This is a genomic window from Caballeronia glathei (assembly GCF_000698595.1).
GTDB lineage: Bacteria > Pseudomonadota > Gammaproteobacteria > Burkholderiales > Burkholderiaceae > Caballeronia > Caballeronia glathei.
The window spans coordinates 1-178,976 of the sequence record NZ_JFHC01000006.1; the positions used below are offsets into that span (position 1 = coordinate 1).

Annotated in this window: 177 protein-coding genes and 1 riboswitch; of the genes, 103 read left to right on the top strand and 74 right to left on the bottom strand. The window is 66.7% G+C overall.

Annotated features, from left to right (window positions below; genetic code table 11):
- The first annotated feature begins 329 nt into the window (after positions 1 to 329).
- From BG61_RS06175 to BG61_RS06190, 4 genes are all read left to right on the top strand, one after another.
- Positions 330 to 1,298, top strand: coding sequence for a 2-hydroxyacid dehydrogenase (locus tag BG61_RS06175; protein WP_035930311.1), 969 nt, complete (start codon positions 330 to 332; stop codon positions 1,296 to 1,298).
- A 112-nt stretch (positions 1,299 to 1,410) separates the two neighbouring features.
- Positions 1,411 to 2,508, top strand: a complete 1,098-nt coding sequence (locus BG61_RS06180; protein WP_232256094.1) for a LacI family DNA-binding transcriptional regulator — start codon at positions 1,411 to 1,413, stop codon at positions 2,506 to 2,508.
- Positions 2,509 to 3,315: a YhfC family intramembrane metalloprotease gene (locus tag BG61_RS06185; RefSeq protein WP_051672314.1), complete on the top strand. Its 807-nt coding sequence runs from the start codon at positions 2,509 to 2,511 to the stop codon at positions 3,313 to 3,315.
- A gap of 15 nt (positions 3,316 to 3,330) precedes the next feature.
- Positions 3,331 to 3,696, top strand: coding sequence for a DUF3022 domain-containing protein (locus BG61_RS06190; RefSeq protein WP_035930309.1), 366 nt, complete (start codon positions 3,331 to 3,333; stop codon positions 3,694 to 3,696).
- A gap of 12 nt (positions 3,697 to 3,708) precedes the next feature.
- Here the strand turns inward: BG61_RS06190 and BG61_RS06195 are convergent, their stop codons facing one another.
- Together BG61_RS06195 and BG61_RS06200 are read right to left on the bottom strand one after the other, a co-directional pair.
- Positions 3,709 to 4,140: a PGDYG domain-containing protein gene (locus tag BG61_RS06195; protein ID WP_035930306.1), complete on the bottom strand. Its 432-nt coding sequence runs from the start codon at positions 4,138 to 4,140 to the stop codon at positions 3,709 to 3,711.
- Positions 4,141 to 4,323: 183 nt separating this feature from the next.
- On the bottom strand, positions 4,324 to 4,830 hold the full coding sequence (locus BG61_RS06200) for a Spy/CpxP family protein refolding chaperone (protein ID WP_035930303.1): 507 nt from the start codon (positions 4,828 to 4,830) through the stop codon (positions 4,324 to 4,326).
- A gap of 165 nt (positions 4,831 to 4,995) precedes the next feature.
- Between BG61_RS06200 and BG61_RS06205 the strand changes: the two genes are divergently transcribed.
- The 3 genes from BG61_RS06205 to BG61_RS06215 all read left to right on the top strand — a co-directional run bounded on the left by BG61_RS06205 (position 4,996) and on the right by BG61_RS06215 (position 7,690).
- A complete protein-coding gene (locus BG61_RS06205) occupies positions 4,996 to 5,895 on the top strand; it encodes a LysR family transcriptional regulator (RefSeq protein WP_035930300.1) in 900 nt (299 codons plus the stop codon).
- A gap of 82 nt (positions 5,896 to 5,977) precedes the next feature.
- Positions 5,978 to 6,433 carry an Lrp/AsnC family transcriptional regulator gene (locus BG61_RS06210; RefSeq protein WP_035930297.1) on the top strand — a complete coding sequence of 152 codons (456 nt, stop codon included), beginning with the start codon at positions 5,978 to 5,980 and terminating at the stop codon, positions 6,431 to 6,433.
- A gap of 147 nt (positions 6,434 to 6,580) precedes the next feature.
- Positions 6,581 to 7,690, top strand: a complete 1,110-nt coding sequence (locus BG61_RS06215; RefSeq protein WP_035930654.1) for a saccharopine dehydrogenase family protein — start codon at positions 6,581 to 6,583, stop codon at positions 7,688 to 7,690.
- A gap of 82 nt (positions 7,691 to 7,772) precedes the next feature.
- Here the strand turns inward: BG61_RS06215 and BG61_RS06220 are convergent, their stop codons facing one another.
- The 4 genes from BG61_RS06220 to BG61_RS06235 all read right to left on the bottom strand — a co-directional run bounded on the left by BG61_RS06220 (position 7,773) and on the right by BG61_RS06235 (position 10,909).
- Positions 7,773 to 8,348 (bottom strand): P-loop nucleotide/nucleoside kinase family protein, encoded by a 576-nt coding sequence (locus tag BG61_RS06220; RefSeq protein WP_035930295.1) that lies wholly within the window; start codon positions 8,346 to 8,348, stop codon positions 7,773 to 7,775.
- A gap of 166 nt (positions 8,349 to 8,514) precedes the next feature.
- The gene (locus BG61_RS06225) at positions 8,515 to 9,819 is read right to left on the bottom strand and encodes a cation:proton antiporter (protein ID WP_035930290.1); all 1,305 of its coding nucleotides are present in this window, start codon (positions 9,817 to 9,819) and stop codon (positions 8,515 to 8,517) included.
- A gap of 188 nt (positions 9,820 to 10,007) precedes the next feature.
- Positions 10,008 to 10,223, bottom strand: coding sequence for a hypothetical protein (locus tag BG61_RS06230; protein ID WP_035930288.1), 216 nt, complete (start codon positions 10,221 to 10,223; stop codon positions 10,008 to 10,010).
- Positions 10,224 to 10,372: 149 nt separating this feature from the next.
- Positions 10,373 to 10,909: a cytochrome b gene (locus BG61_RS06235; RefSeq protein WP_035930285.1), complete on the bottom strand. Its 537-nt coding sequence runs from the start codon at positions 10,907 to 10,909 to the stop codon at positions 10,373 to 10,375.
- A 276-nt stretch (positions 10,910 to 11,185) separates the two neighbouring features.
- Here BG61_RS06235 and BG61_RS06240 point away from each other — a divergent pair, with 276 nt between their 5' ends.
- Positions 11,186 to 12,580 (top strand): FAD-containing oxidoreductase, encoded by a 1,395-nt coding sequence (locus tag BG61_RS06240; RefSeq protein ID WP_035930284.1) that lies wholly within the window; start codon positions 11,186 to 11,188, stop codon positions 12,578 to 12,580.
- 16 nt (positions 12,581 to 12,596) lie between these two features.
- On the opposite strand, the gene BG61_RS06245 is transcribed toward BG61_RS06240, so the two are convergent.
- The 3 genes from BG61_RS06245 to BG61_RS06255 all read right to left on the bottom strand — a co-directional run bounded on the left by BG61_RS06245 (position 12,597) and on the right by BG61_RS06255 (position 15,802).
- Positions 12,597 to 13,871, bottom strand: a complete 1,275-nt coding sequence (locus BG61_RS06245; RefSeq protein ID WP_035930280.1) for an MFS transporter — start codon at positions 13,869 to 13,871, stop codon at positions 12,597 to 12,599.
- A gap of 24 nt (positions 13,872 to 13,895) precedes the next feature.
- On the bottom strand, positions 13,896 to 15,029 hold the full coding sequence (locus BG61_RS06250) for a PRC-barrel domain-containing protein (protein ID WP_129572118.1): 1,134 nt from the start codon (positions 15,027 to 15,029) through the stop codon (positions 13,896 to 13,898).
- A 221-nt stretch (positions 15,030 to 15,250) separates the two neighbouring features.
- Entirely contained in the window at positions 15,251 to 15,802 is a 552-nt protein-coding gene (locus BG61_RS06255; RefSeq protein WP_035930651.1) for an ankyrin repeat domain-containing protein, read from the bottom strand.
- Positions 15,803 to 16,313: 511 nt separating this feature from the next.
- Between BG61_RS06255 and BG61_RS06260 the strand changes: the two genes are divergently transcribed.
- A complete protein-coding gene (locus tag BG61_RS06260; protein ID WP_051672315.1) occupies positions 16,314 to 16,970 on the top strand; it encodes a DUF938 domain-containing protein in 657 nt (218 codons plus the stop codon).
- 70 nt (positions 16,971 to 17,040) lie between these two features.
- Here the strand turns inward: BG61_RS06260 and BG61_RS06265 are convergent, their stop codons facing one another.
- Positions 17,041 to 17,976, bottom strand: a complete 936-nt coding sequence (locus BG61_RS06265; protein ID WP_035930275.1) for a DMT family transporter — start codon at positions 17,974 to 17,976, stop codon at positions 17,041 to 17,043.
- A gap of 108 nt (positions 17,977 to 18,084) precedes the next feature.
- Between BG61_RS06265 and BG61_RS06270 the strand changes: the two genes are divergently transcribed.
- The 5 genes from BG61_RS06270 to BG61_RS06290 all read left to right on the top strand — a co-directional run bounded on the left by BG61_RS06270 (position 18,085) and on the right by BG61_RS06290 (position 23,512).
- A complete protein-coding gene (locus BG61_RS06270) occupies positions 18,085 to 19,005 on the top strand; it encodes a LysR family transcriptional regulator (RefSeq protein WP_035930273.1) in 921 nt (306 codons plus the stop codon).
- A 197-nt stretch (positions 19,006 to 19,202) separates the two neighbouring features.
- Positions 19,203 to 20,372, top strand: a complete 1,170-nt coding sequence (locus BG61_RS06275; protein ID WP_035930271.1) for an aromatic ring-hydroxylating oxygenase subunit alpha — start codon at positions 19,203 to 19,205, stop codon at positions 20,370 to 20,372.
- A 99-nt stretch (positions 20,373 to 20,471) separates the two neighbouring features.
- On the top strand, positions 20,472 to 20,795 hold the full coding sequence (locus tag BG61_RS06280) for a hypothetical protein (protein ID WP_232256091.1): 324 nt from the start codon (positions 20,472 to 20,474) through the stop codon (positions 20,793 to 20,795).
- A 99-nt stretch (positions 20,796 to 20,894) separates the two neighbouring features.
- Positions 20,895 to 20,976: riboswitch (ZMP/ZTP riboswitch) on the top strand.
- Positions 20,977 to 21,004: 28 nt separating this feature from the next.
- Positions 21,005 to 21,637, top strand: coding sequence for a LysE family translocator (locus BG61_RS06285; protein WP_035930268.1), 633 nt, complete (start codon positions 21,005 to 21,007; stop codon positions 21,635 to 21,637).
- 642 nt (positions 21,638 to 22,279) lie between these two features.
- Complete coding sequence (locus tag BG61_RS06290; protein ID WP_035930265.1) at positions 22,280 to 23,512, top strand: porin; 1,233 nt, start codon at positions 22,280 to 22,282, stop codon at positions 23,510 to 23,512.
- Positions 23,513 to 23,582: 70 nt separating this feature from the next.
- Here the strand turns inward: BG61_RS06290 and BG61_RS06295 are convergent, their stop codons facing one another.
- Positions 23,583 to 25,808 carry a TonB-dependent receptor gene (locus tag BG61_RS06295; RefSeq protein WP_051672316.1) on the bottom strand — a complete coding sequence of 742 codons (2,226 nt, stop codon included), beginning with the start codon at positions 25,806 to 25,808 and terminating at the stop codon, positions 23,583 to 23,585.
- 315 nt (positions 25,809 to 26,123) lie between these two features.
- Between BG61_RS06295 and BG61_RS06300 the strand changes: the two genes are divergently transcribed.
- Positions 26,124 to 27,047, top strand: coding sequence for a hypothetical protein (locus tag BG61_RS06300; RefSeq protein WP_129572117.1), 924 nt, complete (start codon positions 26,124 to 26,126; stop codon positions 27,045 to 27,047).
- 67 nt (positions 27,048 to 27,114) lie between these two features.
- On the opposite strand, the gene BG61_RS06305 is transcribed toward BG61_RS06300, so the two are convergent.
- Positions 27,115 to 27,873 (bottom strand): SDR family NAD(P)-dependent oxidoreductase, encoded by a 759-nt coding sequence (locus BG61_RS06305; RefSeq protein ID WP_035930260.1) that lies wholly within the window; start codon positions 27,871 to 27,873, stop codon positions 27,115 to 27,117.
- A gap of 163 nt (positions 27,874 to 28,036) precedes the next feature.
- On the opposite strand from BG61_RS06305, the gene BG61_RS06310 reads away from it, so the two are divergent.
- The gene (locus tag BG61_RS06310) at positions 28,037 to 28,411 is read left to right on the top strand and encodes a hypothetical protein (protein ID WP_035930257.1); all 375 of its coding nucleotides are present in this window, start codon (positions 28,037 to 28,039) and stop codon (positions 28,409 to 28,411) included.
- Positions 28,412 to 28,426: 15 nt separating this feature from the next.
- Here BG61_RS06310 and BG61_RS06315 read toward each other — a convergent pair whose 3' ends face one another.
- Positions 28,427 to 30,007, bottom strand: coding sequence for a hypothetical protein (locus BG61_RS06315; RefSeq protein WP_232256089.1), 1,581 nt, complete (start codon positions 30,005 to 30,007; stop codon positions 28,427 to 28,429).
- Positions 30,008 to 30,055: 48 nt separating this feature from the next.
- On the opposite strand from BG61_RS06315, the gene BG61_RS41770 reads away from it, so the two are divergent.
- The 3 genes from BG61_RS41770 (at position 30,056) to BG61_RS06325 (ending at position 32,209) form a co-directional block, all read left to right on the top strand.
- Positions 30,056 to 30,268 (top strand): hypothetical protein, encoded by a 213-nt coding sequence (locus BG61_RS41770; RefSeq protein ID WP_129572116.1) that lies wholly within the window; start codon positions 30,056 to 30,058, stop codon positions 30,266 to 30,268.
- Positions 30,269 to 30,640: 372 nt separating this feature from the next.
- A complete protein-coding gene (locus tag BG61_RS43210; RefSeq protein WP_051672317.1) occupies positions 30,641 to 30,877 on the top strand; it encodes a hypothetical protein in 237 nt (78 codons plus the stop codon).
- A 261-nt stretch (positions 30,878 to 31,138) separates the two neighbouring features.
- Complete coding sequence (locus BG61_RS06325) at positions 31,139 to 32,209, top strand: hypothetical protein (RefSeq protein WP_035930638.1); 1,071 nt, start codon at positions 31,139 to 31,141, stop codon at positions 32,207 to 32,209.
- Between the two features lie 89 nt (positions 32,210 to 32,298).
- On the opposite strand, the gene BG61_RS06330 is transcribed toward BG61_RS06325, so the two are convergent.
- Positions 32,299 to 32,637 (bottom strand): DUF4148 domain-containing protein, encoded by a 339-nt coding sequence (locus BG61_RS06330; RefSeq protein ID WP_035930252.1) that lies wholly within the window; start codon positions 32,635 to 32,637, stop codon positions 32,299 to 32,301.
- A gap of 382 nt (positions 32,638 to 33,019) precedes the next feature.
- On the opposite strand from BG61_RS06330, the gene BG61_RS06335 reads away from it, so the two are divergent.
- The 3 genes from BG61_RS06335 to BG61_RS06345 are packed head-to-tail and all read left to right on the top strand — an operon-like array spanning position 33,020 to position 38,901.
- Positions 33,020 to 36,208 carry an efflux RND transporter permease subunit gene (locus BG61_RS06335; RefSeq protein ID WP_035930251.1) on the top strand — a complete coding sequence of 1,063 codons (3,189 nt, stop codon included), beginning with the start codon at positions 33,020 to 33,022 and terminating at the stop codon, positions 36,206 to 36,208.
- A 21-nt stretch (positions 36,209 to 36,229) separates the two neighbouring features.
- Positions 36,230 to 37,405 carry an efflux RND transporter periplasmic adaptor subunit gene (locus tag BG61_RS06340; protein ID WP_035930247.1) on the top strand — a complete coding sequence of 392 codons (1,176 nt, stop codon included), beginning with the start codon at positions 36,230 to 36,232 and terminating at the stop codon, positions 37,403 to 37,405.
- On the top strand, positions 37,402 to 38,901 hold the full coding sequence (locus BG61_RS06345; protein ID WP_035930244.1) for an efflux transporter outer membrane subunit: 1,500 nt from the start codon (positions 37,402 to 37,404) through the stop codon (positions 38,899 to 38,901). The genes BG61_RS06340 and BG61_RS06345 overlap by 4 nt, the downstream gene beginning before the upstream one ends.
- Positions 38,902 to 38,921: 20 nt before the next feature.
- Here the strand turns inward: BG61_RS06345 and BG61_RS06350 are convergent, their stop codons facing one another.
- The 10 genes from BG61_RS06350 to BG61_RS06400 all read right to left on the bottom strand — a co-directional run bounded on the left by BG61_RS06350 (position 38,922) and on the right by BG61_RS06400 (position 48,914).
- Positions 38,922 to 39,611, bottom strand: coding sequence for a class I SAM-dependent methyltransferase (locus BG61_RS06350; RefSeq protein WP_035930241.1), 690 nt, complete (start codon positions 39,609 to 39,611; stop codon positions 38,922 to 38,924).
- A gap of 195 nt (positions 39,612 to 39,806) precedes the next feature.
- On the bottom strand, positions 39,807 to 40,196 hold the full coding sequence (locus BG61_RS06355; protein WP_035930238.1) for a DUF4280 domain-containing protein: 390 nt from the start codon (positions 40,194 to 40,196) through the stop codon (positions 39,807 to 39,809).
- Between the two features lie 33 nt (positions 40,197 to 40,229).
- The gene (locus tag BG61_RS39150) at positions 40,230 to 41,552 is read right to left on the bottom strand and encodes a serine/threonine-protein kinase (protein ID WP_051672318.1); all 1,323 of its coding nucleotides are present in this window, start codon (positions 41,550 to 41,552) and stop codon (positions 40,230 to 40,232) included.
- 2 nt (positions 41,553 to 41,554) lie between these two features.
- Entirely contained in the window at positions 41,555 to 42,706 is a 1,152-nt protein-coding gene (locus BG61_RS06365; protein ID WP_081867991.1) for a S41 family peptidase, read from the bottom strand.
- A 19-nt stretch (positions 42,707 to 42,725) separates the two neighbouring features.
- Positions 42,726 to 43,202, bottom strand: a complete 477-nt coding sequence (locus tag BG61_RS06370) for a hypothetical protein (protein ID WP_035930232.1) — start codon at positions 43,200 to 43,202, stop codon at positions 42,726 to 42,728.
- Between the two features lie 34 nt (positions 43,203 to 43,236).
- Entirely contained in the window at positions 43,237 to 43,854 is a 618-nt protein-coding gene (locus BG61_RS06375) for a hypothetical protein (RefSeq protein WP_035930230.1), read from the bottom strand.
- Positions 43,855 to 43,900: 46 nt separating this feature from the next.
- Entirely contained in the window at positions 43,901 to 44,872 is a 972-nt protein-coding gene (locus BG61_RS06380; RefSeq protein ID WP_051672319.1) for a serine/threonine-protein kinase, read from the bottom strand.
- An 8-nt stretch (positions 44,873 to 44,880) separates the two neighbouring features.
- On the bottom strand, positions 44,881 to 45,636 hold the full coding sequence (locus tag BG61_RS39155) for an FHA domain-containing protein (protein ID WP_051672320.1): 756 nt from the start codon (positions 45,634 to 45,636) through the stop codon (positions 44,881 to 44,883).
- 217 nt (positions 45,637 to 45,853) lie between these two features.
- Positions 45,854 to 47,167: a PP2C family protein-serine/threonine phosphatase gene (locus BG61_RS39160; protein ID WP_081867992.1), complete on the bottom strand. Its 1,314-nt coding sequence runs from the start codon at positions 47,165 to 47,167 to the stop codon at positions 45,854 to 45,856.
- Positions 47,168 to 47,207: 40 nt separating this feature from the next.
- Positions 47,208 to 48,914, bottom strand: coding sequence for an FHA domain-containing protein (locus tag BG61_RS06400; RefSeq protein WP_035930224.1), 1,707 nt, complete (start codon positions 48,912 to 48,914; stop codon positions 47,208 to 47,210).
- Between the two features lie 510 nt (positions 48,915 to 49,424).
- Here BG61_RS06400 and BG61_RS06405 point away from each other — a divergent pair.
- The 17 genes from BG61_RS06405 to BG61_RS06485 all read left to right on the top strand — a co-directional run bounded on the left by BG61_RS06405 (position 49,425) and on the right by BG61_RS06485 (position 68,117).
- A complete protein-coding gene (locus tag BG61_RS06405; protein WP_035930221.1) occupies positions 49,425 to 50,039 on the top strand; it encodes a Pvc16 family protein in 615 nt (204 codons plus the stop codon).
- A 41-nt stretch (positions 50,040 to 50,080) separates the two neighbouring features.
- Positions 50,081 to 52,024: a phage tail sheath C-terminal domain-containing protein gene (locus BG61_RS39165; RefSeq protein ID WP_232256088.1), complete on the top strand. Its 1,944-nt coding sequence runs from the start codon at positions 50,081 to 50,083 to the stop codon at positions 52,022 to 52,024.
- A 31-nt stretch (positions 52,025 to 52,055) separates the two neighbouring features.
- Positions 52,056 to 53,363, top strand: coding sequence for a phage tail sheath family protein (locus BG61_RS06415; RefSeq protein WP_051672323.1), 1,308 nt, complete (start codon positions 52,056 to 52,058; stop codon positions 53,361 to 53,363).
- A gap of 14 nt (positions 53,364 to 53,377) precedes the next feature.
- Positions 53,378 to 53,824 (top strand): phage tail protein, encoded by a 447-nt coding sequence (locus BG61_RS06420; RefSeq protein ID WP_035930219.1) that lies wholly within the window; start codon positions 53,378 to 53,380, stop codon positions 53,822 to 53,824.
- A 2-nt stretch (positions 53,825 to 53,826) separates the two neighbouring features.
- Positions 53,827 to 54,189 (top strand): hypothetical protein, encoded by a 363-nt coding sequence (locus BG61_RS06425; RefSeq protein ID WP_035930619.1) that lies wholly within the window; start codon positions 53,827 to 53,829, stop codon positions 54,187 to 54,189.
- Positions 54,141 to 54,359 carry a DUF6760 family protein gene (locus BG61_RS44805; protein WP_035930216.1) on the top strand — a complete coding sequence of 73 codons (219 nt, stop codon included), beginning with the start codon at positions 54,141 to 54,143 and terminating at the stop codon, positions 54,357 to 54,359. Before BG61_RS06425 ends, BG61_RS44805 begins: the two co-directional genes overlap by 49 nt.
- 7 nt (positions 54,360 to 54,366) lie before the next feature.
- The gene (locus BG61_RS06435; protein ID WP_051672324.1) at positions 54,367 to 54,804 is read left to right on the top strand and encodes a phage tail protein; all 438 of its coding nucleotides are present in this window, start codon (positions 54,367 to 54,369) and stop codon (positions 54,802 to 54,804) included.
- A 149-nt stretch (positions 54,805 to 54,953) separates the two neighbouring features.
- Positions 54,954 to 57,332 carry a hypothetical protein gene (locus tag BG61_RS42705; RefSeq protein WP_161783662.1) on the top strand — a complete coding sequence of 793 codons (2,379 nt, stop codon included), beginning with the start codon at positions 54,954 to 54,956 and terminating at the stop codon, positions 57,330 to 57,332.
- Positions 57,323 to 58,030 carry a CIS tube protein gene (locus BG61_RS06445; protein ID WP_051672325.1) on the top strand — a complete coding sequence of 236 codons (708 nt, stop codon included), beginning with the start codon at positions 57,323 to 57,325 and terminating at the stop codon, positions 58,028 to 58,030. Before BG61_RS42705 ends, BG61_RS06445 begins: the two co-directional genes overlap by 10 nt.
- A complete protein-coding gene (locus BG61_RS06450) occupies positions 58,027 to 59,097 on the top strand; it encodes a phage late control D family protein (RefSeq protein WP_035930212.1) in 1,071 nt (356 codons plus the stop codon). The genes BG61_RS06445 and BG61_RS06450 overlap by 4 nt, the downstream gene beginning before the upstream one ends.
- Positions 59,094 to 59,741 carry a phage baseplate assembly protein V gene (locus tag BG61_RS06455; protein ID WP_035930210.1) on the top strand — a complete coding sequence of 216 codons (648 nt, stop codon included), beginning with the start codon at positions 59,094 to 59,096 and terminating at the stop codon, positions 59,739 to 59,741. The genes BG61_RS06450 and BG61_RS06455 overlap by 4 nt, the downstream gene beginning before the upstream one ends.
- Before the next feature lie 50 nt (positions 59,742 to 59,791).
- The gene (locus BG61_RS06460; protein ID WP_035930208.1) at positions 59,792 to 60,202 is read left to right on the top strand and encodes a GPW/gp25 family protein; all 411 of its coding nucleotides are present in this window, start codon (positions 59,792 to 59,794) and stop codon (positions 60,200 to 60,202) included.
- Complete coding sequence (locus BG61_RS06465) at positions 60,199 to 63,102, top strand: putative baseplate assembly protein (protein ID WP_035930206.1); 2,904 nt, start codon at positions 60,199 to 60,201, stop codon at positions 63,100 to 63,102. Before BG61_RS06460 ends, BG61_RS06465 begins: the two co-directional genes overlap by 4 nt.
- Entirely contained in the window at positions 63,099 to 64,226 is a 1,128-nt protein-coding gene (locus BG61_RS06470; protein ID WP_035930204.1) for a baseplate J/gp47 family protein, read from the top strand. Before BG61_RS06465 ends, BG61_RS06470 begins: the two co-directional genes overlap by 4 nt.
- Positions 64,219 to 64,944 carry a hypothetical protein gene (locus tag BG61_RS06475; RefSeq protein ID WP_035941606.1) on the top strand — a complete coding sequence of 242 codons (726 nt, stop codon included), beginning with the start codon at positions 64,219 to 64,221 and terminating at the stop codon, positions 64,942 to 64,944. Before BG61_RS06470 ends, BG61_RS06475 begins: the two co-directional genes overlap by 8 nt.
- Positions 64,919 to 65,929 (top strand): hypothetical protein, encoded by a 1,011-nt coding sequence (locus tag BG61_RS06480; protein ID WP_035941607.1) that lies wholly within the window; start codon positions 64,919 to 64,921, stop codon positions 65,927 to 65,929. The genes BG61_RS06475 and BG61_RS06480 overlap by 26 nt, the downstream gene beginning before the upstream one ends.
- 10 nt (positions 65,930 to 65,939) lie before the next feature.
- On the top strand, positions 65,940 to 68,117 hold the full coding sequence (locus tag BG61_RS06485) for an AAA family ATPase (RefSeq protein WP_035930196.1): 2,178 nt from the start codon (positions 65,940 to 65,942) through the stop codon (positions 68,115 to 68,117).
- Positions 68,118 to 68,140: 23 nt separating this feature from the next.
- Here BG61_RS06485 and BG61_RS06490 read toward each other — a convergent pair whose 3' ends face one another.
- Complete coding sequence (locus tag BG61_RS06490; RefSeq protein ID WP_035930193.1) at positions 68,141 to 68,812, bottom strand: glycoside hydrolase family 19 protein; 672 nt, start codon at positions 68,810 to 68,812, stop codon at positions 68,141 to 68,143.
- A gap of 431 nt (positions 68,813 to 69,243) precedes the next feature.
- On the opposite strand from BG61_RS06490, the gene BG61_RS39170 reads away from it, so the two are divergent.
- Positions 69,244 to 69,930: an eCIS core domain-containing protein gene (locus BG61_RS39170; protein ID WP_051672327.1), complete on the top strand. Its 687-nt coding sequence runs from the start codon at positions 69,244 to 69,246 to the stop codon at positions 69,928 to 69,930.
- Between the two features lie 17 nt (positions 69,931 to 69,947).
- On the opposite strand, the gene BG61_RS06500 is transcribed toward BG61_RS39170, so the two are convergent.
- Positions 69,948 to 71,189, bottom strand: a complete 1,242-nt coding sequence (locus BG61_RS06500) for an NAD(P)/FAD-dependent oxidoreductase (protein WP_035930189.1) — start codon at positions 71,187 to 71,189, stop codon at positions 69,948 to 69,950.
- 34 nt (positions 71,190 to 71,223) lie between these two features.
- Entirely contained in the window at positions 71,224 to 72,015 is a 792-nt protein-coding gene (locus BG61_RS06505; RefSeq protein WP_035930609.1) for an ABC transporter substrate-binding protein, read from the bottom strand.
- A gap of 133 nt (positions 72,016 to 72,148) precedes the next feature.
- Here BG61_RS06505 and BG61_RS06510 point away from each other — a divergent pair, with 133 nt between their 5' ends.
- The 11 genes from BG61_RS06510 to BG61_RS06560 all read left to right on the top strand — a co-directional run bounded on the left by BG61_RS06510 (position 72,149) and on the right by BG61_RS06560 (position 81,743).
- The gene (locus tag BG61_RS06510; RefSeq protein WP_035930186.1) at positions 72,149 to 73,141 is read left to right on the top strand and encodes an ornithine cyclodeaminase family protein; all 993 of its coding nucleotides are present in this window, start codon (positions 72,149 to 72,151) and stop codon (positions 73,139 to 73,141) included.
- Positions 73,142 to 73,164: 23 nt separating this feature from the next.
- Positions 73,165 to 73,830, top strand: a complete 666-nt coding sequence (locus BG61_RS06515; RefSeq protein WP_370818062.1) for a helix-turn-helix transcriptional regulator — start codon at positions 73,165 to 73,167, stop codon at positions 73,828 to 73,830.
- Between the two features lie 125 nt (positions 73,831 to 73,955).
- Complete coding sequence (locus BG61_RS06520; protein WP_035930172.1) at positions 73,956 to 74,897, top strand: helix-turn-helix domain-containing protein; 942 nt, start codon at positions 73,956 to 73,958, stop codon at positions 74,895 to 74,897.
- 142 nt (positions 74,898 to 75,039) lie between these two features.
- Positions 75,040 to 76,197, top strand: a complete 1,158-nt coding sequence (locus BG61_RS06525) for an amine dehydrogenase large subunit (RefSeq protein ID WP_035930170.1) — start codon at positions 75,040 to 75,042, stop codon at positions 76,195 to 76,197.
- 10 nt (positions 76,198 to 76,207) lie between these two features.
- Positions 76,208 to 76,759 carry a MauE/DoxX family redox-associated membrane protein gene (locus BG61_RS06530; RefSeq protein WP_035930606.1) on the top strand — a complete coding sequence of 184 codons (552 nt, stop codon included), beginning with the start codon at positions 76,208 to 76,210 and terminating at the stop codon, positions 76,757 to 76,759.
- Complete coding sequence (mauD, locus tag BG61_RS06535; protein ID WP_035930166.1) at positions 76,756 to 77,391, top strand: methylamine dehydrogenase accessory protein MauD; 636 nt, start codon at positions 76,756 to 76,758, stop codon at positions 77,389 to 77,391. The genes BG61_RS06530 and mauD overlap by 4 nt, the downstream gene beginning before the upstream one ends.
- 96 nt (positions 77,392 to 77,487) lie before the next feature.
- Positions 77,488 to 78,009, top strand: coding sequence for a methylamine dehydrogenase light chain (locus BG61_RS06540; RefSeq protein ID WP_035930165.1), 522 nt, complete (start codon positions 77,488 to 77,490; stop codon positions 78,007 to 78,009).
- Positions 78,006 to 78,482 (top strand): c-type cytochrome, encoded by a 477-nt coding sequence (locus tag BG61_RS06545; RefSeq protein ID WP_035930162.1) that lies wholly within the window; start codon positions 78,006 to 78,008, stop codon positions 78,480 to 78,482. Before BG61_RS06540 ends, BG61_RS06545 begins: the two co-directional genes overlap by 4 nt.
- Positions 78,479 to 78,940 (top strand): c-type cytochrome, encoded by a 462-nt coding sequence (locus tag BG61_RS06550; protein WP_035930160.1) that lies wholly within the window; start codon positions 78,479 to 78,481, stop codon positions 78,938 to 78,940. Before BG61_RS06545 ends, BG61_RS06550 begins: the two co-directional genes overlap by 4 nt.
- 18 nt (positions 78,941 to 78,958) lie before the next feature.
- On the top strand, positions 78,959 to 80,473 hold the full coding sequence (locus BG61_RS06555; RefSeq protein WP_035930158.1) for an aldehyde dehydrogenase family protein: 1,515 nt from the start codon (positions 78,959 to 78,961) through the stop codon (positions 80,471 to 80,473).
- A gap of 82 nt (positions 80,474 to 80,555) precedes the next feature.
- Positions 80,556 to 81,743, top strand: coding sequence for a porin (locus BG61_RS06560; protein ID WP_232256099.1), 1,188 nt, complete (start codon positions 80,556 to 80,558; stop codon positions 81,741 to 81,743).
- A 14-nt stretch (positions 81,744 to 81,757) separates the two neighbouring features.
- Here BG61_RS06560 and BG61_RS06565 read toward each other — a convergent pair whose 3' ends face one another.
- Together BG61_RS06565 and BG61_RS06570 are read right to left on the bottom strand one after the other, a co-directional pair.
- Positions 81,758 to 82,393 carry a hypothetical protein gene (locus BG61_RS06565; protein WP_035930156.1) on the bottom strand — a complete coding sequence of 212 codons (636 nt, stop codon included), beginning with the start codon at positions 82,391 to 82,393 and terminating at the stop codon, positions 81,758 to 81,760.
- A 19-nt stretch (positions 82,394 to 82,412) separates the two neighbouring features.
- The gene (locus BG61_RS06570) at positions 82,413 to 83,807 is read right to left on the bottom strand and encodes a selenium-binding family protein (RefSeq protein WP_035930153.1); all 1,395 of its coding nucleotides are present in this window, start codon (positions 83,805 to 83,807) and stop codon (positions 82,413 to 82,415) included.
- A 244-nt stretch (positions 83,808 to 84,051) separates the two neighbouring features.
- On the opposite strand from BG61_RS06570, the gene BG61_RS06575 reads away from it, so the two are divergent.
- On the top strand, positions 84,052 to 84,231 hold the full coding sequence (locus BG61_RS06575; RefSeq protein ID WP_035930903.1) for a hypothetical protein: 180 nt from the start codon (positions 84,052 to 84,054) through the stop codon (positions 84,229 to 84,231).
- Positions 84,232 to 84,323: 92 nt separating this feature from the next.
- Here BG61_RS06575 and BG61_RS06580 read toward each other — a convergent pair whose 3' ends face one another.
- Both BG61_RS06580 and BG61_RS06585 read right to left on the bottom strand, forming a co-directional pair.
- Positions 84,324 to 84,641 carry a hypothetical protein gene (locus BG61_RS06580; protein ID WP_035930881.1) on the bottom strand — a complete coding sequence of 106 codons (318 nt, stop codon included), beginning with the start codon at positions 84,639 to 84,641 and terminating at the stop codon, positions 84,324 to 84,326.
- 134 nt (positions 84,642 to 84,775) lie between these two features.
- A complete protein-coding gene (locus BG61_RS06585) occupies positions 84,776 to 85,267 on the bottom strand; it encodes an Lrp/AsnC family transcriptional regulator (protein WP_035930880.1) in 492 nt (163 codons plus the stop codon).
- 111 nt (positions 85,268 to 85,378) lie between these two features.
- Here BG61_RS06585 and BG61_RS06590 point away from each other — a divergent pair, with 111 nt between their 5' ends.
- Both BG61_RS06590 and BG61_RS06595 read left to right on the top strand, forming a co-directional pair.
- Positions 85,379 to 86,278, top strand: coding sequence for a DMT family transporter (locus tag BG61_RS06590; RefSeq protein ID WP_035930879.1), 900 nt, complete (start codon positions 85,379 to 85,381; stop codon positions 86,276 to 86,278).
- 69 nt (positions 86,279 to 86,347) lie between these two features.
- Positions 86,348 to 87,304 carry a recombination-associated protein RdgC gene (locus tag BG61_RS06595; protein WP_051672328.1) on the top strand — a complete coding sequence of 319 codons (957 nt, stop codon included), beginning with the start codon at positions 86,348 to 86,350 and terminating at the stop codon, positions 87,302 to 87,304.
- 15 nt (positions 87,305 to 87,319) lie between these two features.
- On the opposite strand, the gene BG61_RS06600 is transcribed toward BG61_RS06595, so the two are convergent.
- Together BG61_RS06600 and BG61_RS06605 are read right to left on the bottom strand one after the other, a co-directional pair.
- Complete coding sequence (locus tag BG61_RS06600) at positions 87,320 to 88,459, bottom strand: GGDEF domain-containing protein (protein ID WP_081867995.1); 1,140 nt, start codon at positions 88,457 to 88,459, stop codon at positions 87,320 to 87,322.
- The gene (locus tag BG61_RS06605; RefSeq protein ID WP_035930878.1) at positions 88,419 to 89,252 is read right to left on the bottom strand and encodes a hypothetical protein; all 834 of its coding nucleotides are present in this window, start codon (positions 89,250 to 89,252) and stop codon (positions 88,419 to 88,421) included. Before BG61_RS06605 ends, BG61_RS06600 begins: the two co-directional genes overlap by 41 nt.
- Before the next feature lie 433 nt (positions 89,253 to 89,685).
- Here BG61_RS06605 and BG61_RS44625 point away from each other — a divergent pair, with 433 nt between their 5' ends.
- Positions 89,686 to 89,814, top strand: coding sequence for a hypothetical protein (locus BG61_RS44625; protein WP_267908539.1), 129 nt, complete (start codon positions 89,686 to 89,688; stop codon positions 89,812 to 89,814).
- A 59-nt stretch (positions 89,815 to 89,873) separates the two neighbouring features.
- On the opposite strand, the gene BG61_RS06610 is transcribed toward BG61_RS44625, so the two are convergent.
- From BG61_RS06610 to BG61_RS41780, 5 genes are all read right to left on the bottom strand, one after another.
- A complete protein-coding gene (locus tag BG61_RS06610; RefSeq protein WP_035930877.1) occupies positions 89,874 to 90,722 on the bottom strand; it encodes a DMT family transporter in 849 nt (282 codons plus the stop codon).
- A gap of 83 nt (positions 90,723 to 90,805) precedes the next feature.
- Positions 90,806 to 91,717 carry a YihY/virulence factor BrkB family protein gene (locus BG61_RS06615; RefSeq protein WP_035930876.1) on the bottom strand — a complete coding sequence of 304 codons (912 nt, stop codon included), beginning with the start codon at positions 91,715 to 91,717 and terminating at the stop codon, positions 90,806 to 90,808.
- Positions 91,718 to 91,900: 183 nt separating this feature from the next.
- Positions 91,901 to 92,083: a hypothetical protein gene (locus BG61_RS06620; protein WP_035930875.1), complete on the bottom strand. Its 183-nt coding sequence runs from the start codon at positions 92,081 to 92,083 to the stop codon at positions 91,901 to 91,903.
- Positions 92,080 to 92,823 carry an NAD-dependent epimerase/dehydratase family protein gene (locus tag BG61_RS06625; RefSeq protein WP_035930873.1) on the bottom strand — a complete coding sequence of 248 codons (744 nt, stop codon included), beginning with the start codon at positions 92,821 to 92,823 and terminating at the stop codon, positions 92,080 to 92,082. The genes BG61_RS06620 and BG61_RS06625 overlap by 4 nt, the downstream gene beginning before the upstream one ends.
- A gap of 511 nt (positions 92,824 to 93,334) precedes the next feature.
- Positions 93,335 to 93,532, bottom strand: coding sequence for a hypothetical protein (locus tag BG61_RS41780; protein ID WP_035930872.1), 198 nt, complete (start codon positions 93,530 to 93,532; stop codon positions 93,335 to 93,337).
- A gap of 394 nt (positions 93,533 to 93,926) precedes the next feature.
- Here BG61_RS41780 and BG61_RS06630 point away from each other — a divergent pair, with 394 nt between their 5' ends.
- The 12 genes from BG61_RS06630 to BG61_RS06685 all read left to right on the top strand — a co-directional run bounded on the left by BG61_RS06630 (position 93,927) and on the right by BG61_RS06685 (position 108,618).
- Complete coding sequence (locus BG61_RS06630) at positions 93,927 to 95,402, top strand: NCS1 family nucleobase:cation symporter-1 (protein ID WP_035930871.1); 1,476 nt, start codon at positions 93,927 to 93,929, stop codon at positions 95,400 to 95,402.
- A 72-nt stretch (positions 95,403 to 95,474) separates the two neighbouring features.
- Positions 95,475 to 96,443 carry an alpha/beta fold hydrolase gene (locus tag BG61_RS06635; protein ID WP_232256128.1) on the top strand — a complete coding sequence of 323 codons (969 nt, stop codon included), beginning with the start codon at positions 95,475 to 95,477 and terminating at the stop codon, positions 96,441 to 96,443.
- A 332-nt stretch (positions 96,444 to 96,775) separates the two neighbouring features.
- On the top strand, positions 96,776 to 97,162 hold the full coding sequence (locus BG61_RS06640; RefSeq protein ID WP_035930869.1) for a response regulator transcription factor: 387 nt from the start codon (positions 96,776 to 96,778) through the stop codon (positions 97,160 to 97,162).
- A gap of 159 nt (positions 97,163 to 97,321) precedes the next feature.
- On the top strand, positions 97,322 to 97,882 hold the full coding sequence (locus tag BG61_RS06645) for a lipid-binding SYLF domain-containing protein (RefSeq protein ID WP_035930868.1): 561 nt from the start codon (positions 97,322 to 97,324) through the stop codon (positions 97,880 to 97,882).
- 166 nt (positions 97,883 to 98,048) lie between these two features.
- On the top strand, positions 98,049 to 98,522 hold the full coding sequence (locus BG61_RS06650) for a YMGG-like glycine zipper-containing protein (RefSeq protein WP_051672329.1): 474 nt from the start codon (positions 98,049 to 98,051) through the stop codon (positions 98,520 to 98,522).
- 29 nt (positions 98,523 to 98,551) lie between these two features.
- Positions 98,552 to 98,950: a hypothetical protein gene (locus BG61_RS06655; protein ID WP_051672330.1), complete on the top strand. Its 399-nt coding sequence runs from the start codon at positions 98,552 to 98,554 to the stop codon at positions 98,948 to 98,950.
- A 67-nt stretch (positions 98,951 to 99,017) separates the two neighbouring features.
- Entirely contained in the window at positions 99,018 to 100,262 is a 1,245-nt protein-coding gene (locus BG61_RS06660) for an efflux RND transporter periplasmic adaptor subunit (RefSeq protein WP_051672331.1), read from the top strand.
- Positions 100,263 to 100,275: 13 nt separating this feature from the next.
- On the top strand, positions 100,276 to 103,551 hold the full coding sequence (locus BG61_RS06665; RefSeq protein ID WP_035930864.1) for an efflux RND transporter permease subunit: 3,276 nt from the start codon (positions 100,276 to 100,278) through the stop codon (positions 103,549 to 103,551).
- Position 103,552: 1 nt separating this feature from the next.
- Positions 103,553 to 105,112, top strand: coding sequence for an efflux transporter outer membrane subunit (locus BG61_RS06670; RefSeq protein WP_075584122.1), 1,560 nt, complete (start codon positions 103,553 to 103,555; stop codon positions 105,110 to 105,112).
- On the top strand, positions 105,109 to 106,431 hold the full coding sequence (locus BG61_RS06675; RefSeq protein WP_035930863.1) for a paraquat-inducible protein A: 1,323 nt from the start codon (positions 105,109 to 105,111) through the stop codon (positions 106,429 to 106,431). Before BG61_RS06670 ends, BG61_RS06675 begins: the two co-directional genes overlap by 4 nt.
- Positions 106,424 to 108,037, top strand: a complete 1,614-nt coding sequence (locus BG61_RS06680; RefSeq protein WP_035930862.1) for a PqiB family protein — start codon at positions 106,424 to 106,426, stop codon at positions 108,035 to 108,037. The genes BG61_RS06675 and BG61_RS06680 overlap by 8 nt, the downstream gene beginning before the upstream one ends.
- The gene (locus BG61_RS06685; protein ID WP_035930860.1) at positions 108,037 to 108,618 is read left to right on the top strand and encodes a PqiC family protein; all 582 of its coding nucleotides are present in this window, start codon (positions 108,037 to 108,039) and stop codon (positions 108,616 to 108,618) included. The genes BG61_RS06680 and BG61_RS06685 overlap by 1 nt, the downstream gene beginning before the upstream one ends.
- Before the next feature lie 18 nt (positions 108,619 to 108,636).
- Here the strand turns inward: BG61_RS06685 and clcA are convergent, their stop codons facing one another.
- From clcA to BG61_RS06705, 4 genes are all read right to left on the bottom strand, one after another.
- Positions 108,637 to 109,944 carry a H(+)/Cl(-) exchange transporter ClcA gene (clcA, locus tag BG61_RS06690; RefSeq protein ID WP_035930858.1) on the bottom strand — a complete coding sequence of 436 codons (1,308 nt, stop codon included), beginning with the start codon at positions 109,942 to 109,944 and terminating at the stop codon, positions 108,637 to 108,639.
- 94 nt (positions 109,945 to 110,038) lie between these two features.
- On the bottom strand, positions 110,039 to 110,437 hold the full coding sequence (locus BG61_RS06695) for a hypothetical protein (RefSeq protein WP_035930857.1): 399 nt from the start codon (positions 110,435 to 110,437) through the stop codon (positions 110,039 to 110,041).
- A 63-nt stretch (positions 110,438 to 110,500) separates the two neighbouring features.
- The gene (locus BG61_RS06700; RefSeq protein WP_035930856.1) at positions 110,501 to 110,980 is read right to left on the bottom strand and encodes a glycine zipper family protein; all 480 of its coding nucleotides are present in this window, start codon (positions 110,978 to 110,980) and stop codon (positions 110,501 to 110,503) included.
- Between the two features lie 272 nt (positions 110,981 to 111,252).
- Positions 111,253 to 111,957: a potassium channel family protein gene (locus BG61_RS06705; protein ID WP_051672332.1), complete on the bottom strand. Its 705-nt coding sequence runs from the start codon at positions 111,955 to 111,957 to the stop codon at positions 111,253 to 111,255.
- A 301-nt stretch (positions 111,958 to 112,258) separates the two neighbouring features.
- Here BG61_RS06705 and BG61_RS06710 point away from each other — a divergent pair, with 301 nt between their 5' ends.
- Positions 112,259 to 112,879 carry a LysE family translocator gene (locus BG61_RS06710; protein ID WP_035930853.1) on the top strand — a complete coding sequence of 207 codons (621 nt, stop codon included), beginning with the start codon at positions 112,259 to 112,261 and terminating at the stop codon, positions 112,877 to 112,879.
- A gap of 93 nt (positions 112,880 to 112,972) precedes the next feature.
- Here BG61_RS06710 and BG61_RS43540 read toward each other — a convergent pair whose 3' ends face one another.
- From BG61_RS43540 to BG61_RS06725, 3 genes are all read right to left on the bottom strand, one after another.
- A complete protein-coding gene (locus BG61_RS43540) occupies positions 112,973 to 113,983 on the bottom strand; it encodes a lipocalin-like domain-containing protein (protein ID WP_051672342.1) in 1,011 nt (336 codons plus the stop codon).
- Positions 113,984 to 114,084: 101 nt separating this feature from the next.
- The gene (locus BG61_RS43545; RefSeq protein WP_035930852.1) at positions 114,085 to 116,625 is read right to left on the bottom strand and encodes an FtsX-like permease family protein; all 2,541 of its coding nucleotides are present in this window, start codon (positions 116,623 to 116,625) and stop codon (positions 114,085 to 114,087) included.
- A 3-nt stretch (positions 116,626 to 116,628) separates the two neighbouring features.
- Entirely contained in the window at positions 116,629 to 117,378 is a 750-nt protein-coding gene (locus BG61_RS06725; RefSeq protein ID WP_129572127.1) for an ABC transporter ATP-binding protein, read from the bottom strand.
- Positions 117,379 to 117,631: 253 nt separating this feature from the next.
- Between BG61_RS06725 and BG61_RS06730 the strand changes: the two genes are divergently transcribed.
- The 3 genes from BG61_RS06730 to BG61_RS06740 all read left to right on the top strand — a co-directional run bounded on the left by BG61_RS06730 (position 117,632) and on the right by BG61_RS06740 (position 120,112).
- Positions 117,632 to 118,276, top strand: a complete 645-nt coding sequence (locus tag BG61_RS06730) for a LolA-like protein (protein ID WP_232256127.1) — start codon at positions 117,632 to 117,634, stop codon at positions 118,274 to 118,276.
- A gap of 35 nt (positions 118,277 to 118,311) precedes the next feature.
- Positions 118,312 to 119,052 (top strand): Mut7-C RNAse domain-containing protein, encoded by a 741-nt coding sequence (locus BG61_RS06735; protein ID WP_035930850.1) that lies wholly within the window; start codon positions 118,312 to 118,314, stop codon positions 119,050 to 119,052.
- Between the two features lie 82 nt (positions 119,053 to 119,134).
- Positions 119,135 to 120,112 carry a substrate-binding domain-containing protein gene (locus BG61_RS06740; RefSeq protein ID WP_035930849.1) on the top strand — a complete coding sequence of 326 codons (978 nt, stop codon included), beginning with the start codon at positions 119,135 to 119,137 and terminating at the stop codon, positions 120,110 to 120,112.
- 74 nt (positions 120,113 to 120,186) lie between these two features.
- Here the strand turns inward: BG61_RS06740 and BG61_RS06745 are convergent, their stop codons facing one another.
- The 4 genes from BG61_RS06745 to BG61_RS06760 all read right to left on the bottom strand — a co-directional run bounded on the left by BG61_RS06745 (position 120,187) and on the right by BG61_RS06760 (position 125,104).
- Positions 120,187 to 121,137 (bottom strand): ABC transporter substrate-binding protein, encoded by a 951-nt coding sequence (locus tag BG61_RS06745; protein WP_035930848.1) that lies wholly within the window; start codon positions 121,135 to 121,137, stop codon positions 120,187 to 120,189.
- A 97-nt stretch (positions 121,138 to 121,234) separates the two neighbouring features.
- Positions 121,235 to 122,269 (bottom strand): ABC transporter permease subunit, encoded by a 1,035-nt coding sequence (locus tag BG61_RS06750; protein WP_035930846.1) that lies wholly within the window; start codon positions 122,267 to 122,269, stop codon positions 121,235 to 121,237.
- Positions 122,270 to 122,322: 53 nt separating this feature from the next.
- Positions 122,323 to 123,867, bottom strand: a complete 1,545-nt coding sequence (locus tag BG61_RS06755) for a sugar ABC transporter ATP-binding protein (protein WP_035930845.1) — start codon at positions 123,865 to 123,867, stop codon at positions 122,323 to 122,325.
- The gene (locus tag BG61_RS06760) at positions 123,854 to 125,104 is read right to left on the bottom strand and encodes an ROK family transcriptional regulator (RefSeq protein WP_035930843.1); all 1,251 of its coding nucleotides are present in this window, start codon (positions 125,102 to 125,104) and stop codon (positions 123,854 to 123,856) included. The genes BG61_RS06755 and BG61_RS06760 overlap by 14 nt, the downstream gene beginning before the upstream one ends.
- Before the next feature lie 259 nt (positions 125,105 to 125,363).
- Between BG61_RS06760 and dinB the strand changes: the two genes are divergently transcribed.
- On the top strand, positions 125,364 to 126,524 hold the full coding sequence (dinB, locus tag BG61_RS06765; RefSeq protein WP_035930841.1) for a DNA polymerase IV: 1,161 nt from the start codon (positions 125,364 to 125,366) through the stop codon (positions 126,522 to 126,524).
- A gap of 96 nt (positions 126,525 to 126,620) precedes the next feature.
- Here the strand turns inward: dinB and BG61_RS06770 are convergent, their stop codons facing one another.
- Positions 126,621 to 127,079 carry a type II 3-dehydroquinate dehydratase gene (locus tag BG61_RS06770; RefSeq protein ID WP_035930840.1) on the bottom strand — a complete coding sequence of 153 codons (459 nt, stop codon included), beginning with the start codon at positions 127,077 to 127,079 and terminating at the stop codon, positions 126,621 to 126,623.
- A 65-nt stretch (positions 127,080 to 127,144) separates the two neighbouring features.
- Positions 127,145 to 128,512, bottom strand: a complete 1,368-nt coding sequence (locus BG61_RS06775) for an MFS transporter (protein WP_035930839.1) — start codon at positions 128,510 to 128,512, stop codon at positions 127,145 to 127,147.
- A gap of 232 nt (positions 128,513 to 128,744) precedes the next feature.
- Between BG61_RS06775 and BG61_RS06780 the strand changes: the two genes are divergently transcribed.
- On the top strand, positions 128,745 to 129,527 hold the full coding sequence (locus tag BG61_RS06780; protein WP_035930838.1) for an IclR family transcriptional regulator: 783 nt from the start codon (positions 128,745 to 128,747) through the stop codon (positions 129,525 to 129,527).
- A 36-nt stretch (positions 129,528 to 129,563) separates the two neighbouring features.
- On the opposite strand, the gene BG61_RS06785 is transcribed toward BG61_RS06780, so the two are convergent.
- The 10 genes from BG61_RS06785 to BG61_RS06830 form a co-directional block, all read right to left on the bottom strand.
- The gene (locus BG61_RS06785) at positions 129,564 to 130,631 is read right to left on the bottom strand and encodes an SDR family oxidoreductase (protein ID WP_035930836.1); all 1,068 of its coding nucleotides are present in this window, start codon (positions 130,629 to 130,631) and stop codon (positions 129,564 to 129,566) included.
- A gap of 97 nt (positions 130,632 to 130,728) precedes the next feature.
- A complete protein-coding gene (locus tag BG61_RS06790; protein WP_035930835.1) occupies positions 130,729 to 131,808 on the bottom strand; it encodes a maleylacetate reductase in 1,080 nt (359 codons plus the stop codon).
- Positions 131,805 to 132,668 (bottom strand): intradiol ring-cleavage dioxygenase, encoded by an 864-nt coding sequence (locus BG61_RS06795; protein WP_035930834.1) that lies wholly within the window; start codon positions 132,666 to 132,668, stop codon positions 131,805 to 131,807. The genes BG61_RS06790 and BG61_RS06795 overlap by 4 nt, the downstream gene beginning before the upstream one ends.
- Before the next feature lie 27 nt (positions 132,669 to 132,695).
- A complete protein-coding gene (locus BG61_RS06800; protein WP_035930832.1) occupies positions 132,696 to 132,980 on the bottom strand; it encodes a YciI family protein in 285 nt (94 codons plus the stop codon).
- A 63-nt stretch (positions 132,981 to 133,043) separates the two neighbouring features.
- Positions 133,044 to 133,949, bottom strand: coding sequence for an NAD(P)-dependent oxidoreductase (locus BG61_RS06805; protein ID WP_035930831.1), 906 nt, complete (start codon positions 133,947 to 133,949; stop codon positions 133,044 to 133,046).
- Between the two features lie 26 nt (positions 133,950 to 133,975).
- A complete protein-coding gene (locus tag BG61_RS06810) occupies positions 133,976 to 135,046 on the bottom strand; it encodes a 2,3-butanediol dehydrogenase (RefSeq protein WP_035930829.1) in 1,071 nt (356 codons plus the stop codon).
- A 69-nt stretch (positions 135,047 to 135,115) separates the two neighbouring features.
- Positions 135,116 to 136,087, bottom strand: coding sequence for an ABC transporter permease (locus BG61_RS06815; protein ID WP_035930828.1), 972 nt, complete (start codon positions 136,085 to 136,087; stop codon positions 135,116 to 135,118).
- A complete protein-coding gene (locus BG61_RS06820) occupies positions 136,084 to 137,055 on the bottom strand; it encodes an ABC transporter permease (protein WP_035930827.1) in 972 nt (323 codons plus the stop codon). Before BG61_RS06820 ends, BG61_RS06815 begins: the two co-directional genes overlap by 4 nt.
- Positions 137,039 to 138,583 carry a sugar ABC transporter ATP-binding protein gene (locus BG61_RS06825; RefSeq protein WP_051672334.1) on the bottom strand — a complete coding sequence of 515 codons (1,545 nt, stop codon included), beginning with the start codon at positions 138,581 to 138,583 and terminating at the stop codon, positions 137,039 to 137,041. Before BG61_RS06825 ends, BG61_RS06820 begins: the two co-directional genes overlap by 17 nt.
- Positions 138,580 to 139,734 (bottom strand): ABC transporter substrate-binding protein, encoded by a 1,155-nt coding sequence (locus BG61_RS06830; RefSeq protein WP_035930893.1) that lies wholly within the window; start codon positions 139,732 to 139,734, stop codon positions 138,580 to 138,582. Before BG61_RS06830 ends, BG61_RS06825 begins: the two co-directional genes overlap by 4 nt.
- Before the next feature lie 233 nt (positions 139,735 to 139,967).
- On the opposite strand from BG61_RS06830, the gene BG61_RS06835 reads away from it, so the two are divergent.
- On the top strand, positions 139,968 to 140,888 hold the full coding sequence (locus tag BG61_RS06835) for a helix-turn-helix transcriptional regulator (protein WP_035930825.1): 921 nt from the start codon (positions 139,968 to 139,970) through the stop codon (positions 140,886 to 140,888).
- A 54-nt stretch (positions 140,889 to 140,942) separates the two neighbouring features.
- On the opposite strand, the gene BG61_RS06840 is transcribed toward BG61_RS06835, so the two are convergent.
- From BG61_RS06840 to BG61_RS06850, 3 genes are all read right to left on the bottom strand, one after another.
- On the bottom strand, positions 140,943 to 141,881 hold the full coding sequence (locus BG61_RS06840; RefSeq protein WP_063740962.1) for a PTS sugar transporter subunit IIA: 939 nt from the start codon (positions 141,879 to 141,881) through the stop codon (positions 140,943 to 140,945).
- Between the two features lie 39 nt (positions 141,882 to 141,920).
- Entirely contained in the window at positions 141,921 to 142,553 is a 633-nt protein-coding gene (locus BG61_RS06845) for a GNAT family N-acetyltransferase (RefSeq protein ID WP_035930823.1), read from the bottom strand.
- Between the two features lie 405 nt (positions 142,554 to 142,958).
- On the bottom strand, positions 142,959 to 143,405 hold the full coding sequence (locus BG61_RS06850) for a universal stress protein (protein WP_035930822.1): 447 nt from the start codon (positions 143,403 to 143,405) through the stop codon (positions 142,959 to 142,961).
- Between the two features lie 345 nt (positions 143,406 to 143,750).
- On the opposite strand from BG61_RS06850, the gene BG61_RS06855 reads away from it, so the two are divergent.
- From BG61_RS06855 to BG61_RS06870, 4 genes are read left to right on the top strand one after another with little or no spacing between them, the layout of a single operon-like run.
- A complete protein-coding gene (locus tag BG61_RS06855; RefSeq protein ID WP_051672335.1) occupies positions 143,751 to 144,260 on the top strand; it encodes a DoxX family protein in 510 nt (169 codons plus the stop codon).
- Between the two features lie 46 nt (positions 144,261 to 144,306).
- Positions 144,307 to 144,825, top strand: coding sequence for a sigma-70 family RNA polymerase sigma factor (locus BG61_RS06860; RefSeq protein ID WP_035930821.1), 519 nt, complete (start codon positions 144,307 to 144,309; stop codon positions 144,823 to 144,825).
- Positions 144,822 to 145,394 (top strand): sigma-70 family RNA polymerase sigma factor, encoded by a 573-nt coding sequence (locus BG61_RS06865; RefSeq protein ID WP_051672336.1) that lies wholly within the window; start codon positions 144,822 to 144,824, stop codon positions 145,392 to 145,394. The genes BG61_RS06860 and BG61_RS06865 overlap by 4 nt, the downstream gene beginning before the upstream one ends.
- The gene (locus tag BG61_RS06870; RefSeq protein WP_035930819.1) at positions 145,394 to 146,035 is read left to right on the top strand and encodes a DUF1109 domain-containing protein; all 642 of its coding nucleotides are present in this window, start codon (positions 145,394 to 145,396) and stop codon (positions 146,033 to 146,035) included. The genes BG61_RS06865 and BG61_RS06870 overlap by 1 nt, the downstream gene beginning before the upstream one ends.
- Positions 146,036 to 146,096: 61 nt before the next feature.
- On the opposite strand, the gene BG61_RS06875 is transcribed toward BG61_RS06870, so the two are convergent.
- On the bottom strand, positions 146,097 to 147,224 hold the full coding sequence (locus BG61_RS06875) for a porin (protein ID WP_035930817.1): 1,128 nt from the start codon (positions 147,222 to 147,224) through the stop codon (positions 146,097 to 146,099).
- Between the two features lie 493 nt (positions 147,225 to 147,717).
- On the opposite strand from BG61_RS06875, the gene BG61_RS06880 reads away from it, so the two are divergent.
- The 8 genes from BG61_RS06880 to BG61_RS06915 are packed head-to-tail and all read left to right on the top strand — an operon-like array spanning position 147,718 to position 155,052.
- Entirely contained in the window at positions 147,718 to 148,749 is a 1,032-nt protein-coding gene (locus BG61_RS06880; RefSeq protein ID WP_035930816.1) for an ABC transporter substrate-binding protein, read from the top strand.
- A 3-nt stretch (positions 148,750 to 148,752) separates the two neighbouring features.
- On the top strand, positions 148,753 to 149,586 hold the full coding sequence (locus tag BG61_RS06885; RefSeq protein ID WP_035930815.1) for an ABC transporter ATP-binding protein: 834 nt from the start codon (positions 148,753 to 148,755) through the stop codon (positions 149,584 to 149,586).
- Positions 149,586 to 150,425: an ABC transporter permease gene (locus tag BG61_RS06890; protein ID WP_035930814.1), complete on the top strand. Its 840-nt coding sequence runs from the start codon at positions 149,586 to 149,588 to the stop codon at positions 150,423 to 150,425. The genes BG61_RS06885 and BG61_RS06890 overlap by 1 nt, the downstream gene beginning before the upstream one ends.
- Positions 150,426 to 150,462: 37 nt before the next feature.
- Entirely contained in the window at positions 150,463 to 151,848 is a 1,386-nt protein-coding gene (locus BG61_RS06895) for an FAD-dependent oxidoreductase (RefSeq protein WP_035930813.1), read from the top strand.
- Positions 151,845 to 153,026 carry a CaiB/BaiF CoA transferase family protein gene (locus BG61_RS06900; protein ID WP_051672337.1) on the top strand — a complete coding sequence of 394 codons (1,182 nt, stop codon included), beginning with the start codon at positions 151,845 to 151,847 and terminating at the stop codon, positions 153,024 to 153,026. The genes BG61_RS06895 and BG61_RS06900 overlap by 4 nt, the downstream gene beginning before the upstream one ends.
- The gene (locus BG61_RS06905; protein WP_035930811.1) at positions 153,023 to 153,796 is read left to right on the top strand and encodes an enoyl-CoA hydratase-related protein; all 774 of its coding nucleotides are present in this window, start codon (positions 153,023 to 153,025) and stop codon (positions 153,794 to 153,796) included. The genes BG61_RS06900 and BG61_RS06905 overlap by 4 nt, the downstream gene beginning before the upstream one ends.
- On the top strand, positions 153,796 to 154,131 hold the full coding sequence (gene fdxA, locus BG61_RS06910) for a ferredoxin (protein WP_035930810.1): 336 nt from the start codon (positions 153,796 to 153,798) through the stop codon (positions 154,129 to 154,131). The genes BG61_RS06905 and fdxA overlap by 1 nt, the downstream gene beginning before the upstream one ends.
- 9 nt (positions 154,132 to 154,140) lie before the next feature.
- On the top strand, positions 154,141 to 155,052 hold the full coding sequence (locus tag BG61_RS06915) for a LysR family transcriptional regulator (protein ID WP_035930808.1): 912 nt from the start codon (positions 154,141 to 154,143) through the stop codon (positions 155,050 to 155,052).
- A gap of 127 nt (positions 155,053 to 155,179) precedes the next feature.
- Here BG61_RS06915 and BG61_RS06920 read toward each other — a convergent pair whose 3' ends face one another.
- Complete coding sequence (locus tag BG61_RS06920) at positions 155,180 to 156,079, bottom strand: LysR family transcriptional regulator (protein ID WP_035930807.1); 900 nt, start codon at positions 156,077 to 156,079, stop codon at positions 155,180 to 155,182.
- Positions 156,080 to 156,178: 99 nt separating this feature from the next.
- Here BG61_RS06920 and BG61_RS06925 point away from each other — a divergent pair, with 99 nt between their 5' ends.
- Genes BG61_RS06925 through BG61_RS06935 form a run of 3 tightly spaced genes read left to right on the top strand, consistent with a single transcriptional unit; the run spans position 156,179 to position 159,212 of the window.
- Positions 156,179 to 157,483 (top strand): CitMHS family transporter, encoded by a 1,305-nt coding sequence (locus tag BG61_RS06925; protein ID WP_035930805.1) that lies wholly within the window; start codon positions 156,179 to 156,181, stop codon positions 157,481 to 157,483.
- A 24-nt stretch (positions 157,484 to 157,507) separates the two neighbouring features.
- On the top strand, positions 157,508 to 158,866 hold the full coding sequence (locus BG61_RS06930) for an acyclic terpene utilization AtuA family protein (protein WP_035930888.1): 1,359 nt from the start codon (positions 157,508 to 157,510) through the stop codon (positions 158,864 to 158,866).
- A gap of 1 nt (position 158,867) precedes the next feature.
- Positions 158,868 to 159,212, top strand: coding sequence for an AtuA-related protein (locus BG61_RS06935; RefSeq protein ID WP_035930803.1), 345 nt, complete (start codon positions 158,868 to 158,870; stop codon positions 159,210 to 159,212).
- A 163-nt stretch (positions 159,213 to 159,375) separates the two neighbouring features.
- On the opposite strand, the gene BG61_RS06940 is transcribed toward BG61_RS06935, so the two are convergent.
- Positions 159,376 to 159,858, bottom strand: coding sequence for a DUF4440 domain-containing protein (locus tag BG61_RS06940; protein WP_035930802.1), 483 nt, complete (start codon positions 159,856 to 159,858; stop codon positions 159,376 to 159,378).
- 563 nt (positions 159,859 to 160,421) lie between these two features.
- On the opposite strand from BG61_RS06940, the gene BG61_RS06945 reads away from it, so the two are divergent.
- Both BG61_RS06945 and BG61_RS06950 read left to right on the top strand, forming a co-directional pair.
- Positions 160,422 to 160,793: a BON domain-containing protein gene (locus BG61_RS06945; protein WP_035930800.1), complete on the top strand. Its 372-nt coding sequence runs from the start codon at positions 160,422 to 160,424 to the stop codon at positions 160,791 to 160,793.
- 452 nt (positions 160,794 to 161,245) lie between these two features.
- Complete coding sequence (locus BG61_RS06950) at positions 161,246 to 161,536, top strand: DUF4148 domain-containing protein (protein WP_035930797.1); 291 nt, start codon at positions 161,246 to 161,248, stop codon at positions 161,534 to 161,536.
- A gap of 152 nt (positions 161,537 to 161,688) precedes the next feature.
- Here BG61_RS06950 and uraH read toward each other — a convergent pair whose 3' ends face one another.
- The 3 genes from uraH to BG61_RS06965 are packed head-to-tail and all read right to left on the bottom strand — an operon-like array spanning position 161,689 to position 163,957.
- The gene (uraH, locus tag BG61_RS06955) at positions 161,689 to 162,027 is read right to left on the bottom strand and encodes a hydroxyisourate hydrolase (RefSeq protein ID WP_035930795.1); all 339 of its coding nucleotides are present in this window, start codon (positions 162,025 to 162,027) and stop codon (positions 161,689 to 161,691) included.
- Positions 162,028 to 162,054: 27 nt separating this feature from the next.
- Positions 162,055 to 162,591, bottom strand: coding sequence for a hydroxyisourate hydrolase (locus BG61_RS06960; protein ID WP_035930791.1), 537 nt, complete (start codon positions 162,589 to 162,591; stop codon positions 162,055 to 162,057).
- A gap of 1 nt (position 162,592) precedes the next feature.
- Complete coding sequence (locus tag BG61_RS06965; RefSeq protein ID WP_035930789.1) at positions 162,593 to 163,957, bottom strand: MFS transporter; 1,365 nt, start codon at positions 163,955 to 163,957, stop codon at positions 162,593 to 162,595.
- 398 nt (positions 163,958 to 164,355) lie between these two features.
- Between BG61_RS06965 and BG61_RS06970 the strand changes: the two genes are divergently transcribed.
- Together BG61_RS06970 and uraD are read left to right on the top strand one after the other, a co-directional pair.
- On the top strand, positions 164,356 to 165,303 hold the full coding sequence (locus BG61_RS06970; protein ID WP_035930786.1) for a LysR family transcriptional regulator: 948 nt from the start codon (positions 164,356 to 164,358) through the stop codon (positions 165,301 to 165,303).
- A 142-nt stretch (positions 165,304 to 165,445) separates the two neighbouring features.
- Entirely contained in the window at positions 165,446 to 165,997 is a 552-nt protein-coding gene (uraD, locus tag BG61_RS06975; protein ID WP_051672339.1) for a 2-oxo-4-hydroxy-4-carboxy-5-ureidoimidazoline decarboxylase, read from the top strand.
- Between the two features lie 46 nt (positions 165,998 to 166,043).
- On the opposite strand, the gene BG61_RS06980 is transcribed toward uraD, so the two are convergent.
- Together BG61_RS06980 and BG61_RS39175 are read right to left on the bottom strand one after the other, a co-directional pair.
- Positions 166,044 to 166,685, bottom strand: a complete 642-nt coding sequence (locus BG61_RS06980) for a response regulator (RefSeq protein ID WP_035930784.1) — start codon at positions 166,683 to 166,685, stop codon at positions 166,044 to 166,046.
- Positions 166,675 to 167,973 carry an MEDS domain-containing protein gene (locus BG61_RS39175; RefSeq protein ID WP_051672340.1) on the bottom strand — a complete coding sequence of 433 codons (1,299 nt, stop codon included), beginning with the start codon at positions 167,971 to 167,973 and terminating at the stop codon, positions 166,675 to 166,677. The genes BG61_RS06980 and BG61_RS39175 overlap by 11 nt, the downstream gene beginning before the upstream one ends.
- 295 nt (positions 167,974 to 168,268) lie before the next feature.
- Between BG61_RS39175 and BG61_RS39905 the strand changes: the two genes are divergently transcribed.
- From BG61_RS39905 to BG61_RS07005, 5 genes are all read left to right on the top strand, one after another.
- Positions 168,269 to 168,511 carry a hypothetical protein gene (locus BG61_RS39905; protein WP_075584124.1) on the top strand — a complete coding sequence of 81 codons (243 nt, stop codon included), beginning with the start codon at positions 168,269 to 168,271 and terminating at the stop codon, positions 168,509 to 168,511.
- Between the two features lie 175 nt (positions 168,512 to 168,686).
- Positions 168,687 to 169,232 carry a TIGR01841 family phasin gene (gene phaP / locus BG61_RS06995; RefSeq protein WP_035930779.1) on the top strand — a complete coding sequence of 182 codons (546 nt, stop codon included), beginning with the start codon at positions 168,687 to 168,689 and terminating at the stop codon, positions 169,230 to 169,232.
- A 174-nt stretch (positions 169,233 to 169,406) separates the two neighbouring features.
- Positions 169,407 to 169,565 (top strand): hypothetical protein, encoded by a 159-nt coding sequence (locus BG61_RS42715; protein ID WP_161783663.1) that lies wholly within the window; start codon positions 169,407 to 169,409, stop codon positions 169,563 to 169,565.
- Positions 169,565 to 170,953 carry a sigma-54 dependent transcriptional regulator gene (locus tag BG61_RS07000; RefSeq protein ID WP_051672344.1) on the top strand — a complete coding sequence of 463 codons (1,389 nt, stop codon included), beginning with the start codon at positions 169,565 to 169,567 and terminating at the stop codon, positions 170,951 to 170,953. Before BG61_RS42715 ends, BG61_RS07000 begins: the two co-directional genes overlap by 1 nt.
- A 307-nt stretch (positions 170,954 to 171,260) precedes the next feature.
- Complete coding sequence (locus BG61_RS07005) at positions 171,261 to 172,016, top strand: SDR family oxidoreductase (protein WP_035930776.1); 756 nt, start codon at positions 171,261 to 171,263, stop codon at positions 172,014 to 172,016.
- Between the two features lie 34 nt (positions 172,017 to 172,050).
- On the opposite strand, the gene BG61_RS07010 is transcribed toward BG61_RS07005, so the two are convergent.
- Entirely contained in the window at positions 172,051 to 172,923 is an 873-nt protein-coding gene (locus BG61_RS07010) for a hypothetical protein (protein ID WP_035930774.1), read from the bottom strand.
- Positions 172,924 to 173,482: 559 nt separating this feature from the next.
- On the opposite strand from BG61_RS07010, the gene BG61_RS07015 reads away from it, so the two are divergent.
- From BG61_RS07015 to BG61_RS07030, 5 genes are all read left to right on the top strand, one after another.
- Positions 173,483 to 174,334 carry a hypothetical protein gene (locus tag BG61_RS07015; protein ID WP_035930772.1) on the top strand — a complete coding sequence of 284 codons (852 nt, stop codon included), beginning with the start codon at positions 173,483 to 173,485 and terminating at the stop codon, positions 174,332 to 174,334.
- Positions 174,334 to 174,861: a carboxymuconolactone decarboxylase family protein gene (locus tag BG61_RS07020; protein ID WP_035930769.1), complete on the top strand. Its 528-nt coding sequence runs from the start codon at positions 174,334 to 174,336 to the stop codon at positions 174,859 to 174,861. Before BG61_RS07015 ends, BG61_RS07020 begins: the two co-directional genes overlap by 1 nt.
- A gap of 99 nt (positions 174,862 to 174,960) precedes the next feature.
- Complete coding sequence (locus BG61_RS07025; protein ID WP_035930767.1) at positions 174,961 to 175,719, top strand: SDR family NAD(P)-dependent oxidoreductase; 759 nt, start codon at positions 174,961 to 174,963, stop codon at positions 175,717 to 175,719.
- A gap of 222 nt (positions 175,720 to 175,941) precedes the next feature.
- A complete protein-coding gene (locus BG61_RS41790) occupies positions 175,942 to 177,186 on the top strand; it encodes a phthiocerol/phthiodiolone dimycocerosyl transferase family protein (RefSeq protein ID WP_161783664.1) in 1,245 nt (414 codons plus the stop codon).
- Between the two features lie 171 nt (positions 177,187 to 177,357).
- Positions 177,358 to 178,167 carry an acetoacetate decarboxylase gene (locus BG61_RS07030; RefSeq protein ID WP_035930764.1) on the top strand — a complete coding sequence of 270 codons (810 nt, stop codon included), beginning with the start codon at positions 177,358 to 177,360 and terminating at the stop codon, positions 178,165 to 178,167.
- A 183-nt stretch (positions 178,168 to 178,350) separates the two neighbouring features.
- Here the strand turns inward: BG61_RS07030 and BG61_RS07035 are convergent, their stop codons facing one another.
- The gene (locus BG61_RS07035) at positions 178,351 to 178,830 is read right to left on the bottom strand and encodes a 2,4'-dihydroxyacetophenone dioxygenase family protein (protein ID WP_035930762.1); all 480 of its coding nucleotides are present in this window, start codon (positions 178,828 to 178,830) and stop codon (positions 178,351 to 178,353) included.
- Between the last annotated feature and the right edge of the window lie 146 nt (positions 178,831 to 178,976).

Consider the following 178,976-nt stretch of genomic DNA (forward strand, 5'->3'; position numbering starts at 1 on the left):
ATAGGAGCGCAAGCGCATCAGACGGTTTGACAAAACACCGACCCCAAGCGCCAGCGGTCGAGCAAGTGCCGCCCCGCGCGAGGGGCGAAGCTAACAAACCGAAGCCAATACAAGTTTCACAGGAGCGCAAGCGCATCAGACGGTTCGACAAAACCCCGAACCCAAGCGCCAGCGACCGAGCAAGTGCCGCCTCGCGAGAGGGACGAAGCCAACAGACCGATAACAAAACAGGTTTCATGAAGGCACAAGCGCATCAAACGGTGTAAAAATGAGCCGACGCTGGCAACGAAGCGTGAGCAAGAACAGCAAACGAGTAACCCGAGGAAAAGATGAAAAGAAAGATCGTCGTGTACAAGGCGCTGCCTGCCGATGTGCTCTCGTACCTGACCGAGCGTGCCGAGGTCGCAGAGGTGGATGGCAAGAACCGCGACGCGCTCGTCGCCGCATTGAAGGACGCGGACGGCGCGATCGGCGCGAGCATCCGAATCTCCCCCGACATGCTCGAAGGCGCGACCCGCCTGAAAGCACTCTCGACAATCTCGGTAGGCTTCGACAACTTCGACGTCGACGATCTCACGCGCCGCGGCATCGTGCTCACCCACACGCCGGACGTGCTGACCGAATCCACCGCCGACACCGTCTTCGCGCTGATCCTGGCAAGCGCCAGGCGCGTCGTCGAAATGGCCGAGTGGGTCAAGGCGGGCAACTGGAAGGCGAGCATCGGCGAGGCCTGCTTCGGCGTCGACGTGCAGGGCAAGACGCTCGGCATCGTCGGTCTGGGACGCATCGGCGGGGCGGTCGCGCGGCGCGCGGCGCTCGGCTTCCGGATGAACGTGCTCTACACGAACCGCCATCCGAATGCGCAGGCGGAGAACGAATTTGGCGCACGACGCGTCGAACTCGACGAGTTGCTCGCGAAGTCGGATTTCGTCTGCCTGCAGGTGCCGCTCACGCCCGAGACGCACGGCATGATCGGGGCAGCGCAACTCAAGACGATGAAAAGAAGCGCGATCCTGATCAACGCGTCGCGCGGACCGACCGTCGACGAAGCCGCGCTCATCGAGGCGCTGCGAAACGGCACGATTCTCGGCGCGGGCCTCGACGTGTTCGAGCAGGAGCCGCTCGCCGCGGACTCGCCGCTGCTCTCGATGAAGAACGTCGTGGCCCTGCCGCACATCGGATCGGCGACCCACGAGACGCGCCACGCGATGAGCCGCAACGCGGCGGAAAACCTGATCGGCGCGCTCGACGGAACGCTCGCCGGCAACATCGTGAATCCGCAGGCGGTGAAGCGCTGAGCGGCGCGGCCGCTCGACGGGCGCCGCGTGCGTTAAGATGCCGCTGCCCGGACTTTCTGGAAAGAGCGCGCCGTGGCGCGCTTTTTTGTCCCCGAAGCATGATGAAGGCACCATGTCCGAAGATCTCACGTCGATGAAACTGCACGCGTCTGCCCCCCGCCGCGCGACGATCACGGACGTCGCGCGCGAGGCGGGCACCGGCAAGACCAGCATTTCGCGCTATCTGAACGGCGAGCTGAGCGTGCTCTCGCCGGAATTGCGCGAGCGCATCGAAGCGGCGATCGTGAAGCTGGACTATCGTCCGAACCAGATGGCGCGCGGGCTCAAGCGCGGGCGCAACCGGCTCGTCGGCATGCTGATCGCCGACCTGACGAACCCGTATTCGGTCGAAGTGCTCCAGGGTGTCGAGGCGGCGTGCCATGCGCTCGGCTACATGCCGCTCATCTGCCACGCGGCGAACGAGATCGACATGGAGCGCCGCTATCTGCAACTGCTGACGACATACCGCGTCGAAGGCGTGATCGTGAACGCGCTCGGCGTGAAGGAAGAACTGCTGCAGACGTTCGCGCAGGGGGGCGTTCCGGTCGTGCTGGTCGACCGCTCGGTGGAGGGCCTCGTCACCGACATGGTCGGCCTCGACAATCCCGGCGCCGTCGCGCTCGCGACGCGCCATCTCGTCGAGCAGGGTTTCGACGACGTGCTGTTCATCGTGCAGCCGTTCACGCGCGTGAGTTCGCGCCGCGTGCGCGAAGCGGCGTTTCGTGACACGATCGCAGCCCTCGGCGCGCGCGGATCGACGGTCGTGCTCGAACTCGGCGATGCGGCCCCGGCGCTCGCCGCGATCGATGCGCATCTCGGCGCGGCGCAGGCGAGCGCACCGGCAATGGCACGGGAAGAAAGCCGCACGAAGCGCGTCGCGCTGTTCGCGGCCAACGGGCCGGTTGCGCTGCGCGTAGCGCTTCATCTGAAGGAGCGCTACGGCGCGGACTGGCAGCAGCGCGTCGCGCTGATGTCGATCGACGACTCGGAATGGGCCGAGCTCGCCGGCATGACGACGGTGCGTCAGCCGACCTACGACATCGGCCGGCGCGCGGTGCAGTTCCTGCACGAGCGGCTCGAAGGCGCGCGCATGCCGGCGCGCGAATGCCTGTTGCCGGGCGAACTCGTCGCGCGCGCGTCCACGCGGCGCGACACTTACAAGGGAAACTGAATGGTCAGCGTAACGACGCTCGCATGCCTCACGATCGCCACGCTTCTGGTCGCCGTGTTGCCGGTCGTGCTCTTCTGGAAGCTGAAGCCGCGCTTCGGGTTCGAGCGGCGCGAGGTGATCCTGGGCATCGCGGTGTTCGCGCTCTTTTCGATGGTGATCGAGCGCGGGCTGCACGGCTTCGTGCTGAGCAACGCGACGACGGCCGCCTGGCTCGCGAATCCCGCAGCGTTCGTCGCGTACGCCGCGCTGGCGGCAGGCGTCTGCGAGGAGGTGGGGCGCTATCTCGCGATGAAGTGGCTCGTTTCGCGGCACCCGCAGACGCTTGAGCGCCGTGGCACGGCGCTCGGCTACGGCATCGGTCACGGCGGGGCGGAGGCGTGGCTCGCGGGCGTGCTGGTCCAGGCGCAATGGATCGTGTACGCGGTGCTCGCGAACCGCAACGAACTCGACGAGCACTTCGCCAGCGTGCCGCTCGACGCGCTGATGCGTCTGCACCTGATTCTCGGCAGCCTGTCGCCGCAGTACGCGGCACTGTTTCTCGTGGAGCGCGTGGCGGCCTTCGTGTTCCAGATCGGGTTTTCGGTGCTGATGTGGCAGATGCTGCGCGAGCGCTTTCGCTACACGCTGCCGTTCATGATCGCGGCGCACGCGCTGATCGGCGTGCCGGCGGCGCTTTTCCAGGCGCGCCTCATTCCGCTCGTCGCCGCCGATGCGGTCTATCTCGTGTTCGGCCTGATCGTCGTGCGTGCGCTCGTGCGGTATTTCCGCAGCGGCGGCGGGCGCGGCGCGCCCACGACATCCATCTGAAAGCCACTGAAGCCCATGGACGACTACCAGTACGATTGCCCGAGCGCCGACATCGACATGCTCGCGCACGTCATCAGCGATCTCTTTCCCGAGCAGACGCAGTTTGCCGAGCGCATCGACGACGAGGGCAGGACTTCGCTCGTCATTCACTACATCGCGATGCGTTTCGGCTCGACCGCGCGCCGCATCTCGATCGAGGTGCGCTTCGATCCCGCGGCGCTTGCGCGCTACCGGGGAACGCCCGCGCGCATGCATGCGCGCAGCTACGCGGTGCTGCGCGCGTATGTGGAGGCGATGCTCGGGTCGCTCGAGGAAGCCTATGCGAACGGCGAGGCCGTGCCGCGTTCCGTCGAGATCGAAATGGGCGACGATTTCGCCTGAGAGCGGGCGTCGTCAGCCGGCGCGCCGGTAGACCTTCGCGAAGCGCGCGGCTTTCACGACGCCGTAATCGCCCGGCGCGTATTGCATCACCCAGTCGCCGGCCGCGCCGGTCAGCACGTCGCCGGCCGCTGAGCGGGCAATCGAGAAAGCATGCGGCATTTCCTTCGCGAGCACGATCACCGGGCGGTTGCGGTACGCACCCGGCTCGCCTTGGGCGACGCCCGGCTGCGGCAGATACTTCGCATCGAAGCGCTCGCGCGAGACGACCCAGCGCTCGCCGCCGGCGCCCGTGACGAGCGCGTCGCCGCGCTGGTAGCGATTCGGGCCTTCGAGACTCATCAGCTCGCCCGCGACGGCGGCGAACTCCACCGCGACGGTTTCGTCCTTGACGACCGCGAGCGCTTGCGGGTCACGGCTCAGATCGAGATTGGACAGTGCGGTCATGGCTGTGCGGGGCAGGTTGGAGGTTCGCGATGGTAACGGCAATTGCGCCATTCTGCACGCGGTACGGCGGTGTGGCTACACGGCGGCAACCAGCAGCGTGCGGTGATATGGGGCGTCACACGAAAAAACGCCCGCATCGGGCGATGCGGGCGTTGTTGGCTGCGCGCGGTCAGATCGGGCGAGTTACGGCTTCGTCGTCGATGCCGCATCGGGCGCCGCGGCGCGCGGATGATGGCGTCCGCCCTTGCGTCCCGTCGGCCGGTCGCTTTCGCGGAAGTTCGTGTCCGCAAGTTTCTTCTGCTCGGGCGTAAAGCTCGCGTAAAGCGGTTCGAAAGCCTCGACGAGACGCTTCGTGCCTTCCGCGTTGGCCTGGGTGATCTGCTCGTATTGCTGCATGTTCTGGAGCGCGGTCATCGTGTTGTACTGCGAGACGCGCTGGCGATACAGGTCGCCCATCGTGTGGGCGTTCTCGCGCATGACGGCGGCGAATTTCGACCACTGGTCTTCCTGCTGCGGCGTGATCTTCAGGTTCGAATGCAGTTCCGCGACGCGCTGTTCGACGCGCGCCTCGTGCCGGGTGGCAGCGGGCGCCGACGCGCCGGAAGCCGGCGCCGCGACCGGTGCGGAAGCCTGGGCAAAAGCTGCGCTCACAGCGAACGCCGCTGCGAATGCAACGAGTGTTTTCTTCATTCGGGACACCTTCGGTCGATTGGAAATTGGCGAGCCGTGCATGAGACGTGATGCCCTGAGCACGCCCGGCTACGCTTGAAACGCGATATTAGTATCACGATTGCGCGGCTTACACCGCGTAATGCCACAACTGCTTACAACCGATACGTCTGGGAAAAAATCGCGGTGGACACCTTGCTGAGCATGCAGGTTTTCGTGGAAGTGGTCGAAGCGGGCAGCCTGAGCGCGGCGGCGCAGCGCTTCGGCATCTCGGCGCCGATGGCGGGCAAGCATCTGCAGGCGCTGGAGGCGCGGCTCGGCGCGCGCCTCATCGTGCGCACGACGCGCCGCCAGAGCCTCACCGAAATCGGCCGCGAATATTACGAGCGCTGCCGGCGCATCCTCGCGGACGTGAACGACGCCGACGCACTCGCCGAAGCGATGAGCACGGCGCCGCGCGGACTGCTGCGCCTGTCGGTGCCGCTCACCTATGGGGTGCAGCTCGTCACGCCGGTGGTCACCGGGTTTCTGTCGGCGTATCCGGAAGTGAGCGTCGAGCTGGACCTGTCGAACCGCCTCGTGGATCTGGTGGAGGAACGGTTCGATGCCGCGGTGCGGATCGGGTCGCTTGCCACGCTGCCGGATTTGAGTTTCGTCGCGCGGCCGCTCAAGCCGTACGCGATGACCGCGTGCGCGGCGCCGTCGTACCTCGCGCGGGCGGGCACGCCGCTCACGCCCGCCGACCTCGCGGGCCACGAGTGCCTCGGCTTCATGCACGGCGGCCGGGAGGCGCTCTGGCGGCTCGAAGGCGACGCGCCGGGCGCGCAGGACGACCGGGAGCAGTCGGCGCGCTTTCGCGCGAACAACGGGCAGGCGCTGAAGAAGGCGGCGCTCGCGGGTTTCGGGCTCGTGCTGCAGCCGCACGCGCTCGTCGCCGAGGAGCTTGCGAGCGGCGCGCTCGTGGCGGTGCTCGACGCGTTCCTGCCGGAGCCTTCGCCTGCGCATCTGATCTACCCGCGCGACCGGCGCGCGACGCCCAAGCTCACCACGTTCGTGGATTTCATGGTCCGGCGGCTGGGGGTCTGACGTTTCCATCGAACCCGCGTTGCCCGAGGCAAGCCCTGCGCGATAATCGCGGCATCGAAAACAACAACAGGACGACGCCCGCATGAGACCGCCGCGCCTCGATCAACTCGACGACATCGACCGCAACCTCGTCGCGCTGCTGCAAATGAACGCGCGAGAGAGCGTGGCGAACCTCGCGCGCCAGCTCGGCGTCGCGCGCACGACCGTCATCGCCCGCATCGCGCGGCTCGAAAAGAACAACGTGATCGCGGGCTACGGCGTGCGGCTCGGGCAGGACGTGCTCGACGCGAGCATCCAGGCCTATGTCGGCATCAAGCTCGCGCCGAAATACGGCCGCGACCTGCAAAAGCGCTTCGCGAAGATGCCGGAGATCCAGCTGCTCTGCGCGGTGAGCGGCGAGTTCGACTATGTCGCGTGGCTGCGCGCCGATTCGCCCGACAGGCTGAACGACCTGCTCGACGAAATCGGCGCGCTGGAAGGCGTCGATCGCACGACCACGTCGATCATCCTCGCGCGCAAGATCGACCGCGGCGGCTAGCATTTCGACGTTTTGCAGCCTTTGCTCGTCTAAACGACGAAATTCGTCGTCGATACGCATCATTTTGTGTCTAGGATCAATATTCGCGCGCTCCTAAACTTGAGGCATGAAGGTATGACGCCCTGACTGCACAACAAGGAGATGAACATGAAAGTTGCCCTCGTCGGCGCCGGACTCATCGGTCAAAGCATTGCCCACCTGCTGCGTGAAACGGGGGATTTCGAGGTGGTCGCGTTCGATCGCGACGACCTCGCGCTCGCGCTCATCGACGCGCAGGGCATCGAGACACGCCGCGTCGATTCCGCCGACACCACGGCGCTTCGCAACGCGCTGCAGGGTTTCGACGCCCTCGTCAACGCGCTGCCGTACTACCTCGCGATCAATGTCGCGGCGGCGGCGAAGGCGGCCGGCGTCCACTATTTCGACCTGACCGAGGACGTGCGCGCGACCCACGCGATCCGCGCGATCGCCGACGATTCCGCGCAGGCGTTCATGCCGCAGTGCGGCCTCGCGCCGGGCTTCATCGGCATCGTCGCGCACGACCTGGCGAAGCGTCTCGACGACGTGCGCGAAGTGAAGATGCGTGTCGGCGCCCTGCCGGAATTTCCCACCAATGCGCTGAAATACAACCTGACGTGGAGCATCGACGGCCTCATCAACGAGTATTGCCAGCCGTGCGAGGCGATCCGCGAGGGCCGCACGCAGTGGGTCCAGCCGCTCGAAGGCGTCGAGCACTTCTCGCTCGACGGCACCGAGTACGAGGCGTTCAACACGTCGGGCGGGCTCGGCACGCTGTGCGAGACGCTCGCGGGCAAGGTCGAGACACTCGACTACAAGTCGGTGCGCTATCCCGGCCATCGCGACCTGATGAAATTCCTGCTCGACGACCTGCGCATGTCGACCGATCGCGACGGCCTGAAGGCGATGCTGAAGCGCGCGGTGCCGTCGACGGCGCAGGACGTCGTGCTGATCTTCGTCACCGTAACGGGCATGCGCCGCGGCCAGCTCGTGCAGGACGTGTTCACGCGCAAGATCTTCGCGAAGGAGGTGTGCGGCGTGCCGATGAGCGCGATCCAGATCACCACCGCCGGCGCGGTATGCGCGGAACTCGACCTGTTCCGTGAAGGCGTGCTGCCGCAAAGCGGATTCATCCGGCAGGAGCAGGTGCCGCTCGATGCGTTCCTGGCAAACCGCTTCGGGCGTCTGTATGAGGGTGAGAGCGTGCTGAAGTCGACGCGGCGGCTTGCCGCGGCCTGATGAGTCCGGGGCGAGAGACCCCGAACCTTCCTGAGAGACGAAAAAGGCGCCGCGGCGCCTTTTTCGTTTTTTCGTTGGCCCGCTAGAGGATGCGGCCGATCAATTCGTCATACGCACCGGGCGGCGGCGCCGAGTTGTCGAACATCAGCAGCTCGCGGCTCGCGTCGCCGCCGGGCACGAAACGGCGCTGGCGGTATTCGTCCCAGTGGGCGAGCTTGTACGCATCGACCGGATCGGCGCGCGCCATGATGCGCGCGTGCGCGACATCCTCCGGCACATGCACCCACACGACGCGGATCGTCACGTCGCGACCGATGCCGAGCCATCCGTGGTCGAAGAGCCGTCCTTCGCGGACCTCGCGCGAAAGCGGGGCGACTACGACCACGCTCACGCCGAGCCCGAGGTTCTCGCGGGCCGTGTCGATGAGCGAGCCGTACTCCGGGTCGCGCAGGTGCTGCAGGAAGAGCGGGCTGTCGCGGTCGTTCGGATCGCCCGTCAGCGCGCCCACCGCGGCGGCGCTGTAGCGGCCGTAGAGCGTGTCCTTGTCGAGCAGGCAGAAAGGCTTGCCGCTCGCGCGCATCAGCGGCGCGAACAGGCGCTTCGCGAGCGTGGTCTTGCCGGTGCCCGCGTGGCCGCAGAAGAAGACCAGATGCGTCATGCGTTGTCGTCTCTCGTGATCCCGCGTCGTCCCTCGAGTTGCGCCGCTTCGGCGAAAGCCGGTGTTGCGATGGATGCGCCCTGTCTCCAGGCGCGCGGCGAGCCATCGACCGGAGCCCCCGATCTTGCAGGCAGGCCGCGATCCGCGCAAGCGGTCCGGGCGTGCGTCACCGTCCGCCGCCGTACCATTTCATCAGCGGCGTCGAGGTGATGCCGTGCACGATCACCGACGCCGCGATCACCGCGATCACGAGCGGGACCAGCGGCGCCGCGGCGCTCTTCGGCGCGTGCTCGAGCGCGTACATCAGGTAATAGAACGAGCCGACGCCACGAATGCCGAACCAGCTCATCAGCCGGCGCTGCGAGGCGCTCGCCATCGAGCCTGCCAGCGAAGCCTCGACCGCCACGGGCCGCACGAGCACGAAGAGCGCGGCGATCAGCGCCCCGGCCTGCCACGTGAACAGGTCCCGCCAGATGGAGCCGAGTACGGCGCCCACGATCAGCATGATGGCGACCTCGGCGATGCGCTCCAGTTCGATCGTGAAGCCGAGCACGCGCTCGGCCATGAACGCATGGGCGCGCTCGGGGTCCGACGCGGTCGCGCCGACGTCCTCCGAATCGATCGTGCCGACCGCCTCGCGCGGCGACTTGGCGCCGCTCGCCTTTTGCTCGACGCGGCGCATCGCGAGCCCGGCCGCGAACACCGCGAGAAACGCGTACGTGTGGATCAGCTCGGCCACGCCGTACGACAGCGCGATCAGTCCGAGCGCGTAGAAACCCTCGGGGCCGAGCGCCTGGCCGTGGCGCGTGCGCAGGAAGGCGACGAGGCGCACCGAGAGGTCCCCGAGGAGCCACCCGCTCGCGAGCGCGCCGGCGACACCCCACAGCGCCTCGCCCGCGAACGCCCACGAGTGCGCGTGCCCGGGCGACGCCTCGTAGTTGCACACCGCGATGCCGAGCAGCGCGAACGGCAGCGCGATGCCGTCGTTCAGGCCGCCTTCGCCCGTCAGCGAGAAGCGCAGCAGGTCGACGTCGCCGGGGCTTTCGACCTGCACGTCGTGGGCGAGCACGGGGTCGGTCGGCGCGAGCATCGCCGCGACGAGCAGCGACGGACCCCACGCGAAGCCGAGCACGTAGACGCAGACGAGCGTCATCGCGGCGACGGTGAGCACCATCGCGAAGAAGCCGAGGCGGATCGGCAGCAGCCAGATGCGGTCGGTCGGCGGCACGCGCAGGCGCAGGCCGATCGCGAAGAGCGACACGAGCATCGCGACTTCGGTAATGCGGCGCAGCACGGTGGCGTCGGCCGCGAGATCGAGGGAGAGCAGCCCGGCGCCCGCCGGGCCGAGCGCGATGCCGATCGCGAGGTAGCACATCGCGGTGCTGATCGGCAGGTGCTTGAACGTCGAACTGGCAAGTCCCATCAAGATGAGTACACCGCCAACGACGAGATACCACATCGTTTCGGTCAATGGAAACCTGTCTGCTTGGGAAGATGGCCGGCGCTGGCTCGAAAGGGGCCGGAAGGTCAAACGAGGGTAGCACGAGGCATGCCCGTCGACGGCCGCAGACGGGAAAAGAGGCAAGGCGCCCCTGGCGGGCGCGCTGAGTTGTGCGGGGAGGACGGGCCGGGAGGATGGCCGCAACGAAGCAGGCGGGATCAGCGCCGGTGTCCTCGCCTGTCGTCGATCCACATGCGCGCCCAGCGCGCCGCATAGGCGATGGCGTGCTCGGCGTCGAAGAAGTAGTCGAGCGCGTCGAAGGCGTACGCGCGCCTCACGGGAGTCGCCTTTTCCCTGATGGTCAGATTGGCCGCATAGAGGCCGCTCGGAAGCGCCTGTGCCGCCGGCGCCACTTCATAACCCTTGTAATGCATGCCCGGTTCACCTCCGTTGACTGTGTGAATGAGCTTATCGGCAGGCAGGCGCCGCGTGAAACAAGGCTTTCGCACAAGCTAATGAGCGCCGATGCGCGATCCTTATCGGCGGACCGGCTGCTCACCGGCGGCCTGGCGGTCACGCTGCGTCACAGCATCCGCCGCAGCGTCGCGTCGCGGAACACGACGTGATGCCCGATCGCGGCGAGCGCGTGCAGCCCGATCACGAAGTAAAAGAAATTGCCGACGAGCACGTGCGCCCGGTGGATCACCGTGCGCGCGAGCGGATCGGCGCCGACGAGCGTGACGGGCACGCCCACGCCCGGCAGCACGAGCGGATGCCCGCCGGTGTTGAGCATCAGGATGCCGAGGAGCGGCTGCGCGACGATGAACACATAGAGCGCGACGTGCACGAGGCGCGCGAGGAACGTCGCGACGCGCGCCGCCGCGATTTCGGGCGGCGCCCCGCGCCACAGGCGCCACAGAATCCTCAGCACGGCAAGCGCCAGCACGAGCGACCCGCACCAGAGATGCACGCCCGTCCAGAACACACGGCTTTCGCTGCCCTTGGGGCCGCGCATTTCGATCGCCAGGTAGCCGAGGGCGATCACGAGCGCCATCGCCCAGTGAAGCAGGACGGCGGGTCGGGAATAACGGCCGGTGTCGGAGGTGGTGGTTGCCTGCACTCGCTGCTCCTGGTGGGGGCGTTTCTCACGGGGTCGAATCGTCCCGGCGGCGGGAAAGTGCGCTCCGCGCGGGCGTTCCGGTCATCGAAGTGGAACGGGCAAAGCGGGCCGTTTATTCCGGCGGCATGAAAAAAGCCGGTGCGCGCAAGCCGCGGCGAGCGCGCGTAAGATGGCGAAACCGCAGGACGGCAGGCATTCAGGCTTGACCGACGGCAATTGCAGCGCGACAGGTTGCAGGACGACTTCTCCACCGGAATTCCTACGCGGGAGGTTTCGATGTCACAGCATTTCGACGCGGTCGTGATCGGCACGGGACAAGGCGGATCGCCGCTCGCGGTGCGCCTCGCGCAAAGCGGGCGGCGCACCGCCGTCATCGAGCGGCATCTGTTCGGCGGCACGTGCGTGAACGTCGGCTGCACGCCGACCAAGACCTATGTGGCAAGCGCCCGGGCGGCGCATGTGGTGCGGCACGCGGCGGACTACGGCGTGATCGTGGGCGGGGAAATGCGGGTCGACATGGCGCGCGTGAAGGCGCGCAAGGACGAAGTGAGCGGCGCCTCGCGCACCGGCATCGAAGCGTGGCTGCGCGGCACGCCGAACGTCACCGTCTTCAAGGGGCACGGCCGTTTCACCGGCGCGCATTCGATCCGCGTGCAGGGCCACGACGGCAGCGTGAACGACTTCGACGCCGACGAGATCTTCATCAACACCGGCACGCGCCCGGCGGTGCCGGACATCGAAGGCATCGGCGCAATTTCCTATCTGACCAATTCGACCCTGCTCGAGCTGGCCGAGCTGCCGGAGCATCTCGTGATCGTCGGCGCGAGCTATATCGCGCTCGAATTCGCGCAGATGTTCCGCCGCTTCGGCAGCCGGGTGACGGTGCTCGTGCGCGGCAAGCGCGTGCTCGCGCGCGAGGACGCCGATTTCGCGGAGGGCATCCAGACGGTGCTCGCGCGCGAGGGCGTCGAGTTCCGCTTCGGCGGCGAGCCGACGCGTGTCGAGCCGCTCGCGTCGCAGGCGGCCAGCGGCGTGCGCATCCATTTGAAGGAGGACTCGCTCGACGCGTCGCATCTGCTCTTTGCCACCGGCCGCACGCCGAACACCGACGACCTCGGGCTCGACGCGGCGGGCATCGCGCTGAACCGGCACGGGCTGATCGACGTGGACGGCGAGCTGCGCACCGCGGTGGAGGGCGTCTGGGCGCTCGGCGACGTGAACGGGCGAGGCGCCTTCACGCATACGTCGTACAACGACTTCGAGATCATCGCGGCGAACCTGCTCGACGGCGAGGCGCGCAGCGTCGACACGCGGATCATGGCGTACGCCGTGTTCGTCGATCCGCCGTACGCGCGGGTCGGCATGAGCGAGACGGAAGTGCGCGCGGGCGGCCGCGAGGCGCTGATCGCGACGATGCCGATGTCGCGGGTCGGCCGGGCGCGCGAGCGCGGCGAGACGGACGGCTTCATGAAAGCGCTCGTCGATGCGAAGACGAAGCAGATTCTCGGCGCGGCGATCCTCGGCATTGAAGGCGACGAGGCGATCCACACCTTCGTCGACATCATGAACGCCGGCGCGCCGTACACCACGCTGCAGCACGCGATGCACATCCATCCGACCGTGAGTGAACTGATTCCCACGCTGCTCGGCATGCTGCGGCCGCTCAAGTAGCGCGCACGCGGGCGTCCTACACCTCGACGGCGGGCTCCGCCTCCTTCTTCGGCGCGGCTTCGCGCGTCTCCGGCATCGCGAGCCACACCAGCGCGACCGCGAGCGCGCCCGCGCCCGCGAGCCCGAAGAAGCTCATCGCCGTGCCGAAGCGGTCGGCGGCGAAGCCTGCGGCCGCCGTGCTGAGCGTGGCGCCGATGCCCGCCGCGAGCCCGAAGAAGCCGATCGTCAGGTTGTAGTGGCCCTTGCCGCCCGCCACGTCGGCGGCGATGAGCGGCAGCATCACGCCGAACACCGCCGCGCTGATGCCGTCGAGCATCTGCACCGGCACGAGCAGGTACGGGCTGCTCACGCCAGCGAAGAGCAGGGCGCGCACCGGCAGCGCGCAAAAGCCGAGGATCAGCACCGGCCGCCGCCCCCAGCGCTGCGCCTGCCGCCCGACCCACGGCGAGAGCGCCGCGACGATGAACTGCGGCACGATGATGCACGCCGCGATCACGAGTTGAACGTTGTCGCCCATGTGCGCAGTCACTTCGCCCGCGGCGAGATTGAGCATCGCCGCGTTCGACAGGTGGAACAGCACCACGCAGCCCGCGAAGATCAGAAGCCGCCTGTCCTGGAGCAGCTCGCGCAGCGTTTCGCGTTCCTCGCCTTCGGGCGTGAGCCGCTTTTGTGCCTTCGCCGCCTCCCGCGAAGCCTTCGCGTCCTTGCCCCAGAACTTTCTGCGCGGCGGGGCGGGCGGCATCTCGTGATGGATCATGGAGAGCGCGACGAGCGCCGGCAGCGCGAGCGCGGCGGTGAGGAAGAACACCGAGCGCAGCGAGAAATACTCGCCGAACACGCCCATCAGCGCGGCCGTGAGGGCGCTGCCGATCGACGCCCAGCGCGCGTTGCGCCCGAGCCGGTCGCCGAGATCGGCGCGCGAGACGAGCGCGTACGAAATCGCCGCCATGGCGGGCACGAGCATGCAGCTCGCGAAGCCGTGCAGCACTTCGGCCGCGAACACGGGCACGAACGTCGGGCTTGCCGCGAGAAAGAGCGCGCTCGCGATGATCGCGACGATCGCGGACGCGGCGGCGAACTTCTTGTTGCGCATCGCATCGACGAGCGCACCCGCCGGCAGCTGGCTCGCCATCGCGCTGATCGTGCCGACGGAGAGCATCAGGCCGATTTCGCCCTGCGTCCACTTGTTGGCCGCGAGGTACGAGGCGATGAAGGGGCCGAAGCCGGTCTGCACGTTGGCGACGAAAAAGTTCAGCCAGTCGAGCGCGCGAAGACTTCGTGCAATTACCATTGTTCTGGATCGATATCGTTGTCGTTATCTGGAAGGGCGCGCGCCTGAAGCCGCGCTGCCCGATGCCACCGGGCCGGCCGCGACGGCACCGGACGAGACGGCGGCAGGCGATGCGGCGGCGGCAGGCGCGGGCGCGGGGACGACAGGAGAAACGATCTTGATGGGTTGATCGGACCCGTACGTGGGTGAAGCCTTGAGCTGGGCGTCGGTGAAATCCATTTGCAGCGTCGGTGTCTTGTTCCTCGATACGATGTGCAGGTCCGCCCAGTTCGCCGCCACGTGGCGCTTGTCGCCGGCGAGCGAGCTGCTCAGGTCCACGACGAGCGCCTGCGGCTGCGCCTGCGAGTCGATCAGCACGTCCACCACGCGGCCGATGCGCGCGCCGCTCGGCTGCACGACCGTCGAGTCGACGAGCTGCGTGAGATTCGGCGGCAGGTCCTTCACCGGCTGCGGCTTGGGCGCGGGGTCCGCGGGCCGCGACTTGCCGGCCGCGGGCTGCGGCAGGTTGAGCGTGATCGGGGCGGTTTTCGACGCGGGGCTGAAGCGAAACGCCGTCCACGGGAAGATGACCTTGCGGTCGCCCACGCCGAGAAACCCCGACAGGTTGACCAGCATCATCTTCGGCTTGGCCGCGGTATCGACATACACATCCACTGCCCGCCCGATCACCTTGCCGTCCGGGCGCTGCACTTCGCTGTCGAGCAGGCCGTGCAGCTGATCGTGCTGGAGGATGCGGGTGGAGATGATCTGCGGCGGCGGAGGAGGCGGCGGCTCCTCGGGCGGCGGCGTGACCACGGGCTCGCGCGGCTTCGGCTTGACGATGCGGCGCTTGGGCTTCTGCGGGCGCGGCGCCTTGACCTCGGAGGCCGGCTCGACGGCGACCACCGCCGACGACGGCTCTTCGGCATCGGCGGATTCCGCTTCGCTCGGCGACGGCACGAACGAGTGCTCGACGATCGGCGCCGGGGTCTGCTGCGGGATCAGGCTGCACGCGGAAAGCGCCGCCATGACCGCGAGCGGCGCGACAGAGCGCGCGAGAAACCGGAGCCGGCATCGCACGGGAAGGCTGCTCGCGAGAATGGCCAGAAGCGAGGCCAGAAGCGCAGCCAGACGCGCGGCCCAGAGCGCGGCCAGACGCATGGCCCGGAGCGTGGCCATGAGCGTGGCCAGAAGCGCGAGGGGTAACGAACCTCGGGGTGGGAGACCTCGACGCGGGACACCGCCATTCATCACAAAAGCTCCATGTTTCCAGGCCACCTGCTTGGGTCAGATCGCCCCGGAGGAAGGCGCTTTGCGTAACGCTCGTGACGCGCGTGACGCGAGAGGCGGCTCATCGGGACGGATTGATATTCGAGAGTCGTGGGGGAGCGTGCCGCGCGTCAGACGCCGGGCGGGCGCGTGCGTGCCTCGGTTGCCGCGACGAGCCGGGCCACGGTGTCGGGCGCGCCCATCTTTTCGGCGGCGTCGCGGGCGGAATAGCCGTTCGCATCGCGTGCGTCGGGATTCGCTCCGTGCGCGATCAGATAATCGACCAGCTCGACGCGGTTGAACATCGCCGCGACCATGAGCGCCGTGCGGCCGTCGGGCGACGCGCCTTCGACGTCGGCGCCGTGTTCGAGCAGCACCTCGATCACCGGCCTGAAGCCCTTGAAGGCCGCGCCCGCGATCGGCGTCTGGCCGTTGTCGTTGCGCATGTCCGGGTCGGCCTTGTGTTCGAGCAGCACGCGCACCGCGTCGGCATGGCCGTGGTAGCTCGCGAGCATCACGAGGGTGTCGCCGCGGTCGTTGCGCAGGTTCGGCGGCAGGCCCTTGCCGAGGAGCGCGTCGAGCATCGCGGCGTCGCCGCGGCGGGCGACGTCGAAGACTTCGCTTGCGAAAGCGATCAGTTCGTCGTCGGGTCCTTCGTTCTTTCCGTTGTCCGGGTCGTTCATCAGTTCGCTCCATATTGGCTGCGTGGTCCAGCGCGCCTTCGTTCGCGCCCTTGCTTCGGTCCCGCCTGCAGGGGCGCCTCGGCAGCGCAGTTCGAAGGATACACAGGTTTGCCCGCGCCACGCGCCCGGGCGGCCCGCGCGCGTGGCCGGAGCGCGGCGCGATGCGCCCGTCAGAAGGCGCCAGGACATCGCTGCGCGACAGCGGCCGGGCATGCGGCGCAGCGCCCGCTTGCGGTGACGAAGCGCAATGCGTCGACGGCCTGCGGCGCCGCTGCCCGGCACGCCGTCGGACTCGGCGTCCGGCCGCAAGGGGCATCGCACGTCACGCGGCAGCACACCGCAGCAGCACGATTCGCGCCAACGCGGGGCATGGAGCGTTGCAACGGCGTGTCGCGCCCGACATGTTCGATGCGCCTGATGCGCTCGACGCAAGTAACTCGCTTGACGAGGGCCGGCGCACGCCCTTACGCTCGGCGCAATTCAACGCCCCGCTCGAGGAACGCAACTCATCATGACCGACGCCGACCCCAACGCCGCCCCGGCCGCAGACACGGACGCCGCCGCGCGGCGCATCGCGCCCGCGGCCACGCGCAACCGCGATGCGATTCTCGCCGTGCTGTCGCGCGTGCTGCCGCCAGGCGGCGTCGTGCTGGAAATTGCGAGCGGCACCGGCCAGCACGCGGCGCACTGCGCCGCTGCGTTGCCGGGCATCGTCTGGCAGCCGAGCGATCCGGATGCCGCATCGCGCGAATCGATCGCCGCGTGGCGCACACACGAGCGGCTCGCGAACCTGAGGGCGCCGCTTGCGCTCGACGTCCGTTCCGCCGACTGGGGCATCGGCGAGGTCGCGGCCGTCGTCTGCATCAACATGATTCACATCGCGCCGTGGGAAGCGGCGCAGGCCCTCTTTCGCGGCGCGGGCGAGCGGCTCGCTGCGGGCGGCGTACTTTATCTGTATGGCCCGTACCGGCGCAACCGGGCGCACACGGCGCCGAGCAACGAAGCCTTCGACGCGCAACTGCGCGCCACCGACCCGCGCTGGGGCGTGCGCGACATGGAAGACGTGGAGGCGCTCGGAACGGAGGCGGGGCTGTCGATGGAGGAAGTCGTGCCGATGCCCGCAAACAACTTCAGTCTGGTGTTTCGCAAGGACGCGGCGTCGGCGTGAGGGAGGGTGCCGCAGAGGCGTCCGCTCCGTCCTGCCAGCGCCCGCGCTCGCGAAGCCCGCTCGGTTCCACTCACGCCCGCGCCCCCGAAGCCGGCTCGCCGGCTCCGAACGCCCGGCGCCACGGCACGGTCGCCATCAGCGACGCCGCCACGATCAATCCACCGCCGATCCATCCGGCCGCCGATACCGCTTCGCCCAGCCACACGCTTGCAAAGAGCGCGCCGAACGCCGGTTCGCTGCCCATCAGCAGCCCGACGCGCGTCGGGCTGCTGCGCTTGATGGCGAAGTTCTGCGCGAAGAAGGCGAAGAGCGTGCAGGCGAGCACCAGATAGATCACGGATCCCCAGAAGAGGCCGTGCCCGGCGAGCGCCGGCACGTGCCGCAGTTGCGCGGGCGCGAAGACAAGCGCGACCGCCGCGCTGCCGAGCGCGACGACGCCCGACTGCAACGCCGTCACCGCAAGCGCGGGCAGGGCGGATGAGCGCGTCACGCGCTTCACCACGCACACGTGCAGCGCACGCAGGAGGGCGGCAAGCAGGATGAGCGCATCGCCGGGATTGAAGACGAGCGCGCCGTCGCCTGCGAGCAGCCACGCGCCCGCGAGCGACACCGCCACCGCGAGCCACTCGATGCGGCTCGGCCGGCGCCTGAGCAGCGCCCATTCGACGAGCGGCGTCAGCACCACGCACAGGCTGATCAGGAACGCCGCGTTCGCCGCACGCGTGAGCATCACGCCGAAGGTTTCGGCGAGAAAGATGGCGAGCAGCAGCGTGCCGGCGCCGAGCACGCCGCGCAGGGTGGCGGCATCGGCGTGGCGCACGGCGCGCAGGCTCGGCGCGAGCAGGACGAACGTGATGCCGAAGCGCAACGCGAGCAGCGCGAGCGCAGGGTAGTAGACGAGCGCTTCCTTCACGACGCCGTAACTGCTGCCCCACACGACGGCAACCGCGAGCAGCATCAGGTCGGACAGGAAAAGCAGGCGCTTCGAAGGGGGCGTGGCGTGCATGTATGAGCTCCGGCGTGGCGAAAGAGTGCGCAGGCCGGTATTGTCGAATGATGCGCGGTTCGCGATAATCGGGTTCGCGTGCACAGCCTTTATGCTTGCCGCGCACAAATGAACCCGTCCGATCTTTTTGCGCTCTTGCCCGACATGGCGGTGTTCGCGCGTGTCGTCGATGCGGGCAACTTTTCGGTCGCCGCGCGCCAGCTCGGCAGCACGCCGTCCACTGTGAGCCGGCAGATCAAGCGCCTCGAGGAGGCGCTCGCGACGCGCCTTCTGGAACGCTCGACGCGGCGCGTGCGCGTGACGGAGTCCGGCTATCAGGTGTATCGCCATTGCCGCGACATGGCGGCGGCGGCCTCGGGCGCCGTGGATGCGGCCGGGCAACTCGCCGAGCGGCCACAGGGGCTCGTGAGCGTCAGCGCGCCTTCGGCGTATGCGAAGTCGGTGATCCATCCGCTTGTGCCGGATTTCCTGCGCGCGTACGCCGAAGTCGACGTGCAACTGCTGTTCTCCGACCGCGAAGTCGATCCGATCGAAAGCGGTCTCGATCTCGTGATCCGCCTGACCGATGCGCCGCCGCAGGGCCTCGCCGCGCGCCGCCTGGGCGAGGTGCAGTGGATGCTGTGCGCGTCGGGCGCGTATCTGCGCGGGCGCGGCGTGCCGCGGCATCCGCGCGAGCTCGCGCAGCATGACTGCATGTATCTGGGCGAATCCGCCGACGACAATCGCTGGCGCTTCAGGCGCGGCAGCGAGACGGCGAGCGTGACGGTGAAAGGGCGTTACGTCGCGAATCACGCGGGCGCGCGGCTCGAAGCCGCCGAGCGCGGCCTGGGCATCGCGACGCTGCCGGAGTTCGCGGCGCGCGAAGCGCTCGGCGCCGGGACGATTCGCCGCGTGCTCGAAGACTGGGACATGGAGGCGCGGGCCTATCAGGGGCCGGTCTGGCTGCTCTATCCGCCGAACCGCTTCCTGCCGCCGAAGGTGCGCGCGTTCATCGACTTTCTGGCGGAGCGCCTCGGCGCACCCGCATAGCCCGGGGAAGAAGCGGGCTCGAAGAAGCCCCGGCCATGGCGCATGAACCGCATTCATCTGCGCAGTCAATCGCGTTAAGTCCCCATTCGCCGGGGTGCGCCGAAACCGCCTGTCGCCGTGTAGACTGCGAATGATCGTTCACCAGGCCGCGCACGTCGCGGCTATTCAACCGATCACCTCATCCGGAGGCATCGTACATGCACGCAGCGTTGCCGCAGCAGGCGCAGCAGGAAGGCGGTTCCAACGACGTCCCGACGCAAAGGACAACGCGCGACCTGCGCCGCGTCGACATCCACCCCGATCACTGGTACCCGCTTGCGTGGTCGCGCGAAGTGAAGCGCGGCAAGGCGCACGGCGTGCGCTTCGCGGGCGACCCGATCGTGCTCGTGCGCACCGAGTCGGGCCGCGTGTTCGCGCTCGAGGACCGCTGCGCGCACCGGCAGGTGCCGCTGCACGCGGGTGTCGTCGACGGCGAATCCATCCGGTGCTGCTATCACGGCTGGACCTACGATTGCACCGGCCGCTGCACCGACGTGCCGTACCTCGGCCGCGAGCGCCTGCCCAACGGCGTGCGCTCGTATCCGTGCCGCGAGGAGGCGGGGCTCATCTTCGTGTTCCCCGGCGACCCGCTGCTCGCCGCCGAGGCGAAGTTCCCCGACCTCGGCTCCGCAAGCGACAAGGCCTACAAGACGCGCCGCTTCGGCCGCGAAGTGAAGTGCCACTACACGTTCATGCACGAGAACCTGATGGACATGAACCATCAGTTCCTGCACCGCCGGCAGATGGGGAGCATGCGTGCCCGCTCGCTCGGGCGCCGGCGCGGCGAGGACTGGGTCGAAGTGGACTACACGTTCGCGCGCGAGGCGGGCAAGCAGCCGATCGGCGAGGCGCTCGTTTTCGGCCAGAAGCGCGGCACGCGGCCCGACGACGGCAACAAGGACGTGATGACGATCCGCACCGCCTACCCGTACCAGACGCTCAAGATCTGCACGAAGGACGAGACGATGGTGATGGACCTGTGGATCGCCTATGTGCCGCTCGATCGCGAGCAGCGCACCAACCGCACGTTCGGTCTCTTGTCGATCCGCCGCCCGAAGATCGGGCCGCTGCTCGATGCCGCGTGGCCGCTGCTCGTCTGGTTTACCGAGCGCATCTTCAAGGAGGACCGGTGGATCGTCGAGCGTGAGCAGGAAGCGCACGACCGGCAGGGCGCCGATCACAATCACGAGGTGTTTCCGGTGATCAACGAGCTGCGCGCGCTGCTCGTCGAGCGCGGCGCGCCGCCTCGCGACGCATCCGCGCACGCCGGCCCCGACTCGCGCCGCGTGCATCTGATCCAGCCACTCACGGACCTGTCGGCGTCGTGAGCGGCGCGCGGCGCGCCTGATCGGGGCAGGGCCCACTGGCGCGAAGCGCGGCTTGGCGTTATACAGGTAGCATGCTTTACACGGAAGAGGTTTGCCATCATGACACGCGACTCGAATGACGAACCCCGGCCGACGACACCGGCCGGCAAAGACACGGGCGCAGGGGCAGGTGAGGCGGCGGGTGGAGTGGCAGGCGAAGGGGTGCAGCCAGGCATCGAGCATTTCGATGCTGCCCTCACGCACGTCGACGATTCCTACACCTCGGGCGACATGGCGGCGGGTGCGGCGAAAGGCATTCTGTACAGCCTCATCGAGACGCTCGGGACGCTCGTCGGCGATCCGGATCTGCCCGCGCACGCGCGCTCCGGCTACGAAGGATTGCTCGAGACGGCGCGCGAACTGCGGGCGCGCATCGACCAGTAGCCCTTCAGGCGGGCATCGAGCAGGCATCGAGCACGCAGCACCCTGACGCCGCTCCGGCGCGCCCGTTTGCAGCGGCGCCCCGGAGCATGAAATAATCAAACCGGTTCACGTGACTGGCGCCGCGAGATGGACCACCATCGGGGAGCGTGAACTTCAATCGCCGCGCGCCTGGGCATTTCATTTCCCAACCGTTTCCACGGAGAAATGCCATGCCCGATATCCCGAATCTCCTCGCCTTTGGTTTCGTCGCGCTGGGAATGGTCCTGACGCCGGGACCGAACATGGTCTACCTCATCTCCCGATCCATCTGCCAGGGCCGCCGCGCCGGTCTCGTGTCGCTTGGCGGCGTGGCGCTCGGCTTCGTCGTCTACATGCTGTGCGCGGCGCTCGGCATCACGGCGCTGCTCTTCGCCGTTCCCTATGCCTACGACGCCCTGCGCTTCGGCGGTGCGCTCTATCTGCTCTATCTCGCGTGGCAGGCGCTGCGGCCCGGCGGGCGATCGCCGTTCGAGGTGCGCGAGCTTCCCGTCGACAGCCCGCGCAGGCTCTTCGCAATGGGCTTCGTCACGAACCTCTTCAATCCGAAGATCGCGGTGATGTATCTGTCGCTCCTGCCGCAGTTCATCGTGCCGGGACACGGGAGCGTGCTCGCGCAGTCGCTTGCGCTCGGCACGCTGCAGATCGTGATCAGCGTGAGCGTCAACGCGGTGATCGCGGTCATGGCGGGATCGATCGCTGCGTTTCTCGCCGGCCGGCCGCTGTGGCTCGTCGCGCAGCGCTGGCTCATGGGCACCGTGCTCGCCGGCCTCGCCGTGCGCATGGCGACCGAGGCCCGGCGATAACCTTGTGCGGCTCGCAATGCATGTTCGTGTGCCAAACGGCGCCGGGTCGTGCAATATGTGAACTCTACGATACAGGGGAGCTCATCATGAGCAAAAGTCACGACGCCAAGAAGACAGAAAAGAAAGTAGCCAGCAAGACGCCGAAGGAAAAGAAGGAAGCGAAGAAGCTGAAGAAGGACGCGTCGAAGCGGCAATGAAGCAGCACATGCGAGCCGGCGTCGCGACGCGGCGCCGGCTCGCGCACCGAACCACTATTTGCGCCAAACCTTACGATATCCTGACGACGTGCTGCACACCTTGATGCGCACCTCGATGTGATACGCCAATTGCGCCCGCGCAGCCGGGCCGCTTCATTCATCTCCCTTTCGGCGGCATCCCGCTTTGACCCGTTTCCGTGCGCTCACGAATCGGGAGCCGCACGGCTGCGATCCTTTTCCTCAAGGAGCCAGCCGAGAAAATACTGGTTAACCAGACAGTGAAAAAAAACGACACTCGCTGACGGTGAAGCTTTCGCGTTGCCTGTGTAAGCAATTAAACTTGCTTGCAACAAAATACAACGAGTAGGGAAATAGGATGCGGCTCGTTGCGCGCCGTCACCGATTCCGCCCAAAGACACCGCTAAAACATCCAGAGGAGATAAGAATGAAGCGTTACCACAAAACGAGGCTGGCTATCGCTGCCGGCGCGGCGCTGACTGCGGCGCCTGCGTTCGCGCAGAGCAGCGTGACGCTGTACGGTATCGTCGACGATTCGATCGTCTACCAGAGCAGCCAGACCACGCTCGGTTCGACGAGCGGCGGCCGCTCGAACGTCAAGCTCGCATCGGGCATCTGGGCTGGCAGCCGCTTCGGCTTGAAGGGCGCTGAAGACCTGGGCGGCGGCAACAAGGCGATCTTCCAGCTGGAGTCGGGCTTCAACGTCAACAACGGCCAGCAGCAGTTCGCCAACGCGATGTTCGGCCGCCAGGCATGGGTCGGTATGACGAACCCCGCTTACGGTACGCTGACGGCCGGTCGTCAGTACACCTCGTACTACACGCTGCTTTCGCCGTATAGCCCGACCAACTGGCTCACCGGCTTCTTCGGCGCGCACCCGGGCGACCTCGACGAACTCGATACGATCTACCGCGCCAACAACTCGATCGTCTATACGACGCCGAAGCTCTACGGTTTCACGGCGAGCGGCTCGTATTCGTTCGCGGGCGTGCCGGGCAGCGTCTACCAGGGCTCGACCTGGAGCGCGGCGCTGCAATACGCGCAAGGTCCGGTCGGCGTGGCGGTGGGCTTCACGCGGATCAACAACTCGACGAACGGCGGCGGCGTGTACGGCGCGGATTCGACGACCACCTCGGGCGGCCAGTCGGGCGTGTCGGCGGTGACCAACGGCTACCAGGGCGCGCAGGCGCAGCAGCGCTTCGCGGTGGGTGCGGGCTACACGTTCAACAGCGCGTGGGACGTCTCGTTCACCTATTCGAACGTGCAGTACATCCCGGGCATCAACTCGAAGTTCACCGACACGGCGATCTTCAACACGGCAGGCGCCGTGCTGCACTGGAAGGCCACGCCGGTGTGGGATCTGGCGGGCGGCTACAGCTACACGCGCGCGACGAAGGCGAACGGCATCACGAGCGAGGCGTCGTACCACCAGTTCAACCTGTCCCAGTACTACTCGCTCTCGAAGCGCACGGGCCTGTATGCGCTGGAAGCCTACCAGCGCGCGAACGGCAACACGCTCGGCTCGCCGACGTTCACGCCGGCGGGTCCGGTGAACCGCCAGATCAGCGCGACGGCGACGATCGGCGACGGCTTCCAGACCGCGCCGTCTTCCTCGCGCAGCCAGTTCGCAGCGGGTGTCGGCATTATCCACCGCTTCTGATTTCAGACGCTCGAACGACAAAACGGACGCCTCGGCGTCCGTTTTTTTTGCGTGAAACTTCTGCGGGCGTTCAGAAATCCGTGGTGAGCGAAAGCAGCAGCGTACGCGGCGCGCCCTGCGACAGATACCCGCCGATCGCCGACGCCCAGTACGCCTTGTTCGTCACGTTCAGCACGCTCGCGCGGAACGTCGTGTAGTGGCCGAGCACGCTCGCCGAGTAGCGCGCGCCGAAGTCGAAGCGGTTCCACGACGGAATCGACTGCGTGTTCTGCGCGTTCAGGTACTGGTTGCCCGTGTGGATGTAGCGCGCGGTGAGCGTGAGGCCCGTCAGGAGCGGCACGTCGTATTCGGCGTTGAGGTTGAACAGGAAGTTCGGCACGCCGATCGGGCGATTGCCGTCCGTCGCGCCGCCGTCGGTGTCGAGAAGCTCGGCGTTGATGTACGACGCGCCCGCGATCAGCCGCACGCCGCGGTACGGCTCGCCGTATACCGCCGCTTCCAGTCCGCGGTGCCGCTGATTGCCGTTCGTGCCGAAGATTTTCGTGACGCTGTCGACGTAGGCGGTCGGCTTCTCGATCTGGTACGCGGCGAACGACGCGCCGAAGCGGTTCGTGTCGTATTTCACGCCGACTTCATACTGCTTCGTGCGATACGGGCTCAGCGTATCCCCGAAGTTGGCCGCGCCCGTCGGCGCCGTGTCACCCTTTGCAAGCGCCTCGGTGCGGTTCGCGTAGAAAGCGACGTTCTGCCACGGCTTCACGACGAGGCCGAACACGGGCGTCGTGATGGAGTCGTCGTAGGTGTCGGTGAGCGCGCTCGTCGCCGACGAATAGTTGTTCTGGTGAATCTGCTGATGGCGTGCACCGATCGTGAAGAGCACGCGGTCGTTCAGGAGGCCGAGCGTGTCGGAGACGGCCACGCTCTTCAGCAGCGTGCGGGCGGTCACGGGCGGATCGGCGAAGTCGCCCGCGGAGAACGCGGCGGGGGGGCGCGGCACCGGCGTCGTGTTGTAGAGATCGGTCGGGAACGTCGCCGACAGATCGTAGGCCGAGCGGTCCTCGATATGCGTGATCGCCGCGCCCGCCGCGACCTGGTGCGTCACCTGCCCGGTCGCGAAATGGCCGCGCACGCCGGCTTCGGCCGCGAGCGCGTCGGTCTTGCGCGGCACGCCGAGGCGATAGGCGGTGGTGCCGTTGACGCTGTCGAAGGTCGGCGAGGAGTAGTCGCCGTGCTCGTTGCTGTGATGCGCGCCGCCCGCCACGTACGCGGTCCACGCGGGCAGGAAGTCGTATTCGGCGCGCACCATGCCGAGCGTGTCCTCCAGGTTGCTGTAGGTCCACGGCTGCGCGAAGTTGTGGGTCGCGGACGGCGCGCCCGGCACCGCGCTGCCGGGCGCCACGTAGACCACCGAGCGGCCTTCGTTGATGCGCTCGCGCTGGTACAGGAAGTCGCCATAGAGACGCAGCCTGTCGCCGCGGTAGTCGAGCGAGACCGCCGTCACGCCGTTGCGGCGGTGCTCGTTGTCGATGCTCGTCTCGCCGTCGCGGTAAGCGGTGTTCACGCGGATGCCGAACTGGCCTTCGCTGCCGAAGCGCCGGCCCACGTCAACGTGCGCGCCGAATTCGCCCGAGCCGCTCGTGTCGGCGGTCACCCGCGTGAGCGGCTTGTCCTGCGCGCGCTTCAGTTCGAGATTGATGCCGCCGCCCACCGCCGAACCGGTCGGCGACGCGCCGTTCAGGAAGGCATTGGCGCCCTTGAACACGTCGACGCGCTCGATTGCCTCGACCGCCACCAACTGACGCGGGGTGATGCCGTAGAGGCCGTTCATCGAGATGTCGTCGCCGGTTAGCTGAAAGCCCCGGATGATGTAGACGCGCGAAAAGTTGCCGAAGCCGAACCCGGTGCGCACGGCCGGGTCGTTGTCGAGGACGTCGTCGATCGTGCGCGCCTGCTGCTCTTCCATCAGTTTCGACGTGTAGCTCGACATGCTGAACGGCACGTCGATCATCTCCTTGTTGCCGAGAATGCCGAACTGCGCGCCGCGCGCGACCTGGCCGCCCTCGTAGGTGGGCGCGAAGTCGCCGGGAAGCGGATCCGTCTCGCCGCTCGCGGTGACCTTGACGGCGGGCAGGGCGGTTTCGGCGGCGGCGTCCGCGGAACCGGTCTGCGCGAAGACCGGCGCGCCGGCGCCGAGCGCGAGGGGCAGCGCGGCCCACAGGAAGGCGCTGCGCACCGCGGAGTTGATCGGAGAAATGCGCAGCGCGACGCGCAACGGGGACGACTGAAAGACTTGCATTTAAATTGGGCGAATGGTCGGAAGTTCCAATGCCGGCACGCGGACGGCCGCGCGCAGGCCCTTGCAGGTCCGATTTACAGACTGCTTACCGGATCTTGTATGCGAGCTGCGAATTATATCGATAAATGCGAATCGTTATCATTTGATGCAAAAAACTACGCATTTTTGTTGTACCGACGCGACCGTTTAACGGGGACGTGGTAGAGGGCGGAGAAGGAGGTGCGCGGTTCTGGCTGTGGATGGAACCGCCGCAACCATTGTTGACATTGGTGCCGTGACACTTCGGATATGTTGCGAGACTGACCAACGAGCGACATGAACAACATGAACAAGCGCCGTCACCGGCACGCGTCGTGCCGTAAGCGAGAAATGCCGGGAGAACTGCCGGGAGCAGACGCGAAGCTGCCTGAGAAGGCGGGCAGCGGGCCTCGCGTGGTCGCCCCCTGTCCACGACACGCACCGACTTTTTCAGCCACGCCGGTACGTCGCGCTGTCGTCGCAATCACGATGCTGATGGGCGCCGCGCCCGCATGGGCCGACGCTCCCGCGTTTCAGTGGAGCGTCCCGGCACTCGCCGAAAGCCCCGCGCCGGTGGCCGATGCAGCCTGGGGCGGCGAAGCGCCGCCCGGCACATTGACAGACTGGGTCGCCGTCGACCGCATCACGCACGGCATGCCGGACGATGCGGCCACAAACGCTGCGGCGCCTGTCGTTCAGGCGCAGGCCGATCGTGTTGCGCGCGTCAATCCACCCGGCTTCAACGTGAGCGCCGCGCGGATCCGGCCCCGCGATCCCGCGGCGGTCGAATCGCAAAAGCTCCATTCGGCGAGATATGGGCACGTCACTACGGCACGCCCGGCGGCATCGCACGCGCATGAAACCGGGAGCGCGATGTCCGCCATGAACGGCGCGCCGATTCGGCAGGCGGCGAGCGAGACCGGCCCGTACGTGCACGACTGGTCTTCGCCGGCGAGCCCCGGTGACGCCGCGCAGACCATGATGGTTCGAAGCCATCCGCTGATCGCGGACCCGTGGAGCAGCGACTGGTTCGCGCCGGACAGCGGCACGGCCGCACTCCCGCGCGGCGCCGATCACCACGCTCTGCACACGAGCCCGGCGACGGGGCGGAGCGCGACGCTTGCCGCCGTCGTCCGTAGCCCGGGCGCCGACGACTGGAGTAGCGAAGCGGGGGGCATGGCGCACGACGCCGCGTCGGCCCGTACGGGCAGCGCGTGGTGAAAAAGCGGTGCGTCGCGAAAGGCGAACCGCCGCGACGCCGTGAATCGGGCCTCCGCTCGATATTCGCTCAGAGAAACATCCCGCCCGACACCTCGATGCGCTGACCGGTGATCCACCGGTTGTCATCCGAGAGCAGGGCGGCGATGGCGTCGCCGATGTCGTCCGGCATGCCCACGCGCCCGAGCGCCGTATTCGACGCGAGGAACTGGTTCGTGTCGTGATCGTCGCGCACGACGCCGCCGCCGAAATCCGTCTCGATCGCGCCCGGCGCCAGCGTGTTCACCACGATGCCGTGCGGCCCGAGTTCCTTTGCCAGATAGCGCGTCAGCACCTCGATGCCGCCCTTCATCGCCGCGTAGGCCGAGAAGCCGGGCAGCGTGAACCGGGTGACGCCCGTCGAGATATTCACGATTCGGCCTTCCTCGCTGATGAGCGGCAGCAACGCCTGCGTGAGAAAAAACGGCCCCTTGAGCTGGATGTTCACGAGTTCGTCGAACTGTGCGGGCGTCGTGTCGGCGAAGGTTGCATAAATGCCGATGCCGGCGTTGTTGACCAGAAAATCGAAGTTTTCGCGGCCGAACTGGTTGTGCAGCGTCTTGCCGACGTCGTCGGCGAACGCGGCAAACGTCTCGCTTTTCGCGACGTCGAGCTTCAGCGCCGCCGCCTTGCCGCCCGCCGCGGCAATGTCGGACACGAGCGAATCGGCGCCGGCCGCGCTGCGGTTGTACGTCGCGATGATGCCGACGCCCCGTGCACCCAGTTTCAGCGCCATGTTCCGTCCGAGCCCGCGGCTCGCGCCGGTAATCACTGCAATTTTCCCGTTCATTTCGCTTCTCCTGTCGTGCAGTGGGCTGCATGAAGCGAACTGTAGGACGGTGCGGCCGATGATCAAAGGACAAAACGACCGCCTGGCGCACCGGGCGCAGTGCTTGCTGGTTCCGCGGGGAAGGCCCGTCGCAATGAAGCGGCGGCCGGTCGGGAGAAGCGAGATGGCACGGAGCGAAACATCGGACACGCCCGCGCGACCGGAGCGCCCGTTCAGGCTCTTCGCGGTCGAGCAGCGCGTGCTGGCGCAGAATGTCGACGGCAAGGTGATCGATATCGGCGCGATGGACTCGAAGGGCGGCCAGTACTGCGCGCGGCTGGATGTCGACGCGATCACCGCCGAGCCGAAAAAGAGCCCCGAACTGGCGCTGAAGGCGCTGATACCGAAGCTCTCGTCCGATTACCTCGACGGTTTGTTTACGAGCGGGCGCGAGGCCGAAGTGAGCGGGCGCCTGCAGGACTTTCCGAACGTCGAATTCACGCTGGACGACGAACGGCCGCGCGGCATGACCGATGGCGGGCCGCCGCATTGCCCCTGACGCCGCCCCGCACGCTCACGCCGCGCCCTTCGACGCTGCCGCGCCCGTCGCATCGGCGCTCGCGGTGTTCGGTGGAAGCGGGCGCGGCGGCGGCGCATGGCTTGCGCCTGACGCGCCGGATTTGCCTGCATCCGGCCTCTCCGTCGCTCGCCCGGGAAAGATTGCTCCGACGAGCCGGTCGACGAAAATGAAGAACTTGTCCGACGCGTATCCCGCGACAAACGCGATAGCGAGCGGCGACACCTCCTTGCCGCCCTGCAACAGCTCGCTGAAGAGCCCGATCGAGATGCCGACGATGACCGCGCTCGTCACGTGCGCCCGATTCGCCACCTTCGAATGCTCCGGATGAAAGACGTTCGCCGAGGAATCGGCGCTCAGTTGCCGCAGGATCGCCGCGCACGCGCCGAGCCACGCGTAGAGCACGGGCAGCAGGAACCCGGTCACCGCGCCGACGAACGACAGGATGATGTCGTTCACATAGATCGCCATCGCGCGGATGTCCTGGTACACGGCGATCTTCTGGAAACCCTGCTCGACGGCGTTCTCGGGCGGGGCGGGCGGGCGCGTGTCGTTGGCTGCGGGACGGGGATTCGCGAGCAGCGGCAGCGTGACTTCGAGCAGTTCCCGCGCGACCGCCGGATTGCATTGCCAGTCATCGCTTGGCGTAACGGGCTGCGCGTTCGCATAGGTGATCGGAAAACCCGTCGGCGCCTTCTTCGGGCACGGCGGCTTGTACGGGCTGCGGACCTCCTCGAGCCCCACGCTGCGCGTGAGCGCGTTGATCCGCATGACGTCCGCGAAGAGCTGCCGGTTGTTCGTCGCGAATTGCTGAAGCTCCTTCTTGATCTGGAGCGCCGGCTGCGAGTTCTGCAAGGCGACGACCGCCGCGCTGCCTTTCCCCTTGGCTTCGGTGATTTCCACCGCGTGCGCCTGCAACTGGTTGTGCAGCGAGAGCGCGGCGGCGTCGTTGTTCTTCACGACGACGGAGATGTCAGCGGAAATCTGATTGACGACGAAGAGCAGGCACGACAGCGACACGACCAGAATCGTCAGGGCAATCGCCGAGCGCGTGTAGATCCTGATCGCACGGCGCGCGCCCTGGCGCGCATCGTCGCCTGCCGTTTCAGCGACGACCGGCGCGACTGTATGCGAAATCCGGCTCATCGCGGCGTAGAACGCGCCCTCGATCTCCGGGTTCCAGCTGTGGTTCTGCTGCGCGTCGCGCGCTTTCGACAGCGCTTCGACGTCGCCTGCCTCGAGGGTTTTGCCGTTCTGAGCCGCGTACGAGACCATGTCGCTGCAATGCCCGATGTCCTCGGCGGTCTTGCGCGCGGGATACTGCACCGCGGCGGCAATCCGGCTCATGGCCGGGTAGAACGCACCGTCGATGGCGCGGCCCCACTTCTTGCGATCGAGTGCCGAGCGCGCGTCACGAACCGAATCGACGTCGGTCTGTTCGATTGCCGTGCCGGTTTCAGCCGCACGCGACAGGAGCGCTTCGCATCTCGCCACGTCTTTTGCCACGCGGGGACCGGGATGGCCGTCGGGGTGCCCCGGATTGTCGGCGACGACGCCATGTGACGTTGAAATGCTCATGCCGGTCTCCTGCATCAAATGCCAATTCAAAATCGACTACGGAAACGCGTGACGAATGAAAATCCGCTGACGCATTTGTCAATTCGCGGTAATGGAGCGCCCTTCGACAGGCAAGCGATTGCTTGCATCGAATTGGAAACGGAAGGCATGACGTATCGAATCGGCAGGATTGCCCTGCATGCTGGATGCTGCGTGCGCGAGATGCAGCTCCCGGTCGATTCAGCGGCCCGCAAACGTTTGACGCCTGATTTTATGGGCTGATTTTCGAGTTCGTGTGAGCGCGATCGCACAGAAGAATGCGCGCGGCCGCCAGGCACCGTGAGAATGGCGGATTAAATCGATCGAATGATCGAATAAGCCGGGTTTTCAGGCGGGAAGGGAGTTGGAATAAGCGGATCAATAAATCAATCTAAGAAATACGGCGTGGTATTCCTTTTCGACTCGACGAATATTCGAAGGGGCGCGGCAAAAAAATGTTCCGGAAATGCGCTTCCCGCTTTGTCGGACAGATGCGTATTGTGCCGGGACTTTGGCGTGGAACGAGGCATCGGCAAAGGGGTCAAATAAGGCTCGTGCGCACGGGCAAGCCGGTTGGGATTCCAGCCCGATGCGCCGGACCTTCTGGAGCGAACCATGAAGAAGCATCTGATTGCGCTGTCGCTTGCCGCAACTGCCTTGTCTGCCGCGCCTGCTTTCGCGCGCGACGACGGTCCGCGCTTCGCGCAGGACCTGCTCGATGCGCTGGTGGCGCAGCATGCAGCCGCGAGCCAGAGCATCGCCGGGCATGCCGCGAAGGATTCTCCTACGCGCGCCGAGGAGGCTTCGGCGCCCCCGCGCGCGCATGCACCGTCGCCGGGCGCCGCTTCCTGATCCCGGCGTCTGACTGGGAAGACCGCAAGCGCGCGACGCTTGGCGTCCGCGCTTCGATGTCGGCGCTGGCCCGCCGACTGGCTCACTGCGCCTCGTCGTCCTTGTTCTTCTAGTCGTCATACCCCTCGCGGCAACGCTGAACCCCGGCTTCGCCTCGCTACCTCTCCCGCACGGCTACCGACAGGTATGAAATTTGCAACGGCCGCCCCGGGCGCGATCGGCTACGCGCGCCTCCGGTCATTCATCAAGCTCATCAGACACATGACAAGAAAAGCCATTTCGATAGCGGTGCTCGGCCTCAGTTGCCTTGCCGCGGGATGCGGCACGCTCGGGCCGAACCGCCTCAAGGCGGATCAGGTTGACTACGCGCGGGCGCTCGGCGACGCCAAGAAACGTGAAATTCTTGCCGCGATCGTCGGCCTGCGCTTCGCGGATTCGCCCGCGTTCCTGACGGTGAGCCAGATCATCGCGGCCTATACGTTCGATGCGACCGCCGGCTCGACGCTCAACGCCGGCTCGGGCAGCCAGCCGAATTACGCACTGGCGACAGGCACGGTGTCCTATTCGAACCATCCCACCTTCACGTTCACGCCGACGACGGGCGAAGCCTATGCGAGCGCCTACATCCGCCCGCTTGCGCCCACGCTCGTGCTGCCGCTCGCGGAAAGCGGCATGCCGATCGACCTGCTCTTGCGCATCACCGCGCAGTCGATCGGCGGCCTGCAGAACGGCACCGCGCTCGGCGGCCCGAACAACGCGGGCGCGCCCGAATTCTTCGAGCTGCTGCGCGTGCTCAGGCGCCTTCAGCTGGCGGGAGAGCTCAACATCGAGTCGCGCGACGAGGAGCACGCGAGCCGCGTCTACCTCACGATCGGCGCGACGACGAGCGGCACGTCGAAGGAAACCACGGAGAACCTCATGCGCGTGCGCAAGCTGCTCAAGCTCTCGCCGAAGACGAAGACGTACGAGATCGTGTACGGGCAGTCCGCGCAGCACGGCGACCGCATCGCGATGGTCACGCGCTCGGTGCTCGGGATCCTCACGGACCTCGGCGCGCAGGTGAACGTGCCGGCCGCGCAGATCGGCAGCGGCTCGACGAAGCCGACCATCGGCCTCATCGGCGGCGAGACGCGCCCGACGATCATCGTCGAGACGGGGGAGAAGGCGCCTGCCGACGCCTACGTGAACATCCACTACGGCCAGTCGGAGTACTGGATCGAGCGCAGCGACTTCGACTCGAAGTATGCGTTCACGGTCGTGCAGAACCTGATGGCGCTGGCCGAAGTCACGCAGAGCTCGAAGGCGCCGATCGTGACGATTCCCGCAAACTGATCGCGGCCGGCACGCCATCAGGGCGAGCCGGCCGTTCGGAGCACCGGCCGTGCGGCCAGCGCGGGATGACTGACGGGTGCGTTACCCGATTACTGCCCGAAATACACCGCTTGCGCAGCCGCCGGCGTGCCCGTGCGTACGGCCGCGCCCGTGCGGCCCGATGCGGACGAGCCGCCCGTGGACGGGCCATAGGAGACTGCCTGCGCCTGCGCGGTGACGTTCCCTTGAGCGACTTTCGCCTGTGCGGCCTGGATGTTCGCGGGGTACGCCGTGTCGTTCGCGTTCGGGTTGTAGCCGGCCTTTTCCAGTTGGGCAAGCTCGGCGCGCACCTGAGCGCGCGTGGGCTGCGCGTCCGATTGCTGCGCAAACGACAGGGCGGGGATGCTCAGGATGGCTGCGGCGGCGACTGCGGAAATCAGGGCTTTCATGACGACTACCTCCAATGGTTGTGTGCTTCGATGGATTGGAGTGTAGATACGTAATGAACGGGGATCATCCATCAATCGAGTGAATGATCTTTGTCAGGATTGAGATAATCGTAAGCGGGGAAGGCTTGGGCGGTCTTCCCACGATTTGGTGCGCGTGTGTCCTTTTTGACACTGTCACACGGCTGATTTTGCTTGCGTGCACAATATCTTCAGGCAAAACGGGCGCAACCGTTTGCGCAAATTGTTTTGTAAGCTTCAGTTGTGTCATCGTAGCGATGCTTTCGATTTCAGGTCATCACGCACGGACAAAACGGACCAAGCGGACTAAACGAACCAAACGGATTAAACGGATTAAACGGACTAAACGGGCAGCCGAACTTCGATGTGGATCGTCAGACTCGCGCTCAGGCGCCCGTACACGTTTATCGTTTTGTCCCTGTTGCTGCTGATCATCGGTCCGCTCGTGATCGTGCGCACGCCGACCGACATCTTCCCGAACATCGACATTCCGGTCGTAAGCGTGATCTGGTCCTACACGGGGCTCCCGCCCGACCAGATGGAGCGGCGCATCACGCTCAACTACGAGCGCGGGCTGTCGGTGGCGGTCAACGACATCGAGCACATCGAATCCGAATCGCTGCCCGGCATCGCGGTGGTGCGCATCTACTTCCAGCCGAACGCGAACGTCGACGAGGCGATCGCCGAAATCACCGCGCTCTCGCAATCGCAGCTTCGCTCGCTTCCGCCCGGCATCCAGCCGCCCAACATCCTGCGCTTCAACGCGTCGACCGTGCCGATCCTGCGGCTCGCGCTGTCGTCGTCTGAACTCACGGAGCAGCAGCTCTACGACTTCGGCAACAGCTTCCTCAAGACGCAGCTCGCCACCGTGCAGGGCGCCTCGGTGCCGCTGCCCTATGGCGGCAAGCAGCGCCAGATCATGGTCGATATCGACTCGCGCAAGCTCCAGGCCAAGAACCTCGCGCCAACCGACGTCGTCAACGCGATCAGCGCGCAGAACCTGATCCTGCCGACCGGCACGACCAAGATCGGGCCCACCGAATATTCGGTCGGGCTCAACGCGAGCCCGAACACGATCGAAGGGCTCAACGACATCCCCATCCGCACCGGCCCGAACGGCACGATCTATATCCGCGACGTCGCCCACGTGCGCGACGGCTTCCAGCCGCAGACCAACATCGTGCGCGTGGACGGCACGCGTGCGTCGCTCCTCACGATCAACAAGAGCGGCAATGCATCGACACTCGACATCGTCGCGCGCGTGAAGAAACTGATGCCCACGTTGCGCGGGCTCGTGCCGGAGTCGCTGAAGATCGAGCCCGTTTCGGACCAGTCGCTGTTCGTGCGCGCGTCCGTGTCGGGTGTGCTGCACGAAGCGGTGATCGCCGCGGGCCTGACCGCGCTGATGGTGCTGCTCTTTCTCGGCAGCTGGCGCGCGACGCTCATCATCGCCGTGTCGATCCCGCTCTCGATGCTCGCTTCCATCGTGATGCTTTCCGCGATCGGCGAGACCATCAACATCATGACGCTCGGCGGGCTCGCGCTCGCGGTGGGCATTCTCGTCGACGACGCGACGGTCGCCATCGAGAACATCAGCCAGAACCTCGAGCAGGGCAAGGAACTGGAGCAGGCGATTCTCGACGGCGCCCAGCAGATCGCGGTGCCGACGCTCGTCTCGACGCTGTCCATCTGCATCGTGTTCATACCGATGTTCCTGCTGACAGGCGTCGCGCACTATCTCTTCGTGCCGATGGCCGAAGCCGTGGTGTTCGCGATGCTTGCGTCGTACTTCTTCTCGCGCACGCTCGTGCCCACGCTCGCGAAATACCTGTTGCGCCACCACGAGCACATGGGCGGCGACGTGGCGTCGATGCGCGGCTCGCGCAACCCGTTCGTGCGCCTTCACCTCGGCTTCGAGCGGCACTTCGAGTCGGTGCGGTGGCACTATCGCGGCTTTCTCGAACGGCAGCTCGCGCATCCCGGGCGCTTCGCGCTGATCTTCCTCCTGTGCTGCGTGCTCTCGCTCGGGCTCGCGCCGTTTCTCGGCCGCGACTTCTTTCCGTCGGTCGATTCGGGCGAGATCGCGCTGCATCTGCGCACGCGCACGGGCACGCGCATCGAGGAGACGGCCGCGCTCACCGACCGCGTCGACCAGCGCATCCGTCAATTGATCCCGAAGAGCGAGGTCCGTTCGATCATCGACAACATGGGGCTGCCGGTGTCGGGCATCAATCTCTCGTACAACAACACGGGCACGATCAGTTCCGCCGACGCCGACATCCTGATCAGCCTGAACGACGGCCACCGGCCGACGGCCGACTATATCCGCGAGCTGCGCAAGCGCCTGCCCGAGGAGTTTCCGGGCGTGTCGTTCTCGTTCCTGCCCGCCGACATCGTGAGCCAGATCCTGAACTTCGGCGTGCCCGCGCCGATCGACATCGAGATCGTCGGGCGCGACGTGAAGGGCAACCGCGCGGTGGCGAACCGGCTGCTCGAAAAGATCCGGCGCGTGCCGGGTCTCGTCGATGCACGCATCCAGCAGCCCGCCGACCTGCCCGCGATCAACGTCGAGGTCGACCGCACGAAGGCGCTGCAGGCGGGCTTCACGCAGCGCGACGTCGCGAGCAACCTGCTCATCACGCTCTCCGGCAGCCAGCAGACGACCCCCACGTTCTGGCTCAATCCGGCCAACGGCGTGAGCTACAACGTCATCACGTCGGCGCCGCAGTACGACATGAACTCGCTGCAGTCGGTGGCGAACATTCCGCTCACGTCCGCGAACGGCAGGACGAACCTGCTCGGCTCGCTCGCGACGCTCTCGCGCGGCTCGCGCGAAGCGGTGATCTACCACTACAACGCGCAGACCAGCATCAACTTGTACGCCACCACCGAGCGGCGCGATCTCGGCGCGGTGTCCGACGACGTCGAGCGCATCATCGACGAGTTGCGCGGCGAACTGCCCAAGGGATCGAGCATCGAAATACGCGGCCAGGTGGAGACGATGAACGCATCGTTCAAGGGCCTCGCGTTCGGGCTGATCCTCGCGGTCGTGCTGGTGTATCTGCTGATCGTCGTGAACTTCCAGTCGTGGCTCGATCCGTTCATCATCATCACCGCGCTGCCGGGGGCGCTCGCGGGCATCGTCTGGATGCTGTTCCTCACGCACACCACGCTGTCGATCCCCGCGCTCACCGGCGCGATCATGTGCATCGGCATCGCCACGGCGAACAGCATTCTGATCGTGAGCTTCGCGCGCGCCGCGCTCGCCGAGCACGGCGACGCGGTGCGCTCGGCACTGGAGGCGGGCTACACGCGCTTTCGCCCGGTGCTGATGACCGCGCTCGCGATGATGATCGGCATGGTGCCGATGGCGATCGGCCTGGGGGAGGGCGGCGAGCAGAACGCGCCGCTCGGGCGCGCGGTGATCGGCGGGCTGATGGTCGGCACCGTCGCCACGCTGTTTTTCGTGCCCGTCGTGTTTTCGATGATCTACAGGCGGCTCGAAGCGCGCGGACGCGGCGCGCGCGGCGCCGCCACGCCGCAAGAGCACTGAGCCGCATTATCCGGAGCCGTCATGGAAGAGCAGGTACCGCACCGACCGATTCAATCGCGACGCACCATGATATGGGTGCTGCTCGCGGCGGCGGTCGTGCTCGCGCTGATCGCGCAGGGCATCCTATCGCGACGCGCGGCGCATGGCGAACTCGAACGGGACGTCGAGCGCTACAGCGTGCAGACCGTCGAAGTGATTGCGCCGATCCGCATGAAGGGGACGCAGGACCTCGTGCTCGCGGGCGACATCCGCGCGTTTTCCGATGCGCCGATCTTCGCGCGCACGAGCGGCTACCTGCGGCGCTGGACGGTGGATATCGGCGAGAAGGTGAAGAAGGGGCAACTGCTCGCGGAGATCGACGCGCCCGAAATCAACGACCAGTTGCGCCAGGCCCGCGCCGACGAGCAGACCGCGCGCGCGAACTATCTGCTCGCGAAGACGACCTCCGAGCGCTGGGTGCAGATGCAGAAGAACAATTCCGTCTCGCGCCAGGAGACCGATGAAAAGAACGGCGACATGCTCGCGAAGCAGGCGGCGCTCAACGCGGCGCAGGCGAACGTGTCGCGCCTCGAGCAGCTCGTGTCGTTCCAGAAGATCTATGCGCCGTTCGACGGCGTCGTCACCGCGCGCAATACGGATGTCGGCCAGTTGATCGATGCGGGCAGCGGCGCGGCGGGGCGCGAGCTGTTCCATATCCAGGATGCGACGACGCTGCGCGTGTTCGTCGACGTGCCGCAGTCGTATGCGCGGCTCGTGCATGTCGGCTTGCCGGCCGAGCTCGTGCTGACCGAGCAGGGCGATCGCAAGTTCGAAGGCGTGACGGTGCGCACCGCGGGCGCGGTGGACCCCGTGGCGCGCACGATGCGCGTTGAAGTCGACGTGAAGAATCCCGTTGGCGAACTGCTCGCGGGCGCCTACGCGCAGGTCCGCTTCAAGCTGACGAGCGAGAATCCCGGGCTGATGCTGCCGGGCAATGCGCTCCTCTTTCGTCCCGAAGGCGTGCGCGCGGCGACCGTCGACGCGAATGGCCGCGTGAAGCTCCTGCCGATCGTGCTCGGCACCGACTACGGCACGCGCGTGTCGATCGTGTCGGGCCTGACGGGCGACGAGCGCGTGATCCTGAACCCGCCCGATTCGATCATCGACGGCACTGAAGTGCGCATCGCGAAGTCCGCGCAGGGCGGCAAGGCGTCATGAAGCCGGCGCGCACGCTCGCTTGCGTTGTGATTTCGTCGGCGGCCCTGATGCTTGCCGGTTGCGCTGTCGGTCCTGATTATGTGCGGCCCGCCGTGAGCGTTCCCGAGGCGTACAAGTTCGCCGACCCGGCCGTCCAGGCCTCCGGCAAGGACTGGAAGCCCGCGCAGCCCGCTGACACAGAGCCGCGCGCGCCGTGGTGGGAGGTCTACGGCGACGCGCAGCTGAACGCGCTCGAACAGCAGGTGATTGCCGCGAACCAGACGGTCGCCGCGGCGGCCGCGCGTTTTCGCGGCGCGCGGGCCGCCGTCGCGCAGGCGCGCTCCGCGTACTTTCCGAGCGTCACCATGAATGCCGCGTTCAACCAGTCGCGGGTGTCGTCCAACGTGCTGTACAGCTCGCGCGCGGGCAAGACGGTATCCGATTATCTCGTCGACGCGCAGGTTTCGTGGGAGCCCGACCTGTGGGGACGGATATCGCGGGCCGTCGAGGGCGGCCGCGCGGAAGCGCAGGCGAGCGCCGCCGACTTGCAGAGCGCGATTCTCTCGATGCAGGCCGAGCTCGCGACCAGCTACTTCGAACTACGCGGCATTGTGGAGGAGGAGCAGCTGCTGCAGGAGACGCTACAGACCTACGAGAAGGCGCTCGCGCTCACGCGCGACCGCTTTGCGGGCGGCATCGCGGCCGAGTCGGACGTGGCTCAGGCCGAAGAGCAACTGAAGGCGACGCAGGCGCAGCTGATCGAACTGGAGACCACGAAGCAAAGCCTGATCAACGCGATCGCGATCCTGACCGGCCAGCCGCCTTCCACGTTCACGCTCGACGTGCCGCCCCTGAACGAGGCGAACGTGCCCAACCCCGGCGCCGCGCTCGAAGCGCTGCCGCTCGGCATCCCGTCGTCGCTGCTCGAACGGCGGCCTGACATCGCGGCGGCCGAGCGCCGCATGGCGGAGGCGAACGCGCAGGTCGGCGTGGCGACGGCCGCGTTCTTTCCGAATTTGCTGCTCGCCGCCACGGGCGGGCTGGAGGCGACCAACTTCGGTTCGTGGCTGATGGCGCCGAGCCGCTTCTGGTCGCTCGGGCCGCAGCTCGCTTTCACCGCGCTCGACTTCGGAGGGCGCGCGGCGGCACGGGAGGCCGCGCGCGCAGCCTACGACGAGAGCGTCGCGAATTACCGGCAGACCGTGCTGACGGCGTTCGGGCAGGTGGAGGACAACCTGAACGCGCTCAGGGTGCTGCGCCGCGAGCTCGATGCCCAGCGCGATGCCGTCGATGCGGCCCAGCGCGCGCTGAGCAAGATCAACAACCGCTACGAGAACGGCGCGATCACGTATCTGAGCGTGGTGGTCACGCAGGCCATCGTGCTGTCGGATCAGCGCACCGCCGTGGGCATCGAGCGCCGCCGCATGGCCGCGAGCGTCGCGCTCGTGAAAGCGCTGGGCGGCGGCTGGAGCGCAGCGCAGCTGCCGGGCGACGCCGAGCTGTCGCAGCGAGACTGACCGGGCGGTGCGGCGGCCCCTCAGGCGAGCGCGAGCGGCCGGCAGATCATGAAGTATTGCGAGCTCATCCACCACGGCACATGCGGCATCGGGCTGTGATGCACGGCGTCGATCGCGAAGCGCTGCCCCACGATCGTGCGCAGCTCCCTGAAGTCGAAGCCCTTGTGGGTCACGCGCAGGTTCGCGGGCCGCGGCACGCGTATGCCGACCATCGACTTCAGCATCTCGGCGGGCGAGTATTCCGACTTCAGCGTGCGCCCGCGAATCATCCAGTTCGACACCTTGGGGCCGATCGCGAGGCCGTACATGATCGGCACCGATATGACGAGCGCACCGCCGGGCTTGATGATGCGCGCGGCGTCGGCGAGCAGGGCGTCGAGTTCTTCGGGGTAGAGATGCTCGCAGACCTCGAACGCCGTCAGTGCATCGACGCTGCCGCGCGCGAGCTCGCCGAGCGACGCCGCATAGCTCACCTCGGCGAAGGCGGGCGTCACGTACGGGTCGTGGCCGATCAGCGCGAGATCGGGGCGCGCCTGTCCGAGCGTGTGAAGGAAGAAACCGGGGCCGGCGCCGAAATCGACCACCGTCGCGCGCTCGTCACACAGGCGCGTGACGAGCGAGACGGCCATCGTCATGCGCGAACGGTGCGCATAGCGCGCGAGGGGATTGGCCGAATTGACCGTCTGCCGGTCGTACGAGATCTCGCGCATGGATGCCTCTCACTTGTTGACGACGTCAAAACCGTGGCTTCGCGCTGCGAACAATTCGAACTATGCAAACAATGAGGACAAAAGCAAATGCGTCCCGGCGAGTGTGCCGGGGCGGGCCGCGCCGTGCAACGTGCACTGGTAGTCTCCGGCGGACTATCTCCTGCCAGCATCCGCCAACGCACGAAGCGCCGCGCCTCAGGGCACGTTGGTGCGCACGGTCGCGGGGTTCACCACGTTGATCACGCCGCCCCACATGCACATGCATTGCGAGAGGTTGTCGAGCGCGGGCAGGTTGCCGATCAGCACGGTAGGCGCGCCGGGGACCCACGGCGAAACCGTCGCCGGGACGCAGGGCATCGGCGCGAGCACGCCGAGCGCGGCGGTCGTGGCGGCGGCCACCGCCGGATTGGCGATCGACATGCACATGCCGAACGAGCCGATGTTCACGAGCGGCGCGTGATCCTGGATGGTGGCCGCGGGCGGTCCTTCGGCCGTCACGCGGTTCACGGGCAGCACGGCGAGGGTCGCCGGAGCGACGCCGAAGCTGCATCGAAGCATGGCGCCTGTCGTCACTTGCTGGGCCATCGGAAAGCTCCTTTTACGGGTGTGTGCCGCGTCCTATTCCGTCTTCCAGCCGAGCGAGCTGCACTGGCCGAGCATCGACTGCCGCGTGGGCAGCGCGCGCGTCGTGGCGAACCGGTTGTAGTCGGCGGCGACGAGCGGACGCACCTGCGCGGTGTTCGGCTCGGGGTCCGGCTCGTTCAGCACGCGATCGAGCGTCCAGTGGTTGAACTTCGACAGGTGCGAGATGACGCCGCCGTATTCCTTGACACTGTTGTCCATGTTCGCGCGGTTCGCCTCGATGCGTTTCGAAAAAAGCTCCGATTCTTCGGAGAACCCCGCGAGGTCCGCGATGCGCTTGCCGTTCGCGTGCTGCACGAGCGATTGCTGCTCGCGGCAGAAGATATTGTAGTCGTGCGATGCGGTGCGCACGGCGTCGCGGATGAGCGGCACGTCGAGGATCATCGACTTGCCGACGTACACGCCCGCCGCGATCAGCACGCATGCCGACACGAGCCAGTATTTCCATGCGCCGCGCCGCTGATAGTGCTCGATCGCCTTCTGGAATTGCAGGCAGCCCTGGTAGCGGTCGACGGGACTTTTCTGCAACGCGCGCCGGACCATCTCGGCGACGCGCTTGCCCACCTTCGGATTGAACGCGCGGGGATCGGGCACGGGGCTCGTGAGTTGCTGGGCCTGCACGGCCTGAAACGAGTCGCCCTGAAACGGCAGCCTGCCCGCGAGCATCTCGAAGAGCACGACGCCTGCGGAATACACGTCGGAGCGGTGATCGATCGAGCCGCTGTCCTCAAGCTGCTCGGGGCTCATGTACTCGGGCGTGCCGATGATGCGTCCCTCGGCCGTGCGCGACAGGCCGTCCGCTTGCAGGGCGATGCCGAAATCGGTCAGGCGGGCGCGCCCGCTCTTGTCGACGAGCACGTTCGACGACTTGACGTCGCGGTGCAGGATCGCCTTTTCGTGCGCGCAGTTGAGCCCGGCGAGCATACCGGTCATGATCGGGAGCGCCTGCTTTTCCGGCAGGCCCTGGCCGCCCTTGCTGTCGATGAGATCGCTGAGCGACGGTCCGTCCACGTATTCGAGGATCAGGAAATAGTCGTCGCCGACGTGGAAGTAATCGAGCATCTGCACGATGTTCGGGTGGTCGAGCTGCGCCTGATGCCGCGCTTCGTCGTAGAAGCGCTGCCTGAAGCTCGGGTCGTGTGTGAGCTCGCGCTTGAGCACCTTCACCGCGTACTTCTTTTCGCGTATCGCGACATTCTCCGCGAGATACACGCGGCCCATGCCGCCTTCACCGAGCTTCGCCTTGATGAAGAGATTAGAGCGGATGGTCTGGCCGATCAGGTGGTCGTCGTTTGGCATCGCTACTCCGCGTCGTTGCTCTGCATCTGCTTCGCCGGGCTGCTTGCGCGCACATAGGCGGCGGTGTCGGCGCTCGCCGCGAGCGGCCGCATCGGCGCAAGCCCGCGGCCGTCGAAGGCTGCGCCCCGGGGTGTCGAGAGATAGCCGGTCGTCAGGATGAGCGCCGAGCCGTCCGCGAGTTCGACGATGTCCTGGCGGCTTCCCTTGCCCGCGCTGTGCGTGCCGACCGAGACCGCGCGGGCGTTGCCGGTGAGCGCGCCGATGAAGACCTCCGCGGCGCTCGCGCTCGCCTCGTCCTGCCATATGAAGACCGGCTGCACGGGCGGGTCCTGTTCGAGCGTGCTCGAGTAGAGCCGCGTGCCTTCGCGGCCGCTCACGCTCACGATCGGCGCGCCCTTCGCGAGAAAGAGCATCGACGTGTCCACGGCTGCATAGAAATCGCCGCCGCCGCAGCCGCGCAGGTCGATCACGACCGGACTGTTGCGGTCCCAGCGCCTCAGCGCGAATTCGACTTCACTGCGCGTGGTCTGCGTAAAGGTTTCGATGCGCAAGACGCGCAGCGCACCGGCGGCGCCGATCGACACGGCGGCCGGGTCCACGCGGGCCCGGGTCACGTTCACGCTTCGCGTGCCGCCATTCGCACTCGCCACTTCGATGCGCACCGCCGTGCCTTCGCGCCCGGTGGCGAGCGACGCGAGAACGGGCAGGGGCTTGCCCGCGACGCTCGTGCCGTCGATCGACATGAGCCGCTCGCCCGCCTTGATGCCGGCCGCGTCGGCCGGGCCCCCGTGGTACGGATAACAGAGCGTCGCGCCATCGCGGCGCCGCTCCAGTTCCATGCCTATGCCGCCGTGCGGACCTTTTTGCAGCGCGCGGTATCGCGCGTATTCGTCGCGGTTCATGAAGCCGGAGTAGGGGTCGCTTGCCGCGAGATAGGCCGCGAGCGTGCGCCCGACCACCTGTTCCCGGTCACCGCTCGCGAAGACGGCGCGCTGCGTGATTGCGGAGAGCGCATCGGCATAAAGACGCAACGCCGCATCGCCGCCGATCGTCTGCGCGACGCGCACGCCCGCATGATCGGCGGGACCCGATGCGGCGAGCAGCACCGCGGCGGCCACCGCGGCGAGCGTCGCGAACATCATGGCCCTGTTCATGGCGCCCGGCCGCGCGCCGTCATGCGGCCTGGGCCAGCAGCGCGAGCCGCTTCCTGATCTCGGCTTTCAACTGCTCGATCTTCGCGCGCTGTTCGTCCGGGTTCATCGTGGTGTTCTGCTTCAACGCGGCCAGCTCGGCGCGGTATTGCGTGAGCTGCGCGTTCAGCTCGCGTTGCTTCGCGCGCTGCGCGGCGTTTTCGCTGGCTGCGCGCTGGTTCTGTTTTTGCAGCGCGGCGAGCCGCGCATCGAGTTGCTCGCCCGTCATCTTCCTGTCGTTCAGGTCGGCACTCAACTGCTTCATCTCGGCCTGCAGCGCCGCCTGCTTCTGCTCCTCCTGCGCGAGTTCTCCCTCCTTGTCCTTTACGCGGGCGCTGGTGTCCTGAACGTCCCGGTACTGGTTGACGACTGTGCAGCCGCTGCACGCGCATGCGATTGCCGCGGCGATCGACACCAGGCGTGCCTTTGTGAATCCGTTCGATACGAGCTGGCTTTGCATCGCGGCACCTTCCCGTGAAAAATGCGCGCACGCGCTAGATGCGCTGCCTTTGCGCTGCGAGCGCCGAGGTCTCGCGCTGCGTCTCGGCGAGCAGCATCTGCTGACGCTGCACCTCGGCGGCGAGCTCCTGCGACTTGCCCGCCTGCTCGGCCTGATAGCTGCGCATGAAGTTGAGCGCGTTGCGCTGCGCGGCAACGGAGTCGCTCGCGTTCTTGATCGCGGCATCGAGCGCCTTGCGCTGGTCAGCGAGCTTCTTTTCGTCGGCGGTCTTCTGCTGGATCTGCTGCACGAGCGTGTCCGTGTGCTGACTCAGCGCCGCGACCTGTTTTTTGAGGTCCTCGTTGTACTTCGCCGTATCCGCGTTGATGCCCTTGACGTAGCGCAGCCGCGCATCGAGATCGTTCTCGTGGCCCGCTAGCTCCTTGCGGCGCTTGTCCAGCTTGTCCGAGAGGCTGTAGCACAGCACCCCGCCGCCGACTGCCGCGACGCCGCCTACCGCCGCGCAGGTCGCATTGCTGCCGCCCGCTGCCTTGCAGAGAAGAAACGCCACGCCGAGACCCGCCGCGCCGCATTCGAGCGATGCCGTCTGCTGCGTGGTCTCGCAGGCTGCCGTGAAGACGGCGAAGAGCGTAATCATGAACGGCCTGTACATCGCCTGGCTCCCAGCAAAGAGAAACGCATCCTGCGACGGGCGGCGCCTAGGCACCGCTCGCCACGACCATCGCGCCGATCACGGCCACCGCCACGATCGCCGCGATCGCAGCGATCGCACCGACACGCGCGGGCCTTCGCCACGTGCCGCGCGCGAAACGCTCGGGTGGCGCCGCGAGCAATCGCGCGAACTCGGCGCAGCCCGGAATGCGCCTGCCTGCGTCCTTTTCGAGCGCGCGCAGGATGAGCGCGCTCACATGCGCCGGCACGGACGGCGCGCGGCGGCGAGGCGCGAGCGGCGTGTCGCGCAGATGCATGGCGAGCACGGCGGCACGCGCGGCGTTGTCGTCGACGCTCTGCGGACCTTCGGCCACGAAGGGCGGCCTGCCGGTCAGCATTTCGTAGAGCACGCAGCCCGCGCTGTACACATCGGACCGGTAGTCGATCTCGCGGCTCGCGCGGATCTGCTCCGGGCTCATGTAGGCGCTCGTGCCGACGGGCAGCCCCGCGCGCGTGCGGCGCTTCTCGCCGGCCGCGAGCGCGATGCCGAAGTCCGAGAGCAGCGCATGCGTACGCGTCCCGTCGAGCAGCACGTTCGACGGCTTGACGTCCCGGTGCACCATGCCTTGCCGGTGCGCGTGATCGAGCGCGGCGAGCACGCCGCTCATGATCGGCAGCGCGCGCTCGAACGGCAGGCGGCGCTCGGGACACGCGTCGAGCAGGGCGGCAAGCGAGCCGCCGCGCGCGAGATCCATCACCATGCATGGCTGCCCCGCGACGCTGAACACCTCGCGCAGTGCAACGATGTTCGGATGAGAGAGGCGCTTGTGGCGCTTCACTTCATCCATGAAACGTCCGGCGAGCTGCTCCTCGTCGGAGAGCGGATCCGCCATGATCTTGATCGCGACCTGCTGGCTGCGCTTTTCATCCCATGCGCGCCAGACGCTCGCCATCCCGCCCGAGCCGAGCAGGCCCTCGATCACGTACGGACCGACATGTTGTCCCGGTCGAAAGGTCATGCTCTGGGCTACAGAACCCTCGACTGCTCGCCCGGGGACGGGCGCTCGCGCGGCTCGTCGCGATGCGACGGCCCCGCTGCCGCGCCGGCCGCGTCGGATTCGATCTTGCGAAAGAGCCACACGGTCTCGCCCGTCTTGATCTTCGCGCCGTCCTTGAGCTCGACGCCGGTGCTCTCGACGAACTCGCCGTCTGCGAACGTGCCGTTCGTGCTCTGCCGGTCGAACAGTTCATAGCGGCCCGCGCGGCAGAGGATCACCGCGTGCTCGTCCGACATGGTGCCGTCGGTCAGCAGCAGCACGTCGCACGGCCGGCCGCCTTCGCTTTCGACGTCGCCCTTGCCGATCACGTTGCGCCCTTCGTAGAGGATGAACAGGTCGCCCTGGCGTTCCCAGCTGAACGTGACGAGCACGCCCGTGATCTTGCGGCGCGCGCTTGCCGCGCGGGGCCGCGCGGGGGCGTATTCGTCGCCTGCGTCGAGCCGCGTGGCGGCGGGATCGGGATTGGGCATGCTGCCCGGGGTGATGGTGGCATTGCGCGACATGGCCGAACTCCTATCGACGTTTTCCCTGAATGTCATCGACGCGGCATCCGCCGAACTCTTTTCCTGCGCCCGGCTTTCGGCGTCGCATCGCGGACAGCTCGTCCAGCTCGGGTCCATCGGATGCCCTTTGGGGCACACCGTCTCCGAGCGGCTCGTGCGGGTGGCGGGGCGCCCGCCCGAGATGAGTCCGCTGATGTAGGACCAGATCGACTTGTCGCTCATGGCGTGCGGCCTCCGGTGAGCCGCGCATGCGCATACGCACGCACGGCGCGCGTCTGGAAGGGCATCGGTCTCGCGGCGTGAAAGTCGAAGCGCGCGACGCGGCGTCGCGACCGCTTCATGACGGTTGCGCGAACGGCCGCGCAGACGATGCCCGATGCACACGAGAACACGGCGCCAAGCATCGATGGGCGCCTCGCGGGGAATGACGGAACGGCTTTCATGGTGCGGCCTCGACGGGTTCGGAGGGAGGGGTGCGTTGCGATTCGGCAGCGGCGGGGGCCGGTGACGTCGACGCTGGCGTTGAAGCCGATGCCGCCACCGTGGACGCCTGCTGCTCGGGCTTTTTCGCGCTCTTTGCCGGCTTGCGCGCGCGGCTCGTCGCGGGCGTGCTCGCCGCGCTCGGGGCGCTGGCTTTCCTGTCGAGCTGATCGATCCGCGCGGTCAGCGATTCGATCTGCTGCGCGAGGCTCGCATCGCGTGCACGGTGTTCGGCGGCATCGTTGCGGGCGTCGCGTTCGAGCGCGGCGACACGCGCCTCGATCGGGGAGGGCAGCGCGCCCGCGGTGGCAGCGGCAGGCGCGGGCGCGGACGGCACCGCGGCTGGTACTGATCCTAGCGACGCTGACGCCGGCGCACCATCTGCGCGATTGCCCTGCGAGGACCGATTCGACAGCACGCCCGACCACCCGAGCCACAGCGCCGCAATGACGACCGGCACGCCGATCCCGAAGCGCGCGAGCGCGCTTCGGCTCAGCCATCGCCGCAAAAGCGAGCCGCCGCTGTTGCACTGAAGCACCTGCACTGTCACGTTGTCTTCTCCGCCGCGCTCGAGCGCGAGCCTCACCAGTTGATCCGCCATGTCCTGCGGCTGCTGCCCGCCGCGCATCACGGCGGCGATCTCGTCATCGCCGACATATCCGCACAGGCCGTCCGAGCACAGCATGCAGACTTCGCCCGCGCGCATGGGCCGCCACGCGCTCACCTCGACCTCGACGCGCGGCGCCTGGCCCATCGCGCGCTCGAGCACGCTCGAATCCGGATGGTCCGCCGCCTGCGCCTCGGTGAGCATGCCCGCATCGACCATGCGCTGCACGAGGCTGTGATCCTTCGTCAGCCGCTCGAGCACGCCGCCGCGCGTGAGCCGGTACGCGCGGCTGTCGCCCACGTGCGCGAGCATGATGCGCGGCCCCGCCGCGAGCAGCGCGACGGCGGTGGCGCCCATGCGCGCGGTCGCGGCGCTGCCCGTCTGGCCGCGCTCGTACACGGCTTCGTTCGCCGCCTGAAACGCGCGTTCGAGCGTGGCGCCCGCGTCCTCGACCGAGGTCATGCCGGACAGCCGCTCCTGCAGCGTCTGCACCGTCAGCTGCGCGGCGAGCGCGCCGCCCGCGTGACCGCCCATGCCGTCGGACACGACGAACACGTCGCAGGCGGGCGCGCGGATCCAGCTCATGCGGTCCTGGTTCTCGCTGCGCACGTAGCCCGTTTCCGAACGTTGCCCCACCGACCACATGTCTGAATTGGATGTCGCCATACGTCGCCGCTGCCGCGTGCACGTCGCGTTCGCTGCCGCGCTACGGCACCCTGCGTTCGCCCTCTCCGGAATGTGCCGGGACGTGTGGCTCGCCGGCGCCGTGAACCTCGTAGGCCGTTCGCCCGAAGCGGACCACGTCGCCGGGCGCGAGCGTCACCGATGCCTGCGCGAGCCGCGTGTCGTTGCGAAAGGTGCCGTTGCTCGATCCGAGATCGCTCAGGTACAGCGTGCCTTCCTCGTAGCGAATGCTCGCGTGCTTGCGCGAGACAAACTCGTCGTCCGTCACGATCAGATCGTTCTGCTCGTCCGCGCCGATGCGGATCAGCGGCTTCTCGATCGGAAAGCGCGTCGTGCGCTTGCGCGGGCCGCCGCTCACGAGCCAGGCGGTGGGCCGCCCCGGCGCGGGCGGTGCAAAGACCGCACCGACGCGCGTGCCGCCGCGCGCGGGCGGGCGCTCCTGCGCGACGGGCACGACCGCCGGCGTCTTTTCCGGCGGTGGCGGTTCGTGCCGCCTGCGGTACACCCTGAGCGCGAACAGCGCCACAAGGAGCGCGACGAGTCCGGTGAGAAGCCCCTTCATGTCGATGTTGACGTTGAAGAGCGTGAACGATGCATCGATCCACGGCTTCGCGTGCGGCGGCTCGGGCGCAGGGCTCGAAGCGGGTGGCGCGACCTGCGCCGGCGCGCTCGCTGCGACGGGCAGCTTCGCCGCGGGTGCCGCGAGCGCGGTGTCGATGGGAATCAGCGTCACCGCGTGCCCGGGCGATGCGTATTCGAGCACGGCGGATGCGGGCGCCGCGGCGGCGGTACCGCCGACAGTGTCGTAGTCGAACTTCACGCTGTACGCAGCCGGCTGCTTCGTGCCGAGCCCGTCCCTTAGGGCATCGGCCAGCTTCGGCGCGCTGTCGACGAGCAGGAACCGGCCGCCCGTCGTGGTCGAAAGCGACGCGAGCACGCCCGACCATTTTGGTGCAAGCGGGCCGAACGCGATCGCATCGAGCGGGGCCGCTCGCTTTTGCGCGATCGCGACGAGCGTTTCGCGCGGCATGCGGCTGCCTTCGTCACGGCCGTCGGAGATCACGATCAGGCGCTTCGGGCCGCGCGCCGGATCGTTCGCGAGGCGCGACATCGCGATCGCAATCGCGTCGAAGAGCTTCGTCTTGCCGTCGCGTCCGCCTTCGGCGCGAATGCCGTCGATCACGCGCAGCGACGCCGCGGGGTCGGCGGAAAAGGGCGAGAGCGGCGTGATGTCCGAGCCGAACGACATGATGCCGATGCGCAGGTCCGGGCGCGGCGTGGCGAGCACGTCGGCGAGCGCGGCCTTGATCGGTTCGACCGCATGCTGCATCGAGCCGCTGCGGTCGATGCAGATGAGCACGAGCGTGGCGAGCTCGGGAGAGACGGTGGCGGGGCTCACGGCGGCGGCCGCGACGCGCGTCTGCCCGCCGTTGCTCGCGAGGCGCAGGTGGAAGGCAGCGGGGGGCGGCGCTTCGTCGGGAGAGCGCACGGTAACGATGACCGATCCCGGCTTCGGTTCTTCGACGGCGACGGCCTGGAGCTCCGCCGCGAACGACGAGACGAACATGGCGCAGCTCGCGAGCAGAAGGCCGACGAGCCATGCGGTGCGAATTCGAGGCGTGCTCACAGTCCCTCCGCGCGCGACCATGATGCGGATTTCGAGGGACGCGGCCCGCTCCTCGCGTTGCTGCTTCTGCTGCTTCTCGCGCCGCTTCTCGCGCTCACGCACACGCGCTCGTGCGCGCCGTGCGATGCGTCGTTCAATCCGTTGTCGCGCCCGCGCGGGCGGATGCCGGCAGCGGGCGCCCTGCCGCGCCGAGGTCCCGGCGGCGCGTCAGGAAAATTGTGCGTAACTAACGAATTCATGTGTAGAAGACCGCCCGGACTTTGTCAAGATAGCGCCTGATTTCAAGGCGTTTTATCGTCGAGCATCATTTCATTCTGCTCGCTTGACTTTCATTAAAGCCCAAATCGTGAGCGTGTTGGAGACATTGTTCCGGCGACTTCGGCCACACCGTGTAGTCATCCTTGACATCCGAATCGGCGTGCTCTATCCCTCTAATCGTCTGGAACACAGGCGGTTGTGACGGTCGGCAGGACAGAAACTGCTCTCTGCATTCACTCGGGCGATATCAATCGCCGCTCACGTTGCATCGCTCGTTCACAATCGCACGCGACCGGGGCCCGTCAGCCGTCGGGATGCTGTGGCAGAAAACACCGGGACGGCATACGAGGCTTTATGATCGACGACCTCGACGAGACGCTTGCGGCATTGCTGAGGCGCGAGCTCGCCCCCGGACTGAGCGAACAGATCCAGGTGAGCTTCGAGGCGCCCGACGACCAGTTCCCGCCGCAATCGGTCACGACGCCCGCGATCGACCTGTTCCTCTACGACGTCCGCGAGAATCTCGAGCTGCGCAGCAACGATGCGTACCTCGAGCGCCATCGCGACGGCACGGCGCACCGCATGCCGATCCCGGTGCGCGTCGACGCGTCGTATCTGATCACCGCCTGGCCGCGCGAGGGACTCGCGAGCCCGGCCGAAGACGAGCATCGCCTGCTGGGCGAAGTCATGCGCGCGCTGTTGCGGCATCGCACGCTGCCACGGGACATCCTGCGCGGCAGTCTCGCCGCGGGCGATTTGCCGCTGCCGGTGAGCGCGCTGCAACCGGGGCGGCTGCAAAGCCTCGGCGAGTTCTGGCAGGCGATGGGCGGCAAGCCGAAGGCGGCGATCAACTACACGGTGACGCTGTCGGTGGACGTGGGCATGCCCGAAGCGGTGCGCCTCGTCACGAGCAAGGACTTCTATTTCGACGTTGCGCTCGGCCGCGCGGTTGCGCGCCCGGATGCGTGAGCTTTCGTGTTGGCGGGTATTGACTGAAAGGGGACCTGTCTATGTCAAGCGCTACCTATTCCGCTCCTGGCGTCTACGTGGAGGAGGTTCCGTCTGCGCAGCAGCCGATCGCAGGCGTGGGCACGAACGTGGTCGGCTTTATCGGCATCGTGCCGTCGAAGGTCTATGTTCCGGTGCCCAATCCGGACTATGACCCGGTGCTCGCGCGCGCAAAACTCCAGCGCGATGCGATCGCGGCGAAGCTTCAGGCAGGCACGCAACTCGGTGATGCCGAGAAAGCGGCGCTCGCGGAACAGGCGAAGCAGGCCGAGGTCGACTTTCAGGCCAAGCTGCAGCGGCACTCCACCGCGCAGGCGGCGATGCGTGCGAAGGCGCAGGACGCGCGCACGGAAGTGACGAAGCGGGAGACGGCGGCGTCCGACGCCGAACAACAACTCGGCAAGGCAAAGGATGCACTGAAAAACGCGACCGCCGAGACGAAGGAAAAACTCGAAGACGACCTCGCCGCCGCGGAACGAGCGAATACGCTTGCCCAACAGGCGCTCTTCGACGCGCGTGCCGCTGCACGCGATCTCCAGGCAGCGGCCGACGACAACCAGCGCGCCTTCGACGATGCAAGCACGAAGGAGACGCCGCCTCCCGAAGCCGCGAAGCCGGCCGCGGCCGCGGCGGCGACTGCGGCGGCCGGGGGAGAAGGCGCCGGATCGGTGAAGGAAGGCGGCAAAAAGCCCGTCGAAACGGAGGATGAGGCGTTCAGGGACCCTGATCCGGACGAGGTCGAAAAGCTCGTCGGCCCGTCGTTTCTGCAGCCGTTCATCCTGCAGCCGGTCGCAGTGGACGTGCCTGTCTGCGAAACGAAATTCTGCACGAACTTCACGGAGTACACGCGGCGCTTCGGCTCGTTCTCGGCGTATCGGTCCGAGCCGGATCAGCCGGCGCCGGCGAATCCCGACAGGTGGGTCTTCAGCCCGCTGCATCCGGGCCACCACGCGCTCACGCATGCGCTCAACGGCTTTTTCCGCAATGGCGGAACGAAGGCGTTCGTCGCGCGCATCGAGAGGCTCGACCAGCTGGAAAAGGCGCTCGACCAGTTCGAATCGATCGACGACCTCGCGATCATCGCCGCACCGGGGCTGCCGAAGCTGCCGGGCGTGTGGTCGGACCTCATGGACCGTGTCGAGAAGCGCAGGACCTGCTTCGCGATCCTCGACAGCCGGGAGGTGGTCAACAACGGAGAGGACGAGGATCTCGCCATCGACCAGCTCGACTATTCGAGCGCGTCGACCAAGCCCGCGCTGCCGCGTGTGTCGAAGAACGCCGCGTTCTACTTTCCGCACATCCAGGTGGTCGATCCTGCCAAGCAGTTGCAGGATCTGGACCCCCGGCGCAAGGTCGCGCCGAAGTATCGCGGGCTCACCTACGTGCCGCCGAGCGGGCATGTCGCAGGCATCTACGCGCGCACCGATACCGAGCGCGGCGTGCACAAGGCACCGGCGAACTGCGTGGTGCGCGGCGCACTGGAGGTGAAGTACTACGTCAGCAAGCCGATTCAGGAACAGCTCAATCCGCAGGGCGTCAACGCGATCAGGATCATGAACGGCGCGGTCACCGTGTGGGGCGCGCGCACGATCGGCGGCGACGCCAACAGCGAGTGGAAATACGTGAGCGTGCGGCGCCTGTTCCTGTTCCTGCAGAAGTCGATCGAGGAGGGCACGCAGTGGATCGTCTTCGAGCCGAACGATGAAGCGCTCTGGGGCAAGATCCGCCTGAACATCACCGCGTTTCTCACCAATGTGTGGCGCACGGGCGCGCTCTTCGGCACGGCGCCCGAGCAGGCGTTCTACGTGAAGTGCGATGCCGAGCTGAATCCGCCGGAGGTGCGCGACGTCGGGCAGGTGGTGTGCGAGATCGGCGTGGCGATCGTGCGGCCCGCGGAGTTCGTGATCTTCCGCATCACGCAATCGACCGGGATGAACAAGGCGTGAGCGCGTCGAGCCACTCGTTTCGGATCGAACCATGAGAGCGCAGACGCTTCGGGATAGCGCGCACGCCGCGGATGGCGCGTGGCGCACGCCCGGCCTTCATATCGACTGGCGCGCCGACATGCTCGCCGGACGTCCGCCGCGCTTCACGGGCGTGCCGGTCTTCGCCGGGCTCGTGCCGCGCGGTGCCTTGCCCGCCGACGCACCGCGCGCATGGCGGTTCGACCGGTGGGAACGCTTTCGCATGGCGTTCGCCGGGGCGCGGCCAAGCGGCCTCCTGTCGTGCGCCGTGCGGGGGTTCTTCGAAAACGGCGGGGAGCGCTGCGTCGTGGTGCCGGTGCAAGCGGAGATCGCGCAGCCCGCGAACGCCGACGCCGACCTGCATGCGCTGCATCTTTCACAAGTGCTCGCGGGAGTGTTCGAGCAAGGCGGCGTGATGGACGATCTCGACGACATCGATCTCGTCTGCGTGCCGGATGCGATGATGCCCGCCATCAGCGCATTCGACGAGCGGGTGCTCGACGTGCAGAGGCAGGTGGTCGAGCATTGCGGGCGCATGGGCGATCGCTTTGCCATTCTCGACGCGTTGCCCTCCACGTGCGGCGCATCGCCGCCAACCGATGGCGGCAGCCTGACGCCCGCGCTGCGCGAAGCGATCGCGCAATGGCAGGTGCTGCCGGCCGCGCACGGCGCGCTCTATTTCCCGTGGATTCTCGTGCCGTCGCCGGATGCGCCAGGCACCGCGCCCGCGACGATGCTCGTGCCGCCATGCGGTCATGTCGCGGGCATCTATGCGCGCAGCGACCGGCGCGTCGGCGTGCACAAGGCGCCGGCCAACGAACTGGTCGAAGGCGCGCTCGACCTCGCGCTCGACATCACCGACGGCGAGCAGGCCGCGCTCAACGAAGCGGGCGTCAACTGCCTGCGCGAATGGCCCGGCTGGGGCATTCGCGTGTGGGGCGCGCGCACGCTGAGCGACCGCCCGGAGTCGCTCTACGTGAACGCCACGCGGCTCGTGCTCGGCATTGCGCGCGAACTCGGGCACGCCATGCGCGACCTCGTCTTCGAGCCGCACGATCCCGCGCTGTGGACCGCGATCGAGGAGCGCATGAGCGGCTGCCTTCGCACGCTCCATCGCGATGGAGCGTTAAAGGGCGACGATGCGTCGGAGGCGTTCTTCGTCAAGTGCGATGCCGAAACCAATTCAGAGGAAGGGCGCGACGCCGGGAGGGTGGTCGCGCAGGCTGGCCTCGCGATCGTCGCGCCCGCCGAATTCGTCATAGTCCGGATCACGCAGAGCGCGAATGGCGTGACCGTTACCGCACCCGCTGCGCAGGCATAGAGGAGAGACAGACCATGGCAACCGGAGATCGCAGGGACCCCTTCCGTGGCTTCAAGTTCAGGGTGCAGATAGGCGGCATACAGCGAGCCGGATTTCGCGAGGCGTCGGGGCTCGACGCCGCGACCGATCCGATCGACTACCGCGAAGGCGACGACAAGACACTCACGATTCACAAGCTGCCGGGCCTGAAGAAGTTCTCGAACATCACGTTGAAGCGCGGCATCACGGACGACCTCGACCTGTGGAAGTGGCGCAAGCAGGTGATGGACGGCAAGATCAAGGATGCCCGCCAGAACGGCTCGATCATCCTCATGGACGACGAAGGCAAGGACGTCGCGCAATGGGATTTCGTGGCCGCGTGGCCGACCAAGTGGACCGGGCCGACCTTCAACGCGACCGCGAACGAAGTCGCGATCGACACGCTCGAAATCACGCATGAAGGGCTGGATCGCACGAAATGAGCATGCAGACCGAATTCCCCTTCACGCTGCCGCGCGGCTATGTAGACGCGGAGGGCAACGTGCATCGCGAGGGCGTGATGCGCCTCGCGACCGCGAACGACGAGATCGCGCCGATGAAGGACCCGCGTGTGCAGTCGAATCCCGGCTATCTCGCGGTGATCCTGCTCTCGCGCGTGGTGCGGCGTCTCGGCGACCTGCCGCAGGTGAACCCGCGCGTGGTCGAGGAATTGTTCGCCGCCGACTTCGCGCATCTGGAGGACCTGTACCGGCGCATCAACGCGAACGGGCACAACCGGCTGCACGTGGTGTGCCCCGGATGCGAGAAGAAGTTCGAGGTGGAGGTGGATGCATCGGGGGAGCAATAGGCTACCGCCCGGAGCAGATCTTCGAGGAGGTAGCCTATCTCGCGTACCACTTTCACTGGCCCCATGCGCAGCTGATGTCGCTCGATCACCTCGAGCGGCGGCGCTGGGTCGAGGAGGTCGCGAAGATCAACGAGCGCATCAACGACGCACAGACCAACCGCTTGGAGTAGCACGGCCATGGCTATCAGCGTGAGCGATGCAGACCGCCTCTACCTCGGCTTCGCGTTTTCGGTCGCGATCAGGCAGCGCGTGGTCGCGGGCTTCAGCGAGGTGTCGGGTCTTGTCATCGAGACCGAAGTCGAAACCTTCCGCGAAGGCGGCGTGAACGATTGCGAACGCCAGCTCGCGGGGCCGACGAAGTTTCCGACCCGGCTCGTGCTCAAGCGCGGCATGGGCGATCTCAGGCATCTGTGGGACTGGTATCTCGGCGTGACGCAGGGCAGGATCGAGCGCCGCGACGTAACGATCGTGATCAACGACCGGCAGGGCAACGCGGGGCTCAAGTGGGTTTTCCGCGAAGCGTGTCCGGTCAAGTGGACGGGGCCCGAGCTGCGCGCGGCCAGTTCCGCGATTGCGTTCGAGGCGATCGATCTGGTGCACCGGGGAGTGAGCTAGTGAGCGCATCCGATTCCGACGCCCGCTCGCTTGGCCGCGCCATCTGGGAGCGGCATGCGGCGGCCGCGCTGATCGGCGGGGCACGCGGCGCGCATCGTCGCGGGCTCGGCATGGCGGTGCATGCGCGACACGCGGGATTTGCCGAGGCGATGCTGCGCCGCGTGGCCGGGCGCGACGGTGCGCAGGCGGGCGGATGGAGTGGCGGGTTCGTGATCGCGCGCCGTGTCGCGGCCGGTTCTCCGCCGCAACCGGGCGAGGAACCGGAGCATGCGCCGCCGCTTGCGCGCGCGGTGTTCGAGCGCGTGGCGAATGCCGATGACGTCCACGAACCGGACAGGGCGTTGCCGGCGGCGGATTCGTACGGGCCCGTGGCTGAGGCTGAGCAGGACGTCGAAAAACCTGTTGCCGCGTCGCCCTTGAACAAGGGCAGTACGGCCGGAATCACGACGAAACTCGCGCGCCGCGCGAATATCGCAGCACAGGGGTTGCAAGGGCGCGCGGTCTTGCAGCCCTCGCGCGCGGTCAGCACGCCGGATGCCAGTGTCGTCGCGCGCGCGGCGGTCATGGGCATGGACGTTGCGCCCGTTGCGGGCTTCGTCGCGGAGGACGCGCGTGGTTTCATCGGCAGCGAGCCGCACTGTGAATTCCATGATGCGCATGATGCGGGCAACCGCGATGCACCGGATGTCGTTGCGCCCGCCGTATCGCCAGCGCCCACGCTTTCACGCACACCGATCGCTGCTGCCCTCGATGTCGCGCGACGCGAAGCCGGCTTGTCTTCAGAGGGGCATGATCGTATGCCGATCGCGTTGCACCCATCAGGCAGTGTCAGCGCGCAAGGCGGCTCGCACGGTGCGGCTGGCGTAACGCTCATGGATGGAGTGCGTGCGATGCATATCGATCGGCAATACGGGCAAGGTCTGAGCGATAAACAGGACCGGGGACATGCTGAGAAAGTATCGATCGAACCGGGGATACCAATGTACGAAGGTCTGTCTCGCGCGAGCGCAGTGCCATACGACGGGCAACAGCAACGCGGGTCGAGCCTTCTTCCGGGTAGCGGCATGTCGATGCGTTCGGTTGACGTGTCGATGGATCGCGCGCCGGGTTCCATCGGCCAGAGCGCGTCTGCGCGACACGTCGCCGCTTCGCTCATGGGCGCTCACGTCGCACATCCTGATTCAAACGCCGTGTACGCGACGGCGCCGGCCGTTTCGCTTCCCACGCAACGGCCCCTGACGATGGCGATGCGCAGCGTCTTCGGCATGACGTCCTCTCCGGATCAGGAGCGCGCGGAAACCGAAGTGTCGTTGCAGAGTGCCTGGCGCGGGATGCGAAGCCGCGTTTCTGCGACGCCTGATCGAGTTGCGACAGCGACGCATGATGAGCCGCATCCGGCAGCGTTCGCGGATTCGATCGCGCGAACAGCGTCGGCATCGGACCTCGAAACGCCGCATGGATCGTACGATTCCACTGTCGAGCGCGAGACGTACTCGTTCGATCGAACGCCGTATGCCCGCGTGATGCGCGCAGGCGGTGGCGCATCAACGACTCCTGCTGATCCCGACGACACGTATCGCCCTATGCCGGACGCGCGGATCGCCCGTGCAGAGGACAGTATCGACGGCTCCCGGACCGGCACGCGCGGGTCACTGCCGGTCGCCGACATGCCCATACGCCGGACCGGCTCCACCTTGCCCGGGGAGCAAGCGGCTCCGTCGCGCGACATTGAATCGATGCCAGCGAGTACGCCGCTGAGCGCACGATCGATACCGTCAGCAGGACCCGAGGCCCGGATGCTTCAGCTCGCGCGCGGAACGACCGCGAGCCCTCCCGCCGATGCGGCGCGACCTGCAGATCAACATGCAGAGCAACATGCCGGGCGGACCAGTCACTCGCAGGCCGAGACGCAGCGCGACGACGCGCGTTTTCCAACGCCCGGATTTGCCGCGCGCGGGCTGGAAGCGCCGTCCGTTGCCACGACCCTGCCTGTCGCCGTTCAACGCCCGACGCACAGCGAGACCGCACGCCACGCGTTACCGCAACAAACGCAGGGCGCAACGGAAACGCGAACGCTATCGCTGACCGCGGCGTCGCGCGTGCGCATCGTCGATCGTGCCGCGGATGCGGCGATTCCCGCTGGGCGATCCCGGAGCGCATGGCCGCAGGCGCCTTCGAGAGTTGCGACATTCCCGGACCCCGCGCCGCACAGTCTGCCGTTGAAATTCTCCGAAAACGCACCACACCGCGAAGCCGGCGGTGCACCGGCACCGGCACCGGCAACGGCAACGGCACCGGCAACGGCACCGGCAACCGGCGCAGAACCCGTCGACCGCCTCGCCGACGAGTACGGCGTCGTGCCCGCCACGGAGCCGGAGCCGTCGCCGCCCAATACGACACCAGCCGCCCACGCGGGTCCTCCGCAAAAAACGCGCGACGCAGCCGAGCTTGCCGACGAAGCGTGGCGAATCATCATGGACAGGCTCGCGGTCGAACGCGAGCGTCGGGGGTTCGCATCATGGCCCTAGAAAAGCTGGCGATCCTGGTCGAGCTTCCCGGCGGCACGCTGCAATTCGACGAGAACAGCAGCGAGCACCGCATCGTCGCGATGTTCAATCCGAAGAGCCTCGGCATCACCCGCTCCGTGCAATGGCAAAGCCAGAAGGCGGCCAAGCGCGACAGCCCAGAGCTGCAGTTCACCACGGCGCAGCCGGCCACGCTGACCGTCGATCTCTTCTTCGACACCTACGACACCGCGAGCGCCGCGAAAAGAAGCGTCTACGAGCACACGAGCAAGCTGCTAGAGCTCACGATCGTGCGCGGCGACAAGCATCGCCCGCCCGTTTGCCAGCTCAAGTGGGGAGAGCAGGGCGTGATCTTTCAGGGCGTGCTGCAGCAGCTCGACCAGCAGTACACGATGTTCCTCGAAAACGGCGTGCCCGTGCGCGCGACCGCGAAATGCACGTTCATGCAGTGGCGCAGCAACGCGAAGGACCTGAAGAAGCAGAACCTGATGTCGGCGGATGTCGTAAAGGTCTGGGTGGTGAAGCGCGGCCAGACGCTCGCCAGCATCGCGGCTCAGGAGTATCTCGATCCGCGGCGCTGGCGCGAGATCGCGGCCGCCAACGACATCGACGACCCGCTCGCGCTCGCGCCCGGCGCGACGCTGCTGCTGCCCGCACTGCGCATCGCGCCGGGCGCCGGTCCGAACGCGGAGGAGCCATGAACGCGCGCGACGGATTCGACACGCTCGCGCCGGAGTTCGCGGTGCGCGTGAACGGCGCGCCGCTGCCGGGCGACGCGGCCGCGGACCTCATCGACGTGTGCGTCCTCGAAGACGTCGATGCGGCGGGCATGTTCACGTTCTCGCTCAGCTGCTACAGCACGGCGGAGATGAAGGTGAAGTGGATCGACGACGCGCTCTTTCGCGAAGGCAATCCGGTCGAGATCGAACTGGGCTATCGCGACAACAGGACCACCGTCTTCAGTGGCGAGATCACGGGTCTCGAACCGGCGTTTCCCGAGGCGACCCCGCCCACGCTCACGGTGCGCGGCTACGACCGGCGCCACCGGCTCATGCGCGAGCGCAAGACCCGCTCGTTCACCGACGTGAAGGACAGCGACATCGCGAGCCAGCTCGCCGCGACAGCGGGCCTCACGCCCCAGACCGAGGACTCGCGCGTCACGCTGCCGTATGTGCTGCAGCACAACCAGACCGACCTGGAGTTTCTGCTTGCGCGCGCGCGGCGCATTGGCTACGAGGTCTTCGTCGTGGACCGCACGCTCGTCTACCGGCCGCGCAGGATCGACGCCAGCGCCGCGCTCACGCTGCGCCGCGAAATCGAGCTGCTGGACTTCCGCCCGCGCCTCACGACGATGGGGCAGGTCGAGGAAATGCTCGTGAAGGGCTGGGACGCGAACGACAAGAAGGCGATCGTCGGGCGCGCGGCGGCGGGTGACGAGAAGAGCCTGATGGCGGGCAAGGCGTCGGGGCCGTCGAGCGTGGCGGACATCTTCGGGCATTCGGGCAGCGCGAGCGTCGCGGCGCCGGTGCAGAGCCAGGCCGACGCCGACGCGGTGGCGAGGCAGCGCTTCGGCGAAATGGCGCTGGGCTACATTCGCGGCGAAGGGCTCTCGATCGGCGAGCCGAAGCTGCGCGCGGGCATCGTCGTGAAGATCGAGGGGCTCGGCGAGCGCTTCAGCGGCCTCTACTACGTGACATCCACCGAGCAGCGCTTTTCAACGAAGAAGGGCTATCAGACACGCTTCGCCGTGAGGAGAAACGCCACATGATGCACGACGACCTGCTGCACAGCCTGCTTGCGCGGACCGACACCGACGGCCGCTACTTCGGCGTGGTGATCGGGATCGTGACCAACAATCATGATCCGCAGGACATGCATCGCGTGAAGGTGCGCTTTCCATGGCTTGCCGACAGCGATGAAAGCAACTGGGCACGCGTTGCAAGCACGATGGCGGGCAACGGGCGCGGCGCGTACTTCCTGCCGGAAGTGGACGACGAAGTGCTGGTCGCGTTCGAGCATGGCAGCGTCGAGCATCCGTATGTGATCGGCTCGCTCTGGAACGGCCGCGACACACCGCCCGAGTCGAATGCGGACGGCAACAACGACAACCGCACGCTGAAGTCGCGCAGCGGCCACGTCGTGCGGCTGTGCGACCGCGACGGGCAGGAGAAGATCGAGATCATCGACAAGACCGGCAACAACCGCATCGTGATCAGCGCAGCGGGCAACACGATTGCGATCGAGGCGCAGGGCGACATCGCGATCCGCTCGCAAACGGGCAAGCTGACCATCGACGCCGTCGGTGTCGAGATCAACTCGAAGGCGGACGTGAAGGTGCAGGCGGCGACCACCGTCGACGTGAGCGCGAGCGCGCAAATGAGCCTGAAGGCCGCAATGATCAACCTGAACTAGCGCGTGGCCTCAAGCGTTGCAGCGGGCGCGCGGCACGGGAGGAGCAGGCGATGACTGCTGAAGTGCTCGGGGTGGGCTGGCGTTTTCCGGTGGCGCTCGCCGATGGCGGCGAGGGCAAGCCGCGCATTGCAGAGGCGCGCTACGAGGCGTGCGTGCGGCAGTCGATCTTCATCATCCTCTCGACGGCGAAGGGCGAGCGCGCGATGCGCCCGGATTTCGGCTGCGGGCTGCATGACCTCGTGTTCGCCGTCAACGGAAGCGCGACGCAGGGCATGGCCGCGTTCCACGTGCGCGAGGCGCTCACCGCGTGGGAGCCGCGCATCGACGTGCTGCGGGTGGAGGCGTCCGGCGCGGGCGAGCACGGCGAGCAACTCGTGATCGAGATCGACTACCGCGTGCGCCTGACCGACAGCCGCTTCAACCTCGTGTATCCGTTCTATCTCGACAGGCCGCTCGCGTGACTCCCGCAACCGCACCGCTCGTGATGAGGCAACGACTCGTACCGCGCGCTGCGGCGCCGCCCGTGGACGCGTTGCAGGACCCGTTGCGCGCGGCGCTCGAACAGGTCTTCGCGCATTACTGCGACGTGCTCGCCGAGCGGCTCGACCGCGTGCCCGAAACGCACCTGCGCGCGTTCGTCGACATGCTCGGCGCATCGCCCGAGCCGGCCGTGCCCGCTCACGCGCCGCTCGTGTTCAAGGCCGCGCGTGCGCCAGCGAGCGCGCCCGTACCCGTCGTGCCGAAGTTCACCGAGGTCGCGGCGCCGCCCGCTGCCGGAGACACCGAGCCGGTCGTGTTCCAGACCGTCGAGGACCTGGAGGTGCTGCGCGCGGAGTTCGCAAAGTCGTTCGCGGTGGACGGGGCGCGCGGCGTGATCGCGCAGGCGCAGGGCGTCGTGTCGGCAGAAGGGCTCGCACCCGGCGCGACGATTCTCTCGCATGCGGTGCCGCTCGTGCGCGCGATGCACGTGGGTCATCGGTCGCTTCTCGGCGCGCCGGATCTCGCGAGCGTCCTCGTGCAGGTCGAGATGGGCCACGTGGGCGCCATGCCGCCGAACGCGACCGTCGAATGGGGCATCGGCTCGCCAGCCGGGTTCGTCGCGCTCACGCCGCTGCGCGACACGACGGCCGGTCTCGCGCAAAGCGGCGAGATCGCGTTCGACGCGCCGCCGCCATTCGCCGCGGTTTCGATGTGCGGCACCGAAAGCTGCTGGCTCACGTGCCGCCTTCGCTCCAGCGATGCGATGCATGCGGCCCCGGGTTCTGCGCCCGCGCCCGCGACGATCACGCGCCTGCGCCTGTCCGCCCGGCGCGCGCTCGAGGACGCACTACCGGACGCCGCGCTGTCCGGCCGGATGCCGCTCGACCTGACACGCGACTTCTACCCGCTCGGCGAGCGTCCGCGCTTTGGCGACGTGTTCTATCTGGCGTCGAAGGGTTTCGGCATCGGCAATGCGCAGGTGGTGCTGCACATCCGGCTGACCAACCCCGCCGACGCCGCCCCCGACGCGTCGCCGATTGCGCCCGTCACGCGCGACGGCGAACCGCGCGTCGTGTGGGAGAGCCATACGCGCAGTGGCTGGCAAGCACTTGCGGCCGAGGACAGGACGCACGCGCTCACCAACGACGGCACAGTCTCGTTCACGCTTCCCGGCGATGCGGCGCAAGGCGTGATCGGCAACGTCGAGAGCGGCTGGCTGCGGGCGCGTCTCGTGTCGGGGAGCTACGCCACGGGGCGCCGCGTCATCGAGAGCCTTGCGATTCCCGCCGACGCCCCGCCGTCGATTGCGTCGATCCGCGCGACGATGTCGCTGAACGTGGGACCGGTGGAACCCGAACGGATTGTCGTCGACGACAATCTGGAGGAGACGTGTTTCGATCCCGCCGCGACGCACGGGCGCCTTGCGCTCACGCCGTTCCCCGCTTCGGAAGTGGCGGGGCTCGCGCTTTATCTCGGCGTGAAGGCAGCGCCCACGCAACTCGCCGGGCGCATGCTGAGCCTTTACATGGGACTTGCACCATGCGAGGGCCGGGCCGTCTACCGCGATGACGCGGCAGCCGCGCGCACGATGCGATGGCAGGTGCGCGGCACGGACGGATGGCGCGAGTGTGCGGTGGTCGATCGCACGGGCGGGCTGCGCCGTCCGGGCTTCGTGAGCGTGCATGTCGGCGATGACGTGGCGCGCTGGCACGGCGCCGTGTTCGATCAGCAGGCGGAACTGGTCTGGCTGCGCCTCGTGACCGGCGAGCCGGCCGCTACATGCGCGGCGTCGGCATCGGCGGCGATGGCGATACGCCAGATCGTGCTGAACGCCGTCCCCGCCGTGCAGGCGATCCGCCTCGAACGCGAACTGCTCGGGTCCGGCAACGGCCGCCCCGCGCAGACGTTGCGCACGGCGCGCAGGCCGGTCGTCGGCGACGTGCGGCTCGACGTGCGCGAGGGCGACGGGGGCCTCACGCGCGACTGGGTGCGCTGGCAGTGCGTCGATGACCTGAGTGCGTCGGATCACGATGCGCGCGCATTCGTCCTCGACCGCCTCACCGGGACCGTGCGCTTCGGCGACGGCCGGCACGGACGCATCCCGCCCGCGGGCGGCAACAACATTCGCATCAGCTACAGCGCGGGCGGCGGGGCGCGCGGCAACCGCCCGCCGCACGCGATCGCGCAGTTGCGCACGACGATTCCGTACGTCGAGTCGGTCACGAACTGCGATCCCGCAACGGGCGGCCAGGACACGGAGAGCGAGTTGTCGCTGCGGCGCGCGGCGCTCGCGCGGCTCAGGCATCGCGACCGCGCCGTGTGCGCCGACGACTACGCCGATCTCGCGCTGCGCGCGTCGCCGGAGGTCATGCGCGCGATGTGCCGGGGCGGGCGCGATCTGTCGCGTGCGGATTCGCGTGCGCAGAGCGCGCGGGGCGCCGTGAGCGTGGTGATCGTGCCGGACGTCGCGGCAGCCGAGCCGCAGCCGGCGCTTGCGCTTCTCGCGCGCGTGAAGACCTATCTGGAGGCGCGCGCTCCGGCGGGCGTCGAACTGATCCTGCTCGGGCCGGCGTATCTGCGCGTCGCGGTCGATGCGGAACTGGCCGTGGCGCCGGATGCGTCGTCCGAGCGTGTGATCGCCGCGTGCGAGGCGCGCGTGAATGCGTTTCTGCATCCGCTCACGGGCGGGGCGGGCGGGGATGGCTGGGCCTTCGGCAAGGAGCCGCACGCATCGGACCTGCTCGCCGCGCTGGATGAAATCGACGGCATCGACCACGTGCGCGCACTGCGGCTGCGTTTCGAGGCTGACGCGCGCGATCTGCGGCGCAGCGGCGATTTCCTCGTCAGCGCGGGCCGCCACACGATCCGGGCCAGCCGATGAACACGCCAGCCACCGCTCTCGGCCGCAACCCGGACGATCTCGACTTCGACGACCTCGTTCGGGAGGGCCTCGCGCTGCTGCCGGCGTACGCGCCCGAGTGGACGGACCACAATCCGTCGGACCCGGGCGTGACGCTCGTCGAGCTGCTCGCCTATTTCTCCGACATCCTGCTCTACCGCATCGGGCGCGTCACGCCCGCCGCAAAGCTGCAGTTCCTGCGGCTGCTCAAGGGTGAGCATGACTTCGACGGGCTCGCGAGCGATGCCGCGGGCAGAACCCGGGGCATCGTCGATCCGGCAGCGGAACTGAAGCGCGCGATCGACGAAACCGTCCGCGAACTGGCCCACATGGACTGCGCGGTGACGCCGCGCGACTTCGAGCGGCTTGCGCTCGACGTCGCGCAACGTGTATTGCGTGAGCGGCGCGTGCGGGTGCGGTGCATCGCGAATGCGGACCTGAGCGGCGGCCGGATGCGCACGGGCGCCGTGGACGCGCGCGGGCATGTGAGCGTCGTGATCGCGCCGCCCGCCGACGTGCCGCCGCACGAAGCGGCGAGACTGCGCGACGCGGTGCGCACGCACCTCTTGCCGCGCTGCCTGCTGACGACGCGCCTGCATGTGGTCGCGCCCGTCGAGCTGGTGGCGGGTATCGGCTTTCAGGTCGCACTGTGGCCGGGCGTGTCGATCGAGGCGGCGCTCGCGCAGATCGCCATCGCACTGCGCGAGCGTTTCGGCGCGGGCGGGGACGAAGGCGATGCGGATGGTGAAGCCCCGGCGTTCGGCGCGCCGCTTCATCTGTCCGAGATCGCCGCGGCGATCGACCGCGTGGCGGGCGTCGATTATGTCGAGAACGTGACCGTGTTCACGCTCGGCACCGAACTTGACGCACCCGATGCGAATCTCGGCGTGCAGATCGGCGCGAGTTCGACGGTGGGCGTCGATACGCGCATCGGCGGCCAGGGCGGGCTCGGCGCGACGCGGCTGATACGCGACAGCGAGGGCACGCTCGCGTCGGTCGTGCTGCAGCCGTGGGAAGTGTTGCGCGTCGTGCTCGTGCCGGGGGGCGTCCACGCCATCGGCGGGGGCCGCGACGGAGAACGCGAAGGAGGACGCGATCATGGCTGAGCGCACCGGCCGCCTGATGGCGGCGCTCCCCGCGATCTACCGCGCAGCCGACGAGTCCGGCGAGCTGCGTGCGCTGCTCGGCGCATTCGAGGCGGTCCTGCTCGAAAGCGGCGACCCGTCGGCGCCCGCGATCGCCGAGCGCATCGACGCGATCCCCGGCCTCTTCGCGCCGCTCGGCGTGTCGACGTCCGCGCAGCTTGCGACGCAGGACGGCCCGTACCAGATCCAGCCGCACGCACGCGAGGGCGCGCCCGAGTGCTTTCTCGCCTGGCTCGCGCAGTGGGTGGCGTTCGGCCCGTACCGGCATTTTTCCGCGGCGAGGGTGAGGAAGATCATCGCCGGCATCGTGCCGCTCTATGGCAGGCGCGGCACGCGCCAGTATCTCGAAGCGCTGCTCGCCCTCTCTTTCGACGAGATCGGCACGCTCTCGATCGACGAGGCGCCGCTGCATGGCTTTCTGATCGGCCGAGCGCGGCTCGGAGAGGATTCCGTGCTCGCCGCCGACGAGCCGTTTCGCTTCAGGGTGGAAATCTTCATCCGCGAAGGCGCGCTGCCCGCGCACGATGAGGAGGCCGGGCAGCAGGGCGCGCACGACCCGTGGCAGGCACTCGAAGCGCGCGTGCGCGCCATCGTCGATTTCGCGAGGCCGGCGCACACCGAGTACGAGTTGGTGTTACGAAGAGGCACAGCAAATGCAGAAGAGACAGCTCATCAATAAAAAGCCTGCGTACTATCGCGGCCAGTTGCTGCTGGAGGACGACTTCATCGCGGAGCAGCGCTATCACGCGAACGCGCGCTATCGTCACTCGCTCAACCTGCACGGCTGGGGCATCGTGCGCGGTCTCGAAGTGCGGCACGCGGGCGCGAACGAGGTGGTCGTGAGCCCGGGGTTCGCGATCGACGGCCGTGGCCACGAGATCGACCTGCAACGCGAGGAGAAGCTCGATCTGTCCTCGAATGCGGCCAATGCGGTGCTGGTCGTGAGTCTCGTCTACGACGAAGAGGACACGCCCGCCGGCGGCGACGACGAGCGGCGCACGCGCAAGTGCTACGCGGTGCTCTCGGCGGCGGTGGGCGCAGCCGAGGCAGCCGTGATCCTCGCGACCGTCGAGCTCGACGACAAGAGCCAGGTCACGCCAGAGCGCATCACGACCGCCAACCGCCGGTATCTCAAGACGCTCCTCACGCCGGGGTGCGTGAGCGCGAAGGCGCTCGACGACCATCTGCGCACCGGCTGGCTCAGAATGCCGTTTCGCCCGACGCCGATCCCGGCCGACAAGGAGGAGGCCCCGCCGGCATTTCGCGTCGGGCCGACGGAGGCGCGCTCGCATCGCGAGATCGACCGGCAGCCCAACACGAAGGGCGCGGCCGGCACGATGGCGATCTCGCTTGCGCCGAGCGTGACACGGGTATTGCGCCTGCGCGTCGCGGGCGAGCAGAACGAGGCGCAGATGACGGTCGAACTCTTCATCGGCGGATGGGACGCGCAAAAGAGCAAGCACATCGCGCGCAGCGTGCTGAAGGAGGAAGTGAAGGGCGGTCCCTACGACAGGACATGGGACATCGCAGGCGGCGACATTCATCTGGAAACCTCGACGCTCTCCATCGAAATCCGCTGCAGCGGCTACACGCGCGTGTCGCTCGTTGCGGTCGAGGTGAGCTGCGATCCGGCGCTCCTGCAGGTGGCGTCCGTCATCGGCTGAGGAGCATGCGATGCACGCGTTTGCCCATTCGCTCGAACACCTGCTCGCGGAGCTGGAGCGCGTCGACCTGCTGATCCGCGCGCACGTCGCGGCGTTTCGCGCGGCCCAGACCGAAGACGAGCAGTTTCGCGGCCTCTATGTGTCCGAGCAGCAGGTCGACGCGCTGCTCGCCGCGCCGCTCGGCATGCCCGCATGGCTCGCTGACGACGCGCCGCGCCGCGACCGGCTCGAGGCGCATGCGTCGCTCGCGCAACGCACGGCGGCCCGCAAGCGGCTCGCTCTCGATGCGGGCATCGACCTGCGGCTCGAACGGCTGGCGCGGCTTTTCGCGCTGAGTGAACTGGATGTCGGCATTCTGCTCGTGTGCCTCGCGGTGGAACTCGATACGCGCTATGAAAAGCTCTATGCGTACCTGCAGGACGATGTGACGAAGACGCGCCCCAGCATCGATCTCGTGCTTTCGCTGCTCGAGCCGGACCCGCTGAAGCGCTTTGACGTGCGCGAGCGGTTCGCCGCCGATGCGCCGCTGCGCTCGGCGCGCCTCATCGAAGTCTTCGACGATCCCGCGCGTCCTTCGCCGCCGTTCATCGGCAAGGTGGCCAGGGCGGACGAGCGCATCGTGTCGTTTCTGCTCGGCTCCGACCGGCCCGACGCGCGGATCGCGCGCTGCGTGCAGATCTCGCGGGATGCGCAGAGCCTCGACACCCTGGTGCTCGACGACGACACGAGGCGGGGCCTGCAAGGCATCGCCCGCGCCGCCGCCGATGGGCCGCGCATGGTCGTGCATCTGCAGGGGCCACCCGGTGCGGGCAAGCGCAGCATCGCGCGGGCGGTGTGCCACGAGCGCGGGCTGCCGCTTCTCGTCGCCGATCTCGAACGGCTGCACGCGGATGCGGACGGCAGCCTCGTGGCGCCACTCGATCTGATCGCGCGCGAGGCGCGGCTCGCGAACGCGGCGCTCTACTGGAACGGCTTCGACACGCTTCTCGCCGCGGAGCGGCGCAGCGCGCTCGAGGCGTGCCTGCGCGTCGCCGGGTCAGCGCCGCATCCGAGCTTTCTCGCGGGCGAAACGCCGTGGCTGCCTGGCAGCGCACTAAGGGGCGCGCGCTACGTGAGCGTGACGGTGTCGCGGCCCGCGGTGCCGCAGCGCATCCGCTTGTGGCACCTGGTAGCGGAGATTCATCGCGTCGCCACCCCGGCGCTCGATCTGACCGGCATCGCGACCAAGTTCAAATTCACGCCCGGCCAGATCGAAGCCTCGATGCGCACGGCGGCGAGCCTCGCGAGCTGGCGCGATCCGCAGAACGCGCGTGTGAGCTCGCAGGATCTCTACGATGCATGCCGCCTCAATTCGAACCGCACGCTCGCGACGCTCGCGCACAAGATCACGCCGCGCTTCGACTGGCACGACATCGTGCTGCCCGCGGACCGTGTCGCCCAGCTGCGCGAGATCTGCAATCACATCAAGTACCGCAACCAGGTCTTCAACGACTGGGGCTTCGATCGCAAGCTCGCGTCGAGCAAGGGGCTCACGTTCCTGTTCGCCGGACCGTCGGGCACCGGCAAGACGATGGCCGCGGGCATCATCGCGGCGGAGCTTGGGCTCGACCTCTACAAGATCGACCTGTCGCTCGTGATCAGCAAGTTCATCGGCGAGACGGAGAAGAACCTCGCGCACATCTTCGACGAAGCCGAGACCGCGAACGCCATTCTCTTCTTCGACGAAGCCGATTCGCTCTTTGGCAAGCGCAGCGAGGTGAAGGACTCGCACGACCGCTATGCGAACATCGAAGTCGGCTATCTGCTTCAGCGCATCGAGGAATACGAGGGCATCGCGATACTGGCGACGAACTTTCGCCGGAACATGGACGACGCGTTCGTGCGGCGCCTGCAGTTCACCGTGGACTTTCCGCTGCCCACCGAAGGCGACCGGCATCGCATGTGGCTCTCGATCCTGCCCGAGCACACGCCGCGCGACCCCGCGCTCGATCTCGCGCTGATGGCGCGGCGCTACAACCTCACGGGCGGCAACATCCGCAACGTGGCGCTTGCCGCCGCGTTTCTCGCCGCCGATGACGGCGACATGATCCGCATGACGCATCTCATCGCGGCGACGCAGCGGGAGTATCAGAAGATGGGCAAGCTCGTCGGCGACGGCGAGTTCAGGCACGCGCCGCCGCCGTCATGAACATCGCCGTTGCGGCCCGTCCGCTACACGACGGCGCTGCCGTCGGAAGACTGCACGCCGAGCGCGTTGCTCGCAAGCTCGAAGGCGCTGTTGCGCCCTTGCTCGCCTTCGTGCGCGGGGTTGATCCTGCCCGTGATCGCGCGGAAGTCGCCTTCGTCCGCGAGTTCGTTGCAGCCGCGCGATTGCCAGTACCAGGCGGCGACGAGCGCGGCGGTGTCGGCGTCGTTGCGCACGAGCTCCGGGTTCGCGACGAGATCGACGCCGATGGCCTCTCCGGCACTCGCGAAGTTCGCCTTGAAGGTGAGCTGGATCAGACCGGAGCCGCGATAGGTCCAGCCGTCACCGCTCGCGGCCGGACCGTTGCCGTGCCGGTTCTGATAGACGATATTGGCCAGTTGCTGCTGGCGTGCGGGCGGCACGCAGGTCTCGCCGGGCTGCCGTCCGAGCGCGCTGCATTGGGCCGGCGTCAGCACGGAGAACACCGCATCGAGACGGTCGGCCGAATAGTTGAATCGCTCCGCGATCGGCGGCAGCGGGAACGTGCCGCTCTCATAGGCGAGTTGCGCGAGAAACGCGGCCTGCCGCGCGGGGGTGTTGATCTGAAACCGCTCCATTGCACTCATGACTGGCGCGAGCCAGAAATCGGCGCTCGCCTGCGAGGCGCCTGTCGCCGCCATGAACGTTGCCTGGTCCATGCTGTTCTCCACATCAGAAAGCCATCCGGCACACCGTCACCGCGCATCGGGCAAGGTGTGAATCAGCGAAGTGCCGCAAGGCCAGTGTTGGAGTGGACCGCTTTTTTGGGGTGGTTTGCGACGGGCCACGTGCGCGATCCGGGGGAAGGTATCGGACGACGGCCTGATTATCGTTTTAGCACGTAACGTACGGTGCGGCATCGACTGGATGAGCGCATATGAGGCATTCATCACACTGCGGAAGTTCTACAATGAAAGTCGAAGCACTGGTGTCGTTCGTTACCCGAAATGACGCGTGCGCGAATGATGACGCAATCATGCGTGCCGCGAGGCGCAAGGGCAGTTAAGCGGATGTTCAATAGCCGGTCAGGCCGTGCTCATCGTGGGCGCGGCCGCCACGCTCTCGTGCGATCCGCAAGGAGTCTTCGATCATGGACGATCGTGAATCATGGGTGAGGGTGCGCGCCGGGCAGCCGTCGATGGCACGCAGCGCGACGCAGGCGAAGCGCGCCGGCGAGGGCGACTCCATCGCGCAACACGCGCCCGCACCCGCGCGTGCGGGCGATGCCCGCCAGCGTTCCCTGCTGACCCTGCAGATGCAATACGGCAACCAGTACGTCGCGCGCATGCTGAGCCGTTCCGCGAGCGAGGGTTCGATGGACGATGTCGAACGCTCCATCGATTCGGCGCGAGGAGGCGGACAGGCGCTCGATCATTCCGTTCGCAGCCGCATGGAGCCCGCGTTCGGCGCGGACTTCAGCGGCGTGCGGGTGCATACCGACGCGCGCGCCGACGAACTGAACCAGACCCTGAGCGCGCGTGCGTTCGCAACCGGGCAGGACATCTTCTTCCGGCAGGGGCAGTACGACCCCGGTTCGTCGAACGGGCGCGAACTGCTTGCGCACGAACTCACGCACGTGGTCCAGCAGAACGGCCCGGGCGTGCAGCGCAAGATGACGGTGAGCGAGCCCGACGATCCGCATGAAGCCGAAGCCGACGCGATGGCGCGCGCGGTGATGCGCGACGAACACGAGCCGGGGGTGAACCGCGAGATGGCGCTCGACCGTCAGCCCGAAGCGCCGGCCGGGGACGAGGACAAGAAGGAGGAGACGCTTTAGCACGCACGCTGCGTGCGCTAGAACCTCGACGGACGATAGGGCGAGGGATCGGTGAACGGCGTTTCGCCGCTCATCATCTCGGCGAGCAGACGCCCCGTGACCGGCCCGAGCGTCAGGCCGTGATGCGCATGGCCGAACGCGAACCATAATCCCGCATGGCGTCCTGCCGGGCCGATCACGGGCCGCATGTCCGGCGTGCACGGGCGCAGGCCGAGCCACGGCTTGTCGTCGAGACGCTGCCCGAGTCCGAAGACGGGCCGCGCCGCGCGCTCGGCGAGATCCAGCTGTACCGGGTTCGCCGGACGCTCGCGCGAGGCAAGTTCCACCCCCGTCGTGAGGCGCAGGCCGCGCTTCATCGGCGCGACGACGTAGCCCGCTTCGATATCGACGACCGGACGCAAGAGCGGCGCGTCCGCTTCGCTTGCATAGTGCATGTGATAGCCGCGCTTCGCCATCAGCGGCATGCGGTAGCCGAGCGGGCGCAGCACGGCATCGGACCACACGCCGAGGGCGACGACCGCCTCCTGCGCCTCGACTACGCCGTCCGCGGTGCGCACGCGCCAGCCGCGGCCGGTCGCCTCCAGCGTGAGCGCATCGCCTCGCAGGATCGTGCCGCCCTCGCGTTCGAAAAGGCCCGCATAGCCCTTAGTCAGCGCGCCGGGATCGGACACGCTCTTCGGATCGGCCCAGTGGATCGCCCCCGCATAGCCCGGCGCGAGCGATGCCTCGGCGCTGCGCAGCGCCGAGGCATCGAGGATCGAGACGTGCAGGCCGTGCGCCGCCGCGATGCGTTCGGCATCGGGCGCTTCCTTCTCGAACGACGCGCGCGAGCGATAGGCTTCGAGCCAGCCTGTCGGCCGCACGAGTTCGCGCAGGCCCGCGCGGTCGATGAAGGCGTCGTGCTCGGCCACGCACCGCGCGACGAGCGGCAGCATGTCGCGTGCGGCCGCCTGCAGGCGGTTTGGCGCCGATTCCCACCAGAAGCGTGCGAGCCACGTTGCGTACGAGGGCAGCGAGCGCAGGTCGTAGCGCAGCGCGGTCGAATCGTTGCGCGCAAAGCGCAGCACTGTGCGCCAGTCGCGCGGAAACGCATACGGCACCACCGACGACGCCTCGATCAGCCCCGCATTGCCGAAGCTCGTTTCCTCGCCCGGCGCGCGCCGGTCGACGAGCACCACATGCCGCCCGCGCTGCTGCAGATGCAGCGCCACGCTGACACCCACGATGCCCGCACCGAGCACGATGACGTCCTGAGCCATAGGTTCCTTGTCGGGGTCCGTGAAGGGGCGCCCCTTACTTCGCGATGATGTCGCGCTTGAAATACTTCTGCGAGAGCTGACTCAGCGTGCCGTCCTTCTTGAGCCCGTCGAGCGCCGCGACGATCTTCGCCTTGAGCGCCGTGTCGCCCTTGCGCAGGCCGAAGCCGGTGCCTTCGCCGAGCGTCGCCGGATCCGAGACGGCCGGCCCGGCGAAATCGAAGTCCTTGCCTTCGGGCTTCGCGAGAAAGCCGTCGATCGCAGTCTGCACTTCCTGCACCGCGCCGTCGAGCCGGCCGGCCGCGAGGTCCGCGAAAATCTGGTCCTGGTTCTGGTAGGTGACGACCTGCACGCCTTCCTTCGCCCAGTGCTTGCGCACGAAGTCCTCCTGCGTCGAGCCCTGCAGCACGCCGACCGACTTGCCTTTGAGGCTCGCGGGAGTCGGCTGCAGTCCCGAGCCGCGCTTCGCGATCATCTGGATCGGCATGATGTAGATGGGCGGCGTGAAGTCGATGGCCTGGCGGCGCTTGGCCGTGATGTTCATCGCGGAGTTGATGACGTCGAACTTGCGCGCCTGCAGCGCTGCAATGAGCCCGTCGAAACTGTTCTCGACCCACACGCACTTCATCTGGAGGCGCTGGCACACCGCGTTGCCGATGTCGATATCGAAGCCCTCCAGCTGACCCGACGCTGTCTTGCTCTCGAACGGCGGGTAGGACGCCTCGACGCCGAATCTGAGCGTCTGTGACGCGGGCTGCGCCTGCGCGGTGCCGCCGATCGTGAAGGCGAGACTCGCTGCGAGCGCGAGGCAAAACAATTTCCGGTTCATCGTGGTCACCGTGTCGTGTGTTGGAAGACAACGCGCGGCGAATGCCGCAGGCGTGACATGAAATATAGACCATAAATAAAATAAAAGTCTAGAATGGACAAAAATGTCTACACCGAATCGAGGAGTTCCGGACATGAACGATTTACTTAATTCCGCTGAATCCGCGCCGCTCGTCGCCGATGAAGCGCAGGTGCGCGCGGCCTTGCCCGCGCTCGACGTGCGCGGTGCGCTCGCGCGCATGTTCGGCGCGCTCGGGCGCAGCGCCGCCGTGCAGCCGCCGCAGACGCTCACGCTGTTCCCGCAGCAGGCGGGCGACTTCATCACGTATCTCGGCGTGCTTGCAGAAGAAGAGGTGTTCGGCGCGAAGCTCTCGCCGTACATCGCGACGGCCGGTGCGCCGGTGATCACGGCCTGGACGGCGCTGATGTCGATGCGCACCGGCAAGCCGCTGATGTGGTGCGATGCCGGGCTCCTCACGACAGAGCGCACGGCCGGCACGACCGCGCTCGCCATCGGATATCTGGCGGCGAGCACGAGCACGCGGCTCGCCGTGATCGGTTCCGGCGCGCTCGCGCTCGCCCATGTGCGGCACGCCGCGCCGCTGCGCGCGTGGGAGAGCATTCGCGTTCATTCGCCTGCGCTTTGCGGCAGCGCGGCGCGCGAGGCCGATGTTCTCGCGGCCGATCCGCGCGTCACGATCGCGCAGTCGGTGGCCGACTGCGTGCGCGATGCCGATGTCGTGATGCTCTGCACGTCGTCGGGCACGCCTGTCCTCTCGCTCGACGATCTCACCAGGCCCGCGCTCGTCACTTCGATCAGCACGAACGTCGCGCGGGCTCACGAAGTCGATCCGGCGGCGCTGCCCCGGCTCGACGTCTATTGCGACTATCGGCGCACCACGCCGGGCAGCGCGGGCGAGATGCTGATCGCGGCGGAGCAGCACGACTGGTCGCCCGAGGCGATTCGCGGCGACCTGGCCGAACTCGCGAACGGTGCGTGCCCGATGCCCTCGTACGATCGTCACGTGCTGTTCCGCTCGATCGGACTCGGGCTCGAGGACATCGCCGTCGCGCATGCGCTCTACGCGCATCTGCATGCGCTTGCGCGCGGCCCGCGCGCTGTATGATCGACCACCGCTTACCGCCTCTCATGTCCACTGCGATGCGAAAACGCAAGTCCCCGGCCAAGAACCCGCCCGCGCGCGCCGCGCTCCTCGAGCGCTACGCGCATATCGCCGACAGCATCACCAGGCTGTTTTTCCCCTATGCGGAAGTGGTGATCCACGACCTGACCGATCAGACCGTCGCGTACCTGTCGAACAATCTGTCGAAGCGCGAGGTAGGCGACGAATCGGCGCTGGAGGATGTCGAGGAAACGACCCGCGACAAGCTGCTCGGTCCCTACGAGAAAGTGAACTGGGACGGCCGCCGGATGCGCTGCGTAAGCACGGCGCTTTTCGACGATGCGGGACAGGCCGCGGGCGTGATGTGCATCAACTTCAACATCGCGGCGTTCGAGGAGATACGCTCGACGCTCGATCTGTTCCTGCGTGGCTCGGGTGTCGTCGCGCAGCCGGTCGAGCTCTTCAAGGACGACTGGCAGGAGCGCATCAACACGTTCCTCCACGGCTGGCTGCGGGAGCGGCAGATCGCGCTCAACTCGCTCACGCGCGAGCACCGGCGCGAACTGGTCGAAGCCCTGCACGCCGAGGGCGCGTTCAAGGGCAAGAGTTCGGCGAATTACGTCGCGAAGGTGCTCGGCATGGGGCGCGCGACGGTGTACAAGCATCTGCGGGAGATGAAGCAGGGAATGTAAGGCACGGTGCCCGGCGGCGCCAGGCGCCAATGCGGCGCCAATTTTGAAATCTGGTTGACCATCCGCGTGGCCGGTTTATCCTTGCGTGTGCGCGAGAGACGCATTCACACATAAAAGGAGGCGCCGTGTACGTCAACCACGAGGTTTTCAACGACGCGGACCGGCACGCCGCGGCGCTTCGCGGCTGGGAGCAGCGCTACGACCAGATCGGCGCGGGCGTGTTCCAGAGCGCGGTCAAGCAGGTTGCCGTGGAAGGCGTGCAGGTGTTCCAGGAGGCGGCGAACGTGCGCGTGGTCCAGCGCGGCGCGCTGCCTGCCGGCTACACCACGTTCGGGCTCGCGCTGGGCGGCAGCGCGCCGTTTTCGTTTCGCGGCGCGAGACTCGACCAGGACGCGATGGTCATCACCGCGGGCGCGAAGGAGTTCATGCTGCATTCGCCGGCGGACATGTCGCTCGTGGGCGTCGCGATCGACCCGGGCGTGCTGCGGATGGTCGCGGATGCGGCGGGCATCGACGTCGAGGACGATCTCTTTTACCGCGACGTCATCGACATTCCGCGCGCAGCCGGCATGCGCGTGGGCCGGCGCCTCGTCGAGACGATGGAGCGCGTGCTCGCGCAACCGGCGCTGCTCGGGAACGCGCAGGCCGAGCGCCGCTTCGCGCACGACGTCGCGGAGGGCATCCTCGATCTCATCACCTACCACGTTCCCGGCCAGTCGAACCGCCTCACGCACGCCTGCCAGAGCGAGATCGTGCGGCGCAGCCACGAGCTCGTGCTCGCGAGCCCGGAAGAGCCGGTGTCGATATTCGATCTGTGTTCCGCACTGCGCGTAAGCCGCCGCACTATTCAAAACAGCTTTCAATCCATTGCTCAGACGAATCCCGCGAACTACCTGCGTTCGGTGCGTCTCGCGCAGGTAAGGCGCCTTCTGCTCGCGTCGCGACAGAGCGACGTGCCCGTGAGCGAAGCCGCGGCCTGCTGGGGTTTTACGCATCTCGGCCATTTCGCGCGCGATTACAAGGCTCAGTTCGGCGAGCTGCCGTCGCAAACGGCGCGGCGTCTCTAGCATCGCCCGAGCTCGCGCATCTCTCTTTCACCCGACTTTCGGCTATCCCAAATCGGCAACGACGCTTTGCCGTTCCTGGAGCGACCATCTTTTTTCCTCGTCTTAGAGTCTGTCCACGATAGACACAGACGGAGGAGAAACGATGAAGCGCAGACGGCTGGCCGCCTCGATGGCGGCGGTATTGTCTGGTGTGCTCGCGTGCCAGATTCAGGTGCACGCAGCGGAGAAGCCCGAAGAACTGACGGTCGCCAAAGTCCCGCCCTACAGCCCGCACCAGGTTTTCGTCCCTGACATCTCGTTCTCGAGCATGACGGACGCCCGCGTGCACGTGTTCGACGCAGACAGCAACCGGTTTCTCGGCCAGATCGACGCCGGCTTCGGCCCGGGCTTCGCGATCTCGCCGGACCACAAGACGAGCTACGTCGCGACGACCTATTTCTCGCGCGGCGGACACGGCGCGCGCACCGACGTGGTCGAGCTGATCGACAACAGCACGCTCGACGTGACGGGCGAGATCGTGATCGCGCCGAAGCACGGCCAGCACGTGCCGTCGCCGTACAACACCGCGCTCTCCGACGACGGGCGCCTGCTGTACGTCGCGAACATCACGCCGTCGACCTCGGTGACCGTCATCGATACCGCCGCGAAGAAAGTGCTCGGCGAAATCGACACGGACGGCTGCGTGCTCGCGTATCCGAGCGGCAACGACCGCTTCTCCGCGCTGTGCGAAAGCGGCAAGGCGCTCACCGTCACCGTCGATGCGGCGGGCAAGGAAAAGAGCCGCAAGCTCTCCGACGCGTTCATCGACGTGGACAACGATCCCGCCTTCGTGAACGCGGTGCGCGACGGCAGCCGGTACTGGTTCACGACCTATCTCGGCAGCGTGCGCACCGCCGATTTCTCCGGTGAAGCACCCGTGTTCGGCGATGCCTGGCCGCTCGTGAGCGCGCAGGAGAAGAAGGCGGGATGGCGGCCGGGCGGCTTGCAGCAGACGGCGCTGCATGTAAAGAGCCACCGGCTCTACGTCGCGATGCACAAGGGCGTCGACGGTTCGCACAAGGACCCGGCCACCGAAGTCTGGGTCTTCGACACGACGACGAAAAAGCGCATCGCGCGCTGGGATCTCGCGAAGCAGAAGGTCGATCCGCTGATCGCGATCCAGGTCAGCACCGACGATCGTCCGCTCTTCTACGGCATCACGCCGACATCCGATCTCGTCGTGATGGATGCGCAGACCGGCAAGCGCAAGCATGTCGAGAAGCAGCTCGGCTCGACTTCGACGCTGCTCGTCAATCCCTGAGGTGGCCGCCATGCTCGATCCCGTCATTCTCATGGTCTCTCTCGCGACGATCGCGATCGTCGTGCTGCTGGGCGCCGCGGCCAAGCTGCGCGAGCCCGCGAAGTTCAGCGACACGCTCGCGGCGTACCACCTGCTGCCGCCGTTCGCGCTGACGCCGGTGGCCTACGCGATCCCCGCGCTCGAAGCGCTCGGCGCGGTCGGCCTGCTGTTCCCGGCGACGCGTCTCGCGGCGGCCTGTGTCGTGATCGCGCTCTTCGCCGTGTTCGGCACCGCGCTCGCGATCAACGTCGTGCGCGGCAATACCGATATCGATTGCGGCTGCGCGGGCTTCACGGCTTCCACGCGCGAAGCGCCGAAGAAAATCGGCTGGTGGCACGTGGCCCGCGTGGCCGTGCTTGCCGCGGTCGCCTCGGCGGCGCTCGTCACGCAGGACCCGCGCCCGATCGTCTGGTTCGACTATTTCACCGCCGCCGCCGGCACGCTCTGCGCGGTCGCCGCGATGCTCACGCTCGACATGCTGCTCGCCAATCTTCCCAAGCTCGAATCCCTGAGGAACTCATGATGCAAACCGCCCTGATCATTTCCACCGCGCTCTCGTGGGCCGCGTTGCTCGCGCTCGGCGCGATCTGTCTCGCACTCGTTCGCCAGGTGGGCATTCTCTATGAACGCATGATGCCCGCCGGTGCCCTGATGATCGACAAGGGACCGGCCGTCGGCACGCTCGCGCCGTCGTTCGAACTGATGGACCTCGCCGGGCGCGCCGTGAAGGTGGGCGGCATGTCGGCGGGCGGGCGCAACACGCTCGTCTTCTTCCTCTCGCCGACGTGCCCCGTCTGCAAGAAGCTGCTGCCACTCCTGCCGTCGATCCAGTCGCGCGAAACGCCGACCGACATCGTGCTCGCAAGCGACGGCGATATCACGGAGCACGCCGCGTTCTATCGCAAGACCGGTCTCGCGCAGTTCCCCTATGTACTGTCGCAGGAACTGGGCCTTGCCTATCAGATCGGCAAGCTGCCCTACGCGGTGCTGCTCGACGACGAAGGTCGCGTGCGTGCGAAGGGGCTCGTGAATACGCGCGAGCATCTGGAGAGCCTTTTCGAAGCGAAGGAGCGGGGCGTCGCATCGCTTCAGGAATTCGTGCACGGCGAAAGCCACGGGCATGCACCGCACGCTCAGCACGAAAGTCACGCGTAACGAATGACAAAGACACGCGCAATGCATGCACGGGATGCATGCACAAGACATGCGCGGCTTTCACACATGGATCAATGAGCGAACAGGACGGCGTTTATGAAATGGCTGGACTCTTTTTTTGAACACTCGGCGCGAGGCGTCGCGCAGCGCAGCTCGCGGCGCAGCGCGATGGCCAAGCTCGGCAAGGCGCTGGTGGGCTCGGCGATGGTGCCGCTTTTGCCCGTTGACCGGACCGCCTATGCGGCGGAGCCGAAGAAGCCGGGCGCATCCAAGACCGACGACCCGACGAGCTGCGACTACTGGAAGTACTGCGCGATCGACGGATGGCTCTGCAGCTGTTGCGGGGGCACGTCGAGCAGTTGCCCGCCGGGCACGACGCCTTCGCCGATCACCTGGATCGGCACGTGCCGCAATCCGCACGACGGCTCGGACTACATCGTCTCGTACAACGACTGCTGCGGCAAGACGACATGCGGGCGCTGCTTCTGCAATCGCAACGAACGCGAGAAGCCGCTCTACAAGCTCTCGCTGAACAACGACATCAACTGGTGCATGGCAAACGGCAATTCGAATTACCACTGCTCGGTGTCGGTGCTGCTGGGAGCAACGAAGCAATGAGACTCGTCAACACGTTAATGGCCGCGGCGCTCGCATGCGGCTCGTCGTTCGCCTGCGCGCAGGCCGTGCAGTATGCGGGCGGAAAGGCGACCTTCGACGGCAAGTGCGTCGTCTGCCATCAGGCGGGCGGCAAGGGCATGGACGGGCTCGCGCCGCCGCTCGTCGAGTACCCGGGCAAGTACGCCGGTTCCGACGATGGCCGCAAGCATCTCGGGCATACGCTGCTTTCGGGCATGTTCGGGCCGATCAAGGTCAAGGACAAGAACTACAACTTCAAGATGCCCGCGTTCGCCTCGCTCTCCGACGCGGAAATCGCCGACGTCCTGAACTATGTCGTGTTCGATCTGAACGCGCAGCACGGCAACGCGAAGCCTTTCGATGCCGCCGAGATCAAGGCGCTGCGCGCGGCGCCCGTCGATGCATCCGCGGTGCATCAGCGCCGCGAGGGCGTCGTGAAGGGCCTCGGGCTATGAAGCGGGCCGCCGTCGCCCTCGCCGCCGTGGCGGCGCTCGCCGCGGACATGGCCGGGCTCGCGCATGCAGAGAGCTACGACGCGGCCCGCGCGAAGGAGGGCTGGGTGCTCAACTGCATGGGGTGCCACACGGCGGACGGCTCGGGCATTCCGGGCAAGGTGCCGGCGTTGCGCAATTCACTCGGCCACTTCGTCGGCATGCCCGAAGGCCGCGAGTTCGTGATGCGCGTGCCGGGCGCGGCCAACTCGGCCTTGAGCGACGCGGAGCTCGCCAACGTACTGAACTGGGTGCTCGACACGATGAATCCGGCAACACGCCCCGTCGCGTTCAGGCCCTACACCGCGGAAGAAATAGCGGCGCACCGGAGGCCCGCGCTCACCGACGTCGCGAAGACGCGCGCGGGCCTCGTGAAAAGACTGCAGGCGAACGGCATCACAGCCGTCCCTGAACATTACTAGGAAAGAAGAGGAGACACGATGACGGACCAGAACACCCAGCATCCGCTCGCGATGCTCGATTCGACGCGCGCGTTCATTGCCGCGCCCAGGCGCATGCTGATCGACGGCGAGTGGCGCGAGAGCGAGACCGGCGAAACGATCGACGTGATCAATCCCGCCGACGCCAGCGTGCTGTGCCGCGTGCCGGGCGCGAGCGAGCGCGACGTGGACCTCGCGGTGCGCGCCGCACGCCGCGCCTTCGACGACTCCGCCTGGTCGCGCATGAAGCCGACCGACCGCGAGCGCCTGCTGCTCCGCGCCGCCGATGCGATCGAAGCGCACGCTCGCGAATTCGCGGAGCTCGAAGCGCTCGACAACGGCAAGTCGGCGGCGGTGGCCGAAGCGCTCGACGTGTCGATGGCGGCGCAGTGCTTTCGCTACATGGCGGGCTGGGCGACGAAGATCGAGGGCAGCACCGTCGATGCGTCGATTCCCTATAGCCCGTCGAATGCGTACTTCGGCTATACGAGGAAGGAAGCCGTGGGCGTGGTCGGCGCGATCATTCCGTGGAACTTCCCGCTCCTCATGGCCGCATGGAAACTCGCGCCGGCGCTCGCGGCGGGCTGCACGGTGGTGCTGAAGCCCGCCGAGGATACGCCGCTCTCGGCGCTGCGCCTCGGTGAACTGCTTCAGGAGACGGGCTTTCCGGCCGGTGTCGTGAACATCATCACCGGCTACGGCAGGACCGCAGGCGCCGCGCTCGCGAAGCACCCGGGCCTCGACAAGATCGCGTTCACCGGCTCGACGCCGACCGGCAAGGCGATCGGCCACGCCGCGCTCGACAACATGACGCGCATGTCGCTAGAACTCGGCGGCAAGTCGCCGGTGATCGTGCTGCCGGATGTCGACATCGAAAGGGCAGCGGAGGGCGTCGCCAATGCGATTTTCTTCAACTCGGGGCAAGTGTGCACGGCGGGCTCGCGCGTCTACGTGCACGAGAAGGTGTTCGACCGCGTGATGGAACGTGTGGCCGCAATCGCGGATTCGATGAAGCTCGGGCCCGGCCTCGATCCGTCGACGCAGATCGGGCCGCTCGTCTCGGCGCGCCAGCTCGATCGCGTGCTGGGCTACATCGACGCGGGCCACGCCGAAGGCGCGCGTGCGATCGCAGGCGGTGCGCGCGGCGACGGCACGGGCTTCTTCGTGAAGCCGACGGTGCTCGTCGACACCGATCATTCGATGCGTGTCGTGCGCGAGGAGATCTTCGGGCCGGTGCTGGTCGCGATGCGTTTCAGCGATACCGACGCGGTCGTGAAGCAGGCCAACGACACGCCCTACGGCCTCGGCGCGAGCATCTGGTCGAACGATCTCGCACAGGTCCACAAGCTCATCCCGCGCATCAAGGCGGGCACCGTGTGGGTCAATTGCCATTCGCTGCTCGACAACGCCGTGCCGTTCGGCGGCTTCAAGCAGTCGGGCTTCGGGCGCGAACTCGGCCGCGCGGCGCTCGACATGTACACCGAGACGAAATCGGTGCTGATCAATCATGCGTAAGGACCATCCGATCGTGCGTATTGCAAGAGGCCCCGCAAGACAACCCGCAAGACGCTCCGCACGAGGCAACGCGAGGTACGGCATCGCCGCGGCGGCGCTGCTCGGCATCTCGACGTGCGCATCCGCGCAGAGTTCGGTGACGCTCTACGGCAGCGTCGATGCGGGGCTCACCTACACGACCAACCAGCAGTTCACGCGCGCGGACGGCACTGTCGGCTCGGGACACGGCTGGCAATTCACGGGCGGCAATCTGGTGCCGTCGCGCTGGGGCCTGCTGGGCGTCGAGGATCTCGGCGACGGGCTCAGGGCCACGTTCATGCTGGAGAACAGCTTCTATACGGGCACGGGCAACTTCGTGCAGGGCGGGGCGCAGTTCAACCGGCAGGCGTGGGTAGGGCTCGCGAAAGACGGCTTCGGCACGCTGTCGCTCGGCCGCCAGTACGACTCGTATTCCGACTTCCTCGGGCCGTACGTGTCGAGCAACAACTGGGCGACGCTCTACGGCTCGCACATCGGCGACGTCGACAACCTCAACGAGGCGTTCAACTTCAACAACGCTGTCAAATATGTGAGTCCGGACTGGAACGGCTTCACGCTCGGCGGCACGTACAGCCTCGGCGGCATCGCCGGCGATTTCGCGCAGAACCGCGGCTATTCGTTTGCCGCGACCTATGCGCGCGCGCCGGTGTCGTTCAGCGCGGGTTACCTGAACCTGCGCAACCCGCTCGATGCCGCGCTGGGCGGCAGCACCGGCTACATCGGCGACTTTGCGTGCAGCAACCCGTCGGCGCTCTACTGCCAGTTGCAGAACGCCGACGCCCTCAAGGCCTACGGGGCGGCTGCGTCCTACGCGATCGGACCGGCGACCATTGCGCTCACCTACACGCACAGCCTGCTCGATCACAGCCGCTACTTCGCATCGAGTGCGCAGCCGAACGGCCGCAACGTCGGCTTCGATATCGGCGAGCTGAACGTGACGTATGCGGTGTCGCCGTTCCTGCAGCTGGGCGCGGCGTACATCTACAACGTCGCCAAGGTGGACGGCGGGTCGTCGACGCGATTTCACCAGGTGAACCTCGGCGCGAACTACGCGCTCTCGAAGCGCACGGCGCTCTATGGCGTGGCGATCATGCAGAAGGCGACAGGGGCGGGCATCGGCATCGATCCGGTGACGGGGGCGGCCGCGAACTACGCGCAGATCCCGAACCTGCCGAACTCGAACAGCGACCGGCAGTTGTCCGTGAGCCTCGGCGTGCGGCACAACTTCTGACGGCGCGCTTCGCGTCACATGACGAGCAGCGCAAGGCCGCACAGGACGAGCGCTGCGCTCCACACCAGATCGACGTTGATCCAGCCCGTGCGCAGGAAACCCAGTCCGCCCGCGCGTCCGTAGACCATCATCGAGATCGCCGCGATCACGGCGAGCATGGCGAGCGTATGGATCGTCAGCGCGATCGCGCCGAGCGGAAGCGCGCCGGCGGCGATTCGGCCGCCGGCGCCGCTCCCGGTGCACAGCGGCAGGAGCGCCGGGATCAGCATGAATCCGGCGCCATGCGCGCTCGACATCACGAACGACCACAGCGCGAGCCCCGCGAGACCGGTGCGCATGCCGACCGCCGGCCTGCCGCGATGCCCGCGCATCGCGCACCACACGCCCCAGCCGATCAGGAGCGCGCCGCACCCGCGGTTCAGGTAGGTGTGATTGACGAGCGAGCCGAGCGTGAGCACGCCGGCGAGCACCAGCGCGACCGACGCCGCATGCCCGATCGCGATCGGCACGAGCGAGAGCAGCACCACGCGACGGCTGTGCGCGTAGAGCCCGAGCGCGACGGCGAAGAGCCAGCCCATCGCCGGATTGACGCCGTGGAAGGCGCCGAGGCCGGCGGCGCTGGCCCAGAGCGTGGCCGATGCGGTATCCATGAACGCAGTGCCGCGCCGGTTACGGGTAGCAATACGAATCGGACGAGCAATCGCCGCCTTGCAGCCGGATCTGGTGCGGCCGGTGTCCCTTCGGCCAGTCGATGAAGAAGTTCTTGTCGGCCGCGATCCCGCCCGAGGGGTCGGCATCGAGCTTGACCATCCAGCCGTCGATGCCCTCGGGGTAGAACTGCGTATCCACCGCGCCGTACAGCGAATTCGTGAAATAGACGCGCCGTCCGTCGCGGCTTACTTCGACCATCTGCGGGCCGCCGTTCAGCTTGCCGTTCTTCGCACCCGGGTGCGTCTCGCGCGACACGATTCCGCCGATGCGCACCTTGCCCGTGAGCTTCGGCGCGAACGGGTCCGATACGTCGTACTGAAGCAGGTCGCCCGTGCCCCAGCACGACACATAGAGGAAGCGGTCGTCCATCGAGAGATCGATGTCGGAGACGAGCGGCGGCACCGCGCCGAAGCCCTTGAGGAGCGGCGGAAGCAGATCGGCGTGGGCGGGTTCGGCGGGAATGTCGATCACTTTTTTCACGGCCCACTTGTCCTTGTCGCGATACCAGGTCCAGATCGACGACGACAGGTCCTTCAGGCTGATCACGCAGTTCACGAAGCCGTAGGGCTTGGTGGGATCGTGCGCGGGGCGCAGTTCGAAGACGAGCTGGTACTCGTCGCCGAAGTCGATTTCCTGCAGGTGCTTGCGCCGCGTCAGGTCCCAGAAGTGCAGCTTCCGGCCGTATTTCGCGCCGAGCAGGATTTCGGGCACGAGGCCGTCCTCGAAGGTGTCGGGCGTGCCCCATTCGCTCGTGACGAGCGTGTCGTAGGCGAGATGCCACCAGCCGTCGTAGGCGAGCTGCTGCGGGCCGCGATCGACCTCCCAGCGTCCGAGCGGATCGAAGCTCTGCTGGTCGAGCATCAGCACGCCGCCGGGCGCCTTGCCTTCGGCGTTGCCGAGCGCCGTCACGTAGATCCCGCCCGGGCCGCAGTGCACCGTGTGCGGCCGCGTGTAGCCCGTCTTCTCCGCGAGTTCGGCGGGCTCGATCACCTTGACGATCTTGGGCTGCTTCGGATCGGGCTGCGTATCGAGGATATGGATGCGCGACGAACGCAGGCCCGGCACGATCAGATAGCGCCGCTCGACGTGCGGATGCGGCGCATTCGGGCACAGGCACGACGAGCACGCGTTCCAGCCGAAGTGATGCAGTTCGTCGCCGATATTGGGCATCGGCACCTGGCCGACGATCTGCGTGTAGTTTGCCGACTGCGGGTCGACGTCCACGACGGCGAGGGCGTCGGGCTGCTGCCGCTGTGGATCGAACGTGGCGACGTAGGCGAGTGTCTCGGGCGGCGCTTTCGCGGCCAGCCGCGGTGACGGGTAGAAGCTGGGGTCCGGTCTCCATGTCGCCATGATTCGTCTCCGCTTGCGTGGTGCTTGCACTATAGGACACACGGCCCGGATGCGCGGGTCCATGGCCCGGACAATTCAGGAATCAGGCGGTGCGGCGAGGCGGGTTAGTACGGTGCTGAATAGCGGGCGGGAGGGGCGGGCGCCGCTCTCGCGGCGGAACTGCAATAAATGCGCCGGTGCGGCTGGAGTTAATTTCACGCTCACCTAAAATGTAAGCATGGTCCTGACCTCGGAGGAGGCTGCCATGACCGAGTCGATGATCAGCCTGGTAGTTGGTATCGTCGTGGTGCTCTGTATTGCGGCCGTGCTCATCACCCGCCGCAGGAGCGAGTTGAAGGCGCAAGGCAAAACCGAAGCCGCACCGAAGGCGCGCTGGCTGGACACGCATCCGCTTCGCGACTGGTGGATGCGTCACAGGCACTGAGCGCCGTTGAGCGCTGCCCGCTCGACCCGCCGCCGCGCCACGCCGGCGGCGTTGTTTTTTCCGGGGCGCGCCGGGCGCAGCGTCCGCTTGCGCTAGCGCCTGAGCCCCTTCATGACCTCCGCTTCCATCGCGGCGTGCAGTTCCTCGCTGGCTTCGATCGGGTCCATCGTCTCGTCGATGAAAGCCGACGCACGTTCGGCCGCCGCGCGGGTTTCGTCGTCGGAGTCTTCGTCGACGAGATCGTCTTCCGGCGGGGGTTCGAGCATGTCCTTGAGCATCGCCTGCAGTTCCGGGGTATCCCACGGTTCGCCGTGCTGCTTCTTCTTCTTGATGTAGTGCCGCACTTCGGCGTCCTGCTCGGCGGTCAGGGGAAGCCCGCGAAAGGTGCGATTGGCGTCGATGTCGGGCATGGCGTTTCTCCTGGTGTTTCGCCCTCAAGTTTAGCGCTGTTGCCTCGCGCGCGGACAGATGCGCACCGCGCGAGAGGCCGCGCGGCCCCGCAGGCCCCCTTGCGCATTACCCGCGGTCATAAGCCGGGCATCCTTCATGACGAACGGGTCTTAACGGAGAGCGGCGGCAGCCTGCGCGCGACCGGCGTTGCCTTGACGATCGCCGTGCTCGTTTCGGCGCGCTCGGTGATCTTCGAGAGGATCGCGTCGAGATGCTCGATCGACTGAAGGAAGAGGCGGCAGATGAAGCAGTCGTCGCCCGTCACCTTGTCGCATTCGACGAATTCCGGAATGCGCCGGATCTCCTCTTCGACGAGATGCAGTTGCCCCGGCATCGGCTTCACGCGCACGATCGCCTGCAGCGTGTAGCCGAGCGCGCGCGGATCGATGCGCACGGCGAAGCCCTGAATCACGCCCTGCGACTCCAGCCGCCGGATGCGCTCCGCCGTGCTCGGCGCGGACAGGCCGACGCGCCGCGCGAGTTCGCTCACCGCGATGCGGCCGTCGTCGGCGAGAACGGCGATCAGTTCGCGGTCGATGTCGTCGATCGTGGCGACGCCGGGCGGGAGGGAAAGGCTTTTTGGCATGATGAGCTTGAAAACGGAAGGTAAAAGCGCGCGCTTGCCTAAGTTTAGGCATGGTTTCGGGCCGCCGGTGCCGATAAACTGAATCGCATCGAACCACGCGTCAAGACCGCCATGACCACAGATGAAACGCGCCGCGGCGCAATCGAAATGAGCCTCGCGATGCTGATGTCCGGCACGATCGGCTGGCTCGTCGTGTCCTCCGGGCAGACGCCGTTCAACGTGGTGTTCTTTCGCTGCGTGTTCGGCGGCGCCACGCTGCTCGTGGTGTGCGCCGCGCTCGGCATGCTGCGCCGGCAGCTCTTTTCGTGGCGCATGCTGCTCCTGGTCGCGGCGGGGAGCGTCGCGATCGTCGGCAACTGGGTGCTGCTCTTCGCCGCCTATTCGCGCGCCTCGATCTCGATGGCGACCACCGTCTACAACACGCAGCCGTTCATGCTCGTCGCGCTCGGCGTGCTCGTGCTGCGCGAGCGCGTGACGATGTCGGCGATCGCGTGGCTCGGGGTCGCTTTCATCGGGCTCGTCATGGTGGTGCGCGTGGAGCCCGCGGTGCTCGCCGTGCCGGGGCAATATCTCGAAGGCATCGCGTTCGCGCTCGGCGCCGCGCTCCTCTACGCCATTTCGTCGATCATCACCAAGCGCCTGAAGGGCACGCCGCCGCACCTGATCGCGATGCTTCACGTGGGCCTCGGCATCGTCATGCTCGCGCCGTTCGTGCGCTTCGACCAGTTGCCCGCCAGCGCATCGGGCTGGATCGATCTCGTCGTGCTCGGCGTGGTGAACACGGGGCTCATGTACGTGCTGCTCTACGGCGCGATCCAGAAGCTGCCCACCGCGATGACGGGCGCGCTGTCGTTCATCTATCCGGTGGTGGCGATCGCGGTCGACTGGATCGCCTTCGGCCAGCGGCTCGCGTGGCCGCAGGTGGCGGGCGCCGCGCTGATCCTGCTCGCGGCGGCGGGCGTGAATCTCGGCTGGCGCATCGTGCCGGCGCGGCGGGCGCCGGCAGGCTGAAGCGGTCGCACGGGTTTCGGGATGCGCCGCGCTCGGATAGAATGGCGCGCTTTGTCGCAGGCGCTCCCCATGTGGTTCAAGAATCTTCAGCTTCATCGTCTTCCGGCTCACTGGGCCGTCACGCCCGATCAGATGGAACAGTGGCTCGCGCCGCACGCGTTCGCGCCGGGCAGCACCGCCGAGATGCAGGCGCAGGGCTGGGCGTCGCCGCGCGATGATGGCGCGCTCGTCTATTCCACGCATCGCCAGATGCTGCTCGTGTTTCGCGCGGAGAAGAAGCTTTTGCCCGCGTCGGTGGTCAATCAGGTCACGAAGGCGCGCGCCCTCGAACTCGAGGAGCAGCAGGGCTTCAAGCCGGGGCGCAAGCAGTTGCGCGAACTGAAGGAGCAGGTCACCGACGAACTGCTGCCGCGCGCATTCAGCATCCGCCGCGATACGCGCGTGTGGATCGATCCGGTGAACGGCTGGCTCGTGATCGATGCCGCGTCGCAGACGCTCGCCGACGACGTCCTCGGCCTCCTCGTCAAGTCCGTCGGCGCGCTGCCGGTTTCGGGCGTGCGCGTTGCGCGCGCCCCCGTCTCGGCGATGACGGACTGGCTCCTGTCGGGCGACGCCCCCGCGGGCTTCACGCTGGACCAGGACACCGAGCTGCGGTCGAGCGGCGAGGGCAACGCCACGGTGCGCTATGTCGGACACGCACTGGACGCCGAGGACATGCGCCGCCACATCGAGGCGGGCAAGCAGTGCATGCGTCTTGCGATGACGTGGAACGACCGCGTGTCGTTCGTGCTGACGCCTTCGCTTGCCATCAAGCGCGTGGCGGCGCTCGACGTGCTCAAGGAAGCCGCCGACCCCACCGCGCAGAACGACGACGAGCGCTTCGAATCGGATGTCGTGCTGATGGCGGGGGAACTGGCGCGGATGCTCGCCGATCTCGTCGAGGCGCTCGGCGGAGAGCTGAACGAGATGAACGAGGCGGGCGGAGCACACGATGCGAGCCGGGCATTGCAGCAGGCGGCGGCCTGATGCCGCCGGCCGCCCTCACTCCGAGGCCGGGCGCACGGCGAACGCGAAGCCGTTCTTGCCGTTGCGCTTGACCTGGTACATGGTTTCGTCGGCGGCGGCGACGAGCCGCCAGTAATCCGCGACGCGGTCCGGAAAGCTCGCGATCCCGATGCTCGCCCGCACGACGCCAAGCCCCATCTGCTCGTCGGTCTGCGACACGCACGCGATGAGCCGCTGCGCGATCGTGCTCAGCTCGGCGTCGCTTGCGAACGTGCGCACGAGCACGGCGAACTCGTCGCCGCCGATGCGCGCGACGACGTCGCCCGTGCGCACCGATTCACGAAAGCGCTTCGATACCGCAATCAGGAATTCGTCGCCGATGCGGTGGCCGAACGTGTCGTTCACGCGCTTGAAGCCGTCGAGGTCCATGTACAGCACGGCGATCTTGCCGGGGCTCGGCACGCCGTGCGAGCGCGCCGCCGTCTCTCCGAGCGCGGCGAAGAGCTTGCGCCGGTTCGGCAGGCCGGTCATCGCGTCGTGCAGCGCGGCGTATTCGAATTCGTGCGACATGCCGGCGAGCTGGCGGTTGCGCTTCGCGTACATGCCGAGCGCGGTGACGAGCACGCCGAACACGATCGCCGACAGCACGATCAGCGTGTCCGCCACGCGCGAGATGCGCGCGCGCATCGCGGCGCTCACGCGCTCGCGTTCGGCGCGCCAGTAGGCCGACGCCGTATCGAGCGCCGTACTCGCGGCATCGAAGCCCGCCGCGGGCGACAGCACGGCCCTCGGCAGCGGCGGGGCGCGTGACGGGCTCGCGTTCACGAGCGCATCGAGCGTGGCGAGCCGCGCGGCAAGCTCGACGCGCGCGCGCCGGTAGCCATCGGGATAGGAGCCGGCGTCGCCCGAGGGCGGCTGCCACGCGATCGCCGCGCTGCGGGCGCTCTCGGCGCGGTCCACGGCTTCTAGCACGAGGCTGATGTATTCCTGTTCCAGCTGGGCCGAAAAGATCGCCTTCACCTGAAACGCGAGAAAGAGCAGGCCGATCAGCAGGCAAACGAGCGACGCGCCGGCCATCGGCGCAGGCCCGGGCTTGCGCAGCTGCGCCGCGATCCAGCGCGGCGCGCGGCTGCGCTCACGGACGGGAATATTCGTCTCGCTGGCTCGAGTTGCCATTCTGTCGATAGCTCACGCGGTGAAAGAACGAACCCATGCGGGCGAAGAGGCTCTCGTCCGGTTTGGCGTGCGTCGCCGGATGACGCCGGTTCTGCGAGACGGCCGGGTTTTGCCGGCTCGCCCGGGTCGATGCCTGCTGCGGGTTCGGGCTCGCGCTCGCCATGCGGGCGGAACGTCGCGCCGCTTGCGTGGTCCGGGCGGGCGGGGCGGTCGGGGCAGGACGGGCCGTTGCGACCGCGACGGCCGCGGCGGAGGGCGCCACGGGCGTCGCAGGCGCAGCCGACGGAGCCGACGGAGCCGCTTCGGCGGCGGCGAGAATCGCGGCGGTCGCCGTCGATACGGGCGCGAGCGGATCCGGTATCTGCGCGGCGGTTTGCGCGGCGGTCTGTGCGGGAAGTGCCGCGAGGCCCGGTGCAGGAGCGGGTTCGGCCGCGGCATAAGGCGCCGCGCCCGTTGCGCCCAGCGCGGACGGCGCCTCGCCGGGCATATAGGCCTGCGTCGGCTCGACGATGCCAGTCGAAAGCGTCTGGGCTGCGAGCGTCGCCTGCGTGATGCCGAGTTCCTGCCGCGCAATGGCCATCGCTTCCACGTACGCGCGCTGATCCTGGTTGAACCAGACCTTGTAGCCGACCGTACCCGCCACCCCTATGCCGAGCGCGCTCGCCGAAGCGATCCACAGGGCCAGCCGGCCGAAGCGCCGGGGCGCGTGGGGGGGAAGATCGTCGTGGACGAGGTCGATGTCGGCATCCGGGCTCGCGGCACCCGATGTCGGCAGCTCGGCATGTCTGAACATGGCAGCGCTCTCCGAATCGTTTCGTCAGACCTGGCGGCATAACGGCGGGTAACTGAAGACTTTACCCGCCACCCCGTGCGAGCGTCAGCCGAGACATCGTGAAAAGCCGCCAGTGCCCGCTGCGCGACCCGTCCGGCTGAAGAGAAACCGGCGGTTCGTCTGACAAAACCTGCCGGTGCACCCCGCGTGTTTCAACCGTGACGAGGGTGCCGCGACAATGTAACTCGCGGCGTCATCGCAGACAATCTGCATTAACGCGCGTATTGGAACAGCCGGAACAGCCATTTTCGTCGACCTGCCGCATGCACAGAGACGCCCCGGGCGGATGACCGTCGAAGAAACGGTTTCGGCCCGCGAATTGACCGGGTGTTGCGTTGCAGCATACGGATAGGTATGATTAGGGTAATCCCTTATTAGCTAGCCGGAGTTTCCCATGATCATGTCCCATCTCATCGCCCGCGTTGCCGACTTCGTGCGTCTCCAATATGCAGACTTCAAGTACGGGCTCGCCTTTCACGACAAGATGTGCGAGCGCATCCTGCAAGGCCGCCGCGCGCGATAAGGCGCACACGGGCGGCGCCCGCTCGCCGTCCGCCGCCCTGACGGCGCACCCGGCCGGCATCAGGCTTTCGCGGCCTGCCGGCCCGCCACGACGAGCGCGATGCCGCCGAGCACCGCCGCCGATCCCACCACGAGCCGCGCGCTGAGCGGCTCGCCGAGCAGTCCGATCCCGCCAAGTGCCGCGATCACCGGCACGCTCAGTTGCACCGAGGCCGCCGTTGCCGCCCTCAGGTGCTTCACCACCGCGTACCAGATCACGTAGCCCACGCCCGACGTCACCGCGCCCGAGACCACGGCACAGGCGAAACCCGTGCCATCGAACGAAAACTGCGCGAGCGTAAGCGTGCTCAGCCCCGCCGCGAACGGCACCGCGCGCAAGAAATTTCCCGCATTGGTCACGACCGGCTCGCCCGCGCCGCGTCCGCGCAACGAATAGATGCCCCAGGCGACGCCCGCGCCCAGCATGAGCACCGACGACAGCAGCGGCGGCGCCGACACCCCCGGCAGCACCAGCCACGTCATCCCCGCGAGCGCCAGCACGAGCCCCGCCCATTGCCCGATGCGCAATGGCTCGCCGCTCGCGAGGCCGTAGCCGATCATCGTCGCCTGCACGGCGCCGAAGAGCAGCAGCGCGCCGGTGCCCGCCGCGAGGCGCACGTAGGCGAAGGAAAACCCGGCCGCGTACACGAAAAGCGTCAGCGCCGACGTCCAGTTGCCGGCGACGCCGCTCCCGCCGCCGCGCACGCGCAGGATGAGCCAGAGCGCGAGCGCCGCGGCCGCGATGCGCACGAGCGTGAAGGTCGATGCGTCGAGCGCGGTGCCTTTTAGCGCGAGCCGGCAGAGCAGGGAATTGCCCGCGAAGGCGAGCATGGCGAGCACCGTCAGGAGGGCGATTCGCGTGCGCGGCATGGGGCGTGGGGTAACGGGCGGAATGGAGTGAATCGGCGGGGACGGCGTGCCACGCTCCTACTGTAGTCCACCTGCGGCGAAACCTACCCGGTCCTGAACGGCTCGGGCGGCTCGGACGCCGCCTTGCCCGCGGCGGCGCCGAAACGCTCGAATTCGGAGATGACCTGCGCGCCGAAGAGCAACAGCGTCGCGAGCGCCTCGAGGCTGAAGAGCACGACGATCGCCGTCGTGAGCGAGCCGTACACGACGCTCACCTGCGAGAGTGTCGCGAAATACCAGACGAGCACATGCCGGGTGATTTCCCACAGCAGCGCGGCCGTGACGCCGCCGATCAGCGCGTGTCGCAGCGACGGGCGCCCCACCGGCATCACCAGATAGATCGACGTCAGCACGAAGATTTCGCCCGCGAGCCCGAGCAGGTAGAGCAGCACGCCCGAAAATCGCTTGAGCGACACGTAGGCGCCGAACAGGTCGATGCTGCTCGCGCCCATCGCCTGCAGGCCGTTCGAGACGAACGTGACGATCAGGAGGCCGACGCCCAGGCACAGGATGTAGCAGTAGGGCAGCACGGCGGAGAGCAGGAAATGGCGCCGCCGGATCGCGACGCGGTGCACGAAGATCACCGACATCGCATTCTCCAGCACGGTGAACGCGAGCGAGCTGAAGAAGATCATCGTGACGAGCAGCAGCCAGCCGATCACGGCGCGATGCGTGAGGAAGTTCGCGAGCTCGCGCACGATCGCGCGGGCCTGCCCCGGCACGAGCCATTCGAGCAGGCGGGCGAGGGTGTCGAGGAGGGTCTGCTGCCCGACCAGGTTCGAGAGCGCGATCACGATGAGAATCAGGAGCGGCACGATCGACAAGAGCGCGTAGTAGGCGACCGCGCCCGCGAGCAGCATGCCCTGATTGGCGCGAAACGCCTTCAGCGTCTGCAGGATGAAGGCGCCGGGATGTTTCGCGATGTTCTCGACATTCGGGCCGAACAGGTTGCGCATGAGTTCTCCGCCGCGCCGCGAAGCCGGTCCGCTCGCGGGCCGCGTGGTGACGGCGGCTGTGCGAAGGGAGCGATGCCGTGCGGCCATGCCGGCTCGCGTGGCGGCGAGCGCCGCGCACGCTGTCGATGTAGCAATTTTTGCGCCGCTGGCGTCGTTGTCGGCGCGGCCGCGGGAGTCAGGGGTTCAGGGCATCGATCGCGTGGCCGGCTCGCGGCGGACGCTGGCGCGCCGCTCCAGGCCACGAATGGCGGCGCAGATGGCAAAACCGGCACGGCCCGCCCTGATCGGCCCGACGCCGCGCGCGGCCGCCGGGATCGCGCGCCTCGGCAACGCGGCGCAGCGTTCGTGCACGGCATGCATGTTCATCGCGGCCCTGCATCCGTCAGGCGCAGCTCCGGCGTCCAGCCGAGCACGCGGCGCGCCTTCTCGTTGCTGACGTCGTCTTTGTCTTCGACGACGTTGAAGATTCCGCCCGACGCCCGCCGCGTCGCGAGCAGCGCCGCCCAGGCCGCCGCTTCGACGTGCACCGGACTTGGGCCGGACGGCGCCTGCGCGCCGGTGCCGGGGCCATACAGCAGTCCGTAGCGCAGCACCGTCGCGGCGAGGGGGAACGAATCGAGCGCCCATTTTTCGAGCGCCGCGATACCGCGCACGCTGATGCGGCGATTGCCCTCGGCGTCGAGATCGAGCGGCTGATCCTCCGTGAAGGGCTTCGTGCCGGGCGCGTACGCCCACGCGATGCTCTGCGCCACGAACCGCGCGCAGCCCGCCGCGCGCGCGGCCGCAGCCAGATTGCGCGTGCCTTCGTCGCGAATGCGCGCGTTGCGCAGCGCCGCATCACCCATGCGGGCGGGGTCCAGGCCGGGCGGCAGATCGGTGAGCTGATGGATCACGACGGCGGGCCCGATGCGCACGAGCGCCGCCGAGAGCGCCGCGGCGTCGAATACGTCGACGACCACGGCAGTCGCGCCCGCCGCTTCCAATGCCGCGGCGCGCTCGGCCCGGCGCGTGCCGCCGTAGACGGTGTAGCCCGCGCGGGCCAGCAGGGGAACGAGGGCGGTGCCGATGGCGCCTGTCGCTCCGGCCAGAAATATTCTTTCACTCATGATCGGGTCCGTCGAATTGTCGTGGGGTCAGGTTAAGCGCCGCCATGGCCGGAAAACAGAGCCAAAAATCGAGGAAACGACCGGGACATGGAACCATGGGCGTCGTTCGCCGCGTCGTGCCCCGGATTCCTTCAGTCCGGCGGGACGACGCGCACGCCGCTGCATCGGCAGGTCTACGAGCGCTTGCGGGCGGCGATTCACGATGACGATTCACGACGGCGTGGTGACGCCCGGCGAGCGCGTGACGCCGGTGCGTACGCTCGCGAGCGTACCGGGCGCGTCGCGCGGCACATTCGGGACAGCGTGCAGCCGGCTCGCGGTGCATGGGTACTTCGTCGTGGGCGTTCAGGCGGGCACGGTCGTTCCGTTTGCTTGCCGCCCGGACCGCATGGGCCATCAGGCCGGATGGCTCACCGCCAGACCGGGCGTGGCCCCGAGCAAAAAGCGGAGCGGACACGGACCGGACACTAAAGCTGAAACCACAGCGCGTCGTCCGCCCGCGTTCCGGACGTCAGTTTCTGCGTGTCTCGCTGCGGCCGGCGTCGCTGCGCGCGGCCTCTTCGAGCGCCATGTTCAGGAAATCGTCCACTTCGCTCGCGGGCAGGTCCGACGCCTCGATGCCGCGCAGGCGGCAAAGCAGCGTAAGCGCCTCGCCGGCGGCCGCGAAGGCGTTGTGCATGTCGCGTTGGGTGAGGCGTTTTTTTCTCATGTCAGGCATATCGGCGCTCCTCCGGCGAACTTTAGGGGGACACGGTGATCATGGCCGCACCGCGAGCATGCGGAACGCGAGACGCAGCAGCAGCGGCGCCGCAAGGCGCGTTCCAGGGCAACCCGCTGTCACGCGCCGCGTCCGATTGCGGATTAAGCGCCCGCACACACGGCGCGCGGCATCGAGTAATCTCTGCGCAGGGAAAGCCGTACTTGCCGTAGAAGGATGCAACGCAATAAGGCAACGCAATAAGGCAACGCAAAAAAACGCAACGCAGCCGTTGTTGAAGTTTCACCGCTGTTGAAATCTGGTCTTTCTTCAGCCGGATCGACGCTCGCGCGGCTTTCGCCGCGAGACGCAGCGCCGGGGCCGGTGACTTCGCACGGAGGATTCCATGGCCCGCACGCCTGCCGCCGATCCGTCCGCGCTCGACGAGAGCGAAACACCCATCGCCAACCCCGACGAGCGCCTCTACAACCACGATCTCGCGCCGGTGCCCCGCAGCCGGCGTACCTGGACCGGCTACAGTGTCTTCGCGATGTGGATGTCGGACGTGCACAGCGTGGGCGGCTACACGTTCGCCGCGAGCCTCTTTCTGCTCGGCATCTCCGGCTGGCAGGTGCTGCTCGCGCTCGCGCTCGGCATTCTCGTCGTGTACGTGCTGATGAACTGGGTCGGCAAGCCGAGCCTCGTGCACGGCATCCCGTTCCCGGTCATGGCGCGCGTGAGCATGGGCGTGATGGGCGCGAATCTCGCGGCGCTCATTCGCGGCGTGGTGGGGATCGTCTGGTACGGCGTGCAGACGTACTTCGCCTCGAAGGCGGTCGCGACGCTGCTGCTGCTTTTCGTGCCTTCCGCAATCGCGCTGCGCGAGTCGAGCTTCCTGCGCCTCGACATGCTCGGCTGGGTCAGCTTCCTCTTCATGTGGCTGCTGCAACTCATCATCTTCCAGCGCGGCATGGAGATCATCCGCCGGTTCATCGACTTCTGCGGCCCGGCCGTCTATGTCGTGATGTTCGTGCTGATGGGCTGGGTCCTCTACCACGCCGGCCTCGACAGCCTGAACCTCACGCTCGGCGGCGAGGTGCTCTCCGGCACCGACCAGCTGCTCGGCATGGGCAACGCGACGCTGCTCGTCGTGAGCTATTTCGCGGCGCTGCTGCTCAACTTCGGCGACTTCTCGCGCTTCGCGAAGAGCGAGCGGCAGATGAAGATCGGCAACTTCCTTGGCCTGCCGGTCAACTTCATCGTGTTCGCGATCATCACCGTGATCGTGACCTCCGGCAGCACGAAGGTGTTCGGCACGATGATCATGGACCCCGTCGAGATCGTCTCGCGCATCGATAACAAGCTCGCCGTGGCGATCGGCAGCGTGACGTTCGTCATCGCGACGATGGGCATCAACATCGTCGCCAACTTCGTGTCGCCGGCCTACGACATCGCGAACCTGTTCCCGAAGCATGTCGATTTCAAGCGCGGCGGACTGATCGCGTCGATTCTCGCCGTTCTCGTATGTCCGTGGATCTTCGTCGACAGCCCGAAGGCGATCACCATTTTCGTGAGCGTGTTCGGCGCCGTGCTCGCGCCGATGTACGGCGTGATGATGGCCGACTACTACATCGTCAAGAAACAGGTCGTGAAGGCGGCCGAGCTCTACACGATGTCGCCCGGCGGGCGCTTCTACTACGACGGCGGCTGGAACCGCGTCGGCCTGGTCGCGCTTCTCGTGTCGGGCTTCATCTCGGTCGGCTGGGAAATCAGCACGCAACTGCTCAGGGTATTGCCGGCCAACAACTTCGGCTGGCTGATCGGGGCGGTCTCGGGCGCCGTCATCTATGTCGTCCTGATGCGCGGCGCCAGGCGCATGTAGGCGGCTCTGGATGGGAACGGTGCCCGCACACGCTGTCGACCACGGTTTGAAAAACAAGCAACGGAGCATCCGATGAAAACGATGAAGCTGATCTTCGCGTGCCTGTGCATTGCGCTGATGTGCGGCGCATGGCCCGCGCAGGCCGATGACATCGCCTTCGCGAAGAGCGGGATCTGCGGGCTCGACGCGCCGCGGCCCGAGCGCGACGCCGCGCTGCGGCAGCAGGTGGTGCCGGGCAGGAACGGCCCGATCGCGTATTACCGCTTCGGGCGCGGCACGCCCGTCGTATTGATCACGGGCTATCGCGCGAGCATCGCCGAGTGGGACGCCTTCTTTCTCGGCGAACTGGCGCAGCACCACGAGGTGATCGTGTTCGACAACCGGGGCGTGGGCGGCTCGTCGCCGCTGCCGGGGCGCTATGGCGTCGAGTACGGCATGCGCGACATGGCCGACGATGCCGCCGACGTGATCTCGCACCTCGGGCTGCGCCGGGTCACGGTGGTCGGCTGGTCGATGGGCGGCATGATCGCGCAGCAGCTCGCGCTCGGGCCCGCGTCGGCGCGCCTCGAGCGGCTGGTGCTCATTAGCACCGCGGCGCCGGGCGCGCAAGGGGTGCCGCTGCGGCGCGAAGTGGGCGAGGTGCTGTCGAGCCACGGGCCCGACGCCTTCGCGCGGATCATGGGCGTGCTGTTTCCGCCCGACGCGGTCGAGGACGCGAAGCGCTGCTTCGGCGGCGACATGTTCCGGCCGTCCGGCTACCGGGCGACGCCGGTGAGCGACGATGTCTCCGCGCAGCAGAATCGCGCGATCCAGCGCTGGTTCACGAACGACGACGCGGCCCGCGCGCTCGGGAAGCTCGCCGTGCCGACGCTCGTCGTCACGGGCGCGCAGGACGATGTGCTCTCCGTCGAGAATTCCCGGACCCTCGCGCGCATCATCGCGCCTGCGCGCCTTGCGATCGTCGCTGATGCGGGCCACGCGCTGATGTTCCAGTATCCGCTCGAGCTCGGCAAAATGGTCAGCGAGTTCGCCCCGCGCTGAGCGTCGCCGCGCCGCTCGGGCGGCGCGCTGTCTGCCGCCGCTCCTTCGAGCCAGTCTGCCGCGGCCCGGCACGCCTGGGCGCCGCCGGCATTCCCTGGAATTGCGCATGGCGCGGACAGGCCGGGCCGCCTGCCCGGCGGCGCGGCGCGAAGGCGCGCCTTCTCCTGCCCTCCGGTTCGCGCGTGGCGCCCCCCGGCGCACCCGGCGTGCCCGGCGCAAGCGATCGCTCCTGTTGGACCAAAGTCCAATATCCCCGTTCTTTCGGTTGTCATACGCTTGACTCAGCGTCGAACGGGGTTTCGTACTGCCGTGCCTGTACGGGGAATTTCGCCATGAGCAAAGTCAAGCCGTTCGTCGCAGTGGTAGACGATGACGAATCGGTGAGTCGTGCCATCAAGCGGCTGCTGCGTTCCGCCGGCCTCGCATCGGACACCTTCAAGACGGGTGACGAGTTTCTCGACATGTTCGATTCGATTCCGTCCTACCGTCCCGCCTGCATCGTGCTCGACATCCAGATGCCCGGGCTGAACGGCCTCGAGGTCCAGCGCAGGCTGGCCGACAGCGGCATTCCGGTGATCTTCATCACGGCGCACGACGAGATCAGCGTGCGCCAGCAGGCGCTCGCGGCCGGAGCGGCCGCCTATCTGCGCAAACCTTTCAACGACGAGATCCTCATCAAAGCCGTGCGGGCAGCAATCAGCACCGGTCCCACGCCATGACGAAATCGGGCCTGCCTCGCGTGCCGGCGAATCGGCTATTGGACCAAAGTCCAATTGTTCTAAAGACATGTGGATATCACTATTGAACCTGAACCCGAGCGCCATCCTGCGCGGGAGCGCTTTTCACCGTGGCGTCCTTTTCCTCAACGGAGGCGCATCATGATCAAGTACTTTCGCCTTATTCTCGCGATCCCGCTGCTGCTGCTCGCCGTGTCGTGCTCGACCCAGCAGACGTCCACGCTCGGCGGCGATCCGCAACTGGAAGCCAAAGCCCGCGACGCCCTGAGCAAGCTCAATGCCCACACGCCAAAGACGGTCGAGCTCCAGTCGAAGGCGAAGGCCGTGCTGGTATTTCCGGATCTCGTCAAGGCGGGCTTCATCGTGGGTGCGCAGGGCGGCGACGGCGTGATGTTCGACAAGGCCGGCAAGGTGATCGGGTACTACAACGCGTCGGCGCTGTCGTACGGCCTGCAGGCCGGCGCGCAGTCGTTCTCCCAGGCGATGTTCCTCATGAACGACAACGCGACGGCCTATCTCAACAGCAGCGACGGATGGTCGGTCGGCATGGGCCCGAGCGTGGTCGTGGTGGACGACGGCATGGGCAAGTCGATGACGACGACCACGCTGCAATCGGATGTGTATGCGTTCATCTTCGGGCAGGAAGGGCTGATGGCCGGCCTCGGGGTGCAGGGGCAGAAGATCACGAAGCTCAATCGCTAGGGAAGCAGCAGGCGCCCGCTCCCCGGGGCGGCGCCGCATCCGCGTGATCACGCATGCGGCACCACGCCGGGCGGCGTGACGTGAAGCCGTGCAACAGCGCGCGCCGGTCCGGCTCGCGGCATGCGGGCGGGACGGCGGTCCGCGCGAATCTTGGGAGTAACGAGCCATGCGACGAATGCAGCAGGTCCCGATCGGCCTCGTGGTGTGGGCCGTGGCGTTCGCGGCCGCAGCGCAGCAGCCCATCATCTATCCGTCCAAGGGCCAGAGCCCGCAGAAACAGAACAGCGACACGGTGGAGTGCCAGCAGTGGGCGAAGCAGACGACGGGCGTCGACCCGGTCGTGCTCGCCCAGCAATCCGGCCAGGCGGCCCCGCCTCAGCAGCAGGGCGGGCGCGTGCGCGGCGCAGCGGGCGGGGCAGCAGGCGGTGCGGTGATCGGCGCGGTGGCGGGCGACGCGGGCAAGGGCGCCGCGATCGGCGCGGTCACGGGGACGGTGGTCGGCGGCTCGCGCCAGCGCCGCTCCAACCGCGCCGCGGAAGAGCAGCAGCAGGCGGGCCAGCAGCAGGCCTCGCAGGCCATGGCGACGTTCAACCGTGCTGTCGGCGCCTGCATGTCGGGCCGCGGATACACGGTCCAGTGACACGGAGGCGCGCGAGCGGAGATCGAGCCATGGTGACCAGAATGAGGCAAATCGCGCTCGCGGCTGCGCTGCTTCCGGCCTGCACGTGGGCGTTCAGCGCGGATTTCGACGGCAGCCGCGCGCTCGTGTGCGCGACGGTCGACGCGCACGCCTGCGACGCGGGCGAGGTGTGCCTGCGCGATCTGCCGGACGGGTTCGGCATGCCGACCTTCATGCATATCGACTTCGCGAAGAAAACGATCGCGGGGCCGAAGCGGACCACGCCCATCCGCTTCATCGACAAGGGCAAGGACCAGGTGCTGTTGCAGGGCACCGAGCTCGGCTACGCATGGACGATCGCGCTCAGCCAGGCCGACGGCTCGATGGCGCTCACGCTCGTGAACCGCGAGGACGTGTTCGTCGTGTTCGGCTACTGCATACCGCCGTAACCCGCTCGCACGTTTGCGTTGTGCACGATTCGTGTTCCAGCAGTCCGAGTTGCCCGTGGAGCCTTACATGGTGATTTCACCTTCGCGGATCGAAACCAGCGGTTCCAGGTGTGCCCGTGCCGCCGGGCCGCGGCTCGTCCGGTTCAGGATCGCGCTCGCCGGTGCGGCGCTGCTGATGCTCGCCGCCTGCCACAAGCCGGCATCCGAGCCTCCACCCGCGGCGGTCGACGTGACCGTCATGACGATCGCGCAGCGCGACACGCCTGTCGACTACGAATTCACCGCCCAGACGCAAAGCTCGCGCGAAGTCGAGATCCGGGCGCGCGTCGACGGCTTTCTCGACAAGCGCGTCTACATCGAGGGCTCGCTGGTGAACGCCGGGCAGGTGCTCTTCCTGATGGATCCGAAGCCGTTCGAAGCGGCGCTGCAGTCGGCGCGGGGGCAGCTCGCGCAGCAGCAGGCAAGGCTCGCCGTGACAAAGGCCAATCTCGCGCGCGTGGTGCCGCTCGTCGCGCAGAACGCATTGAGCCAGAAGGACCTCGACGACGCCACCGGCAACGAGAAGGAGGCCGAGGCCGCGGTGATCGCGGCAAAGGGCCAGGTCCTCACAGCCGAACTCAACCTGAGCTACACGACGATCAAGTCTCCATTGAAGGGCCTGTCGAGCTTTGCGAGGCAACAGGACGGCAGCTACGTGACGGCGACCGCCTCGGGTCTGCTCACCTACGTGTATCAGCTCGACCCGATGTGGGTGAACTTCAGCGTCTCGGAGAACGAGCTTCTGTCCTACCGGGATCAGGAAGCGAAGGGACTGATCAAGTTTCCTCCAAACCGCGACTTCGAGGTTGCCGTGATCCTCGCCGACGGCTCGGTGTTTCCGGACCGCGGCCACATCAACTTCACCAATCCCGCGTTCAACACGCAGACGGGCACGTTCCTCGTGCGCGCCTCGTTCGCGAATCCGCAGGGCGTGCTGCGCCCCGGGCAGTTCGTGCGCGCGCGGGTGTCGGGCGCGGTGCGTCCGAACGCGATCCTCGTGCCGCAGCGCGCGGTGCTGCAGGGCTCGAAGAGCCACTTCGTGTGGGTGGTGGACAAGGATTCGAAGGCGCATCAGCGTGTGGTCGAAGTCGGCACGTGGAACGGCGACGACTGGTTCATCAACGACGGCCTGAAGCCGGGCGAGCGCATCGTCGTGGACGGCGCGCTGCGCGTGGTCGCCGACGCGCCGCTCAAGATCAGCGAGGCGCCGCCGCAGGCGGCTGGCGGGCCGGCCTCCGCCGCCCGGCCGTCCGCCGCTCCCCTGACGCAATGAGCGGACGGGCGACATGAACATCTCCCACTTCTGCATCGACCGGCCCATCTTCGCGACGGTCATCTCGATCGTCATCACGCTCGGCGGGTCGCTTGCAATGCTCGCGAGCCCGATCGCGCAGTACCCCGAGATCACGCCGCCGCAGATCACGGTTTCGGCCCCGTATCCGGGTGCGACGGCGGACGTCGTCGCGAACAACGTGGCGGCGCCGATCGAGCAGCAGGTCAACGGCGCGGACAACATGATCTACATGAGCTCGTCCAGCTCGTCGACGGGCAACTACTCGCTCAACGTGTACTTCCAGATCGGCACCAACCCCGAGCTCGCGCAGGTGGACGTGCAGAACCGCGTGAACCTCGCGCTGCCGCAACTGCCACAGTCGGTGCAGTCGCAGGGCATTCAGGTGCAGAAGAAGTCGCAGGCGTTCATGATGGTGATCGCCATCTATTCGCCGACGGAGCGCTACGACTCGACCTACATCGCCAACTACGCGAACATCTACGTGCTCGACGCCCTGAAGCGCATCCCGGGGGCGAACCAGTCGAGCATCTTCGGCACGCCCGACTACGCGATGCGCATCTGGCTCAAGCCCGACCGGATGGCGCAGCTCGGCGTGACGGCCACCGACGTGCAGAGGGCCGTGGCGAACCAGAACCAGCAGTTCGCCGTGGGCAGCATCGGCCAGTCGCCGACCGGCGCGCCGGTCGAGCAGTCGTTCGCGGTGACGACGACGGGGCGGCTCGCCGATCCCACGGAGTTCGACAACATCATCATCCGCGCGGCGAGCGGCGATGCCGCGATCGTGCGTCTGAGGGACATCGGCCGCGCCGAACTCGGCCAGAAGGATTACTCGATCCGCAGCAAGTTCCAGGGCAAGCCGGCGACGGTCATGGCGGTGTACCAGCAGCCGGGCGCCAACGCGCTCGACGTGTCCAACCAGGTGCGCAAGACGCTCGAGGAGATGAAGAAGACGTTTCCGGAAGGGCTCGAGTACGAAATCGCGATGGACACGACCGAGTTCACGCGCGCCTCGATCTCCGACGTGGTCCACACGTTCTTCGAAGCACTCGTGCTGGTGGTGATCGTCGTGTTCGTGTTCCTGCAGAGCCTGCGCGCCACGCTGATTCCGGTGCTCGCGGTGCCGGTGTCGATCGTCGGCACCTTCATGGGCATGCTCGCACTCGGCTTCTCGATCAACATGCTGACGCTCTTCGGCATGGTGCTCGCAATCGGCATCGTGGTGGACGACGCGATCGTCGTGATCGAGAACGTCGAGCGCAACATGAACGTGCACAAGCTGAATCCGAAGGATGCGGCCAAACGCGCGATGGACGAGGTGTCGGGCCCGGTCGTGGCCATCGTGCTCGTCATGTGCGCGGTGTTCGTGCCGGTGGCGTTCCTCGGCGGCATCACGGGGCAGCTGTACAAGCAGTTCGCGATCACGATCGCGATCTCGGTGGTGTTGTCCGGCGTCGTCGCGCTCACGCTGTCCCCGGCGCTCGCCGCGTTGCTGCTCAAGCCCGGACACCACGAGAAGAAGGGCTTCTTCAGATGGTTCGACAACGTGTTCGGACGGATGACCGCGGGCTACACGAACTGGGTGAAGCTCGTCATCAAGCGCTTCGTGGTGGCGCTCCTGCTCTTCGGGGGCATGATCGTGCTCGCGCTGATCATGATGCGTTCGGTTCCGACCTCGTTCCTGCCGCCGGAGGACCAGGGCTACCTGCTCGGCGCGGTCATCATGCCCGACGCGGCGAGCCTCGACCGGACCGGCGACGTGTCCCAGCACGTCACCGACTATTTCATGAAGCAGCCGGCCGTGGGCAGCGTCACGATCGTCGACGGGTACAGCCTGCTCGACAGCCAGAACAAGAACAATGCGTCGACGTTCTTCATCGGCTTCAAGAGTTTCGACGAACGCTACAAGTTCGCCAACATCAAGACCCAGAACGCGCGGGCCGTGCTGGTCGACGCCTACGCGGCGCTCTCCAAGGTGAAGGAGGGGATCATCCTGCCGGTCAATCCGCCGGCCATTCCGGGGCTCGGCACCACCGGCGGCACGGAAATGTGGATCCAGAGCAAGGGCGACGCGACCATTCCGCAGCTCGCGGGCGTGGTGAACCAGTTCCTCGCGAAGGCGAAGGAACGGCCCGAGCTCGCGCGCGTCACGTCCACCTTCAACGCGGCGTCGCAGCAGCTGATGGTCAACGTGGACCGCGACAAGGCCGAGACGCTCGGCGTGCCGATCGAGGAGGTGTATAGCGCAATGCAGACGATGTTCGGCTCGCTCTACGTGTCGCAGTTCAACCGTTCGAGCCGGCTGTGGCAGGTGATCCTGCAGGCGGAGCCTTCGTACCGGCTGCGGCCCGAGGATCTCGACCAGATCTTCGTGCGCAACAAGACCGGCGACATGGTGCCGCTCAAGGCGGTCGTCACCACGAAATACGTGACCGGCCCCGATCTCGTCACGCGCTTCAACAATTTCCCCGCCGTCAAGATCACGGCGAACGCCGCGCCGGGATACAGCTCGGGGCAGGTGCTCTCGACGCTCGAGGCGGTTTCCGACGAGGTGTTGCCGCAGGGCTACGGCGTCGGGTGGAGCGGCGAGGCCTACGAAGCGAGGCAGGCGGGCAACACCGCGGTGCTCGTGTTCGCGTTCGGGCTCGTGATGGTGTTCCTGATTCTCGCCGCGCAGTACGAGAAGTGGAGTCTGCCTGTCGGTGTCCTGTTGGCGGTGCCGTTCGCGCTCTTTGGCGCGCTGCTCGCGATCATGCTGCGCGGTCTCGAAAACGACGTCTACTTCCAGATCGGCCTGACGATGCTGGTGGCCCTCGCGGCGAAGAACGCGATCCTGATCTTCGAGTTTGCCGTGCTGAACCGGGAGGCCGGGCAATCGGTGTACGAATCGGCGGTGACCGCCGCGACCGAGCGCCTGCGTCCGATCGTGATGACCTCGCTCGCGTTCATTCTCGGCTGCGTGCCGCTCGCCATCGCGACGGGCGCATCGGCGAACAGCCGCCATTCGATCGGCACCGGCGTGATCGGCGGCATGCTCGGCGCGACCGTCATCGCGGTATTCTTCATCCCGATGTTCTTCTACGTGCTCGAAACGATGTCGGAGAAATCGGGCGGCGACAAGAAGACGCCCGGCGGGGCGGGCGGGCCGCCGGCGGCTGGGGGACCGAAAGAGGGACCGAAGCCCGGACCGAGGGAAGGCGGCGCGGGCCCCGTTGGCGCGGGTTCGGGCGGCACGGCGGCCACGCCGTCGGCCAGGCGCGAGGACGAGTGACATGCGCGCACCGGCTCTCACGCTCCTCGCGCTCGCTTCGCTCCTCGCGCTCAACGGCTGCCTGCTCGGGCCGAACTACGAGCGCCCCGCGATCGACACGCCCGCCACGTTCCGCTTCGCGCAGGACGACGCGAAGGAAATCGTCGATACGGTGTGGTGGGAGCAGTTCCACGACCCCGGGCTCAACGAGCTGATCAGCATCGCGCTCGCCGAGAACAAGGACGTGAAGATTGCGGCCGCGCGCGTCGAGCAGTTCCTCGGCCAGTTCCAGGTCACGCGCTCGCAGCTGTTTCCGCAGGTCGGCGCCGGCTTCGACGCCGAGCGCCAGCGCGTGCCGATCGGCTCGGCCGCGCTGCCGGCCGGCGTCGGCCCGGTGTTCAACCAGTTCTCCGCGACGCTTTCGGCGTCGTGGGAAATCGATGTCTTCGGCAAGCTCCGGCGCCAGACCGAGGCTGCGCGCGCGAGCCTGCTCGCAAGCGAAGAAGGGCGCCGCGCGACGATCCTTGCGCTCGTGACATCGGTGGCGTCGTCGTATATCGCGCTCGTGTCGTTCGACCGCCAGCTCGAGATCGCCAAGGCCACCACCGAAAGCCGTGCCGATTCGGTGAAGGTTTTCACGCTGCGCTTCAAGTATGGCGAGGTCTCGCAGATGGAGCTCGCGCAGAGCCAGTCGGAATACGAGGCCTCGCTCGCCACGATCCCGCAGATCGAGCTGCAGATCGCGCAGCAGGAAGACGCGCTCTCGATCCTGCTCGGGCGCAATCCGCAGGCGATCCCGCGCGACCGCGAACTCGACGATCTCACGATGCCCGTCGTGCCCGCGGGCCTTCCCTCGGAACTCCTCACGCGCCGGCCCGACCTGAGGCAGGCCGAGCAGAACCTGATCGCGGCGAATGCGCTGATCGGCGCGGCGCGCGCGCTGTACTTCCCGTCGATCTCGCTCACCGGGCTGTTCGGCACCGCCAGCACGCAGTTCTCGAGCCTCTTCACGGGGCCGTCGAGGGTGTGGTCGTTCGCGGGTGCGGTCACCATGCCGATCTTCACGGCGGGCAACATCAGCGGCCAGGTGAAGCAGGCCGAGGCGCAGCAGCAGGAATTTCTCCTCCAGTATCAGAAGTCGATCCAGGTGGCGTTCCAGGAAGTCGCCGATGCACTCGTCTCGGTGCAGAAGACCCGCGACGCGCTGCTCGTGCAGGGGCGCCAGGTGGATGCGCTGCGCACGTATTCGCGCCTCGCGCGGCTGCGCTACGAAGGCGGCTATACGAGCTACATCGAAGTGCTCGACGCCGAGCGCAGCCTGTTCAACGCGCAGCTGAACTACGCGCAGACGCAGGGCAACGTGTTCACGTCGATGGTGAATCTCTACAAGGCGATGGGCGGCGGCTGGGTGGGCGACGCCGAGCGCATGACCGCGGCGGTGTACGGCTCGAACGGCCCGCCCCCCGGGTCTGCCGGATCTGGCGGCTCTGGGTATTCCCAGACACAGCCTGCACAGGAGCCAAAGGCGCCGCCGGCGCCGGCGCCGTCCGGTGCGCAGGGCACGACAGGGGCGCCTCCATGAGCCGCGCGCCCCTGATCGCCTGCCATGAGTGCGACCTGTTGCAGCACGAGACGGTGCTCGCGGACGGCGGCGTCGCGCGCTGCCGGCGCTGCAATGCGGAGCTGTACCGCAGCCGGCCCGACGGCCTGAACCGGGCGCTCGCCTGGACGCTCGCGGCCATCGTGCTGTTCGCGATCGCGAACGCGTTTCCGATCGTGGGGCTCTCGGTGAACGGCGACCTCGTCCAGACGACGCTCTTCGGCGCCGCGCGCATCCTGTACCGCGACGGCATGTGGCCGCTCGCCGGCCTCGTCCTCGCGACCACCATCGTGATGCCGCTGCTGCAGATGGTGACCATGACGTATCTGCTGCTGCCATTGCGCTTCGGACGCGCGCCGCTGCATCCGGAAGTGATGTTTCGCACGCTGCGTCTCTCCGAGCCGTGGGGCATGACCGAGGTGCTGATCCTCGGCCTCCTCGTCGCGCTCGTGAAGCTCGCGCATATCGCGGGGGTCGTGCCGGGCGTCGCGCTCTGGGCGTTCGGCGCGGTGATGCTCGCGCTCGCGGCGGTCTCCTCCGCCTTCGATCCGCGCGAGTTCTGGGAGCAGGTCAGCGCGGCGCGCAGGGCCTCCGGCGCCGGCGCGAACCAGACGCACGTGAACCACGAGACGCACGCTGCGCCCATCCACGCACCGGCACCGGCATCGGCACCGGCCGCGGCACCGACGGCCGCGCGCGCGGGCCTGTTCGTCTGCCACGACTGCGGGCTGCTGTCGAAGGCGGAGCCTCACGCACACGAGGCGACGTGCCCGCGCTGCGGCGCGCAACTGCATTTTCGCAAGCCGGACAGCATCACGCGCACCTGGGCGTACCTGATCTCCGCGATCGTCCTCTATATCCCGGCCAACACGCTTCCGATGATGGATACGAGTTCGCTCTTCGGCGCGCAGCGGGACACCATCATGAGCGGCGTGGTGTATCTCTGGACTTCGGGCTCGTGGCCGCTCGCGGTGGTGGTATTCATCGCGAGCATCGCGGTGCCGATGCTCAAGATCATGGCGCTCGTGTTCCTCGTCGTGACGGCGCAGCGGCGATCGCTGTGGCTGCCCGTGTACCGCACGCGCGTCTACCGGGTGGTGGAGATCGTCGGGCGCTGGTCGATGCTCGACATCTACGTCGTCACCGTGCTCGTCGCGCTCGTGCAGTTCAACGCGCTCGCCACCATCAACGCCGGTCCCGCGGCGATCGCGTTCGGGGCCGTGGTCGTGCTGACGATGTTCGCGGCGATGTCCTTCGACCCGCGCCTGATCTGGGATCCTACCGAGAGAGACGATGGCTAGGCCACCCGACGAACCCGACTTTCCCGAAGCCGTCGCCACGCGCCGCTCGCGCTGGCGGCTGCAGCTTGTGTGGCTCGTGCCGCTCGTCGCGGTGCTGATCGGCGGCTGGCTCGCGGTGCACGCGATCCTGCAGAAAGGCCCGACCATCACCATCAGCTTCGCCACGGGCGAAGGGCTGGAAGCGGGCAAGACCAAGATCAAGTTCAAGAACGTCGACGTCGGCGTCGTCACGACGGTCGCGCTGTCGCCCGATCACAAGAGCGTGGTCGCCACCGCCGAGCTTGCGAAGGACGCGTCGAGCATGCTGGTCGAAGACACGCGCTTCTGGGTCGTGCGGCCGCGCATTTCCGGCGGCACGGTCTCGGGGCTCGGCACGCTGATCTCCGGCTCGTTCATCGGCATGGACATCGGCGCCGCGCAGGGCAAGTCGCGGCGCAGCTTCGTCGGGCTGGAAACGCCGCCGGTGTTCGCGAGCGGCGTGCCCGGGCGCGAGTTCGTGCTGAAGAGCGAGAGCATGGGCTCGCTCGATGTCGGCTCCCCCGTCTACTTCCGGCGCCTGCAGGTGGGCCAGGTGACCCGCTACGACCTCGATGCGGACGGCTCGGGCGTCACGCTGCGCGTCTTCATCAATGCACCGTACGACAAGTACGTGAAGGGCGACACGCGCTTCTGGCAGGCAAGCGGCGTGGACGTCTCGCTCGACACGAACGGCGTGAAGGTCAACACCGAGTCGCTCGTGGCGATCCTGATCGGCGGTCTCGCGTTCCAGAGTCCGCCCGATTCGATGGACGTGGCCGAGGCCGGGCCGAACACCGAGTTCCGGCTCTTCAACGACCGCACCGAGGCGATGAAGCGGCACGACCGCATCGTCGATACCTACGTGTTCAATTTCAAGGAATCGGTGCGCGGGTTGACTGTGGGCGCGCCGGTCGACTTCCGCGGCATCGTGGTGGGCGAGGTCGCGGCGATCTATACGCGCTTCGACCGGGTGAACAAGGAGTTCAGCATTCCCGTGGAAGTGCGCTTCTATCCGGAGCGCTTCACGTCGCGCTTCGAGTCGGGCAAGCAGGGCGGCCGGCTCACGACAGACCGCCGCGAGCTTGCGGACTGGCTGACCGCGCGCGGCCTGCGCGGGCAGCTGAGAACGGCGAACCTGCTGACGGGCCAGCTCTACATCGCGCTCGATTTCTTCCCGAACGCGCCGAAGGCGAGCATGGACTGGAACACGAGCCCGCCCGAGCTGCCGACGGTGCCGGGCGGACTGCAATCGCTGCAGGAGGCGGTGACGAGCGTCGTCGCGAAACTCAACAGGATACCGTTCGAGGGAATCGGCAAGGACCTGCGCCAGACGCTCCAGAATGCCGACGCGCTCTTGAAGACGCTTGACCGGGTCGTCGCGCCCGAGGCCCGCGCGACGCTGATCGCGGCACGCACCGCGCTCGACTCGGCGAGCAACGCGATGCAGCCGAACTCGGCGCTCGCGCAGACCACGGTGGACACGATGCGGGAAATGTCGCGCATGGCGGCGTCCTTCCGCGCGCTCGCCGACTATCTCGAGCGCCATCCCGAGGCGCTCATTCGCGGCAAGCCGGAGGATAAACAGTGATGCGCTCCTTCCTGTTGGCAGCCGCGGCGGCCACGCTCATGAGCGGATGCGCGAGCACGCCGCAGGCGAAGTTCTACACTCTGGGCGCGCGGCCGGCGCAGGAGAACGCCCAGACGGCGCCCGCGCGCCTGAGCATTTCGATCGACGCGGTGACCGTGCCCGAACTGGTGGACCGTCCGCAGATGGTCGTGAGAATCGACGCGACGCAGGTCAGGATCGACGAGTACGCGCGCTGGGCCGAGCCGCTGAAAAGCCAGATCACGAACGTGCTCGTGGCGGACCTCGCGCAGGCGCTGCCGGGCGCGCTCGTCACGGGCTACGGGCAGTGGGCAGGCGAGGCGCAGTCGTACCACCTGCAGGTCGACGTGCAGAGCTTCGAATCGGCGGCCGACACGGCGACCATCGGGGCGGTCTGGACCGTGCGCTCGCCGAAGAAGGGCTCGGCGGTGAGCGGGCGCACCGTCGTGCATGAACCCGTGAGCGGGCAGGGCTACGACGCGCTCGTCGACGCCCACAGCCGCGCGCTCGCGATCATCAGCCGCGACATCGCCGCCGCCATCCGCGCGGGGCTCGTGCAGTAGACCCGGGCACGCGCCGGATCAGCGCGTGCGATGCGCCCGGTGCGGCTGACGCTCGCCGAGCGAATCATAGATGGGCGGACAGCGCAGCATGATGGGCACGACCATCGCCGTGAAGCAGGCGGCGAGCATCGGCAGCAGCTGGGTGAAGCCGCCCGTCATCTCCGTGACGAGGACGATGCCCGTCACCGGCGCGCGCACGACCGCCGTGAAGAACGCCGCCATTCCGACGACGGCGAACGCCGACGGCTCGGCGCCGAGACCCGGCAGCCAGTGCGCGCAGGCCCGGCCGAAGACGAGGCCCGTCTGCGCGCCGAGCACGAGCATCGGCGCGAAGAGTCCGCCGGGCGTACCCGCCGCATACGACACGGCGCCGAGGCCGAAACGCACCACGAATACCAGCGCGATGCCGGCCACGGCGCCGCCGCCGGCGAGCGCGCGCTGCGTGAGCGGGTCGCCGCCGCCCGCGAGGTCCGGCGCGAACCAGGCGAGCAGGCCGACCGCCACGCCGACCAGCGCCGCGCGCACCTCCGCCGGCCAGCGCGCGAGACGGTCGGCGGCAGAGAGGCTCCAGAGGATCGCGCGGCAATAGGCGACGCCGAGCAGCCCGGCAAGCGCGCCGAGCAAGAGGTGCGCCGGCAGCGTGGCGAAGCCCGGGAACGGGTGCATCGCGACTTCGAAGTCGGGGACGTCGCCGTGCATCAGCCGCGCGACCGCGATGGCGCCGGCCGAAGCGCCGAGCGCGGCGACGGCGGTGCGCGTCTCGAAGCGCCTCACGAGTTCCTCGAGCACGAACACCGCGCCCGCGATCGGCGCGTTGAACGCCGTGGCGAGGCCCGCGCCGGCACCGGCCGCGAGCAGAACGCGGCAGTCTTCGGCGTTGCGCCGCAGCAGCATGCCGAGCCCGTGCGCAATCGATGCGCCCATCTGCACGGTCGGCCCTTCACGGCCGAGCGCGAGCCCCGCGCCGATGGCGAGCACGCCGCCGATGAACTTCACGGGAATCAGCACGAGCGGCGCGGGCGGCAGGTCTCCGTGCAGCACGCTCTCGACGTGCGGGATGCCGCTGCCGCTCGCCTCGGGCGCGAAGCGCCTGACGAGCCACGCGGCAAGCGCGGTGCACGCGGCCGCGGCGACGATCACGAGCACGAAGCCGGTCACGTGCTGCGTGTGCCCCCATGCGATGAACGCGTGGCGCAATCCGTCCGCGCGTTCGAGCGAAAGCCGGAAGAGCGTGCCGATCGCACCGGCAGCCGCTCCGACGACGAGCGAAACGGCCGCGAGCGCGACGAGGCCGCGGTGCGGCTCTTCGACTTCGGTGCTGTTCATGATCTGCGCACGTCCGGTTTGAAGGCTTCGTGCCACGCACTGCATCCGCACGAAGCGGCAGCGGCGCGGCCTGTCGCGCGCGTGTCGGGGCGGTCTACGACGGCGTGCACGCGCCGAACAGCACGAACACATCCTCGCGGTTGACGAGCGTCGTGGACATGGTGCCGGTCTTGGTGTCGAGGGCGATGCTCCAGCCGTAGCCGAGCTCCGTGCCCTGCATGATCAGCTGGCCGTCGGACGGCTCCATGTAGCGGATCGGGGTCGAGCGCTGTGAGCTGGTCACCGTTTTTTTCGCGAAGTCGATGCGCACGAACTGCGGCGCGCCGAGGATCGCGGGCAGCGTGCGGAAGCACACCTCGCCGATGTCGCAGAAATGCGCATCGACGGTTGCGCACAGGAGCGGCTTGCTGCCGTCGAAGTCCGCGCCGAGCACCCACGAGGGCGACGAGCACACAGCGATCGCGAGGGCGGCTGCCCTCAGTGTCTTCAACATGGCTGCTCCTTCTGCCTGTCCCGGCCGCCGATGCCGCGCGGCGTCCGGCTGGTGTCCTGGTGTCTATTCGACCGTGTAGCCGCGGCCGGTCATGCAGGCGCCCACCGCGCGGTTGTAGGTCGAAAGCTCGCTCGACGCCTGCCCCTGCATGCCCTGCTGCTGCATCTCGGCCTGTTGCTGCTCCCGGCGCATGCGCATGCCGGAGCCCATCGTGCCGACGAGCGCGCCGATCCCCGCGCCTTCGCCCCAGTGGCCGCCGGCGGCGCCGCCGATGAGCGTGCCGAACAGCGCGCCGCCGCCCGCGCCGCGAAAGAGCCTGCCACGCTGCTGCTCGGGCGGCGGGCTGCTCGCCATGCGCTGCGCGAGCGCGACGGGATCGACGCCGGTGGTCTGCTGCGCCCACGAGCGGCATTCGGCGGTATCGGTCTGCTGGCGCTCCGGACTCTGCCCGCGAGCGGGGTAGATGATCGGCTGTTGCGCCGCTGCGGCACATGCCAGCGACGAGATCGCGAGGCCGCTCAGAAGTCGAACGATTCGTTGCATGGCTCGGTGTCCCATGAAATCCCCGCGACCGCTTGGTCCGCGATATCCGGGCTGCGGTTCGAATGACGTGACCGGTCCATCACGGCCTCGCGGCGGATGAACTGAACGGATTATTGGTGCGCGCGAGCCGCAAGGCTATTGGACCTTGGTCCAATAGGGCCGGGCGGGCCAGCGGGGGCGGATGGGACGGACGGGGAGGACGGGCGGCCGCGAGCGCCGGGTGCCGCGCGCGCACGCAAACGTCCTACGGATGGTCCTGCGCCCGTGCCGCGCTAGTCCTGTGCCTCGCCGGACCCGCCGCCCGCCGCGTGCAGCGACACGAGGCGCGCCAGCACGATGGCCGGATACAGCTGGCCGATCAGCGCTTCGAGAATCGCAAGCGATCTCGCCGCGGGCGCGAGCGGCGTGACGTCGCCAAAGCCGACGGTCGTGAGCGTGACGAAACTGAAGTAGATCCACGTCGCGTGGTCGGCCGGACGGTTCGCGTGCTCATCCATGCCGGTGAACGCCTCGCCGATGCGAACGCTGACGAGCTCGTACGCCTCGGCCCACACCACGCCGATCAGGATGTAGAGCGCGACGGCGCCGAGGATGCGGTCGAATGTCACCGTGCCGCCGCTGAACACCTTGATGCCGATGACCGCCCCGAGTATGCCCAGCGAGACGAGCGCCGTTTCGTCCGTGACGCCGGGCATCGCGCCCTCGGGCACGAGCCATGCCAGCCAGCGCACGACGATCGCGACGGCCGCGACCGCGGTAATCACCGCGAACTGCATGCGGCGGTCCGACACGGCCGCGACGCCCGTGAGCAGGATGAGCGTGAGCAGCACGTCGCGCAGGATCCGCGAGACGAGGCTTTCCGGCGCGAGCGAGAAGGGCATGACGAACACGTTGATCACCAGCAGGATGAGGAGCACGGCCATGCTGCCGATGCGCAGCCGCACCGAGCGATATCGCCACCATTGCGGGCTTTTCATTGCGGGCTCCTCGCCGAGCGGACGGCTGCTGCGCCGTTCTCAATGTAGGCGAGTTCGATGAAGTAGCAACCCCGGCGTCGGAGGCAACGCGTCGCCGGCCGCCGGCGGGAGGGCCGGCGCTCAGGCGCCGGGGCGCTCCGCCGGCTTGAAAATTCCGGCGCCCTGACGGAAACTCGCGTGCTGGCGGGGCTGCGCGCATGCGTCCCGTGGTTCTGGCCGACCTCGTTTCGCCGCTTCGGCCGATGCCGCACATGAAACGCCGAAACGCGCCCGAATTCATCACACCTCATCTGGAGCACGCATGTCTACTGCGGGTCTTTTCCTCACCGCCAGCGGAGTCGGTCTGGCGGTTGCCGCGCCCGTCGGTCCGATGGGCATGCTGTGCATCCGGCGCACGCTTACCGAGGGCCCGCGAGCGGGCCTCTCGATCGGCTTCGGGATCGCGTGCGGAGATGCCATCTACGGGCTCGTGGCCGCGTTGGGCATGGTGAGCGTCTCGCGGTTCATGCTGGCCTACGACAAGCCGCTGCATCTCGTCGCGGGCCTCTTTCTGCTTTATCTCGGCATCCGCACGTTCATGCACAAGCCCGCGGACGACGCCGCGAACGCGGCACCCGCTCCCGCCGGCATGGGGCGCGCCTTCGCCAGTTCGCTGCTGCTCACGCTCACCAACCCTCAGACGATCATCATGTTCGCCGCGCTCTTCGCGACGCTTGCGCCGCGCGGGGCGTTCTCGCCGGGCGTCGCTTTGACGACGGTGCTCGGCGTGTTCTGCGGGTCGATTGCGTGGTGGTGTTTTCTCGTGACGGTGGTGTCGGGCGCGCGCCATGCGCTCGGCGTCAGGGTGCGCCGGCTGATCGACCGCGCCGCGGGGCTCGCGCTGGCCGGATTCGGCGTCGCGGAGATCCGGCGTTCGGTCTGACGCGCGCGGGACCCGCAAGCGGCCCGGAAGCACGCGCAGAAGGGGGCCCGGAAGCGCCCCGGAGGCGGGTCGGAAAGCGGCTCAGAAATCGGCTCAGAAGCCCACGCGCCGTGAATAGCCCGTCAGTTCGAGATAGCCGCGCCCGGCCGTTCGCGCGCCCTGCCGCGCGGTGACGGCGCCTTCCCAGTAGATCGCGCCGGTGCTCGCGCGGCTGTCGAGTTCCTGGTCGTCCATGAGGGGCATCAGGTCGAGCGTGACTTCGCCCGCGCGCAGCTGCATCGCAACCGGATAGTCGATGCCGGTGCGCGGTGAGCGCCAGCGGCGCAATGCGCTGAAGCTCACGTCCGACGGCGCCAGTGCGGCGACGCTCCCGTCCGCGCGTCTCAATGCGCCGCCCGCCCAGAACTTGCCGCCGGTCTTGTCGCGCATCTGGAAGGCCATGAGCGCGCTGCCGTCGTCGAGATTGATGCCCGCCCAGTCCCAGCCGAGCGCCTCTTCGGCCAGATATTCGGACGACCATTCGTGATCGAGCCACGCGTCGCCGCTCACGCGCTCGGCCTTCCCCTGCCGCATGACCGTGCCGCTCACCTTCAGGTGCGGCGAGCTGTAGTAGTAGCTTGCCTGCGCGGGGCGGGGACCTTTCGAGCTGTAGCCCTGATCGCCCTGGACGAGCGGCGGCTGCGTTGTTTCGAGGACCAGCTGCAACGTGAAATCGCGTGCTTCGATCGTCGTCCGGTAGCGGTCCCCGGGCGTGCGCATGATGAACCACTTGCCGATGTGGACGTCGGTGTCGCCGTCGGCCGCCGTGGCGAGACCGAAGCCGCTGCGCGCCGAGCGCTCGTCGTGCTGCAGCTTGCCGAGCGCGGGATCGGAGATCGCGGCGTGAGCGAAGAGCAGCTCCCGGGGCGCGAAACGGCTGGGATTGCGCTGATCGAGCGGCGGGCGCGAGCGGAAGAACGTCACCTGAAAGCCGAGCGGCGCGCCCGATGCGGTGCGCAGCCAGCCGGTCACGTACCACCATTCGGTGCGAAATTCCGCGTGCGAGCCGTAGTCGCGCGGAAACGCCAGCGCATGGCCCGGCACCACGGCGGGGTAGACGGGCATGTCCTTCTGCTGTTCGTGGCGCTGCTCGGCGCGCGCAGCCACGAGCCACGCGCCGAGCAGCACGGCGAGCAGCGCAGCGAAGAGAAGCGGTGCGTGCCGTCTCACCAGTCCTCCCGCACCGCGTGTATCGCGCCCGCCGACATCGCCCGCCGCCCGCTCGCGAGCGCGGTCAGCGACGCCGCCGCGATGAGCGCGAGCGCCAGCGCCGCGAGAAGCCGCCAGGGCATGCTGAGGTCCATGGTCCAGTGAAACGACTGCGGGTTGACCACGTGGACCAGGATCAGCGCGATCGCCCAGCCGAGCACGCAGCCCGCCACGACGCCGAGCGAGGCGAGGAGCGCGCCTTCGAGCGCCAGCATCGCGCCGATCTGCGAGCGCGTCACGCCCACGTGCCGCAGCACGCCGAACTCGCGCGAGCGGGCGAGCGCCTGCGCGCTGAAGCTCGCGGCGATTCCGAACAGGCCGATCGCGATGGCGACCGCCTCCAGCAAATAGGTCACGGCGAAGCTGCGGTCGAACGCGCGCAGCCCCGCTTCGCGCATCGCGCCGGGCGTCGTGATGTCGAGGTGTCCGGCGCGTTGCGCGAGGCGCTCTCGCAGGCGCTCTGCGACAGCCTCGGTGGTGGCGCCCGGCGCGAGCCACAGGGCGGCGTCGGTAATGCGCGAGTCGCCGCTTGCGCGCTGGTAGTCGTCCAGATCGATCACGACCGCGCCGTTCTGGCGGACATAGTCGCGCCAGACGCCCGCCACCGTGAACGCGACCTGGCGCCCCGCGATCGGCAGCATCACGCGCTCGCCGGTGCGCATGCCGTAGAGGTCCGTCATCGCCTCGCTGACCCAGACGGGCGGCGGCTCGCCCGCACGCGGCTCGACGGGCGGGCCGGTGAGCGCGAGACGCGCCTCGGGATGCCGCTTGTCGATGGGCCGCGCGATCAGCGCCACCGCAGGCCGGCGCGGATTCAGCAGGATCTGGTTCGCGCGCGCGAACTCGACCCGGGCGACGCCGGGCGTCGCGGCGATCGCGGCGCGCTCGGCGTCGGGGAAAAAGCCGGTGTCGCCGGTGTCGGAGGTGCGCAGGTAGAGCTGCGCGGGCAGCACGGCGTTCAGCCAGCGGTCGACGGAATCGCGAAAGCTCGCGACCATGATCGCCATCGCCGCCATCAGGCTGAAGCTCGCGAGAATGCCGGCAAGCCCGATCGACGCGCGCCCCGGCGCCCCGGCGAGCTGCGCGAACGCGAGGTGGGGCACGGCGTGGCGCACGCTCGGCAGGATCGCGAAGGTCCAGTGGGCGAGGCGCGGCATCAGCAGGATCGCGCCGACTAGCAGCAGGGCGACCGACACGTAGCCGAAAACCGGCAGTCCCGCGACCGGCTTCGCCTGCGTCAGCGCAGCGCCCGCCACGATGATGCCGAGCGCGGGCCACGGCGTGGAGAGGCGGCGCAATACGGTTTCCTCGTCGCCGGCCTTGAGCGCCTGCGCGGGCCGCGCGCGCGCTGCTTCCCACGCGGGCGCAAGGCTGCCGGCAAGCGACGCCGCAATGCCGAGCGCGGCAAAGCCGAGCGCGCTCGCCACGCTCGCGTGCAGCGTCGGGCGCACGCCCGGGAAATAGCCGCCGCCCAGGTCGCCGCCCCAGTAGCGCAGCACCGCCGCCGCGAGGCCGAGCCCGAGCACGATGCCGAGCACGGCGCCCGCGAGCCCCTGCGCGGCGCCTTCGGCAAGCAGCATGCGCGAGAGGCCGCCGCGCGTCATGCCGAGCGCGCGCAGCAGCGCAAGCTGCGTGCGCCGCCGGATCACCGAGAGCGCCTGCGTCGAAAACACCAGGAACGCGCCGGTGAAGAGCGCCACGAGCGCGAGCACGTCCAGATTCACGCGATACGCCCGCGAGAGGGTCGCCGTGACGCGCAGCTTGTCCTCGGGTGCGAACGCCGCGACGCCCGCGGGCAAAAGCGGCGGCAGCGTGCGGCGAAACGCGTTCGCATCGACGCCCGGCGCGAGCTTCAGGTCGATGCGCTGGATGAGGCCGATCCGGCCGAAGCGCCATTGCGCCGCGCCGATGTCCATCACCGCGAAGCGCAGCCCCTCGCCCGCGGCGGGCAACGAACCCGCCACGCGCAGCGCGACGGTGTCGAGGCCGGTCTGCACGGTGAGCGTGTCGCCGGGTTTGAGCCCGAGCCAGGCGAGCGCGGCCGGGGAGAGAAACACGGCCGACGGATCGAACAGGTCGAGGCGCTGCGGCTCGCCGTCAGCCTCTTTCGCGGCCGGCTGGCCGACGAGCCCGGGATTCACCGCGACCGCGCGAAACGCGTCGATGCCGAAGAGCCGCAGCGCTTCCTGCTGCCCCGGCAGGCGCGCCTCGACCTCGACGACGGGGCTCGCCTCGGCCACCTGCGGAAGGCTCGCGATGCGCGCGTAGACCGTTTCGTCGAAACCCGTGCGCGGGCCGCGGATCTCCAGGTCGGCGGCGCCCATCAGCGAGCGCGTCGCCTGCGAGAACTCGGCGAGCGCCGCATGGTTGATCAGGTGCACCGCGTAGCCCATCGCCACGCCGATCGCGATCGCGATCACGCTGAGCGCGACGCGCCCGGGATGCGCGCGCAGTTCGCCCGCGAGCAGGGTCTTCAGGAGCGCGGAGACGAGGCGCATCGCTCAGGCCTCGGAGCGGGTGGGGTGCGTCGGGAGCGTCGATTGTGCCGGTTGTGACGGTTGCGTCGCCTGGGGAGCGTGAAAGGGTGCGAGGCCCTCGGCCGTGAGCAGCAGGATGCGGTCGGCGGTGGCGGCCGCGAGCGCCGAATGCGTCACGATCAGGCCCGCGGTGCCCGCGGCGGCGCCCGCCTTGACCCGCTCGCGCAGGAGGCGCAGCACTTGCTGCGCCGTGTCCGGATCGAGATTGCCGGTGGGCTCGTCGGCGAGTATCAGGCGCGGCGCGTGCACGAGCGCGCGGGCGATCGCCACGCGCTGGGTCTCGCCGCCCGAAAGCTCGCGCGGCAGGCTGTCGTGACGCGTTTCCATGCCAAGCTCGGCGAGCATCGCCACCGCGCGCGAATGCGCGTCGCGCCGGCTCGCGCCGTTCAGAAGGAGCGGCAGCGCGACGTTCTGCGCGACCGTCAGATACGGCAGCACGTGAAACGCCTGGAATACGAAGCCCATCGAGCGGCGCCGCAGCAGGGTGGCCGCTTCGTCGTCGAGCGTGCACATATCCTCGCCCGCGACCACGACGCGGCCGCTGTCGGGCTTGTCGAGGCCCGCGATCAGGTTGAGCAGCGTCGACTTGCCGACCCCCGATTCGCCCATCACGGCGACGTATTCGCCGGCGCGCACCGTGAGACTGACCGAGCGCAGCACGGTGCGGCCGTGCGTGCCGCCGTGGGCCTTCGTGATCGACTCGACTGCCAGCACGTTCGTTCCGTCCGGTGGTTGCATATGGGGAGCACGGTCGCGAGGAGGAGAGGGCGATGTCCATTCTAGTCGCGGTTGCGGCGCCGCGCCCGAGGTCTTCCGAACGGAACGCGACTGTGCCGTGCCATTTTCGACCCCACGCAGGTCTCGCCACTGCTCGAACGGACAAAACGACGCAGCCGCTTCACAATAGGTGTTCAACTCAGGGTCATCCACCCCGGGTATTCAACCCAGCCGAGCGCACACCGCCGCCATGTTGCCCGCCGAATTCCGCCACGGCACCCGCGATCCCGCCGACGGCGCCTGCGCCGAATCTGGCGCCGACCCGATCGGCGCGGCGCAGGCGAGTTTCAGCTCGCTGTCGACCTACGCCCTGACGCTGCACTCCGCAAGCGCGCACGGCGAAAACGTGCGGCTGCGCTATGCGTTTCGCAAGCCGGGGTTCGTGCGCATGGATTTCATCGAGCCGCACGGGGGCGCGACGCTCATCTACAGTCCGCTGACGAAGGCCTCCCGGGTCTGGCCGCGCGGCTATCCTCGCTTTCCGTCGCTCGAACTCGACGCGGACAATCCGCTGATCCGCGGTCCGCACGGGCATCGCGTGGACGAATCCGATCTCGGCGCGCTGCTGCACAACATCCGCGCGCTGCAGGCGGGCGGCAGCACGTGCGTCGGCGGCGAGGAACGCGTCGGCACGCGCCGGACGACGCAGGTGGTGGTTGAGGGCGCGCCGGGGCGCACGGTGGCGCGCGTGCATCGCTATCTGCTGTGGCTGGATGCGGCGAGCGCGCTGCCGCTCAGGGTGGTGAGCGAGTCCGTGCTCGGCGAGCCGATCGATACGGTGGTCATGGACGACCTGTGTGTCGACGTGGCGCTGCCGCCGGATTTCTTCGGCTGATTGCTTCAGCCGGAATACGTGGGCAGCCTCCGGCAATGGTCACCGCGACTTTCCGCTTCTACGAGGAACTGAACGATTTCCTGCCGCCCGCGCTGCGCCGGCGCGACTTCGAGCGCACCTGCGCGCGCGCCGCGACGGCCAAGCACATGATCGAGGCGCTCGGCGTGCCGCACACGGAAGTCGAGCTGATCCTGATCAACGGGGAATCGTCGGGCTTCGGGCGGATTCTTTGCGACGGCGACCGCGTCGCGGTGTATCCGGTCTTCGAGGCGCTCGACGTCGCGCCGTTGCTGCGCGTGCGTGAGCGGCCGCTGCGCGTGACGCGCTTCGTCGCGGACGTGCATCTCGGCGCGCTCGCGCACCTGCTGCGCATGACGGGCTTCGACACGCTCTACGACCCCGGCTTCGAGGACAGCGTGATCGCCGGCATCGCCGCGCGCGAGCACCGCATCGTCCTCACGCGCGACTGCGAACTGCTCAAGCGCCGCGACATCACGCACGGATGTTTTGTGCACGCACTGAAGGGCGAGGCGCAGCTTCGCGAGATTTTCGAGCGGCTCGACCTCGCGCGCAGCGCGCGGCCCTTCACGCTGTGCCCGCACTGCAACGCGCCGGTGCGCGTCATCGACAGGGCCCTCGCCAGGCCGCGCGTGCCCGCGTGCGTGTACGAGGGCTACGAACGATTTACCACCTGCGACGCCTGCGGCCGCATCTTCTGGGAGGGCTGGCACCGCGAGCGCCTCTTCGCCATGCTCGAAGGGCGTCTGCCGGGCTGATTGCACGGTGATCCGCACGATCATTCGGGCCGCGCACGCGTACAATCAAGCATCGTCTGCATCGCTTCGACAGACTTCCCCCATGAGCCGCCTGCCGCGCCGCCGAATGCTTGTCGCGTCCGCCGTGGCCGCACTCGGCACGCTAGGCACGCTCGCCGCGCACAAGGTCACCATCGCCCTCGTCATGAAATCGCTCGACGACCCGTTCGTGATCGCGATGGTGGAGGGCGCGAAAAACTATCAGCGGCACTACGCGTCACAGCTCGACCTGACGACGCGCGGCACCGCGAGGGAAACCGACATCGACGGCCAGATCCGCCTGGTCGAGGAACTGATCGACGCCCGCACGAACGCCATCGTGATCGCGCCCGCCGATTCCACTGCGCTCATGCCCGCGGCCGCGAAGGCGATCGGCGCGGGCATTGTCGTGATCGCGATCGACAATCCGTTCGACGCCGCCGCCGAAGAGGCCGCGGACGTCTCGATTCCGTTTGTCGGGCCGGACAGCCGCAAGGGCGCGCGGCTCGTCGGCGCGTATCTCGGCAAGCGGCTCAGGCCGGGCGACGAAGTCGGGATCATCGAGGGCACGCAAGGCGGCCACAATGCGCAGGAGCGCACCGCGGGCTTCAGGCTGGCGATGGACGCGGCGGGCGCGAGGGTCGTCGCCGTGAGCGCGAGCGACTGGAGCGCGGGGCGCGGCCGCGTCGCGGCGCTTGCGATGCTCGGCGAGCATCCGCGCCTGCGCGCGCTGCTCTGCGGCAACGACAACCTCGCGATGGGCGCGGTCGAGGCGATCCGCGCGTCGGGCAAAACGGACAAGGTGTACGTGACGGGCTACAACAACATCGAGGAGATCGACCCGATGATCCGCGACGGCCGCGTGCTGGCCACGGTCGAGCAGTTCGCGGCGAAGCAGGCGGTGTTCGGCATCGACGTGGCGCTAAAGGCGCTCGCGGAGAACCGCAGGCAGGAGGACCTGTCGCAGTTCATCGAAACGCCGGTTCAGCTCGTCACGAAGGAAACATCGAAGACGCTGCGCATGGGCGCAGTGCAGGCGTGACATGAGCGTGGCGGCATGCCGCCGCCACGTATGCGATGCGAAAAGTTCGTGCGCAAAAAAATGGCGCCCCGGCGTCAGCGCGGCGACGACCAGCCCTTGTAGTTGCCGATGTTCTCGCGCGTGATGAGCGTCGAAGGCATCAGGATCATCGGGTTGGCGGGCTTCTTGCCGTTCATGATCTCGTAGCCGACGCTCACGGCGGTCTGCGCCATCGTCCACGGGTCCTGGCTCGCGGACGCCTGAATCAGCGTGTCGCTCTTGAGCGCCGTTTCGATGTCCGGCGCGCCGTCCACCGACGTGATCACGATGTCCTTGCGATGCAGCTGCTTGGCCGCGAGGTCGCTTCCCACGGCCTGCGGATCATTGATCGCGAAGAGCCCGTCGATCTTCGGGAAACGCGTGAGATAGCCCTGCATCGCGTTCATGCCGCCTTCGCGCGAGCCCTTCGCGTCCTGGTCGTCGGAGAGGATCTTGATGCCCGGCTCCTTCGCGAACACGGACTTGCAGCCCTTCACGCGATCGACCACGGCGGAGACGGGCGGCCCGTTCTCGATGATCACGTTGCCCTTGCCCTTCAGCTTCTTCGCGATGAAGTCGCAGGAGAGCTCGCCCGCCTGCACGTTGTTCGTCTGCACGGTCGCGTCGGCGCCCGCCGCGGCCACGTCCACCGCGATCACGACGATGCCCGCCGCGCGCGCCTTCTTCACGGCCGGCTCGATCGCCTTCGGGTCGGCGGCGTTGAGCAGGATCAGGTCGACGTGGGCGGAGATGAAGTTGTCGATCTGGGTGAACTGCTTGTTCATGTCGTAGTCGGCGGAGACCGCCGTCACCTTGACGCCCGGGTTGATCTGCTTCGCCTTCGCCTCGGCACCCTTCGTGATGGTCACGAAGTACGGGTTGCCGAGCGAGCCGACCGTGATGCCGATCGCCTTGAGCGGCTTGTCGGCGGCTTGCGCGGCACCGGACGCGACAGTGAGGCCCACGGCCAGCGCGACGCCGGCGGCAACGATTTTTTGCTTGAACATGTTATGTGTCTCCAGTGTGGTCCGAGAGGTATGACGCGTGCGAGCGGGGAGCAAGCGGACCTGCACGCTCCCGTGCGCATCGGTGAAAGAGGTTGCTTCAGGTGCGGGCGGAGCCGCGCTGGCGGTAGCGGTCGAGCGCCACGGCGCCGATGATCACGAGCCCCTTGATGATGTATTGCCAGATGTCGGACACGCCGAGCAGCACGAGGCCGTTGGTCAGCACCGCGATGATGAGCGCGCCGATCAGCGTGCCGACGATCGAGCCCACGCCGCCCACGAAGCTCGTGCCGCCGAGAATGACCGCGGCGATGGCGTCGAGTTCGTACGACTGGCCGAGCTGCAGGCCGTTCGCCGCGTAGAGCCGGGCAGCCGACATCACCGCGCCGAGCCCGGCGAGCACGCCCGATGCCGCGTAGACGAAGAGCTGGATGCCCCACACCTTGATGCCCGAGAGGCGCGCCGCTTCCGGGTTGCCACCGACCGAGTAGATCCGCAGGCCGAGCACGGTGCGCCGAAGGATGAACCACGAGAGCACCACCACCGCGATCGCGATGATCACGAGCCACGGCACGCCGAAGAGCGTGTCGTTGCCGATGAAGGCGAAGGGCAGTTGCGGGTTGAAGATGGTCGTGTCGTTGCCGATCAGCCGCGCGATGCCGCGCACCGCGGTCAGGGAGCCTAACGTGACGATGAAGGGCGGCAGTTTCAGGAGCGCGATCAGCGCGCCGTTGACGAGGCCGAAGCCGAGCCCGACGAGGAGCGCCGCCGGAATGCCGAGGTAGCCCCAGCCGGGAATGTTCGACGTGATGAGCGCGACCACCGCCGCCGCGGACAGGATCGAGCCGACCGACAGGTCGATGCCGCCAGTCAGAATGACGAAGGTCATGCCGGCCGCGAGCACGACGTTGATGGACGCCTGCTGCGTGACGATCGAAATGTTCTGCAGGCTGAAGAAGCCCTCCGTCACCACGCCGAAGCCGATGCACAGCAGGATCAGCACGGGCAGCATGCCCGCCGTGCGCATCAGCGTCTGCATGCGTTCCTTGTGCTCGATGCGCGACTGCCGCTGCGACTGGCTCTGCGCGTTCGCCGCTACGGCGTCGGTGTTCGGCTGCTTGATGGGGTTGCTCATGTCGTCCTCCTGAAATGCGTATCTGTGTCTCGTATCTGCGTCTTGTTGCGGGCTCACGCGGCGAGCGCGGGCCGCGAGCCGGTTGCCAGCTCGATGATGGCTTCCTGTTCGATGGGCTTGCCGGTGTATCCGCCGAGCTCGCCCGCAATCTCGCCTTCGCGCATGACGAGCACGCGGTCGGCCACGCCGATGATCTCGGGCAGTTCGCTCGAAATCACGATGATGCCCACACCGGTGCGCGCGAGCTCGTTGATGATCCGGTAGATCTCGGACTTCGCGCCGATGTCGACGCCGCGCGTCGGCTCGTCGAGAATCAGCACGCGCGGCTGCGTTTCCAGGAGGCGCGAGAGCAGCACCTTCTGCTGGTTGCCGCCGGAGAGCGCCCCCGCGTTCACCCGCGCGTTCGGCACGCGGATGGAGAGCGAGGCGATCGCGTCGCGTGCGCGGGACGCGCCCCGGGCGAGGTCGAGCACGCCCATGCGCGCGTCGCGGCTGCACACGGCCACGTTGATGTTGTCGCGCACGCTCATGTCGAGAAAGAGCCCCTGGCCCTTGCGGTCTTCGGTGAGATAGACGAGGCCGGCGTCGATTGCGTCGCGCGGCGTGCGCACGTTGAGCGGCTTGCCGTCCATCGACACCTCGCCGCGCACGCGCGGCTCCGCGCCGAAGATGAGGCGCGCGAACTCGGTGCGCCCCGCGCCCACCAGCCCGGCGATGCCGAGCACCTCGCCCGCGTGCAGATCGAGGCTGCAGCCGCGCACGCGGCCTTCGTCGGCGATGTCGCGGGCCTGCAGGACCACCTTGCCGGGATCGTAGGGCGCGTGCTCCTTCTTGTAGAAGCCTGAAATGTCGCGGCCCACCATCATGCGCACGAGGCTTTCCGCCGACAGTTCGTCGCGCGTGAGCGTGCCGACGTACGAGCCGTCGCGCAGCACGGAGACGCGGTCGGAAAGCTCGTAGATCTCCGCCATGCGGTGGCTGATGTAGATGATCGCGATGCCTTCGGCGCGCAGCGTGCGGATCAGCTCGAACAGGCGGTCCGTCTCGCGCGAGGAGAGCGGGGTGGTCGGCTCGTCCATCACGAGGATGCGGGCGCGGGCATGCACGGCCCGCGCGATCTCGACGAGCTGCTGCTCCGCGATCGACAGGTCGCCCACGAGCGTATGCGGCTTGAACGATGCGCCGAGGCGCTTGAGCACATCCTCGCAGCCGCGCTCCATGCCCGCGCGGTCGACGAGCCCGAGCAGGCCGCCCTTTTTCAGTTCGCGCCCGGCGTGGATGTTTTCCGCCACCGACAGATTGGGCGCGAGGCTCAGTTCCTGGTAGATCACCGCGACGCCGAGCGCGCGGGCCGCGAGCGGACCGTCGATCACGGACACCTCGCCCTCGATCAGGATCTCGCCGCCCGGGTCCGCCTGGTAGGCGCCGGAGAGGATCTTCATCAGCGTGGACTTGCCCGCGCCGTTTTCGCCCATCAGCGAATGCACCTCGCCGGGGTAGACGGTAAGGCGCACGTTGTCGAGCGCGCGCACACCGGGAAACGTCTTGCTGATGCCGCGCATCTCGAGCAGCGCGGGCCTCGCCTCATGACTGGACATGGTTCACCTCATTCGATTGGGCACCGGCACCCTTGAGAATCCCCGCTCGCGGAGAAAAGTTGAAGTACATCGGCAGCGTGGCGGCGCCGATCGCGCCCGCGTCCGTTCCGAACGTGCCGCGCACGAGCGCCGGGACGCCGCGCGATTCCGGCGCGTTGGCCGTCATGGTCGCGTGCAGGCGTTCGATCAGTGCGTCGAGCAGCCCGGCGTCGATGTCGGCGTCGAGCACGACGACCGGCACGTCCAGCACGCACAGCATCGCGCGCAGGGCCGGGGCGAGGGCGTCGACGCAATCTTCGAGCCACTCGTCCACGGCCGGCAGACGGCGCGCGACGCAGGCTTCGAGCTCCGCGCGCGTGCCGACCGGCGCGCCCGTGTAGCGCAGGTGGCGTGCCAGAGCATTGAGCGACGCGCGCGAGAGCAGGATGTCCCACTGGCCCGCCGGCTGCGGCGCCGACGGCAGGCGGCTCGGCGGCACCGGCATCACGCCGATGTCGCCCGCATTGCCGCTCACGCCGCGCAGACAGTCGCCGTCCACCGCGATGCCGCTGCCGATCGCCGGGCCGAGGAACAGGTAGATGAAGTCGTTGCGCTGCCGCCCGCAGCCGTAGAAGAGTTCCGCGATGGCGGCCGCGTTGCCGTCGTTTTCGTTGAACACGGGCAGCGCAAGGGCGCGTCCGAGCGCGGCCGGGAAGTCCATCTCGTCCCAGGCGCGAAACGTGTCGGACGGCAGGCCGAGCTCGCGCAGCCAGCTGCCGAGATTGAACGGCTGCGCGATACCCACGCCCGCGAGCCGCTCGCGCTCGTCCCGCGTGAGCAGCTGGAGCATGCTGCGGATGTCGCGGGTCAGGAAGTCGAGCACTTCGTTCGGGTGGGGCAGAAGCATGTCGTACGACGTGCGCGCGAGCACCGCACCCGCGAAGTTCACGAGCACCGTCTCCACGCTCGTGCGCCCGAGCCGCACGCCGACACCGAACGCGCCGCGCGGATCGAGCCGGATCAGCGCCGCGGGCTGCCCGCGCTGGCCTTCGAGGCGCCGTCCCGTGAACTCGATCAGCCCCGCCTTGCCGAGCGAGGTGATGATGCTGCCGACCGCGGTGCTCGTGATGTTGGCGTGGCGGGCGAGGTCCGCTTTCGATGCGGGCTCGGTGCGCCGCAGCGCCTGCAGCAGCAGGCGCTCGTTATAGCGGCGCACATTGGCCGAGTTGCTGCCCTGGCCGATATGAGGACTTCTCACGCTTGGTGTCTCCGGGACCCGATCGTCTGGGCGAATAAATAAATCACGTTGATTTATTTAATACCGCATTGGACGGCCTGTACAGGAGGGAAATCCCGGGGGGACACGTAAGCTGGCGAAAATGGCTGTACGCATGTACAGTATCGGCCATCTGGATCAGGGATATTCGACGCGTGAGCGCCCGCTTTTTACCGACCGCAGCCGGCTTTTACCGTGAAGCGCGGCCTGTGCCAGCCAGTCATGAAACCCCCGGCAACCGATGAGCGCTGACACCCGCCGCATCGCGCATCTGGACATGGACGCGTTTTATGCGTCCGTGGAATTGCTGCGCTATCCGGAATTGCGCGGCCAGGCGGTCGTGATCGGCGGCGGGCGCAACGCCACGCCCGAAATGCTTCCTGACGGCAGCCGCCGCTTCAGCCGCCTGCGCGACTATGCGGGGCGGGGCGTCGTGACCACGTCCACGTACGAGGCGCGGGCGCTCGGCGTTTTCTCCGCCATGGGCATGATGAAGGCGGCGCAGCTCGCGCCCGATGCGATCCTCCTGCCCACCGACTTCGATTCCTACCGCCATTACTCGCGGCTCTTCAAGGCGGCCGTCGCGGCGTTCACGACGCAGATCGAGGATCGCGGCATCGACGAGATCTATATCGACCTGACCGACCTGCCGGACGATGCGAGGACGCTCGGCGCACGCATGAAGCAGGCGGTGCGCGACGCGACCGGGCTCACGTGCTCGATCTGCATCGCGCCCAACAAGCTGCTGGCGAAGATCGGCTCCGAGCTGGACAAGCCCGACGGGCTCACCATCCTCGGCGCGGACGATCTTGAGCGGCGCATCTGGCCGCTGCCCGCGCGCAAGGTGAACGGCATCGGGCCGAAGGCGAACGAGAAGCTGGCGGCGCTCGGCATCGTGACGGTGGGCGATGTCGCCGCCGCCGACCCCGGGCTGCTGCAGGCGAATTTCGGCCGCACCTATGCGGCGTGGCTCGCCCGCATCGCGCAGGGCGAGGACGAGCGGCCGGTCGTCGTCACGTCGGAGCCGAAATCGATGAGCCGCGAAACCACCTTCGAGCGCGACCTGCATCCGCGCCATGACCGCGCGGCGCTGTCGGCGGCGTTCACGGGGCTTTGCGTGCGCGTCGCGGAGGATCTCCAGCGCAAGGGGTACGTGGGGCGCACGGTCGGCATCAAGCTGCGCTTCGACGATTTCAGGACCGTCACGCGCGACCTCACGCTACCGTCGCCCACGGCCGATTCCGCGACCATCCGGCGGGCCGCCACGGAATGCCTCAAGCGCGTGACGCTGGACCGCAGGCTGCGTCTGCTCGGCGTGCGTGTGAGCACACTCGGCGACGAGCATCAGAGCGTCGCTCCGGAGCCTGTGCAGAGCGAGCTGCCTTTCGATTCGGGCGAGTGAGGCGAGAGCCCGGCGCGTTCATTCGGCCGATCCGTTGCGACCGGTCCGGAGCGGCATCCGTTCAGGCATCGTGCTGCCTCCCTCGCCCGGTCAGGTTCACGAAGCGAGCGGCGAGTTCTTTCGCAAGGCCATCGCCATCGCCTGCAATGCGACGAGATACCCGTCGACGCCCAGCCCGCAGATGACACCGGTCGCCGCCCGCGAGACCAGCGAGTGGCGATAGGTCTCGTCGCGCTTGTGGATGTTGGTGATGTGCAACTCGATCAGCGGGCGCTGCACGAGCTTGACCGCATCGAACACGGGCACCGACGCGAAGGAGAACCCCGCCGGATTGATGATCACGGCGGCGTCGCGCTCGAATGCTTCCTGCAGCCAGTCCACCATCGTCGCTTCGCTGTTGGTCTGCCGGAACTCGCAGGCGAGGTCCAGCTTGTCGGCCAGCTCTTCCACTGCCTGCTGCACGCGCGCGAGCGTGGTGGTGCCGTACAGATGCGGTTCGCGCTTTCCCAGCATGTTGAGGTTTGAGCCGTTCAATACATATACGAGTTCGGTCATTGTGGTGCTCGATTGTCTATAGGGGCCAAATGTACGTGGTGATCCGGGCTTCGCGAGCCGGGCGCTCAGTGGCTGTTGCTTATGCTCGCCGAGGGAAAGCCCTCGTCGCCGGCGAGGGTCGCGGCCGAGTCGGTGCGGTTCATGTCGATGCCGAGCGTTTCAGGGGCGGTAAGAATCGCAATGAGCGAGATGACGTTGAACGCGACGCATACCGCGACCACGCCCCATGGCGAGCCGTTGCTGATCGAAAAGAGCCATACGGCGAGCACGGGCATGGGGCCGCCCGCGATCAGATTGGCACCGGTGTAGGCAAGCGCCGAGCCGGAATAGCGCACGTTGGTCGGGAATGCCTCGGCGAACGCAACCGGTTGAATGCCGCTCTGGAACTGCGTGAAGCCGAGGAAGAATCCCATCGCCGCGAGCATCGGAAGGAAGCTTCGGGTATCGAGGATCTGGAAGTACACGAAGAGCATGAGCAGGGTCGCCACCGAACCGATGGCGAGCGCCTTTCTCCGGCCGATCCGGTCGCTCAGCATGCCCCCGGCGAGCGCGCCCGCGATCGCGCAGACATTCGCGCCCATCAGCAGGAGGAAGCCGGTCTGCTTCGGCACGGCCAGCGTCTTCGTGATGTAGCTCAGGGAAAACACCACGATCAGATAGAAGATCGCCGCGGGGCCGCAGAAGAACAGCATCCAGCGCAGCACGGTGCGCCAGTGAAGGCGCAGCACGTCGCGCAAGGGGCTTGCGACCTGTACCACCTGCGTCTTGCGCAGTTCGACGAACGCAGGGGTCTCGCTGACCTTCAGCCGGATATACACGCCGACCACGATCAGCACGAAGCTGAGCAGGAACGGAATGCGCCAGCCATAGGAGTCGAACGCTTCGGCCGACATGACGGATGCAAGCAACAGCAGCGCGCCGTTCGCCATGATCTGGCTGAGCGGCGAGCACAGCCCGAGCAGGCCCGAGTACTTGCCGCGCCGGTCGGGGCTCGCGTGTTCGATCGCCATCAACTGCGCGCCCGTCGACTCGCCGCCGAGCGCGAAGCCCTGCAGGATGCGCAGCAGGACGAGCAGCATCGGCGCCCACACGCCGATGCTCGCGTACGTCGGCAGCAGGCCCATCAGCACCGAGGAGAGACCCATCAGCGAGACGGTGCCGAGCATCAGGTTGCGGCGTCCGAGCTTGTCGCCGAGATGCCCGCAGATGATCGCGCCGAGCGGCCTGGCCGCCAGTCCCACGCCGAACGTGGCGAGCGAGGCGAGCAGCGCGGAGGTCGAATCCATCGCGGGGAAGAAAAGCTTCGGCAGGACGGTCGCCGCCAGTGCGCCGTAGAGCGTGAAGTCGAACCATTCCAGCGCCGTGCCGACGGCCGCAGCCGTCACGGCGCGCGTGCGCATCGCCGCGTGCGCTTGCTGTACACCTTGAGTCATGTCGTCTCCTCTTTCGTCCCTGCGCGGGACGCGTTCCGATTGCCGGCGCTTGGCCGCACATGCTGCGGCGGCACTGCCGGTCAGGTCATCTGTCGTGCGGCCGCGCTGTCGTCAGTGCAACCGTGATCCGAGCTTATCACCGGCCGGTGGGACATCGTTCCAGGCTGGAATTTCATCTCATAATGTGCAAAGATCGGTGCCCATCGCCCCAAAAAGGCATCTGGAGACCGACATGCCCGGCGTCACCGAGCGCACGCTTGCCATCCTCGAATACCTCGCCACGCAGATGGAGGGCACGCCGCTCGCCCTCATCTCCGCCGAGCTCGACATCCCGCGCAGCGCGTGTCACCGGCTGCTGGCCGACCTCAAGCAGTGCGGCTACGTGCGGCAGTTGCGCGAGCATGGCGACTACGTGCTCACGACCAAGCTCGTGGGCATCGGGCTCGGCTTTCTCGCCACGTCGGGCATCGTGGATATCGCGCAGACCATGCTCGATCGCCTCGCCGATACATCGGGCGAACTGGTGCGGCTCGCGATCGTCGACGGCGACAGGCTGACGTGGGTCGCGAAGGCGCAAGGCGCGCTGAAGGGACTGCGCTACGACCCCGACATGGGCATGGACACGATCCTTTCGTGCAGCGCCACGGGTCACGCATGGATGATGACGATGAGCGACGAACGCGCGCTCGAACTGGTGTCGCGCCAGGGTTTCGGGCAGCCGAAGGAGTACGGTCCGAAGGCGCCCACGACGGTGAGCGGCCTGCTGAAGTTCATTCACGCGGCGCGCGAGCGGGGCTATGCCACCATCAACGAGGTGTTCGCCCCGGGCATGACCGCGATGGCCGCGCCGGTGCAGCGGCGGGGGTATCCGGCCATCGGCGTGATCAGCATTGCCGGGCCGCTCGTGCGTCTCGACGAGAAGCGCATGGCGAGCCTCGGGCCCACGCTGCTCGCGGCTGCCTCCGAGCTCGCTGCTGCAAGCAACGCATCGCCTCTGTTCAACCGGGTGCGTTAGCGCGGCGGTTGGCCGGACGCGTCGCGCGAAGCCGTGTCACCGGGGGATGATGCGCTCCGCCTTCAGCCGGTCGAAGAGCGCAAAGAACGCGTCGGGCGTGCTCTGATAGTCGAGGAAGCCCGCCTTGCGGCTCTTTGTCATGTCCGTGAGCACTTCCATCGGGCGGCCGAGGTCGGCATCCGTGTGCCACCACGACGCCAGCCTGCCGAGATCCGCTTCCTTCAGATCGAAGCGTGCCGCGATCCCGGCCCAGCGCGGCCCGGCATCCTGCATGCGCGGTTCGAGCGGACGCGTCTCGCCGTCGAAGGGCGCCGCCTCCACGCCGAAGTAGTCCGCGATACGCGACCACATCCACTTCCAGCGGAACACGTCGCCGTTCACGACGTTGAAATCCTCGTTGCGCGCATTCGCCGATGTGGCGGCCCACTCTAGATGCCGCGCGAGCAGACGGGCGTCGGTCATGTCGGTGAGGCTTTCCCACTGCGCGCGCGAGCCGGGGAAGACGAACGGCTCTCCGGCCGCCTTGCAGAGCGTCGCATAGACGGCGAGCGTCACGCCCATGTTCATCGCGTTGCCGACAGCAAAGCCGATGATCGTATGCGGACGGTGCACGCTCCAGCCAAAGCCGTAGCGCTCTGCCGCCTCGAACAGGCGGTCTTCCTGCTCGTAGTAGAAGTTCTCGACCGGCTGGCGCCCCTGTTCTTCGCGAAACGGCGTGATCGGAACGGCGCCTGTCGCATACGCTTCGAACGGCCCGAGATAGTGCTTGAGCCCCGTGACGAGCGCGGCATGCGACACGCCACCCGCGGGTCCGAGCGCGTCGAGCACGTTGCGCACCATGCCGCCGTTCACGCGGATGTTGTCCTTCTCCGTCGCCTGGCGCGCCCATGCCGCGAAGAACACGTGGCTGAATGTCCTGCCCGCCAGCGCGCGGCTGACGGACTCCGGTGAGGTCAGGTCGGCCGTGACCGGTTCGACGGCTGACGGCTGCGCCGTGCGTCCGCGCGATAGCCCCGAGACGTGCCAGCCTGTCGTGACCAGCTGGTCGGCGAGATTGCTGCCGACGATGCCGCTTGCGCCAATGATGAGTGCCCGTTTTTCCATGAGAGTGATGTCAAGAGTTGAGGTCTGTGCCGCGGGGTGGTTCTGCGACCGGTTTTTGTCCTTGCCCCGAGGGTGGAGTGCGTCCAAGCGAAAATGGTCAGACGCCGTTGAACGAACGCTGATCGGGCCGCACGCCGTCAAAAGCCATCTGCAGTAGGCTGCGGATCGCTTCGTATGAAAGCGGCCGCGGATTGAAATACGGGGCACGCATCGCGACTTCCGCCGCGTGATCCAGATCGCCGCGCGCAAGGCCGAGCGCCGCGAGCGATTCCGGCGCGTCGAGCCGCCGCGCGAGGTCGTGGAGCGACGCAGCGGGGTCGCGCGTGTCGAGCGCCCGGGAAAGCCGCGATGCGGCCTCGGGCGCCGCCGGAAGATTGAAGGCCATTGCATAGGGCAGGATGACGGCGTGCGTCTCGGCATGCGGCAGGTTGAACGAACCGCCCAGCGTGTGGCACAGCTTGTGATGCAGCGCCATGCCGACATTGCCGAGCACCGTGCCGCACAGCCATGCGCCATATTGCGCCACCTCGCGCGCGTCGAGATCGTCCGGGCGCGCGCGCAGCGACGGAAGCGCCGACGCGAGACTGCGTATGCCTTCTTCCGCGAACATCGACATCACCGGATTCGCGTCCTGTGCATAGAGACCCTCCGCCGCATGCGCGATGGCATTGAGTCCGCTCGTCGCGGTCAGTCCCGCGGGCAGCGTGAGCGTGAGGCGCGCGTCGTAGATCACGGTTCGCGGCAGCACACGGTAGCTCTTGCCCGTCTTTTTTTCGTTGCCCGAGGTCATGCCGTAGATCGGCGTGACTTCGGAGCCCGCGTAAGTGGTCGGCACCGCGACGATGGGCAGCGACGTTTCGAGCGCGATCGCCTTCGCCAGGCCGAGCGTCGAGCCGCCTCCCGCCGCGATCAGGCCGTCGGCTTCCCTGGCGCGCGCGATGTCGACGCCCGCCTGCGCGATCTGAGCGGGAACATGCATGACGGCGCCGTCGAAGATGTCAAGGCAGCGCTCGCCCGCCAGCTTGCGAACGCGATCGGCAAGGAAGCGCTGCTCCGGCGTCGACAGCACGAGCGCGCGGCGAATGCCCAGCTCGTCGAGTTCCTCGCCCAGCCGCTCGAGCGAGCCCGGGCCGAACACGATCCGCGCCGCGCGGCTGTTGTAGGTGAACGGAGTCATGATGAACGGTTGAGGATGAAATCGAATTCGAGCGTGCTGAAGGGCGTATTCATGCGCGTTCCGTCCGGCGCCACGCCTTCCTCGTGGGGTATCCATTGCGCGACGAGCGAGGACCGGACGCCGAACACCGCATCCGAATCCAGGTACTTGTCGCCATCGCGGAAGACGTGCGTGACGAGGCGTTCATAGCCGGGCGCCGTGATCATGAAATGCAGGTGCGCCGGCCGCCACGGATGCCGGCCGAGCGCATCGAGCATGCGGCCGACCGGACCGTCATGCGGAATCGGGTAGGGCTCCGCCACGATCGAGCGGAAGTGATAGCGGCCGTTTGCGAGACTGTGCAGCACGCCTCGCGCCCGGTGTGCATCGTCGCCCGCATGCTGCACGTCATAGAAGCCATCCGCATCGGCCTGCCAGACTTCGATGCGGGCGCCCGCGACGGGCTCTCCGCCCAGTCCCCTGATGAAGCCGGATACGAAGCAGGGTTCGCCCCGCGCGCCGTTCGCCACGTCGTCGCCGTTCTGATATTCGGGCGCGCCTTCGACGAAGAACGGCCCGAACACCGTGGCTTCCGTGCAGCCCAAAGGCTTGCGGTTCGCCATCGCCGTGACGAGGGTCGAGAGACCCAGCGTGTCCGAGAGCAGGATGAACTCCTGCCGCTTGTCGTCGGTGAAATGGCCGACGCCGGTCAGAAACTGGATGCCTTGTTCCCATTCGGCTTCGGTCAGGTTCACTTCGCGTGCGAACGCGTGCAGATGCCGCACGAGACTCGTGACGATGTCCTTGAGCCGCTCGTCCGTCGCGTGTTCGAGGCGCGCCAGAACGGCTTGCGTGATCGTGTTCTCGTCGAGATTGCGCATGGCTGTGTTGTCCGTGTCAGGTGCGTGCTAACGATTATCGACCCGTTTGAGAAACGGGCGGATGTCCACAGTGCGCCAGATTCCGGCCTCGTTGAAGGGATCGCTGCTGTTGAACCGCATCACCTCGGCGATATCGTCGGCTTCATACAGGAAGAAGCTGCCGATCATCGTCTGCTGGTCGCCCGCAAGCAGGGGTCCCGACATGATCGTCCTGATGGGCGCCTTCGCCAGATAGGCCTTGTGAGCCTCGTAGTGGGCGAGGCGTCGTTCGACCATGTTGTCGTGGTCCAGACAGTAGACAGTGAAATGCATGGAAAACTCCGGAGAAGTTGAATGTTTTCGAACGGGACGCTGGATGTTCGGCTGCTTCGGCATTCACCGCTCGATGCCCGCAGCCGCTTCCACCGCGCGCACGATTGAAAAGAAGTCCAGTTCGGCGCCGTCGCCGCTCGCGTAGCGGGCGAACTGCTCGCGCACGAGCGAGGCGGCGGCCATCGGCACGCCGGCGGCATGACCGGCGTCGACGACGAGCGACATGTCCTTGAGCATCTGCCGCGACGAGAAGGCCGGCGAGAAGTCACGTTGCTTGAGCGGCTCGAGCTTGTACTTGACGAGCGGCGACGCAGCGACGCTGTCGCCGATCACCGTCAGCATCTCGACCCAGTCGAGACCGCCTTTTTTCCCGAGCGTGAGCGCCTCCGCGAGCAGCACGGCCGTCGAACCGACCAGGTGGTTGATGGCGAGCTTCAGATAGCGCGCCTCTTGGTCCGCCCCCACGTAGTACTGGCGGGCGGAGAACGCCTCGAATACCGGCCGCGCACGCTCGAATGCGGCCTTCGGGCCGGAGGCGAACACCGTCAGTTGCGCCTTTTCCGCGAGCACCGTACTGCCCGACACCGGCGCCGCGATGAAGCCCACCGGGCGAGCCTGCGCTGCATCGCGCACGGTTTCCGAAACCGCGGGTGAAACCGTGCTCATGTCGATGTACACGGCGCCATCGCGTGCGTTCGCGATCACCCCTTGCGCTCCGAGCGCGACTGTGCGCAACGCCGCGTCGTCGGAAATGATCGAGAAGATGAGCTGCGTCGAAGCGGCGAGGCCGGCGATATCCGCCGACGCGCGCGCGCCGAGGCGAGCGAGTGCTTCCGCGCGTGTCGGGTCGACGTCGTACACGGTGACGTCGAATCCCGCCTTGAGCAGATTCCCGACGATGGGCATGCCCATCTTGCCGAGACCGATCCAGCCGATGGCCGGCTTTTTCTGCGTACCTGTTTCAGTCATGCGAATCTCCAGCGCCGTGTTTCGCGCTATCGTGCTTGAGGGTTGATCAGAATCTTCATCTTGTCGCTGCCTTTGTCGCTCAAGACATCGAAGCCCTTGGCCACGACGTCGTCCGCATCGATCAGATCGTGAATGAGCTTCTCGACCGGAAATTTTCCGTTCGCGATCATGCCGATGATGCGCGGCCAGATCGTCACCGGATAGCACCACGTTCCCTCGATGCGAATGTCCTTCAATGACCATTGCATCGGATCGACGCTCGCGCCGCCCACATGCAGGCCCGCCTGCACGACGGCGCCCGCGGAGCGCACGGCGTCCACGCATGCATTCAATGCATGCTGGTTGCCCGCGCATTCGATCGCGACGTCCACGCCCACGCCTTCGGTCAGGTCGCGGATCTTCTGCGGCAGTTCGCCATCGGACGGATCGAATATCTGCGACGCCACGCCGAAGCCGGCCATCTTCGCGGCGCGCGCGGGGTTCGGGTCGCTCACGTAGATCTTCGACGCACCGGCCGCATGGCAGGCGAGAGCGGCCAGCACGCCGATCGGGCCCGCGCCCGTGATCAGCACGCTCGATCCGACCGTGACGCCGCCGCGATCCACCGCATAGAGCGCGACGGCGGCCGGCTCGATGAGCGCGCCCTGCTTGTCGCTCACGGTGTCCGGCAGCTTGTTGGCGTGATAGTCGTTGAGCACGGTGTACTCGGCCATGCCGCCGCCGTCCCAGCTCAGGCCGACGCATCCCATCTTCGTGCAAAGGTGGCGCAGGCCGCGCAGGCAGTAGTAGCACTCGCCGCATGACGCGAGCGGCATCACCGAAATGCGGTCGCCGGGCCGCACGTTCTTCACGTCCTTGCCGACCTCGAGCACTTCTGCGCTGAACTCGTGGCCGAGCACCTGCGGCGCCTTCGCGCCGGTCAGCGCGTGCGGCTCGGTCGGCACGACGATCGGACCGGCCTGGTACTCGTGCAGGTCGGTGCCGCATATGCCGCACCACATCGGCTTCACGATCATCTGGCTTGCACCCATGTTGCTCGGGTCTGGCACGTTCTCGACGCGAATGTCGTGTGCGCAATGAAAACGGACTGCTCGCATGTCTTTCCTCCTGTTTGCGTGGACGCCCCTGAATGCGGGCATCGTTCCCTGGTGTTCTCTTCTGTTTGTTCAGCGCAGTCTTCGCGCCACGTAACACGCCGACGCGCCGATGATGATCACCCCCTTCACGATGATCTGCGCCTGCACCGGCAGGCCGATCAGGAGGACGATGTTGAACACGATCACGAGGATCGCGGCACCCGCGAGGCCGCCGGGCAGCGAGCCGCGCCCGCCCGAAAGCGCGAGCCCGCCCATCACGGCCGCGACGATCGAATCGAGTTCGAAGCCGCGTCCCACCCAGTTGTCGACGATGCCCACGTAGCCCGACAGCGCAAGCCCGGCGAGGCCCGCGAGCAGCGCACTGATCACGTAGCAGACGATGCGCACCGCATCCGGGCTCACGCCCACGAGCCGCGCCGCTTCAGGATTGCCGCCGACCATGTAGACGCGCCGTCCGAACGTCGAGAGATGAAGCAGCACGCCGAACACGAGCGCACACGCAACCAGCATCAGCACGCAGACAGGCACGCGGCCGATCGCGCCCGTGCCCATCGCGTGAAAGAGCGGCGGCACGTTGCCCGAGGGTGCGCCCTGCGTGTACGCGAAACGCATGCCCTGAAGCACGACGGCCGTGGCGAACGTCGCGAGAAACGGCGACACCTGGCGCTTCGTGACGAGCAGCCCGTTCAACAGGCCGGCGCACAGGCACATGACGAACGTCACGCCGAATATCGCGGGCGCGGACGCATCGGTTGCGTCGAACGCGGTCGCGATCACGGCGGCCGTCGCCATGACCGAGGCGACCGACAGATCGAGCCCGCCCACGAGGATCACGAACACCTGCCCGATCACCACGATGCCGAGCGGCGCGAACTGCACGAGCATGTTGACGACGTTGTCCGATCGCAGGAACGTCGGCGAGGAGATGCCCGATATCGCCACCAGCGCCACGAAGAAGAGGTAGATGCCGTAGCGTCGCGCGATCTCCATCGAGAGGTATCGCGTGAAGGGAGCACGCGCTTTCGTTGCGATCGAATTCATGCGGCCCTCCGCTTCTGTTGCATGTTCACCGACACCGCGACGATGATCGCCGCGCCCTGAACCACGAGTTGATAGTGCGAGGGGATGCCCGCGAAGTTGATCAGGTTGTTCAAGAGACTCAGCAGATAGACGCCGATCAGCGTGCCGATCACCCCCCCGCGCCCGCCCGTCAGGACCGTGCCGCCGACCACCACCGGCGTGATCGACGCAAGCGTGTAGTTCACGCCGAGATAGGGCTGGCCCGAGCCGAACTGCGCGGCGAGATACACGCCGGTCAGGCCCGCGCACAACGCGCTGAAGACATACACGAACAGGATGACGCGTGCCCTCGGAATGGCCGTGAGCGTCGCGGCCTGCTCGTCGTCGCCGACCATGTACACATAGCGGCCAAGCCGTGCGCGGCGCATGAAGAACGAGACGGCGAAGTAGAGCGCGACGACGACCGTCGCCGTGACGGGAATGCCGGCATAGCGCCCGTAGGCGAGGGCGTCGAAGCCGTCGGGCACACTGCCCGCGGGGCCGGTCGAGTAGTAGAGGATCGCGCCCTGGAGCAGCGCGCCCATGCCGAGCGTGACGATCAGCGGGTGAACGCGCAGCCACAGGATCAGCACGCCGTTGAGCAGTCCCACCGCGACCGATAGAACCAGCACCGCCGCGATCGCCGTGCTCCATCCGCCGTAGGCGTTGTCCGCGAGGCCGGACGTCAGCGTGGCCGCCACGCTGATGAGCGACCCCACTGAGAGGTCGATGCCGCCCGTGAGAATGGCGAGCGTCTGGCCGAGCGCGACGAGGGCGAGCCCCGTCGCCTGCTGATGCACGTTGAGCAGATTCGGCAGGGTGGCGAACCGGTCGCTGACGCAGGCGCCTGCGATGAGCAGGACGACGAGCAGTGCGCCCACGACGCAGGCGGCGCCGTTCGGCACGACGTGATGCCTGATCAGGTTGCTGCTGCTAGTTGACGAGAGCATGTCCGCCTCCTTCAGGCTGCACGTGCGAAGCGGTCGCGAGCCGCATGATGTCGTGCTCGGTCAGCCGCCGGCCGGTGAGCTCGCCGCTGATGCGCCCCTCGCGCATGACGAGCACGCGGTCCGACATGCCGATCACTTCCTGCAATTCGGAGCTGATCATCAGGATGCCGAGGCCGCGTTCCGTCAGTTGCCGCATGACGCGATAGATCTCGGCTTTCGCTCCGACGTCGACGCCGCGCGTGGGTTCGTCGAGGATGAGCACGCTCCTGCATACGCGCACCCAGCGGCTGATCAGGACCTTCTGCTGATTGCCGCCCGAGAGCGTCGCGACGCTCCCCGCGGGGCGCGCGCCCGCGATGCCGTATTCCCTGATCGACGCCGCTGCGGCCTCGCGCTCCGCACGTGAACGGAGCAGGCCGAAACGGGAGAACCGGTCGAGCGTCGTCGCGCTCACGTTTTGCGCGACGTTCAGGTACATGAGCAGCCCCTGCGACTTGCGGTCCTCGGTGACGAAGCCGAGCCCGAGGCGCATGGCGGCGGCCGGCGTCATGCGCGTGCGGCGCACGCCGGCGACTTCGATCGTGCCGTGCGACGTGCGCATCGCGCCGAAGATGCCCGAGGCCAGTTCCGTGCGGCCCGAGCCGACCATGCCCGCGATGCCGACGATCTCGCCCGCGCGCACGGTGAGCGATGCGTCGAACACGCGGTTGCCCACGTTCAGCTTGTCCACGCCGAGCAGCACGGCCGCATCGTCGGGAATGGCGGGCTTGGGCGGATAGATCTCCTTCATCTCGCGCCCGACCATCATCCTGACGAGACCCTCGCGCGTGGTCGCGCTCACCGCCTGCGTCGCGATCCTGCGGCCGTCCTTCATCACGGTGACGCGGTCGCAAAGCGCGAAGATCTCTTCGAGCCTGTGCGAGATGTAGATGATCGCGACACCCTTCGCACGCAGCACGCGAAGCCGCTCGAAGAGCAACTGCACTTCCTTTCCCGCGATCACGGCGGTCGGTTCGTCGAGCACGAGCACGCGGGTGTCGCCCGCCATCGCCTTCGCGATCTCGACCATCTGCTGATCGGCGACGGAGAGGTGCCTCACGCGCTCGCGCGGGTCGATCCGGACACCCAGTTCGTCGAGCAGGTTCGTTGCCTGCCGGTTCATCGCGCGTTGATCGATGATGCCGACGCGCGTGCGCGGCTCGGCGCCCGCGAAGATGTTTTCAGCGACCGTCGATTGCGGGAACAGCACGAGTTCCTGATAGATGACATGTATGCCGCGCCGCTTCGCGTGGGCGGCTGAATGCCACTGCACCGGCTCGCCTTCGAAGCGGATCTCGCCTTCGTCAGGGACGTACGCGCCGGCCATCACCTTCATGAGCGTCGACTTGCCCGCGCCGTTTTCTCCGACGAGCGCGTGGATCTCGCCCGCCCGCACGCCGAACGAGACGGCATCGAGGCTCTTCACGCCGGGAAAGCGCTTCGTCACGTTGACGACTTCGATCCTGTCGACGATATGCTGATCGCTCATTTCTCCCCCGGCAGCTTGACCTTGAACGTCGACGGGCTGTAGCCCGGCCCCATGCCGCCGTCGATGATTTCATCGGGCGGGCCCTTGGCGTCCACGATCTGATCGACGTACTGATCCGGATGCGGGACCGATGCTGTTTCGTCGCCGCGCGTGAGCGCGATCTGCGGGCTGATTTCGTAGATCTTCGGCAACGGCTGGCCGTCGAGAATCTTCAGCGCGACTTCGAGCGACGTGCGTCCCATCGAGGGCGGATAGCCGATTTCGAGCATCGGAATCCGGTACTTCAGCGCAAGCTGCAGCGGTCCGTTCAGGTCGGCGGTGGTGTGCGGGGGAATCTCGCCGGCCTTGAATCCCGCGGCGACGAAGGCGTCGATGGACCCGGCCACCGGCAGGCCGTGCGCGCACCACACCGCGTTGATCGTGTGCCCGTACTTCGCGATCATCGCCTGCATCTGCTGCTTGGCCTTGACCGGGCTCCAGTCCGAATAGACGGTGTCGAGCACCTTGATGCCCGGATACTGCGAGAACACCTGGCGCGCGGCGGTCTCACGGTCGGCGCTCACGCTCGAACCGGCCTGGCCCGCCAGCATGATGACATTGCCCTTGCCGTGCAGCTTCTCGACGATCCATTGCGCCCACACGCGGCCCATCATTGCATCGGAGCCGGTCACGAACGACACGAAGTTGTCGGATGAAATGCGCCTGTCGACCATGACGACCGGAATGCCCTGCTTCATCGCGCGGGTCACGACGGGATCGAGCGCCTTCTGCGTGTTCGCGCTCACGATCAGCAGGTCGACGCCGCGCGACACGAGGTCCTGAATGTCGGCGGCCTGCTTCGCGTCGTCCATGTTGCCGTTCGTGATGATCAGTTGCCTGATCACGTCCGGATGCTCCGATGCGGCCTTCATCAGCGAGTGCTGCATCACGACGCGCCAGCTGTCGCCGAGGCCCGCATTCGCAAAGCCGATCACGTACGGCGGTTTCTTCTTGAACCTGGCCGTATCGGAGAAGGGAATCTGCACCGCGGGATTGAAGAGGAACGTGCGCGGCGCGCCGCTGTAGTCCGCATGTGCGTTGATCGCGGGCAGAAACAACGCCGCCGCGACAGCGAAGCCGCTTGCACGGATGAAGCGAATCAGGCGATGCATGTATGTCTCCATGAAGGTATTGTTCTCGTCGATCCGCGCGCGCCTGTCCACGCGCCTCGTTGCACGTTTTCGTGCAGGCGTTTATTCGGATCGCGATCTATAATCGGGCGGTGCCGTCGCATGACAGCGAGCGTCTGGACGACGGATCAAATGTGGCATGAACGGAGCGGGGCATCTAGCAATTGCCATTACTAGTAATGGCAGTAACAGGGAAGTGCGAGGAGGCGCGAAGAATGGACAAGCAGCAGAGGCTGGACGAACTGGCTGATTTCTTGCGAACGCGCCGCGCGCGCCTTCGTCCTGAAGACATCGACTTTCCCGCGGGCAGCCGCAGGAAAACCCCGGGGCTGCGACGCGAGGAAGTCGCGGAGCGCGCGGGCATCAGCGTCACCTGGTACGCATGGCTCGAACAGGGGCGCGAAGTCAACGTATCTTTCAAGACTGTCGAAAGCCTTGCGAACGCGCTGAATCTTTCGCCGCATGAACGGACCCATCTGTTCGAGCTTGCCAACCATTACACGCCGCCCGGTCCCTATCCGATCGCGCAGAACGTGACCGACACCGTCCGGCGCATGCTCGATCAGCTGGGCAACATGCCGGCGTATGTCGTGGATGGAAACTGGAACTACGTGACATGGAACGAAGCGGCCGTGAAGGTGTTCACGGACTTTCGCAAGATGCCCGCGGGGCGCTGCAATCTGCTCTGGTTCACGTTTCAGCATGAGGGCGCGCGATCGCTCTTTCGCGGCTGGGATGCGTACGCGAAGTGCGTGCTTGCGCAGTTTCGCGGCGACTACATCCTTCGTCCTTCGGGAGAGGTGTTCCTGCGCGATCTGGTTGAAGAGCTGGCTGACACCGATGCGGATTTCTGCCGCTGGTGGGCCGAGCACGAAGTGCTCAAGCGCAGCGACTGGCGCAAGGTGATCGAGCATCCTGTTGCCGGGGTGCTCGAACTCGATGCGCTTTCGCTGGAGGTTCCCGACGCGCCCGGCATGCGGATCATGATCTACACGCCCGCGCCGTCGACGGACACGGCGCAGCGCATCGACGCGCTGATGAAGAGTTCGCGAACGGCGGCGAAGCCGTTCGAGGCGGCATCGGTGCTGGAGACGTTTCGAAATCCGCGGGCATCGGCGGCAGGGAAGGGCGCGTAGGCTTGACGGCGGGCAGTGCAATGCCCGCGTAACGATCGGCGTTTCCGGCGGCAGCTAGCGTTGAGTGCGAAAGCTGCGCGCGCGGGTCTCCGGTGCCTTCGCGGGTGGCTTCTCCAGTGCCTGCTCGCGTGCCTGATAGCCGCGAAACAACTCGGACACCGCCCGCACATCCGCGCACGCATGAAGCTGCTCGCGGAAGTGATGGTCGCAGAAGCGCTGCGCCACATCGGCCAGCAGATGCAGATGCATGCTGTTGCCCCATTCCGGCACGAGCAGCACGATGATGTCTTTTACCGGCTGACCGTCCGGTGCGTCGAACGCAATCGGGTCCGCCGGACAAACGTACGCCGCCATCGGCCGGTTCAGGCTCTGGATGTGGCCGTGCGGAAGCGCCACGCCCAGCCCGAGTGCCGTCGAACCCAATTCTTCACGCGCCGCGAGGGCCGCCGTGGTCGTCGTCGCGGGCAGCCCGCACCGTTGTTCGAAGAAATGGCCGAGCTCCGCGAAGAGCGCTGGCCGGTCGGCAATGTTCAGGCCGAGAAGCACATCATCCTGCGAGAGCAGCGTGGCGATGGAGTACGCTTCGGCGGCCGCTTCAGCCGGTCGGGCCTGTGCCTCTGCACGCGGCTGGAATTCCGCATGCATCACGTCGCGCCAGGCATCGGTAGGGGCGTCGGGGATTTCGAGCACGCGACCCATTTGCGCGGCGGGCACGAGGAGCGCGACACGCTGGATCGCATGGTTCACTTCGGCCTTCGGTACATAGAGCGACAGCCGCACGCGCCCGCAGTCGGGCAGAGGGGCGACGCGAATGGTCCACGGCTGGTCGCCGCAGTCGCGAATCAGGGCTTCACGAAGTGGAGTCACGTGCTCGGCGTCGAGCGTCACGTGCATCATCACGTTGCGGCCCGGCACACGGCCGGTCTTGCCGCGGGACACGGGCTTGCCCCGCTTGAAGAGAGCCCGCAGGCCGGCCATCGTGTGCAGCGCCATATCACCCACCGTTGTCAGTTGCCCTGCGTTCGTTGCGCCTCACGCAGCACGAGCCATGTCGGCATGATGCGCCTCGATGCGGCGCGACCACGTGGCAAACGCGCGGTCGGCTTTCGGCGGCCTGCTCAGAATCGCGCTGTCGTACCGCTTGCCAGGACGCCGGAAGAACGCGGCGATCCGAAAACCCTGGCGTCGATAGAATGCGATCAGATGCGCGGCGGGTTGCGGCGTGTCGAGCGCCAGCTCCGCGTACCCGCGTATGGCCGCCCAATGATCCGCGAGGGCCAGCATCAACTTGCCGATGCCTCGATCCTGATACGCCGGATCGACAGCGAACTGGCCAATGCTGGCAACGCCGTCACGGCGGTAGAGTTCGCAGCAGGAGTCCGGGTCGCGGGAATACAAGGTCATCGTTGCGACGATCCTGCCACCGCACAGCGCGATGTAGCAAGCCCCCCGCAAGGCGCGCTCGCGCGTGACGGTCGCCGGCTGATCCACACACGTGCAGTTGAGCCCCATCGACCCGAGCCGTGCAAACGATCGATGCAGCATGTCCGTCAATTCGTCGAATGAATCGTGCGCCGGATCGAAGCGCCTGAGTTCGACGTGACAATCACCGTGACGCTTGCGCGCAATCGGAACCGGAGTTGCTCTTTGAGTTGCAGGACGCATTTTCGTAGGGTCGCTTTGACGGGACAGGGCGCACGCACGTGGCGGGCTCGACTTCAGTACGCTTTCATTTCAGCAAACGCGGTATCAAGTCGCCGGTAAATATCCGGCCAGGCCCATAAAGATTTCGTCAACACGGCTCGGAAGCGAGACCGGATTCGGCGGTGGTCGCTGTCAGGTGGAATGCAAGCGTCATGGCGCACAAACGCCCGAGCGCTGAGCGCTCTGGCACGACTTCCAATTGGGGGCGGGGCGGATTTCGGCACAAAACGAACGTACGTGCGCTCCATTTCATGCGCCATGGCTTCGAGGCCGAAGCAGGCGGCCGGTCGCGATGTCGCCGGCCAGGAAAACGCCCGTGCTGCACCGCTGCGCTTCGGAGGTGGAGCGCACCGGCCGATTCCCGCGCTACTCGGACGGCCGCACGACGAGGACCGGCAGGTGACTGTGCGTGAGCACCTTCTGCGTCTCGCTTCCGATGATCAACCCGCGAATACCGCCGTGACCGTGAGACGCCATGACAATGAGATCGCAATCGCGCTGTTTTGCGGTGTCGAGTATCGCGTCGAAGGGATGCGATCCGCTCGCGGCGACCGTGTCGCACTGGACGCCGGCCTCGGACGCGATGTTCCTGACCGTCGTGAGATATGCCTCGGCGCGCTCGCGATCGGCGGACTGGAATTCGTCCTCCGTGTAGCCCACCATTTCGGCGCTGTAGATGGTCATATGAAACGGGCGCACCATATAAACGCCCGTCACCGTTGCACCGTTTTCCTTCGCAAGCGCCACGGCCATATGGATCGCCTTTTCCGACAGCACTGACCCGTCTGTCGGCACAAGCAGGTGCTTGAACATGATGACGTCCCTCCGAAATGCGTTCCGCGCCCGTGACGCGTTGCACGCTCCAAGGCTTACATATGAATTTCAGTATAGGCGACGGTGAGCAGAAGGACAGGTCGAACCCGCGCCCATGCAATAGCGGGTTTCGAGCTTGAGCGTGCCGCCCCGAGGCAGCCAGCGCCGTCCGTCGAATCCGGGTCGATGCGTCCGCGCACAGGCCGTGCACGAGGCGCACCACGGAGGAAAGCGAAAAACAATATTTGACGCCCCGTGTAACCAGGCAGCCATGGCCGACGAATTACAGGGAGATGGCGCACGTACTGCGCTGTTCGATTGCCATTCTCCTCGAGGTCATTGCCCATGAATATCATTCGCCCTCTGCGCACTTTCAGCGATCCCGCGTGGCTGACGGACCGATGGAGCCTGTCCCGATGGACGCCGCTGCCCTTGCGGCTGATCGTCGGGTACGGCTTCATGGCCCACGGCTACGCAAAAATAGTCAAGAATCCGGAGGCGTTTGCCGGCATCCTGCACGCGATCGGCGTGCCGGCGCCGCACTTCATGGCGTGGGCGACGATCGTCATCGAACTGCTGGGCGGCCTTGCGGTGATGGCGGGCGCATTCGTTCCGCTCGTCAGTCTGCCGATGATCGCCGTGCTCCTCGTTGCGGCGCTGACCGTTCATCTTCCCTACGGCTTTTCATCGATCAAGCTGATGGCCGTCACGGCGGCCGGCCCGCAGTTCGGCCCGCCGGGCTATGAGACCGATCTCCTTTATCTTGCCTGCCTGGTCGCGCTGGTATTCGGCGGACCGGGACCGTTCGCAGTGGACGGCTGGCGAGCTCGCGCCCGGAAGCCACGACGCGTGTGAGCGCAAGCGCATGTGAACCGCGGCGATCGGATGATGGGGAAGGGCGATGGCTGTAGAGGACGACATTGTGAATGAGCTTGCGCACCTGCGCCGCTACGCGCGAGCGCTGCTCGGTGACACTCGACGCGCCGACGATCTGGTGCAGGACACGCTGGAGCGAAGCCTGCGTTACGTGACGCAATTCCGTGCGGGCACGAATCTGCGTCGATGGCTCATGACGATCATGCACAATGTGTTCGTCAACGATCTGGAGAAGTACTCGCGCCAGATGCTGCACTCACTCGCGCAAGGCAGGCACGCGAGCGCTGCGTACGGAGTGCATGGCAACCAGATTCCCTATCTGGAGGTGCGGGACCTCGATTGGGCCTTGCAACGGCTGCCGCAGGAGCAACGCGAGGTGATACTGATGGTTGGACTCGAAGACATGAGCTACTCGGAAGTTGCGCTGACACTCGGCATTCCGGTGGGCACGGTAATGTCACGGCTCTCGCGCGGACGCGAGCGATTGCGCGCGCTCACGTCGCGCACGAGACCGGAGTCGAGACTCGGAGCGACTTCGACGTGATCCGTGAGGCGAGCGCCGAACCGGTGCGCCCCGTCGAGGAGCGGCTCAGAACCTTGCTGATGCACGCGCTCGCAGGCGACGTCGCGGCTTATCGCGCGTTCCTGCAAGACCTGACCGGACATCTGCGCGCATTCCTGCGCCGGCGTCTGCGCCATCTGGAACATGATGTCGAAGACGTCGTGCAGGAAATCCTGCTCGCGGTGCACAACGGACGCCACACGTATCGCCCGGACGAGCCGCTCACTGTCTGGGTCAATGCGATTGCGCGCTACAAGCTCGCCGATCATCTGCGTGCGCGCTCGCGCCGCGAAGCGTTGCAGGAGCCGCTCGACGACGATGACGAACTGTTCGCGGTGTCGGATACGCAACCCGCGCTCGCAAGGCGCGACGTGCTCAAGCTGCTCGACCTGTTGCCCGAGCGTCAGCGCCTGCCGATCGTGCATGTGAAGCTGCAGGGCTTGTCCGTCGAGGAAACGTCCCGCGTGACCGGCATGTCGGTGTCGGCGGTGAAGATCGGCGTGCATCGCGGACTCAGGGCGCTTGCGTTGAAGATTCAGAGGACCTACTGATGAAAACAGACGATCTGGTTTCGATGCTTGCCACGGGCGCAGCGCCCGTCGAACGACATGTCGCGGCGAAGCGCTTCGGGTGGGCGCTTGCGCTCGGCACGCTGGGAGCGCTCGCTGTCGTGGTGACCGGCTATGGCGTGCGCTCCGATATCGCCATGCTGCTGCACGTGCCCTTGTTCTGGGCGAAAGTCGCATGGCCCGCGTGCGTCGCGATCGCAGCGCTTGCCGCGGTGGCGCGCCTCGGGCGGCCCGGCAAGCCGGTCGGCGGCTGGTGGCTCGGCCTCGCCACGCCGCTTGCGCTCGTGTGGCTCGCGGCGCTCCTGCTGCTCTGGCTCGCGCCGCCTGGCATGCGTGAACATCTGCTGCTGGGCCGCACGTGGCGCTCCTGTTCCTTCAACATCGCGCTGATTTCGCTGCCCGCGCTTGCGGCGGCGCTGTGGGCCGTGCGCGGTCTCGCGCCAACGCGGCTTCGGCTGACAGGCGCGATCGCCGGACTCATGGCCGGAACGATCGGCGCGCTCACTTATTGTCTGCGATGCCCGGAGATGAGCGTGCCGTTCTGGGCCACGTGGTACCTGATCGGAATGTCGATACCGACGGCCGCCGGTGCCTTGCTGGGTCCGCGCGTGCTCCGGTGGTGAAGCGGCATTGAGAAAGCACCGTCCCGTTCCCGAAGCGGCCGCGACGGCCGCCGGCAGACGCCTACCACTTGTGCCGCAGACCGATCACCGCCGAGACCTGCGTCTTCGTGGTCGAAGGCGAAAGTGTATAGATCTGCGCGTACTGTGCGTCGCCCGCGGCCTTCTGGTAGATGCCCACGAGGAACAGGTCCGTGCGCTTGCTGACGAAATAGTCGACACCCGCATTCACCTGATGCCACTTCGGACTGTTGTCCTGCGGATGATACTGTCCCGTCGTGAAGATATAGGCGACGCCGAGCATCAGGTCCGGGCGTACGTAGTCGGTCAGCGAGACCTCGAAGTTCTGCAGCGTCAACCGCGACGTGTCGAGGTACTCGAACCGCGCGTTGGTGTAGAGCAGGGAAAGGCTGGCCGCCCCGAGCGCGTAGGCGCCACCCGCACCATACATGCGCTGCTTGCTCACGCCTGAGCCTGTTGCAGGATTCGTGATGAATGGCGATGAAAAACCATAGTCGCCCACCACCGCGCCGTTAGGATTGTTCGGGTCGTTCGGCGTGTTGACCTGGAGATACGCCACGCCGAGCGACAGCGGGCCGTTGCGATACTGGGCGCCCGCGCTGTACGCATTGTTGTCCGAGAAGCTCCCTGCCTTGTTCGAGAAGCCGTACAAGCCTTCGAACTGGAAGCCGCCGTACTCGACGCTTTTGTACTGCACGGCGTTGTTGAGGCGGAAGGTGTCGAACACGTTGTCGCTGTCGCCGATGTGCGCGCCGTACGCCGCGAACTGGCACGCCGACGAGAACACGCACAGCGTCACGGCTTCGTCGTATTGACGTCCGAATGTCACCGTGCCGAACGTGTTCGACGACAACCCGACGAAAGCCTGCCGCCCGAATTCGCGTCCGCCCTGAGAGAGCGAGCCGTTGCCGATGTTGTAGCCGTTCTCCAGCGTGAAGATCGCCTTTACGCCGCCGCCCAGATCCTCCACACCCTTCATGCCCCAGCGGGGCGTCTGCATCGGGCCGCTTGCGAACTGCCACGTCGAGTGTCCCTGCTTGTCGGCGCCTTTCTGATTGTTCGCATAGACGATGCCCGTCGAGATCAGGCCGTAAAGGGTCACGCTGCTTTGGGCGGACGCGGCCTGGCAGGCCAGCGCGGTTGCGGCAAGAACTAAGACACGTCGATTCATGATTTCCTTTGGAAGGGCTTGATTGGCAATGTTAATAACGGAATGTGAACCAGATGGAGAATTAGGAACGCGAAGTGATGGACCTGTACCGCGGAGCGTCATTGCCTGGTCAGCGCGTCGCTGCGGCCACGCTCCAAAGCCGCCCGAACTGAACGGCATCGTGTGGGGACGGCGCGCTGCATTTCTGTTCTGCCCCGATCTGCGAGCGATTCTTGCGGAACAAAATTCGCCCCGCCTAGCACCGAATTTGGCTCCCAGTGCCCTAATTTTTCGTGCGCCGATCGGGAAAAGGTGCGCGAATCGCGCACGGTTGCGTTCCTTTTCGATCCGATTCCGCGCGGGCCGGGTGAGCTAATTTCGGCATCGCTCAGCGCAAAAATTGATGCTTGCGGGGACACTTTTGGCTGCTGACAATGAATTCACCCGGCAACAGCAACACTGCGAAGAAAAAGACCGGTTTCCTTGAATCCATGAAGGACCATCGGAGGTGAAGATGTCAGTAATCGAGAATGCCGGTCGCCGGCGTTTGCTGCGGCTCACGTTCGCGGCGGGCGGCATGGCGGCAACGGGCGCACTGCTTTCGGTGCGCGCGTTCGCGGGCGACAGGGCAATCGTCAACATGCAGCTCGGCTGGGTGCCGGGCGGCAATCAGGTGGGCGAGATCGTCGCGAAGCGGCTCGGCTATTACGAGCAGGAAGGGATCGATCTGCGCATCCAGCCGGGCGGCCCGAACATCGACGGCGTCGCGATCGTCGCGTCGGGGCGCTTCGAAACCGGCGAGATCTCATCGAGCCCGTCGATCATGCTGGCGGTCTCCGAAGGCTTGCCGATCAAGTGCATCGCGGTCGGGCTTCAGCAGCACCCGTACACGTTCTTCTCGCTGAAGAAGAAGCCGGTGCGTACGCCGCAGGACATGATCGGCAAGCGTATCGGCATTCAGTCGACGGGCATGGTGCTGCTCAAGGCGCTGCTCGCGAAGAACAAGATCGCGGAAAGCCAGGTCAGGATCGTGCCGATCGGCGCCGACATGATGCCTCTTTTGAGCGGGCAGGTCGACGCGGTGACCGGCTGGCAAACCAACACCACGGCGCTCAAGCCGCTCGGCGCGGATCGCGTCGACTTGCGGCTGTGGGACACGGGTGTGCGTCTTTACGCGCTGCCGTACTACACGACGACCGACACGCTCAACGCTCATCCCGACACCGTCTCGCGCTTCCTGAAGGCGACGGCGCGCGGCTGGATCTACGCGAACGGGCACCGCGACCAGGCGGTCGATCTGCTCGTCAAGGAATACCCGAACCTGAACCGCGCGGACGAGCGCGTCGCGATCGATTCGCTGATGGGCTACGCGTTCGACCAGACCACCAGGACCCAGGGCTGGGGCACGATGGACCCGCAGGTCTGGGAAGAGCAGATTGCGATGTACGGCCAGCTCGGCCAGTTCCGCGCGCATCAACCGAAGGTCGAGGACGTCATGACGATGGACGTGCTCAAGGCCACCCATTCCTCCCGACTCACGGTGTAATCCATGCAAGCTGCCACCATCAGTCCGCCGCGCGCGGAGCGGCCCGGCTCGCCCCTTGCCAGGCCGCACGAAGTCGATCTGTCGATCACCTGCCGCAATATCAATGTGCGCTTCTTCACCGACCGGCGCAGCGTCACGGCGATCGAAGGCCTGAGCCTCGATGTCGCGGCGGGCGAGTTTCTCACGCTGCTCGGCCCGTCAGGCTGCGGCAAGTCGACGTTCCTGCGCGTCGTCGCGGATCTCGTGAAGCCGAGCCGCGGTGAGATCAGCGTGCTCGGCGCGGCGCCCCGGATTGCGCGCGAGCGCCGCGACATCGGCTTCGTGTTTCAGGATGCGGCGCTCCTGCCCTGGCGCACTGCGATTCAGAACGTCGGGCTGCCGCTCGAAGTTGCGGGCGGCAGGGCGCGCGCGGGCCGTGCCACGCCGCGCGAGCTGCTCGAACTCGTCGGCCTCAAGGGCCGCGAGGATGCGTACCCGCACGAAATGTCGGGCGGGATGCGTCAGCGCGTCGCGATTGCGCGGGCGCTCGTGAGCGATCCCAAGGTCCTGCTGATGGACGAGCCGTTCGGCGCGCTCGACGAGATCACGCGCGACCGTCTGAACGAAGAACTGCGCCGCGTGTGGAAGGAGATAAGCCTCACGACGCTCTTCGTCACGCACAGCATCTACGAAGCGGCCTTCCTCGGCCAGCGCGTGCTGATGCTCGCGGCGAACCCGGGGCGCGTGAAGGAGATCGTCCCGGTGAACCTGCCTGAAGACCGCACACTCGATATTCGCGAGACGCGCGAATTCGTCGAGCTCGCCGCGCATCTGCGGCGCGTCCTGGAGACCTGCTGATGACCACGTCCGAAATGCAGTTGAACCTCTCGCCCGAGGCGGCCGACCCCGAAGCGCAGGCGTGGCTCGCGCGCCGCCGGCAGCGTCTGTGGCGCGCGCGCATGCTGCCTGCACTGGGTGTCGCGGGGCTCCTCGTCGCCTGGTGGGCAATCGTGGCCGGTTTTCACGTGAAGCCGTTCATCGCGCCGTCGCCGCTGCTCGTCCTTCAGACGCTCGCAAGCAAGAGCGACCTGCTGCTGCAGAACCTCGTGCCCACGGCGATCGAGGCTTGCGGAGGCTTCTTGCTCGGCAACCTCGCGGCGATCCTGCTCGCCACGGTCTTCGTTCACAACAAGACGCTTCAGGACATCTTCTATCCGGTCGCCGTCATGATCAACTCGATCCCGGTCGTCGCGAAGGCGCCGATCCTCGTGCTGATCATGGGCAACGGGCTCGAGCCGAAGATCACCATTGCCGCGATCGTGTGCTTCTTCCCGACACTGGTGAACATGGTCCGCGGGCTGCAGGCCGTGAACCCGCAGGCGATGGAACTGATGCAGATCCTGTCGGCGAGCAAGCGCGAGATCTTCTTCAAGCTGCGCATCTATGCCTCGTTACCGTACCTGTTCTCGGCGCTGCGCATCGCCGCATCGATGTCGGTGATCGGGGCCGTGGTCGGCGAATGGATTGGCGCGACGGAAGGCATCGGCGCCATGATCATCCAGGCGACCTACAGCTTCGACTCGGCCTTGCTGTACACGGCGATCATCATGAGCGCCGTCCTGTCCGGCCTTTTTTTCCTCGTGATCGCCGTGCTCGAGCGCTGGCTCGTCAGATGGCAGCCCGAAAGCGCCCATTGAAAACAAGCGACACGACCCCCTTCCGATAGGAGACGAAATGAACATGATCAGCGACTGGATTCAGGAAAGCGCACACGATGTGCGCGTGGCGGCAAGAGCGAACGTGGTGGTGGTCGGCGGCGGCCCCGCCGGGCTGTCGGCGGCGATCGGCGCGGCGCGCAACGGCGCGCAAGTCATACTGCTCGAACGTTACAACCACCTCGGCGGCCTCGCGTCGGGCGGCATGGTGCTCGTGCTCGACGACATGTGGGACAACCACCTGCAGGAGATTTCCGTGCGCGGCACCTGCATGACGTTCATCGAGCGCATGGCCGCACGCAAGCTCGCGACGTTCCCGCGCTCGCACGAATGGGGCGACGATCCGGCCTCGTATCGCCAGTGGGGCCGCTGGGGCACGTTCGATTTTCACAGCCAGAAGACGCCGCATCCCGTGTGCTTCGCGGCGGCCTTCGACCCGGACGCGATGAAGCGCGTCGCGCTCGAAATGGTGGAGTCGCTCGGCATCGAGCTGCGTCTGCACTCATGGTTCTCACGCACGCTCGTCGAGGACGGGCAGGTCAAGGGCGTGATCTGCGACACGAAAAGCGGCCGTGAAGCGATCCTCGCCGATGTCGTGATCGATGCCACCGGCGACCTCGATGTCGCGGCATCGGCGGGCGTGCCGCATGTCGGCGGCACCTACATCACGACGACGGTTTTTCGCCTGGGCGGCGTCGATACCGATGCGGCCGAACGTTTCGAAGCGGAAGAGCCCGAAGCGTTCGCGGCGCTCGACCGTCAGATCAAGCGGATTCTCGGCGGCTCGTGGGGCTACTGGTGGCTGAAGACGCCTTTGCCCGGCGTCGTGTGGTGCAATTGTCCGCACATGGCGGGACTCGACGGCCTCAAGCCCGAGGACCTGACGCGCGCGGAAATCCAGGGGCGCAAGCACATCCACGCGGTCGTCGATTTCGTGCGCGAGAAGCTGCCAGGCTTCGAAGCGTGCTACGTGATCGACGTCGCGCCGCAAACCGGCGTGCGTCAGACGCGCCTGCTCGAAGGCGAATACGTGATGACAAAGGACGACCTCGCGCAGCGCACTCGCTTCGACGACAGCATCGCGCGCGGGCGTGACTACTACATGCCCTATCGCGTGCTGCTGCCCAGGCAGGTCGACAACCTGCTCGTTGCCGGCCGCCACTATTCGGCGACCTCGCAGGCGCAGAAGATGTCCCGGGAAATTCCGCCCTGCATGGCGATGGGCGAGGCCGCCGGCGTGGCCGCGGCGCTCGCGCTCGGTGCCGGTGTATCGGTGCGCAACGTCGACGTGCGCGCGCTTCAGAAGACCCTGCGCGCGCAAGGCGCCGATCCGGGCGACCAGACCGGACGCAACGCCGACATTCCGCCGCTTGCCGTTCATGTCGACGCGAGGGAAGCCGCATGAGCATCGCACACAGCACAGTCGAGGCGCACGGCCTGCCGCTTTCCGGCGTGCGCATCATCGATCTCACGCAGGTGATGATGGGTCCGGTCTGCACGCAGATGCTCGCGGACTACGGCGCCGACGTCATCAAGGTCGAACGAAAGGGTGCGGGCGACCTGAGCCGCTCGACCTTCGAGCCGGTCGCGGGCGCCGACAATCCGATCTTCTGCAGCCTGAACCGCAACAAGCGCAGCGTGGCGCTCGACTTGCGCGACGGCGATCAGATGGCGGCATTGAAGACCCTGATCGCGGATGCGGATGTCGTGGTCAGCAATTTCCGCGCGGGCGTGATGGACCGCATGGGCATCGGCTATGAGGATTGCCGCCGGCTGAATGCGCGGATCATCTATGCGGTGGGGACGGGTTTCGGCGAAACCGGACCGTATGCGCACAAGGGCGGGCAGGACGTGCTCGCGCAGGCGATGAGCGGCGTGATGGCGCGCCGCGCCGACGAATCGGTGCCGGTCTCGGTGTACCCGACCGCGCTCGCCGACTACTCGGCGGGCATGCACATGGTGCAGGGCATCCTGCTTGCGCTGCTGCATCGTGAGCGCACGGGGGAAGGGCAGAAGGTCAATGTGTCGCTGTACAACTCGATGCTCTCGATGCAGATGCAGGAGGCCGCGATGATCATGATGGCCGACTCGGAGGTGAACTGGGCCGCGATGCCGCTTTCGGGCGTCTTCGATACGCACACCGGCGCGCTCGTGCTCGTCGGCGCATTCAAGCCGAACCCGCTGCGCGATATCTGCGCCGCGCTGCAAATCGAGGACCTCTCCGCCGACCCGCGCTTTTGCAACCTCAACCAGCAGTTCGCTCACAAGACGGAGTTGCAACGCATCTTCCGCGAGCGCTTCGCGAGCAACACGCGCGAGTTCTGGCTCGCGCGGCTCGAAGAGCAGGACCTGCTGTGCGCGCCGGTGCGCGATCTGCGCGAAGCGCTGGTCGATCCGCAAACGCTGCATAACGGGCTCATCATGGAAGGCGAGGGCGAGGGCCAGCCGGTGCGTTTCATCGGTAGCCCCATCGAGCTTTCGATGGCGCCGGTCGGGTTGCGGCGCGCGCCGCCGAGGCTCGGGCAGCACACAGAGGAGATTCTTCAGCAATTGCGCGGCGGCGTCGCCACGGAGGCCGTATGAGCATACGTCTAGTCATCGACCAGCACGTCGCCACGGTGACGCTCGCGCGGCCCGACGCGCTCAATGCGATCGACCTCGCAACCGAGGCCGAGCTGCAACGTGTCTGGGCCGAACTGGAGCACAACCGCGACGTGCGCGTCGTGGTGCTGACGGGCGAGGGCGAGCGGGCGTTCTGCGTCGGCGCGGACCTCAAGAATCCGTCCGTGAGCGGGCTCGAGTACTGGGCGGCGCCGCGTCCCGGCGGCTTCGGTGGCATCGCGTTGCGCGAGACGCTCAACGTGCCGGTCATCGCGCGCGTCAACGGGTATGCGCTCGGCGGCGGCTTCGAGATGGTGCTGGGGTGCGATCTCGTGATTGCCTGCGAGGAAGCGAGCTTCGGCCTGCCCGAGGCGCTCGTCGGCCGCATGCCGCTCGACGGCGGCATGACGCTGCTGCAACGCCAGATTCCCTACCGTCAGGCGATGGCGATGCTGCTCACGGGCAAGCGTGTTTCCGCGCGCGAAGGCCTCGACATGGGGCTCGTCAACGAGGTCGTGCCGCGCGCGCAACTCGATGACGCCGTGCAGCGCTGGGTCGACGCCGTGCTCGCATGTGCGCCGCTGTCGCTGCAGGCCATCAAGCAGGTGGTGAAACGCACGTCCACGCTGTCGGCCTCCGAAGCGCAGGCGTTGCGGCTCCCGGCGCTCGTCGCCGCCCTGCAATCCGAGGATGCGCACGAAGGCGTGCGCGCATTCCAGGAGAAGCGCAAACCTCGCTGGAGCGGACGCTGATGGCCTACGTCATAACCTCGCCGTGCATCGACGTGAAAGACGGCGCATGCGTGCCATGCTGTCCGGTGGACTGCATCTACGAAGGCGAGCGCACCCTCTACATTCATCCCGATGAGTGCATCAACTGCGGGGTATGCGTGTCGGTGTGCCCGACCGAGGCGATCTTTCACGAGGAGGAACTCCCGCGGGAGGAGGCGTCGTTCGCGGCCGTGAACCGGGAGTTCTTCGGCGTGCGCGTGAGTGCGCTCGGTTCCCCGGGTGGCGCATGCGACGTCGGCAAGGTAGCCTGCGATCATCCGGAGGTCGCCGCCTGGCCGGTCCGGGCCCTGAACTGAGATGACACGATGCATGCGAACGTCCTGAAGTATTTCGTCGAAGTAGCGCGGTGCAGTTCGATCCGCAAGGCCGCACAGAACCTCTATGTCGCCTCGAGCGCGGTCAACCGGCAAATACTGAAGCTGGAAGCCGAGATGGGGACCGAACTGTTCGACCGGCTGCCGAATGGCATTCGCCTCAACGCGGCCGGCGAGCGCGTGCTCCAGCATATCCGCGCGACGCTGAACGATTTTCACCTGATGCGCAGCGAACTCGACGAACTGAAGGGCGAACGCAAGGGGCACGTCTCGGTCGCGGCCATGGATTCACTCTTCGTCGATTTCCTGCCGGCGACCGTCGAAGAGTTCTCCGACGCGTATCCGGCCGTCACCTATTCGATTGCCGCCGTGCCGCCGCACGACGTGCCGCCGCGGCTCGTCAGCGGCGAGTACGACATCGGCATCTCGTACATCACGAAGCTGCCCGCGGGCCTCGATGTCGTGACGGAAGTCTCTCTGCCGCCGGGGGTCGTGATGGCGTCGTCGCATCCGCTCGCGAAAAAGGAGCGCATCAGCTTCGACGAATGCCGCAACCACGCGTTTCTCCGGCTGGAAGGCCGCTCGCCGATCCAGGGCGTGACGACCGACTTCCCGGAATACTGGGAATCGCTGCAGCCGAGCGTGACCTGCAACTCGACGACGCTGCTCAAGCGGCTGATCGCGTCGGGGCGGGGCATTTCATTTTTCTCCAAACTGGCTTTCCTCGATGAACTGTCGCGCGGCGAAGTGGTGTGGCGCCCGCTCGACGACGTCAACGTGAACGCGCTCACGGTCGGCATCATTGCGCCGAATCAGCGCGTGCTGCCGCACGTCACGCTCGAGTTCGTCGAGCGCATCGTGCGGCGGCTCAAGCACGTCGAGCTTTCGCTGCGGGAAGCCTGATCCTCGAGCCAGCCGAAGCACGGATGCAGGACTTGAAGAACAACGTTGTATTGATCACCGGCGCGAGTTCCTGCATCGGCGCGGCGCTCGCGGAGCAGAAGGGCCGGATGGCGTCCCGCACAGCCCTTCAACCTGCCTCATCGCCGATACGCATCTTCAAGGCCGCGACGAACCGCTCCGTCAACGGCGGCAGCGTGCGGCCGCGCTTCTTGATCAGCGCGATCGGCCGGACGAACGCGGCATCGTCGATCGGGCGCACGACGAGTCCCGGTTCGGCCAGCACCTCGCGCGCCGTGCCGGGAAGGATCGTCACGCCGAGCCCGCCGCGCACCATCGCCACAGCGGTCATCATGTAGGTCGGCTCGCACGCGATGACCGGAGTCCGGCGCGCGCCCTCGAGCGCCGCGTCGACCACGGCCCGCACGCTCGTGCCTTGCGCCGTGAGCACGAGCGGCACGCCAGCGAGATCGTCGAGTCCGATGCGCCGCCGGCGCGCCAGCGGATGCGCCTTCGGGCACACCGCGACAAGACGGTCGACGCCCGAATGCAGCACGTCGAACGCGCCGTCGGGGAGCTCGCCGCCCGTCAGCCCGATATCGACGTCCTCGTTGCGCACGAGCGTGTTCACCATGCTCGCGACCACGTCGCGAACCTGAAAGCCCGCGCGCGGCACCGCCTTCCTCAGGTCCTGGATGAGATCCGGCAGCAGGCTCGCGGCGAAGGTCGGCAGGCACGCGATGCGCACCGTGCCGCTCGATCCGTCGGCGAGCGAGCGCGCGTCGGTGAGCACCTGCTGCATGTCGTGCAGCGACTTCTGCAGCACCGGCAGCAGTTCGCGCCCCGCCGGCGTCAGCGCGACATTGCGGCTGTTGCGGTCGAACAGGCGCACGCCGACCGTGTCCTCCAGCCGGCGAATCTGCACGGTGAGCGCGGGCTGGGACAGGTGCAGGCGCGTCGCCGCACGCGTGAAGCTGCTCGTCTGGGCGACGGCGACAAACGCCCGGATGTCGCGAAGGTTCAGATCCATTACGTTTCTCGAATGCTGCAATCAAATCATTTCAATTGATCTATCGGTGGCATCAAATTACGCTGAACCCCACTAAAAGACAAATCCGGAGACAAGCACATGCTGCCATTGCTGGGGCTCGCCACCATCGTCGTCCTGCTCGGGGCGATCCTGTCCAAGCGCATGTCGCCGCTCGTCGCGCTGATCATCGTGCCGATCGCGGCGTCGCTGATCGGCGGCTTCGGCCTGCAGACCAGCAAGTTCGTGATCGATGGCCTGAAAAGCCTCGCGCCGGTGGTCGGCATGTTCGTGTTCGCGATCCTCTACTTCGGGACCATCACCGACGCAGGCACGCTCGACCCGATCATCGACCGCATCCTGAAAGCAGTCGGCACGAAGCCGACGCGCATCGTGATGGGCACGACGCTGCTTGCGCTCCTGATCCATCTCGACGGCTCGGGCGCAGTGTGTTTCCTCGTCACGATCCCCGCCATGCTGCCGCTCTACGACCGCCTGAACATGGACCGGCGCGTGCTGGCCGCGGCGGTGTCGATGGCGGCGGGAATCAATTTCCTGCCGTGGACGGGGCCCATGATTCGCGCTTCGGCGTCGCTGCATCTGCCGATCTCGTCCATCTTCAATCCGCTGATTCCGGTGCAGGCGATCGGCCTCGTGTTCGTGTTCGGCATGGCCTATCTGCTCGGCAGGCGCGAAGAAAAGCGCCTCGGTTTCACCGGCGCGCACGGGTCGGTGCCGATGCCCAGGCGCGAACTCACGCCCGAGGAACAGGCGCTGCGCCGCCCGAAGCTCTTCTGGTTCAACGTCGTCCTCACGCTGATCGTGCTCGGCACGATGGTGGCCATGGGCGAGAAGATTCCGCCCGCGATCATGTTCATGGTGGGCTTGTGCGTTGCGCTGATGGTGAACTATCCGAACGTGGAGATGCAGAGAAAGCGCATCGACGCGCATGCGCGCGCCGCGCTGATGATGGCCGGCATCCTGCTCGCCGCAGGGGTCTTCACCGGCGTGCTGCAGGGCAGCGGCATGCTGAAGGCGATGGCGCAGGCCGCCGTCGGCTTCGTGCCGCCTGCGATGGCGAGCCACATACCGGTCGTGCTCGGTCTCCTTTCGATGCCGCTCAGCATGCTGTTCGATCCCGACTCGTTCTACTTCGGCCTCTTGCCCGTGATCGCCGAGGTGGCGGGGCAGCTCGGCGTGCCGGCGGTGCAGGTCGGACAGGCGGCGCTGCTCGGCCAGATGACCACCGGCTTTCCGGTCAGCCCGCTCACGCCCGCGACATTCCTCGTGGTCGGGCTGTGCGGGATCGATCTCGCCGACCATCAGAAATTCACGTTCCCGCTGCTGTTCGGCGCATCGATCGTCATGACGATCGCCTGCGTCGTGCTGGGCGTTTTCCCCTTGTGAGCCACATCCATGGACACTGACACGATGACTGCAACTCACGACGCACGCCGCGTGCGGATCGGCGCGGGTGCCGGATATTCGGGCGACCGGATCGAACCCGCGGTCGAACTGGCGGAACATGGCGCGCTCGATTATCTGGTTTTCGAGTGTCTCGCCGAGCGCACGATCGCCCTTGCGCAGCAGATCCGGCGCAATGATCCGGCGCTCGGCTATGACCCGCTGCTGGAGGCGCGAATGGCGGCGGTACTGCCGGTCGCCGCGCGCAATGGCGTACGGATCATCTCCAACATGGGCGCAGCCAATCCACTCGCGGCCGCGCGCAGGACAGCCGAAATCGCGCGATCGCTCGGCCTCGACGGACTGAGGATCGCCGCGGTCACCGGCGACGATGTGCTCGACGTCGTGCGCGAAGGCGGCATGACGTTCGAGGAATCCGGCGAAAGCGTCGCATCCCACGGCGAGCGGATCGTGTCGGCGAACGCATATCTCGGCGCGGCGCCGATCGTCGAAGCGCTCGCTGCCGGCGCGGATATCGTGCTGACCGGGCGCGTCGCCGATCCCTCGCTCTTCACCGCCCCGCTGATCCACGAGTTCGGCTGGGACATGAACGACTGGAACACGCTCGGACAGGCGACGGTCGTCGGGCATCTGCTGGAATGCGCGGGCCAGGTGACGGGCGGTTACTTCGCCGACCCCGGTTACAAGGATGTCCGGAATCTCGCGCGGCTCGGCTTTCCGATCGGCGAAGTGAGCGCGGACGGCTCGGTCGTCATCACGAAAGTGCCGCACGCTGGCGGCTGCGTAACCGAGGCGACGTGCAAGGAACAACTGCTCTACGAAATCCACGATCCGCGCCGTTATCTGCAACCGGACGTTGTCGCCGACTTCACGCGGGTTCGCGTGACCGGGGAGGCTCCCGACCGCGTGCGCGTGACGGGCGGATGCGGCACGCCGCGCACGGCTACGCTCAAGGTCTCGGTAGCGTACGCGGACGGCTTTATCGGCGAGGGGCAGATTTCCTATGGCGGTCCGGGCGCGCTCACGCGGGCGCGGCTTGCGCTCGATATCGTCCGCGAACGGCTCGAGCTGACCGGCGTTCAGACGAGCGAACTGCGTTTCGACCTGATCGGCGTCGACTCGCTGCATGGCGAGCGCGCCGGAGCGCGCGGCGGCGAGCCTTATGAAGTACGCGTTCGCGTGGCGGGGCGCACGGCATCGGCCGCGCAGGCAGCGCGAATCGGCAACGAGGTAGAGACGCTCTACACCAACGGACCCGCGGGCGGCGGCGGCGTGACCAAGGCGGTGCGCGAGGTGCTCGCGGTGCAGTCGGTCCTGCTGCCGCGCGAGCGGACGAAGCCGGCATTCGAATTCGTGGAGGCATGACATGAAGCTGCGGGAACTAGCTCACTCGCGAACCGGCGACAAGGGCAATACGCTGAACGTGTCGGTCATCTGCCACGACGCGCGACATTATGAGCACCTGCGACAGGTGCTGTCGGCGGATCGCGTGAAGGCGCATCTGGGCGACGTCGTGCGCGGCGACGTCGTACGCTACGAACTGCCTGATCTGGCCGCTTTCAACTTCGTGCTCGGACAGGCGCTCGGGGGCGGCGTGACGCGCTCCCTCGCGCTCGACGCGCACGGCAAATCGTTGAGTTCCGCGTTGATGGATCTCGATCTCCCGCCGCCCGTCGCCGATCCTGGATGCGCCGCCAGCTTTCCGGAATGAGGGGCATGCGACAGACCGCGCCGTCTGTTCAATACGATACGAACGAGCGTGAGCCTCGGGAGGCGGCAATCTTCGTTCGACGGTATCGGCGAAGGGCCGAGCCTGTCGGGCGCCGCGGTTCCCGATGCTTGTCAGGTCCCGCGGGAACCGAGGCTGCGCCCGTTTATTTCTTCTCGGGCATGACCGACGAGTGATGACTCGTGATGAGCCATTGCGTCCCGTCCCAGTGATAGGTGTAGGTGTAGCGCGCCTTGACCACCGCACCCGTTCTTGCGAAGGTGAATGTGTAGAGCCCCGCGTCCACCGCGGAATTGCATCCCAGTTCGACCAGACGGAAGTCGATCTTCCCGGACGGACGATCCGGCAGAAAATGGCGGAAGTAGTCCTCCTTCTCTGCGGGCGTCAAACGCGGCTGGTTGGATACCGTCGGAAGCAGAATCGAGCGCTCCGCATAGTTGGCGACCACCTTGTGCGGATCACCGGTTTGCAGCGACTGATTCCATCGATCGAACAGCGCCGCGATCTCCTGTTCCGAGGTTGCCTTGCAGCTTTCCGTGCGCGACGCCGGCGCACTGCTCGACATGCCCTGGTTCGCGGCGCATCCGGCGAGCGCGAAAGCAAGGACCGCAATCGTGAATGACTTCATGGCGGCATTTCTCCCGTCAGGAGGTGAGAGGAAGGCAGGACGCCGGCAGGTCCCGGCCGCTTCCGACTGACGTGACGGTCCTGGGCGGACGGTGCCTTTTGCGGTTGTCTGCCAGTTTCGGTCAGGCCAGCACTCGAGCATGCGCTCTCCTGCCCGATGGCGAATGGTCGGACAACAGCAGCCACCCTGCCACCCGTCGAACCTGTTGACCGAAGCATGTAACTGCTTAGCCGGACGGGAGCGCGTTCTGATGGCGTTCCTCTCCTGGCCAACCTCTTGATACTCCGGTAACTGGAAAGACTTGCACGCTTGTCTACCCCCGTCTATTGGACCAAAGTCTCATGGCGTTGCCGGCGAAACGGGAGCAGATTGTCTGTTGAGGCACCGCGCACCGTGCCCGCGTCAGGCAAACCCGCTCGATCATCGACCAAGGCCATTGCGTCGATTCATCGAGCACCCGGGCGCGGCAGCAACAGGTTGTCCATGGCGCAAGTGCCGGCGCAGTCGCGGCACAGCGGGATCCTGATGCAGCCTCGCATGACTCATGACTACTGGAGTGAACAATGAATGCAATCAAGACACTCAAGTTGACTGGCGGCGCATTGATCGTCGTCGCGTCCATCAATGCGTGGTCGCAAACCAGCGAGTCAGCGGCCACGCCGGGTCAGTCCGGGGCGACGTCGTCAAGCCCGGCGCCTTCGAAATCCAGCGTCAGAAAGGCGAATCGGGCACTCAGCAAGAAGGTGCTGCTGGCGCTCACGAAGGGCGGTGTCGATACTTCAGGAATCAACGCAATTGCAAAGGGTGGCGCGGTGACGCTTGCAGGACACGTGTCGAATCCGGCCGACATCGACAAGGCCGGCTCGATAGCGAAGGGTGTGGCGGGCGTTACGTCCTTGAAGAATGCGCTGACGATCAGCGAGGGCGGGCAGTAATCCCTCTCGAGCGGCCGGCGGGCATCACGTCGGCCAGATGCCTCCGGTCGTGTTTGCGACCTTGGCAGTCGCATTCGTTTTACTTCCTTGAATCGACGTCCGCCGCGGACCTGATTCGCCCTCCAGCGGGCGACGGGTTCCGGCCGATCGTCTCCCCACGTCGGAGCGCGTTTGGCCCGGCTATCAGCCATAGGATCGAACGTCAGTCCGACCGCATTTCGACACCGCTGTCGAGATCGCCACAAACCCGCACGCGATCAACCCCGGCATGTCCCGTTCGCTATCGCGCGAGTTATCAAACTTGTAACGTGCCCGTCAGCGTTGTGCCAGCCTCTCCGAACCACAATGCCTTCATCGCCGCTCAGTGAGAAACGGCGTTCGAGTGGGCTCCATTCGATCCGAAGCAGGCCTGTAACGGGCCTTTCGTCATCAGTTCACAGAGGCTGAAAATCGTGAAGAAAGTTTTGTGTGCGGTTCTGACGACCGCGATGCTGGCGCCGTTCGCGTGCTTTGCGCAGACGGCGGGCGATAACGTGACGCGCGCGCAAGTGCGCGACGAACGGGCGCAACTGGAAGCGACGGGCTATCGCCCGAGCACGCATGACGCGGATTATCCCAATGCGCTTCAGGCGGCCGAAGCGAAGGTCCAGATGGCGCATGAAGGCGCGCCTTCCTACAGCGGCGCTCGGGACGGCTCGGCATCGATCAGCGCCCTCGAGGCGAACCACACCGCAGTGCAATAGCCCCATCGCGGACTACGCTCGTATCTCGTGCAACCGCTCGGGAGGGGTATTGTCATGAAGACTGCATCGCGGGTCGCTGCCGTCGCTGCGCAGGCGTCGGCGCAAGCCGGCGGCCTTCCCCGCGCTGGCCAGGGCGCGGCGCACGAGACCGCTCAACTTCCCCGATACGTCCCGAAGCTCCAGGGCGAGCACAACAGCGGCACGTGATAGTGCTGTGCCGCATCCGCGACGGTGAAGCGAACCGGCACGACGTCGGCAAATACGTCCGGCGTGCGAAAGTAGTCCGCCACCCAGAAGCGCAATTCGAAGTCGCCGGCTCGAGCTTGCGCGGCGGGCAGAATGGGCGTGTCGGTGCGCCCGTCGCGGTTCGTCCGCGTGCGGGCGATGAGCGTCGGGGGCTGCGTGCCCACGTCGAACAGTTCGATCTGCATGCCTGAAGCGGGTTTGCCAAGCGATACATCGAGTACATGGGTGGTGATGCCTGCGGCCATGGTATGTCTCCTGATCGTGCGCGCTCGTCAGCTGCCGCGGTAATAGTTGTAGCTCCAGGGCCCGAACAGCACGGGCAGGTGGATGCGCTGGGTGATGTCCGTCACGCGAAAGCGCAGCGGAATCTTCGACAGGAACAGCGGCCGCGGAAGGCTCGCCTTGCGGGCGGCGAAGTATTCGTCCACATGAAGCACGAGTTCGTAGGTGCCGGCGCGGTAGGCGTCGCCGATCAGCAGGGGCGGCTCGCTGCGGCCGCTGGCTGCAAGCGTCACGGTCTGCAGATGCCGGGACTGGCCGTCCTCGATGCGGGCAACGTCCACGCGCATGCCGGCCGCGGGGGTGCCGTGCCAGGTGTCGAGCGCGTGCATCGTCAGGCGCGGGCTGAGGCCGTCCTGCTGCACCGGGCCAGTGGTCTGGTTGGGGGCAGGTGCAGGGGCGGGGGCTGCCTGCTCGCCGGCAGCCAGCGCGGTGCCGGCCAGGAGGACACTGCCGCCCAGCGTCATGGTCTGGAGGGCAAACCGGCGGCGGCCGGCGTCGAAGGTGAGGGGAGTGTCTTTGTCGCTCATGTCAGGCCTCCTGCTTGTTGTCCTGCTTGTCGTCCCGCTCGTGGCCGAGCTTGCGGATGCCGACGAGCACCAGCACCGCGGCCAGGATCTCAATGACCGCCACAATGTACAGACCCGACGTGACGCGGCCGGTGGCGTTCTTGATCAGCCCCATCACGTACGGCGCACCGAAGCCGGCCAGGTTCGAGACCGAATTGATCAGGGCCACGCCCACCGCGGCGGCACCGCCTGCGAGGTAACGGTTGGGCAGTTGCCAGAACACGGGGATGGCGCTCATCGTGCCCACCAGCGCGGCGGTCATGGCCAGCATGGCGATGACGGGCGGCAGCGCCGCTACGCCCAGAAGCGCGGCCAGCACGAGCATCGACACGCCGCCCGCGATCGCCGCGCCGCTGAAGTGCCAGCGCACTTCGTTGCGGCGGTCCGAATGGGCGCCGTTCGCGATCATGCCGACTGCGCCGCAGAGGTAGGCTACCGCCGCGATCCAGCCCACCGCCATCGGCGCGCTCACGCCCAGGTCCTTGATGATGGTCGGGATCCAGAACGTCAGCGTGGAGTTGGCGCACAAGAGGCAGAAGAAGATGGCGATCAGCAGCCACACCTTGCGGTTCGTGAAGAGCGAGCGCCAGTCATGACCGCGCTCGCCCATGGCGGCGTTGTCGCGGCGCAGCGCGTCGAGCACCACGTGCTTTTCGTCGTCGGTGAGCCAGCGTGCCTGTTCCGGCTTGTCGGTCATGTAGAACCACGCGAAGATGCCGGCCAGCACCGAGGGGATGCCTTCCAGGATGAACAGCCACTGCCAGCCGTGCATGCCGTGCACGCCGCCCATCGAGGTCATGATCCAGCCCGCCAGCGGGCCGCCGAGCACCCCGGCGATCGCGGATGCCGACATGAAGGTGCCGAACGCCCTGGCGCGCCGTTGCGACGGATACCAGTAGGTGAGATAGAGGATCACGCCCGGATAGAAACCCGCCTCGAACGCGCCCAGCAGGAAGCGCAGCAGGTAGAACTGCGTGGGCGTCGTGACGACGGTCTGCAGCATGCAGATCACGCCCCAGCAGATGGTGATGCGCATGATGGTCTTCTTGGCGCCGATCTTCTGCAGCAGCATGTTCGACGGCACCTCGAACAGAAAGTAGCCGAGGAAGAAGATGCCCGCGCCCAGACCGTACACCGCTTCGCTGAACTTCAGCGCATCGAGCATCTGCAGCTTGGCGAAGCCGATGTTCACGCGGTCCAGCCAGGCAAGCACCCACAGCACGCCGAGGAACGGCAAGAGGCGCCACGAAACCTTGCGATAGACGCTGGCTTCCGCGCTGTCCTCCTCGCCGGCGAACGCCGGCATGCCCTGCTTGATGATCGACATGGTGTCTCCTTTCCTGTCGGTTTGCATTGCGCGGCCGGGGCGCCAAAGCGGCGCGGCGGCAGTGCATTTGGATGGAAGCAAGTATAGAAACGGCTCGCCGAACGGGAACGGGGCGGGATCCAATAGGCCCCATAGCAACATGTATATGGGTTGAAAAGCCTTGTGTGGCGCGGGTTTGCAGGGTCCCGGGGCGTGTTTCGCAGCCCCTAAGGATTACCCCTAGCCCGCGCTTGCGGCTCCGGCCACGCGGCGCGCCGGCATCTCCGCCGGCCGCGTCGCGCTTCGACGGCGTTGCCCTGTGGTGCGCGACACGCTACAAATGCACCATTGGCAGGCAGCGGCGCACGGCAACGCGGGCGCCGGCTGCGTCTGGCCGCCTTCCGTGCACAGGACCCACCATGATTCGCGCCGATGATCCGTTCGATACCTACCTGCTGCGGGTGCTGTGCACGCTGATTGCCGAGCGCAGCGTGTCGCGCACGGCGATTCGCATGAACCAGTCGCAGCCGGCCATCAGCTCCGCGCTCAAGCGGCTGCGCGCCATTTTCAACGACCCGCTGCTCACCCGCGAAAAGAACGTGATGGTCCCCACCGAGCGCGCGCTGCAGCTGGCGCAGAGCGCGCAGGCGGCACTCAGCGCGCTGGACAATCTCCTCGTGTCGGATGACCGTTTCGATCCCGCCACCACCGAGCAGAGCTTCACGGTGGGCATGCCCGACTATCTGGCGCCGCCTTTCTTTGCCCATGTCGTGCGCGAGTTCTGCCGCGCTGCACCGCGTGCGCGCCTGGTGGCGGTGCCGCTCAGCGCCACGTTCAACTACGAGCAGGGCCTCTCGGAAGGCTCGCCCGATATCGTCATCGGCAACTGGCCCAATCCGCCGGAGCACCTGCATCTGTCGGTGTTGCTGGAAGACGAGGTGGTCTGTGTGGTGGCGCAGGACAGCGTCCATGTGCAGCCGGGCAAGTTCACGGCGGAGGCGTACCTGAGCGCGTCGCATATCGTGCCCACACCGTATTCGCGCGACCAGCGCGGCGTGGTGGATACCGGGCTCAGCACCATGCGCGTACACCGCGACAACCGCGTGAGCTGCCCTTACTTCAACCTCGCGCCCAGCCTGATCCCGGGCACGGACCTGATCCTGACGACCGGCCGCCACTTTGCCAACTATCATGCGAAGCATCTGCCGGTGGCGGTGCTCGATCCGCCGATCGATTTCCCGTTCATGCGCTTCTACCAGCTCTGGCATCCGTCGCGCCACCGCTCGGCCTCGCACATCTGGCTGCGAGGCATGCTGACGGCGGCGGCGCAGGAGCTGCGCGACCTGCGCGACATGCACCGCGGATAGCGCCACCGGATAGCCCTATCGGGTTCTGTTATGCGGCCTATAGGGCCATGGTCCTCGCCGCTTGCGCGCGTGCTTTCTATACTCGGCCCGTATTCATCATCGATGCCTTGCCAACGCGGCGGGCCTTACGGGAGAGCAGCGCATGTCACAGCCGATCGATCTGGCGCCGGTCAACGAACTGGACCACACGACCTTTGTACTTACGTTTGGAAGCGTGTTCGAGCATTTTCCGCAGGCGGCGCACGGCGCGTGGGCAGAGCGGCCGTTTGCGTCGGCGGCCGCGCTGCACGACGCGATGATGGGCGTGATACGGAAGCTGGATGCGCACGGTCAGCGCGACTTCCTGAACCTGCACCCGCTCTTGTCCGGCGCCAACATCCGCGCGGGCACGATGACGTCGGATTCAAATGAGGAACAGAAAAGCGCAGGGCTGGACGCAATGACGGCCCGGCAGGAAGCGATGCTCGAACGCCTGAACACGGCCTACCTCGCGCGGCATGGCTTTCCGTTCATCATCTGCGTGCGGCACTACACGCGCGAAGGCATCTTCACCGCGCTCGAGCGCCGCATCGAGCGCAGCACGCAGCAGGAACAGGACGAAGCACTGGCGCAGATCGCGGCGATCACGCGCGGGCGGCTGGATGTGCGCCTGAACGCGTTTCGCCAGGTGAGCACGAGCAGCGTCGGTCGTTGACCTGGCAAAACAGAAGATCCGTGTTGCCGTACGGCGGCGGGGCCCGTCAGAGCAGCAGGCCTTGCTCCAGCGCGTACCGTGTCAGTTCCGCGTTGCTCTTCAGGCGCAGCTTGTTGCAAATGCGTGACCTGTAGGTGGTCACGGTGTTGGGGCTCAGGTGAAGTGTCTTCGCGATCGCCGCCAGGCTGTCGCCGGAGACGAGCAGCTTCAGCACTTCGAGCTCGCGGTCGGAGAGCGCCTCGTGCGACACCGTGGGGCTCCCGCCGACATTGCATGCAAACTGCTCCGCAAGCGCGGGACTGATGTACTTGCCGCCGGCCGCGGCCTTGCGGATCGCGCCGACGAGCGTCGCGGTCGGGCTGTTCTTGGTCAGGTACCCCGCTGCGCCATGCTTGAGCGCACGCAACGCATAAATCTCCTCCGAATACATGCTCAGCATGAGCACCGGCAGCGCGGGCTTCTTGACGCGGATCAGCTTGAGCAGGTCGAGCCCGCTCCGGTCCGGCAGCGCGATATCGACGAGGGCGACATTGAAGTCCTGGTGCTGCACGAGATCGAGCGCCTCCTGCGCCGTCTCGGCCTCGCCGGTGACCTGAATGTCGCTCGCGGTGCCGAGCATGAGCCGCACCCCGTTGCGCACGACGGTGTGATCATCCACCAGCAGCACGCTGATCGCCTCATTGGTCATGAAGTTTCTCCAGAGGCAATCTGAATACGACGGCTGTACCGCACCCGGTAATGCCGGTGACCTTGATCTGGCCACCCACATGACGCGCCCGCTCCTGCATTCCGGCGATGCCCCACGATACGCCGTTGAAAACATGCGCAGCTTCGATACCCTTGCCGTCGTCCGCGACTTCGACGATCAGGGCATGCTCGTCGAGCAGCACGCGCACCGTTATCTTCGATGCCCCCGCGTGGCGGATCGCATTGGTCAGCGCCTCCTGAACGATGCGAAACAACACGATGCTCGTTTCGGGCGTTACCGTCATCGCCGCGACCGGCGCGTCGATCGTCAGAGAACAACTCAGGCCCGTCTGCTTTTCGATCTGTCCGGCATACCACTCCAGCGCGACCCAGATGCCCAGTTCGTCGAGCACGCTCGGCCGCAGGTCCGTGATCACTCTGCGGACCGTTTCGATAGCGGTATCCGCGAGATCCGAGGCGTCCGCGAGTTGCGGATCGACTGCGCGTCCTTCCGCCTTCGCACGGTCGATCGCAACCGAGACATACGCCTTGATGCCGGTGAGCACGCCGCCAAGCTCGTCGTGGATTTCCCGTGCAATGCGCTTGCGCTCGTCTTCGCGAATCCGTTCCTGATGCGCGGCGAGTTTGCTGAGCGCGGACTCGGTCTCCTTGCGCCTCGCAACCTCGTATTCGAGCGCCTTCGCCTTTTGCTGCAACAGCGCGGTCGCGCGATGGAACTGGTCGGAATCGGCGGTCCCGTTCACGTATTCCTCAGACGCGCAAACGTGCGAATGCGCGGCAAAGATACGATGAAACGCCTGGGACTCCCGCTCGCCCTGGAACGCTTCCATCGGATAGGCGCACAACAGCGAAAAATCGTGGTCCCGCGCGAGGTCGTTCCACAATTCCTCGAGACGCACCGCGGCTTCCATTTTTCCCGCGGCGCACAAGAGCGCGACCATTTCGCCGAAGGCGCGCACGCGCACGGCACCGTTCGCGGACGCGCGGCGCAGCAGGGTGCCGATGACATCCGCAAACCGCCTGGCGTCGGGCCAGCCGTCGACCATGAAGCCGGCGAGGGTCTCGTCGGCATCGACCGAGATGAAGCGGGACTCGGAATCCGCAAAAGGAAAGACCGCGTTCACGCGGCGCGCGATGGCCTCGCGGTGCGTGTTTGCGGCAATGACGATTGCGCTTTCGCCCGCGCAAAGGGCCGTGTTAACGAAGCGGGATACCTTTTCGTAGAGAAAAGATTCACTTTCGTAGAACTGCACAGCGTGTTCGCACATCGGATGCTCCAGGGTCCTTGCTCGCGCCAAGTTTAACAGCGGTGCCGTGCTCGGCGGGCGACGATACTGCCATGCCGATGTATGGATTCCCCTACAAGATTCGTCCGTGATTCGTGATGGTGCTGCGTGCACGCTCTGTCAAGATAGCTCCCGTGACAAGCATTTGTCTGCCTCACTTTGCTGGCGTTTTGTGGGGCACGACGAGCGCGGCACCTTCCGAGCGCCGCGAATACGATAATCCGACGCACGAGGACACGGCTTCCTCCTGCGAAAGAACTTATAACTACGAGACAAAATGCTGACTCCCCATGAATTCGCCACATTGATGCTGATCCGGGATGGCCGGGATCAGATCGATCCGGACCGCGTCGAGCTCGGTACGCTCGTCGAGCGTCAGCTCGTTGCACTGGAGAGGCTCGCTTCGGGCCGCGAGCGTCCCCATCTCACCGATGACGGCGATTCGATCCTCCGGGCCGTCGCCCGCGCAAATGGAGCATGCGCGCCTCACGTACACAAAAGATCGAAGCCGAAGCTCTGATTTCCTCATACGGCCACTGCGGAACCGTCGCGCTGATGCCCGTGAATTAAGCAAGTACTGGCAGTCGCGCATCTTTTTCGATCTCGTACGCTGACGCTGCGTAGCCTCGCGTGCCCGTGAACGTTGGATGCGGGCGGCAGACGGCGCATCGAACCCAATTTGCAGGAGTTCCGCCATGTCAAGTCCCGAGCAGTTCCTTGCCGCGCAGAAGGCGAGCGCCAACAGCGCCTTCGGCGTGGCCATGAAATTCTTCGAAGGTATCGAAAGACTGGTCGAGCTGAATCTTCAGACAGCAAGGTCGACGCTTGCCCAGACCGCGGACAACACCGCAAAAGTGCTGTCGGCAAAGGAGCCGCAGGACTGGTCCGCGCTTCAGGCGAGCTTGCTTGCGGCCTTTGCCGAACAGGCCCAGTCGTACGCCCGTCAATTCATGGACATCGCGTCCTCCGCTCAGGCTGAATGCCTCACGGCCGGGCAGGCGCGTTACGAAGAGCAGAACCGGCGCGTGCGAACGCTCGTCGACGAACTGGTCAGGAGCGCTCCGGCGGGCTCCGAAGCACTGACCGCGGCGTGGAAATCCGCGATCACCTCGTCGAACACGTGGTCCGAATCGCTGCGGCGAAGCGCGCAACAGACGGCCGAACTGGCGGCAAGCAACTTCAAGGTGGTGACGGCCGTCGGCTCGAAAGCCGCTGCCCGCGCGGATCAAAAAGCGTTGTAGGTCGGCAGGCGAGGCGCCGCGGAACGGCGGCGCCTCGCAAAAAGCTTGGGCAGGAGGCCGTGCGCCGGAGCTTCGTCTTCCCGGCGCGGGCTGCGCGTCACCCGCGAACATCTCCATCACCGGTGCGCATGTTTTCGAATGCGCCTTGCGCCTTTTCCCATTGGAGCTACCCGGATGAACGAATCGCTAGTCGCAATCGTCGTTGGATCGTCCACTTTGCTGATCGCGGCGCTGATGGTGATCGGCCACTGCATACGCGAGCACCGGCGCCGCCACCTGACGCAGCGCCTGAAACATGTGTGCTGGTGGGACACAAGCCGGTCCCGACGTTGATGCGCGCGCGCAAGCTCGTCTACGCGAGCCGCAACCCGAGCGAGTCGCTTCGTTCGCGACTCGCAGCGCGGGGCTGGCATGTCGAAGTGGTCGCCGGCGCGAACGAGGTTCGCCGCTCGCTTCGCCGCGACGTCGCGATGGGCGGCCTGCTCGATCTGTCCAGTGGCTTCGATCCGCACGAACTCGCGGCGCTCGCCCCTTCTCTCGCGCTCATCAATGTCGGCTGGGTGGCGCTGATCGACGCCGCGCAGCGCAGGAACGCGTCGGTGCGCCAGCTGATTCGCGACTGCTGTTTCGATTACGTGACCGTCCCGGCAAGCGACGAGCGGATCGTCGACTCGATCGGCCACGCCTACGGGATGGCCGTGCTCAACGAGGTGCCCGAGGAAGAGCGCGAGGGCCGGCCGGAAACCGGGATGGTCGGCGCGTGCGACGCGATGCGCACGCTCTATCGGCTGATCGGCAAGGTGGCAGCCAGCGACGTGTCCGTCTTCATTGCCGGGGAGTCGGGCACAGGCAAGGAGCTGACGGCTCTCGCCATCCATGCCCGTTCCGCGCGCCGTCACAAGCCGTTCGTCGCCGTCAACTGCGGAGCGATTCCCGCGCCGCTGCTTCAGTCCGAGCTGTTCGGCTACGAAAAGGGCGCATTCACGGGCGCGCACCGGCGCAAGATCGGAACGATCGAAGCCGCCAATGGAGGCACGCTGCTCCTCGATGAAATTGGCGACCTGCCGCTCGAAAGCCAGGCAAGCCTGTTGCGCTTTCTGCAGGAAGCCAGAATAGAGAGGCTAGGGGGCCAGACCTCGATCGCAGTCGACGTGCGCATCATATCGGCGACCCACGTCGACATGGCGGGAGCCATGAGGGAAGGGCGCTTCAGGCCGGATCTCTACTACCGGCTCGGCGTTCTGCACATAGAGGAGCCGCCGCTCAGGGCAAGAGGCAAGGATATCGAACTGCTCGCGCAGTACACGCTCGATCGCTTCAGGAAGGAAGCAGGACGGCGATTGCGCGGCTTCTCGCCCGACGCAATCGCCGCAATGCACAACTATGGCTGGCCAGGCAATGTGCGGGAACTCATCAACCGGATCCGGCGCGCGATCGTGCTGTCCGAAGGCGGCCAGATCACGGCGAACGATCTCGAACTCGGCGACTATGTCACGCTCGCGCCAGTCTCGATCGCGCAGGCGCGCGTCATCGCCGAACGACAGGCGCTCGAGCTGGCGATGCTGCGCAATCGCGGCAGACTGAGCGATATCGCGCACGATTTGAACGTCTCACGCGCGACGTTGATGCGTCTCATGCATGCGCACGGCATCCATCGCGGCGACGCGAGCGCGGACCTCGCGCAGGAGCTGGAAAGGGAGCGACGGGCCTTCGCTCGATGATCCGAATGCACTGCACGCGCAAAGCGCGCCGCGACAGCGCGGAAGCGGAAGAAACATATAAGCGCTGACACCCCCGCCATCGATATTCCAATGTCAAAACCGGGCGCGTTTTCGCGCCGGGTCGAGGACTTTTGGGTGCAGGGCGGAAGTGCCGGAGCCGTGGCCGATGACGGTAACTCTGACGGACCTCGTCATTGATTTTTTGGCGGATCGTGCTAGACCTTAGGAGGACAGGAATTTTCATCGCCTGCATCCGATCCCATTTAAGCGTCTCCTGTGGTCGACTCGACAATTGAGGGGGTGAATCATGAAGATCGTCGTTATCGGCGGCACCGGCCTGATCGGCTCGAAGGCCCTCCCGATTCTGCGGCAGGCCGGCCACGAGGTCGTCGCCGCCTCGCCCAAGAGCGGGGTCAACACCATCACCGGCGAGGGACTCAAGGAGGCGCTCACCGGCGCGCAGGTGGTGGTCGATCTCGCCAATTCGCCCTCATTCGAAGACAAGGCGGTGCTGGAATTCTTCGAGACCTCGGGCCGCAACCTGCACGCGGCGGAGGCCGCAACGGGCGTCGGGCACCATGTCGCGCTGTCCATCGTTGGAATCGACCGGACACCCGAAAACGGCTATTTCCGCGCCAAGGTCGCCCAGGAGAAACTGATCGAGGCCTCCGGCATCCCGTACACCATCATCCGCTCGACCCAGTTCCTGGAATTCCTCGGCGGCATCGCCGCTTCGAGTGCGGATGGAAACACGCTCAGGGTTTCGCCCGGCCTGTTCCAGCCCATCGCCGCGGATGACGTCGCCGCCATCGTTGCCGATGTGGCGCTCGCGGCGCCGGCAAACGGCATCGTCGAGATCGCGGGCCCGGAACGGGCGCCGTTCAACGAAATCATCGCCCGCTATCTGAAGGCGATCGGCGACCCGCGCGAGGTCGTGAGAGATCCTCAGGCCCGATACTTCGGCGGCCTGGTCGAGGAGCATTCGCTCGTGCCCCTGGGCGAGGCGCGCCACGGCCGCATCGGTATCGACGAATGGCTGCGGCGCTCAAAGGCAGGGGCCTGATCCCGCACGAGGCAGCCGGAGGAATGACGCTTCGTCAGATCGCGCCGGCCAGCCACAGCGCGACGTTGACAGCGTAGCGGCGGGTGTCGCGCAGCGCTTGCGGCTCGGTCTGCATCCCGTTACCGGGAAGTTCGGTCACGAAGCTCGGACAGCCAAGTCGCGTGTCCCAGTTGTAGTCGGCCAAATGGTGAAAGGTGCTCTGGGCGACTGCGGGGCCGCCCCGGACCGAGGGCTCGAAAGCGACCGCGAGATTGAAACGCTTTTCCGTCACCTTGCTTTTGCCTCGTGCGATCACGCGGGCTGGTTCATCTGCGGGTGCGCCGACGGCGCCCTCGTGCGGATGCGCCGGCAGGAACCGGATCGCGCCGGTGGGAGAGTCAGGGTCCGCCAGCACCGGATGGATGGGCGCGACGATCGTGACTTCCTGAAAGTCTCCGTTCGCGCCCGAGTGAAAATTGGGCCAGGAAATCTGCGGCGTGTACGGGTCGTCGGTCACACGCCGGGACTGGTCGGGGTCCAGGTTGCGGGTGTGAAAGTGGTGTGCCTTTCCCACGCCGCCCAGGCTGCACAGCGAGCAGCCCAGATCCATGTGATCCCTGGTCACGAAGAGGCCGCGACCCGCCAGTCGGAATCGCGTGATTCCCGCGCAGTCCTCGGGGGTCAGGCCGTCTCCTTCGTCAACCGCAAACAGCCACAACTGGTCGAATCCGCTTTCATCGAGACGGGAAAGAATCGAGTCTGGCTGCCCGAGCGGGTCGCGGTCCCGCGCAACGACGTTGAACGTCGCGCGTCCGTCTGGATCTCGATGTGCCCGCAGGAGTTCTGTCAGGCGGCTGAACCGCGCAATCGACCAGTCGTCGGCGACAGGCGGGATGGTCGTTTGAAGCAGGATCTGGATGGGGCGCACGATGGTCGGTAGTCTGGTTGCGTTTAATCAGTGGCGGACGAGCAAGAGTCGCCCGGTGGACGTTTCCAAGGTAGCCAAAGGCGCATGAAATTGTCAAATCGGGCGCATGGCATGGGCCGTGTTTGCCGGACCCATGCGCTGTCGTTCCCCGGACGACGTTTCTGAAAGGAATACCGGTCACATGCGTCATTCATGCGTGCTTGCCGGCCTTTCGCGCTTTCCTTGACGCGGTAGACATGGATGAAGTCCGTCTACCACGCGGACATTGAGGAGGCACGATTTCATGGATTGCAGTTCCTCAACCGGGTCCCATCGTTTTTCCTGTCTTCGTCCGCGGCAAGGCCGACTTCCTGGGGGCATCTGCATGTCGTTTCGGCATTCGCATATTTGTCATATGAAATGGGTATGTTCTGTCTCAAATAGAAAAGAGGGCGTCCAAACGAGCTGTTTGGTCGCTCTCCCAATACGAAAAAAGCAACGCGGCTCATGCGCAAACGTTTGCGCGTCACCCGTCCCAGCATTTTCTGTCCTTCGATAAGGTCCAACGGCCCCTGACGCTATGCATGCCCTCGCTACAACAGATATCTGCGACCGGATTGCTCTCTATCCGCCTTACTTCGCCTTCGTTGACCTTCAGCATCAGGATGCGCGCTCCGTTCGCGGGTCGTTTCGCGCGGAGCATCAGACGGGGCACGAAGTGGGCCCGGTCAGTGCGGCAGAGCTCATCCGCCATCTCGCGACCCTGGGGTCCTGTGCTGCAGTGATCGAGGATGCGACGACAGCCACCTACTATTTGGGCACCAAAGGGCGCCTGAAGGTCGTGCGCAATGCGTTGCCCGATGATGCAGATGGAGACTTCCACGCTGTCTCGGAAGTTCTGTTCCAGGACCGCAAATCACTCGTGGCGCATTCGACGGTCATGCGAGGCCAGTATCTTGCGCATTTCCACTGCGAATATCAGGCGTTGCCCTCGCCAGTTTTCGCACGCACGTTCCGGCACTACCGTACCGCACCGGTCGCAACGCCACGCGAATCCCCCTACCGGGAGCCGATCGATCTCGACTTCGACATCCCTCAGGAGGGAACCCTGGTCGCGCGCAGCCAGCCGCTGCCGTACAGCCGGTTCGCCGGTCACTTCCTGGAATATCCGGCATGGCCCGCGTCGCTCTATTGTGAGACCGTCTCCCGCGTGGCCGCGCGCTTACTGGACCACATGCTGGAGCGGAAAGTACAGTTCACGGTGGCGCGCATGGACATCGATGCGCTGCGGTTAATCTCGGCTGCGGAGCGAGTGTCGTTTCACGTGACCTGTACGTCCGCCTCGAAGCTCCTCTCCCGGTACGTGTTCCGCGCTGAGGCACGGCACGAAGAACTGGTGGCTGCGGTGATCGAATTCGAGGTCTATATCTGATGGCCCGCATCGAACTGCCTGAGGTCTCGGCCCTGAATAGCGCCGAGCGGACCCAATACGACCGCTTTCCGTCCAACCTCACCCGCGCCCTGCTTGGCACGAGTGGCTGCGCGCGCGGCTATCTCGAGCTGGGTTTCGCACTGCGGGCTACCAGTCTCGAGCCCAGGCATTACGAACTCGTGATCCTTCGTGTCGCTGCATTGAGCAGCAGCGCCTACGAGCGCATGCAACATCTGCCGCCCGCGCGTCAGGCTGGCTGGTCCGACGCGGACATCCGGGCGATCGAGGGAGAAGCTGGCGGTGCATTGGACGATGCGGCGCGTGCGCTGCTTGCGTTCGTCGACGAGTGCGTCCGTGATGTTCGCGTGTCGACACGAACCTTCGATCGGTCTCGAACCTACTTTTCCGAAGGCGCGCTGGCTGACGCTGCGCTCCTTACCGGCTTCTACATGATGACCGCGCGGTTCCTGGAGACGCTCGGCGTCCCGCTAGACGACGCTCCGTGCGATGTGCTCATGACACGGTAGGTGGCGTCGTACGTAGTCAGCAACACGTCGATACCGACCGGGCCTTTCCGGCCGGAGCGCGTCATCGACGCGATCTGAAGTCTATTTCGGAGTTCATGGATGAACCAGCTTTGCGGTAAGGTCGCCCTGGTCACGGGCGGCAACGCCGGCATCGGCAAGGAGACGGCGCACCTCTTCGCGCGCGAAGGGGCGAAGGTCGTGGTAGCGGCCCGGCGCGAGGCGGAAGGGGAACAGGTGGTCTCAGACATTCGTTCGGCGGGCGGTGAGGCCATCTTCGTGCGGACCGACGTGACGAGGGCAGAAGACTGCGCAAACGCCGTCGAGCTGGCGGTACAGACGTTCGGCAAAATCGATGTTGCCTTCAATAACGCAGGCGTTCTGGCGTTCGGCAAGACCGTGGCGGAAGTTGACGAAGCCGAATGGGACCATGTTCTGGACGTCAATCTCAAGGGCGTCTTCTTGTCGATGAAATATGTGATCCCTGCAATGCTGAAGGCCGGAGGTGGTTCGATCATCAACATGTCTTCCGTGGGCGGGCTCGTGGGGTCGCCGCTAGGCATTGCCGCCTACCATGCGTCCAAGCACGGCGTGCTGGGTTTGACAAAGGCAGCAGCGCTTGAGTATGCGCCGCAAAAGATCAGGGTAAATGCGGTATGCCCCGGCGCATCCACCTCTGAAATGACCGATACATGGTTTGCAGGTTCGTCACTGCGGGAAGCATTCATCGAACGGCACCCGCTGGGCCGATTGGGTGAGCCGGGCGATTCGGCCCGGGCTACGCTGTTTCTCGCGAGCGACGCGTCGTCGTTCATCACCGGCGCCGCGCTACCGGTCGACGGGGGCTACAGCGTCGGCTAATACCGCGAGCGTCTCTTATAGCGACTGAGGCGTAAAGGCAGCCGGAAAGAATATCGCTCAGAAAGGCTCGAAGCGATTCCGGTCGACTAAACGCACCGCGAATTATTTTCGATCGACTGAAGCGCGCAGCAGATGCCGCCTGAGCGTGAAGCGGTGCCGGATAGGTCTGAAGGTTGGTCGCCGAGATTAATGAAGCCAATATCTGGTAATCAGGATAAGAACATGTTGCGCCCATTGTCGTCGCTCGAGCAGTATGCATGGATAAGCGACCAAGTATCCCCAAAGCATTTTTCGGTATCAGCACAGATTCGCGGATACGCCACGATAGATTCGTGGCGCGCGGCAATTAATGCGGTGCAATTACGGCACCCTCTGCTGCGGGCAGGTGTAAAGAAAACCCCTGACGGAACGCTGCATTTTTACGAAGACAATCGGATATCCATTCCTTTCCGCGTAGTCCGGAGTGAATCCGGGCGAACTTGGGAGCAGGAACTTGAAAGGGAATATTCCATTCCATTTGGGATAGGCGATGTACCCCTTGTGAGAGTGGTACTCCTGTACGGACAAGACGTCAGTAACGTGATCGTAACATTAAACCACTCAATTGCAGATGGACGATCAGCGGCGCATTTGATTCGCGATATATTGGAAGCATTATCGGGGAAGGAGCTTCCAATACTTCCTATGCGGCCGCCTCACGAGGAAATCTGTGATTCCCTCGGAGTCTTGCCCGCGGATATCCCATCGACGGGTTCGATCGATCGGGAGGTCGCATACGTTGATCGGTCGCCGAAGCACTTTAGAATCCGCAGTCTTCGATTGCCTGGCGAACTCTCGAGGAAATTACGGACACGCGCCCGGGATGAAGAAACTACCGTTCATGGCGCGATTACCGCAGCTTTCTCGTTGGCGACGTACCGGCTCGCAGCATGGGGCACGCGACCGGCTCGAGTCTTGTCTGCGATCGATACCCGCCAGGCGCTCAATATGGATTACGAGCTTGGCTTTTGCGTTCTATTTCCGGCTTTCTCCTATGACCTGAGTAGCGGCCCACATTTTTGGGACCTGGCAAGAAAAATCACGCAAGACATTGCGCCGTATAAATCGGCCCCGGTGATTGCGGGTGTTTTCAGAGCTTTTAAGAGTATTGTGGCCGATGCAACCGTTCAAAGCATAGCAGCTTTCGAAAGCCAGGAATGTTCGAGTGATGTCGTGGTAAGCAATCTGGGGGTGCTTCCCTTTCGAACAGACTATGGCACGCTAACTCTTGAGGAACTGTGGGGGCCGAGTATTCTCTTTGGGACCGAAGGAGAGCACACGATTGGGGTAACGACGCTGCATGACTCAATTCACTTGCTATATACAAGCTTTGCGTCATGTCCGTCATTACTACAGACAGGCGAACAGATACTGCTGTCGTCTTTCGAAGGCGAGGCGAAACGCAATCGCTCCAGCGCATTCCAGTGAATCAATAAAACACGCGATCGAACCACGAGTTCGCATTCGGTGCCTTTCACCTGAAGGCAACTCGACTATTCTGTCTCGCCGAAGTCGGCGTGGGCCTACTGCCCATACGAACCGGGGTTCTATCGTTTCGAATTGGAAAGCGAAATTTCTATTGGACTAAAAGGGCTGACCATGAACATCAACGATGTAAAAAAACGTGCACATTCCATTCCGCTAACGAGCCCGACCTATTCAAAGGGCCCGTATCGGTTCGTCGACCGCGAGTTTCTGATAGTCACCTATCGAACCGACCCGGAGAAATTGCGTGAACTCGTGCCCGAGCCGCTCGAGGTCGATATGGAAAATCCGCTCGTCAAATACGAATTTATCCGGATGCCCGATTCGGCAGGTTTCGGCGATTACACGGAATCCGGTCAAGTGATTCCCGTCACGTTTCGGGGGCGCCGCGGTGCTTACGTTCACGCGATGTATCTCGACGATCATGCTCCAACCGCAGGCGGCCGCGAGATCTGGGGCTTTCCGAAGAAGATGGGTCATCCTTCGTTGACGGTGGATAGCGACACGATTGTCGGCGAACTCCGCTACGGCAAAATGCTGGTCGCGACGGCGACAATGGGTTACAAGTTCGAACCGTTCGATGCCTCGGCCGCGAAAGCAACGCTCGAAGCGCCGGGTTTTCTGCTGAAGATCATTCCGCATGTCGATGGCAGCCTGCGCATTCTCGAACTCGTCGAATACCACTGCGAGGACGTGCAGATCAAAGGCGCATGGAGCGGCCCGGTCGGCCTCGAGTTGTTCTCGCATGCGCTCGCGCCGGTCAAGGATCTGCCGGTGCTCGATATCGTATCGGGCACTCACATCATCGCGGATCTCACGTTGGGTTTCGGCCGCGTCGTACACGATTATCTTGCAGATTCGACGCCGCAGGCGGCGGTGCACGTTGCGCGCGAAGGCGTGGAAGAAGCGTCGGTCCTGGCGTAATCAGGTTTCGTGTGTTGCCGGGAACTGTGCCATGTCGCAAGCCTGAAGAGAACCGGTCGCTGTATTTCCCGTCGCACGAACATTGGCGCGTTCGTAGCGTAGGCAAAGCCGCCAATGGCCATACGGGATCGTAACGGGGAGGCAAACGCCTGAGGTAGGCCGGGTGTTCGCCACGAATGCGGATCAGTTGAATGCCGTGAGGTCTTTCGGCTTGATGCCATGTTGCTCGCAGTAGGCAAGATAGCGCTGCAGCCCGGACTTCCAGTTTTCCAGCGCGACGATGTTGTCGTTCCCGTCGAGGAAAAGGAGATCGCCGGTCACCTGAACCAGTGTGACCACATATCCGTCCCCGCTACCCGTGCTGACGACTTCAGGCGTGTGGGCGGACGCGGCGGTCTCATACACGACACTGCCGGGGCCGGCAATCCAGTCGTGCTCCTTGTATTTCCACTTGCCTTCGATCGTGTAGACCATGACCGTACCGGTGTGGTGGTGCCTGGGCAGTTGCATGTCGATCGGTGACTTCATCAGCACGATCCATTCACCCCGGATCGGGTCGAGCTTGAAGTACTTCAGCAGGACGTTTTCTGCATAGGGCGTGAACGGTACCCACGGCAGCGATTCTCCATCGACGAGTGAGGTGTCGACCTGTTCGTAAAGCATATCTGTGTCCAATGGTGTGGTGGCGGTCGCAAACGGGTGGCTGGCCGCCCGTCAGAGACAGGCGGGCGACCCTGGCTTTGTCGGAGCGAACCGTTCGTTCAGGCCAGCGGCGTGCCCGCGAGGGTGGCGCGCAGCATCTTTCTTGG

Bases quoted from the DNA above. Each gene is read 5' to 3' on its own strand.
- BG61_RS06175 (WP_035930311.1), top strand. From the start codon at position 330: ATGAAAAGAAAGATCGTCGTGTACAAGGCGCTGCCTGCCGATGTGCTC.
- BG61_RS06180 (WP_232256094.1), top strand. From the start codon at position 1,411: ATGTCCGAAGATCTCACGTCGATGAAACTGCACGCGTCTGCCCCCCGC.
- BG61_RS06185 (WP_051672314.1), top strand. From the start codon at position 2,509: ATGGTCAGCGTAACGACGCTCGCATGCCTCACGATCGCCACGCTTCTG.
- BG61_RS06190 (WP_035930309.1), top strand. From the start codon at position 3,331: ATGGACGACTACCAGTACGATTGCCCGAGCGCCGACATCGACATGCTC.
- BG61_RS06195 (WP_035930306.1), bottom strand. From the start codon at position 4,140: ATGACCGCACTGTCCAATCTCGATCTGAGCCGTGACCCGCAAGCGCTC.
- BG61_RS06200 (WP_035930303.1), bottom strand. From the start codon at position 4,830: ATGAAGAAAACACTCGTTGCATTCGCAGCGGCGTTCGCTGTGAGCGCA.
- BG61_RS06210 (WP_035930297.1), top strand. From the start codon at position 5,978: ATGAGACCGCCGCGCCTCGATCAACTCGACGACATCGACCGCAACCTC.
- BG61_RS06215 (WP_035930654.1), top strand. From the start codon at position 6,581: ATGAAAGTTGCCCTCGTCGGCGCCGGACTCATCGGTCAAAGCATTGCC.
- BG61_RS06220 (WP_035930295.1), bottom strand. From the start codon at position 8,348: ATGACGCATCTGGTCTTCTTCTGCGGCCACGCGGGCACCGGCAAGACC.
- BG61_RS06230 (WP_035930288.1), bottom strand. From the start codon at position 10,223: ATGCATTACAAGGGTTATGAAGTGGCGCCGGCGGCACAGGCGCTTCCG.
- BG61_RS06240 (WP_035930284.1), top strand. From the start codon at position 11,186: ATGTCACAGCATTTCGACGCGGTCGTGATCGGCACGGGACAAGGCGGA.
- BG61_RS06245 (WP_035930280.1), bottom strand. From the start codon at position 13,871: ATGGTAATTGCACGAAGTCTTCGCGCGCTCGACTGGCTGAACTTTTTC.
- BG61_RS06250 (WP_129572118.1), bottom strand. From the start codon at position 15,029: ATGGCCACGCTCCGGGCCATGCGTCTGGCCGCGCTCTGGGCCGCGCGT.
- BG61_RS06255 (WP_035930651.1), bottom strand. From the start codon at position 15,802: ATGAACGACCCGGACAACGGAAAGAACGAAGGACCCGACGACGAACTG.
- BG61_RS06260 (WP_051672315.1), top strand. From the start codon at position 16,314: ATGACCGACGCCGACCCCAACGCCGCCCCGGCCGCAGACACGGACGCC.
- BG61_RS06265 (WP_035930275.1), bottom strand. From the start codon at position 17,976: ATGCACGCCACGCCCCCTTCGAAGCGCCTGCTTTTCCTGTCCGACCTG.
- BG61_RS06270 (WP_035930273.1), top strand. From the start codon at position 18,085: ATGAACCCGTCCGATCTTTTTGCGCTCTTGCCCGACATGGCGGTGTTC.
- BG61_RS06275 (WP_035930271.1), top strand. From the start codon at position 19,203: ATGCACGCAGCGTTGCCGCAGCAGGCGCAGCAGGAAGGCGGTTCCAAC.
- BG61_RS06280 (WP_232256091.1), top strand. From the start codon at position 20,472: ATGACACGCGACTCGAATGACGAACCCCGGCCGACGACACCGGCCGGC.
- BG61_RS06285 (WP_035930268.1), top strand. From the start codon at position 21,005: ATGCCCGATATCCCGAATCTCCTCGCCTTTGGTTTCGTCGCGCTGGGA.
- BG61_RS06290 (WP_035930265.1), top strand. From the start codon at position 22,280: ATGAAGCGTTACCACAAAACGAGGCTGGCTATCGCTGCCGGCGCGGCG.
- BG61_RS06295 (WP_051672316.1), bottom strand. From the start codon at position 25,808: ATGCAAGTCTTTCAGTCGTCCCCGTTGCGCGTCGCGCTGCGCATTTCT.
- BG61_RS06300 (WP_129572117.1), top strand. From the start codon at position 26,124: ATGAACAACATGAACAAGCGCCGTCACCGGCACGCGTCGTGCCGTAAG.
- BG61_RS06305 (WP_035930260.1), bottom strand. From the start codon at position 27,873: ATGAACGGGAAAATTGCAGTGATTACCGGCGCGAGCCGCGGGCTCGGA.
- BG61_RS06310 (WP_035930257.1), top strand. From the start codon at position 28,037: ATGGCACGGAGCGAAACATCGGACACGCCCGCGCGACCGGAGCGCCCG.
- BG61_RS06315 (WP_232256089.1), bottom strand. From the start codon at position 30,007: ATGAGCATTTCAACGTCACATGGCGTCGTCGCCGACAATCCGGGGCAC.
- BG61_RS43210 (WP_051672317.1), top strand. From the start codon at position 30,641: ATGAAGAAGCATCTGATTGCGCTGTCGCTTGCCGCAACTGCCTTGTCT.
- BG61_RS06325 (WP_035930638.1), top strand. From the start codon at position 31,139: ATGACAAGAAAAGCCATTTCGATAGCGGTGCTCGGCCTCAGTTGCCTT.
- BG61_RS06330 (WP_035930252.1), bottom strand. From the start codon at position 32,637: ATGAAAGCCCTGATTTCCGCAGTCGCCGCCGCAGCCATCCTGAGCATC.
- BG61_RS06335 (WP_035930251.1), top strand. From the start codon at position 33,020: ATGTGGATCGTCAGACTCGCGCTCAGGCGCCCGTACACGTTTATCGTT.
- BG61_RS06340 (WP_035930247.1), top strand. From the start codon at position 36,230: ATGGAAGAGCAGGTACCGCACCGACCGATTCAATCGCGACGCACCATG.
- BG61_RS06345 (WP_035930244.1), top strand. From the start codon at position 37,402: ATGAAGCCGGCGCGCACGCTCGCTTGCGTTGTGATTTCGTCGGCGGCC.
- BG61_RS06350 (WP_035930241.1), bottom strand. From the start codon at position 39,611: ATGCGCGAGATCTCGTACGACCGGCAGACGGTCAATTCGGCCAATCCC.
- BG61_RS06355 (WP_035930238.1), bottom strand. From the start codon at position 40,196: ATGGCCCAGCAAGTGACGACAGGCGCCATGCTTCGATGCAGCTTCGGC.
- BG61_RS39150 (WP_051672318.1), bottom strand. From the start codon at position 41,552: ATGCCAAACGACGACCACCTGATCGGCCAGACCATCCGCTCTAATCTC.
- BG61_RS06365 (WP_081867991.1), bottom strand. From the start codon at position 42,706: ATGAACAGGGCCATGATGTTCGCGACGCTCGCCGCGGTGGCCGCCGCG.
- BG61_RS06370 (WP_035930232.1), bottom strand. From the start codon at position 43,202: ATGCAAAGCCAGCTCGTATCGAACGGATTCACAAAGGCACGCCTGGTG.
- BG61_RS06375 (WP_035930230.1), bottom strand. From the start codon at position 43,854: ATGTACAGGCCGTTCATGATTACGCTCTTCGCCGTCTTCACGGCAGCC.
- BG61_RS06380 (WP_051672319.1), bottom strand. From the start codon at position 44,872: ATGACCTTTCGACCGGGACAACATGTCGGTCCGTACGTGATCGAGGGC.
- BG61_RS39155 (WP_051672320.1), bottom strand. From the start codon at position 45,636: ATGAGCGACAAGTCGATCTGGTCCTACATCAGCGGACTCATCTCGGGC.
- BG61_RS39160 (WP_081867992.1), bottom strand. From the start codon at position 47,167: ATGGCGACATCCAATTCAGACATGTGGTCGGTGGGGCAACGTTCGGAA.
- BG61_RS06405 (WP_035930221.1), top strand. From the start codon at position 49,425: ATGATCGACGACCTCGACGAGACGCTTGCGGCATTGCTGAGGCGCGAG.
- BG61_RS39165 (WP_232256088.1), top strand. From the start codon at position 50,081: ATGTCAAGCGCTACCTATTCCGCTCCTGGCGTCTACGTGGAGGAGGTT.
- BG61_RS06415 (WP_051672323.1), top strand. From the start codon at position 52,056: ATGAGAGCGCAGACGCTTCGGGATAGCGCGCACGCCGCGGATGGCGCG.
- BG61_RS06420 (WP_035930219.1), top strand. From the start codon at position 53,378: ATGGCAACCGGAGATCGCAGGGACCCCTTCCGTGGCTTCAAGTTCAGG.
- BG61_RS06425 (WP_035930619.1), top strand. From the start codon at position 53,827: ATGCAGACCGAATTCCCCTTCACGCTGCCGCGCGGCTATGTAGACGCG.
- BG61_RS44805 (WP_035930216.1), top strand. From the start codon at position 54,141: ATGCGAGAAGAAGTTCGAGGTGGAGGTGGATGCATCGGGGGAGCAATA.
- BG61_RS06435 (WP_051672324.1), top strand. From the start codon at position 54,367: ATGGCTATCAGCGTGAGCGATGCAGACCGCCTCTACCTCGGCTTCGCG.
- BG61_RS42705 (WP_161783662.1), top strand. From the start codon at position 54,954: ATGCTGCGCCGCGTGGCCGGGCGCGACGGTGCGCAGGCGGGCGGATGG.
- BG61_RS06445 (WP_051672325.1), top strand. From the start codon at position 57,323: ATGGCCCTAGAAAAGCTGGCGATCCTGGTCGAGCTTCCCGGCGGCACG.
- BG61_RS06450 (WP_035930212.1), top strand. From the start codon at position 58,027: ATGAACGCGCGCGACGGATTCGACACGCTCGCGCCGGAGTTCGCGGTG.
- BG61_RS06455 (WP_035930210.1), top strand. From the start codon at position 59,094: ATGATGCACGACGACCTGCTGCACAGCCTGCTTGCGCGGACCGACACC.
- BG61_RS06460 (WP_035930208.1), top strand. From the start codon at position 59,792: ATGACTGCTGAAGTGCTCGGGGTGGGCTGGCGTTTTCCGGTGGCGCTC.
- BG61_RS06470 (WP_035930204.1), top strand. From the start codon at position 63,099: ATGAACACGCCAGCCACCGCTCTCGGCCGCAACCCGGACGATCTCGAC.
- BG61_RS06475 (WP_035941606.1), top strand. From the start codon at position 64,219: ATGGCTGAGCGCACCGGCCGCCTGATGGCGGCGCTCCCCGCGATCTAC.
- BG61_RS06480 (WP_035941607.1), top strand. From the start codon at position 64,919: ATGCAGAAGAGACAGCTCATCAATAAAAAGCCTGCGTACTATCGCGGC.
- BG61_RS06485 (WP_035930196.1), top strand. From the start codon at position 65,940: ATGCACGCGTTTGCCCATTCGCTCGAACACCTGCTCGCGGAGCTGGAG.
- BG61_RS06490 (WP_035930193.1), bottom strand. From the start codon at position 68,812: ATGGACCAGGCAACGTTCATGGCGGCGACAGGCGCCTCGCAGGCGAGC.
- BG61_RS39170 (WP_051672327.1), top strand. From the start codon at position 69,244: ATGGACGATCGTGAATCATGGGTGAGGGTGCGCGCCGGGCAGCCGTCG.
- BG61_RS06500 (WP_035930189.1), bottom strand. From the start codon at position 71,189: ATGGCTCAGGACGTCATCGTGCTCGGTGCGGGCATCGTGGGTGTCAGC.
- BG61_RS06505 (WP_035930609.1), bottom strand. From the start codon at position 72,015: ATGAACCGGAAATTGTTTTGCCTCGCGCTCGCAGCGAGTCTCGCCTTC.
- BG61_RS06510 (WP_035930186.1), top strand. From the start codon at position 72,149: ATGAACGATTTACTTAATTCCGCTGAATCCGCGCCGCTCGTCGCCGAT.
- BG61_RS06515 (WP_370818062.1), top strand. From the start codon at position 73,165: ATGTCCACTGCGATGCGAAAACGCAAGTCCCCGGCCAAGAACCCGCCC.
- BG61_RS06525 (WP_035930170.1), top strand. From the start codon at position 75,040: ATGAAGCGCAGACGGCTGGCCGCCTCGATGGCGGCGGTATTGTCTGGT.
- BG61_RS06530 (WP_035930606.1), top strand. From the start codon at position 76,208: ATGCTCGATCCCGTCATTCTCATGGTCTCTCTCGCGACGATCGCGATC.
- mauD (WP_035930166.1), top strand. From the start codon at position 76,756: ATGATGCAAACCGCCCTGATCATTTCCACCGCGCTCTCGTGGGCCGCG.
- BG61_RS06540 (WP_035930165.1), top strand. From the start codon at position 77,488: ATGAAATGGCTGGACTCTTTTTTTGAACACTCGGCGCGAGGCGTCGCG.
- BG61_RS06545 (WP_035930162.1), top strand. From the start codon at position 78,006: ATGAGACTCGTCAACACGTTAATGGCCGCGGCGCTCGCATGCGGCTCG.
- BG61_RS06550 (WP_035930160.1), top strand. From the start codon at position 78,479: ATGAAGCGGGCCGCCGTCGCCCTCGCCGCCGTGGCGGCGCTCGCCGCG.
- BG61_RS06555 (WP_035930158.1), top strand. From the start codon at position 78,959: ATGACGGACCAGAACACCCAGCATCCGCTCGCGATGCTCGATTCGACG.
- BG61_RS06565 (WP_035930156.1), bottom strand. From the start codon at position 82,393: ATGGATACCGCATCGGCCACGCTCTGGGCCAGCGCCGCCGGCCTCGGC.
- BG61_RS06570 (WP_035930153.1), bottom strand. From the start codon at position 83,807: ATGGCGACATGGAGACCGGACCCCAGCTTCTACCCGTCACCGCGGCTG.
- BG61_RS06575 (WP_035930903.1), top strand. From the start codon at position 84,052: ATGACCGAGTCGATGATCAGCCTGGTAGTTGGTATCGTCGTGGTGCTC.
- BG61_RS06580 (WP_035930881.1), bottom strand. From the start codon at position 84,641: ATGCCCGACATCGACGCCAATCGCACCTTTCGCGGGCTTCCCCTGACC.
- BG61_RS06585 (WP_035930880.1), bottom strand. From the start codon at position 85,267: ATGCCAAAAAGCCTTTCCCTCCCGCCCGGCGTCGCCACGATCGACGAC.
- BG61_RS06590 (WP_035930879.1), top strand. From the start codon at position 85,379: ATGACCACAGATGAAACGCGCCGCGGCGCAATCGAAATGAGCCTCGCG.
- BG61_RS06595 (WP_051672328.1), top strand. From the start codon at position 86,348: ATGTGGTTCAAGAATCTTCAGCTTCATCGTCTTCCGGCTCACTGGGCC.
- BG61_RS06600 (WP_081867995.1), bottom strand. From the start codon at position 88,459: ATGGCAACTCGAGCCAGCGAGACGAATATTCCCGTCCGTGAGCGCAGC.
- BG61_RS06605 (WP_035930878.1), bottom strand. From the start codon at position 89,252: ATGTTCAGACATGCCGAGCTGCCGACATCGGGTGCCGCGAGCCCGGAT.
- BG61_RS44625 (WP_267908539.1), top strand. From the start codon at position 89,686: ATGATCATGTCCCATCTCATCGCCCGCGTTGCCGACTTCGTGCGTCTC.
- BG61_RS06610 (WP_035930877.1), bottom strand. From the start codon at position 90,722: ATGCCGCGCACGCGAATCGCCCTCCTGACGGTGCTCGCCATGCTCGCC.
- BG61_RS06615 (WP_035930876.1), bottom strand. From the start codon at position 91,717: ATGCGCAACCTGTTCGGCCCGAATGTCGAGAACATCGCGAAACATCCC.
- BG61_RS06620 (WP_035930875.1), bottom strand. From the start codon at position 92,083: ATGAACATGCATGCCGTGCACGAACGCTGCGCCGCGTTGCCGAGGCGC.
- BG61_RS06625 (WP_035930873.1), bottom strand. From the start codon at position 92,823: ATGAGTGAAAGAATATTTCTGGCCGGAGCGACAGGCGCCATCGGCACC.
- BG61_RS41780 (WP_035930872.1), bottom strand. From the start codon at position 93,532: ATGAGAAAAAAACGCCTCACCCAACGCGACATGCACAACGCCTTCGCG.
- BG61_RS06630 (WP_035930871.1), top strand. From the start codon at position 93,927: ATGGCCCGCACGCCTGCCGCCGATCCGTCCGCGCTCGACGAGAGCGAA.
- BG61_RS06635 (WP_232256128.1), top strand. From the start codon at position 95,475: ATGAAAACGATGAAGCTGATCTTCGCGTGCCTGTGCATTGCGCTGATG.
- BG61_RS06640 (WP_035930869.1), top strand. From the start codon at position 96,776: ATGAGCAAAGTCAAGCCGTTCGTCGCAGTGGTAGACGATGACGAATCG.
- BG61_RS06645 (WP_035930868.1), top strand. From the start codon at position 97,322: ATGATCAAGTACTTTCGCCTTATTCTCGCGATCCCGCTGCTGCTGCTC.
- BG61_RS06650 (WP_051672329.1), top strand. From the start codon at position 98,049: ATGCGACGAATGCAGCAGGTCCCGATCGGCCTCGTGGTGTGGGCCGTG.
- BG61_RS06655 (WP_051672330.1), top strand. From the start codon at position 98,552: ATGGTGACCAGAATGAGGCAAATCGCGCTCGCGGCTGCGCTGCTTCCG.
- BG61_RS06660 (WP_051672331.1), top strand. From the start codon at position 99,018: ATGGTGATTTCACCTTCGCGGATCGAAACCAGCGGTTCCAGGTGTGCC.
- BG61_RS06665 (WP_035930864.1), top strand. From the start codon at position 100,276: ATGAACATCTCCCACTTCTGCATCGACCGGCCCATCTTCGCGACGGTC.
- BG61_RS06670 (WP_075584122.1), top strand. From the start codon at position 103,553: ATGCGCGCACCGGCTCTCACGCTCCTCGCGCTCGCTTCGCTCCTCGCG.
- BG61_RS06675 (WP_035930863.1), top strand. From the start codon at position 105,109: ATGAGCCGCGCGCCCCTGATCGCCTGCCATGAGTGCGACCTGTTGCAG.
- BG61_RS06680 (WP_035930862.1), top strand. From the start codon at position 106,424: ATGGCTAGGCCACCCGACGAACCCGACTTTCCCGAAGCCGTCGCCACG.
- BG61_RS06685 (WP_035930860.1), top strand. From the start codon at position 108,037: ATGCGCTCCTTCCTGTTGGCAGCCGCGGCGGCCACGCTCATGAGCGGA.
- clcA (WP_035930858.1), bottom strand. From the start codon at position 109,944: ATGAACAGCACCGAAGTCGAAGAGCCGCACCGCGGCCTCGTCGCGCTC.
- BG61_RS06695 (WP_035930857.1), bottom strand. From the start codon at position 110,437: ATGTTGAAGACACTGAGGGCAGCCGCCCTCGCGATCGCTGTGTGCTCG.
- BG61_RS06700 (WP_035930856.1), bottom strand. From the start codon at position 110,980: ATGCAACGAATCGTTCGACTTCTGAGCGGCCTCGCGATCTCGTCGCTG.
- BG61_RS06705 (WP_051672332.1), bottom strand. From the start codon at position 111,957: ATGAAAAGCCCGCAATGGTGGCGATATCGCTCGGTGCGGCTGCGCATC.
- BG61_RS06710 (WP_035930853.1), top strand. From the start codon at position 112,259: ATGTCTACTGCGGGTCTTTTCCTCACCGCCAGCGGAGTCGGTCTGGCG.
- BG61_RS43540 (WP_051672342.1), bottom strand. From the start codon at position 113,983: ATGCCCGTCTACCCCGCCGTGGTGCCGGGCCATGCGCTGGCGTTTCCG.
- BG61_RS43545 (WP_035930852.1), bottom strand. From the start codon at position 116,625: ATGCGCCTCGTCTCCGCGCTCCTGAAGACCCTGCTCGCGGGCGAACTG.
- BG61_RS06730 (WP_232256127.1), top strand. From the start codon at position 117,632: ATGTTGCCCGCCGAATTCCGCCACGGCACCCGCGATCCCGCCGACGGC.
- BG61_RS06735 (WP_035930850.1), top strand. From the start codon at position 118,312: ATGGTCACCGCGACTTTCCGCTTCTACGAGGAACTGAACGATTTCCTG.
- BG61_RS06740 (WP_035930849.1), top strand. From the start codon at position 119,135: ATGAGCCGCCTGCCGCGCCGCCGAATGCTTGTCGCGTCCGCCGTGGCC.
- BG61_RS06745 (WP_035930848.1), bottom strand. From the start codon at position 121,137: ATGTTCAAGCAAAAAATCGTTGCCGCCGGCGTCGCGCTGGCCGTGGGC.
- BG61_RS06750 (WP_035930846.1), bottom strand. From the start codon at position 122,269: ATGAGCAACCCCATCAAGCAGCCGAACACCGACGCCGTAGCGGCGAAC.
- BG61_RS06755 (WP_035930845.1), bottom strand. From the start codon at position 123,867: ATGTCCAGTCATGAGGCGAGGCCCGCGCTGCTCGAGATGCGCGGCATC.
- dinB (WP_035930841.1), top strand. From the start codon at position 125,364: ATGAGCGCTGACACCCGCCGCATCGCGCATCTGGACATGGACGCGTTT.
- BG61_RS06770 (WP_035930840.1), bottom strand. From the start codon at position 127,079: ATGACCGAACTCGTATATGTATTGAACGGCTCAAACCTCAACATGCTG.
- BG61_RS06775 (WP_035930839.1), bottom strand. From the start codon at position 128,512: ATGACTCAAGGTGTACAGCAAGCGCACGCGGCGATGCGCACGCGCGCC.
- BG61_RS06780 (WP_035930838.1), top strand. From the start codon at position 128,745: ATGCCCGGCGTCACCGAGCGCACGCTTGCCATCCTCGAATACCTCGCC.
- BG61_RS06785 (WP_035930836.1), bottom strand. From the start codon at position 130,631: ATGGAAAAACGGGCACTCATCATTGGCGCAAGCGGCATCGTCGGCAGC.
- BG61_RS06790 (WP_035930835.1), bottom strand. From the start codon at position 131,808: ATGACTCCGTTCACCTACAACAGCCGCGCGGCGCGGATCGTGTTCGGC.
- BG61_RS06795 (WP_035930834.1), bottom strand. From the start codon at position 132,668: ATGCGCAATCTCGACGAGAACACGATCACGCAAGCCGTTCTGGCGCGC.
- BG61_RS06800 (WP_035930832.1), bottom strand. From the start codon at position 132,980: ATGCATTTCACTGTCTACTGTCTGGACCACGACAACATGGTCGAACGA.
- BG61_RS06805 (WP_035930831.1), bottom strand. From the start codon at position 133,949: ATGACTGAAACAGGTACGCAGAAAAAGCCGGCCATCGGCTGGATCGGT.
- BG61_RS06810 (WP_035930829.1), bottom strand. From the start codon at position 135,046: ATGCGAGCAGTCCGTTTTCATTGCGCACACGACATTCGCGTCGAGAAC.
- BG61_RS06815 (WP_035930828.1), bottom strand. From the start codon at position 136,087: ATGAATTCGATCGCAACGAAAGCGCGTGCTCCCTTCACGCGATACCTC.
- BG61_RS06820 (WP_035930827.1), bottom strand. From the start codon at position 137,055: ATGCTCTCGTCAACTAGCAGCAGCAACCTGATCAGGCATCACGTCGTG.
- BG61_RS06825 (WP_051672334.1), bottom strand. From the start codon at position 138,583: ATGAGCGATCAGCATATCGTCGACAGGATCGAAGTCGTCAACGTGACG.
- BG61_RS06830 (WP_035930893.1), bottom strand. From the start codon at position 139,734: ATGCATCGCCTGATTCGCTTCATCCGTGCAAGCGGCTTCGCTGTCGCG.
- BG61_RS06835 (WP_035930825.1), top strand. From the start codon at position 139,968: ATGGACAAGCAGCAGAGGCTGGACGAACTGGCTGATTTCTTGCGAACG.
- BG61_RS06840 (WP_063740962.1), bottom strand. From the start codon at position 141,881: ATGGCGCTGCACACGATGGCCGGCCTGCGGGCTCTCTTCAAGCGGGGC.
- BG61_RS06845 (WP_035930823.1), bottom strand. From the start codon at position 142,553: ATGCGTCCTGCAACTCAAAGAGCAACTCCGGTTCCGATTGCGCGCAAG.
- BG61_RS06850 (WP_035930822.1), bottom strand. From the start codon at position 143,405: ATGTTCAAGCACCTGCTTGTGCCGACAGACGGGTCAGTGCTGTCGGAA.
- BG61_RS06855 (WP_051672335.1), top strand. From the start codon at position 143,751: ATGAATATCATTCGCCCTCTGCGCACTTTCAGCGATCCCGCGTGGCTG.
- BG61_RS06860 (WP_035930821.1), top strand. From the start codon at position 144,307: ATGGCTGTAGAGGACGACATTGTGAATGAGCTTGCGCACCTGCGCCGC.
- BG61_RS06870 (WP_035930819.1), top strand. From the start codon at position 145,394: ATGAAAACAGACGATCTGGTTTCGATGCTTGCCACGGGCGCAGCGCCC.
- BG61_RS06875 (WP_035930817.1), bottom strand. From the start codon at position 147,224: ATGAATCGACGTGTCTTAGTTCTTGCCGCAACCGCGCTGGCCTGCCAG.
- BG61_RS06880 (WP_035930816.1), top strand. From the start codon at position 147,718: ATGTCAGTAATCGAGAATGCCGGTCGCCGGCGTTTGCTGCGGCTCACG.
- BG61_RS06885 (WP_035930815.1), top strand. From the start codon at position 148,753: ATGCAAGCTGCCACCATCAGTCCGCCGCGCGCGGAGCGGCCCGGCTCG.
- BG61_RS06890 (WP_035930814.1), top strand. From the start codon at position 149,586: ATGACCACGTCCGAAATGCAGTTGAACCTCTCGCCCGAGGCGGCCGAC.
- BG61_RS06895 (WP_035930813.1), top strand. From the start codon at position 150,463: ATGAACATGATCAGCGACTGGATTCAGGAAAGCGCACACGATGTGCGC.
- BG61_RS06900 (WP_051672337.1), top strand. From the start codon at position 151,845: ATGAGCATCGCACACAGCACAGTCGAGGCGCACGGCCTGCCGCTTTCC.
- BG61_RS06905 (WP_035930811.1), top strand. From the start codon at position 153,023: ATGAGCATACGTCTAGTCATCGACCAGCACGTCGCCACGGTGACGCTC.
- fdxA (WP_035930810.1), top strand. From the start codon at position 153,796: ATGGCCTACGTCATAACCTCGCCGTGCATCGACGTGAAAGACGGCGCA.
- BG61_RS06915 (WP_035930808.1), top strand. From the start codon at position 154,141: ATGCATGCGAACGTCCTGAAGTATTTCGTCGAAGTAGCGCGGTGCAGT.
- BG61_RS06920 (WP_035930807.1), bottom strand. From the start codon at position 156,079: ATGGATCTGAACCTTCGCGACATCCGGGCGTTTGTCGCCGTCGCCCAG.
- BG61_RS06925 (WP_035930805.1), top strand. From the start codon at position 156,179: ATGCTGCCATTGCTGGGGCTCGCCACCATCGTCGTCCTGCTCGGGGCG.
- BG61_RS06930 (WP_035930888.1), top strand. From the start codon at position 157,508: ATGACTGCAACTCACGACGCACGCCGCGTGCGGATCGGCGCGGGTGCC.
- BG61_RS06935 (WP_035930803.1), top strand. From the start codon at position 158,868: ATGAAGCTGCGGGAACTAGCTCACTCGCGAACCGGCGACAAGGGCAAT.
- BG61_RS06940 (WP_035930802.1), bottom strand. From the start codon at position 159,858: ATGAAGTCATTCACGATTGCGGTCCTTGCTTTCGCGCTCGCCGGATGC.
- BG61_RS06945 (WP_035930800.1), top strand. From the start codon at position 160,422: ATGAATGCAATCAAGACACTCAAGTTGACTGGCGGCGCATTGATCGTC.
- uraH (WP_035930795.1), bottom strand. From the start codon at position 162,027: ATGGCCGCAGGCATCACCACCCATGTACTCGATGTATCGCTTGGCAAA.
- BG61_RS06960 (WP_035930791.1), bottom strand. From the start codon at position 162,591: ATGAGCGACAAAGACACTCCCCTCACCTTCGACGCCGGCCGCCGCCGG.
- BG61_RS06965 (WP_035930789.1), bottom strand. From the start codon at position 163,957: ATGTCGATCATCAAGCAGGGCATGCCGGCGTTCGCCGGCGAGGAGGAC.
- BG61_RS06970 (WP_035930786.1), top strand. From the start codon at position 164,356: ATGATTCGCGCCGATGATCCGTTCGATACCTACCTGCTGCGGGTGCTG.
- uraD (WP_051672339.1), top strand. From the start codon at position 165,446: ATGTCACAGCCGATCGATCTGGCGCCGGTCAACGAACTGGACCACACG.
- BG61_RS06980 (WP_035930784.1), bottom strand. From the start codon at position 166,685: ATGACCAATGAGGCGATCAGCGTGCTGCTGGTGGATGATCACACCGTC.
- BG61_RS39175 (WP_051672340.1), bottom strand. From the start codon at position 167,973: ATGTGCGAACACGCTGTGCAGTTCTACGAAAGTGAATCTTTTCTCTAC.
- BG61_RS39905 (WP_075584124.1), top strand. From the start codon at position 168,269: ATGCTGACTCCCCATGAATTCGCCACATTGATGCTGATCCGGGATGGC.
- phaP (WP_035930779.1), top strand. From the start codon at position 168,687: ATGTCAAGTCCCGAGCAGTTCCTTGCCGCGCAGAAGGCGAGCGCCAAC.
- BG61_RS42715 (WP_161783663.1), top strand. From the start codon at position 169,407: ATGAACGAATCGCTAGTCGCAATCGTCGTTGGATCGTCCACTTTGCTG.
- BG61_RS07000 (WP_051672344.1), top strand. From the start codon at position 169,565: ATGCGCGCGCGCAAGCTCGTCTACGCGAGCCGCAACCCGAGCGAGTCG.
- BG61_RS07005 (WP_035930776.1), top strand. From the start codon at position 171,261: ATGAAGATCGTCGTTATCGGCGGCACCGGCCTGATCGGCTCGAAGGCC.
- BG61_RS07015 (WP_035930772.1), top strand. From the start codon at position 173,483: ATGCATGCCCTCGCTACAACAGATATCTGCGACCGGATTGCTCTCTAT.
- BG61_RS07020 (WP_035930769.1), top strand. From the start codon at position 174,334: ATGGCCCGCATCGAACTGCCTGAGGTCTCGGCCCTGAATAGCGCCGAG.
- BG61_RS07025 (WP_035930767.1), top strand. From the start codon at position 174,961: ATGAACCAGCTTTGCGGTAAGGTCGCCCTGGTCACGGGCGGCAACGCC.
- BG61_RS41790 (WP_161783664.1), top strand. From the start codon at position 175,942: ATGTTGCGCCCATTGTCGTCGCTCGAGCAGTATGCATGGATAAGCGAC.
- BG61_RS07030 (WP_035930764.1), top strand. From the start codon at position 177,358: ATGAACATCAACGATGTAAAAAAACGTGCACATTCCATTCCGCTAACG.
- BG61_RS07035 (WP_035930762.1), bottom strand. From the start codon at position 178,830: ATGCTTTACGAACAGGTCGACACCTCACTCGTCGATGGAGAATCGCTG.